The 230,686-nt window shown below is 41.4% G+C and carries 215 protein-coding genes, 3 tRNA genes and 3 pseudogenes (1 of these 221 only partly in view); 136 read left to right on the top strand and 85 right to left on the bottom strand.

From position 1 onward, the window contains the following. The first annotated feature begins 110 nt into the window (after positions 1-110). From NOS7524_RS18465 to NOS7524_RS18475, 3 genes are all read left to right on the top strand, one after another. Positions 111-488: a hypothetical protein gene (locus NOS7524_RS18465; RefSeq protein ID WP_015140006.1), complete on the top strand. Its 378-nt coding sequence runs from the start codon at positions 111-113 to the stop codon at positions 486-488. 142 nt (positions 489-630) lie between these two features. Then, the gene (locus NOS7524_RS18470; RefSeq protein WP_015140007.1) at positions 631-1,134 is read left to right on the top strand and encodes a hypothetical protein; all 504 of its coding nucleotides are present in this window, start codon (positions 631-633) and stop codon (positions 1,132-1,134) included. Positions 1,135-1,232: 98 nt separating this feature from the next. Beyond that, the gene (locus tag NOS7524_RS18475) at positions 1,233-2,012 is read left to right on the top strand and encodes a photosystem II S4 domain protein (RefSeq protein ID WP_015140008.1); all 780 of its coding nucleotides are present in this window, start codon (positions 1,233-1,235) and stop codon (positions 2,010-2,012) included. A gap of 123 nt (positions 2,013-2,135) precedes the next feature. Here the strand turns inward: NOS7524_RS18475 and NOS7524_RS18480 are convergent, their stop codons facing one another. Continuing rightward, on the bottom strand, positions 2,136-2,912 hold the full coding sequence (locus NOS7524_RS18480; protein WP_015140009.1) for an SDR family NAD(P)-dependent oxidoreductase: 777 nt from the start codon (positions 2,910-2,912) through the stop codon (positions 2,136-2,138). 165 nt (positions 2,913-3,077) lie between these two features. Between NOS7524_RS18480 and NOS7524_RS18485 the strand changes: the two genes are divergently transcribed. The 3 genes from NOS7524_RS18485 (at position 3,078) to NOS7524_RS30190 (ending at position 4,930) form a co-directional block, all read left to right on the top strand. Beyond that, the gene (locus NOS7524_RS18485; protein ID WP_015140010.1) at positions 3,078-4,574 is read left to right on the top strand and encodes a hypothetical protein; all 1,497 of its coding nucleotides are present in this window, start codon (positions 3,078-3,080) and stop codon (positions 4,572-4,574) included. 66 nt (positions 4,575-4,640) lie between these two features. Then, positions 4,641-4,714, top strand: a tRNA-Val gene (locus NOS7524_RS18490). A 69-nt stretch (positions 4,715-4,783) separates the two neighbouring features. After that, on the top strand, positions 4,784-4,930 hold the full coding sequence (locus NOS7524_RS30190) for a hypothetical protein (protein WP_171815383.1): 147 nt from the start codon (positions 4,784-4,786) through the stop codon (positions 4,928-4,930). Between the two features lie 55 nt (positions 4,931-4,985). Here the strand turns inward: NOS7524_RS30190 and NOS7524_RS18495 are convergent, their stop codons facing one another. Beyond that, positions 4,986-5,291 (bottom strand): hypothetical protein, encoded by a 306-nt coding sequence (locus NOS7524_RS18495; RefSeq protein WP_015140011.1) that lies wholly within the window; start codon positions 5,289-5,291, stop codon positions 4,986-4,988. Between the two features lie 152 nt (positions 5,292-5,443). Then, positions 5,444-5,743, bottom strand: a complete 300-nt coding sequence (locus NOS7524_RS18500; protein WP_015140012.1) for a helix-turn-helix domain-containing protein — start codon at positions 5,741-5,743, stop codon at positions 5,444-5,446. A 352-nt stretch (positions 5,744-6,095) separates the two neighbouring features. On the opposite strand from NOS7524_RS18500, the gene NOS7524_RS30775 reads away from it, so the two are divergent. The 13 genes and pseudogenes from NOS7524_RS30775 to NOS7524_RS18560 all read left to right on the top strand — a co-directional run bounded on the left by NOS7524_RS30775 (position 6,096) and on the right by NOS7524_RS18560 (position 13,913). After that, positions 6,096-6,266 carry a hypothetical protein gene (locus NOS7524_RS30775; RefSeq protein ID WP_235622366.1) on the top strand — a complete coding sequence of 57 codons (171 nt, stop codon included), beginning with the start codon at positions 6,096-6,098 and terminating at the stop codon, positions 6,264-6,266. Further along, positions 6,260-7,747, top strand: a complete 1,488-nt coding sequence (locus NOS7524_RS18505; RefSeq protein ID WP_015140013.1) for a type I restriction-modification system subunit M — start codon at positions 6,260-6,262, stop codon at positions 7,745-7,747. The genes NOS7524_RS30775 and NOS7524_RS18505 overlap by 7 nt, the downstream gene beginning before the upstream one ends. A 66-nt stretch (positions 7,748-7,813) precedes the next feature. Further along, positions 7,814-8,065 (top strand): ribbon-helix-helix domain-containing protein, encoded by a 252-nt coding sequence (locus NOS7524_RS18510; RefSeq protein ID WP_015140014.1) that lies wholly within the window; start codon positions 7,814-7,816, stop codon positions 8,063-8,065. Beyond that, positions 8,066-8,365, top strand: coding sequence for a type II toxin-antitoxin system RelE/ParE family toxin (locus NOS7524_RS18515; protein ID WP_015140015.1), 300 nt, complete (start codon positions 8,066-8,068; stop codon positions 8,363-8,365). Between the two features lie 50 nt (positions 8,366-8,415). Then, a complete protein-coding gene (locus tag NOS7524_RS18520; protein ID WP_015140016.1) occupies positions 8,416-8,616 on the top strand; it encodes a hypothetical protein in 201 nt (66 codons plus the stop codon). 16 nt (positions 8,617-8,632) lie between these two features. Then, complete coding sequence (locus NOS7524_RS18525; RefSeq protein ID WP_015140017.1) at positions 8,633-9,133, top strand: helix-turn-helix domain-containing protein; 501 nt, start codon at positions 8,633-8,635, stop codon at positions 9,131-9,133. A 47-nt stretch (positions 9,134-9,180) separates the two neighbouring features. Continuing rightward, positions 9,181-9,705 carry an IS630 family transposase gene (locus tag NOS7524_RS18530; protein WP_015137802.1) on the top strand — a complete coding sequence of 175 codons (525 nt, stop codon included), beginning with the start codon at positions 9,181-9,183 and terminating at the stop codon, positions 9,703-9,705. Further along, positions 9,677-10,465, top strand: coding sequence for a Fic family protein (locus NOS7524_RS18535; protein ID WP_235622457.1), 789 nt, complete (start codon positions 9,677-9,679; stop codon positions 10,463-10,465). Before NOS7524_RS18530 ends, NOS7524_RS18535 begins: the two co-directional genes overlap by 29 nt. Positions 10,466-10,485: 20 nt before the next feature. Beyond that, on the top strand, positions 10,486-10,710 hold the full coding sequence (locus tag NOS7524_RS18540; protein ID WP_235622367.1) for a hypothetical protein: 225 nt from the start codon (positions 10,486-10,488) through the stop codon (positions 10,708-10,710). Between the two features lie 62 nt (positions 10,711-10,772). Then, positions 10,773-11,666 carry a restriction endonuclease subunit S gene (locus NOS7524_RS27885; protein ID WP_015140018.1) on the top strand — a complete coding sequence of 298 codons (894 nt, stop codon included), beginning with the start codon at positions 10,773-10,775 and terminating at the stop codon, positions 11,664-11,666. A gap of 304 nt (positions 11,667-11,970) precedes the next feature. Further along, positions 11,971-12,198, top strand: a complete 228-nt coding sequence (locus tag NOS7524_RS18550) for a Uma2 family endonuclease (protein ID WP_051039205.1) — start codon at positions 11,971-11,973, stop codon at positions 12,196-12,198. A gap of 59 nt (positions 12,199-12,257) precedes the next feature. Beyond that, a complete protein-coding gene (locus NOS7524_RS18555; RefSeq protein WP_015140019.1) occupies positions 12,258-12,500 on the top strand; it encodes a DUF2281 domain-containing protein in 243 nt (80 codons plus the stop codon). A 78-nt stretch (positions 12,501-12,578) separates the two neighbouring features. Further along, positions 12,579-13,913 (top strand): annotated as a pseudogene (locus NOS7524_RS18560) (type I restriction endonuclease subunit R). Positions 13,914-14,029: 116 nt separating this feature from the next. On the opposite strand, the gene NOS7524_RS18565 reads toward NOS7524_RS18560, so the two are convergent. From NOS7524_RS18565 to NOS7524_RS18575, 3 genes are read right to left on the bottom strand one after another with little or no spacing between them, the layout of a single operon-like run. Then, the gene (locus NOS7524_RS18565) at positions 14,030-14,872 is read right to left on the bottom strand and encodes a sulfite exporter TauE/SafE family protein (protein ID WP_015140020.1); all 843 of its coding nucleotides are present in this window, start codon (positions 14,870-14,872) and stop codon (positions 14,030-14,032) included. Between the two features lie 2 nt (positions 14,873-14,874). Then, positions 14,875-15,408 carry a rhodanese-like domain-containing protein gene (locus NOS7524_RS18570; protein WP_015140021.1) on the bottom strand — a complete coding sequence of 178 codons (534 nt, stop codon included), beginning with the start codon at positions 15,406-15,408 and terminating at the stop codon, positions 14,875-14,877. 33 nt (positions 15,409-15,441) lie between these two features. Beyond that, positions 15,442-16,164 (bottom strand): MBL fold metallo-hydrolase, encoded by a 723-nt coding sequence (locus NOS7524_RS18575; RefSeq protein WP_041555843.1) that lies wholly within the window; start codon positions 16,162-16,164, stop codon positions 15,442-15,444. 116 nt (positions 16,165-16,280) lie between these two features. On the opposite strand from NOS7524_RS18575, the gene NOS7524_RS18580 reads away from it, so the two are divergent. Both NOS7524_RS18580 and NOS7524_RS18585 read left to right on the top strand, forming a co-directional pair. Continuing rightward, a complete protein-coding gene (locus NOS7524_RS18580; protein ID WP_015140023.1) occupies positions 16,281-16,640 on the top strand; it encodes an ArsR/SmtB family transcription factor in 360 nt (119 codons plus the stop codon). Between the two features lie 196 nt (positions 16,641-16,836). After that, positions 16,837-18,423, top strand: coding sequence for a B12-binding domain-containing radical SAM protein (locus tag NOS7524_RS18585; RefSeq protein WP_015140024.1), 1,587 nt, complete (start codon positions 16,837-16,839; stop codon positions 18,421-18,423). A gap of 112 nt (positions 18,424-18,535) precedes the next feature. Here NOS7524_RS18585 and NOS7524_RS18590 read toward each other — a convergent pair whose 3' ends face one another. From NOS7524_RS18590 to NOS7524_RS18600, 3 genes are all read right to left on the bottom strand, one after another. Continuing rightward, positions 18,536-19,369, bottom strand: coding sequence for an isopropylmalate/homocitrate/citramalate synthase (locus tag NOS7524_RS18590; protein WP_015140025.1), 834 nt, complete (start codon positions 19,367-19,369; stop codon positions 18,536-18,538). 164 nt (positions 19,370-19,533) lie between these two features. Beyond that, a complete protein-coding gene (gene msrB, locus NOS7524_RS18595) occupies positions 19,534-20,028 on the bottom strand; it encodes a peptide-methionine (R)-S-oxide reductase MsrB (protein WP_015140026.1) in 495 nt (164 codons plus the stop codon). A 437-nt stretch (positions 20,029-20,465) separates the two neighbouring features. Next, positions 20,466-21,611 (bottom strand): FUSC family protein, encoded by a 1,146-nt coding sequence (locus NOS7524_RS18600; RefSeq protein ID WP_015140027.1) that lies wholly within the window; start codon positions 21,609-21,611, stop codon positions 20,466-20,468. A 258-nt stretch (positions 21,612-21,869) separates the two neighbouring features. Here NOS7524_RS18600 and NOS7524_RS18610 point away from each other — a divergent pair, with 258 nt between their 5' ends. From NOS7524_RS18610 to NOS7524_RS18630, 5 genes are all read left to right on the top strand, one after another. Next, complete coding sequence (locus NOS7524_RS18610; RefSeq protein WP_015140028.1) at positions 21,870-22,643, top strand: class II glutamine amidotransferase; 774 nt, start codon at positions 21,870-21,872, stop codon at positions 22,641-22,643. Positions 22,644-22,790: 147 nt separating this feature from the next. After that, positions 22,791-26,006 (top strand): PAS domain S-box protein, encoded by a 3,216-nt coding sequence (locus tag NOS7524_RS27890; RefSeq protein ID WP_015140029.1) that lies wholly within the window; start codon positions 22,791-22,793, stop codon positions 26,004-26,006. Positions 26,007-26,376: 370 nt separating this feature from the next. Further along, positions 26,377-27,189: an SDR family oxidoreductase gene (locus tag NOS7524_RS18620; RefSeq protein WP_015140030.1), complete on the top strand. Its 813-nt coding sequence runs from the start codon at positions 26,377-26,379 to the stop codon at positions 27,187-27,189. Between the two features lie 260 nt (positions 27,190-27,449). Further along, positions 27,450-28,886: a serine/threonine-protein kinase gene (locus NOS7524_RS18625; RefSeq protein ID WP_015140031.1), complete on the top strand. Its 1,437-nt coding sequence runs from the start codon at positions 27,450-27,452 to the stop codon at positions 28,884-28,886. A gap of 73 nt (positions 28,887-28,959) precedes the next feature. Continuing rightward, entirely contained in the window at positions 28,960-30,336 is a 1,377-nt protein-coding gene (locus tag NOS7524_RS18630) for a protein kinase domain-containing protein (RefSeq protein ID WP_015140032.1), read from the top strand. Here the strand turns inward: NOS7524_RS18630 and NOS7524_RS18635 are convergent. Then, positions 30,333-31,511: a hypothetical protein gene (locus NOS7524_RS18635; RefSeq protein ID WP_015140033.1), complete on the bottom strand. Its 1,179-nt coding sequence runs from the start codon at positions 31,509-31,511 to the stop codon at positions 30,333-30,335. The two genes, NOS7524_RS18630 and NOS7524_RS18635, sit on opposite strands and share 4 nt — an antisense overlap. 150 nt (positions 31,512-31,661) lie before the next feature. On the opposite strand from NOS7524_RS18635, the gene NOS7524_RS30195 reads away from it, so the two are divergent. After that, a complete protein-coding gene (locus tag NOS7524_RS30195; RefSeq protein WP_171815384.1) occupies positions 31,662-31,811 on the top strand; it encodes a hypothetical protein in 150 nt (49 codons plus the stop codon). A 541-nt stretch (positions 31,812-32,352) separates the two neighbouring features. Here the strand turns inward: NOS7524_RS30195 and moeB are convergent. The 3 genes from moeB to NOS7524_RS18655 all read right to left on the bottom strand — a co-directional run bounded on the left by moeB (position 32,353) and on the right by NOS7524_RS18655 (position 36,593). Then, positions 32,353-33,525, bottom strand: coding sequence for a molybdopterin-synthase adenylyltransferase MoeB (gene moeB, locus NOS7524_RS18645; RefSeq protein WP_015140034.1), 1,173 nt, complete (start codon positions 33,523-33,525; stop codon positions 32,353-32,355). A gap of 85 nt (positions 33,526-33,610) precedes the next feature. Further along, positions 33,611-34,114, bottom strand: a complete 504-nt coding sequence (locus NOS7524_RS18650) for a Mov34/MPN/PAD-1 family protein (RefSeq protein WP_051039236.1) — start codon at positions 34,112-34,114, stop codon at positions 33,611-33,613. Positions 34,115-34,388: 274 nt separating this feature from the next. Further along, on the bottom strand, positions 34,389-36,593 hold the full coding sequence (locus tag NOS7524_RS18655; RefSeq protein ID WP_015140036.1) for a heavy metal translocating P-type ATPase: 2,205 nt from the start codon (positions 36,591-36,593) through the stop codon (positions 34,389-34,391). Positions 36,594-37,068: 475 nt separating this feature from the next. Between NOS7524_RS18655 and NOS7524_RS18660 the strand changes: the two genes are divergently transcribed. The 5 genes from NOS7524_RS18660 (at position 37,069) to NOS7524_RS18680 (ending at position 41,444) form a co-directional block, all read left to right on the top strand. After that, the gene (locus NOS7524_RS18660) at positions 37,069-37,314 is read left to right on the top strand and encodes a FeoA family protein (protein ID WP_015140037.1); all 246 of its coding nucleotides are present in this window, start codon (positions 37,069-37,071) and stop codon (positions 37,312-37,314) included. A gap of 116 nt (positions 37,315-37,430) precedes the next feature. After that, positions 37,431-39,440: a ferrous iron transporter B gene (gene feoB / locus NOS7524_RS18665; RefSeq protein ID WP_015140038.1), complete on the top strand. Its 2,010-nt coding sequence runs from the start codon at positions 37,431-37,433 to the stop codon at positions 39,438-39,440. 252 nt (positions 39,441-39,692) lie between these two features. Continuing rightward, positions 39,693-40,070, top strand: coding sequence for a hypothetical protein (locus NOS7524_RS18670; protein ID WP_015140039.1), 378 nt, complete (start codon positions 39,693-39,695; stop codon positions 40,068-40,070). A gap of 49 nt (positions 40,071-40,119) precedes the next feature. After that, the gene (locus NOS7524_RS18675; RefSeq protein ID WP_015140040.1) at positions 40,120-40,317 is read left to right on the top strand and encodes a hypothetical protein; all 198 of its coding nucleotides are present in this window, start codon (positions 40,120-40,122) and stop codon (positions 40,315-40,317) included. A 101-nt stretch (positions 40,318-40,418) separates the two neighbouring features. Beyond that, positions 40,419-41,444, top strand: a complete 1,026-nt coding sequence (locus NOS7524_RS18680; RefSeq protein ID WP_015140041.1) for a hypothetical protein — start codon at positions 40,419-40,421, stop codon at positions 41,442-41,444. A gap of 348 nt (positions 41,445-41,792) precedes the next feature. On the opposite strand, the gene NOS7524_RS18685 is transcribed toward NOS7524_RS18680, so the two are convergent. Next, a complete protein-coding gene (locus NOS7524_RS18685) occupies positions 41,793-42,680 on the bottom strand; it encodes a peptidoglycan DD-metalloendopeptidase family protein (RefSeq protein WP_015140042.1) in 888 nt (295 codons plus the stop codon). A gap of 323 nt (positions 42,681-43,003) precedes the next feature. Here NOS7524_RS18685 and NOS7524_RS18690 point away from each other — a divergent pair, with 323 nt between their 5' ends. Then, positions 43,004-44,209 (top strand): HhoA/HhoB/HtrA family serine endopeptidase, encoded by a 1,206-nt coding sequence (locus tag NOS7524_RS18690; protein ID WP_015140043.1) that lies wholly within the window; start codon positions 43,004-43,006, stop codon positions 44,207-44,209. Positions 44,210-44,679: 470 nt separating this feature from the next. Here NOS7524_RS18690 and NOS7524_RS18695 read toward each other — a convergent pair whose 3' ends face one another. From NOS7524_RS18695 to ispD, 3 genes are all read right to left on the bottom strand, one after another. After that, positions 44,680-45,027: a DUF760 domain-containing protein gene (locus tag NOS7524_RS18695; RefSeq protein WP_015140044.1), complete on the bottom strand. Its 348-nt coding sequence runs from the start codon at positions 45,025-45,027 to the stop codon at positions 44,680-44,682. A 247-nt stretch (positions 45,028-45,274) separates the two neighbouring features. Further along, the gene (scpB, locus tag NOS7524_RS18700; protein WP_015140045.1) at positions 45,275-45,814 is read right to left on the bottom strand and encodes an SMC-Scp complex subunit ScpB; all 540 of its coding nucleotides are present in this window, start codon (positions 45,812-45,814) and stop codon (positions 45,275-45,277) included. Between the two features lie 124 nt (positions 45,815-45,938). Next, positions 45,939-46,637, bottom strand: coding sequence for a 2-C-methyl-D-erythritol 4-phosphate cytidylyltransferase (gene ispD, locus NOS7524_RS18705; RefSeq protein WP_015140046.1), 699 nt, complete (start codon positions 46,635-46,637; stop codon positions 45,939-45,941). A 164-nt stretch (positions 46,638-46,801) separates the two neighbouring features. Here ispD and NOS7524_RS18710 point away from each other — a divergent pair, with 164 nt between their 5' ends. Continuing rightward, a complete protein-coding gene (locus NOS7524_RS18710) occupies positions 46,802-47,761 on the top strand; it encodes a glycosyltransferase family 9 protein (RefSeq protein WP_015140047.1) in 960 nt (319 codons plus the stop codon). 78 nt (positions 47,762-47,839) lie between these two features. Here the strand turns inward: NOS7524_RS18710 and NOS7524_RS18715 are convergent, their stop codons facing one another. After that, positions 47,840-48,313 carry a CRR6 family NdhI maturation factor gene (locus tag NOS7524_RS18715; RefSeq protein WP_015140048.1) on the bottom strand — a complete coding sequence of 158 codons (474 nt, stop codon included), beginning with the start codon at positions 48,311-48,313 and terminating at the stop codon, positions 47,840-47,842. A 248-nt stretch (positions 48,314-48,561) separates the two neighbouring features. On the opposite strand from NOS7524_RS18715, the gene NOS7524_RS18720 reads away from it, so the two are divergent. Continuing rightward, on the top strand, positions 48,562-48,762 hold the full coding sequence (locus NOS7524_RS18720) for a hypothetical protein (RefSeq protein ID WP_015140049.1): 201 nt from the start codon (positions 48,562-48,564) through the stop codon (positions 48,760-48,762). 93 nt (positions 48,763-48,855) lie between these two features. On the opposite strand, the gene NOS7524_RS18725 is transcribed toward NOS7524_RS18720, so the two are convergent. After that, on the bottom strand, positions 48,856-49,713 hold the full coding sequence (locus NOS7524_RS18725; RefSeq protein ID WP_015140050.1) for a TetR/AcrR family transcriptional regulator: 858 nt from the start codon (positions 49,711-49,713) through the stop codon (positions 48,856-48,858). Between the two features lie 246 nt (positions 49,714-49,959). Here NOS7524_RS18725 and NOS7524_RS18730 point away from each other — a divergent pair, with 246 nt between their 5' ends. Genes NOS7524_RS18730 through NOS7524_RS18740 form a run of 3 tightly spaced genes read left to right on the top strand, consistent with a single transcriptional unit; the run spans position 49,960 to position 53,213 of the window. Beyond that, positions 49,960-51,258, top strand: a complete 1,299-nt coding sequence (locus tag NOS7524_RS18730) for an ABC exporter membrane fusion protein (RefSeq protein WP_015140051.1) — start codon at positions 49,960-49,962, stop codon at positions 51,256-51,258. Then, positions 51,255-52,433, top strand: a complete 1,179-nt coding sequence (devC, locus tag NOS7524_RS18735) for an ABC transporter permease DevC (protein WP_041555384.1) — start codon at positions 51,255-51,257, stop codon at positions 52,431-52,433. Before NOS7524_RS18730 ends, devC (NOS7524_RS18735) begins: the two co-directional genes overlap by 4 nt. A gap of 60 nt (positions 52,434-52,493) precedes the next feature. Then, the gene (locus tag NOS7524_RS18740) at positions 52,494-53,213 is read left to right on the top strand and encodes a DevA family ABC transporter ATP-binding protein (protein ID WP_015140053.1); all 720 of its coding nucleotides are present in this window, start codon (positions 52,494-52,496) and stop codon (positions 53,211-53,213) included. 8 nt (positions 53,214-53,221) lie between these two features. On the opposite strand, the gene NOS7524_RS18745 is transcribed toward NOS7524_RS18740, so the two are convergent. Continuing rightward, positions 53,222-55,909 (bottom strand): CHAT domain-containing tetratricopeptide repeat protein, encoded by a 2,688-nt coding sequence (locus NOS7524_RS18745; protein WP_015140054.1) that lies wholly within the window; start codon positions 55,907-55,909, stop codon positions 53,222-53,224. A gap of 416 nt (positions 55,910-56,325) precedes the next feature. Here NOS7524_RS18745 and NOS7524_RS18750 point away from each other — a divergent pair, with 416 nt between their 5' ends. Further along, the gene (locus tag NOS7524_RS18750) at positions 56,326-56,685 is read left to right on the top strand and encodes a hypothetical protein (RefSeq protein WP_015140055.1); all 360 of its coding nucleotides are present in this window, start codon (positions 56,326-56,328) and stop codon (positions 56,683-56,685) included. Between the two features lie 38 nt (positions 56,686-56,723). Here NOS7524_RS18750 and NOS7524_RS18755 read toward each other — a convergent pair whose 3' ends face one another. Next, positions 56,724-59,735 carry a UPF0182 family protein gene (locus NOS7524_RS18755; RefSeq protein ID WP_015140056.1) on the bottom strand — a complete coding sequence of 1,004 codons (3,012 nt, stop codon included), beginning with the start codon at positions 59,733-59,735 and terminating at the stop codon, positions 56,724-56,726. Positions 59,736-60,054: 319 nt separating this feature from the next. Here NOS7524_RS18755 and NOS7524_RS18760 point away from each other — a divergent pair, with 319 nt between their 5' ends. Both NOS7524_RS18760 and NOS7524_RS18765 read left to right on the top strand, forming a co-directional pair. Further along, the gene (locus NOS7524_RS18760) at positions 60,055-60,498 is read left to right on the top strand and encodes a cyclic nucleotide-binding domain-containing protein (RefSeq protein WP_015140057.1); all 444 of its coding nucleotides are present in this window, start codon (positions 60,055-60,057) and stop codon (positions 60,496-60,498) included. Between the two features lie 21 nt (positions 60,499-60,519). Further along, positions 60,520-61,038: a GNAT family N-acetyltransferase gene (locus NOS7524_RS18765; RefSeq protein WP_015140058.1), complete on the top strand. Its 519-nt coding sequence runs from the start codon at positions 60,520-60,522 to the stop codon at positions 61,036-61,038. Between the two features lie 86 nt (positions 61,039-61,124). On the opposite strand, the gene NOS7524_RS18770 is transcribed toward NOS7524_RS18765, so the two are convergent. The 3 genes from NOS7524_RS18770 to NOS7524_RS18780 all read right to left on the bottom strand — a co-directional run bounded on the left by NOS7524_RS18770 (position 61,125) and on the right by NOS7524_RS18780 (position 65,061). Then, the gene (locus NOS7524_RS18770; protein ID WP_041555385.1) at positions 61,125-62,348 is read right to left on the bottom strand and encodes a M20 family metallopeptidase; all 1,224 of its coding nucleotides are present in this window, start codon (positions 62,346-62,348) and stop codon (positions 61,125-61,127) included. 148 nt (positions 62,349-62,496) lie between these two features. After that, on the bottom strand, positions 62,497-63,171 hold the full coding sequence (gene bioD / locus NOS7524_RS18775) for a dethiobiotin synthase (RefSeq protein WP_041555848.1): 675 nt from the start codon (positions 63,169-63,171) through the stop codon (positions 62,497-62,499). A 186-nt stretch (positions 63,172-63,357) separates the two neighbouring features. Beyond that, on the bottom strand, positions 63,358-65,061 hold the full coding sequence (locus NOS7524_RS18780; RefSeq protein WP_015140061.1) for a serine/threonine-protein kinase: 1,704 nt from the start codon (positions 65,059-65,061) through the stop codon (positions 63,358-63,360). 1,306 nt (positions 65,062-66,367) lie between these two features. On the opposite strand from NOS7524_RS18780, the gene NOS7524_RS18785 reads away from it, so the two are divergent. Next, on the top strand, positions 66,368-67,384 hold the full coding sequence (locus NOS7524_RS18785; protein WP_015140062.1) for a ribose-phosphate pyrophosphokinase: 1,017 nt from the start codon (positions 66,368-66,370) through the stop codon (positions 67,382-67,384). A 92-nt stretch (positions 67,385-67,476) separates the two neighbouring features. Here the strand turns inward: NOS7524_RS18785 and NOS7524_RS18790 are convergent, their stop codons facing one another. Beyond that, entirely contained in the window at positions 67,477-68,043 is a 567-nt protein-coding gene (locus NOS7524_RS18790; protein WP_015140063.1) for an HD domain-containing protein, read from the bottom strand. A gap of 346 nt (positions 68,044-68,389) precedes the next feature. Here NOS7524_RS18790 and typA point away from each other — a divergent pair, with 346 nt between their 5' ends. From typA to NOS7524_RS18850, 12 genes are all read left to right on the top strand, one after another. Then, positions 68,390-70,180, top strand: coding sequence for a translational GTPase TypA (typA, locus tag NOS7524_RS18795; RefSeq protein WP_015140064.1), 1,791 nt, complete (start codon positions 68,390-68,392; stop codon positions 70,178-70,180). Between the two features lie 171 nt (positions 70,181-70,351). Then, entirely contained in the window at positions 70,352-71,176 is an 825-nt protein-coding gene (locus NOS7524_RS18800) for a hypothetical protein (RefSeq protein WP_015140065.1), read from the top strand. Between the two features lie 122 nt (positions 71,177-71,298). Continuing rightward, positions 71,299-71,631: a DUF4258 domain-containing protein gene (locus NOS7524_RS18805; RefSeq protein WP_216087497.1), complete on the top strand. Its 333-nt coding sequence runs from the start codon at positions 71,299-71,301 to the stop codon at positions 71,629-71,631. Positions 71,632-71,635: 4 nt separating this feature from the next. Next, positions 71,636-71,878: a YgiT-type zinc finger protein gene (locus tag NOS7524_RS18810; RefSeq protein WP_015140067.1), complete on the top strand. Its 243-nt coding sequence runs from the start codon at positions 71,636-71,638 to the stop codon at positions 71,876-71,878. 61 nt (positions 71,879-71,939) lie between these two features. Beyond that, complete coding sequence (locus tag NOS7524_RS29590; RefSeq protein ID WP_015140068.1) at positions 71,940-72,113, top strand: hypothetical protein; 174 nt, start codon at positions 71,940-71,942, stop codon at positions 72,111-72,113. 203 nt (positions 72,114-72,316) lie between these two features. Continuing rightward, positions 72,317-72,613: a BrnT family toxin gene (locus NOS7524_RS18820; protein WP_015140069.1), complete on the top strand. Its 297-nt coding sequence runs from the start codon at positions 72,317-72,319 to the stop codon at positions 72,611-72,613. Continuing rightward, positions 72,603-72,887 (top strand): hypothetical protein, encoded by a 285-nt coding sequence (locus NOS7524_RS18825; RefSeq protein ID WP_015140070.1) that lies wholly within the window; start codon positions 72,603-72,605, stop codon positions 72,885-72,887. Before NOS7524_RS18820 ends, NOS7524_RS18825 begins: the two co-directional genes overlap by 11 nt. Positions 72,888-73,198: 311 nt before the next feature. Then, positions 73,199-73,426: a type II toxin-antitoxin system Phd/YefM family antitoxin gene (locus NOS7524_RS18830; RefSeq protein ID WP_015140071.1), complete on the top strand. Its 228-nt coding sequence runs from the start codon at positions 73,199-73,201 to the stop codon at positions 73,424-73,426. Further along, positions 73,423-73,809, top strand: a complete 387-nt coding sequence (locus NOS7524_RS18835) for a type II toxin-antitoxin system VapC family toxin (protein WP_015140072.1) — start codon at positions 73,423-73,425, stop codon at positions 73,807-73,809. Before NOS7524_RS18830 ends, NOS7524_RS18835 begins: the two co-directional genes overlap by 4 nt. Positions 73,810-73,941: 132 nt before the next feature. Beyond that, a complete protein-coding gene (locus NOS7524_RS18840; protein WP_041555386.1) occupies positions 73,942-75,102 on the top strand; it encodes a DUF58 domain-containing protein in 1,161 nt (386 codons plus the stop codon). A 206-nt stretch (positions 75,103-75,308) separates the two neighbouring features. Then, the gene (locus NOS7524_RS18845) at positions 75,309-75,674 is read left to right on the top strand and encodes a ferredoxin thioredoxin reductase catalytic beta subunit (RefSeq protein ID WP_015140074.1); all 366 of its coding nucleotides are present in this window, start codon (positions 75,309-75,311) and stop codon (positions 75,672-75,674) included. Then, positions 75,671-76,063 carry a DUF309 domain-containing protein gene (locus NOS7524_RS18850; RefSeq protein WP_015140075.1) on the top strand — a complete coding sequence of 131 codons (393 nt, stop codon included), beginning with the start codon at positions 75,671-75,673 and terminating at the stop codon, positions 76,061-76,063. The genes NOS7524_RS18845 and NOS7524_RS18850 overlap by 4 nt, the downstream gene beginning before the upstream one ends. Positions 76,064-76,247: 184 nt before the next feature. On the opposite strand, the gene NOS7524_RS18855 is transcribed toward NOS7524_RS18850, so the two are convergent. Further along, positions 76,248-76,748 carry a hypothetical protein gene (locus NOS7524_RS18855; RefSeq protein WP_015140076.1) on the bottom strand — a complete coding sequence of 167 codons (501 nt, stop codon included), beginning with the start codon at positions 76,746-76,748 and terminating at the stop codon, positions 76,248-76,250. Between the two features lie 190 nt (positions 76,749-76,938). Between NOS7524_RS18855 and NOS7524_RS18860 the strand changes: the two genes are divergently transcribed. The 7 genes from NOS7524_RS18860 (at position 76,939) to NOS7524_RS18890 (ending at position 83,588) form a co-directional block, all read left to right on the top strand. After that, positions 76,939-77,436 (top strand): LptA/OstA family protein, encoded by a 498-nt coding sequence (locus NOS7524_RS18860; RefSeq protein ID WP_041555387.1) that lies wholly within the window; start codon positions 76,939-76,941, stop codon positions 77,434-77,436. Positions 77,437-77,464: 28 nt separating this feature from the next. Beyond that, complete coding sequence (lptB, locus tag NOS7524_RS18865) at positions 77,465-78,196, top strand: LPS export ABC transporter ATP-binding protein (RefSeq protein WP_015140078.1); 732 nt, start codon at positions 77,465-77,467, stop codon at positions 78,194-78,196. A gap of 448 nt (positions 78,197-78,644) precedes the next feature. Continuing rightward, entirely contained in the window at positions 78,645-79,760 is a 1,116-nt protein-coding gene (locus tag NOS7524_RS18870) for an LptF/LptG family permease (RefSeq protein ID WP_015140079.1), read from the top strand. A 110-nt stretch (positions 79,761-79,870) separates the two neighbouring features. Next, entirely contained in the window at positions 79,871-80,161 is a 291-nt protein-coding gene (locus tag NOS7524_RS18875) for a hypothetical protein (RefSeq protein ID WP_015140080.1), read from the top strand. A 193-nt stretch (positions 80,162-80,354) separates the two neighbouring features. Continuing rightward, a complete protein-coding gene (locus NOS7524_RS18880; RefSeq protein WP_015140081.1) occupies positions 80,355-81,644 on the top strand; it encodes a glucose-1-phosphate adenylyltransferase in 1,290 nt (429 codons plus the stop codon). A gap of 60 nt (positions 81,645-81,704) precedes the next feature. Then, positions 81,705-82,316, top strand: a complete 612-nt coding sequence (locus NOS7524_RS18885; RefSeq protein WP_015140082.1) for an AAA family ATPase — start codon at positions 81,705-81,707, stop codon at positions 82,314-82,316. A 261-nt stretch (positions 82,317-82,577) separates the two neighbouring features. Further along, entirely contained in the window at positions 82,578-83,588 is a 1,011-nt protein-coding gene (locus NOS7524_RS18890; protein ID WP_015140083.1) for a DnaJ C-terminal domain-containing protein, read from the top strand. Between the two features lie 40 nt (positions 83,589-83,628). Here NOS7524_RS18890 and NOS7524_RS18895 read toward each other — a convergent pair whose 3' ends face one another. Next, entirely contained in the window at positions 83,629-84,171 is a 543-nt protein-coding gene (locus NOS7524_RS18895) for a peroxiredoxin family protein (protein WP_015140084.1), read from the bottom strand. Positions 84,172-84,429: 258 nt separating this feature from the next. Beyond that, a complete protein-coding gene (locus tag NOS7524_RS18900; protein ID WP_015140085.1) occupies positions 84,430-85,041 on the bottom strand; it encodes a peroxiredoxin in 612 nt (203 codons plus the stop codon). Between the two features lie 141 nt (positions 85,042-85,182). Here NOS7524_RS18900 and NOS7524_RS18905 point away from each other — a divergent pair, with 141 nt between their 5' ends. Then, a complete protein-coding gene (locus tag NOS7524_RS18905; RefSeq protein ID WP_015140086.1) occupies positions 85,183-87,285 on the top strand; it encodes an amylo-alpha-1,6-glucosidase in 2,103 nt (700 codons plus the stop codon). Positions 87,286-87,405: 120 nt separating this feature from the next. Here NOS7524_RS18905 and NOS7524_RS18910 read toward each other — a convergent pair whose 3' ends face one another. Next, positions 87,406-88,278: a polysaccharide deacetylase family protein gene (locus NOS7524_RS18910; RefSeq protein WP_015140087.1), complete on the bottom strand. Its 873-nt coding sequence runs from the start codon at positions 88,276-88,278 to the stop codon at positions 87,406-87,408. Between the two features lie 169 nt (positions 88,279-88,447). Next, the gene (locus NOS7524_RS18915) at positions 88,448-89,224 is read right to left on the bottom strand and encodes an ABC transporter permease (protein ID WP_015140088.1); all 777 of its coding nucleotides are present in this window, start codon (positions 89,222-89,224) and stop codon (positions 88,448-88,450) included. A 340-nt stretch (positions 89,225-89,564) separates the two neighbouring features. Between NOS7524_RS18915 and NOS7524_RS18920 the strand changes: the two genes are divergently transcribed. Then, positions 89,565-90,713: a DegT/DnrJ/EryC1/StrS family aminotransferase gene (locus NOS7524_RS18920; protein WP_015140089.1), complete on the top strand. Its 1,149-nt coding sequence runs from the start codon at positions 89,565-89,567 to the stop codon at positions 90,711-90,713. A gap of 55 nt (positions 90,714-90,768) precedes the next feature. Here the strand turns inward: NOS7524_RS18920 and NOS7524_RS18925 are convergent, their stop codons facing one another. After that, positions 90,769-91,512, bottom strand: a complete 744-nt coding sequence (locus NOS7524_RS18925) for a DUF561 domain-containing protein (protein WP_015140090.1) — start codon at positions 91,510-91,512, stop codon at positions 90,769-90,771. A 505-nt stretch (positions 91,513-92,017) separates the two neighbouring features. Here NOS7524_RS18925 and phnD point away from each other — a divergent pair. The 4 genes from phnD to NOS7524_RS18945 all read left to right on the top strand — a co-directional run bounded on the left by phnD (position 92,018) and on the right by NOS7524_RS18945 (position 95,981). Beyond that, positions 92,018-92,926 (top strand): phosphate/phosphite/phosphonate ABC transporter substrate-binding protein, encoded by a 909-nt coding sequence (gene phnD / locus NOS7524_RS18930; RefSeq protein WP_235622370.1) that lies wholly within the window; start codon positions 92,018-92,020, stop codon positions 92,924-92,926. 24 nt (positions 92,927-92,950) lie between these two features. After that, the gene (locus NOS7524_RS18935; RefSeq protein WP_015140092.1) at positions 92,951-94,801 is read left to right on the top strand and encodes a sensor histidine kinase; all 1,851 of its coding nucleotides are present in this window, start codon (positions 92,951-92,953) and stop codon (positions 94,799-94,801) included. Between the two features lie 166 nt (positions 94,802-94,967). Beyond that, positions 94,968-95,438 (top strand): NADAR family protein, encoded by a 471-nt coding sequence (locus tag NOS7524_RS18940; RefSeq protein WP_015140093.1) that lies wholly within the window; start codon positions 94,968-94,970, stop codon positions 95,436-95,438. 231 nt (positions 95,439-95,669) lie between these two features. Next, positions 95,670-95,981 (top strand): hypothetical protein, encoded by a 312-nt coding sequence (locus NOS7524_RS18945; protein ID WP_015140094.1) that lies wholly within the window; start codon positions 95,670-95,672, stop codon positions 95,979-95,981. A gap of 34 nt (positions 95,982-96,015) precedes the next feature. On the opposite strand, the gene NOS7524_RS18950 is transcribed toward NOS7524_RS18945, so the two are convergent. Next, positions 96,016-96,684 carry a class I SAM-dependent methyltransferase gene (locus NOS7524_RS18950; RefSeq protein WP_015140095.1) on the bottom strand — a complete coding sequence of 223 codons (669 nt, stop codon included), beginning with the start codon at positions 96,682-96,684 and terminating at the stop codon, positions 96,016-96,018. A gap of 317 nt (positions 96,685-97,001) precedes the next feature. Here NOS7524_RS18950 and NOS7524_RS18955 point away from each other — a divergent pair, with 317 nt between their 5' ends. The 3 genes from NOS7524_RS18955 to NOS7524_RS18965 all read left to right on the top strand — a co-directional run bounded on the left by NOS7524_RS18955 (position 97,002) and on the right by NOS7524_RS18965 (position 100,427). Continuing rightward, on the top strand, positions 97,002-98,093 hold the full coding sequence (locus NOS7524_RS18955) for a tetratricopeptide repeat protein (RefSeq protein ID WP_015140096.1): 1,092 nt from the start codon (positions 97,002-97,004) through the stop codon (positions 98,091-98,093). A gap of 244 nt (positions 98,094-98,337) precedes the next feature. After that, a complete protein-coding gene (locus NOS7524_RS18960; RefSeq protein ID WP_015137799.1) occupies positions 98,338-100,044 on the top strand; it encodes an ISL3 family transposase in 1,707 nt (568 codons plus the stop codon). 32 nt (positions 100,045-100,076) lie between these two features. Then, entirely contained in the window at positions 100,077-100,427 is a 351-nt protein-coding gene (locus NOS7524_RS18965; RefSeq protein ID WP_015137800.1) for a four helix bundle protein, read from the top strand. An 11-nt stretch (positions 100,428-100,438) separates the two neighbouring features. Here NOS7524_RS18965 and NOS7524_RS31025 read toward each other — a convergent pair whose 3' ends face one another. Then, positions 100,439-100,570: a hypothetical protein gene (locus NOS7524_RS31025; RefSeq protein WP_268741968.1), complete on the bottom strand. Its 132-nt coding sequence runs from the start codon at positions 100,568-100,570 to the stop codon at positions 100,439-100,441. 113 nt (positions 100,571-100,683) lie between these two features. Here NOS7524_RS31025 and NOS7524_RS18970 point away from each other — a divergent pair, with 113 nt between their 5' ends. After that, entirely contained in the window at positions 100,684-101,379 is a 696-nt protein-coding gene (locus NOS7524_RS18970) for a uracil-DNA glycosylase (RefSeq protein ID WP_015140097.1), read from the top strand. Positions 101,380-101,493: 114 nt separating this feature from the next. Here NOS7524_RS18970 and NOS7524_RS18975 read toward each other — a convergent pair whose 3' ends face one another. From NOS7524_RS18975 to tyrS, 3 genes are read right to left on the bottom strand one after another with little or no spacing between them, the layout of a single operon-like run. Next, a complete protein-coding gene (locus tag NOS7524_RS18975; protein WP_015140099.1) occupies positions 101,494-102,105 on the bottom strand; it encodes a hypothetical protein in 612 nt (203 codons plus the stop codon). Then, on the bottom strand, positions 102,102-102,824 hold the full coding sequence (gene pyrF / locus NOS7524_RS18980) for an orotidine-5'-phosphate decarboxylase (protein ID WP_015140100.1): 723 nt from the start codon (positions 102,822-102,824) through the stop codon (positions 102,102-102,104). Before pyrF ends, NOS7524_RS18975 begins: the two co-directional genes overlap by 4 nt. A 21-nt stretch (positions 102,825-102,845) precedes the next feature. After that, the gene (gene tyrS, locus NOS7524_RS18985; RefSeq protein ID WP_015140101.1) at positions 102,846-104,042 is read right to left on the bottom strand and encodes a tyrosine--tRNA ligase; all 1,197 of its coding nucleotides are present in this window, start codon (positions 104,040-104,042) and stop codon (positions 102,846-102,848) included. 173 nt (positions 104,043-104,215) lie between these two features. On the opposite strand from tyrS, the gene NOS7524_RS18990 reads away from it, so the two are divergent. Further along, the gene (locus NOS7524_RS18990) at positions 104,216-106,138 is read left to right on the top strand and encodes a transglycosylase domain-containing protein (RefSeq protein WP_015140102.1); all 1,923 of its coding nucleotides are present in this window, start codon (positions 104,216-104,218) and stop codon (positions 106,136-106,138) included. Between the two features lie 85 nt (positions 106,139-106,223). Here the strand turns inward: NOS7524_RS18990 and NOS7524_RS18995 are convergent, their stop codons facing one another. Then, positions 106,224-106,547: a DUF1825 family protein gene (locus NOS7524_RS18995; RefSeq protein ID WP_015140103.1), complete on the bottom strand. Its 324-nt coding sequence runs from the start codon at positions 106,545-106,547 to the stop codon at positions 106,224-106,226. Positions 106,548-106,659: 112 nt separating this feature from the next. Next, complete coding sequence (locus tag NOS7524_RS19000; RefSeq protein WP_015140104.1) at positions 106,660-107,607, bottom strand: J domain-containing protein; 948 nt, start codon at positions 107,605-107,607, stop codon at positions 106,660-106,662. Positions 107,608-107,787: 180 nt separating this feature from the next. Between NOS7524_RS19000 and NOS7524_RS19005 the strand changes: the two genes are divergently transcribed. Continuing rightward, positions 107,788-108,162, top strand: a complete 375-nt coding sequence (locus tag NOS7524_RS19005; RefSeq protein ID WP_015140105.1) for an SHOCT domain-containing protein — start codon at positions 107,788-107,790, stop codon at positions 108,160-108,162. 88 nt (positions 108,163-108,250) lie between these two features. Further along, the gene (locus NOS7524_RS19010) at positions 108,251-108,781 is read left to right on the top strand and encodes a ComEA family DNA-binding protein (protein WP_015140106.1); all 531 of its coding nucleotides are present in this window, start codon (positions 108,251-108,253) and stop codon (positions 108,779-108,781) included. A 274-nt stretch (positions 108,782-109,055) separates the two neighbouring features. Here NOS7524_RS19010 and lepB read toward each other — a convergent pair whose 3' ends face one another. Together lepB and NOS7524_RS19020 are read right to left on the bottom strand one after the other, a co-directional pair. Beyond that, entirely contained in the window at positions 109,056-109,628 is a 573-nt protein-coding gene (lepB, locus tag NOS7524_RS19015; RefSeq protein ID WP_015140107.1) for a signal peptidase I, read from the bottom strand. 492 nt (positions 109,629-110,120) lie between these two features. Then, positions 110,121-110,194 (bottom strand) — tRNA-Arg (locus NOS7524_RS19020). A gap of 340 nt (positions 110,195-110,534) precedes the next feature. On the opposite strand from NOS7524_RS19020, the gene NOS7524_RS19025 reads away from it, so the two are divergent. From NOS7524_RS19025 to NOS7524_RS19035, 3 genes are all read left to right on the top strand, one after another. Further along, complete coding sequence (locus NOS7524_RS19025; RefSeq protein WP_015140108.1) at positions 110,535-111,194, top strand: Npun_F0813 family protein; 660 nt, start codon at positions 110,535-110,537, stop codon at positions 111,192-111,194. 111 nt (positions 111,195-111,305) lie between these two features. Continuing rightward, positions 111,306-112,163, top strand: coding sequence for a hypothetical protein (locus NOS7524_RS19030; RefSeq protein WP_015140109.1), 858 nt, complete (start codon positions 111,306-111,308; stop codon positions 112,161-112,163). A gap of 18 nt (positions 112,164-112,181) precedes the next feature. Beyond that, positions 112,182-113,222, top strand: a complete 1,041-nt coding sequence (locus NOS7524_RS19035) for a hypothetical protein (RefSeq protein WP_015140110.1) — start codon at positions 112,182-112,184, stop codon at positions 113,220-113,222. Positions 113,223-113,293: 71 nt separating this feature from the next. Here the strand turns inward: NOS7524_RS19035 and NOS7524_RS19040 are convergent, their stop codons facing one another. Next, positions 113,294-114,244, bottom strand: coding sequence for an ADP-ribosylglycohydrolase family protein (locus NOS7524_RS19040; RefSeq protein WP_015140111.1), 951 nt, complete (start codon positions 114,242-114,244; stop codon positions 113,294-113,296). A 394-nt stretch (positions 114,245-114,638) separates the two neighbouring features. On the opposite strand from NOS7524_RS19040, the gene NOS7524_RS19045 reads away from it, so the two are divergent. The 4 genes from NOS7524_RS19045 to NOS7524_RS19055 all read left to right on the top strand — a co-directional run bounded on the left by NOS7524_RS19045 (position 114,639) and on the right by NOS7524_RS19055 (position 119,092). Continuing rightward, positions 114,639-115,175: a hypothetical protein gene (locus NOS7524_RS19045; protein ID WP_015140112.1), complete on the top strand. Its 537-nt coding sequence runs from the start codon at positions 114,639-114,641 to the stop codon at positions 115,173-115,175. A 275-nt stretch (positions 115,176-115,450) separates the two neighbouring features. Further along, a complete protein-coding gene (sir, locus tag NOS7524_RS19050) occupies positions 115,451-117,388 on the top strand; it encodes a sulfite reductase, ferredoxin dependent (protein ID WP_015140113.1) in 1,938 nt (645 codons plus the stop codon). Positions 117,389-117,883: 495 nt separating this feature from the next. Beyond that, entirely contained in the window at positions 117,884-118,039 is a 156-nt protein-coding gene (locus NOS7524_RS28825) for a DUF2256 domain-containing protein (RefSeq protein ID WP_015140114.1), read from the top strand. Between the two features lie 90 nt (positions 118,040-118,129). Beyond that, positions 118,130-119,092, top strand: a complete 963-nt coding sequence (locus NOS7524_RS19055) for an isoaspartyl peptidase/L-asparaginase (protein WP_015140115.1) — start codon at positions 118,130-118,132, stop codon at positions 119,090-119,092. Between the two features lie 80 nt (positions 119,093-119,172). Here the strand turns inward: NOS7524_RS19055 and glmU are convergent, their stop codons facing one another. From glmU to NOS7524_RS19070, 3 genes are all read right to left on the bottom strand, one after another. Beyond that, positions 119,173-120,522: a bifunctional UDP-N-acetylglucosamine diphosphorylase/glucosamine-1-phosphate N-acetyltransferase GlmU gene (gene glmU, locus NOS7524_RS19060; protein WP_015140116.1), complete on the bottom strand. Its 1,350-nt coding sequence runs from the start codon at positions 120,520-120,522 to the stop codon at positions 119,173-119,175. 127 nt (positions 120,523-120,649) lie between these two features. Further along, positions 120,650-121,873 (bottom strand): response regulator, encoded by a 1,224-nt coding sequence (locus NOS7524_RS19065; protein ID WP_015140117.1) that lies wholly within the window; start codon positions 121,871-121,873, stop codon positions 120,650-120,652. 508 nt (positions 121,874-122,381) lie between these two features. After that, positions 122,382-123,302, bottom strand: a complete 921-nt coding sequence (locus tag NOS7524_RS19070) for a tRNA (5-methylaminomethyl-2-thiouridine)(34)-methyltransferase MnmD (RefSeq protein ID WP_015140118.1) — start codon at positions 123,300-123,302, stop codon at positions 122,382-122,384. 80 nt (positions 123,303-123,382) lie between these two features. Here NOS7524_RS19070 and NOS7524_RS19075 point away from each other — a divergent pair, with 80 nt between their 5' ends. Then, positions 123,383-124,204, top strand: a complete 822-nt coding sequence (locus tag NOS7524_RS19075) for a sulfurtransferase (protein ID WP_015140119.1) — start codon at positions 123,383-123,385, stop codon at positions 124,202-124,204. A 208-nt stretch (positions 124,205-124,412) separates the two neighbouring features. On the opposite strand, the gene NOS7524_RS19080 is transcribed toward NOS7524_RS19075, so the two are convergent. Continuing rightward, on the bottom strand, positions 124,413-125,765 hold the full coding sequence (locus NOS7524_RS19080; protein WP_015140120.1) for a hypothetical protein: 1,353 nt from the start codon (positions 125,763-125,765) through the stop codon (positions 124,413-124,415). A gap of 344 nt (positions 125,766-126,109) precedes the next feature. Here NOS7524_RS19080 and NOS7524_RS19085 point away from each other — a divergent pair, with 344 nt between their 5' ends. Then, positions 126,110-127,324 (top strand): FecR family protein, encoded by a 1,215-nt coding sequence (locus NOS7524_RS19085; RefSeq protein ID WP_144050888.1) that lies wholly within the window; start codon positions 126,110-126,112, stop codon positions 127,322-127,324. Positions 127,325-127,418: 94 nt separating this feature from the next. On the opposite strand, the gene NOS7524_RS19090 is transcribed toward NOS7524_RS19085, so the two are convergent. Next, complete coding sequence (locus NOS7524_RS19090) at positions 127,419-129,188, bottom strand: hypothetical protein (RefSeq protein WP_015140122.1); 1,770 nt, start codon at positions 129,186-129,188, stop codon at positions 127,419-127,421. A gap of 577 nt (positions 129,189-129,765) precedes the next feature. On the opposite strand from NOS7524_RS19090, the gene NOS7524_RS19095 reads away from it, so the two are divergent. Together NOS7524_RS19095 and NOS7524_RS19100 are read left to right on the top strand one after the other, a co-directional pair. Beyond that, positions 129,766-131,001, top strand: coding sequence for a succinate--CoA ligase subunit beta (locus NOS7524_RS19095; protein WP_015140123.1), 1,236 nt, complete (start codon positions 129,766-129,768; stop codon positions 130,999-131,001). A 171-nt stretch (positions 131,002-131,172) separates the two neighbouring features. Next, positions 131,173-132,060: a succinate--CoA ligase subunit alpha gene (locus NOS7524_RS19100; RefSeq protein ID WP_015140124.1), complete on the top strand. Its 888-nt coding sequence runs from the start codon at positions 131,173-131,175 to the stop codon at positions 132,058-132,060. Positions 132,061-132,080: 20 nt separating this feature from the next. Here NOS7524_RS19100 and NOS7524_RS19105 read toward each other — a convergent pair whose 3' ends face one another. The 3 genes from NOS7524_RS19105 to NOS7524_RS19115 form a co-directional block, all read right to left on the bottom strand. Further along, on the bottom strand, positions 132,081-132,959 hold the full coding sequence (locus NOS7524_RS19105; protein WP_015140125.1) for an aspartoacylase: 879 nt from the start codon (positions 132,957-132,959) through the stop codon (positions 132,081-132,083). Positions 132,960-133,147: 188 nt separating this feature from the next. After that, positions 133,148-135,220: a S9 family peptidase gene (locus NOS7524_RS19110; RefSeq protein ID WP_015140126.1), complete on the bottom strand. Its 2,073-nt coding sequence runs from the start codon at positions 135,218-135,220 to the stop codon at positions 133,148-133,150. Positions 135,221-135,268: 48 nt separating this feature from the next. Continuing rightward, positions 135,269-136,027, bottom strand: a complete 759-nt coding sequence (locus tag NOS7524_RS19115; protein ID WP_015140127.1) for a hypothetical protein — start codon at positions 136,025-136,027, stop codon at positions 135,269-135,271. A gap of 271 nt (positions 136,028-136,298) precedes the next feature. Here NOS7524_RS19115 and hemE point away from each other — a divergent pair, with 271 nt between their 5' ends. Beyond that, the gene (hemE, locus tag NOS7524_RS19120) at positions 136,299-137,351 is read left to right on the top strand and encodes a uroporphyrinogen decarboxylase (protein ID WP_015140128.1); all 1,053 of its coding nucleotides are present in this window, start codon (positions 136,299-136,301) and stop codon (positions 137,349-137,351) included. Positions 137,352-137,499: 148 nt separating this feature from the next. Further along, the gene (locus NOS7524_RS19125) at positions 137,500-138,480 is read left to right on the top strand and encodes an NAD-dependent epimerase/dehydratase family protein (RefSeq protein WP_015140129.1); all 981 of its coding nucleotides are present in this window, start codon (positions 137,500-137,502) and stop codon (positions 138,478-138,480) included. A gap of 148 nt (positions 138,481-138,628) precedes the next feature. On the opposite strand, the gene NOS7524_RS19130 is transcribed toward NOS7524_RS19125, so the two are convergent. Continuing rightward, entirely contained in the window at positions 138,629-139,138 is a 510-nt protein-coding gene (locus tag NOS7524_RS19130) for a phosphoribosyltransferase (RefSeq protein WP_015140130.1), read from the bottom strand. A gap of 92 nt (positions 139,139-139,230) precedes the next feature. On the opposite strand from NOS7524_RS19130, the gene NOS7524_RS19135 reads away from it, so the two are divergent. Next, positions 139,231-140,688 carry an MFS transporter gene (locus NOS7524_RS19135; protein WP_015140131.1) on the top strand — a complete coding sequence of 486 codons (1,458 nt, stop codon included), beginning with the start codon at positions 139,231-139,233 and terminating at the stop codon, positions 140,686-140,688. A 207-nt stretch (positions 140,689-140,895) separates the two neighbouring features. Here NOS7524_RS19135 and NOS7524_RS19140 read toward each other — a convergent pair whose 3' ends face one another. Beyond that, positions 140,896-141,276, bottom strand: a complete 381-nt coding sequence (locus tag NOS7524_RS19140) for a hypothetical protein (protein ID WP_015140132.1) — start codon at positions 141,274-141,276, stop codon at positions 140,896-140,898. Positions 141,277-141,878: 602 nt separating this feature from the next. On the opposite strand from NOS7524_RS19140, the gene NOS7524_RS19145 reads away from it, so the two are divergent. Beyond that, a complete protein-coding gene (locus tag NOS7524_RS19145) occupies positions 141,879-142,088 on the top strand; it encodes a hypothetical protein (RefSeq protein WP_015140133.1) in 210 nt (69 codons plus the stop codon). Positions 142,089-142,169: 81 nt separating this feature from the next. Here the strand turns inward: NOS7524_RS19145 and NOS7524_RS19150 are convergent, their stop codons facing one another. Beyond that, positions 142,170-142,688: a YciE/YciF ferroxidase family protein gene (locus tag NOS7524_RS19150; RefSeq protein WP_015140134.1), complete on the bottom strand. Its 519-nt coding sequence runs from the start codon at positions 142,686-142,688 to the stop codon at positions 142,170-142,172. Between the two features lie 323 nt (positions 142,689-143,011). Here NOS7524_RS19150 and NOS7524_RS19155 point away from each other — a divergent pair, with 323 nt between their 5' ends. The 5 genes from NOS7524_RS19155 (at position 143,012) to NOS7524_RS19175 (ending at position 148,283) form a co-directional block, all read left to right on the top strand. Next, on the top strand, positions 143,012-143,692 hold the full coding sequence (locus NOS7524_RS19155; RefSeq protein WP_015140135.1) for a HEAT repeat domain-containing protein: 681 nt from the start codon (positions 143,012-143,014) through the stop codon (positions 143,690-143,692). A gap of 74 nt (positions 143,693-143,766) precedes the next feature. Next, on the top strand, positions 143,767-144,330 hold the full coding sequence (locus tag NOS7524_RS19160; protein ID WP_015140136.1) for a phycobiliprotein lyase: 564 nt from the start codon (positions 143,767-143,769) through the stop codon (positions 144,328-144,330). A gap of 143 nt (positions 144,331-144,473) precedes the next feature. Further along, positions 144,474-144,947, top strand: coding sequence for a hypothetical protein (locus NOS7524_RS19165; protein WP_015140137.1), 474 nt, complete (start codon positions 144,474-144,476; stop codon positions 144,945-144,947). Between the two features lie 3 nt (positions 144,948-144,950). After that, on the top strand, positions 144,951-145,730 hold the full coding sequence (locus NOS7524_RS19170) for a hypothetical protein (protein ID WP_015140138.1): 780 nt from the start codon (positions 144,951-144,953) through the stop codon (positions 145,728-145,730). Beyond that, a complete protein-coding gene (locus NOS7524_RS19175; protein ID WP_015140139.1) occupies positions 145,731-148,283 on the top strand; it encodes an AAA domain-containing protein in 2,553 nt (850 codons plus the stop codon). 32 nt (positions 148,284-148,315) lie between these two features. Here the strand turns inward: NOS7524_RS19175 and NOS7524_RS19180 are convergent, their stop codons facing one another. The 3 genes from NOS7524_RS19180 to acsF form a co-directional block, all read right to left on the bottom strand. Then, positions 148,316-148,744, bottom strand: a complete 429-nt coding sequence (locus tag NOS7524_RS19180; RefSeq protein ID WP_015140140.1) for an HNH endonuclease — start codon at positions 148,742-148,744, stop codon at positions 148,316-148,318. Beyond that, on the bottom strand, positions 148,741-149,082 hold the full coding sequence (locus NOS7524_RS19185) for a hypothetical protein (protein ID WP_015140141.1): 342 nt from the start codon (positions 149,080-149,082) through the stop codon (positions 148,741-148,743). Before NOS7524_RS19185 ends, NOS7524_RS19180 begins: the two co-directional genes overlap by 4 nt. A gap of 123 nt (positions 149,083-149,205) precedes the next feature. Further along, positions 149,206-150,261, bottom strand: coding sequence for a magnesium-protoporphyrin IX monomethyl ester (oxidative) cyclase (acsF, locus tag NOS7524_RS19190; protein WP_015140142.1), 1,056 nt, complete (start codon positions 150,259-150,261; stop codon positions 149,206-149,208). 254 nt (positions 150,262-150,515) lie between these two features. Between acsF and hemF the strand changes: the two genes are divergently transcribed. The 4 genes and pseudogenes from hemF to NOS7524_RS31210 all read left to right on the top strand — a co-directional run. Then, positions 150,516-151,559: an oxygen-dependent coproporphyrinogen oxidase gene (gene hemF, locus NOS7524_RS19195; RefSeq protein WP_015140143.1), complete on the top strand. Its 1,044-nt coding sequence runs from the start codon at positions 150,516-150,518 to the stop codon at positions 151,557-151,559. Positions 151,560-151,743: 184 nt separating this feature from the next. Further along, on the top strand, positions 151,744-152,493 hold the full coding sequence (locus NOS7524_RS19200; protein WP_015140144.1) for a biliverdin-producing heme oxygenase: 750 nt from the start codon (positions 151,744-151,746) through the stop codon (positions 152,491-152,493). Between the two features lie 105 nt (positions 152,494-152,598). Beyond that, positions 152,599-153,996: an oxygen-independent coproporphyrinogen III oxidase gene (gene hemN, locus NOS7524_RS19205; RefSeq protein WP_015140145.1), complete on the top strand. Its 1,398-nt coding sequence runs from the start codon at positions 152,599-152,601 to the stop codon at positions 153,994-153,996. 11 nt (positions 153,997-154,007) lie between these two features. After that, a pseudogene (locus NOS7524_RS31210) lies at positions 154,008-154,076 on the top strand (IS607 family transposase); the annotation flags it as partial. A 63-nt stretch (positions 154,077-154,139) separates the two neighbouring features. Here NOS7524_RS31210 and prmA read toward each other — a convergent pair. From prmA to NOS7524_RS19220, 4 genes are all read right to left on the bottom strand, one after another. Continuing rightward, a complete protein-coding gene (prmA, locus tag NOS7524_RS19210; protein WP_015140146.1) occupies positions 154,140-155,060 on the bottom strand; it encodes a 50S ribosomal protein L11 methyltransferase in 921 nt (306 codons plus the stop codon). Positions 155,061-155,098: 38 nt separating this feature from the next. Continuing rightward, positions 155,099-155,230 carry a hypothetical protein gene (locus NOS7524_RS31030; RefSeq protein WP_268741969.1) on the bottom strand — a complete coding sequence of 44 codons (132 nt, stop codon included), beginning with the start codon at positions 155,228-155,230 and terminating at the stop codon, positions 155,099-155,101. 110 nt (positions 155,231-155,340) lie between these two features. Continuing rightward, a complete protein-coding gene (serA, locus tag NOS7524_RS19215; protein WP_015140147.1) occupies positions 155,341-156,921 on the bottom strand; it encodes a phosphoglycerate dehydrogenase in 1,581 nt (526 codons plus the stop codon). A 533-nt stretch (positions 156,922-157,454) separates the two neighbouring features. Continuing rightward, positions 157,455-158,933 carry a site-2 protease family protein gene (locus NOS7524_RS19220; protein WP_015140148.1) on the bottom strand — a complete coding sequence of 493 codons (1,479 nt, stop codon included), beginning with the start codon at positions 158,931-158,933 and terminating at the stop codon, positions 157,455-157,457. A 189-nt stretch (positions 158,934-159,122) separates the two neighbouring features. On the opposite strand from NOS7524_RS19220, the gene NOS7524_RS19225 reads away from it, so the two are divergent. Then, positions 159,123-159,809, top strand: a complete 687-nt coding sequence (locus NOS7524_RS19225; RefSeq protein ID WP_015140149.1) for an MBL fold metallo-hydrolase — start codon at positions 159,123-159,125, stop codon at positions 159,807-159,809. Between the two features lie 381 nt (positions 159,810-160,190). Here the strand turns inward: NOS7524_RS19225 and ctpA are convergent, their stop codons facing one another. After that, positions 160,191-161,444 (bottom strand): carboxyl-terminal processing protease CtpA, encoded by a 1,254-nt coding sequence (ctpA, locus tag NOS7524_RS19230; protein WP_015140150.1) that lies wholly within the window; start codon positions 161,442-161,444, stop codon positions 160,191-160,193. A 366-nt stretch (positions 161,445-161,810) separates the two neighbouring features. On the opposite strand from ctpA, the gene petB reads away from it, so the two are divergent. From petB to NOS7524_RS19260, 6 genes are all read left to right on the top strand, one after another. After that, positions 161,811-162,458, top strand: coding sequence for a cytochrome b6 (petB, locus tag NOS7524_RS19235; protein ID WP_010997571.1), 648 nt, complete (start codon positions 161,811-161,813; stop codon positions 162,456-162,458). A 210-nt stretch (positions 162,459-162,668) separates the two neighbouring features. Beyond that, positions 162,669-163,151, top strand: coding sequence for a cytochrome b6-f complex subunit IV (gene petD, locus NOS7524_RS19240; protein ID WP_015140151.1), 483 nt, complete (start codon positions 162,669-162,671; stop codon positions 163,149-163,151). Between the two features lie 294 nt (positions 163,152-163,445). Next, the gene (locus tag NOS7524_RS19245) at positions 163,446-163,874 is read left to right on the top strand and encodes an ATP-binding protein (protein WP_015140152.1); all 429 of its coding nucleotides are present in this window, start codon (positions 163,446-163,448) and stop codon (positions 163,872-163,874) included. A gap of 246 nt (positions 163,875-164,120) precedes the next feature. Next, on the top strand, positions 164,121-165,125 hold the full coding sequence (locus NOS7524_RS19250) for a GDP-mannose 4,6-dehydratase (protein ID WP_015140153.1): 1,005 nt from the start codon (positions 164,121-164,123) through the stop codon (positions 165,123-165,125). Positions 165,126-165,322: 197 nt separating this feature from the next. Beyond that, positions 165,323-166,474: a glycosyltransferase family 4 protein gene (locus NOS7524_RS19255; RefSeq protein ID WP_015140154.1), complete on the top strand. Its 1,152-nt coding sequence runs from the start codon at positions 165,323-165,325 to the stop codon at positions 166,472-166,474. Between the two features lie 193 nt (positions 166,475-166,667). Next, positions 166,668-167,039, top strand: a complete 372-nt coding sequence (locus tag NOS7524_RS19260) for a hypothetical protein (protein WP_015140155.1) — start codon at positions 166,668-166,670, stop codon at positions 167,037-167,039. A gap of 122 nt (positions 167,040-167,161) precedes the next feature. On the opposite strand, the gene NOS7524_RS19265 is transcribed toward NOS7524_RS19260, so the two are convergent. From NOS7524_RS19265 to NOS7524_RS19275, 3 genes are all read right to left on the bottom strand, one after another. Next, a complete protein-coding gene (locus tag NOS7524_RS19265) occupies positions 167,162-167,908 on the bottom strand; it encodes a DsbA family protein (protein WP_015140156.1) in 747 nt (248 codons plus the stop codon). A gap of 68 nt (positions 167,909-167,976) precedes the next feature. Further along, on the bottom strand, positions 167,977-168,831 hold the full coding sequence (locus tag NOS7524_RS19270) for a sulfurtransferase (RefSeq protein ID WP_015140157.1): 855 nt from the start codon (positions 168,829-168,831) through the stop codon (positions 167,977-167,979). 428 nt (positions 168,832-169,259) lie between these two features. After that, positions 169,260-169,634 carry a hypothetical protein gene (locus NOS7524_RS19275; RefSeq protein WP_015140158.1) on the bottom strand — a complete coding sequence of 125 codons (375 nt, stop codon included), beginning with the start codon at positions 169,632-169,634 and terminating at the stop codon, positions 169,260-169,262. Positions 169,635-169,863: 229 nt separating this feature from the next. On the opposite strand from NOS7524_RS19275, the gene NOS7524_RS30200 reads away from it, so the two are divergent. Next, positions 169,864-170,001 (top strand): hypothetical protein, encoded by a 138-nt coding sequence (locus NOS7524_RS30200; protein ID WP_015140159.1) that lies wholly within the window; start codon positions 169,864-169,866, stop codon positions 169,999-170,001. A gap of 64 nt (positions 170,002-170,065) precedes the next feature. Here the strand turns inward: NOS7524_RS30200 and NOS7524_RS19280 are convergent, their stop codons facing one another. The 4 genes from NOS7524_RS19280 to NOS7524_RS19295 form a co-directional block, all read right to left on the bottom strand. Continuing rightward, positions 170,066-170,623 (bottom strand): peroxiredoxin, encoded by a 558-nt coding sequence (locus NOS7524_RS19280; protein ID WP_015140160.1) that lies wholly within the window; start codon positions 170,621-170,623, stop codon positions 170,066-170,068. Between the two features lie 139 nt (positions 170,624-170,762). Beyond that, complete coding sequence (sipA, locus tag NOS7524_RS19285; protein ID WP_015140161.1) at positions 170,763-171,026, bottom strand: regulatory protein SipA; 264 nt, start codon at positions 171,024-171,026, stop codon at positions 170,763-170,765. A 155-nt stretch (positions 171,027-171,181) separates the two neighbouring features. After that, entirely contained in the window at positions 171,182-171,700 is a 519-nt protein-coding gene (locus NOS7524_RS19290; RefSeq protein WP_015140162.1) for a Coq4 family protein, read from the bottom strand. Positions 171,701-171,706: 6 nt separating this feature from the next. Further along, positions 171,707-172,204: a Spy/CpxP family protein refolding chaperone gene (locus tag NOS7524_RS19295; protein ID WP_015140163.1), complete on the bottom strand. Its 498-nt coding sequence runs from the start codon at positions 172,202-172,204 to the stop codon at positions 171,707-171,709. Between the two features lie 194 nt (positions 172,205-172,398). Between NOS7524_RS19295 and NOS7524_RS19300 the strand changes: the two genes are divergently transcribed. Together NOS7524_RS19300 and NOS7524_RS19305 are read left to right on the top strand one after the other, a co-directional pair. Then, positions 172,399-173,607 carry a sensor histidine kinase gene (locus NOS7524_RS19300; protein ID WP_015140164.1) on the top strand — a complete coding sequence of 403 codons (1,209 nt, stop codon included), beginning with the start codon at positions 172,399-172,401 and terminating at the stop codon, positions 173,605-173,607. Next, positions 173,604-174,263, top strand: coding sequence for a response regulator (locus tag NOS7524_RS19305; protein WP_015140165.1), 660 nt, complete (start codon positions 173,604-173,606; stop codon positions 174,261-174,263). The genes NOS7524_RS19300 and NOS7524_RS19305 overlap by 4 nt, the downstream gene beginning before the upstream one ends. Before the next feature lie 59 nt (positions 174,264-174,322). Here NOS7524_RS19305 and NOS7524_RS19310 read toward each other — a convergent pair whose 3' ends face one another. Continuing rightward, complete coding sequence (locus NOS7524_RS19310; protein WP_041555852.1) at positions 174,323-174,748, bottom strand: nucleoside deaminase; 426 nt, start codon at positions 174,746-174,748, stop codon at positions 174,323-174,325. Positions 174,749-174,812: 64 nt separating this feature from the next. Between NOS7524_RS19310 and NOS7524_RS19315 the strand changes: the two genes are divergently transcribed. Then, positions 174,813-175,607, top strand: a complete 795-nt coding sequence (locus NOS7524_RS19315; RefSeq protein WP_015140167.1) for a potassium channel family protein — start codon at positions 174,813-174,815, stop codon at positions 175,605-175,607. An 84-nt stretch (positions 175,608-175,691) separates the two neighbouring features. Continuing rightward, positions 175,692-175,931 (top strand): DUF3134 family protein, encoded by a 240-nt coding sequence (locus NOS7524_RS19320; RefSeq protein ID WP_015140168.1) that lies wholly within the window; start codon positions 175,692-175,694, stop codon positions 175,929-175,931. A gap of 127 nt (positions 175,932-176,058) precedes the next feature. Here the strand turns inward: NOS7524_RS19320 and NOS7524_RS27895 are convergent, their stop codons facing one another. Both NOS7524_RS27895 and NOS7524_RS19330 read right to left on the bottom strand, forming a co-directional pair. Continuing rightward, the gene (locus NOS7524_RS27895; protein WP_015140169.1) at positions 176,059-178,026 is read right to left on the bottom strand and encodes a caspase family protein; all 1,968 of its coding nucleotides are present in this window, start codon (positions 178,024-178,026) and stop codon (positions 176,059-176,061) included. Between the two features lie 160 nt (positions 178,027-178,186). Beyond that, positions 178,187-178,969 (bottom strand): ABC transporter permease, encoded by a 783-nt coding sequence (locus NOS7524_RS19330; protein ID WP_015140170.1) that lies wholly within the window; start codon positions 178,967-178,969, stop codon positions 178,187-178,189. Positions 178,970-179,152: 183 nt separating this feature from the next. On the opposite strand from NOS7524_RS19330, the gene NOS7524_RS19335 reads away from it, so the two are divergent. From NOS7524_RS19335 to NOS7524_RS19345, 3 genes are all read left to right on the top strand, one after another. Next, the gene (locus NOS7524_RS19335) at positions 179,153-179,776 is read left to right on the top strand and encodes an exopolysaccharide biosynthesis protein (protein WP_015140171.1); all 624 of its coding nucleotides are present in this window, start codon (positions 179,153-179,155) and stop codon (positions 179,774-179,776) included. A gap of 60 nt (positions 179,777-179,836) precedes the next feature. Then, positions 179,837-180,355 (top strand): hypothetical protein, encoded by a 519-nt coding sequence (locus tag NOS7524_RS19340; protein ID WP_015140172.1) that lies wholly within the window; start codon positions 179,837-179,839, stop codon positions 180,353-180,355. Positions 180,356-180,474: 119 nt separating this feature from the next. Continuing rightward, positions 180,475-181,302 (top strand): DUF928 domain-containing protein, encoded by an 828-nt coding sequence (locus NOS7524_RS19345; RefSeq protein ID WP_015140173.1) that lies wholly within the window; start codon positions 180,475-180,477, stop codon positions 181,300-181,302. 99 nt (positions 181,303-181,401) lie between these two features. Here the strand turns inward: NOS7524_RS19345 and NOS7524_RS19350 are convergent, their stop codons facing one another. Beyond that, complete coding sequence (locus tag NOS7524_RS19350) at positions 181,402-184,026, bottom strand: CHAT domain-containing protein (protein ID WP_015140174.1); 2,625 nt, start codon at positions 184,024-184,026, stop codon at positions 181,402-181,404. A gap of 334 nt (positions 184,027-184,360) precedes the next feature. Between NOS7524_RS19350 and NOS7524_RS19355 the strand changes: the two genes are divergently transcribed. The 4 genes from NOS7524_RS19355 (at position 184,361) to NOS7524_RS19370 (ending at position 188,922) form a co-directional block, all read left to right on the top strand. Continuing rightward, a complete protein-coding gene (locus tag NOS7524_RS19355) occupies positions 184,361-184,618 on the top strand; it encodes a hypothetical protein (protein ID WP_015140175.1) in 258 nt (85 codons plus the stop codon). A gap of 139 nt (positions 184,619-184,757) precedes the next feature. Beyond that, positions 184,758-185,015: a hypothetical protein gene (locus tag NOS7524_RS19360; protein WP_015140176.1), complete on the top strand. Its 258-nt coding sequence runs from the start codon at positions 184,758-184,760 to the stop codon at positions 185,013-185,015. Positions 185,016-185,200: 185 nt separating this feature from the next. Then, positions 185,201-187,393 (top strand): peptidase domain-containing ABC transporter, encoded by a 2,193-nt coding sequence (locus tag NOS7524_RS19365; protein ID WP_015140177.1) that lies wholly within the window; start codon positions 185,201-185,203, stop codon positions 187,391-187,393. A gap of 26 nt (positions 187,394-187,419) precedes the next feature. After that, a complete protein-coding gene (locus NOS7524_RS19370) occupies positions 187,420-188,922 on the top strand; it encodes an HlyD family efflux transporter periplasmic adaptor subunit (RefSeq protein WP_015140178.1) in 1,503 nt (500 codons plus the stop codon). 32 nt (positions 188,923-188,954) lie between these two features. On the opposite strand, the gene NOS7524_RS19375 is transcribed toward NOS7524_RS19370, so the two are convergent. Further along, complete coding sequence (locus NOS7524_RS19375) at positions 188,955-193,340, bottom strand: two-partner secretion domain-containing protein (RefSeq protein WP_015140179.1); 4,386 nt, start codon at positions 193,338-193,340, stop codon at positions 188,955-188,957. Between the two features lie 289 nt (positions 193,341-193,629). On the opposite strand from NOS7524_RS19375, the gene NOS7524_RS19380 reads away from it, so the two are divergent. Beyond that, positions 193,630-194,535, top strand: coding sequence for a CHAT domain-containing protein (locus NOS7524_RS19380; RefSeq protein ID WP_015140180.1), 906 nt, complete (start codon positions 193,630-193,632; stop codon positions 194,533-194,535). 6 nt (positions 194,536-194,541) lie between these two features. Next, positions 194,542-195,363: a hypothetical protein gene (locus NOS7524_RS19385; protein WP_015140181.1), complete on the top strand. Its 822-nt coding sequence runs from the start codon at positions 194,542-194,544 to the stop codon at positions 195,361-195,363. An 83-nt stretch (positions 195,364-195,446) separates the two neighbouring features. Here NOS7524_RS19385 and NOS7524_RS19390 read toward each other — a convergent pair whose 3' ends face one another. The 3 genes from NOS7524_RS19390 to NOS7524_RS19400 form a co-directional block, all read right to left on the bottom strand. After that, complete coding sequence (locus NOS7524_RS19390; RefSeq protein WP_015140182.1) at positions 195,447-197,798, bottom strand: CHASE2 domain-containing protein; 2,352 nt, start codon at positions 197,796-197,798, stop codon at positions 195,447-195,449. 217 nt (positions 197,799-198,015) lie between these two features. Beyond that, positions 198,016-199,197: a DUF1822 family protein gene (locus tag NOS7524_RS19395; RefSeq protein WP_015140183.1), complete on the bottom strand. Its 1,182-nt coding sequence runs from the start codon at positions 199,195-199,197 to the stop codon at positions 198,016-198,018. 25 nt (positions 199,198-199,222) lie between these two features. Further along, positions 199,223-200,413 (bottom strand): sigma-70 family RNA polymerase sigma factor, encoded by a 1,191-nt coding sequence (locus tag NOS7524_RS19400; protein ID WP_015140184.1) that lies wholly within the window; start codon positions 200,411-200,413, stop codon positions 199,223-199,225. Between the two features lie 165 nt (positions 200,414-200,578). Between NOS7524_RS19400 and NOS7524_RS30780 the strand changes: the two are divergent. Then, positions 200,579-200,843: pseudogene (locus NOS7524_RS30780) on the top strand (IS630 family transposase); the annotation flags it as partial. 255 nt (positions 200,844-201,098) lie between these two features. Beyond that, positions 201,099-202,313, top strand: coding sequence for an RNA-guided endonuclease InsQ/TnpB family protein (locus NOS7524_RS19405; protein ID WP_015140185.1), 1,215 nt, complete (start codon positions 201,099-201,101; stop codon positions 202,311-202,313). Positions 202,314-202,343: 30 nt separating this feature from the next. Here NOS7524_RS19405 and NOS7524_RS19410 read toward each other — a convergent pair. Next, a tRNA-Pro gene (locus NOS7524_RS19410) sits at positions 202,344-202,417 on the bottom strand. Positions 202,418-202,776: 359 nt separating this feature from the next. Between NOS7524_RS19410 and NOS7524_RS27900 the strand changes: the two genes are divergently transcribed. Beyond that, on the top strand, positions 202,777-204,447 hold the full coding sequence (locus tag NOS7524_RS27900; RefSeq protein ID WP_015140186.1) for a serine/threonine protein kinase: 1,671 nt from the start codon (positions 202,777-202,779) through the stop codon (positions 204,445-204,447). A 111-nt stretch (positions 204,448-204,558) separates the two neighbouring features. On the opposite strand, the gene NOS7524_RS19420 is transcribed toward NOS7524_RS27900, so the two are convergent. Beyond that, entirely contained in the window at positions 204,559-205,926 is a 1,368-nt protein-coding gene (locus tag NOS7524_RS19420; protein ID WP_015140187.1) for an NAD(P)/FAD-dependent oxidoreductase, read from the bottom strand. A gap of 464 nt (positions 205,927-206,390) precedes the next feature. Then, on the bottom strand, positions 206,391-207,752 hold the full coding sequence (locus NOS7524_RS19425) for an NAD(P)/FAD-dependent oxidoreductase (protein WP_015140188.1): 1,362 nt from the start codon (positions 207,750-207,752) through the stop codon (positions 206,391-206,393). A gap of 362 nt (positions 207,753-208,114) precedes the next feature. Here NOS7524_RS19425 and NOS7524_RS19430 point away from each other — a divergent pair, with 362 nt between their 5' ends. The 5 genes from NOS7524_RS19430 (at position 208,115) to NOS7524_RS19450 (ending at position 212,402) form a co-directional block, all read left to right on the top strand. Next, positions 208,115-208,699: a TetR/AcrR family transcriptional regulator gene (locus NOS7524_RS19430; protein ID WP_015140189.1), complete on the top strand. Its 585-nt coding sequence runs from the start codon at positions 208,115-208,117 to the stop codon at positions 208,697-208,699. A gap of 86 nt (positions 208,700-208,785) precedes the next feature. Then, on the top strand, positions 208,786-210,078 hold the full coding sequence (locus NOS7524_RS19435; RefSeq protein ID WP_015140190.1) for an ABC exporter membrane fusion protein: 1,293 nt from the start codon (positions 208,786-208,788) through the stop codon (positions 210,076-210,078). Between the two features lie 13 nt (positions 210,079-210,091). Beyond that, positions 210,092-210,427 carry a DUF2834 domain-containing protein gene (locus tag NOS7524_RS19440; RefSeq protein WP_015140191.1) on the top strand — a complete coding sequence of 112 codons (336 nt, stop codon included), beginning with the start codon at positions 210,092-210,094 and terminating at the stop codon, positions 210,425-210,427. Positions 210,428-210,447: 20 nt separating this feature from the next. Continuing rightward, the gene (devC, locus tag NOS7524_RS19445) at positions 210,448-211,614 is read left to right on the top strand and encodes an ABC transporter permease DevC (protein ID WP_015140192.1); all 1,167 of its coding nucleotides are present in this window, start codon (positions 210,448-210,450) and stop codon (positions 211,612-211,614) included. 41 nt (positions 211,615-211,655) lie between these two features. Then, positions 211,656-212,402, top strand: coding sequence for a DevA family ABC transporter ATP-binding protein (locus tag NOS7524_RS19450; RefSeq protein ID WP_015140193.1), 747 nt, complete (start codon positions 211,656-211,658; stop codon positions 212,400-212,402). 54 nt (positions 212,403-212,456) lie between these two features. Here the strand turns inward: NOS7524_RS19450 and NOS7524_RS19455 are convergent, their stop codons facing one another. Both NOS7524_RS19455 and NOS7524_RS19460 read right to left on the bottom strand, forming a co-directional pair. Further along, positions 212,457-213,671, bottom strand: coding sequence for an FAD-dependent oxidoreductase (locus tag NOS7524_RS19455; protein WP_015140194.1), 1,215 nt, complete (start codon positions 213,669-213,671; stop codon positions 212,457-212,459). A 268-nt stretch (positions 213,672-213,939) separates the two neighbouring features. Further along, positions 213,940-215,478, bottom strand: a complete 1,539-nt coding sequence (locus tag NOS7524_RS19460; RefSeq protein ID WP_015140195.1) for a phytoene desaturase family protein — start codon at positions 215,476-215,478, stop codon at positions 213,940-213,942. A 226-nt stretch (positions 215,479-215,704) separates the two neighbouring features. Here NOS7524_RS19460 and NOS7524_RS19465 point away from each other — a divergent pair, with 226 nt between their 5' ends. Next, entirely contained in the window at positions 215,705-215,998 is a 294-nt protein-coding gene (locus tag NOS7524_RS19465; protein WP_015140196.1) for a LysR family transcriptional regulator, read from the top strand. 177 nt (positions 215,999-216,175) lie between these two features. On the opposite strand, the gene NOS7524_RS19470 is transcribed toward NOS7524_RS19465, so the two are convergent. From NOS7524_RS19470 to NOS7524_RS19485, 4 genes are all read right to left on the bottom strand, one after another. Then, positions 216,176-218,443, bottom strand: coding sequence for a glycoside hydrolase family 65 protein (locus NOS7524_RS19470; protein ID WP_015140197.1), 2,268 nt, complete (start codon positions 218,441-218,443; stop codon positions 216,176-216,178). A gap of 695 nt (positions 218,444-219,138) precedes the next feature. Next, a complete protein-coding gene (locus tag NOS7524_RS19475; protein WP_015140199.1) occupies positions 219,139-220,089 on the bottom strand; it encodes an AAA family ATPase in 951 nt (316 codons plus the stop codon). A gap of 237 nt (positions 220,090-220,326) precedes the next feature. Next, positions 220,327-221,409 carry a DUF4350 domain-containing protein gene (locus NOS7524_RS19480; protein WP_015140200.1) on the bottom strand — a complete coding sequence of 361 codons (1,083 nt, stop codon included), beginning with the start codon at positions 221,407-221,409 and terminating at the stop codon, positions 220,327-220,329. After that, positions 221,406-222,011: a DUF4129 domain-containing protein gene (locus NOS7524_RS19485; RefSeq protein WP_015140201.1), complete on the bottom strand. Its 606-nt coding sequence runs from the start codon at positions 222,009-222,011 to the stop codon at positions 221,406-221,408. The genes NOS7524_RS19480 and NOS7524_RS19485 overlap by 4 nt, the downstream gene beginning before the upstream one ends. A 369-nt stretch (positions 222,012-222,380) precedes the next feature. Here NOS7524_RS19485 and NOS7524_RS19490 point away from each other — a divergent pair, with 369 nt between their 5' ends. From NOS7524_RS19490 to NOS7524_RS19520, 8 genes are all read left to right on the top strand, one after another. Further along, positions 222,381-223,817 (top strand): sodium/glutamate symporter, encoded by a 1,437-nt coding sequence (locus NOS7524_RS19490; protein WP_015140202.1) that lies wholly within the window; start codon positions 222,381-222,383, stop codon positions 223,815-223,817. A 196-nt stretch (positions 223,818-224,013) separates the two neighbouring features. Continuing rightward, positions 224,014-224,199, top strand: coding sequence for a hypothetical protein (locus NOS7524_RS29600; RefSeq protein ID WP_144050892.1), 186 nt, complete (start codon positions 224,014-224,016; stop codon positions 224,197-224,199). Between the two features lie 224 nt (positions 224,200-224,423). After that, positions 224,424-225,134, top strand: a complete 711-nt coding sequence (locus NOS7524_RS19495) for a Uma2 family endonuclease (RefSeq protein ID WP_015140203.1) — start codon at positions 224,424-224,426, stop codon at positions 225,132-225,134. An 83-nt stretch (positions 225,135-225,217) separates the two neighbouring features. Then, on the top strand, positions 225,218-226,015 hold the full coding sequence (locus NOS7524_RS19500) for an alpha/beta fold hydrolase (RefSeq protein ID WP_015140204.1): 798 nt from the start codon (positions 225,218-225,220) through the stop codon (positions 226,013-226,015). Between the two features lie 3 nt (positions 226,016-226,018). Further along, complete coding sequence (locus tag NOS7524_RS19505; RefSeq protein WP_015140205.1) at positions 226,019-226,567, top strand: hypothetical protein; 549 nt, start codon at positions 226,019-226,021, stop codon at positions 226,565-226,567. Positions 226,568-226,651: 84 nt separating this feature from the next. After that, complete coding sequence (gene tmk, locus NOS7524_RS19510; protein ID WP_015140206.1) at positions 226,652-227,278, top strand: dTMP kinase; 627 nt, start codon at positions 226,652-226,654, stop codon at positions 227,276-227,278. A 21-nt stretch (positions 227,279-227,299) separates the two neighbouring features. Next, complete coding sequence (locus tag NOS7524_RS19515; RefSeq protein WP_015140207.1) at positions 227,300-228,268, top strand: DNA polymerase III subunit delta'; 969 nt, start codon at positions 227,300-227,302, stop codon at positions 228,266-228,268. Between the two features lie 151 nt (positions 228,269-228,419). Further along, the gene (locus NOS7524_RS19520; RefSeq protein ID WP_015140208.1) at positions 228,420-229,160 is read left to right on the top strand and encodes a DUF1995 family protein; all 741 of its coding nucleotides are present in this window, start codon (positions 228,420-228,422) and stop codon (positions 229,158-229,160) included. A 93-nt stretch (positions 229,161-229,253) separates the two neighbouring features. Here the strand turns inward: NOS7524_RS19520 and NOS7524_RS19525 are convergent, their stop codons facing one another. Further along, a protein-coding gene (locus NOS7524_RS19525) for a zinc-dependent metalloprotease (RefSeq protein ID WP_015140209.1) crosses the window boundary here: on the bottom strand, positions 229,254-230,686 show its end. Its footprint extends 1,486 nt past the window's final position; only the last 1,433 of its 2,919 coding nucleotides appear in the window; its start codon lies beyond the right edge, outside the window; its stop codon occupies positions 229,254-229,256.

Genomic DNA, 230,686 nt, shown 5'->3' on the forward strand with positions numbered 1-230,686 from the left:
ACCTTGTCTTTCCATTATCCAATCCCTATTGTCAGGGTAGGGATTGGCTATAAACTATGGACTATAGACTATGGACTCTTGACTATTTAGCGGCTCGGCTTTAAAAACTCATGACAACAGTTACATCACAAGAAATTGCGCTATTTCGTTCTCAATTGGTAGAGGATCAGGGTGCGATGGAAGCCCTGGACATGATTGAGGACTGTGAAGGAGATTTAGAAGATGCAGCTATGACGCTAGCAATTAAAGCCGGGCAAGAGCCAGAACAGGCTAATTCCGAGTGGTTAGGCGATTTGGCGAAAAAGTGGCGTGCTGTTATTTGTGAGCAAGAATTTCGGGAAGACTTGCAAAATGGCTCAATTAAACAGATGATGGCACATCTGAAAACCATGACGACATTTCCTAAAATTCTAGCCACACCAGTTTTAATGTATGTTGTGAAGCAAGGTGTCAATATCTTTTGTGAGCCACTGGATAAAGTCAAGTAAGGGCAGGGAGCAGGAGGAGATGAGGGAGATTTTATTTTTAATACCCATGCCCAATGCCCAATACCCAATACCCAATAAGCAATAACTACTGATACGCTGTTAATTAAGGCAAAACTTTTATAAGACAAATATTATTCCATCAATGAATTACATTGTTGCCGTATTACCAGACCGTATCCAAGCCGAAGCTGCTTACTTAGCTTTAGAAAAAGAAGGTATAAATAGCACGATCCTGGGAAAAGGTTATAAAACTGCTGACGAATTTGGCTTAATTGATCCCAATGCCCAGGCCAAAAAACAAGCGCGGCTCATGGCATATTGGCTAGTACCATTTGGCTTTTTTGCTGGTTTTACCTTTAGTCTCATTACTGGTTTAGATACCTTTGCCTGGGCGGGTGAAATTGGCAATCACGTTGTTGGTGGGCTTTTAGGTGCTGCTAGCGGTGCGATGGGTAGCGTGTTTGTTGGCGGTGGAGTTGGTTTAATTGTAGGTAGTGGTGACGCTTTACCCTACCGTAACCGCTTGGATGCAGGTAAGTATCTCATCGTAGTTCAGGGTTCTGAAATTCTCTCCCGGCAAGCTAATCGCATATTACGTCAGTTTGAGCCAGAAAATATTCAGGGCTACGCTGACACTAGCGTGTAAGGGACTGGGGATTAGTGAGGAGGAGGCAGGGGAGCAGAGGAGAATAACTATTGCCTATTGCCTACTAACTAATGACTATTGACTAATAACTTTTAATAATGTTGCCACGAGAAGAACTGTTAAAGGGTGTTGAAAATCGAGATAGTATAGCGCGTGTAATTGACCAAGCGGAGCAAGCGATTAAAACTTGGGAAGTGGTGTTGACAGATTTTTTGTCACCCCCAGAATTGGCAGAAATTCAACGGGTGTTTAGTCGCTTAACAGAGCTACAATTGGTGGCTTGGGGTGGGTATCCGCAAGCTGAACGCCAAAGAGTAGCGATCGCACGCTCTGAGTTACCCTTAGATCAATCTCAAGTTAATCTTGTACTGCTAGAAATAGCTGGTAATTTTTTATTCGATCCGGCTACCCACCGCGACTTTTTAGGCGCAATGTTGGGAACGGGAATTGTCAGAGAAAAAACTGGGGACATTATTGTTTTAGGTGAACGGGGAGCGCAAGCAATTGTCGTCCCGGAGTTAGCCGAATTTTTGACAATGAATCTCCAGCAGGTGCGATCTGTTCCTGTCAAAACCCAACAGATTGATTTGAGCGAGTTAAAAGTTCGGGAACCCAAGAAAAAAGAATTAACAACTGTGGAAGCTTCTTTACGCTTAGATGCGATCGCTTCTGCTGGATTTGGGATGTCTCGCAGTAAAATGGTTGACTTAATTGATGCTGGCGATGTGCGTGTGAACTGGAAGGAAGTCACTCAAGCTAGTTCGCAAGTTAAATCAGGTGACTTAATCGCCATTCGCGGTAAAGGACGTTTAGAAGTGGGGGAAGTGGCCGTCACTAAAAAAGAACGTTACCGGGTGCAATTAACTAGATATATGTAACAGGTGACAGGTGACAGGTGACAGGTGACAGGTGACAGGTGACAGGTGACAGGTGACAGGATAAGAGAGGAAGAAGTGTTTGTTTCATTCCTCGCTAGTGGTGTGTTGTCTGTGAGGCTGTTCTTAAGCTTGAAAATGTTTAGCCAACATACTTAACAAAGTTTTGCGGGGAACCAGTCGCGCTACTACACTTCTGAGTTGGGTACTCAGATCACTAACAATCAGAGTTGGTTCTCCCCTCTCTAAAGCTTTGAGGGAATGACGGACAACTTCTTCAGTAGTCATGACTTTATTTGTGGTTTCCGCTAAAGCTGGGGGAAAATTAGCTTCTGTAAAAAAGTCTGTTTCTGTTGGCCCTGGACAAGTTACTAAAACGCGTACACCATATTGACGATTTTCTGCCCATAATGCCTCGCTGAAACTGACAATAAAAGCCTTGCTGGCTGCATAAACAGAAAGGTAAGGTATCGGTTGAAATGCAGTGATGGAAGCAACGTTAATAATACTTCCCGAACCACGCTGACGCATGAGAGGCAAAAATCTATGGGTTAAATCTACTAATGCCAAAACATTTAACTGCACCATCTTAACTTGCCGTTCGCGATCGCTTTTGGCAAAGTCCCCATAGTCGCCAAAACCTGCATTGTTAATCAATAAATCAATCGTTAATCCCTTGGTCTTTGTGATTTCAAATACAGCCGCAGTCGCATCTGGTTCTGTAAGGTCTGTAACTATTACATCTACTCGAATTTGATATTGCTCTCGTAGTTCTTGAGCAAGCTGGTGTAGCTTTGCTTCTGAACGAGCAACGAGAACTAGGTTAGTTTGACGTGCAGCTAATTCTTGAGCAAAGGCTTTACCTATACCACCTGATGCACCGGTAATTAAAGCTGTTGACATTCTCAATTATCAAGTTTTTCTTATTAGACCTATAAATTTTAGCAATAGTTATTATTGGTTTTAAGTATCTTGATTGATGAATCTGATTGTTTGACTGTGGTCAATTTTAGTGATTTTTCGCAGCAGCAATGGGAATACTAGGTTTATAAGTTACAGCTTATATCTATGTATCGTCTCAACAAAAAAGCCTGGAAACTATTGCTGGCGGAAGTACAAAAATGTAGTGGGAATGACCAACTTAGCCAAATGGAGCAGGAAATAGTCATTAAACGCTTAGAAAAACTACGTACAGAAAAAGGCTCTCCTGTGGGCTTAGATGAATTAAGTGAAACAGTTCTGGATATATATCCACAATTCAGTGAGAAGGTTCTTAAAAAAGCTACAAAAGCTAATCAAGCACCTGGGTTAATTACCAAAATCAAATGGGCAACTATTATCTTAGGTACTTCAGTCGGGGTAATTTGGGTAGTCAATTTACCTTACCCGATGATTCGCTGGCCGATTGCCAAAACTGTACCCATCCTGCTATTGCCTAGTTATATCAGTATGGATCATAACTATCGTGGCGCAATTCATAACCTAGAGCAAGCTGATCAGTTAATTAATAAAGCTACTAGCCCAGCAGATATTGAACGCGGTGGTGAAAAAATCAAAACTGCAAAACGAAATTTGGATAATTTACCAGTTTGGTTTTTAGGTTATTATCCCCAAGCTTACTGTAACTTATTTGGCTGTACTTGGCGGTTTACTGTAGATGAGTTTGAAACAGCACGTCAACGGGTAGGGCGGATAGAAGCGATTGTGTTTCAAGATAAAAATGCTTTAGTACCACTGACTCAGGGAGAACAAACCCTCAAAGCAGCCAAGCAGCAGTATGAACAGGCTACTAATACTCAAGATAGGGAAAAAGCGATCGCCTCATGGCAAGAGGGAATTGACCAATTAGAACAAATTCCCCAACAAACACTAGCAGCAAAAACAGCCACAGCTAAACTCAACGCCTATAAACGTGATTTTGAAAATGCTCGCATTGGTAATTTCATCACAGCCGCCCAAGAATTTGACCTAGCAGCCGAACAAGCCAAGTCAATTCAGCCAAAAGCTGCATCAGAATTATGGCAACAGGCTATTAACCGCATTAATCAAGTTCCTTTAGAAAATCCCCGTTATGTAGAAGCCCAAAAATTATTAGTCAGCTACCAAAGCAAAATCCAAGGTGTTGTTGATCCCCGCAGCAGCAAATTAATTGAGGGTGCAAAACAATTTGCCCTTGCAGCCGCTAAATCTGCTCAAAATCCACCACATACAGAAATGAAATGGAAGCAAATTGCTAAATTGTGGTCAACAGCCATTGAGCAATTGCAAAGCATCCGGGTAGAAGACCCAGGTTATTTGGAAGCTCAGAAGTTGCTAGCGACTTATCAAACTAATTTAGGAATTTTAGAAACTCGCCTGCAAGCCGAGATAGAGTCACAATCATCACTGAAACAGGCGAATGAACAAATCCAGAGGTTAATTGCTGCACCTCCCTCTGAGCAACAGCAGTTTCAAGCCCAAATCCAAGGCATTATTAACCAGCTAAATACTGTGCAGTCTGGGACAACAGCCTACGCAGAAGCACAGATATTGATATCACAAGCCAAGAAGCGACTTCAGCAGTAGGAATTTGTCAGAAAAAACATTTGCTATATGATAAATATATGCTATACTTATAAGTTGTGAAGTTAAGGACGTATAGCTCAGTTGGTTAGAGCGCTACGTTGACATCGTAGAGGTCACTGGTTCGAATCCAGTTACGTCCACTAATAAAGTAATACTCTGTAACTTTGACACTGTGACTTTACCCATAACTTTGCCGCGATGGCAAGCTTATGGGTAAAGTCACATTTATCAAAACAGAAGATGGTGATTCGTGGCTTGATGCCGTTAGGCGTTGCTCAAAGATTGAGGTCAAATTACTGACGGCGATCGCAAAAGTGATTCATGGTTTGATACGGTTGGATTATTCCTTTACATAAGAAAGAGACGTGAACTGAATCACGTCTCCAAGTGATGGGATAAATGCTTTATGTGTTATGCTGCGTCGGCTACCAGTAAGCTATTCACAGCGATGATGATGATTTGTGCTGCTAAAGGAGTGTCACAACGTAATCTATCGTCGCTATTACAGGGTTGTGCTATCCATTCACCTTTCAGATTTTGGTAGAAAGTGCCAAGTAGTTGGGAACCATTCCAAACACGGTAAAGTTCGCCAAATACCTCTGATACCGAATCAATCTCAATTTCTGGTGCTACTGGGTCAGCAAGCTGGTCAATATATTCATCAAACTCGGTTTTAGCCAAGGCTGGGTTATCAAATTCATCTTGTACAATCATCATGAGTGACCTCATTAATGAGGTTTAACAAAAGGCGATGCTCCAAAGGAGCCGCTACGCGATCGCATTTCTCTTGGTGGAGGGCGATCGCCTTTTTGAGTACATTAATATATTAGTTACTTGAGTAGCTAAACTCAATAAGCATATTTAAAACTTTAATTTGTCACTTCGACTGTGCTTAAAAAATTGTTTACCGATATTCCTAATGCAGTACAAATAGCCTCCAATACTTTTAGAGAAACGCTTTCAGACTCACCATACTCTAATTTCTTTAAGTTTTGATGCGAACATTCACCACCTCTGGCAGCAATTTCATCAGCCAGTTTCTGGCGTGACATTTTTCCACGTAATCGTTTTAGAACTGTTCCTCTATCTTTATTCCAGGCAACAGATACAACGTCCTCAATATAAATATAAATTCTGGTTTCTTTTTCACCCTTGTTGGTGTTGGACATATAATAGCTACAGTAGTAAACAAAATACAAATTTCATAGCTACTACAGTTTACAAACTATAACGATTTAGAGCGAAAGTGGGACTCCTTTAGAAAAACTGACTTTGAAGCACCAAAAGTCATCTAATTTTCATTCTTATCAACAGAAGTCCAAACTTGCGGATTTTGCCTTGCTTTGGATAGTAATGCGATGGCGTAAACGCCCAGCGTAGCTGATCGCAGTGTTGAGATTTTGATTTCTGGTAAGCCATTAGTATCTTTAGCGGCGTTTTGTCGTGCGGGTCAATGACTATAAACTTGCCATGCTCATCTAGCACAATATTAGGGCTTACGCACTGTACCAAGGAATCATCTTGTGTGTTAGTCTATACGTTGCTCAGATACCACTTCTTAGCGGTGACAGCGATCGCCCAGTACGAGAGATAAATGACGAACGGACTGAACGGACAAAACGGACACAAGAAAAAGCTAGAAACCCAGCCATGGGATATTGCCGACTCGCTTCGGGGCAAGATGAATGCTGATGAGTTTCGGGATTATTGCTTGGGCCAATGAAGTGTTAGCGGAGGATGGCATTGACTTTCTGGAGATTGATGAATCTTCGGAGGAGGGGCAAGAATATATAGAGGCGATTCGGGAAGAGTCGATCGCCACGCTGGGATATTTTTTCAAGCCGTCAGAGTTGTTCAGTTCTTTAGCGGAACGGGCGTTAGGGGCGAAAAGAGCCACTGAAGAAAATTTGAGGGATGAAGATTTTGAGTCGTCAAATTTTATTTTGGATGATCTCGCCCAAGTGCTTAACAGTATTGAACGCTCCACAATGGGCAAGGACAGTGAGGAAGATTTTGATCATTTGTTTGAGGATCTGGATCTGAATTCCACGAAGTTGGGGCGGACTCCGAAGGCGAAAAATGCTTTAATTGCCAAAATTTTAGTGCATCTAAATAAGATTGATTTTCGGCTAGAAGAAACCGAGAGCGATGTTCTGGGGGATGCCTACGAGTATTTGATTGGGCAGTTTGCCAGTGGTGCAGGTAAAAAGGCAGGGGAGTTTTACACGCCGCAGCAGGTGTCTAAGGTGCTGGCGAAGATTGTGACAACGGGGAAGAGTCGGCTGAAGTCGGTTTATGACCCCACCTGTGGTTCGGGATCTTTGCTGCTACGGGTAGCGCGGGAGGTGGAATCAGTCGGTGATTTTTACGGACAAGAAATGAACCGCACAACCTACAACTTGGGGCGAATGAACATGATTTTGCATGGTGTCCATTATCGCAATTTTGATCTGCGCCAGGAAGATACGTTAGAGAATCCCCAGCATGAGGGAATGCGGTTTGAGGCGGTGGTGGCGAATCCGCCGTTTTCGGCGAATTGGAGCGCGAATAAGTTATTTGAGTCGGATGATCGCTTTAGTCAGTATGGGAAGTTAGCCCCGGCTTCTAAGGCTGATTTTGCCTTTGTACAACACATGATCCATCACCTAGATGAGAATGGCATTATGGCGGTAGTGTTGCCCCACGGGGTTTTGTTTCGTGGTGCGGCAGAGGGGCAAATTCGTAAGTATGTGATTAAGGAACGGAACTGGTTAGATGCAGTGATTGGGTTGCCTGCGAATATTTTTTATGGGACGAGTATCCCGACTTGTATTTTGGTGTTTAAGAAGTGTCGGGAAAATCCTGAAGATATTTTATTTATTGATGCCAGTGCCTATTTTGAGAAGGCGAAGAATCAGAATTATTTGCGGGATGAGGATGTTGACAAAATTGTTTCTACCTATCGGCAACGATTGCAGGAAGAAAAGTATAGTTATCGCGCCCCGTTAACGGAAATTGAGGAGAATGATTTTAATTTAAATATTCCCCGTTATGTGGATACCTTTGAGGAGGAGGAGGAAATTGATTTAGACGCGGTGGCGTGGGAGATTCGAGAAATTGATCGGGAGATGGTGGAGACAGATCGGCTAATTCGCGGGTTTTGTGAGGAATTGGGGATTGAGTCACCGTTTTAGAGGGTGAGGAATAAAATAAAAGTAAATGCTAAACTACGGCGATATAGACGTTTCAGGATATCAGCGATGAATATAACCTTGACACCAGAACAGGAGAGTTTAATTCGTGCCAACATAGCAACGGGTAAATATCAATCGCCTCAGCAGTTGCTTGAGGTTGCTTTGCGGTTGCTTGAGGAATACGAACGGGCGGAAAATGAGTGGGTTTTGTCTGTTCGGGAAAAAATCCAAGCTGCTATTGAGATGTCAGAGAAAGAACCGCCGATTGATGGAGAAGTTTTTGTTTCTGGGATTCTAGAGCGGTTTAAAAGGGAATAGATGGCACAATATTTAATCAATAAGTTAGCTAGTCATGATCTCAATGAAATTGCTGATTATTTTGCGGTAAATAATGTCAGTGCTGGAGAAAAGTTTTTTAATGATTTTATCCGTAAGTGTAAGCAATTAGTGACATTTCCTAATAGTAGAAAAAGTTATGATTATATTTACTCTGGTTTAAAAGGTGTTCCTTTAAGCAGTTATATTGTTTTCTATTGTGTGCTTGAGGATGGTATTGAAATATTGAGGGTGATTAGTGGTCGTCGGGACTTGTTGACTGCTTTTCAAGAAAATCTATAAGATGATTAGCTAACATTATTTTTTATTAAAGTTTTTATTAAATTAATAATATGCTAGTATCTTCCTCTAAACTTTACGAGCAGTTTATTGAACAGGTAATTGGTTTAAGTCAAAAAAAAGACTTTTCATTAACTGCTTTAATCAGCAACTATGTGCGTATGAGTTATCAGGGTAAATTAGAGCAAATTGACAAGCTAAAAGCTTGGTTATACCAATTCACGAAAAGTATGATACAGATAAATAAGGAATAAATATTAACGAGCAAAGATGGCTGGAGTAACCAAAGTAGAAATAAAAGAGTCAGTAGAGGAATTGCATGAGTTGCTCTTAAAACAAAAAACAGCATCAAGTTTTGAACGGATTCAAGCTTTGTATTTGCTGAAAATAGGACAAGTGAAAACAATACAAGATGTAGCGGTGGTAGTAGGAAGGGCAAGGGTAACGGTACAAAGATGGTTAAAAAATTATCAAGAGTCGGGAATCAAGGGTCTATTAACAACTCTAAAGAGTCCAGGGCGACCTGCAATAATTAGCTTACAAGTAAGAGAGCAGCTAGACAAAGAGCTTCAAGAATCGGAGGGATTCAAAAGTTATGAGGAAATCCGAACATGGTTAAAAGCAGTAGAAGGGATAGAAGCATCATATAAAGTAGTACATGATACAGTGCGCTATCAAATGAAAGCAAAGCTAAAAGTGCCGCGAGCAGTAGGTATTAAATACGATAGCGAAGCAGAATCAGAATTTAAAAAAAACTGCCACAATACCTAGAAGTAATAAAAAAACACGTCATAGCACCAGTAGATAGGCAAAAAACAATGAGATATTGGTGTGGGGACGAAAGCCGTGTGGGATTGAAGACTGAAGCTGGGAGACTAATTACTAAAAAAGGAGTCAAGCCCATCGGCATTATGCAATGGAAGCGGGATAATTTTTACTTATATGGATTAGTGGAACCCTTAACTGGAGAGTATTTTATCTGGGAATTCTCTCATTTGAATACAGCCTGTTTCAATATTTTTTTAGAAAAATTTTCCCAGACTTATGCTCAAGATATTCATATTCTTCAGTTAGACAATGGGGCTTTTCATTTAAGTCAGCATCTGAAAATACCAGAAAACATAGTTTTGTTATTTCAACCTCCACATACACCTCAAGTTAATCCAATAGAAAGATTGTGGGAAGAAGTTAAAAGGCATCTAACTTGGGAAAGCTTCTCAAATTTAGATGAATTAAGAGAATTTATCTGGAAGCGATTGGAACAATTAAACACATCAGTTGTTGCTTCTATCACAGGTTGGGATTTTATTCTTGATGCTTTATTTGTATCAGGCTTTTCGTGAATTGGTATTAGATGACTTTAGACCATTTGATCAAATAATAATCGCTGAACTGAAAAAGCTCTATGATGTCCGTTTTACTTATAACTCTAATGCCATTGAAGGAAATACTTTAACTCAAAGTGAAACCGAGTTAGTGTTAACAAAAGGAATTACCATTGGCGGTAAGACTCTTGATGAACATTTAGAGGTAATTGGACATAAAGAAGCGATTGACTACATTGAGAGTTTAGCCCAAAAAAATACAGCAATTAATGAATGGGAAATTAAACAAATTCACAATCTGATTCTGAGGAAAATTAACCCTAATGAAGCAGGTTGTTATCGGAAGTTGGATGTGATGGCAGCAGGAACGAATTATATTTATCCTCCCCATTATTTACTGTCTCAATTAATGGCAGATTTTGTTATCTGGCTCAATTCGGATGCTGCTTTAACACTTCACCTGGTAGAATATGCAACAATGGCACATTATCGTTTTGTTTCTATCCATCCTTTTCGAGATGGGAATGGGAGAACGGCTAGATTAATCATGAATTTATCAAGAAAGGCAGAGGGCAGAGGGCAGGAGGCAGAAGGAATACTGGCCTCTGTCCTCTGCCGCGACCATTCCCCGAAGGGGTTCCCGCAGGGTAGGGAGCAAGGGTTTAAGACCCCCACCAAATTGAAAATTTGGTGGCTCTTGTTTAGGAGGGGTCGGAATCCCCTTCTAAACAAAACCTTCTGCCCTCTGCCTCCTGCCTCCTGCCTTCTTCAATGTTAATTCGTGCAGGGTATCCTATTGTGGTGATTAATAATCAAATCCGCAATGATTATATTAATGCTTTGGCTTATGGACAACAAAACCAAGATGATTTAAGTCGGCTTTTTGATTTGGTTTGTGATGCTGTTATCAGTTCGTTGGTAGAAACTTTAAGGTTATTGGTGACTGCTAGTAGCAGTAGAGACAAGGGGCAGGTTTTTTATCAGGAAATTATTGATTTTATTGATAATAGTTTTAGGGAATGAGTAAGAAGTTAAAGAAAAATATCCCTCAGTTGCGGTTCCCTGAGTTTAAGGAAGATTGAGAAATGACCGCATTAGAAAACATAGTGAATTTTAGTTCTGGAGGAACACCTTCTAGAGAAAATTTCAATTACTGGAATGGTGACATTCCTTGGATTAGTGCATCTTCTATGTATTGTGATCTACTTGTTGATTCAGATCAAAAGATAACAGTACAGGGATTAAATAATGGCTCAAGATTAGCTAAAAAAGGTTCTATTTTAATTCTTGTTCGTGGGAGCATTTTATATAATCGTATTCCTATGGGAATTGCGGGTAGAGATTTATCATTTAATCAAGATGTAAAAGCACTTAAAGTTTTAACCAATGACAAAATAGAGTTTTTATTTTTTTGGTTAAAATCCCAAGAAAATCTTTTGAAATCAATGGTTACAGGTACTGGTATTGGGGCAGGGAAACTAGATTTATTTCAATTGCAATCTTTAACCACTTATAGACCCACTTTAGCAGAACAAGAGAAGATCGCTAGTTTTTTGGGGGCGGTGGATACGCGGTTAAACCAACTCCGCCGCAAACGGGAACTGCTGCAAACATACAAATGCGGCGTAATGCAGAAAATATTTGCTCAAAAAATTCGGTTTAAAGACGCGATCGGTTCTCCGTTCCCTGATTGGGAAGAGAGGAAGTTAGGAGATTTTATAATAGAACATCAGGAACGAGTCAATGCTAATACTCATGTACCTATTTACAGTTCTTCTCGTGAAGGTCTAAAACCGCAAAAAGAATATTTTTCAGATAGGGAACTTAAAAATGAAGGTGAATACGGAGTTGTCCCCAAAAACTTTTTTGTTTATCGTCACATGAGTGATGATATTACATTTAAATTTAATATCAACGATACAGGTGAGGATATAGCCGTTAGTAAAGAGTATCCAGTATTTACCACTAAAAATAGTTGATTACCAATGATAAGCAGTTGTCCAAAATCAGTGAAGTACAGGTTCTTTCTTTGCCAACGAAAAGTTAGTTAGGAGATAGCGAATAAAATCAAAGTATTACCAATTACCAATTACCAATTAACGCCGTGTGCAACTCTCTCTCAAACCTAACCCCCAACCCCTTCCCTACATAGCTTGCTTCTCCGAAGGAGTGGGAAGGGGAGCAAGAATCAAAGCCTCTCTCCTTGCAGGGGAGAGGTTTGGAGAGGGGTTTCAAAAATAAGTTGCACATCTCGTCAATTACCAATCACCTATTACCAAAAAAATGATCGCCGCTAAAGACAAACCCACAAACTTAACCCCCGAAGAATACTTTGCTTGGGAAGAAAAGCAACTAGAAAAACACGAACTGATCAACGGTCAAGTTTATCCTATGGGTATCTATGCCATGACCGATGGTAGCAAAAACCATAGCTTACTTGCTGCCAGATTGATCACGAACTCAAAAGCATTAACCTCAAATTCCCCATTGAACAAGTCTATCGCGGTTTAACCCTTGAACCTGATAGTAGGGAATAATAAAAATAAAAGTATTACCCATTATTACCCAATATGCTAACCCTAGAAATAGCCCTTCAAAAAATCCAACAACTTCCCCCCGAACAACAAAAAAAAGTGATCGAATTTGTAGAATTCCTAGAATTTCAAGCCGATCGCCAACAACAAGAACAACAACCCGAAACACCTCCCCAACAGGATCAAGACTTTTTCGCCCTAGCCGGAATTTGGGAAGGGAAAAACATTACCCTAGATACCATCCGCAAACCTGATTGCCGCCACTGCCCTAACTCATAACATTAGCCTCTATACCTTAAACCTTAAAGATTTTCGCTTCATCCAAGGCTTAAACATTTATAATCCCACTTATTCCCCATGACCCAATCTGAAGCCGAACTTGAACAAAAATTGATTGAACGTCTAACAGGATTAGGCTACGAACCGGTCAACATCAGCAGTGCCGCAGAACTCAATGCCAACCTCAAAACCCAACTGGAAAAGCATAACCAAATCAAACTCAGCGACCAAGAATTTAATCAAATCCTCAACCACCTTGACAAAGGTAACGTCTTTGACCGCGCCAAACGCCTGCGCGACAAAATGGAACTCAGGCGCGACGATGGCACTACCTTTTACCTAGAATTTCTCAACACCGAACATTGGTGTCAAAACCAATATCAAGTCACCAACCAAGTCACCCAGCAAGGCAAATACAAAAACCGCTACGACGTAACCCTGCTGATTAACGGCTTGCCCCTCGTCCAAATTGAACTGAAACGCCGAGGGCTGGAACTCAAAGAAGCCTTTAACCAAATCAACCGCTACCAACGCCATTCCTACGGCGCAGACAATGGACTGTTTCAATCTGTCCAAATTTTCGTCATCTCCAACGGCGTTAATACCCGCTACTACGCCAACAATCGTAAACAAGAATTTAAACAAACTTTCTTCTGGGCAGACCAAGAAAACAACCTCATAACCCAACTACAGGACTTTGCCGACAGCTTTCTGGAGAAATGCCACGTCTCCAAAATGATCTGCAAATACATTGTCCTGCACGAATCTGACAAAGTGCTGATGGTGTTGCGCCCCTATCAATACTACGCAGTAGAAGCCATTATTGAGCGAGTGAAGGATACCGATAAAAACGGCTGTATCTGGCACACCACTGGATCGGGCAAAACCCTCACCAGTTTCAAAGCTGCCCAAATCCTCACCCAATTTCCCAAAGTGCATAAAGTGCTGTTTGTCGTCGATCGCGCTGACCTCGATTATCAAACCAGCAAAGAATTTAATTATTTTAGTCCTGACTGTGTAGATACCACCGACAACACCAGACAACTGGTAACATAAATGGCTGGGGATAGTCGCCTGATCGTCACCACTATCCAAAAACTCAACCGTGCGATCAAATCCCAACGCCATGAAGGCGCAATGGAAGGCTTGAAAGATAAGCGCATTGTGTTTATCTTTGATGAATGCCACCGTTCCCAATTTGGCGAAACCCATAAAAATATCGTCAAATTCTTTACCCAAGCCCAGATGTTCGGCTTTACCGGAACTCCTATCTTTGCCGATAACGCTGCCAGTAATCAACACGGTAAACGCACCACTAGAGACTTATTCCAAGAATGTCTGCATAAATATGTGATTACCAATGCGATCGCTGATGAAAATGTTCTGAAATCAAAGATATTTCCAAACGAATGAAGGAACGTTCTTGACTCACCCAAGAAGCATCAGGGGCGCGAGTCGCTCCATTAAATAATAAGGATTGGGTGAAAGATGCCTACCTGATTAACTAACACATTCTACATTGAGCAATACTACAGTCTTGATTGTGAACTAATCTTAGCCGCAGTAGCACTCTTGGGCGTATACCATTGCCAAAAGGTATCACGGTTTTGAAACATAACCAACGCTGCCACCGCCAGTAAAAAATAACCAAAACTTTTTTGCAACCGCGTCGCCGACACAAACTGAGATAAATACCCGCCAACTAAAGTCCCGACGCTAGCCGCTAGGATAAAAGACAACATCAAACCCCAGTCCAAGGTGACGTGTCCCCAGTAGCCGAGAAAGCCAGCGATCGCATTCATAATAATAATCAATAATGATGTACCAATAGCTGCTTTCATCGGCACTTTACCGAGTAATACCAAGGCGGGTACAATGGCGAACCCACCACCAACACCCACCAAACCCGTCAAAGTTCCAACAACTATGCCCTCACTCATCAACCACAGCCAACAATATTTACAGACTGGCGGTGGGTAAGGTGTAGTATCATCAGATTTTTTAGGGCGGGCGCTGCGCTGAATCATGACTATACTAGCTACCAACATCAACAGCGCAAACAGCAACATCTGTATCGCATCGGTAATCAATGGCAGGGTGGCTAACTTCGCACCGAAGAATGCACCTACCATTGTGGCTGCACCAAAAATAGCAGCAGTCTTTAACCAGACATTCCCGGCTCGCCAGTGGGGGATTAATCCCAGTATACTGACTGTACCAATGATGACTAGGGTCATGGCGATCGCATTTTTTGGTGCCACACCCATGACATACACCAACACAGGTAAAGCCAACACCGAACCACCGCCACCTAATAGTCCCAAGCTAATACCAATTACAATGGCAAGTAGATGACCCAATATCCAAGTCATAATTATCTCATCCGTTGGTTATAAGGTAGTTTCCCTAGCAACATTCCCATTGCACAGGTGTTTGTCACCCCAGCAAAGACTAATCCACTACCGACAAAGCCACTCAAAATTAAAAACCAAGGTGAGACAAACGCACCAAGTACAGTTCCCATAACAACTAATGAACCGGCAACAATTTGTACTTGCCGCATGATGCTGATTGGTGCATGAGGATTGATTTTGGTGGGTAAACCTGCGGCTTTCCAGGTTGGTAGCCCACCGCGCAGATGATAGACGTTGTTAATCCCAGCTTTGATGAGTTTATTTGCAGCTTGGGCGGAACGATTACCGGAACGACAATATAAAACTATGGGTTCTCCCTGTGAGGCTACTTGCTGCGGTTGCAAATTGGAGAGAGGAAGTAACTTGGCATCAGGGATATGTTCTTCTGCATATTCTGAAGGTTCGCGCACGTCAATCAGTAACACGGTGTTGTACTCTAACCATTGTTTGAGTGTGACTGCATCAATTTCAGCAACTTTGGTAGTTTGTGTCATGTTCTTTACTGCTTATAGATAGGGGTGAGATGATTAAGCGATCAGTGATACTTGGCCGCAGCGTTGATTGGCTGGTACTGCTTCCATAATTTTTTGCGGATTTGGTAGGTTTAAATTACCCATCAATTCGATAAACTCTGAGCGATCGCGTCTGGCGGGGCGTAGCCCATCGCGTTCTACAAAACGCGGATTAAATTCTTTCTCCTCGCCAATGGTTGAAACCATGTGTCCTCGATAATCGTGTCCTGGGTAAACAAGTGTGGTATCTGGGAGGGTAAATAAATTTTCGGTAATACAGTCATAAAGCGCCCCAGCATTACCGCTTTGAAAGTCTGTGCGTCCACAGCCGCGAATCAGTAGGGAATCTCCTGTCAGCAAATGGGTTTTGTTGACTAAATAAGCCATGTGACTGTCGGTGTGTCCTGGGGTGGCGATCGCTTCAATCACAACTGCACCAATTTGTAAGGCTTCACCATGTTGAATGGTTCTATCAGCACAGACTGCATTAGCCCCAAAAGGTACAATACTCTGACATCCCGTTAACTCGCGCAATTTCCCCGATCCTGTAATATGGTCGGCGTGGATGTGGGTTTCTAAACAGTAATGCAGTGTCAAACCCAGTTCCGCAATTAATTTTTGATCGCGTTCGATTTGTTCTAACACTGGGTCAACTAAAACGGCTGATTTGCTTTCAATGTCTGCAATTAAATAGGTGTATGTGCTGGTTTCTGGGTCAAAAAGCTGGCGAAATAACATAGCTTGCATGGTCATAGTTGTTTCCCTATTAGCCACTATACTACTATATAGTAATATAATCTAACCATGTTACAATACTTAGTGTCAACAAAAAATCTACTGAAATTTAGTTCACTATGCTCGAACCATCTCCTACCACGCTCACACCCATTGCGGAGTATTTCAAAGTTTTATCTGAGGTGAGTCGTTTGCAAGTTTTATGTGCGCTGAAAACCAGCCCCAAAAATGTTACAGAAATCATGGAAATTACTAAGCTAAAACAAGCTAATGTTTCCAAACATCTGCAAATTTTGGCGCAGACAGGTATTATCAAGCGCCAACCCCAAGGAGTGAGTGTATTTTATGAAATTGCTGATCCGATCATCTTTGACTTGTGTGATTTAGTTTGTCAGAGTTTAGCGGTACGTTTAGAGGAACAGTCACAAACACTCAAACAACTAGAGAAAAGTGCATTAGCAGTTGGCGAAGGTCGCTAATTGTGAGGGTAATCATTGAGGGTTATCCTACCCTCAACATATAAAATTATGATGTATCAAAAATTCATCACGCTTGTATTTTAAATTGCACAGCCAAAACCATTAGCGGTAAACTAAAACCAATTTACTTAAAAAGTCAATAAGTAATTATTTTCGTTAAATTGGGATCACATCAAAGCGTGAGGATTGATACGAGATGCGTGTTCTACTGGTATATCCAATATTTCCCAAAACCTTTTGGTCATACGAAAAAATTCTGGCTTTAGTTGATCGCAAAGTGCTGTTACCACCACTGGGTTTAGTAACAGTAGCGGCGATTCTGCCCCAAGAGTGGGAATTTAAGCTGGTGGATCGCAACATTCGTCCAGCCACAGAAGCAGAATGGGCGTGGGCGGATATCGTGATTTTCTCCGCGATGATTGTCCAAAAACAAGATTTACTTGAACAAATCCAAGAAGCCAAACAGCGCGGTAAATTGGTGGCTGTTGGTGGCCCTTATCCGACATCTACACCCCATGAAGTGCAGAATGTGGGCGCAGATTTCCTGATTTTAGATGAAGGGGAAATCACCTTACCCATGTTTGTGGAAGCAGTGCAACAGGGAGAAACTTCTGGTACATTCCGCACCACTGAAAAACCAGATGTGACAAGTACACCCATACCCCGCTTTGACTTACTAGAATTTGATGCTTATGACATGATGTCGGTGCAGTTTTCCCGTGGCTGCCCCTTCCAATGTGAATTCTGCGACATCATTGTACTGTATGGACGCAAACCCCGTACCAAAACCCCAGCGCAACTATTAGCCGAGTTAGATTACCTCTATGAATTGGGTTGGCGGCGAGGTGTGTTCATGGTAGATGACAACTTTATCGGTAACAAGCGTAATGTCAAACTGTTGCTGAAAGAGTTAAAAGTATGGATGGCAGAACATGAGTATCCATTCCGGTTTGATACCGAGGCTTCAGTGGATTTAGCACAAGATCCAGAATTAATGGAGTTGATGGTTGAGTCTGGCTTTGCGGCGGTATTTTTAGGAATTGAAACGCCAGATGAGGATAGCTTACAACTAACGAAGAAATTCCAAAATACCCGTAGTTCGTTAACTGATGCAGTACAAAGCATCATCAAAGCGGGGTTGCGCCCAATGGCTGGATTTATTATTGGGTTTGACGGTGAAAAAGCCGGCGCAGGCGATCGCATCGTCAGATTTGCCGAACAAGCAGCTATTCCCTCCACAACCTTCGCCATGTTGCAAGCCTTACCCAATACAGCATTGTGGCATCGGCTGAAAAAAGAAGGAAGATTACGGGAAAATCAAGATGGAAATATCAACCAAACCACGTTGATGAATTTCATTCCTACCCGTCCCTTAGAAGATATCGCCAGAGAATACATTGAAGCTTTCTGTACTTTATATGATCCTGTGAAGTATTTGGATCGCACCTATCGCTGTTTTTTGATGATGGGTTCACCAAGTTGGAATGCACCCTTCAAATGGCCAGAGTTGATAGTCATTAAAGCCTTGCTGATTGTAATTTGGCGGCAAGGAATTAAGCGGGAAACTCGGTGGAAATTCTGGCATCACCTATTTAGCATCATCAAGCGTAATCCCAGAGTTGCGGAACATTATCTGGCTGCTTGCGCCCATAACGAGCATTTTCTAGAATATCGCCAAATTGTGCGCGACCAAATTGAAAAACAACTATCTGAATACTTAGCGCAAGGTGTAGAAAAACCTTATGTACCTGTGGAGAAAAAAGCTGAAGCAATAGCTAGCTAAGTCAACAACCTCAACAGCTAGACTATGTATGGTGCGTCAGTCAGAGAAAATCTTGATATACCAAGAAATTATTCGTACTGACGCACCCTACGAACATTAAAGTTAGGATAATTTATTTTTTGGTGTTGCCCATCCCTGTAATTTTGGCAACTAATTCTGATACTTGTTTCATTAGAGAAATATCAATATCAATCTGATAATCTTTCTGCTGCAAAATACCCATCACCACTTTTTCTAAATCTGCATTGCCTTTCCTTGCACCCAAACCATTAACTGCACACTCAATTTGCTTCACGCCACAATTCAAAGCAATGAGCGAATTCTCCACCGCCATACCTAAATCATCATGACAATGAACAGAAACAACAGCTTGCTCAATATTAGGGACTCGATGAAAAATCATCTGTAAAAGTTCTGAAAATTCTGCCGGTGAGGATAAACCTAAACTATCAGGAATACTAATAGTAGTCGCTCCATTTTTAATAGCAGTTTCAATCGCCTTACATAAAAAATCTGGTTGACTTCTGGGAGCATCAAAAGCACTCCACTCAACATCATCTGTATAATTACGTGCGAGTGAAATACTGTCTTTAATGATTTCTAATGTTTGTTCTGCTCTCAATTGAGATTGATTCTTTAAATTAACGGGTGTATAAGTATGAATTCTAGGCTTTGTGGCTGGTTTTAGTGCTGCTGCCAGAGTCGTAATTTCATTATGGCTTGCACTTGCTAACCCACAAATAGTAGATTTTTTAATGATTTGAGAAATATGAAATACTTCATGGAAATCCTTTTGAAAGTTACCAGGATAACCTACTTCAATAATATCTACTCCCATTTGTTCTAGTAATTGCGAGAGAGCAATTTTTTGTTGTAAATTCATTTGTACACCAGGCGTAAGTTCTCCATCACGCATGGTAGTATCAAAAATTCTGATGGGATTCATTTAATTTTTATAGAGAAAAGCTATGTTTAAAATTAATTGGTAATAGGTAATGGATGATTGATTACCCATTAACTATTACCAACTTCAACAGAGAATATCAGTTTCTCATGAGAGAAAATAAAGTATACTTGCAGCTAGTGCAGAAGTTGCCTGATGCACGCATTTTAGGCAGGAACAAACTTCAATGCTGCACCATTCATACAATAGCGTTGTCCTGTAGGGGCGGGGCCGTCTTCAAAAACGTGACCCAAATGTCCACCACAACGGCTACAATGTACTTCAACTCTGGTCATGAAAAAAGACCTATCTACAGTAGTAGCAATTGCACCTTCAATGGGTGCAAAAAAGCTAGGCCAACCAGTACCACTGTTAAATTTGGTGTCAGATTTAAATAGGGGTTGTTCACAACCAGCACATACATAAGTACCCTCAGCATATTGCTTATCAAGTGGGCTGGTAAAAGCACGTTCAGTTCCGTGTTTACGCAATACATGAAACTGTTCTGGCGTTAAAATGGTGCGCCATTCTGCTTCAGTTTTGGTAATTTCAAACTTAGTATTAGAAGCTGCCATAATGCTTGACCTTTGTAAAATATGGGGTGTTAACAAGACTGTGCCAACTAATGCAGCACCATTTTGTAAGAAATCACGTTTGTGCATATATCTATTATTTTCTATTTCTTACTTAACCAAGCAATAAAGTTCTGGTGTAATTTCACTACCTTGATATTTAAGAAAATAGACAATTTTTCTGAAATGGTGCTGATAGAATGATTAAAATTCGCTAAATTAGTTATGATAAACGCGTCTAGTACACTAAAACAAGAGTACGAATGTAATAGTTATAAGTTATACTAACTCAAAAAATTTTGGCGACATATATTTTGGTAGACGCAATCAACCGCATCTCTACAAGTGATATATCTGTCACATTCTTTTTTCAAATAGTTATTATTAGTTTTATAGGAGGTGACAGGTGACAGGTGACAGGTGACAGGTGACAGGTTACAGGTTACAGGTTACAGGTTACAGGTTCACGTTTTTACTATTAACTGTCTTAACGCGCAAGTTGTGACCTTTTCATAGGTCATCTTAGTTTAATTTTCACTTAACATGACTGCCATTCTTTGCAGTTTTCTGCCTACTTCTTCCATTGTATAAAAGAAGGTAAAAAACCGCAGCAATTCATCCATAGAATCATCGGTTTGCTTAGTTGCCTGTAGTTGATTTAATTCTTGTGTGGCATGAGCCAGTGCAATTTCTATCTCTGGCAAAGATATATGAGACTGGGTAGACTTAACGGCTATTGCTAAGGTAAGCATGGCATTTTGAGTTTCTTGTGCTAGTTCGGTAATTTGGGGTGAGAGCATTTGCCAGAAAGTATCTTGCTGTCGAGCTAGTACCGTATGTTCCATAGCTAAAATGTGTTCCCAAATCCTGCGAATGAGAAACTCCCAGGCTTCATTAACTCGTGTTTCTGGTGGTTCGCTACTTTGTCCTTGTCTAACTTCTTGCCATAGTTCCTTGCCTGTTCGTAGGGATGTGATGATATTGGCTTTTAACTCATTGACGGCGGGGCGATCATATGTGCCTGTAAACGCACAGTTAACAACTAAGCTATAAAATTGTTCCAAATTGATCAGTGTTTGTGATAGGCAACGCCGGAGTTCCTTACCAGCACGGGCAGGAAAAATTAAATTATTCACCAGTAAAGCGACACCAATACCTAACAGCGTGTCTAAAAATCTGTGCCAAGCGTATAACCAAGGTGAGTGACTATAGCTCAAAATCACGATCGCTGAAACATATCCTGCTAACTTAGCTGCTTCATGATATTTCCAATAGGAAGCTAGAAATATTGTCAGAAATACACATATTCCCAGTGACCAGAAACTACTACCCAAGATAATAGCAAACACTGCACCAGCGATCGCACCAATTAACGTGCCAATTAATCGCTGAATGCCTAGCTTGAGAGTGCTGCCGTGGGTAGATGACATCACAATAATCGCGGCAATGACTGCGTAAAAGGGATACTGCGAGTGCAAACTTTGGGAAATCACTAAAGAGATGGCTGAGGCTATGGCCATTTTCAGTGCCATTTTGCCTTGCACCACCAATGACAACCCTTGGGGAGTAGCTGCCCAAGCTGTAATTTTCGAGATAATACGGTAAAAACGCGATCGCGGCCGACTTTTGACAGGACTAACCACCGGAGGAAGGCTATCTGTAGGTTTTACCATGCCTGTTGGGAGAGGAATAACTTATTTGTAAGAAATTTAGCGCAAATTGGGGATTGGGGACTGGGGACTGGGCATTGGATTTTCCCCTCAGCTTTCTCTGCTCCTCTGCTCCCCTGCTCCCCTGCTCCCATCACTCCCTCATCTCCCCTGCCCCCTATCCTTTTGATCAGATTGCAGCGATCGCACCAAAACAATGAGGACATTCTGAAGTATCTTGATTCTGAGGTATGAGTCAAAAATTCAGAAGCTGCAATATCAATGTGTCAACTGCTGGGAATGAATTGCAATGTGCCAACGGATATCTGCTTCTCTTTTGAAGGGTTTTCGGCACGGGGAGGCAGAACAGATCATCATAGTGATGGTTGGGGTATTACTTTCTTTGAAGGTAAGGGATGTCGGATGTTTTTAGATGCTAAACCCTCAATCAATTCTCCTGTGGCAGATTTGGTGAGGCGTTATCCTATTCACTCTACTCACGTTATCGCCCATATTCGCAAGGCTACCCAAGGGGAAGTGGCTCTGCAAAATTGTCATCCTTTTCGTCGGGAACTATGGGGCAGGTATTGGGTATTTGCTCACAATGGTAATTTACCAGACTTTAATCCAGAATCTCAAGGTTTTTATCAAGCTGTGGGTGATACCGATAGTGAAAAAGCTTTCTGCTTAATCCTAGAAACCATGCGGCAAAACTTCCCAGAAGGTAAACCTCCCTTAGAACAACTTTATCCTGTATTACAAAAAATTACTGAACATCTATCAGCTATCGGTGTTTTTAATTACCTACTATCTGATGGTGAACACTTTTTTACGCACTGTTCTACCAACCTTAGTTACATTGTGCGTCAAGCGCCCTTTGCAGCAGCACATTTAATCGACCAAGATATGACAGTAGATTTTAGTGAGTTGACTACACTGAGCGATCGCGTTGCCGTGATTGCTACAACTCCCCTGACAGATAATGAGGTTTGGATACCAATTCAACCGGGAGAATTGCTAGTATTTCAGGATGGTTTGCCATTGAAACATCCGTAGGAATGACTTGGTTAAGTCGAAAAAATGTTATCCTCTATGTGGATTTGCATGAATTTTATATGCTGGCTGAATTACCAACAGCGATCGCCAAGTCATCTTTTTCAGATAAGGAATAGGAATCATTAACCTTGATCCGGCCTGAAGCTTATGCCGACAAAACGCCAATGTACGATCTTAATTGTTGATGATTTAGAACTCAATCAGGGAAAGTATCAATCTTATCTGAGTGCCGATTCAGAAATAAGTCATACAGTCTTAACAGCAAAATCGGTAAAAGATGTCTGGAATTCGTGTTGTGATGGGGCTGGCACGGTTGATTGTATTCTGCTCAATGATCAACATGGATTAGAAATCTTAAAAAAGCTGAAATCCCAATGGGGAGAAGCCTGTCCTCCTGTAGTGATGATTGGTGGTGAAAATACGGACTTAGCAGTTCGAGCCATGAAAGGGGGAGCAGAAGACTATCTTGTACAAGAAAAATTAACTCCAGAGCAGTTATGCTACACGCTGAGAACTGCGATTGAGAATGCTAAACTGCACCACAGCAAACAGCGATTCCGTACTATTTTTGATGCCACGTTTCAATTTATTGGGCTACTCACCGTTAATGGCATTCTGATAGAAGCTAATCAAACAGCATTGGATTTTGGCGGCTTAACACTAGCAGATGTGATAAATCGTCCTTTTTGGGAAGCACGGTGGTGGACAATTTCATCTCAAACCCAAGGGAAACTGAAACAAGCGATCGCTCAAGCTGCTAGTGGGGAATTTGTACGCTATGAAGTAGATGTGTTGGGAGCAGGCAATAGCGTCATCACCATTGATTTTTCCCTCAAACCTGTACGCGATCAATCGGGGCAAGTTAGCTTTCTAATTGCTGAAGGGCGTGATATTACTGAATTGGTGCAGATGAGATCTGAACACCAACAGCTAGAAGCTGAATTGCAAAGGACAAACCAGGAATTAGAACAACGGGTAGCACAACGTACTGCTGAGTTACAACAAGCCCATGCTGCCTTAGCCCAACGAGAAGCCACGCTACGAAGTTACTACGACAACATACCGATGCTCATGGGAGTTGTCGAGTTAACTGAGAATGATATTCTTCACATTTACGATAACGCCGCCACCTGTCGATTCTTTGGTAATGAACCAGATAGTACAACTGGGAAACTAGCCAGTGAGCTAGGAGTGCCGCCAGCTATTATTCAACAATGGCTGATTCACTACCGAAAATCTCAACTCCAAGGTCAACCAGTAGAATTTGAGTATGTTCACGACGATGGGCAAAGACATCCTCAATGGTTGGCAGTAACAGTTTTCCCAATTGATTCTCCCCTGTTTGAGCGTCCTCGATTTTGCTATGTAGCTCTCGATATTACAGACCGCAAACAAACAGAAGCAGCTCTGCGCCAAAGTGAAGAACAACTTCAGGAAAAACTGATAGAAATTGAGTCTATTTACCAATCAGCTCCCATTGGACTGAATGTTTTAGACACAGACTTGCGCTTTGTACGGATTAACCAACGATTAGCAGAAATTAATGGATTTTCTGTGGAGGAGCATATCGGCCGCACAGTCCGCGAGTTACTGCCAAATTTAGCCGATACAGCCGAGCCGTTGTTACGGCAGGTTTTGGCGGGGCAACCACTCCTCAATGTCGAAATTGTTGGGGAAACTCCGGCTCAACCTGGTGTGAAGCGCACCTGGCTAGAAAACTTTTTACCGTTAAGGAATGGCGACCAAATTATTGGCATCAGTATTGTTTGTGAGGAAATTACCAAACGCAAACAACGTGAAGCTGAGTTACGACAAGTGTTACAAAAGCTCAATTTCCATGTGGAAAATTCTCCTCTGGGTGTAATTGAGTGGGATCAAAATTTTCGGGTGTCGCGCTGGTCAAAAGCTGCCGAACGCATTTTTGGCTGGCAATTAGAGGAAGTATTGGGCAAGCGATTTGATGAATGGAAGATAGTTGTTGAGGAAGATATCGAACGAGTAGCCACTATGGTTATACAATTAGCCCAAGGCGCAGAACCGCGAGTAGTCATGCACAACCGCAACTACACCAAAACTGGGACAGTGATTGATTGTGAGTGGTATAACTCTGCCTTAGTAGATGAGTCTGGTAACTTAGTTTCGGTGCTATCGCTGGTTTTGGACGTGAGCGATCGCACACGGATGGCAACAGAACGCGAGCAATTATTACAACAGGAACAAGTAGCCCGTGAGCAAGCTGAAGCTTCCAACCGCATTAAAGATGAATTCTTGGCGATTCTCTCCCATGAACTACGTACCCCGCTTAATCCCATCCTAGGTTGGACTAAACTACTCAGAAGTGGCAGATTAAATGCCCAAAAACGAGGAGAAGCCTTAGAAATTATTGATCGCAATGCTCAATTACAGGCTCGTCTGATTGAAGACTTACTTGATGTATCTCGGATTATCCAGGGCAAAATCAGCCTCAATATTTCCACCGTTAATCTTACTGCTACAATTTCCGATGCTATAGAAGCAGTGCGTTTAGCATCAGAAAATAAAAAAATTCAGATTCAAACTATTATTCAATCAAATTATGCACAAGTAGCAGGTGATCCAGCCCGTTTGCAACAAATTATCTGGAATCTGCTATCCAATGCTGTTAAATTTACACCGCAAGGTGGACGAGTAGCAGTCAAACTAGAGCAAATTAAAAATTATGCTCAAATCACCATCAGTGATACAGGCAAAGGCATCAGTCCAGTTTTTTTACCACACATATTTAATTACTTTCGTCAAGAAGATAGTAGTATTACCAGAAAATTCGGTGGTTTAGGATTGGGGCTAGCAATTGTCCGTCACTTAGTAGAACTACACGGTGGCACGATTGCAGCTCATAGCCCCGGTATTGAACAAGGGGCTACCTTCACGGTGAGATTACCAACAATTATTCCTGATTTAGATACTTCAGGGACAATTCAACCGCAAAATATCTCTTTTGACTTAAACGGCATTAAAGTTTTAGTTGTAGATGATGATGCTGACGCACGGGAATTCGTCGCCTTTGTGCTGCAAATGTATCAAGCAGAAGTCATCACAGTATCATCTGCATTAGAAGCCCTACAAGTGTTGGCACAGTCACAACTCAATATTTTAGTTAGCGATATTGGGATGCCCCACATGGATGGCTATGAACTGTTACACCAAATTAGGACTACAGCACCTGATTTTAATAGACAAATTCCGGCTATAGCTCTGACTGCATACGCTGGAAAACTTGACCAACAACAAGCATTAGCAACAGGGTTTCAAATGCACGTACCCAAACCCATAGAACCAGATGCTTTAGCTTATGCCGTTGCTAGTCTCGCTGGCATCATCTAGGGAGTGGGGAGTGGGGAGTGGGGAGTGGGGGAGTAGGTGAGATGAGGAAACAGGGGAGCAGCAAGCCCTAATTAGACTGCTTTGTTTGGGTGTTCATACTGTCAGTAGATTCTTGGATTGGTTTCCTGAAAAATTTTTGCTAGTTTTCCGGAACTGTTCAAAATCCAGTGGTATTACTTATTAGAGTACAGCAAAGTACAGCGACTTATACAGAAACTTTATAATGAACCCTCTGGGGAATATATCCCCTTCATATTATCAAAAGCCCGGTCTTAACAACCGGGCTTTTGTCTGCGATATCTTCCCGTGGTAGCAAACATTTGACTCACATTTTTGAGTAGATTAACAGTAGGCTATCTTAAAGGCGGTTATGACTTTTGTAAGAGATGAAAATTTGGTATTAGTGGCTGGTGCAACCGGCGGAGTGGGACAACTTGTAGTAGCAAAACTACTGGAGAGAAATGTCAGGGTACGCGTTCTGACACGCAATGCGGAAAAAGCGTCAAAAATGTTTAATAACAAGGTAGAAATTGCTGTAGGCGACATCCGCGAACCCGCCACACTCACCGCCGCAGTAGAGAATGTCACCCACATCATCTGTTGTACGGGAACTACTGCCTTTCCCTCTGATAGATGGCAGTTTAACCCCCAACCGAACTTATTTGAATGGCCAAAGATTTTTCTGGATGCTGACTACAGAGAAGCGATCGCCAAGAATACGCCAGCTAAAGTTGATGCTGAAGGTGTAAGTAACTTAGTCGCCGCCGCACCCCGCAATCTCAACAGATTTGTCTTTGTCTCCTCCGTAGGAATTCTTCGCAAACATCAGCCGCCTTTTAATATTCTCAATGCCTTTGGTGTATTAGATGCCAAACAAAAAGGTGAAGAAGCAATTATCACTTCGGGATTACCTTACACCATCATTCGTCCAGGACGCTTGATTGATGGCCCCTTTACATCCTATGACCTCAACACACTTCTCAAAGCTACCACAGGCGGTAAACTGGACGTAGTTATTGGTAAAGGTGATACTTTAGCAGGTGATGCTAGTAGAATTGATGTTGCCGCCGCTTGTGTGGAATCAATTTTTCATCCCACAACTGAAAGACAAGTTTTTGAACTGGTAAATAAGGGAAGTAGGCCGACTGTGATTGATTGGGAAAAACTGTTTTCTCACCTATAGAACTAACGCCATCTGTGACATACTTCCCCGAATTTAACGCAGCGATTAGGGTGCGTCAGCACGAAGATATTCCCAGTTCGTCAAGGGTTTATCTGACTGACGCACCCTTGCATATGAGAATTAGTTATTGCTTCTTTGAAAGTCTTTTATCAGTATATGGAAGCTGACAAGCATTAACTACAGATTTTCAGTATAACTAACAATATAACAGCCGTAGATACAGGTTAGATTCTACTCAGCAGTCATCGCTAACCGCATCTATGGAACTTTGGACACCTAATCAAACTCTCAAAAATGGCAGATTTATCGTTCAAAAAGTCCTTGGTGGTGGTGGTTTTGGTGTCACTTATAGCGTACTAGAACAGCGTACCAATAAATTATTTGCCATCAAAACCCTCAACCCGATACAGCAAAGTCAAGGTAATTTCAACGACAAGCAAGAACAATTTGTTAACGAAGCATTGCGATTACGAGGTTGTCAGCATCCCCATATTGTCAAAGTCTATGAAGTGATACAAGAAGCTGGTTTATGGGGAATGGTGATGGAATATGTCAATGGGGATGATTTAGGTGTATACGTTGATCAGCACGGACACCTATTAGAAGATGACGCATTACGCTATATCAATCAGGTAGGACAAGCATTAGAATCTGTTCACCAACAAGGCTTTTTACATCGGGATATCAAGCCGAATAACATTATTTTACGTAGTGGAACACAAGAAGCAGTATTAATTGATTTTGGTCTGGCGCGTGAATTTCTCATTGGTAAAACCCTCAGTATGACCAATTCCAGAACAGAAGGCTATGCACCAGTAGAACAGTATGAAAGGCAAGGACATTTTGGAACTTATACTGATGTTTATGGTTTAGCTGCAACTTTATATAGTTTATTGACTGGGAGAACTCCCATACCTGCTAATTATCGAAAAGATGGTGATATTCCTTTAAAAGCACCAAAACAATTTAATTCGAGTATTAGTGATAGGGTAAATGATGCAATTGTTCAAGGAATGGCCTTAGAACCACAAGATAGACCACAAACAATGCGGGAATGGTTAGAATTATTAATACAAAATAAGGCTGATTCTGCGGTTGTTCAAATTTCAATCTCTAATTCACAATCAAAAGTTAGACATCTAAACTTATTGGCTGATCAAACTCAATTAATAACTTCTAAGATGGACTATACTCAACTTAGTAATTTGTTGGCAGCAGGAAAGTGGAAGGAAGCAGATAAGGAAACATCAAGAGCTATCCTAGCTATAGCATGGAGAGAAAAGGAAGGCTGGCGTTATTTAGAACGAGTTGATAATATTCCCTGTGAAGATATCCGCATTATTAACAACCTTTGGGTTAAATATAGTAATAGCCGCTTCGGTTTTTCAGTACAAAAGAAAATTTTTCAAAGTGTTGGTGGAAATACTAAGACTTATTGGAAAGGGCAAAAACAATACCAGGAAATTTGGTTGTTGTTTTGCAATCATATTGGTTGGAAAAAGGATGATGATTCTCAAAAGATTATGGGAATTGCATTTTATATATGCGATATTAATTTTGATCTAAAAGCACCTATTGGTCACCTACCTTGCTCTTGGATTATAGAATTACAGCGTTTACGGGAAAGCGGTGTTTATGGTGGAGGTTTTGGTTGGGAACAAGAGATTCCTTCTCTTCTATTACATAAAAACTTATAATCTCTAACATATTTTTATATTAATGATTTTCATGGCAGCCAATATATTAAATCATATATAAATACATATTAAGATGTCTATAATCACTCTCACAATTACTAAAGGCAAATTATCAGGAAAACAATATACTTTTGACTCACGTACAACCTGTATTATTGGTAGGTCAAAAGATTGCCATCCTCAATTACCAGATGACGATGATCATAATACTATATCTCGCTATCACTGCTTATTAGATATCAATCCTCCCGCCATTCGTATACGAGACTTTGGTAGTAGAAATGGTACATACGTTAATGGTAAAAAAATTGGGCAACGGGAAGCAAATCAAACACCAGAAGAAGGTGCGAAAATCAAATTTACTGAATATGATTTACAAGATAATGATGAGATTGAACTAGGTAATACTGTATTTATAGTTAATATTGAAACTGAATTAAATTCACTAAATATTCATAACTCATTGACTGCGATCGCTAATCTTAATGAGCAACATCACTCCTTAAAAACCCAAGCAATAAATGTATTAGAATATATAAAAAATTTATTTGATTTAGCCGCAGGTGGCAATCAGCAATTACTGGCAATTCGTGATTTTAATATTGTTGAATTGATTGGACAAGGAGGCTTTGGAGAAGTTTATTTAGCACAGCATAACCAAACAGGTCATTTTATAGCTTTAAAAGTTATGTTACCTGCGGTTGCGGCTCATGATTGGGCTGTACAAATGTTTATACGGGAGACGGAAAATACTAAAGTATTAAGACATTCCAATGTTGTGCAATTAATGGATTATGGCTACTACGAAAATGTTTTCTTTTTCACAATGGAATATTGTGAAGGTGGCACTGTTGCTGATTTAATGGCAAAACAAGGAGGAAGATTATCTATAGATATTGCAGCACCAATTATTCTGCAAGTTTTAAACGGTTTAGAATACGCTCACAATGCTGAAATACCTAATGTTAAACTAAGCAACGGTGGATTTGCCAAAGGTGTGGGTTTAGTTCACCGTGACTTAAAACCAAGTAATATTTTCTTAAGTAATGTTAACGGTAAAATCACAGCTAAAATAGGCGATTATGGTTTAGCAAAAGCTTTTGATTTAGCAGGATTAAGCGGACAAACTTTAACAGGAACTAAAGCCGGAACTCCAGTTTTAATGTGTCGTCAGCAATTGCTTGATTATAAATATGTAAAGCCAGAAGTAGATGTATGGGCTACGGCTGCCTGTCTTTATTATATGCTTACCGGAACTTATCCTCGTAATTTCACTACTGGCGATCCATTTTTAGCAGTTTTACAAAATGATCCCGTACCCATCCGCCAGCGTGATGCAAATATACCTAAGCCACTAGCTGAAGTCATTGATTTAGCGTTGAGAGAAAAACCAGAAATTTATTTTAAAAGTGCCGCACAATTAAAACAGGCTTTGTTGAACTTGTTTTAGTCATCACTGTTTATAACAGTAGATATAATACATCCGCCAGCTAGTAAAAAGGCCAATGTTGTCCCCACTGCACCCGCAAGAGGTGCAATACTTTGAGTTTGCGGAAATACTACGCCGAATAAACTCATTGATAAAGCAAATCCACCAAAGTACATCCCAATTCCTAAACCTTCCCAACGTTGGGACATCAGCCCTAATGCAAAGGGAATTGTGCCATTGATAATTAAACTAAAGCCTATTATTACCAGCAATAACAAGGGAATCAAAATATTGGTGGCGACTATTATTAGTAGTGAAATAATGGTGACACCGATACCAATTAACATGGCTCGACTGTTGCCAATTTTAACAGCAAACCACCCAGTCGGGAGAGAAGCAAAAGCGATCGCTAGTCCTACGCCCACCATCAGCCAATCATTTTGATTAAACTGAGCTACTAAAATCTTACTGACAACATCCATCAGCAACCGAGAACCCCAACCAATACCAAAACCAGTCCCGAAAATTAAACTTAATTCTGTCCAAGGTAACTGTAAAGGTGCGGCTTGGGGTTGAGCCACTGGAGTATCGGGAGGATTGACAAAGCGCAACCCAGCCGTGACAGCTAGCAAGACAAAAGAAGCGATCGCAAAGGTGAAAATTGGCCCTAAACTTAAAATAAATTGATTGGCAACCCCTCGAAACGCCCCAATTACTCCCCCTGTGAACACAACCACACTAAATGCTAAAGGTAACTCGGCTGGCATAGAATACTTAGCCAACAAAGCTATAGCCGGGCTACGAAATATTGTCATCGCCAACGCCCAAGCTACTAAGACAATGGGGAGGAGCGATCGCAAAACTACGGTAGGTGGTACAAAAGTTACTATGCAGGGGATAGCGATAAATAATGTTGCCGAGAGAATCACACCCCCCGAAATCAACATAAATCTACTTCCTACCCAATGTTTAGCCTGATCTGAGAGTCCACCCATCAGAGGTTCTAGAATTACACTTAAGGCATTTTCAAGGATCAGCAAACCTACAGCCAGAGAAGCAGGAAAACCAAATTGGGTTAATAATTTGGGTAAATAAGCATTATAAATTACCCAGCAGAGGGTGATTGCACCTTGCAACGCCGCTAACACCCCAACCTGCACCCATAAAATATTAAATCGAGGTTTAGATATATTCATTAATCCGTGATCAATAATTCCCGTATTTCCAAGATACCGGGATTGGCATTCTTCGGGAAATATATCAGTTAGTAGGGTGCGTCAGTATGAATATTTTCTTGGTGTAGTGAGAGTTTATTGCACTGACGCACCCTTGTTAACGACACTAAGTTGTGTGGTAACGACACTAAGTTGTGTGGTAACGACACTAAGTTGATTGGTAACAAAACTAAGTTGATTGGTAACAAAACTAAGTTGTGTGGTAACAAAACTAAGTTGTGTGGTAACAAAACTAAGTTGATTGGTAACGAAATAGGCTAAGGTTCACACACATCTTTGTGCTGTATACAAAATTTGCTTTGATCCCCTTAAATCCACGCCACTTGCTATGAATCGGGGAACCCGCCCAACGCAGTGGCTCCCCTTCGACAAGCTCAGGGCATTGCTTGAAAAGGGGGGACTTTGAATTTAATTCTAGTTCCCCCTTAAAAAAGCTATCCATTACCCGGATCTTTCTCAACATTTACGAAAGTATTCACTCACGTTTTTTATAACCCTGATTACTTCGTCCTTAATTCTCAATAAAAAGGCAATTTTAGCGAGAATACAAAAAGCGAATTTGTCAAGTATGCTTGACCCCTCAGTGTTCAAGATGACTACAAAACAAGCGTTTTAGGATTGTTAAGAAAGATGTGGGTAACGCATAGCTTAAAAAAGGGGGGTTAGGGGGGATCAAAACGATACAGGATAAAGTTCTAAGACTTGTGTGTACACCGTAGCCTTTCTAAGGAGAGGGTTAGGGTAGGATAAGGCGAAGACTTGTACATCATTGCTTTGCAGTCAAAAGTCAACAGCAACAGCATTAATACTCTGGAACTGAGGGATCTACTTCCCGACTCCAAGCCTGAATTCCACCTTTGACGTTCGTACCCACAATCCCCGCATCCTTGAGGATAGCTAGAGCTTTAGCCGATCGCCCGCCCATTTTACAATGAGCAATTAAGCGATGACCGTTGAGGATTTCTTTAACTTTAGCGACACCATTACCGTTTTCAATGTCTGGTAAAGGTACTAAAACTGAACCAGGAATTTTAGCAATGTCGTACTCGTTAGGGTTACGCACATCCAGCAGTACAAAATCTTTCGCACCACTATCTAACAATTCCTTCAACTGAGTCACAGTCATTTCTTGAATATCTTGCTGCTGTTGCGCCTCTGCTGCTTTGGCTTGCGGGATACCACAGAATTGTTCGTAATCTATCAGCTTTTCAATCACTGGACGGATGGGATTAGGACGCAGCTTTAACTCCCGGAATTTCATGTCTAGAGCATTGTACAGCAACAGTCTGCCACTTAAAGTATTACCATTACCCAAAATAATCTTGACGGTTTCTGTGGCTTGAATCACACCAATCATCCCTGGCAGAATCCCCAATACTCCACCTTCTGCACAGGAGGGAACCATTCCTGGTGGTGGTGGTTCGGGGTACAAGTCACGGTAGTTCGGCCCGCCTTCATAATTAAATACGGTTGCTTGTCCTTCAAAGCGGAAAATCGAACCGTAAACGTTGGGTTTGTTGAGTAATACGCAAGCGTCGTTAACTAGATATCTAGTAGGGAAGTTATCAGTGCCATCCACCACAATATCGTAAGGTCTGATGATATCTAAAGCGTTTTCCGAACTCAGACGGGTTTCATAGAGATCAACCTGACAATAGGGGTTAATCTCGTGGATGCGATTTTTAGCCGATTCAATCTTAGGTTTACCCACCCAGGATGTACCGTGAATGACTTGCCTTTGCAGGTTGGAAGTATCCACCACATCGAAGTCAACAATACCGATGCGCCCAATACCTGCGGCTGCTAGATATAACAGCAATGGTGAACCTAATCCACCTGTACCGATACATAACACACTGGCAGCTTTCAGGCGCTTTTGCCCTTCCACTCCCACCTCCGGCAGAATTAGGTGGCGAGAGTAGCGTTCATAATCGTCCTTAGACAACTGGATATCTTCCAGATTGGGATTGAGCATAACAGTTTGAATGAGGAAGCGCGGATTATTGATTGTATCGAAAAAACGATATCTTTCTCTAAGTTTAAGTATTGAAATTATGTTATCAGGAAAGGGGGGATTGGGGATTGGGGACTGGGGATTGGGGGGTTAGGTTTTTCATGGTGAAAACTTCCTCGGCTTGAAAGTGATGAGTGTTATCAAGAGTCCAACTTTTGATGTCACTAGCCGCACCATTTTGAACGGAAGCTATTATATATGAGTATCCTGACCAAGCATATAGGCGATCGCATTCTGAGGGTATAGGAGAATAGTCGGGATGGGAGTGATAAATACCAATGATATTTAGTGAGCGATCGCGTGCTTGCCTTTGCACTTGTAACATGATTTGGGGAGCGATCGCATATCTTCGCTCGGTGCTATGAGTAGTATTGTCAGCAGCAAAATTTTCGGCTTCGCTATCCCAAGCATTCGCTGTTGGTATCACCTCAACTACAGTCTTCACCCCATCCACCAGATACCCCAAAAGTAACCCGCAGCACTCATCAGGGTAGGTACTTTCAGCATGACTCAGGATAGTTTGTAACTGTTCTGGGAGAAATTTGAGCATAGGAATTGGGGATTGGGGACTGGGAATTGGGGATTGGGGATTGGGGACTAGGCAAAAACTTCTACCTTGTCTACCTTGTCTCCCCTCATACCATTTCACGAAAAACCTGATACAGATGTAAACCCTGAAAGCTTTGCTGCATCTAAGTTTTTTAATTGCGAATTGCGTTAGCGGAGCGGGGCGTTAGCCCATTGCGAATTGTGAATTGGTATCACTCCCTCATCCTCCCCTGCTTCCCCTGCCCCTCTGCTCCCCTGCCCCCCTGCCCTCTTATCTACCTCGGCGGATCTTGGTGCATGAGGGGACGCAAACCATTTAACCCGGCTGCAATGGCTGAACCATTATGTACGACTGTCGCCGCTAAGGGATGTAGCCCTACGGTGGTGGCTAGTCCTAATGCTGCTAAGTTGGGAACGACTGATAACCCGATATTTTGCTGAATGAGGGCTTTGGTTTCACGGGCGATCGCTATTGCTTCGACAAAACTGCTAAGGTTATCATCCATCAGGACTACATCGGCTGTTTCTCTAGCAACTTCGGAACCTCCGCCAAAGGAAATCGCTACATCAGCATAGGCTAAAGCAATAGAATCGTTTAAACCGTCGCCGGTAAAGGCTACAGTTTTACCAGTTTCGTGCAGTTGGCGGATAATTTCGGCTTTTTGTTCAGGGAAGGCTTCGGCATGAACTTGTGATTGCGGTATGCCCAGTTTCTCAGCTACAGCGATCGCCCGTTGTTGATTATCTCCTGTCAGTAGATGAATTTCCATACCGTATTCAGTTTGTAATTGCTGAATGATGGCTGGACTTTCTAGGCGCAGGGGATCTGTGTAATAAATTACCCCTTGGAATTCTCCGTTGACTGCTATATACAGCAAGGAATCATGGGCAGAGATGCGGCAATTGAGATGCTGGGGACAATCTGCATGGTTGCATTGATGTGGTTCATACAAGCAATCTAAGGCAATACCAGACTGGCGTAAAAAGCGATCGCTACCTACTAATACTTGTTCCCCATCAATTTCCGCCTTGACACCTAAACCAATTTCATAGGTAAATTCTTGGCGCGGTAGAATTTCTTTACCTAGTTTTTCCGCATAACGTACCACCGCTTCCGCCACTGGATGAGTTAGGCGTTGTTCGGCGGCGGCTGCTAGTTCTAATAATCTGTGGCTAGATATTCTCCCGGCTACGGTTTCTACTTCTACAACCTCAATGTCGCCTTTGGTTAATGTGCCGGTTTTATCAAATACGAGCGTGTCTACCTCTGCTAATTTTTCCAAAGCATGGCCACTGCGGATGAGAACCCCGTGTCTGGTGGCGTGGTGCAGTGCTGCTAAGAATGTTGTAGGTAGAGAAACGCGAATACCTGTTACAAAGTCGAGGGTGAGTATAGATGCAGCCCTAGCGGGGCTACGGGTAGCAGCAAATACCAGCCCTGCAAAAATCAGCGCAGGCATGATCGCTTTGTCTGCAACCATGGCGGCATAATTGCCCATGCGGGTATCGTGAACGGGCGCTTGTTGGACTAACTCAATACTTGCTCCTGCACGGGTAGCATTACCTACACGTTCCGCTTGGATGTAAATTTCTCCTTCTCGCACTAGGGTAGAAGCATAAACCGCTTGTCCTACTTGACGTAATACAGGCATGGCTTCACCAGTCAATCTTTGCTGATCAATTAACGCTTTACCACGCAATATCTCGCCATCTACGGGTATTTGCTCACCGGGGTAGACAATTACTGTATCTTTTGGTTGGACTTCTGTAGCTAAGATGCGTTTTTTCTGCCCGTCTGGTTGTTTTACCCAAGCATAATGTCCCAAGGAATCCAGGAGATTGGCAGCCTGATTTTCAGTAACTCTAGCTGTGCGATCGCGGATTGTATCGCCAATTTCATGTAGTGTCATCACCAAAGCTGGTGTGAGGAGATTTCCTTGACTAGAAGTTAAGGCGATCGCGATAAAATCCAGACAATCTATATTTAATTTTCGTTCTTGGGTGATGCTGTTATAAGCCCGTTTAGCAATGGGTAAAGCCGCAAGCGCCACAGTCGCCGCAATAATAGTTCTGGGAATCGGCAATCCCAACCCCAATACAGCTAAAACTGTAGCTAATGCTGGTAATTTCACCCCAGCATCGTCTGTTGCTTCTGGTTTTTGCCTGTTAACCTTTACCTGTTGACATTCCCAAGCCTTATGCAGCAAACGCACTAGATAAGCTTGCATTAGCTCATCACTACTACCGGATAATTGATATTGAATCGCAACAGAACTAGCCCACTGATTAACGCGTATCGCAGTAATCTGATCGTCAGATGCTAGTAAATCTTGTAGGCGTTGGGCATACTGGGAGTCATGGGCTAGCAAGGGAACGCGAAATCTTACCCTCCCTGGAATCTTATGCACTACACAATAATCAATTCTCTGAGTAGGGGTAACTTCCCTCTCGTCTGCTTCTGACTTGGTGGCGATGATCATTATGATTTCCCCCTCATGGTTTTGTAGCGATGTGATGGGTGGGAATTCATCCTACAAGAGATTGCAAAATCCCACGAAACTGTCATTAATTTACGGCAGAGCTAGGATAACAGCGAACTGTGAATCTAAGTCTATTCAATAACTTTGCTAGTTAATTTTTCACTAACGTAATTATTGTTAAAGATTAAGAACAAACCAATACTTTCGCCATAAATCCACACTCTATCTTTTCAAAATTTCTGCGGTTTTGTGATGTATTAACCAATTCTTAAACAAAAATTTAGTTTGTACAGAAATTCCAGTGAAGTTACTAAAAATAATTCTCAACAACTAAAATAAATTTAGGTGCAATTAACCAATTCAGTGATAATCGCCATTAAAGCTACAAAAGAGACAAATGGGAAAGCAGTATTGCAGTTGAATATATGATGTGATGACATTATTGCCGTCAATTATCGCCTGTAAAGGAAGTGCTATGAGTGTAAAACTATCAATACTCAAACCTGGGCAAATTGCGACGATAACTGCAATTAACACCCAAGAATCAGGCTTACAAAGACGACTAGAAGCAATGGGTTTCAAAGTTGGGCAACAGGTGAAGGTACTCCGCAAAGCCTGGCTGAAAGGCCCCTTACATCTGCGCGTCGGGTTAACTACAGAAGTAGCCATGCGGCGAAATGAAGCGGAGGGGATTTTGGTAAGTATTGGGATGGGGGAGTAGGGGAGCAGGGGAGCAGAGGAGGAGCAGGGGGAGATGGGGGAGCAGGGGGAGAAAAACTAATTCCTATTGCCTATTGCCTATTACCTATTGCCTATTACCAAAAAAAGAGGTGTAAAGTGTCACATTGCCATGATTCTGGTTCAGGTATTGCTGGGTTGCAAAGTCATCCTGGAGTTAAAAGGGTTGCGGTTTTGGGAATGCCGAATGTAGGTAAATCTACTTTATTTAATCGTATTACTAAAGCGGGTGCATTTGTAGGAAATTGGCCTGGCGTGACAGTTGATCTATTACACGCACAAGTGGCTTGGGATGGACAAAAGGTAGAGTTTGTTGATCTGCCCGGTATTTATGACTTGGAGGGATACTCTGAAGATGAGCAGGTAGTGCAAACTTTCTTTACTACTTACCCAGTAGATTTAGTGCTGGTAATTCTCAATGCAGCTCAAATAGATCGTCAAATTCGTCTAGCCTTACAAGTTAAAGCCTTGGGAATGCCGGCTGTAGTAATTCTCAATATGGCAGATGAAGCCAGACATTTTGGGATCACAATTCATTCAGAAAAATTAGCCCAAAAGTTGGGGATGCCAGTAGCTTTAGTTAGTGCTAAGTATGGTAGCGGTTATGCGATCGCTATCCGTAAAATCAGTCAACAATTGGCAGAAAACACAGTCCCCATTGCACCGGAAGAACTCAAGCAGCAGATTTTAGCCCATCGACAAATTCCAGAGTCACAAATTCAAGCCACCCTAGAAAATACAGTAGAAATACCCTCGCGGTTGTTCAAAACGTTTACAGAAAGGCTGGATCAGGTATTACTACACCCATTGCTAGGGCTACCACTGTTTTTTCTGTCTATTTACTTAATGTTTGAGTTCGTTTGGCTGGTGGGGCTACCATTGCAGGATGTGTCTGATACTATTACAGGGTGGTTACAGCAGGTAGCTATTGTTCCCCTAACTGCCCATTTGCCTGAGTTTTGGCGGGGATTTTTGGTAGATGGTATTTATGGTGGGTTAGCTACGGTAGCATCATTTATTCCCCTAGTGATGACCTTTTTCTTCATGATGGCGATTGTAGAGGATAGCGGCTACTTCTCCAGAGCCGCCTACATGATGGATGCTTTAATGTATCACTTTGGGTTAGATGGGCGCAGTTTTGTGCTGTTAATTATGGGGTTTGGCTGTAACATCCCTGCCATCATGGGAACAAGAGTCATGCGATCGCGGGCTTTACGCTTCCTCACCATGTTGATTATTCCCTTTGCCCTTTGTTCAGCACGCTTGACAGTATTTGTCTTTATTATCGATGCCTTATTTGATCGCCGTTGGGGGCCATTGGTACTGTTTTCGCTGTATCTATTCAGCTTTGGTGTAGCACTGTTAACCGGACTATTGCTTAAAGGCTCGTTTCAAAACCAAGAACCCTTCGTCATTGAACTACCGCCTTATCGCTTCCCCACCCTCAAGCAAATATTTCTGCGCGGATGGGGTGAGTTGAAGCAATTTCTACAACGCGCTACCGGATTTATCACGGCTGGGGTAGCTGGTGTTTGGCTGTTGAGCAACTTACCCCAAGGTACAGCCAACCCGATTAGTAGTACGGGAGAGATGTTAATTGCCATCCCGATTGTAGTGGGGATGGTTACAGGTTGGGATGCAGTCAAAGCCTTCTTGAAGCGAGCCAGTGGATTTATTGTGCTAGGTTTATTAGCCATCTGGTTGTTGACTAATTTACCTGGAGGTGAGAGTGCCAGTTATGCTACACGGATTGGCGAATTTTTTGCCCCAGTTTTGAATCCAGCTGGTATTCCTCAAGAGTTAACTATTGCTTTGATATTTGGGTTCATTGCTAAAGAAATTTTAGTGGGATCTTTAGCAACTATTTATAATCTGGCTGATCCCAATGCTGTGCAAGCAACTATTGCTCAAACCATCTCACCAATTCAAGCATACAGTTTTATGCTCTTTTGTTTGCTGTACACTCCATGTTTGGCAACGGTTGCTACTATTAAGAGCGAGTCCAAGAGTATCCGCTTTACGCTGCTATCGGTTGCCTACGGACTAACGCTAGCTTGGATTGTGAGTACGTTGTTTTATCAAGGAGCAAAGTTCTTAGGTTTGAGTTAGTGCCTCTCCTTTAGCTGCTTTGAATGCCATAAAATCTGTTTCATATTGACCAAGATAATATAGCTGTAGCCATTAACTTACCATCAGAGGCTTTTAAACCTGTCACCTGTCACCTGTCCCCTGTCTCCTGTCCCCTGTCACCTGTCACCTGTCCCCTGTCCCCTGCTATATTTATTCTGTTTTGGCAATTTATTAATAAATATTAACTTTTCTAATGCGGTACACTAGAAAAAATTTCTTGAGGAAACGCTAATGGCAAAGGCAAATGGAGTAAAAAATGAAACAAGCGTACAGGATTCACCGATAGTTTCAGACACTGGAGATACAGTAACAGATCAAAATACACCTGAAATATTGGAAAATACCCAAGATATTGATGAAGTCATCAACTCACTCAAAGCTTTACTCAGTAGCGTAGAAAAGCTGCAAAAAGTGCGGCAGGAAGTGGGCGATATCAAACCTTTAGTTGGCAGAATGCTGGATGGAGAATTAGTTGCTGGTGAAGAACTGGATCAACTCAAGACAGGGGTAAGTGGTCTTTTTCGTCTAGTTCGTGCTTATAGTGATCATCAAGCAGCACTGGCTAAAGCTCAACCTGCAAGAAAATTGCTCGACGAAATTATCAAATAGCATTAAGGCTAGCTAACTCAAACTTGATTGCGTCTTCCACCATTGGAGAATGACTAATACACCTAACAAGTCTCGTGTAGAAAACGCCATCAATATAGCTTTTGGAAGATTTGAAAACAGGGCAGTTGGCTTTACAAGTTTAGGCAACTTAGTTATTTTTGCCGTCTTGGTTGATTTAGGCGATGCTGTAGCTGGTGAATTATATCAAGCAAGTTCGGCTAATTATTTATATAGGACTCATATTTGACTGTTGCAAAAGCTCCGTACAAATTGAAGAGGCTGATTTCCTATTGCCTTGTACTTTCTGCCTTGTTTTTTAAGAGCTAACAAATAAATACTTATATAAATATGTATAATCAAACAAATCAATTACTTATACCTGCACACTTTAACCCTGAAAAAGTTGATGAAGTCTGGCGTGTACCATATCAGCAACGCGCCATCGAAGCTGAAGTTTGGGCTAAACAACATGATATTCAACCAGCCGCTTTTGACAAAACGCGCATTTGTCTATTATTAATAGATGTACAAAATACCTTCTGCATCCCTGGATTTGAGTTATTTGTAGGCGGTAAATCGGGAACGGGAGCAGTAGATGATAATCAACGGTTATGTGAATTTATCTATCGCAATTTGGGTGCAATTACAAAAATTATTCCTACTCTCGACACCCACACAACCATGCAAATTTTTCATCCGATTTTTTGGGTGAATAATGTAGGCGAACATCCAACACCAGCAGCTACTAATATTACTCCTGCCGATATCGAGAATGGAACTTGGAAAGTTAACCCAGATATTGCTAATAGTATTACTAATGGCAATTATGAATTATTAGCCAAACACGCTTACCACTACGTTAAGCAACTCAGCCATGATGGTAAGTATCCGCTAACAGTTTGGCCCTATCATTCTATGTTAGGTGGCATTGGTCATGCTTTAGTTTCTGCTGTTGAAGAAGCAATATTTTTCCACTGTATTACTAGGCAAAGTCAAACACAATTTGAAATTAAAGGTGATCATCCCTTAACAGAAAATTATTCTGTTTTACGTCCAGAAGTATTACAAAGCTTTGATAATAGTCCACTAGCTAATAAAAATACGCGCTTAATTCAACAACTTTTAGAATTTGATGCTGTGATGATTGCAGGTCAAGCTAAAAGTCACTGTGTTGCTTGGACAATTGATGATTTATTAACAGAAATTCAACAAATAGATACGACTTTAGCAAATAAAATATATCTACTGGAAGATTGTACTTCTCCTGTTGTAGTGCCTGGGGTTGTTGACTATACAGAAGCAGCAGATGCAGTATTTGCCAAGTTTGCAGCAGCAGGAATGCACATTATTAAATCGACAGAATTTATCTTTTAAAGTGTGTTTACAGGTTTCCTGACTTGTAGCAAGTGGCGTGGATTTAGGGGGTTCTAAAAGTATTTGTAACACCACCAAGGAGTTTTTAAACAACCTATAAGGATAATTTCACGTACCTTCGCTTTTGGTGCGTGACGGCGAGAATATTTATTGGTGGGATATTGTTGTCATTTCGCGCCGTCACACACCCTACCAATCGCCTGTTCATACTCTAGTGCTTGGTGATGCTATCATCCCTGTGGAAAAAATCATTCTGCCTGTGAAATTTGAGTCATAACACCCTGAAATAATTTTGAAGCGGTAGATAAAAGTTAGTTTTTAATTGTGCAGGCGATCGCTAGCAGTGTCTTATGGTTTTAAATAATCCTTGGGATTTTCTGCTACCCAACCTAAAGAAGAACTGGAACGGATTTCAAAATGGAGGTGAGATTGTTTACCAGTGGGCTGTCCAGTTGTACCGACTGTTCCTAATACCTGCCCTTGATTCACTTGTTGACCGACTTTCACTTGAATACTATCTAGATGGGCGTAGCGGCTTTGCAGTCCGCCATTGTGGTTGATGATGACCAAATTACCATAAGTACCCTGTTCTTGAGCAAATACTATTCTACCGGGTGCGATCGCTTCTACAGAAGTTCCTACATCTGCTAATAAATCTATCCCGCTATGGAAGAACACCTGACCTGTATTTGGGTTAATCTGCCAACCATAGGGTAAAGCTACCTCTGCTATTTGCTCAAACGGATACCCAGATAACTGAATTCGGGCAGTAGATGTAGTAGTAGTCTTAGGAGACGGAGTAAAACCATTAGGCGACCAATTGATCCCCGGTACAAATACAATTCTGGGGTCTTTTTGACAACCGTTGACTTCAAATAGCGTATCAGGACGGACTTTATACCTTGCTGCTACTTGTCGCCAAGTTTGATTGCGAGGTACTTCCACCACAACCCCATTGAAAGGAGGAATCTGAAGTTCACTACCCACAGCAGGCAATGAACCATCTTGAAGAGATGGATTCATACCTACAATCGTTTCTGGCACAAGATTGTAACGTTGTGCAATGCTAACTAAAGTATCGCCACGCGCCACCTTATGCCGCCGAAAGCGAGACAGCGCCGGAACTGGACAACCTTCTACTGCCAAACTAACACTGTTGGAATTTGGCAATAGACTTGCTAGTGTCACGGCACTGACTAAGCCACTCAGAAAAACAAAACGATAGAGAAAATTCATGGATACAAGTTAAGAAAGCCTTAACTTTAGATTTTAGATATTAGATGAGGAAATTGGGTGTGGAAAAGTCGATAGTAGTCATTAGTCATTAGTCTTTCTCTCCCTTGTCTCCCCCAATCACTAAAAAGCAACTGTATGTTACATTTACCTGTCACTAGCTGGTTGCTTGATTAAACTTAGAAATTAGCAACTGCATTGCTATTGTTAAGCGTAGTCATAGTTAAATTTCTATCCAACCGCAAAGGAGGACTGCGCCTAAAGTAGTCGGCATCATGTTTCCTCACAGTCCCATTAGCTGCTAGGTTTCTAGATATCTAGTTTTTATGAATTTATCCTTAAAGCAACTAGCCGTTTATTTATCTTTATTGGCGATTGGTGGTGGTGCAGGTTTGGTAGGCAGTCGTTACCTACTTCCACAAAATCGCTCTTTTCAACAACTCAAAAATGTCACAGTGGCTTTACCTTCAGAATCTGTGACTCCTAACCCTGTAAGTAGCTCTCTAGGCGCTAATGGTGGTGATAATCTCAATTTTATTGCTCATGCAGTGCAAAGAGTTGGCCCAGCTGTGGTGCGGATTAATGCTACCCGTAAAGTAGCCAATCCTCTCTCTGATGCTTTGAAAAATCCCCTGCTGCGACGATTTTTTGGTGAGGATGAACAGCCAATTCCGCAAGAACGCATTGAGCGCGGTACTGGTTCAGGGTTTATTTTGAGCGAAAAAGGAGAATTATTAACGAATGCCCATGTAGTAGCAGATACTGATATCGTACAGGTCACTCTCAAAGATGGACGCACTTTTGAGGGGAAAGTCGTAGGTATTGATACTATCACAGATGTCGCTGTGGTGAAGATTCCCGGCGATAATCTCCCGACGGTGAAGTTGGGGAATTCACAGAATTTAATCCCTGGACAGTGGGCGATCGCGATCGGTAATCCTCTAGGCTTAGATAATACCGTCACTATCGGGATTATCAGCGCCACAGATCGTACCAGCGCCCAGGTTGGTGTTCCCGATAAACGAGTCAGCTTTATTCAAACCGATGCCGCAATTAACCCCGGTAACTCCGGCGGGCCTTTGTTAAATGCCCAAGGGGAAGTGATTGGCGTTAATACTGCCATTCGTGCCGATGCTCAAGGACTCGGTTTCGCCATCCCCATCGAAACTGCTGCTCGTGTTGCTAATGAACTTTTTACTAAAGGGCGTGCAGAACATCCTTTCTTGGGGATTGAAATGACAGATTTATCTCCCACCAAAAAGCAGCAGATAAATCGAGAAAAAAAGCTCAATATTCAGCCAGATACAGGCGTTGTGATTAAAAGTGTACTGAAAGATTCACCAGCTCAAAAGGCAGGGTTACTCCCTGGTGATGTGATTCAAAAAATTAACGATAAACCAGTAAGAACATCAGCCCAAGTACATAAACAAGTGGAAGCCAGCACGGTAGGAGATATTTTAGCTATTGAAGTTAACCGCAGTGGCAAAATTCTCACTCTGAAAGTGCAATCAGGCGCTTATCCCAAAAATTAGTCATTAGACATCTCTGGTAATTAAATGTGCGTGGTTTGAAACCCTTGTAGAGACGTTATATAGAACGTCTCTACATTCATTTTCGGAGAGGGTTATTAATCATTAGGGAACACCAAAAAATAAATTATTCCAAATGGACGGTTAGTAGGGTGCGTCAGTATGAATAATTTCTTAGTACAGTTAGGTTTTTTCGCACTGACGCACCCTACATTTTGGATATTTTTTATCGTAAATTCAAGGGTTTAATACCCCTATATCTACACGTAGTATCAGTTGAGTTGGGGTTTAAATCCCCGACTCCAACTGTCTTTAATTTTGAAGTAATAAGTAATAAGTAATGGGTATTAATCACTACTCATTACTCATTACTCACTACTCATTACTCATTTAATTGGAAGTTCCTTAGTTATTAGTCAATAGTCATTAGCCTGTTATTTTTACGTACTCATTTTTTGACTATTGACTATGGATTATTGACCATTAGATAAATGATCTAATTGCATCCTTTGTTCCATTTGGCGCAGAAAATAACCTGTCATCATGGCCGATGCTAACAGCCCGGCTAGGTTTTCTTTGTCGGTGGTAATTTGGACGTTGAAATTTTCTGCGGGGAGCATACCCACTAGCCCTTGGACATTCTGGGAAATAATTTGTTTAATTTCCGGACTGACAGATTGGGCAACGCGGGCTAGAACTTCAGGAGACTGATGTTGGAGATACTTGAGTAACTGATTGGGGTTTTCCCCAAAGTTGTCAGAAAGTAGCTGGTTGGGGTGTTCCTCGGAATTGTCGTTCAAAAAGTCAGGATCAAACACCATTGGCAATTTTTTTTAGCTTAGTTGCTAATTCTACTCTAAACCATAGTACAAGGATAGTGCTTTATTCAGGATTGGGGATTGGGGATTGGGGATTGGGGACTGGGGATTGGGGACTGGGGACTGGGGACTGGGGATTGGGGATTGGGTAAAAGAGTTCTCCTCTGCTCCTCTGCTCCTCTGCTCCTCTGCTCCTCTGCTCCTCTGCTCCTCTGCTCCCCTGCTCCCCTGCTCCCCTGCTCCCCACTCCCTACTCCCCACTCCCTACTCCCGCTTCTAAGTCGAGTTCTAGCTGCTGTTCTTTCGGTTCTTTCTCAAACGCTTGGGGAAGTTGCTCAATTTGGAAATATTGATGAAATTTTGGTGTAACTTGTAGGGAATAGGAACGGGATTCATTATCTCGACGCTTACGAACAAAACCTAGTTCTACCAGTTCGGGAACGTGTTGATATACCCCCGAACCGCGCAGGTTAATTAAATCACTTTGGAGGATGGGACTATTGAGAGCGATCGCTGCTAGTGTTCGCAATGCCCCTAGTCCTAATTCTACGGGAATCAGCGTTTGCACTAAGTCATGGTAGTCAGACCGCAGCTGCAAACTGTAACCATCTGGGGTCTCTACGACTTCCAAGGCGCTATCTCGGCGGGCGTAGTTGTCCATTAGCTCAATGATACCTTCCTCGACCGTGGCGCGATCGCAGGCGGCATACTCGGCGATTTCGCCGAGCGACAAGGGTTTACCCTTCAAATAGAGAATCGCTTCTATCTTAGTCGCTGTGGCTGTATTCATTTAGTCAATTGTCAATGGTCATGAGACAGTCAATTTAATAAATGTGTGGGATTATACTTATTTTTGGTGTATAAGTCAATAGTTATTTTCTTCTGCTTCTCCCCCACTCCCTACTCCCTACTCCCTACTCTCCACTCCCCACTCCTTGTCTACTGCTGAGGATAAATTCTGCGATCGCTAAGTCTTGGGGTGTGGTGACTTTTAAATTCGTCTCCTCTCCTTCCACAATTCTGACTTCGATGCCACACTTTTCAAATAAAGCTGCATCGTCGGTTACTTCCCAACCTTGCCGCACACCTTCATCATGACACTGTTTCAACAACTTAACGTTGAAGCCTTGGGGAGTCTGTGCTGCCCAAAGATGGCGACGGTCGGGTGTACTTTGAATTATGCCATTTGCGTCAACAACTTTGATCGTGTCCTTGACGGGGACAGCCGCAATCAAGCCCGAACAGTGGCGAATGGCTTGGGCGCAGGAGTTGAGTAAATCTGGTGTTACTAAACATCTAGCACCATCATGAATTAAAACTTGCTCTGCTGCTTTTGGTAGTGCCTGTAAGCCTTTATAAACGGATTCTTGACGGGTTGCCCCACCAATAATTAACTCTACTGGTTTAGTTAAGTTTAAGGTGGCGAGAATGGCTTTAAATTCTGGCCAATCTGTCGGCTGAGAGATAATCCCAATCCAACTAATTTCCGTGGCTGCTTGTGCAGCTAAGAGTGTCCAAGTCAGAAGGGGTTGCGATCGCACTTCTAAGAGGAGTTTATTCCGGTCACTCCCCATTCTTTTACCTACGCCTGCGGCTGGAATTAATAGATACACTGTATTCCTCAATGTCGTCACTGGGGATTAGGGAATGGAGACTGGAAGCAGTAGGCAAAATTATTCAATTTTGCATTTTGCATTTTGAATTTTGAATTTATATGCCCAATCCCTAATCCCTATATTCCCCTAAAATAAGGAGCGAGTAAGCGTCAATAATTATTATGCGAGTAGTAGCCCTTGTACCTGGTGGAATTGGCGATCAAATTCTCTTCTTTCCGACTCTAGACGATCTGAAGCGATATTACCCCAACGCTCAGTTAGATGTCGTTACCGAACCCCGATCAAAGGCAGCTTACCGGGTGAGTAAGTCAGTCAATGAGGTGCTGTCTTTCGATTTTAAAGATCGTAACAGCCTAGCCGATTGGGGCAACCTCGTGGGTACAATTCGCGATCGCGAGTATGATTTAGCCATTACTGTGGGGCAAAGTTGGTTAGTGGGTCTTTTTCTCTGGTTAACAGGAATTCCCACACGTATCGGCTACCAAGGTAAAGGATCTGGATTTCTCACTAAATCTGTACCGTTTAAACCATCCCAGTATGCAGCGACTGTTTACCACGACTTGCTGCAACCACTAGGTATTGATACCCCTACCCCAGAGTTAGGGGTAAATGTACCAAAACCGGATATTGAGTGGGCGCAAAATGAACAAAAACGCCTAGGGGTGAATGAAACAGGTTATGTTTTGATTTATGGTGGCTCTGGCTGGGTATCTTCTACTAAGGGTGCAGATGCAATTTACCCGTTAGAGAACTGGCAGGAAATTATTCAAGATTTTCAACACAAACAGCCGGATTTGCCTATAGTTGTGATTCAGGGGGCTAATGATGAAGGGTTTGTGCGATCGCTGCGTGATTTATCTGCCAATATCAAGGTGACTGCCCCTGAAGATATCGGCAAGTTAGCTGCGATCATCGCTGGAGCCAGCCTGATGCTATCTAATGAGAGTGCGCCGTTGCAACTCAGTGTAGCAGTACAGACTTATACTATTGCTTTGCTTGGTGCTACTGAACCCGCTAAAGTATTACCAAAAAGCGATAAGTTTCTGGGTATCAAATCTCCTAGTGGAAGAGTCGCAGATATTTCTCCTCAACAGGTGTTACAGAAAATCTGGGGTGGTTGAGTATCTCTTACTTGGGAACAGGGTACGAGGCAGAAAAAGTTATTCTTTTCTTTTGCCTTGAACCCAGTCCCCAATCCTTCAAAATATCTCAAACAGGGCATCGTCCAATTCATAACCTAGCATTTGCGCCATAGATTTGAGTCGCGATTGCCAGGGTATGTCTTGTTGCTTTAACCAATCACTCAACGTAAAAATTTTGTGCATCAAAAAGATTTCTAAAGCTTCGGGATTGTACTGAATACCCTCTTTAGCACTAAATTGATGCGGTACCAGCATGGCAGTGTAACGAGCTAGTTCTCCAGCTTTCCAGTCTAGTAAAAATGGAAACCAGGGATATTTAGCATCCAACCGTACAAACCACAGCCGTAACTCAGGAATTTCTGACAATTCGCGAGGATCGCCAGGTTCTAGGGGATAGTCAATATCAAACTGCAACTGCTGTTCTTGGGTAGCTACTGCTCCCTCTTGTAGCAGTTGATGAATTACCGTGTTGACTGGCGATAAATCCAGGCTATTAACGGAGTCAGTATTGATTGCGATCGTGATTGTCATCAGCTACTTTTTTATGCACATTAGTATGCTTGAGAATCCACAGTACCAGCTTTCTGGAATTGACGCTAGATTTACGGCAGGATTAAGGGTTTAGAAGAACCTGGGGCAAGATTACGCCTAAAGACTCCAAACATTAAATAATTCCGAGTTAAAGCTGTAATTTAATAGTCACTGTTTGTACAGTCGTCAATGCTTATGGGCTTTGCCATAATTAGTAATCTCATTATTGATATTATGGCTGCTTGATAATGACAGACAACCAAGTCAAAGTACACCTGCTGGTTGGTATTCAGGGTTTGACATTATTGGTTTTCCAAGCAGATGACTGTTGGCAGTTTCGAGTATTAACTGTAGGTGGTGCTGTCTTCGGACAACGAAAACTCTATTACACTCTCCACGCGGCTGAAAAAGCTGCAAGGGAATGGATCAATCAGGATTTTGAGGACTAGGTGGGGGGATTGGCTGTTAATTAATTTATCCATGTATATACATAATATGAGTGATAAAACTAGGTTGTTGTATTTAGCCATGTATATACATAATTACTCTTCATCCTGATTTGGTAACAAGCCTTGACGCGCAAAGGTTTCAATAGCTTCAGAGCGTGTCAAATTATGTTTAGCGGCTAATTCTGCTAACTTTTCCCAGGCTGTATCTGTCAATCTAATAGACCTTAACTGTTTAGGCTCATGACTGTAGTCCGTCTGAAATTTCCCTGAAGATGTCCGCTTGCGTCTGGGTGATTTCTGCCTAGTACCAGAATACTGATGAGTAGATGTATTTTTTGAGAGATTGATAGTTATTAAATTGACTAAGTTATCAATCAGGCGATCGCGCTCCATTGGTAAAATATCCTCACCATGCAGCATATTCTGAATAATTGTGAAATGAATCAATGTGCCGATAAAAATACGTGCTGCTGCTTGCGGATCGAATAATTGCAATTCTGGATGATCAGTAAAATATTGGCTCACCAGTTCTAAACGAGGCTTATATATGTCACTCACGAAGATTCGTGCAAGGGAAGGAAACCTGCCAGACTCCCCAATAATCAATCTCACCAAGCTCAACAACTCTTGTGTTGGATGGACTTGAGACAAAATATGCTTCGCTAGGCGGCGCAAAACTATCTGTGGCTCTCCTTGCCGAAATTTGGGATCTTCCACTGCTAGGTATTTTTCTTGTGCTAGGCGTTCAATTAAAGCAGTAAACAACCCCTCTTTATCTTGAAAGTAGCTATAAACGGTTGTTTTAGAAACACCTGCTGCTGCTGTCACCTGATCCATTGAAGTAGCAGCATAGCCATGTTTTAAAAACTCTTGCATTGCACCTGCAAGAATAGCGTCTACCTTTTCGGGTGATAGCATTCGGTCTTCTGTCTGTATCTTCTTTTTTGTCATATGTAGTGAGTGTTGCTAGCGGTAGCGCGGCGTTGATCTGGTGGTGTTAGCTGTAGTGGAGTGACACGCCGCGTGCTTTCACGAAAATTTTGATACAATTCACTCCCCCCTGCTTCTCACCTAGTACCTATGCCCAATTTTTTTAATTTCCCAAAAAACTCTTGACATTATTGTAATGTACGGTTTAGTTTAGTTACATCTAAATAAACTAATTAGTTTATTTAAGGTACTAAGCAAAAGGGGCTGATGATGCGCGATGTAGCAGATCAAGGTTCCATATTCTTCAAGCCTAGTTCTCGCCCATTACTAATATTGGCAGTAACGACAGGTTTAGCGATCGCCGGATTCAAGGCTTGGGAATTTTGGCAAACTCCGGCCCAGTCTTCGGAAACAACCCAATTTAGCATACCGCAAGTAACGACGGTGACAGCATTGGGAAGACTAGAACCTCAAGGCAAGGTGATTAAACTATCTGCACCTTCATCTAGTCAGGGGAGTCGGGTAGAGCAATTGTTGGTAAAGGAAGGGGATAGGGTAAAAACTGGGCAGTTAATTGCGATTTTAGATAACCGCGATCGCCTAGAAGCAGCTTACCAAGAAGCCCAAGAGGCTGTAAAACTGGCCCAGATCAACTTAGCAAAAATTCAAGCAGGAGCCAAAGATGGTGAAATAGCCGCCCAAAGAGCCGAAGTTGCCCGAATACAAGCCCAGACAGTAGGTAATGAAAGAGAACAAAAAGAAGCGATCGCCAGGTTAGAAGCCCAGTGGCAAGGTGAAAAAACAGCCCAACAAGCCACAATTAAGAGATTAGCCGCAGAGCTAAAAAATGCTCAAATCGAATTTCAACGCTATCAGCAACTTTCCTCTGACGGGGCAATTTCTCAGTCGGCTTTCGACAGCAAAAGGCTAAATGTAGATACCATTACCCAGCAGTTAGACGAAGCTCAGGCAAACCTGCAACGGATTGATAGCACTGGACAGAAGCAAATTAGTGAAGCCAAAACAGCCTTAGCTAGAATTAATGCCACTGGTGATCAACAACTGAGTGCAGCCACCGCCACCCTAGACAAAATCGCGGAAGTACGTCCTGTAGATGTAGCCGCAGCAAAAGCCGAAGTGAGCCGCACCATAGCAGCAGCGAAGCAAGCAAAGGCAAATTTGGCGCAAGCCTATGTCAAAGCTCCCCAAGATGGTGTGATATTTGACATTCATACCCGTGCAGGTGAAGTAGTATCTAACGACGGCATCGTGGAAATTGGGCAAACTAACCAGATGTATGCAGTGGTGGAAGTTTACCAAAGCGATATTAACAAAATCCGTTCTGGACAACAGGTGCAGATATCAAGTAATTCTCTTTCCGGACAATTACGAGGAACAGTAGATTGGATTGGCTGGAAAGTACAACGGCAGAACATTATTAACACAGATCCTAGTGAAAATATTGATGCGAGAGTTGTAGAAGTCCACGTCCGGTTAGATGAAACCTCTAGCCAAAAAGCGGCCAAGTTTACCAATTTGCAAGTTAAGGCGGTGATTCAACTGTGATGGGATTAGTTCAAGAATTACAACGGCGTACGCCTCTAGGATGGTTACAACTGAGCCATCAAAAAAGTCGCTTGCTAGTAGCTTTAGCAGGTATCGCCTTTGCCGATGTGTTAATTTTCATGCAGTTAGGTTTTCAAAATGCCTTGTATGACAGCAACACCCGCCTCAATCGCGCCTTACTGGGAGACATCATTTTAATTAGTCCCCAAAGCAAAAATATGCAAAATATGGCTACCTTCTCGCGACGGCGACTACTACAAGCTGCGGATGTGCCAGGTGTAAAATCAGCTGAAGCCTTGTATATTGGGTTAGTCACTTGGAAAAATCCCCAAACTCGTCGTAAAACTACAATCCAAGCAATAGGATTTAATCCTGAGCAGCCAGCTCTGAATATCCCAGAAATCAACACTCAGCTAGATAAGATTAAACTACCAGGAAAATTTTTGTTTGATCGTGCTGCCAGAGGAGCATATGAAGAAGTTTTTCAGCAAATAGATGCAGGTAAAGTTGTCACCACCGAAGTTGATAGACGCACAATTTCCATTGATGGCTTATTTAAATTAGGAGCATCATTTGGTGCTGATGCCACTTTAGTTTCCAGTGATGAAAATTTTTTGCGGTTATTTCCGAGAAGACAAGCAGGAAGCATTAGTTTAGGTTTAGTTAATATTCAACCAGGATATGAGCCACAACAAGTAGCAGATGATTTGAAAGCTTACTTCAGAACTGAAGATGTAAAAGTATTAACTCGTGCAGAATATATCAAATTTGAAGAAGACTACTGGAAAAAAGAAAGCCCTATTGGTTTTATTTTTACTTTAGGCGTATCAATGGGCTTTATTGTGGGTGTGATTATTGTCTATCAAGTCTTATCAACAGATGTTAATGCCCACATAAAAGAATACGCCACATTCAAGGCAATGGGTTATCGTAATTCCTATTTATTAGGGGTGATTTTTGAAGAAGCAATTATCTTAGCAGCTTTGGGTTTCATTCCGGGATTGATCGTCCCATTGGGACTGTATCGGTTAGCAGCCAATGCCACAAATTTACCGATATATATGACTGCCGTTAGAGCCATCACAGTTTTATTAATAACGATAATTATGTGTACAATTTCGGGAGCGATCGCTACTCGGAAATTACAGTCTGCTGACCCGGCTGATATGTTTTGAGGTAAGGGGACTGTGGATTAGGTATTGGGGACTGGGTAAGTAAATAATTCAATCACTAATATGCAAGCTTTTAATAAATTTAATCCTGTTATTTCTGCTCAAAATTTAGATCATTACTTTGGTAGTGGTCAACTGCAAAAGCAGGTTTTATTTAATATCAACCTGGAAATTAACGCTGGGGAAATTGTGATTATGACAGGGCCTTCCGGTTCTGGGAAAACTACACTGTTAACTTTAGTCGGTGGATTGCGTTCTGCCCAGTCTGGTAGTTTGCGAGTATTAGGGAAAGAACTTTGTGGTGCCAGTAGCGAACAATTAACCCAAGTGCGACGTAATAACGGTTATATATTCCAAGCGCATAACTTGCACGGAAGTTTAACAGCACTGCAAAATGTGCGGATGGGTTTAGAGGTGCAAGCCAACATTTCACCCCAACAAATGTTGACTCGTTCCCAAGCAATGCTAGAGGCAGTAGGGTTAGGAAATCGATTAGATTACTATCCAGATAATTTATCAGGAGGACAAAAACAACGGGTAGCGATCGCTCGTGCTTTAGTCAGTCAGCCTAAAATAGTCTTAGCAGATGAACCTACAGCTGCACTAGATAAACAATCCGGGCGTGATGTCGTGGAAATCATGCAGAAACTAGCTAAAGAACAAGGTTGTACAATTTTGCTTGTCACCCACGACAATCGCATTTTAGATATAGCCGATAGGATTATTTACATGGAAGATGGGCATCTGATCAATAACAGTGTCAGTGTTGCAGCTGTTGAATAATTCTTTCTCTACTTCCATTCACCCTGTAAAGTAAAAGCTGCCCAATAATAAGGTGCTGCATACTGTTGTTTACGCCAGATTTCTATCTGTGCAGTTCTTAACGCTGCCGCAGGTTTTAATCCTGTTTGTAGCATCTGTTTGTAAAACAACTGCATCAGTTCGGAAGTGGCTTGATCATCCACACTCCATAAACTCACCACAACTCGTGGACTTCCCGCATACATAAATCCCCTAGTTAAACCAACTAATCCTTCTCCCTTAACTTCCTCTCCCAGTCCAGTTTTACAAGCACTGAGTACAACTAACTCAGCTTGCAGGTTAAGGTTAAAGATATCATGTAAGCGTAAAAAGCCATTTTGAGGCATTCCCTGATTGTCAAATAGCGATAATACTACCCCAGATAATTCTGGATGTTTGCTGTTGAGAATGCCATGAGTAGCGAAATGGATGATGCGATACTGGCTCAATTCATTGCTAGTGGCTGTGTTGCGACTAGCGGTAAAGTCAAAAGCTGGCTTACCTTTACTATCAGGTACAAGTGCCAGAATCGCCTCGGCTTCTTGGCGTGTAAAGCGTAGACGTTCAAATCTGATCTCAGAGTCACTAGCAGCTCTTGTTAAGGCGAGTTTGTTTAAATTGTTGTCTACAACAGCAGGGCGAGCGGTTTTACCTTGAAGACGCTCATCATCACTGCTAAAAACTGGATCTGCCAATACAGCTAATGCTTTAGATGTAGGTTGACGCTGTTTGTGTTCTTGTCGGAGGATAGCAACTGTAGAGGCTGAGGGTAAAGTGATGATTTCGTGGTTCAGTAGTAATGGTTGATATTTGTTGCCAGCTTGTGAGTAATTAGTATTTAGGGCAGTAAATGGTACATACTGCAAAGCCCCGTCACTAACAACTACTAAACGTTGATTTTTCAATTGTGGGGCTACCGGAGCGAGGATGATCTGAGATAGGGTATCTATAGATGGGCTATGGCGGAGATAGGGACTGGTAATATCTTGACGGAATTTGTGGGCGATCGCTTCAATATCTGCACGTTTAGGTAATTCGTAACTCTTAATACTCTTATTGGTAACTGCCCAAAGGTAACTCCGCTTTTCTCCTAGAGAATATTCTAGTAATAAGGTGTTGTCATCCAGAACTTGCTTTTGAATTTGTGCTAATGACAAAGGCTGAGGTTGAGTCAGTGCTGCATAACGTGGGCTGGTAGCACGAATCTTTGCCTGTAAGTGTTTATATTGTTCTAGCAGTGTTGTAATGTCTTTTGCTAAAGCTTGCGCTTGAGATTCGGTATGGTGACGACTCAGCAGTTCTATCTGTTGCGTTTCTAAAAAATCAAGTTTTTGTCGCAGTTTGCGTTCTTGGGAAAGTAACTCTGGTTCGACTCCTTGACGAATATCAGCGTTAGCTTCACTCAGCAATTCTAAGAGACTACGGGCGCGGGCGCGTTCACTAGCTTGCAATGCCTGAGCATCATACCCTTGAGATGGTTGCTGCTTGTGTCGCTGCATCAGCAAGTCGATGTAGAGCTGGTAATAATCCTGCACTGTAGCAAAATACGAAGTGCGGAGTTCCTGAGAGGTGATTTGAGAGCGGATATCCTCAACAATTTTGATGGCTATCTCAATTTGTGTTTGGGCTGTGTTGAAGTTGCCTTTATCCCGTTCCAAAGCCGCCAGATGATATAAATTGTGGGCTTCTCTGGGCTTGTTTCCCACCTGTTGGAATATGGGTAGAGATTGGTGAAAATAATCCTGTGCTTTTTGTTGTTCTCCCAATTTCACGTAGACTCTACCTAAATTCAGAAGGGCGATCGCTTTTCCTGATTTATCTCCTACTATTTCAAATAGCGGCAGTGACTGATAAAAATAATCCAAGGCTTTTTGCTGTTGTCCTTGATTGGAATAGGCAATGGCTATATTGTTCAAGACAATTGCTTCACCACTTTTATCTTTAGCTTGTTGGTATAAAAGTAAGGATTGATTGAAGTAATCTAAAGCTTTTTGCTCATCTCCTAAATCGGAGTAGGCTTTGCCAATATTATTAATGGTATTAGCTGTGCTAGATTTTTCACCTACTAGGATTTTTAGGGGTAGGGATTGATGATAGTAGTCTAAAGCTTTTTGATGTTCTCCCAAGAAACTGTAGATTACGCCAATATTATTGAGAGTAATACCTTCGCCTCTTTTGTCTTGTGTTTGTTGTCGCAGAGGGAGGGCTTGAAAATAATAATCGAGTGCCTTTTGTCTTTCTCCTAACTCGGAGTAGATTTTGCCAATGTTATTGAGGGTTGTACCTTGCCCTGATTTATCTTTGATTTGTTGGTAGAGTAATAGGGCTTGTCTGTAGTAATCTTGTGCTGTTTGCTTTTCGCCCAAGTCTGAGTTAATTTTGCCAATGTAAACGAGAGTGAGAGCTTGGAAAGAGCGATCGCCTACAGCTCGATATAATACTAAGGCTTCCTCAAATTTTTTTATTGCCTGTTGTCTAGCGGCTGCCGTCCCTTGCTCATACAGTTGTTTCCCCTGCTCATATACTTGTTTAGCGGTTGTCTGTGTCGTCTGGGCAATCTTAATTTCATATTGTTCAATAGAGGCAAAACTTGTTTCTGAAAGCAAAATGATACTGGTACATATAACAATAGTATGACTAGCTATTGATTGCATGAATTGCCTGTTATTTTGAGTCATAAAAATACCTTTGTTTTTATTGATTTTCAGTTATTTTTGTCTAAGGGAAATTTAAAATTTTTGTAGGTATCACTAATACTTTATTTTTAAACGCAAAGTGGCGCAGAGGTTTACGCAGAGGAACACAGAGGTTTAAGGCTAGTTTTGTATTTAGTGTTTTAATAACTGTTAATGGTAGATGATTTATGTAGCTGTCTACGTTTAGGATTCCCAAAATCCAATACAAACAGTAGAGATTACTAAATTTTTATGTAAACGTGTAATTACTTAACTGCAACTATAAAGACACGATGAGTCATGAGTTATATCACCCGATTGGATGACACTACTGGAGGAAGTTGTTATTAAGTGGTTTCGCGTATTCTATGAGAATCGTAATCAGCATTCTCATATTTTAGAGAGAAGGATAGAAATCTATGCAGCTAAGTATTGTTAATGAAAACGTAAAAATTACATGGGAATGGTACGAGCAATTATTAACTTTTAATTTTAATGAAACTTTCGTGATTCCTATTAATCATATAGCAGCAGTGACTATAACCGAACCTGCTAGTAGTTGGGCAGAAATTCGCTGTCCTGGTACTGGGATTCCCGGCATTATTAAAGCAGGAACTTTCTACAGCAATCGAGGTAAGGAATTTTGGTATGTAACACAAGACAAGAACTATCTGACTTTGGAATTGAGAGATGAACCATTCCAAAGAATTATTCTCACAATTGATAATAATCATGCCTGGGCAGAAAGGATTAGTCAATTTGTGCCAGTTGCAGGTTAATAATTTATACAATGATAAGTCTTTATCCGGAAACGATATTACTCAGCTGGTGTTTCTTCTTCAAACGGACGAATAATTGCTGGTGCAGGTGTGACTTCTGGTTGAAAGATTGCCTGTAAAGCTTGTTCTAGAGTTTGTGTCATGACAATCCGATTTTCGTAGGCTACAACTACACGCACTAGGGTTGGTAGACTATTCTGGGTGGCTTCTAGATAAATTGGCTCAACATATAGCAGAGATTGTTCAATGGGAATGATCAATAAATTCCCTTGAATGGCTCTAGAACCTTGACGATTCCACAATGATATTTGTTGTGAAATTACGGGATCTTGGTTAATTCTGGCTTCGATTTGTTCAGGCCCGTATACTAGGCGTTGCTTCGGAAAGACATATAGCAACAACTTACCGTAGTTTTCCCGATCTGATCGCGCGGCTAACCAAGCAACTAAATTAGTCCTCTGTTTGGGTGTGTATGGTAACAGTAGGATAAATTCTTCAAAGGGAACTGTCGGTAGGCTGGTAATTAAATAATAAGGTTCTACCAAACGAGATTCACTACCATAAATTTCTTTGGGGATTTGCCACAGGTCTTCCCGATTGTAAAATACTAGGGGATCTGTCATGTGGTAAATCATCAACCGTTCAGATTGAATGGAGAAGAAGTCTACCGGATAACGGATATGTTGGCGCAGCATTACCGGCATTTCACTGAAGGGTTTGAACAGTTGAGGAAATATAGCTGACCAAGTAGCAATGATGGGATCTCTAGGGTCAGCAATGTAAAAGTTAACAGTGCCGTTGTAGGCATCAATCACGATTTTAACTGAGTTACGGATGTAATTAATACCTTCCCTACCTGGGTCTGAGTAGGGATAGCGATCGCTAGTAGTGTAAGCGTCTACAATCCAGTAAAGATAATTATTCTGACCAGGAAACTCTGGATGGGCTTCCGCACTGACTAAATATGGGTCACTGTCGAATTTTAAAAAAGGTGCGATCGCCCGAATTCTGTGATTGATATTCCGCCGGAACAATACTTTAGTATCCGGTAAAAAGTCCCGTGTAAACAACATTTGCCAATCTTTTAAATAGGTGGCAAATAACAACCGTCGCCAGTTTGCACCAATCCGTACACCACCCAAACCATCGTAGGTGTTATAAGCATTATCACTGCCACTGGGATAGTCTAATTCTTTGACTCTTGTACCAGTCATTACATAGTTATTAGTAATTTCACCGAAATAAATCCGGGGTTGACCAATGGGAATGCTGTCACGAATAGCTGCATTGGCAGTATTGAGGGGACTGCCATCAATACCAGCAATATCTTTGACAAAGTATTCTGGTAATCCTCCTGGCCCCACTGTATTCACGGGACTCATAGTAAAGCCGTAGCCGTGGGTATAAATTAAATGTTGGTTTACCCACGTCTGCGCCTGCTGGGGGACGGCACTGTAGTCTAATTCCCTGGCGGTAATTAATACCTGTCGCCGTTCTGTGGCTTCATTAATATCTTGGTCAGGGATGGGTAAGGAACGGGGGGCGGCTGGTCGGCGTGCCTCTACTTCAGTTTGTATGGTGTAGCGGTCAATATCGGCATCAGGAAAGCGATAGTATGGTCGGAATTGTTGTAGTTGGCGGTTGGTTTCCAACAGTGGTCGCTGATCCCAAAGACGAATATTGCGAATTGTCAGGTCATTTTCTCTAATATCCGCTTCTGTCAAGGTGCCTTGCGGGTTAAAGTCTTGAGCATTAATGGAGTCTAAATCAAAGGCTTGTCTAGTTAAGGCAATAGTGCGCCGAATGTATGGTTCTTCCCGTTGTAATTCGTTGGGTTGGACAATTAAAGATTGCACCGTCGCAGGTATGAAATGACCAGCTACTACTACCAAAAATAGATAAACACCCAATCCATAAAAGACAAAGCGGCGATATCGAGAAGCAGGCCGCCAAAAGATGGTTCGCCAAGCTAGATAAGTCGCGATCGCCAAGGCTAAAACAAATAAGGCATTGTAAGCTGGCAACTGAGCGTTCACATCAGTGTAGCTCGCACCATAACTTACCCCACGGGGAGAATAAACCAGTTGGTAGCGACTCAGCCAATAACTGAAGGAGATGAGCAGCATTAGTAAGCTACCCATGCCGTATAAATGACGCTGCTGTTGGGATGTCAAACCGGGGAATATCCCCTGGCTGAGACTGTCAGCTGAGAGGAGATAGGTGAGGGCGACGGCGACAAAGCCATACAAAAACATCCCCATCAGCCACAGTTCTAGTAATTCCCAGAAGGGGAGAGAAAATATATAAAAGCTGATATCGAGTCCAAATAAAGGCTCACTGCTGTTGAAGGGTGTGGGGTGGAAATATTGCAGCACTTTAGCCCAGTTTTGGAACATGATTGTACCGAACACTAGGCTTAAGATAACCGCGATCGCTGGCAGTAAAAATCGAGCATAAACTAAAACGGCGATCGCAGCACCAATTACCAAGCCCACATACGACACTTGATAGATAATTTGTTCTCCCAATTGCCAAATTGTCTCTAGCCGAAACGGGGCAAGAGTCGGGAGATTATTTTTATTAAGGGCAGGATACCAGTAAGAAAGAGCAATATGACCGTAGTGAGCCAGCAATAACCCTACCAACAAACTCAAGATTAAAACTAGAGGTAGTAGCAATCGTAGTTTAATCGGTTTTACGCGTTGTTCCTCTAGCTTCCGGGGTGGACGACGTGGAGGAGATTGAGGACTCAACAGTTTTTTCAGTTCACTACTTAGTCCCCCTTCCTCTGGCTTGACTTCCTCAATTTTCAAGGAATGGGGATACTTGAGGCGTTGCGCCAAAGCCAGATTTCCCAGTAAATAGGTAGCTGTGATGGCAGTAGCGAATATCCATAAACCACCACGAGTCACCAGTCGAATCAAAAATACTCGCAAATAGCCGACTTCCTGGAACCAGAAAATTTCTGCACCTAAACGGGAACTCAAATCCCCAAACAGCACCAGTCCCAGGAATACTATTGAGAGTCGCAATAACCATTTCCAAATCATGCTTTGGCAGCTACCCTAGTAGTCTCCACATCGTCTCCATATATTTATTATGAAATTTTTTGGCAATTATTCTGCTGAATCCAATTAATCTGTAGCTTATACTGGCTAGCAATTGACAGTTATACTTTTATGCCTAATAGTGTGATTTCTGCATCTACCAAAATGTCTAATGTCTACCCTTCTCACACAGTTAACGGCTCCTTTTCCTCAAGGATTTGTCAAAATAATATATTCCTTATATCAAGCAATGCGATCGCCCCATTGCTGCAACAGATTGGAAATATAATTAAAATTTATGTGTAAAAAATAACTATAAATTATGCTCAGTAGCGTTGATCGTTTATTATTTGTGCGACGAGTCCCGATTTTTAAGGAATTGCGGGATGATTTTATTGTGCGCCTGGCCTCAGTGATGCACGAGTTGCATTTTTCAGCCAATCACACTATTTTTAGACAGGGAGAAGAAGGGCGATCGCTGTATATTGTTGTCTCTGGTAGAGTGAAAGTCCATATTGGGGATAAACAACTAGCAGTAGTAGAGCAGGGAAAATACTTTGGTGAGATGGCAGTATTTGATACTCAACCCCGTTCCGCTTCTGTCACTACTTTAGAACCTTGTGAATTTTTAGAACTAACTCAAGAGCAACTTTATGATGCCATTGAAGAAACTCCCGAAATTGCAGTTAACATTATTCGTGAGTTATCCCGTCTCATTCGCCAATTGAATGAGAACGTTAATGTAACTACGTTGAACCGCCAATAGTCAAGTCAATCATCAACCATCATGGCAACAGATGCGATCATCTTGCGTTTAGAAAAGATTGCAGAAAACCATGCCCAGCGCCTCTATTTATATATCAGTAATCCAGGGATTTATGAATATCTTGAAGAACAAATCCCAACTATCTTAGAACTTGAGCAACAGTTCAAGTTCGCCGCCCTAGAAAAATCACCAGATAATGAAACTATGGTCTGGCTAAAATGGGTTGCTGTCACGCCCCAAAACCAATATATTGGTCTTGTCGAGATAGGTATTTTTGATGACCAGTACGCAGAAATTGGCTTTATGACATTCGTTGGTTTTCAAAAGCGAGGATACGCACCTGTTTACTGTTCCCTAGCCATCAACGAAGCTAAACAACGTTTTCAGCTTTCCACATTACACGCATCGGTGAACGAACACAATCTTGCTTCCCGTAAGGTAGTTGAGAAACTTGGGTTTAATTTGGTCAAAGTTAACCATAACGCAGAGTTGATCCAAGGTAAGCCGTCAGATGAATTAATTTACCGTTTAACATTTTGATTGTTAAGCAAAGATGCGGGTGAAAATTACCTGTCGAACTCAAATTCAATTAGATAAATTATCTAAGCTGATGGTGGTTGAGCTATCTAATCACAAAATTTCTCCACACAACGCACAAATATCTCTACACCCATAGCTAACGCAGTCTCATCAAAATCAAAACGGGGGTGGTGGTGGGGATAAGCTAAGTCTCTTTCTGGGTTAGCAGAACCAAGAAAGAAATAGCAACCAGGAACTTGTTGCAAGAAAAATGACATATCCTCACCGCCCATAGTTTGACATTCTGGCACTACACCCATAGGCGTTTCTACTACTTCTTCTACCACCGATCGCACCAATTCTGCCATACCATGATCATTAATTACTGGGGGATAAAGTGAACGATATTGAAAATCATACTCCGCCCCATAACTTTGACAGATGCCGCTAATAATTTGCTCAATACGCTGGGGAAAAAAGCCTTGGAAAGCAGGGTTAAAATACCTAACAGTTCCTTTTAAAGTGGCTGTATCAGCAATCACATTATGGGTTGTACCTGCATGGAGTGCGCCGACAGTCACAACGGCTGAGTCAATGGGGTTAACATTCCGCGCGACAATGGTTTGTAAAGCGGTGACGATTTGGGCTGCAACTACCACAGAATCCACAGTTTGATGAGGGATGGCACCATGTCCACCTTTGCCTAAGATAGTGCAATCGAATAACTCTACAGCCGCCATCAACGCACCAGAGCGAACTCCCACCGTTCCCAGAGGCAAATTATTCCACAGATGCAACCCGATAATGGCATCAACATCAGGGTTTTTGAGTACCCCAGCCTCAATCATCGGCTTGGCTCCCCCTGGCCCTTCCTCCGCAGGTTGGAAGATAATCTTGACAGTACCAGTAAAATCCTGACGATGCTGTTGTAAATAATAAGCTGTGCCGAGAGCGATCGCTGTATGTCCGTCATGTCCGCAAGCGTGCATCACACCATCATGTTGAGAACAATAGGGGACTTGATTCAGTTCTTGAATTGGCAAAGCATCCATATCTGCACGAATTGCCAAAACTGGGGAGTGGGGAGTGGGTGGTTTTGTACCTTGGATAGTGGCTACTATACCAGTGTGGGCAATCTTTGTTTGATGCTCAATTCCCCATGCTTGCAATTTGCTGGCGATAAACTCAGCCGTGAGTTTCTCTTGAAATCCTAACTCCGGTTTTTGATGTAGTCGCCGCCGCCATTCCACCAACTGTGGTTGTAATGAGCGAATTGCCAAGCGCACACGCGATAAGTCAACAGAAACCGAGTTGGGAAAGGTAGAAACCATGACAGCTAACTTCGCCAAAGATGAGGTTATTTCCTCAGTTTATCGTTAGTTATTAGGCAATAGGCACTCTTGCAATAAATAGGCAATAGTCTTTCTCCCCTACAGCCCTAAGTCCCCACTCCCTACTCCCTACTCCCCACTCCCTCATTCAAGACAATGTTTCTAAATCTAGATTTGAGGCAATTTGCGCGAGTTGATCAAAGTCTGTAAAGTTATCTACATAAGGTAAACAGCCTAAAACTGGAATATTAGTGAGAGATTGAATTAAGTCTTTGGGTGTCAAGTCGGCTATTTCTGCATCAGTACGGGGTTGTATACAGTTAAGTACAATACCTTTGAGATTGATCCGTGTTTGTCTAGCTAAGGCGACATTTGCAACTGTGTGACTGATTGCACCTAATTTGACTGGCACTACCAAAACTGTGGGTAAACGCCATTCCCCAGCTAAATCAGCTACTGTTAACTCCTCAGTTACTGGTGAACCTAATCCACCTAAAGATTCTATTAACAGGAAATCATAGCGCGATCGCATCTCTACTAAAGCTTGCCAAACTATCCCTAAATCCACAGAACGATTTTCTTTAGCGGCAGCAATGGGGGGAGCTAAAGGCGCTTGAAAGTATAAAGGCGTAATTTCTTGGGCTGATTGTTCTAATTTAAATAGATTTTGATACCATTCGCGATCGCCTACTCCCGATTGTATTGGTTTCATAATCCCCAAGCGGCTTTGAGGATAATATTTTTGCCAGTAGGCTGCTAAAACCGTAGTTAAAACAGTTTTACCCGCTTCCGTATCTGTACCAGTAATTAGTAGTTCTTTCAGCAAGTTAGTTTAATACTTAATCAAATGAATTTAGTTAGTTCTGAGTCATGCCAGATACCAGACAAGTCTCTGCTGGAATTGGCGATCGCTCACCAGCCACCAATTATTTTAATACACTCTTGCTGCTGACCTTTCCCTGATCAGGAAATGTCAGCAGTCTGCAAATTGTCAATCCCCAGTCCCCCCTTACGGTGAAATAGTCGGTTCGGGAGTAGCTTCCAGGATGTCATCAGCAGGTGGGTTATTATTCTCTTCTCCTTCAAAAGTCGGGGTGGGTGTGGGTGTGATTGTAAATGTAGGTGTGGGTGTGGGCGTAAATGTAGGTGTAGGTGTGGGTATAGGTGTAGGAGTGAGTGTAAATGTAGGTGTTGGCGTTGGTATAGGTGTGAGTGGTTTTTCTAACACTACATTTAAGCTGTAATCACTGGCAGTTATGCCATCTGCCAGAGTTAATTGAATAGTGTATCTGCCAGTATTGGGTAATGTGCCTACATAGTTGGTTACTTGCTGGGCGCTGCTATCAATTGCTTGTTGATTGGGACTTAAAACTGTCAGTGTAATCCCGTCACTTTGATCAACGGCAGTAGTTAACTTGTCTCCTGCTTCCCCAAAAAAACTGTATTGGATGATTTGGTTGGCTTGGAGAGTATCTTCAACTGTGGCTATATTAGATGCTCCCAAATTGAGACGCTTGTTAATAATTACTGGTTCTGGGGTAGGTGTGGGAGTCGGTTCAAAAGTTGTACCCCCAGTCACCACTGGCGAAGGGAAAGTCTGGGGTGGTGGTGTTTCATCCGGTGAATTGGAGGAGTGGCTACGCAAAGAACTGACTAATGCCCAAGAACCAAAACCTGCCAAAATTACCACAGCACTACCAATCGCACCCAAGGCCAAGGGATTATCTAAAATTGAACTACTGTGACTGGGTGGAATTGCCGGATTGGGTTTTTGGGGTGCAGCTGGTGGTGTCGGTGGTATATCATCAGGACGACGGCCAACAGCGATTGTTTGCAGACGCGAAACATTAGGGAGAGAGACACTAGCCCTAGATTGATCTAATATTTGTAATGCTTGAGCTACATCAATGGCTCTTTGATAGCGATCGCTCGGTGAATGACTCAACATCCGATTGATAATTTGGGCAAATAGTGGATTTACTACCACCAACTTTTGCCAATTCCAAGTTAGTTGATGTTCATCAAATAATTCCGATGCTTCCTTTCCAGTCAGTAAAACTATCGCTGTCACCGCTAACGCATACAAATCACTGCTAGGATAAGCTCGTCCGGTTTGCATCTGTTCGCTAGGAGCGAAACCTAATTTTCCGACTGTCGTCACCGGCATAGCACTCTCAGGCGATTGCAGACGTGTTGCTAAATCTTTAACTACTCCAAAGTCAATCAACACTGGTTTAGCGTCACTATCCCGCAAAATGATATTATCCGGTGAAATATCTCGGTGAATAATCCCCCGACTGTGAATATGCTCTATTAAAGGTAAAAGCGAGCGCATGAGCTGCAATACTTCCGCCTCAGAGAAAGTTTTCCCCATAGCTTGGCGCTCACTTAGCAAATCTCGATAAGTCTTACCCGCAATGTAATCCTCTACCAAAAATAAGCGTTGATCTTGCTCAAATCTTTCTCGGAACTTCGGCACTTGTGGATGTTCTATTTGATACAAAATAGTCGCTTCTCGATGAAACAGTTCCTGTGCCTTTTCCCAAGCAGAAGTTCCTGTAGCTGAGGGAATTAATTCCTTAATTGCACACAGTTCATTAAAACGCCTTTGATCTTCTGCTAAATAGGTTCTGCCAAATCCCCCTTGTCCGAGAATTTGAATAATACGGTAACGGTTTTGTAGGACAGTGCCAATTGAAATGGGTGGTTGCATGATTCATGAATAGAATGTAATGGCAACTGAGGAGGAAGTCTCTCACCAAGATAAATCAAAGCGGCGACCGACAGTTACCTGCGGCGATATTGTATCGTACACAGCCAGCAAATAAACCTCCAACAACTGCTCAAAAAACACTTGTAACTTCCGTGTTAACAGGTAGTAAGTAAATCAGGTGCAACAAACTTACTTAACTTTTTTTGCATACTTCATTCTCAGTACCTAAAAGTGAGGAAATTATCAACTAAGCCAGCTTGTGGAAATTGACCACAACTTTCCTCACTGAAAATCCCGGAATTGATGGAAACACGGTTTTGACGGTGTTAGCCGCCGTGGTAGAATTAGTCGGTTGAAAGACCAACGGTGGTAGAGTAAAAATCTCCTGTAAGCATCAGCCTTCCGTAAGGTTGATATTGTCATACCCTCAAACCGCAAATAGTTTTGTCAGGGTAGCAAAAACCTCTTTCAACATAGCTCAGTCATTCTAATGAGTGGTGAAAAATTAGTAAAAATTTCCTAGTTATCTATAGTCTCTGCTGTATCCTCAATCGCTCAGGATGAGTTTAACCCATTTATCCAAGAGTGATTGGTAAAGTATTGAGTGACTATCCATCAAAAATTCATAGGCTGAAAACACAATGGCTTGGAGTCAAAGCAACTTGAACAACATAAGTTTAACCGCAGAATATCTGTAAGCCATGATAATGGAATTAATTAACCTGTTTTCTTATAGCTTGTAGAATAGATAGCAGTCACAGCAGTAATGACAAGTTCATACAGCAGAACTGCCCCAGTCATCAGCTAAACCTACACAGTTGAAAATTCAGCTAAATTCCTAAATTGGGTGATTTTTTTTGTGATTTATAACCAAAAATATATTCAGTCAGTTTATATTATAATTTTGCAACCAGTATTATAAATTCAGCGAACATTCAGATTTCCGCAATATATTTGTTGGTGGAAGTTGGAGTTTACTGAATTGTACTTGTGCAATATCAATTAAGTCATCAAGGGTTGACCCTCAGCAAGAAATACGATGGATAGAAGCAGTATTCTATCAAAACCAGTTCTGCACAATTTGGATGTTTTTCGCATTAACCCAGGTTCATCTATGAGATTAGTTCATAGACCTGGCAGCAGTGAATTCCAGAAGGCTTCGTTTGTCAAAAGGAATGAAAAATGGGCGGGTAATAGTTTTATTGAGAAATGTTTAAAGTAGTTATGAAAGCTTCAACAAAACTTACAGAAGTTTTTCTTAGGCTATTTCAGTTAAATCTACTAAATATCTAATGCTAATATTGCCATGAATGCACTTCGAGGATCTGCTGTGCTCAGTTCTGCAACGTTAAAAGTGCAGCCAGCTGCAACAGGACTGACTGAAAATCATCGCCTGCGGCTATTTTCTGGCTCTGCCAACATCCAACTTTCTCAAGAAGTGGCTCGTTACCTGGGTATGGACTTGGGGCCAATGATTCGCAAAAGATTTGCGGATGGTGAACTCTACGTTCAAATTCAGGAATCAATTCGGGGTTGTGATGTCTACCTCATCCAGCCATCATGTCAGCCCGTTAACGATCACCTGATGGAATTGCTGATTATGATTGATGCCTGTCGGCGTGCTTCTGCCCGTCAGGTGACAGCAGTGCTTCCTTACTATGGCTATGCCCGTGCTGACAGAAAAACAGCCGGGCGAGAATCCATCACCGCCAAGCTAGTTGCCAACCTGATTACTCAAGCAGGTGCCAACCGCGTCCTAGCAATGGATTTACACGCTGCTCAAATTCAGGGCTATTTTGATATTCCCTTTGATCATGTTTACGGTTCACCAGTCATCTTGGATTATTTGGTGAGCAAACAACTGCATGACATCGTGGTGGTTTCCCCTGATGTTGGGGGTGTAGCACGGGCTAGAGCTTTTGCTAAAAAACTCAATGATGCGCCCCTAGCGATTATTGATAAACGTCGTCAAGCTCATAATGTCGCCGAAGTTTTGAATGTTATCGGTGATGTTAAAGGCAAAACCGCAGTTTTAGTTGACGACATGATCGATACAGGCGGCACAATTGCCGAAGGTGCTAGACTACTGCGGGAAGAAGGAGCGCGTCAGGTTTATGCTTGTGCAACCCATGCAGTATTTTCACCACCTGCAATTGAGCGATTGTCCAGTGGCTTGTTTGAAGAAGTAATTGTGACGAATACAATTCCCATCCCAGAAAGCAAGCATTTCCCCCAATTAGTCACGCTGTCAGTCGCTAATTTGTTAGGGGAAACCATCTGGCGGATTCATGAAGATACTTCAGTAAGTAGTATGTTCCGCTAGCCAGAAAAAGACTGTCTTTCCTGTTACAGTCGTGCAGAAAAAATGATGAAGTATGAAGTATGAAATTTTTCAGCCTTCATCCTTCAATTTTTTTATGGGGATACCAAAAGGTCAATTTCTGTAACCACCCGTTCCAATTCTTCAACTATTGCTCTATTACCAGTTTGTTTAAAAGCATCTACCAAAGCCCGGTAATACCAAAGAGTACCATCTTTACCGCCTTGGAAGCGTTGCCAAAGTGATTCACCTACCAAGCGATAGTCTTTAAGAATGGATCTGGCGTTGTAGAGTTTATCAGATGCTGACACCAGTAGTACCGAAGGGGAAGCAGTAGCAATATGGGCAAGATAAGCTTCCTTGCGCTGTCGCCAAGGGGGCTTAGGCGTGGTGTCTGAGTCCGTACAACCATCAACAATTGCTGTGACAGTATCACCAAAACGGCGGCGGATTTCTGGGCGTGTGGCTGTACCGCCTTGGTCTTCTATGGCATCATGTAATAGAGCTGCGATCGCTTCATCTTCGTTAGCTCCATATTCTAAAGCAATACTGGCAACTCCCAATAAATGAGCAATATAGGGAACTCCTGAACCTTTACGCACTTGGTGCGCGTGGAGTTGATGAGCATAGGCGAGAGCTTGGGTAAAACGTTCTGAAAGCATAGTCAGCCCCTTGGGGGAATTCAAAATTGAAGATACCAGAGATAAATCTGGGGGCTTGAATGATATTGCTTTAAACTTAGTGTTAATTTTGGCACAGTTGTTAAATAAATGTCCTGAAATCAGTTGATGCTCTATGTTTATGTAAAGTAGAAAATCACTGAGTTCCACAAGCTGCTTGATTTCTCCATTGCAGCCACATTTACAAAGTCCCCTAGAATTGTGACAATTAAGCTAGAATTATTAAAGCTTCTTTACAGAATTTGCCTAACAACCCCAATTCTGTTAAAACAGCCTAGCACGTAAATGTAAAGCTACAAAACCCTTCTAGAGTTCACACAAAGCTTCTATGACGCTCCCAATTCGTAACGTCGCCATTATCGCCCACGTAGACCACGGCAAAACCACCCTGGTTGATGCACTCCTGAGACAGTCCGGCATTTTCCGAGAAGGTGAAGACGTTCCGGATTGCGTTATGGACTCCAATGACCTAGAACGGGAAAGAGGAATCACCATCCTGGCGAAAAACACAGCCGTTCGCTACAAAGAAACACTCATCAATATTATTGATACCCCTGGACACGCTGACTTCGGTGGTGAAGTTGAACGCGTGCTGGGCATGGTTGATGGTTGTATCCTGATTGTTGATGCCAATGAAGGCCCCATGCCCCAAACCCGCTTCGTGTTGAAAAAGGCATTGGAAAAAGGCTTACGCCCCATCGTTGTCGTCAACAAAATCGACCGTCCCCAAGCCGAACCCCACGGTGCAATAGATAAGGTATTGGATCTGTTCTTAGAATTAGGCGCAGATGATGACCAGTGTGATTTCCCCTATCTGTTCGCTTCTGGTTTGTCTGGATATGCAAAAGAAACCTTGGAAGACGAACCCAAGGATATGCAGCCTTTATTTGAAGCAATTTTGCGTCATGTTCCACCCCCAGTAGGTGATGCTACTAAGCCTCTGCAATTGCAAGTGACAACCCTAGATTATTCTGAATATCTAGGACGGATTGTGATTGGCAGAATCCACAACGGCACGATTCGCGGTGGACAGCAAGCAGCTTTGGTAACAGAAACAGGTGCAATTGTCAAGGCTAAAATCAGCAAATTGCTCGGTTTTGAAGGCTTGAAGCGGGTGGAATTAGAAGAAGCTTCCGCCGGTCACATTGTAGCGGTAGCTGGTTTTGCTGATGCTAACATTGGGGAAACCATCACAGACCCCAACGAACCCCAAGCTTTACCACTCATTAAAGTAGATGAACCTACCTTACAGATGACCTTCTGGGTGAATGATTCACCTTTTGCTGGTCAAGAAGGTAAACTGGTAACATCTCGCCAAGTACGCGATCGCTTGTTCCGTGAACTAGAAACTAACGTTGCTCTCCGCGTCGAAGAAACCGACTCCCCCGATAAATTCCTAGTTTCCGGTCGTGGTGAATTACACTTGGGTATCTTAATCGAAACCATGCGCCGTGAAGGTTATGAGTTTCAGGTTTCCCAGCCACAGGTAATTTACCGTGAAGTGAACGGTCAACCTTGCGAACCTTATGAATTGTTAGTGTTAGACGTTCCCTCTGATGCAGTTGGTAGCTGTATCGAACGTTTGGGACAACGCAAAGGCGAAATGCAAGATATGCAGCCTGGGGTTAGCAACCGCACCCAGCTAGAGTTTGTCATTCCCGCCCGTGGTTTGATTGGTTTCCGTGGTGAATTCATGCGGATGACCCGTGGTGAAGGTATCATGAACCACAGCTTCTTAGATTATCGTCCTCTGTGTGGCGAAATTGAAGCCCGTAACAAAGGTGTATTGATTGCCTTTGAAGAAGGTGTTTCTACTTTCTACGCCATGAAGAACGCCGAAGATAGAGGCTTATTCTTCATTACTCCTGGTACTAAAGTGTACAAAGGCATGATTGTCGGTGAACACAACCGTCCCCAAGACTTAGAATTAAATGTCTGCAAAACCAAGCAGTTAACCAACCACCGCGCATCCGGTGGCGATGAGTTGGTACAGTTGCAAGCACCAGTAGAAATGAGTCTCGAACGGGCGTTAGAGTACATCGGCCCCGATGAGTTGGTGGAAGTTACACCCCAATCTATTCGCTTGCGGAAGATGGCGAAGAAGTTGGCGAAACGGTAAGTAAAGCGATCGGTTAATTAAATTAAAAAGCCCGCAAAAGTGGGCTTTTTAATTTTAGTTTGTAAGTTACATCTGACAATAGGATAAACACATGGCTAAGATTGGGGGTTATTAACAATTTATCCAACTCCCTAACTTGTTGCCAGTTCATGTGAGTAATTTAAATAAAGTATGGGAATTGCTATTTGGGCTGCATTTCGTCAAATAGAGGCACTCCGTGAATCTGTTGCATTCACGTTGGAAGATGGAGCTATTCAATGGTATAAGAAGTTAGACATTGAAGGACTTGCTCAGTGGCTCAGTGATCAAGGTGTGACTCCTATAATTTTAACTCCTACAGATTCTAAAACAAACCAAAAAATAGGAGAGGAACAGGTAAATATTCTCATATCAATGAAAGAATTTCTTATGGAGCGTTATCCTTATGCAGCAGCTGTGATTCGAGAAACATGCTACACGAAATACGGTGGTTTTGATTTCGGAGTTCATCGTAGTGGTGTAGGGTGGCATAGTCTACCAAATTTCGTCATCACTTCCGCTTTCGTTAGGCTATTAGGAGCTTCTGAGCAATTTGAATTGGATGTTCTTAAGTCTCTTCTATATTATAGACCTGCCGGAAAAGCTGAAATATTAGATGAATGTGATGTAATTACAGTCAGATCTGATGTGTTAACAGAAGAATCGGATGAATTTGGCTACTCAAAACCATCGATTTGGACATGGATTAAGAAATCAGCTGAGAATAACATAGACCGGAAAACTATTTTCAAACGGGTTTATGGAATTGAAACTACACCGACAGAGTTTAATGCTTTAGCAAAATCTGCTATCAATCAGTATCGAACTGAACTCTATGAAAAACGCAATGCCATTGCACATGGGCGTGCAAATGTCACCATGCTTCTTAGTGATTACTGTACTGCTGAGATATTTATTCTTGAGACAATCCGAACTATAAGTCAACAGTGTATAGATAAGTTTAAATTGATTGTATGACTCAAGTTTTTAAAGTATTTTAGTGAAGTTTTTTTGTGAATTATGGCAATATCAAGCGATGACGATTTGCGATCGCTCTCATCTGTTAAAATGACGATTTCAGTATAAATAGTCTTTAAGACTTGGTAAAATCAGCAGAATGTTACCTTAACAAACAAGTGCCTCGCAGTGATATTGATCGTATCAGAGAAAAAATTAGACTCCGCCAATACGATATGTCAGCCCATGCAATGGAAGAAATGGCTGAAGATATGCTAACAATTTTGGACGTGGAAGAGGCTGTTTTAACAGGTCAAGTCATCCGGGTTGAAAAAGATGATCCAAGAGGAACAAAATATATAGTAGTAGGAACTGCATTAGATCAACAAACCCCTGTTGGGGTTGTTGGGCGTTTCGCAAGTAGCGGACGTTATCTAATAATCACCGTTTATGAAGTCTCTGATCTGGAAGGCTAACCTTATGTATGGATACAGATGTGAATATTGTGAAGGAACTGTTCAACCCCGAACTGTAAAACGTGAGGCATTTAAACATAGAGATGGATTCGTTATTCTTGAAGATGTGACGATAGGCGTGTGTGATACCTGTGGAAATCGCTACTACTCAGCCGATATTCTTCATGCGGTTCATGCTGTAGCAACTGGAGCAAAACCCCCTGAAAGAACCGAACAAATTCCGGTTGCTCATCTAGAATCAGCATAATAAAAGCTGCCTAAATTTAGGGAGTAAAGTTAACGATAAACACAAATAAATTTAACCCAAAATGGAAGATGAATTACGTCCTGAATACGATTTTGCTCAAATGGAAGGAGGGGTTAGAGGTAAATATGTTGAGCGATATCGTACAAAAACAAATATAGTGCGGTTAGATCCTGATGTTGCTGAAGCTTTTCCTAACGATGAAGCGGTGAATAACGCATTAAGATTACTAATTTAGATTGCCCAGCGTCAGCAACTCAACAATACTATACAACAAACAGAATAAGAGTTTTTGGCAGTAGTTAAGACATTGAGTGAAGTTTTTTTGTTTGTAAGTTATGGCAATATCAAGCTATGACGATTTGCGATCGCTATAGGAAAATACCTCAGTTTTATAATACGTATTGACAATGTAAATACACTCCACCTAAACTGTGAGGTATGGATGTGTATTTCGTGCTGAATGATGTCACTTTCGTTTGGAACGAGGAAAAAGCTCGGATAAATCCGATTAATCATGATGGCGTGACATTCCAGCAAGCCTCAGAAGCATTTTTCGATCCGTTCTTAGTGGTTGTTGATGCAAGTCGCAATCATGAAGAAAGAGATGCTGTTATTGGCTTAGATAAGCGGTGGAATCTTCTGTACGTCGTCTACATTGAGCGTGAAAATGACATGATTCGGATTATTTCGGCTCGTAAAGCGACACGCAAGGAAAGAGAATATTATGAAAGCTGAAGCACTGAAAAAGCGACTAGATAAAAATCGTCCAATGACGACTATCACAATTCGCATCCCTGAAGATGTTATAGAAGATTTGAAGAGAATAGCACCATTGTTGGGATTTTCTGGTTATCAACCGTTAGTGCGCGCCTATATTGGACAAGGACTCAGAGCTGATTTGGAGCGATTAGAGGGTGATACTGTGTCAGCACTGATTGCTAGTTTAAAGCGTCATGGTGTGAGTGATGAGGTTATCCATGAAGCCCTCAAAGAAATTTCTCAAAGTTAGCTAGCTTGTAGGGTGCGTCAGTATGAAGAATTTCTTGTTGTAGCTAGGTTTTCTCACACTGACGCACCCTACCCACTAAAGACTATTCTCTATTGCTATAATCCTGCTATATCAATTATTCTAGTCTGTTTTTATTGTTAATTTAACATACCCACTCTGGGAGAACCGTAAAAGTTAAAAATTGGAAGTGATGCCTACAATAATCTACCAACATCGCATTCTGTCTATAACTGCCCATATAAAATTATCCTTGAGTCAACAAGTGACAAAAAAGTTATATTCAAAACATCTGGTTTTGGTAAAGATTATCAATGCACCAAATTAATTTGAAAGAAGCTGAGATTCGCCTAGCAGAACTAATTGAAGAGGCGGCTAGTGGAGAAGAAGTCATCATCACGCGCAGTGATGGCACATCTTTCAAAATTGTGCCGCTTGGTCGAGTGGAAGCACGCCCCAAGTTTGGTAGTGCTAGGGGTTTAGTGAAAATCTCAGATGATTTTGATGAGCCGCTAGCAGATTTTGAGGAGTACGCGCCATGAGGCTCATGCTCGATACCCATACGTTTTTATGGTTTATTGAGGGCAGTTTGAATCTCAGCGATACGGCAAAAAACCTAATTGAAGATCAGCGAAATCAAAGGTTTTTGAGCATTGCCAGTCTTTGGGAAATGTCTATCAAAGTCAGTATTGGCAAGCTACAACTAGGTATGAATTTTGCTGAGTTGGTGAAGCAACAGGTTTATGGTAACGCTATTGAATTACTTGAAATACGACCAGAACATTTAGATAAGTTAGCACAGCTGCCTTTTTACCATAAAGATCCATTTGATCGGCTGATAATTTCTCAAAGTCTGGTGGAGAGCATACCTATAGTTACTAAAGATAGTATGTTTGAAAGCTATCCTGTGCAAATATTGTGGTGAACTGTACCACATTGATGAAGTCACTAAGGAAGTTGAAAACGAAATGGAAGATGAATTACGTCCTGAGTACGAAGAAGTAGGGGAGCGAGGAGCTAGTGTGAATTTCCAGTAGTGTTGGGTTACAACGGAAACATGAAAATGATCAAACCCATCACTAACTGGTTAGAAACCCATGCTAGCGCCCCTGCATACACCGGTTGGGTACTAGCGGGAATTGCTGTTTGTTTTTTTGGTGCAGCGATTAATACAATGGCTGGCTGGCTATATGCCATTAGCGGCGTGAGTTTTGCGCTATTAGGTATAGCAGCATTTTTACCACCGCGATCGCTCACAGGTTTATCTGTGACTCGTCGTCCGATTCAACCCGTTTCAGCTGGGGATGATTTAACTTTAGAGTTGGACATCCACAATCACACCAAGCAATCTGTCAGCTTACTGCAAGTTGAGGATATCCTGCCTTTCGTCCTAGGGAAACCTATCCAACAGGGCATTGAAACCATTGCCAGTCAAGAAAGTTACCATTGGGTATATTCCCAGCCTACGCCACGGCGAGGCATATATCGCTGGCATACCGTTGAATTAGGTACAGGTGCGCCTTTAGGATTGTTTTGGTGTCGCCGTCAGCGTCACTGTGAAGCTGTAGCTATTGTTTATCCCACTGTTTTATCCTTGCATACTTGCCCCTTGGTCGATGAAATTGGGCAAGAAGAAAGTAAAAGGAGTGAGTATCGGGGTAAACCCTTGCAGACAGCTACATCAGGGTTAGTGCGATCGCTCCGTCCCTACCGCATCGGCGATCCCACTCGCTTGATTCACTGGCGGACTAGCGCCCGTTATAGTGAATTGCGGGTGCGGGAATTAGAAATGGTGACAAGTGGCGAGGAAATCATTATTGCCCTGGATAGTGCTGGCAATTGGCAAACAGACAACTTTGAACAAGCAGTAATTACCGCAGCTTCATTGTATTTTTACGCACGACATCAGCAATTACAGGTGCAACTGTGGACAGCAGCCACGGGATTAGTTGCAGGCGATCGCTCAGTTCTAGAAACCCTAGCTGCAACTCGCTCTCAAGAAGATACCACCGATCAAGATGCTCCATATCCCTTGATTTGGTTAACACAAAACCCTCTGAGTCTTTCTACACTGCCCCAAGGTAGCCGTTGGTTGCTATGGCAAGACATATCATCCCCAACAGAACAAGTAGTAGTTAATAAAGATTACCCTGGCATCGTCATAGAGAAAGAACAGTCCCTACAACTACAGTTACAAAAACCCTTAAATTCATTATGAAATTAAATTTTATGTATTCAAAAAATCAATGAATACTGACAAGTTGCTCAAATAGTTTTTCTTGATCCCAGCATTGCAGAAATATCAGCCTGAGAACAATTGCAGCCAAACTTAAAAACTCAGGTTGGGGAGATATCCCCAACAATACCCTAGTGTTGCTGCGGTACAATGCAAAGAAATATTTAAATTATCAGCTGCCGATCCCCATGATTTCATCAGAAGCCAATACAAAATCCAGTGATAAAAGTCTAGAGGCCATGCGCCATTTCTCGGAACAATACGCCAAGCGTACCGGAACTTACTTTTGTGCTGAACCTTCCGTCACCGCAGTTGTGATTGAAGGACTAGCTAAACATAAAGACGAACTAGGAGCGCCTTTATGTCCATGTCGTCACTACGAAGACAAAGAAGCAGAAGTCAAAGCTACATATTGGAACTGCCCTTGTGTACCAATGAGAGAACGCAAAGAGTGCCATTGTATGCTGTTCCTCACCCCAGATAATGAGTTTGCGGGACAAAACCAAGACATCACTCTCGAAACAATCAAAGAAGTGCGAGACAGCATGGCATGAGCGAAACCATGCCCCCAGAGTATTGGCAAGGTGTAGAACAATTTAACTCTGGACAGTTCTACGCCTGCCATGACACCCTAGAGGCTTTATGGATTGAAGCCAGCGAACCGGAAAAAACCTTTTATCAAGGAATTTTGCAAATCGCAGTCTCTCTTTATCATCTGGGTAATCGTAACTGGCGAGGTGCAGCTATTTTACTAGGAGAAGGTAGCAATCGCCTGCGACGGTACCCGTCAATTTACGGTGGTATTGATGTCGATGAATTACTGAATCAGAGTGCAACCTTGTTAAAGGCGGTACAAGACATCGGTGCAGACACAGTTAACACTGATAACCTGGCTAAAAATCAAGCCTTGCCCATACCTCAAATTGTGGTGATTGATGAATGAACAAAAGTCAGGATTCAGCACTCAGGAGCAAGAAACAATTGATTCTGAATTCTACACATTGGGAATTATCTCTGTGAAGTGAAGATAATTTAAGATGAAACCTTGGGGAATAGGAAGAATTTCTTATTCCCCAATTTTATGACTCAAGAATATGAGGATTCATCTGTTTTGTGGCTTGATAAGCCTAGGATGTTGTGTGCATAAACAGAAGTGATACTACTAGGGATGCTAGCTGTAGTCCAATGATTTTGTTTGCTGCTACTCCTAGAGTGTAAGGGTGGGAAAATCCCCACCAATTCCAATAGGACATATCAGTGGTGACAACGATCAGTAAACTGACAAGTAAGATAATGAATTGGCGACCTACTAGAGAAAGATCAAATAACTGACTCAGTAACAAACACAGAATCATCCCCGCCAGTATTTGAGTTACAAATTCAACTATAAAGAAACGTTGGGGAGAGTAATAGGTTTTGGGTTTAACTGCTACGAAAGCCACAATTTCCCCATTGAGATACATCATACCGTTTTGGCTTTCGCTAGCGATCGCTTGAGTAGCTACTACGTTTTTGATATCTGGCTTGACACTTTTAATACCCCAAGGCAGGTTTTGTGTAACTCCGCTCCAAATAAACAACACTAGCCCAGCAACAATAACTGCAAACAAGAGTGTCCACCCATTCATGTGATTTAATTTTCCTGCATTGACAGTAAAACTTGTCTGATTATAGGCAAAAAGAAACTATCAGCTTTTATCAAGCGTCAATGTCCCAGCCAGTGGTTATCCGAAATTACTCCCAATAGGAGATTTTATCTTTGGAGAAACTACTTGAGATAATTAGTATACAAACTAAAATCCAGAATCCCAAATGGACATGAAGCCCTGCTATCAATTCCCCTTATCAAAAATGCGTCAGTTTGGATTAGCGTTGGTGCTACCAGCTGCATTTTTAGGTACTTTAGCTTTACCTAACCAACTACAAACAGCTACAGCCCAAACATCAGGGGGAAATCGCCCCCTGACTATCCGTTCGGATATCCAAGAATACGACTCAAAAAATCAGGTAATAACTGCTCGTGGTAATGTACAGATGTTGTATCCTGCTCGTCAAATTCAGGCTACAGCAGCTCAAGCACAATACTTCAGCAAGGAACGCCGGATTGATTTTAGTGGTAACGTCTATATTTTGCAACAAGGCAGTAATAGTATCCGCGCCGAAAAGGTGACATATTTGATTGATGAAGGACGATTTGTGGCTTTACCCCAATCTAATCGTCAAGTAGAGTCTGTTTATATGGTGCAAGATTCAGAACTTGACGGTAATACCAATACACCCGCACCCCAAACCCCAGGATTTAGACGTTCTAATTAGCATCAACTATCAAGACAGTTCGCGAATAGTGAAAATTGTTTTAGAAAATATTCACAAATCTTATGGCAAGCGAGTTATTGTCAATCGCGTTAGCCTTTCTGTTGCTCAGGGTGAGATTGTCGGGTTACTAGGCCCTAATGGGGCTGGTAAAACGACAACATTTTACATGGCCACAGGGTTAGAAAAACCCAATCAGGGGAAAGTCTGGCTAGATAATTTAGATATTACTGGATTGCCAATGCACAAAAGGGCGCGGTTGGGCATTGGCTATTTAGCACAGGAGGCTAGTGTTTTTCGCCAACTCTCAGTCCAAGATAATATTCGGTTGGTGCTAGAACAAACTAATGTGCCGCGCTGGGAATGGCCAAAGCGAATAACAACACTATTGCGCGAGTTCCGCCTAGAAAAAGTAGCAAGAAGCAAGGGAATTCAACTTTCTGGGGGTGAAAGACGGCGTACAGAACTAGCCAGGGCTTTAGCCGCAGGGCGAGAAGGGCCAAAGTTTTTACTGTTGGATGAACCATTTGCAGGTGTTGATCCCATAGCTGTATCTGAGATCCAGCAGATTGTGGCAAAACTGCGCGATCGCGGTATGGGTATCCTAATCACAGATCACAATGTTCGGGAAACCTTAGCTATTACTGATCGTGCATATATCATGCGCGAGGGACAAATCCTAGCCTATGGTAATGCTGATGAACTATACAGTAATCCTTTAGTCAGGCAGTATTATTTGGGGGATAATTTCCAAGTTTATTAGGTAAAAGGCAGGGGGCTGGGGAGTAGGCTATTGACTTTGATGAGATTTACCCATTTTTTATTCATACAGTTTTGGTGTCATCAAATGAGTAATGAGTAATGAGTAATGAGTAATGAGTAATGAGTAATGAGTAATGAGTAAATACCCATGACTTATTACTTGTTACTTATAAGAACGCGAAAAATAACTTTTCCCACTGCAAATTTTACTCAGCCAGTCAAGGAAAGGATTGTGCATGAATTTTTCACCCCTGAAAAGTTACAAAGTCAACATCCTAGCTGGGGATGGGTAGACAAGGTAGAATTTTCCTTTTGCCCAATCTCCAGTCCCCAATCCCCCCAGTCCCCAATCCCCAATCCCCAGTTCCCAATCCCCAATCCCCAGAATTATGGTGTCTAAAAAGCTCTCGTCATTCTACAGTCTCAGTTCCCTGCTGCCTTTTACAATCATGGATCGCTACTTGGCTAGCGAATTGCTGCCCACATTTCTATTCGGTGTGGGAGCTTTTTCATCAATTGGTGTCACAATTGATGCTGTATTTGAGCTAGTCAGGAGAGTGGTAGAATCTGGGCTACCCATTAGCATCGCTGTTCAAGTTTTTTTCTTAAAACTGCCTAATTTCATTGTTTTAGCTTTTCCCATGTCTACGCTGTTGGCGACTTTAATGGCTTATAGTCGTCTTTCCAGCGAAAGTGAACTAATTGCTCTGCGGGGGTGTGGGGTAAGTGTTTATCGCATGGTGTTAACGGCTGTGATGTTAAGTTTTGTTGTCACAGGGATGACGTTTTTATTTAATGAGCAAATTGCACCATCTGCCAATTACCAAGCCACTCTCACTTTACAGCAAGCCCTCAAATCAGATAAACCAACCTTTAAACAGCAGAATATTTTTTATCCTGAATATCGGGAAATTCAAGCAGCAGATGGCAGTAAAGACAGAATATTGACACGCCTATTTTATGCTGACCAGTTTGATGGTCAGCGCATGAAAGGTTTAACGATTATAGATCGCTCCACAGAAGGCTTAAATCAAATTGTGGTCGCTGAATCTGCCCAGTGGAATGGCGCTCAAAGCGTCTGGGATTTTTATAATGGCACCATCTATTTAGTCGCACCCGATCGCTCTTACCGGAATATTTTGCGGTTTGAACAGCAACAACTGCAACTACCCCGCACGCCATTAAGTCTGGCAGAAAAAAGCCGCGACTATGGCGAAATGAATATTGCCGAATCACTAGAACAGTTAACAGTGGAAAGGCTGGGAGGCGATCGCCAGAAGATTCGGAAATTGGAAGTCCGGATTCAGCAAAAAATCGCCTTACCGTTTGTCTGTGTAGTTTTTGGCTTAGTCGGCGCAGCTATGGGAACCATACCCCAGCGCACTGGAAGAGGCACAAGTTTTGGCATTAGTGTGATTGTCATTTTTTCTTATTACTTACTCAGCTTTATGACTGGTGCTTTAGGACAAGCCGGTATTCTGTCTCCCTTTATGGGCGCATGGTTGCCCAACTTTATTGGCTTGGTAACAGGAATATTCTTGTTAGTGCGGGTTGCTCAACGGTAATTGAAAATCGGAAGTGGGGAGTGCTTTCAAGCTGTACTTTAGACTAAGAATGCTTACCTATCGATCAAAGCCTTTCTTGAATACATACCCTTGAAATGTTCCCAATCCCCATGAACTATCAAAAACTTGATGCTAGCTTGGTTGTTGCACTAGATGACGTTGCAGACGCAGATTTAGCGAGTTTAGTTGTATTTATATATACCGACACTAATTTAGATTCTGGGGCAACTGCTATGTTAGCCCGTCTGGGTGTGAGTGATGTTAGTAGGGAAAAGAATATATTCACAGGGATGCTATCGTATCATCAAATTGACCAGTTATCGGATCAACCTTGGGTCAAATCGATCAGGCGATCGCAAACACTACATCTCAAGTATGGCGATTTTCGACCTGTAAGATGACTGAATACGGGCAAAATTAATGATTAGTACCAATAAATACACCAGCGATCGCTTTCTAATTATTGGCAATGACATACATCACAAGCGGTGTTTTGTAAAATTCCTTAGACATAATCTTTGATCCCCCCTTACCAGCTGCTACATACAGTCCTAAACTGTAGGTGGGAGTTGAAAGGCAGTTGGGAGAAATCTTGTGAAAAAAGTCTTAGCAATTATTCTTGGCGGTGGTGCAGGTACCCGCCTGTACCCATTAACCAAACTACGTGCTAAACCGGCAGTACCAGTGGCAGGGAAGTACCGCCTAATAGATATCCCTGTCAGTAACTGCATCAATTCAGAAATTTTTAAAATCTACGTTCTGACACAATTTAATTCCGCTTCCCTCAATCGTCATATTGCCCGTACCTACAACTTTAGTGGCTTCAGTGAGGGGTTTGTGGAAGTGCTAGCCGCACAACAAACACCGGAAAACCCCAACTGGTTCCAAGGTACGGCTGATGCTGTGCGTCAGTATATATGGCTGTTGGAAGAATGGGATGTAGATGAATACCTGATTTTGTCAGGAGATCACCTCTACCGCATGGACTACCGTCTATTTGTGCAGCGCCATCGGGAAACAGGTGCAGATATTACTCTCTCGGTTATCCCCATAGACGATCGCCGGGCTTCAGATTTTGGCTTGATGAAAATTGACAATTCCGGTAGGGTAATCGATTTTAGCGAAAAACCTAAAGACGAGGCTTTAGCTAAGATGCGCGTTGATACCACCATTTTGGGATTGTCACAAGAACAAGCCGCATTGCAGCCCTACATCGCCTCAATGGGGATTTACGTATTTAAAAAAGACGTTTTGATCAAACTTTTGAAAGAATCTTTAGAACGGACTGATTTCGGTAAGGAAATCATTCCCGATGCTGCAAAAGATTACAATGTTCAAGCCTATTTATTTGATGATTACTGGGAAGATATTGGGACAATTGAAGCCTTTTATAATGCCAATTTAGCCCTGACTCAGCAACCATTACCACCTTTTAGCTTCTACGATGAAGAAGCCCCCATTTACACCCGCGCTCGTTATTTACCACCCACCAAACTATTAGACTGTCACGTTACAGAATCGATAATTGGTGAAGGTTGTATTTTGAAAAATTGTCGCATTCAACACTCAGTTTTGGGTGTGCGATCGCGGGTAGAATCTGGCTGTGTGATCGAAGAATCTCTACTCATGGGTTCTGACTTTTATCAACCTTCTGTAGAACGGCAGTGCAGCTTAGAAAAAGGTGACATTCCCGTAGGCATTGGCCCAGATACAATCATTCGGCGTGCCATCATCGACAAAAATGCCCGCATCGGTCATGATGTCAAAATTATCAACAAAGACAACGTGCAAGAAGCTAACCGTGAAAACCAAGGTTTCTACATCCGCAGTGGGATTGTAGTTGTCCTGAAAAATGCGGTCATTCCCGATGGAACAATTATCTAAATAGTGCTGAAGAGAGTTCTCAGTGTTGAGTTATGAGTGTTGAGTTTAAGGTTATTAGTGATGAGTACAACTTCTAATCACTCTCAATCCATAACTTCTGACTTACCACTCACTACCCAACACTCACTACTCAGCACACCCTACGGATTCTCCAAAGGAGTACAGCACTGGCTCAACGCCCCCCTACCGCTAACAGCACTTATCCTACTGATTGGTCTTCCTGGGAGCGGTAAGTCAACTTTAGCAAGACAATTAGTCTCAGAATGCCCCCAGATGCAGCTGATTTCAACAGATGCCATCCGGGGGCAATTATTTGGTTCAGAAGCTATTCAGGGGTCATGGATACTCATTTGGCGGGAGATTATCAGGCAATTTCAGCAAGCTATTTTTACAGGTAAACCCGCAATTTTTGATGCTACCAACGCCCAACGCCGCCATCGTCGTGAAATCATTACTCTTGCCCGTGACTCAGGCTTTACTCACATTACAGGAATTTGGGTGAGAACTCCAGTTTGGCTATGTTTAGCACGCAATCAAAAACGCGATCGCACAGTCCCCGAAGAAATTATCTTACGAATGCACCGCCAACTCCGCGACGCACCCCCCAGCTTAGAGGAAGGACTAGATCAATTAATTTTTTACTCAGAGAGCAATAGGGGTGTAGGGGTGTAGGGGAAGCAGGGGAAGCAGGGGGAGCAGAGGAGCAGAGGAGAATAAATATTACCTAATCCCCAATCCCCAGTCCCCAGTCCCCAATCCCCATGCCCAAAGTACGGTAATCGCCCTGATGCAATCAGCAGGAACCACACTTGATTTTATTTATTATTTGTTAATTTAAAATCAGAATTATTTGTGCTTGGCACTATACCTAGCAAACACAAAATCTCACATCTTAGAAAAAAACTTAAAGGAATTTTTACAGGAGGCTGGTAGATGGCTGCAACCGACTTCAAGGACTATTACGCGATTTTAGGAGTTAGTAAAACTGCCAGTCCTGAAGAAATTAAACAAGCTTTTCGCAAACTAGCCCGTAAGTATCACCCTGATGTCAACCCAGGTAATAAGCAAGCAGAGGCAAAGTTCAAAGAAGTGAACGAAGCTTATGAAGTGTTGTCAGATGCAGACAAACGCAAAAAATATGACCAATTTGGCCAATATTGGCGACAAGTGGGTGAAGGCGGCTTCCCTGGCGGCGGTTTTGGTGTCGATATGGGCGGCGTTGACTTTAGTCAATACGGTACTTTTGATGAGTTTATCAATGAATTACTAGGACGCTTTGGGGGCGGTGCTACTCGTGGTGGCAGACAAAGTTACTCTTATCGTACATCTACAGCTAGACCTGGTGCTGGTTATGGTGGCTTTGGTGACTTTGGGTTTCAAGATGTAGGTGCAGCAGGTGCAGGTGGTACACAAGATACAGAAGCCACTATTAATTTGACATTTGCGGAAGCTTTTGCAGGTTCTCAAAAGCGTTTTAGTCTGGGGAATGAAACAATAGATGTTCGGATTCCACCCGGCGCAAAAAGTGGAACTCGTCTGCGGGTGCGAGGTAAAGGGCAATTCAACCCCATGACTCAACAACGAGGCGATTTATATCTCAAGGTAGAATTACAGCCCCATTCGTTTTTCCAGATGGAAGGCGATAATCTTGTCTGTGAAGTACCCATCACACCCGATGAAGCTGCTCTAGGTGCGTCAATTGATGTACCCACACCCGATGGTAGTGTGAATGTGAAGTTACCAGCCGGAGTGCGTTCTGGTCAAACCTTACGTTTACGGGGTAAAGGCTGGCCTCTGCCCAAAGGTGGACGTGGCGATCAATTTGTGAAGGTAGCGATCGCACCACCGAAAGACATGAGTCAGCAAGAACGGGAATACTATGAAAAAATCCGCGCTATTCGTAGCTACAATCCCCGTAGTCATTTACAACAAGTTAAATTGTAAAGTCAAAATATAAAAGGCAAAATCAAAAACTTTTTGCCTTTTAATTTTGATTGAACATACTCAGTAATTTTTCAATACTAGCGTTATGATCTAAAAAAGAAAATAAATGCTTGTAGCGCAGTTTTCCTTCTTGATCTAATACAAACTGGGCAGGTAAAGGCGCACCTAAAGCTTGTCCTACTTGATAGTTACGAAATACCGTGCAACTAGGGTCACTCAATAAGGGCATTTTTAAGCCTAAGTCTTTCACTACTATTTGACTTTGCTTTTCGTCTGTACTGGTTATTAGTAAAACTTCTATATTGCGCTTGGTAAATTCCTCATAATTCTCATTTAAAGCTTTGATATGAGGAAAGCAAAAGGGGCAATATTGTTTTTCAGTGAAAATCCTTGTAAAGGCTAGTAAAACAGGTTGCTTGCCTCTGTAATTTGATAATTTTACTATGCTACCGTTGGTTATATCTGGCAATTGAAAATCTGGTGTTCCTACATCTAGCCTTAGCTCATTACTAGCTGGAATAGGTAGAAAGTTCCGAAAGAAACGTTCATTAAATAAACCACTAAAATCTGTTGATGTCAGCATAAATAATTCAAATTCAAAAATCTAAATACAAAATCACAGATGAAAACTGGAGTTAACACCGATTTTCTATCTGTGTTTATCGTTGTTCATCTGTGGTCAGAGGGAATTTTATTTTTTTCAAACTTCTATAAGTAGGATGAGGCTTTTCAAATAATTGAACTTGTGAAGTGAAGGCAGAAATACTGACTAGAAACAGGTAGAACAATTTCTAATTTTTTTCCTTCTGCCTTCTGCCTTCTGCCTTCTGCCTTCTGCCTTCTAAACAGCAGAGAAGTACACTTTAGACTTGACTGGATCAGGATTCATGGTTTTGTCGCCAGGTTGCCAACCAGCTGGGCAAACTTCATCTGGGTGAGACTGAACATACTGAATTGCTTGCAGTGTCCGCAGGGTTTCATCAACACTGCGACCAAATGCTAGGTTGTTGATGGTAGCGTGCTGGATGACACCATCTTTGTCGATGATGAATAGACCACGCAAAGCAATACCTGCTGCTGGATCTAAAACGTTGTAAGCGGCGCTAATTTCTTTTTTGATATCGGAAACTAGGGGATAATTGAGGTCGCCAACACCACCAGACTTGCGATCTGTTTGAATCCAAGCTAGGTGAGAAAATTCGCTATCAACGGAAACACCCAGAATTTCGGTGTTAATTTTCTTAAATTCTTCGTAGCGATCGCTAAATGCTGTGATTTCAGTGGGGCAAACAAAGGTAAAGTCTAGGGGGTAGAAGAACAAGACAACATACTTACCGCGATAGTCGGAAAGCTTGATTGTCTTGAATTCCTGATCTGCTACAGCAGTTGCTGTAAAATCAGGAGCCTGTTGACCAACGCGGAGGCTTCCTTCTGTTCCGTAAGTGATGGACATTTAACTATTATCTCCTTCAACTTATATCCGTTTTCTAGCGTTGGAGTTTGGGTCAGCTGAAACTTACCCATCCAAGCTGTGTCACAGTTTGATTACGATCTGTTACGACTATATCATAGTCATAACGATTTTGAGTAGCAAATGCCAGATTTAGATACAAGAGAATGGTTATTGACCAATGGCTTAGGTAGTTTTGCCAGTGGTACTGTTGGTGATGCGCGGACAAGAACATATCATGGTTGGCTATTTGCCGCCACAAATCCACCGACTGGCCGCACCCTGTTGTTGTCGCACCTAGAAGCTAGCTTGGAAGTTTCCGGGAAAGTTGTGTCACTGGGAACGAATATTTGGGGTACAGGTAATATTGATCTGACAGGCTACAAACTGCTGCACTCCTTCGATATTAACCCAGTTCCCAAATGGATTTGGGGTGAAGATGACTGGCAACTCAGTAGACAGTTGTTGATGCCTCATGGTGTGGGTATAGGGGGGATTAGGGAAGAAACAAATCCTCACGACTCACAAATGAGCCATCGCCTGTTGATTCAATATCGTTATGAAGGTAGAGAAACTGCCGTGTTAAGGCTGCGACTGCTGATAGCCGATCGCGACTTTCATAGTCAACAAACTGCTAGTACAAATTTACAATTTTCTCAACTGCTAGGACATCAACAAGTGTACCTGCAAGCAATGATATCTGGACGCTTTGGTACACCTTGGCAGTTGCGCTGGACACAAGGAGAATATCAAGCAGATGGTGTTTGGTACTGGTATTATAAATTACCAGAAGAAACACAACGAGGATTAGGCGATCGCGAAGACCTCTACAGCCCTGGTTATTTAACAGTTACTCTCAAGCCAGGGGATGCAGTCACTCTAGAAGCACGCGTGGGTTTGCCTGAACAGCCACTAGATGTTCTTACCCCGGATACGTTTGCGGAAGCTTTAGAGGCAGAGCAAGAGCGATTGTCTGAGATTTTTGGGTGGGAAGTAGAAAGAGATGGGGGAGATGAGGAAGTAGCGGGAGAAGAGGAAGATTGTTTAACAATTTCTTCCTCATCCCCCTCATCCCCAATTTGGCGGCAACTACTCAAAGCAGGCGATCAATTTATTGTCCATCGTGCTTCCATTGCTGGTCCTACGGTGATTGCTGGTTATCACTGGTTCAACGATTGGGGACGGGATACTTTAATTGCTTTGCCGGGTTTAACGTTAGTACCACAACGCTTTGACCTCGCAAAAGGATTGTTACAAACCTTTGGGCGTTACTGTCGTTACGGACTGATACCTAATACTTTTCCTGATGTTGACAGTGAACCTTATTACAACAGCATTGATGCGGCCTTGTGGTGGATTGAAACTTTAGGACTGTACCTAGAAGCTACCCAAGACTGGCAATTTTTATCTGAGCAGTTTTCTGTGGTGCAACAAATCCATAAAGCTTTTGTCGGTGGTACGCGTTACAACATCCAAGTTGATGCTACTGATGGACTGTTGGGTTGGGATGCGCCTAATGTGGCTTTAACTTGGATGGATGCGGTGGTAGGAGGAGAACCTGTAACGCCTCGTCCTGGCAAAGCAGTAGAAATTAATGCTTTGTGGTACTCTGCTTTGTGTTGGATGAGTACCTGGGCAGAACGCTTGAGTCAGTTGGAAGTAGGGGATGCAACGCGGTTAGCTAAACAGGCTCGGCGTTATGCTCAACAAGCACAACAGGTAAAAGCTTCTCTGCAAAAATTTTGGCATCCGCAATTGGGCTATTTGTACGACACTATTGATTTTGACGATCGCCGCAATGCTCAAATTCGCCCCAATGCTGTTTTAGCGTTGTCACTTTACCATTGTGGATTTACTCCAGAACAGGGTTGTCAAATTATCAATGTGGCAACTGATCGCCTGCTGACTCCTTATGGACTTCGTAGCCTTGACCCAAATGATCCAGAATATATAGGTAAATATTTAGGTAACTCACAAACACGCGATCGCGCTTACCATCAAGGTACTGTTTGGTCTTGGCTAATTGGCCCCTTTATCCGTGCTTGGCAGCGTTTTCTCCCTCAAGAACCACTGCCTTTTGATTGGCAACCCCTGCTACAACACTTGCTAAATGATGCTTGCATTGGTTCTATTTCGGAAATTTTTGATGGCGATCCACCTCATCAAGCCAGAGGAGCCGTAGCCCAGGCTTGGTCAATCGCTGAAGTTCTTCGTCACTTACCTATTTCTTCAGGCAATAGGCAATAGGCATAATTGATGTGTACTCAGCTTTTATTCACTAGCGCATAAAAATTCAGTCAGCCTGATAATCTTTCTTCCCTATCACCTATCACCTGTCACCTGTCACCTATCACCTGTCACCAGATATTAATAGCATTTTTCATATTGCTTATGATTCATAGAAAAGCTTGCTTCAGTCATTTGTATAAGTTTTTGAGTTGATATTTGCCGATTCACAATTAGACGAGGAATTTGATAATGATTTTTTAAGCAACTATGATTTAATATCTCATTGTTATATAAATAACCAGATAAATAATATTTATATACATATGCTTCTACCTGTTTATTAGTAGTTCCAAAGGGATAAGCAAAATGAGATGCGACTTTTTGCTTTGGATCTAAATCTTGTGTACATTTCCTTAAGATAGTTCTGGCTTTTAATAATTCATTGACTAATCCTCGACGTGATAATTTTGTTAAATCTTTATGATTTAATCCATGAGATTGAATATCATAAAAACCTGCTTTTAAACCTTCCCTTAATTCCAGACATCCTAATTTGTTAGAATTACTATTTTCCTGATGAGCTAATTGACCTGGATTGATAAATAAAACAACCTTTACCTTGGTTTTATATTTTTTTTCTAGTTTGTAGAGAATAGGAAGTAATTTGGTATGCACTGATTTATAACCATCATCGAAGGAAATCATGATGGGCTTTTGTTTCTCACGCTCCGCAGGAATTGGTTGCGATTTAGTTAAGAAAAAATCATATAAATCCTGAGTTGTTAGAAACCAATAATCATGCAAAACTAAATACTCTAAAAATTTTTCTAATTCTGGTTTAGAGTAGTGCATTACTTCTGCATTAATAATATTATTTTTAGTATCTACAATACCATGAAAGCCAAAAATAGGGACTACAGGCTTAGTGTATTCAAAATTTAAAACTGCCAAAGAAATAATAGAAATTAGAGCTAAACTAAAAGGTAAGTTTTGGGTTTTTGGAGTTGTCACAGAAGTTTAATTGTTGTTATTATTTATTTTGATATTGGTATTAGCTCAGAGAAGTGCATTTGGAGAAGTGAGGCAGAATGTAGGAGCCAGAACTTACCAGCAACAAGATTTTATACCAGATTTTGACTCCTGATTCCTAAATCTTGATAATTAGCATTAGTCAAAATATTTACCTGATCAACTGTGCGGCAGAGTTAAAGAACTGACGACACAATCCTTTGGTAATTAACACTGTTATTAATAAATTGGCAACTGCAACTATCAAGATAATCAAAATTTCGTAGGAGATAGCCTCGGAGGGAGTGACACCGCCAAGTAACTGTCCGGTGGTAATTCCGGGTATGGCTACCATACCTAAGAGCATCATCTGATTGATAGTGGGAAGTAAGGCGGCTCTAATGGCTTCTTTACGGTACTGGTTAGTTGCTTGCTGGGGTGTTGCACCCAAACTTAAGTGAGTTTCGATTTCCGTGGGAAAGGTGTTCATATTATTCACCAAACGTTCCCCAGCGATCGCAGCTGCATTCATCCCATTACCTAAAACCATCCCAGCCAAAGGAATTATATAGCGCGGTTCGTACCATCTATCTGGTTGAATAATTAAGAAGTTAGTGTAAACCAGTGTGAGGAAGGTACTCAGGAACATTGCACCCCAAACTAAAGGTAATACATAGGGAATTTTTTGACTGATGCGATTTCGTGCGACAATCGCCGTAATCGTTAACATCACTGCTAAAAACACCAAAACCGCCCAAAGATTGTCCAAAGCAAAGATGAAGTCTAAAACGTATCCCAAAACAGCTAATTGTAGGATGCTTCTGCCAGTAGCGATCGCTAAGTTTAACTCTAGTCCTAATCTTTCCCAGGCAGATAAACCAATTGCGATCGCCATTAATCCTACAGCAATAGCCAAATCAACCAAGTCCAACTTAATCAAATCCTGCATGGGTTCTCTACCTTTTAAGAGGGGTATAGGGGTTTAAGGGTGTAGGGGAGGAAAAAGTTTTTCGTTCCTTCGTAGTAGTTGGTGCGCCGCTAGTGGGACTGTTTTTAGAATTTCCCACTCATCACAGTTTACATATGGGGAACATTAATTTGAGGAGTGGCTTCTTGGTTGGTACATCATCACTCTTGGTTAACCAAACATCTACAATAATTTCAGTAAAAACTCTGTTTAATATGTGTTTGAGGTCACAGTCTTATTATGGTTTTTTGATGAAAAATTTTATTAGCACCAATTGACAGTCACAATATGTTCTTTGTATCTTCATATAAAATGAAAACTTATGATCCCAAGCATAAATTTTATTCCTGCATTTGATATTAAGCAGCAATATACTGCTCTAGAAGCAGAAGTGAGTGCTGCCGTTGTAGAGGTTCTAGCATCTGGACGTTATATTGGTGGCCCTTTAGTTGACAGCTTTGAGCAACAGTTTGCTGCCTATCATGGTGTGACTGATTGTGTAGCCTGTAACTCTGGTACAGATGCGTTATATCTAGCACTACGCGCTTTAGAAATTGGTGCAGGCGATGAAGTGATTACTACACCTTTTACCTTTGTCGCCACGGTGGAAGTTATCAGTGCTGTTGGTGCCAAGCCAGTGTTTGTTGATATTGATGCGACGACGTTTAACCTGGATATACAGCAAGTAGCGGCAGCTATTACACCCCGAACCAAGGCAATTATCCCAGTTCACCTATTCGGACAACCTGTGGATATGACGGCACTGATGGCGATCGCCCAATCTCACAATGTAGCAGTAATTGAAGATTGCGCTCAGTCTACAGGAGCCATTTGGGGTGAGCAAAAAGTCGGTAGCATTGGACATATTGGTTGCTTTAGTTTCTACCCTACTAAAAATTTAGGAGCTTGTGGCGACGGTGGAGCAATTACCACCAATGATCCAGCACTGGCTGCTAAGGTACGGATCATTAAAGAGCATGGGCAGAAGAATCGCTATCAATATGAGGAAATAGGTGTAAATAGCCGCTTGGATGCCATCCAAGCTGTAATTTTACAGATTAAGCTGCGTTATCTCGATACATGGAATCAGCAACGTCAAGCGATCGCCGCATATTACCAGCAATTCCTCAATCAAATTCCTGGTATCATCCCACCGCAACCATTAGCGGGTGGGGTAAGCGTGTGGAATCAATACACTATCCGCGTATCAAACGAAGGACGTAACGGTGCTAGCGCCACATATCGTGACTCAGTACGCAATCAATTGCAAGAAAAGGGGATAGGTTCAATGGTTTACTATCCTTACCCTTTACATCTACAACCAGCCTATCAACATCTAGGCTATCAACCAGGACAATTACCCACAGTAGAGCAAGCTTGCAATGAGGTTTTATCTTTGCCGATGTTCCCAGAACTAACAACCCAGCAGCAAGAGCAGGTAATTTATGCTTTGAAGGATATTTTGGTGTAGAGGAAGCAGGGGAGGCAGGGGAAGAAAAATCTAATTCCCCATGCCCCACTCAGCACTAATTAGCCAACACTTTTGTATTCGCTAAAGCTTCAACTAAGCCGCGAACAGCAGCAATCATTGCTACTTCACTGTTAAGTTGGTTGATAGCTGAACCGACACCCACACCAGCTGCACCAGATGCGATCGCTAGTGGTGCTGTGACGTTGGAGATGCCAGAAGCACACAATACTGGAACTGATACAGCACGAGAAATTTCATAGGCTGCCGCTAAAGTGGGAGCAGCTTTTTCAATTAATCCCAAAGTTCCAGAGTGAACTGGTTGGCTGCTAGTACCGCCTTCGGTTTGGATAATATCTGCACCAGCTTTCACTAATTCTTCTGCCAGTTGTACCTGTTGATCTAGTTCTAGAATGTGGGGAACAGTCACAGATAAGGTAATTTCAGGTAACAGAGCGCGGGTTTGACGTGTTAACGCTAGCACTTCCTCTGCTTCAAATCTGCGTCCTTGAGCGTAGAAAGTATCGAAGTTACCGATTTCAATCAAATCTGCACCAGCAGCTACTGCTAAGACGAATTTTTCTGGTTCTACGGCTGATACGCAAACGGGTAGGTTAATTATTTTTTTGGCTAGTTGTACTAAAACAGGATCAGCTGCAATATCTACAAAAGTTGCACCACCAAGTTCTGCTGCTTTCACAACGGCTGCGACATGATCAGTGTCAAAGTTGTTCAAACCGCTAATGACTTTGAGAACACGACGGTTAGTAAATGCACTTTGCAGTGTAGAAGACATTGCCATAGTTGTAATTTTGAAGCTACGAAAATAACCTCTATTCTACCGCCCCTAAGATGGTGGGAGGACTATATTCTCAAGAAAATCAATAAAAAGTTGATCAGAGTAGGATTTCGCGGGGGTAAGTGCGATCGCTTGAAGCCATACAGCAAGTTGCAGCTAAATAACAAGGCTTTTGGGAAACGCATATTTAATTTCTGGAAATCGTGAAAATTAGCGGTATTCAGATCCCCGACGTAATTTGAGAAGTCGGGGATATTGTTGCTCACGCATAATTTATGACTGCTATATATCGACAATAATTTTATTGAACTTGTCGATTTAATTTTTAAATTAATTGCCTCATGTTTACTTATCAAATAAACGTGAATAAGCTCATCTATTTTCTTATATTACTTTAATAACCTCCTCTTAACCTAAATCAACTCAATTTATTTTCCGTACTATCACAGAAGTCTTCAAAATTATTCAGACTTATAATTTTTGTCGTATCGCCAACAAATATTAATTTTTGTCTAAAAATACAGCTATGAAACGGCGTAATTTAATTAAGTATTCATTCTTGTTTATTACTGGCTGTACAGCAAGTACAAGTGCTATTAATAATGGTTCCGAACAATCATCTAAGTTACCTAAAGCCCTAAAGTTTGCTGTTACAGATGTGACTGGAATTGAAGATTTAAAAAGAGATTTTGGAGAATTTTGTACGGTTTTAGAAGCAATATTAGGCATTAAAATAGAATTATTCCCTGTAGAAAACCCCACAGCAGCAGCACCAGCCTTATTATCAGGGAATTTAGATATTGCATTTGCAGGACCATCAGAGTACCTAATTTTACATTCTAGGGCTAAAGCAGTTCCTGTAGTTGGAGTTAAACGTAAAAATTACCATCCTATTTTTGTTGTGCGTGCAGATAGCAACATTAAAACATTAGATCAATTAAAAGGCAAAACAATTGCTATGCGTAAAATAGGCTCAACTTCTGGACATATTGCACCTACCAGTTTACTAATAGAAGCAGGATTAGATCCCAAAACTGATTTCAAAACTGTCATGTTAGATAACAAAGGAGGAAAAGCCTTAAAAACAGGTGAAGTCGATGCTTGGGCTTTATCATCTGATAGATACAAAAATGTTCTAGAATCTGAAGGTTTATTAGATACAGATTTTAAAATAATCCTCAAAGGACCGGAACTACCCAGCGATGTCTTTGTTGTTAGTAATCAATTAGCATCTAGCTTTGTAGAAAACCTGCGATCGCAGATGCTGAAAAATCAAGATAAACTCATTCAAAGTATGGTAACTGCTCAGGCTAATCGTAAGTATGTAGGCAGTCAAATGACTATAGCAAATGATGCTGATTATAATATGATTCGTGAAGTTTATCAAAAGATTGGACAAGACAGTTTCTTAAAATAGCGTAATAGTGTCCGCCTTAAATTAATGATAGATATTAGCTTCAATAAATTAAGAAATAATTGTCTGCGTTTAGTAAGTGGTTTTAGCTATAATTGGAGTATCACTAAAAAAATTGGTTATAGCTATACTATTGTTATTGGCACTACTTTAATAGGCATAATTAGCGGTTCATTGATTGCATACTATTATGAACTAGCCGCTTACAAAAAATTAAACTTATCTTATCAGCAGCAATATCTTTTAAAAGATTTAGAGAATGATGTAACAAGAGCTAGATTACATCCTCAAAGATTATTTAGCGTTCTAGAAGATTCAGTTTGGTTAGAGTTTGAAAAAAATAGATTTTTGACAGATGTTAATCATATTAAGCAGCAATTATCCGAAATAGAGAACTTTGCTAATAATCATTCCCAAGATTTAGCAACGGATTTTCAAACTTTCCATAATCTATTAAAAGCATATAAAGAAAATATAGAATTATATAATAAAAATATTCAACACCTCTGGAAAGAAATAGAATCCATAGAATCAAATGATTTACCCTTAAACAAGCTCTTATCTTTTCTGAAAGAAAAGGAAATTATTAATATTGATGTTACATTTGAGCAAAAATCAGATGAATTAACTCAAATGATTATCTATGCAGAAAAACAACAACAGCAAGCCAGTAAGAGTTTTAATGATGCCAGGAATTTAAGATTACAGTTGGTTGGTATCAGTATATTATTATCTACTGCGATCGCAGCAATGATTGCTTTGTTAACCAGTCGTTTAATTGCTCGTCCCCTACAATCAGTGACAAACATTGCCAAAAAAATTACTCAAGAATCAAATTTTCGACTCAGAGCTAAGATTAGTAGTCATGATGAAATAGGAACTCTAGCAAATTCTTTAAATCAATTAGTAGAATGGGTGGGAGATTATACGGAAGCTTTGGAAATTTCACGCCAAACTTTAGAGCAACGCGTAGAAGAACGTACTCATGAACTGCAACAAGCTCAACATACTTTAGAACAGCGAGTAGAAGAACGTACTCAAGAATTAAAAATAACACTAAAAGAATTACAAGAAACCCAAGGACAACTTATTCAAACAGAAAAAATGTCATCCCTTGGGCAAATGGTTGCAGGTATAGCCCACGAAATTAATAATCCTGTTAATTTTATTTATGGCAATATTGAATGTGCAGATGGTTATATCAAGGATTTACTACATTTAGTAAACTTATATCAGCAACAGTATCCTGATCCAGATTTTATCATTGCAGATACAATAGAAGAAATTGACCTCAACTTTATTAGCAAAGATTTAGTAAATCTCCTCGCTTCTATGAAAATGGGCGCTCAACGTATCAGAGAAATTGTCTTATCTCTGCGTAACTTCTCCCGTTTAGATGAAGCTGATATGAAAGATGTAGATATTCATGAAGGTATTGATAATACTCTCTTAATTCTTAATTATCGGTTGAAATTAGGAGTTGAAGTAATTAAAGAATATGGAAAATTACCATTAATTGAATGTTATCCAGCGCAACTCAACCAAGTTTTTATGAATATCATTAGTAATGCAATAGATGCTTTACTAGATTACAGTAACCAAGTTAACAAACAAATTACTATATTGACAACTAAATTAGATCACAACCATATCAAAGTACAAATTCATGATAACGGGCCGGGAATTCCACCAGAGATTATCAAAAGATTGTTTGATCCTTTTTTCACAACTAAGCCAGTCGGCAAAGGTACAGGTTTAGGCTTGAGTATATGCTACAAAATCATTGAAAAACACCAAGGTAAAATAGAAGTATTATCTGAACCATCTCAAGGTACTGACTTTATAATTATCTTGCCCATTAAAACAGAACTTAATTAGTAACCTAATTAATGTTTGCTATTAAAAAGAGCAAAAGCTTATAATTCAGGACTTACGCAGGTGTCACACTCAACCTATCTTGTAGGGTGCGCCAGTTGCATAAGTCCTATAATTGTAGACTAACTTAGTTCTATGTCTTAACTTACCAATCTACCGTGTACACACAATGACCATATATTTTTATACCGTTAATGAACAGTATGGTTGTTTCTCCAACTTCTCTGCCCACGGATTTGTGTTGGATGATTTATATTGGTATACGAGCGAACACTATTTTCAAGCCCAAAAGTTTGTAGGTACGCTTCATGTAGAACAAATTCGCCTAGCGAAAACTCCCAAACAAGCAGCCAATATGGGACGTGAAAGAAAACGTCCTCTACGTCCTGACTGGGAACAAGTAAAAGATAATATCATGAGGGAAGCGGTGTTATGCAAATTTGCTACCCATGCAGATATTAAAGAAATTTTACTTGCCACTGGTAATGAGGAAATTGTTGAGAATTCACCCATTGACTATTACTGGGGTTGCGGTGCTGATGGTAGTGGTAAAAATATGTTGGGCATAATTTTAATGGAAGTGAGAGAAATACTGCGAACAACAGACAACACCAAAGTCAGAAACACTACTGTACATTAATATTTTTAGGGTTAATGCTTGTTATTACAAAATGTTAAGATAGTTTAATCGCCAAAAGCTGTTTCTATCAAGAAAATTAATATTTATACTCAGACACTTTGGTTAGATAAACTGCCATTAATGAGTTATTAGCTTTATTTATTTTCTCCTTATATATGCCTACTTAATATATATGTAAAGTATATTCGTTGGAGTAGCTGGCAAATATTTCCTTATAGGAGTAAAGAAATTATGACTTCACTAGCTCATGACAAGAGATATTGTAAGTGGTTCTGGGATGAAACCCTTGGCGGAGAGTTTGATACTTGGGGTACCAGCACCTACTTTATGGAAGTGACGGCAGTAGAGAATGATTTATATGCTACCAGACAAATAGAAGTTTATGAGAATGGCAACGTCTTATCCTATGACTACAAGCATTTTGCAGATAGCTATGGGATGTTATGCGATAAACCGCTAGAAAAAAAGGATTTACAAGAATTTGGTATTACTCAGGCAGAATTTGAAGAAGTGTGGAATACTAAAACACCGATGAATAGATGAAACTGGCTGAATTAATCTCACAACCTCGATATTCTTAATGAGTTGGAGTCCAACTGCGTTTAGCAGTCCAATGGCGATCGCTTGATTGATAAACCTGCAATCCAACTAAACCAGCTGTAGTAATTAGCTGATTCACCTCATCTAAAGTCAGTGCAGCATGAAGAGAATCTCGAAATAATTTCTTTTGATCGTCGTTGTATTCGTTACCAATGCTTGTCACTAAAGCATTGATAGTTGCTTCATCCTGTGGACGAAATAAATCGCGCAGAAAAATTCCGCCGTTTGGTTTGGTAACGCGCTGTAATTCTTTAAAGAACAGCAGGGGATTGGGTAAATGGTGGACAAGACTATTAGAGACAACCAAATCAAAAATGTCATCCCCATAAGGTAAGTTTTTCGCATCTACCAATTCCAGGCGAATTTGTGATTGCAAACCAGCCTGCTGCACATTATTGGCAGCAATTTGCAACATATTTTTAGCCATATCAATAGCAATAAATTGCCACTGAGGACGGATTTTACACATCAAAATAGGAATCCTACCAGGGCCAGTACCAGCATCTAACACCAGTCCTTGTGCTGGCGGGCCGAGAATAACGGCTTCTTCCGCAAAAGCAGTATTTACTTCTGTGAAATCCATAGCATCATACTCAATTGCTTCTTCCCAGCTATCCATCACTTCTGGTTCTAATTTTCTCTGCATTGCTAATCCTTCAATGTCTGATTGAGTATGAGTCAAGCAATTTTGGATTTTAGATTTGCGATAGCGTAGCGTAAAGCCTGCGGCATAGCTGCGCTTAGAGCGACTGTGCGTAGCGTCTTTTAGATTAAATCCAAAATTTCAAATCCAAAATCCAAAATTCTGTGGGACGGGGCTTGTACCCCTAATAATCCAAAATCCAAAATCCAAAATCTAAAATTCGGAGGGTCAACTCCATGCCCAATGCCCCACCTTTGTGAAATGAATCATTAATTTTTGGGAACACTATAGGTATCTCCTCAGTTAACAGGAATTGGTCAATGTCACAAGGTGAATGGAACAATAACATTAAAAATACAGTTCCTGTGGAAGTTGCAAACTATTTGAAACAAGTCAAACGCAACACAATTACCCATGAATTTGACCAAGGTTTGCCGGAGGAATTACTACAGGCTCAAGAGAGTGACAATCAATTATCAAAAGCATACCAGTTATTGCGGCAAGGTGTTCAATACCAGCAAGCTGGGGATGTAATGGCAGCGATGAAATTGTTCCAGCAATCCCTAGAGATGTTTCAACTGGCTGGAAATGTGCAACAACAAGAGCAAGTGCTGTCTTTGTTAGCACTACTAGCTTACACTTCTGGGGATTATAAAAGTGTTATTACTTACGCGCAAAAGTGTTTAGCTTTACAGGGTACATCAGACCTATCAGTACGGATGCAAGTGCTTTCCCATTTGGGTAATGCTTACCGTCACCTGAATAACTATAACCAAGCGATGGAATTTCTAGAAGAGTGCTTGCAATTAACTCAACAGCTACAAGATAAACGCAGTCAAGTTGCCGCCTTGAATAATTTGGGATTGGTGTATAAAGCTACAGGTAACTTAACACGAGCAATTGGATATCAAGAGCAAAGCTTAGAAATTGTCCAGGAATTGCGAGATAACTGGGGTGTTGAACAAGTTTTAAAGAATTTAGGTAATGCTTGGTATGCCTTGGACAACTACCCAAAGGCGATCGCTTATTATGAAAAGTGCGTCAAAATAGCTCTTTCCCTGAATAATCCTCGTAGTGCTGCCCAGGTACTAAAAAATCTGGGTAATGCTTGCTATGCCATAGGCAATTACGCCAAAGCGATTAAGTATTATGAGAAGCGTTTACAGTTAGCCAAACAACTCAAAGATCAGCGTAGTGAAGAACAGACCCTTGCTAGCCTCGGTGTCGCTTGTGAAGCTTTAGGCGACCACAGCAGAGCAATTACATATTATGAAGCCCGCTTGTTGTTAGCCAGAAGCCTCAAAGACCGTCGTGTTGAAGAACAAACCCTGTCTAGTTTGAAAATTGCTTGTTATGCCTTGGGTGATTATGCTAAAGCTATGCAATATCAGCAGGAAACAGGTGACAGGTGACAGGTGACAGGTGACAGGTTACAGGGAAGTTTATGTTAGCCGTTGGCGCGGTTTCTGGTGTTGAAAGGCCTGGGGAAATTTATTTTTGAATTTTGAATTATTAACTGGTTCTTGGCAACTTTTGGTGATCTTGGTTGGGGGAAGGCAGAGGGCAGAAGGCAGAAGGCAGAAGTTAGAAAGATATAATTGAGATACGTCAAACTTCACTCCATCAAACATTTGAGGGATAAGCCTCAGCTTGGTTATGTCAGTGCTAAGTTATCTATTACCAGATTCAGCAAACCTGAAACTTGAAAATTGCATTCTTGACGAGATAAAAACTCAGATAAAGTTGATTGTTTCTGCTATCAATAGAGTAGTTAATTGTCCAGTTTGTAACCAACCAACTCATAAAATTCATAGTCGCTATGAGCGAAAGTTAGCAGATTTACCCTGGGCTGATTACAGCATTACTTTACAGTTAAGGGTGCGGAAGTTTTTTTGCCTTAATAAATTGTGTAAACGGCGCATTTTTGCAGAAAGGCTGACCAATGTTACCGCACCTTGGGCGAGAAGAACTCTACGTTTAGCTCAAAGACTGAGTGCGATTGGTTTAGCTAATGGTGGTGCAGCAGGGGTAAGACTCTCACAGGACTTGGGGATAAAAGTTTCTCGCAACACGCTATTAAATTTAGTCCGCTCAATTCCACTACCACCCATCGTAACGCCACATACTCTTGGGGTAGACGACTTTTGTTTTCGTAAATGTAAAACTTACGGCACAGCACTAATTGATCTCGAACGCAGACGACCAATTGCTCTACTCAAAGATGCAAAGGCTGAAACTTTGGCAGAATGGTTAAAAGCTCACCCTGGTGTCAAAGTCGTCTCACGAGATCGGTCAAAAACTTATGAAAGTGGTATTCGCCAAGGTGCGCCAGAAGCCATTCAAGTTGCAGACCGCTTTCATCTATTGCAGAACTTATCTCAAACGCTTTATCAAGTCTTTGGTAATCACGCCAAAACACTAAAAGAAGTGGAAAAACAAGTCTTTAATACTGATACTAAAGTGCATTTAGAGGTGGAAACAGCAAACAACCTTTCCATGATTGCTGAGACTAATAAGAGTCCAGTTGTGCCAAGGTTTCCCCAAAACACATCTTTAAAAAGAAAAGTTCAATCCGCCAAAGCACGGGATAGACGCAGAGAAATCCATGAGCAAGTTTGGAGACTGCGGTCTATTGGCTTATCAGGGCTAGCAATCGCTCAAGAGCTGGGAGTTTCTAAAACTACCGTATTCAATTACTTGCGTAGCTCAACTTTTACCGAACGTCGTGAACGTAGCGACCACGGTCTGAGTCTTCTCAACCCTTATCATGATTACCTCCTCAGTCGCTGGAATAGCGGGAACCACAACACCCAAGAACTGTTTGAAGAAATTCGCACCTGCGGCTATACCGGTAGTTATGCCACGGTCGCTCGCTTCACTCGTTATCTCAAGACCTTGCCCGGATTTGAGCCAGCAAAAGGTTCAAGAAAAAACGCTTCCCCCAGGGTTAGCTCTTGCGCCCATCGTCCTCTCACCCCCAGTCGCGTCACAGCTTTAGTCTTGCGACGACCAGAATTAATACAGCCTAATGAGCGTGAAGTCATCGCTCAACTACAAAAAGCCCATTCGGATTTGAAGTCAGCTATTGAACTAGCACAACAGTTTGCATCTCTTGTGCGTCAACGCCTGCCTGAGCAGCTCGATGCTTGGTTAAACAAAGCTAAAAACAGCTTGGTTTCTTTGTTGCGCTCCTTTGCTGTTAGTTTAGAGTCTGACTACGATGCTGTGAAAGCAGGTGTAACTATGTCAGTTAGTAATGGCCCAGTTGAAGGGCATATTAATCGACTGAAAATGTTAAAACGGCAGATGTATGGTCGCGCCAAGATAGACTTACTAGAACGACGATTTCTGTTGGCTATTTGAAAAGAAAATTTTGACAATTTACACTTGATTATATGAGTTATAGAAATCAGTTTATCTGGCAAAGGGCAGTTCAACTTGCTATCAATTGTTATAAATTTACCCGCCTATTTCCTCAGTCAGAATTGTACGGTTTAACTAGTCAAATACGCCGTTCATCCGTATCTGTAGCGTCTAATATAGCTGAAGGCTATGGTAGGCGTTCCAAACCAGAATATATCCAGTTTTTACATATTGCGCTAGGTTCTTTGAGAGAACTTGATACGCAATTAATCATTGCCAAAGAAGTAGATTTAGCTGATAAAGACCTTTTCACTCCCGTATTAAATGAAGTTGAGGAAATGCAAAGTATATTAGTTGCTACTTTAAACAAACTCAAGGGTTGAAATTATTACTTCTACTCTTCCGACTTCTGCCTTCTGCCCTCTGCCCTCTGCCTTCCCCCGGCTAAGATCACCAAAAGTTGCCAAGAACCTATTAACTGTGCTGCCAGTTCACTCACCTTAACTGCATCATGCCGGAAATTCACTGATACAATAAGGGTCTACTCACTCTTAGTATTCAGTATCAATATTCTGTCTGAAAAATATTTATTCAAATTTAGACAAATTTACTGGTGCTGACTCCATTATCTAGATTTTCATGAGCAGCGATATCCAACTCAGCCTCTTTAACGAAGAATCAAACTTTAACCAAAAAGAGCTGATTCCTACAGATGCCAAAATTCCTGTTCCGCCTGGAACATACACCCATATCACTGAGTTGGCACAACATTGCAATCAGTGCCATCGCTGTGAATTGGGTAACACCCGCACTCACGCCGTTGTCGGCCGAGGCAATCTCAAAGCACCAATTATGATTATTGGAGAAGCACCAGGTCAAAGTGAGGACGAAACTGGTTTACCCTTTGTTGGTAGGTCGGGGCAGTTGCTAGAGAAAATCCTGGCATCTGTAAATTTAAGTACCGAGCATGATGTATATATCGGTAATATTAATAAATGCCGGCCTCCTGGTAATCGAGTTCCTACTCCTGATGAAATGGCGGCTTGTTTACCGTATTTATTAGAACAAATTCGTCTTGTTGACCCTAAGATTATTTTGTTGACAGGTGCAACAGCAGTCAAAGGTATCACAGGAGATAAACGAGGAATTACTAAAATTCGGGGTCAATGGATGGAGTGGCAAGGGCGTTTGTGTATGCCGATTTTTCATCCATCCTACTTGCTGCGTAATCCTTCCAAAGAAAAAGGTAGTCCTAAATGGTTGATGTGGCAGGATATACAAATAGTCCGCGCTAAGTACGACGAGATGAGGAATAACAATGGCGGTGATAGCTGATTATGCTGCTGTTATTGAAGCTGTAACAGCAGTAAAAACTTTAAAAGGAGAATTAATTCGTGTCGTCCGTCCTAAAATTTGAGTAAGTATTATGGCGAAAAATAGTTGTAGAAGTTAAAGCCGAGAACTCCTTAAACTGCCTGCTTGACAATCTCGCAGCCAAGCTTTGATACCTTGGGCAACTGTACCGTTGCTACTATCCCGTGGAGGTGATGGCGGCTGCTTTTGGGGATAAGAACCAGTTTGAGTAAACATCATGACAAACCGCCAATTATCTTGAGTTCTTGTCAGTAATAACCAGTGAAATTCTTGTGATTCCACCACTTTTTGATTAATGTACTGTCTTGCTAAAGTGGTAAAAAATACTTGCTCAATTTCTTGATGAGTGCTTTTACCCTGATATGGAGATTGTAATGGCAAGGGTTGAAATTCAGGTCTACCAGCTACCAGCATATAGCTATATACATCGCTACTTCTGCGGAGACGGCGACCGCGCTGACTAGCACGATTGGCATAATTAGGTAAATCCCGCATTAGCTGAGTAGTTAATGACTCCAGACTTTGCTCACGACAAACAGATTTCTCTCCCCTTGTGGTTTGTAAAGAAGGTTGAGGGGAGAGTGTCTGAGATAATGCAGAGTCATGCCAGCAATTGACTACTACTAGGCATAAGCTGCTAGCCAACAGCCACCAGTGGTAATTTTGCTTCTGGATTCCTGCTTTCATGTGGTGGTTAACTCTTGGACAATTCGTTTCCAAGCTAACTCAGGTTCAGCCGCCGCAGTAATGGGACGACCAATTACTAAGTAATCAGCACCAACTTGGATAGCTTGGGCAGGAGTAAGCGATCGCTTTTGATCTCCTGGTTCTGCCCAAGTTGGCCGCACCCCCGGACAAACAAACAGAAAATCGTCTCCGCAAGTTTGCCGTAACTGCGCCACTTCTTGGGGTGAACAAACTGCCCCATCTAACCCTGCTTCTTTGGCCATCAATGCCATTTCTAAGGCATACTCTGGCAACTCTATGGGAATTTTTAAATCACAAGATAACTGTCTAGCAGAAATACTCGTCAGCACTGTCACAGCAATTAATTTTGGTGGTTTGACTCCAGCTTGTGCAGCCCCCTCTTGTATTGCCTCTGTGGCAGCTTTGAGGGCATTTCTGCCCCCCGTAGCATGAATTGTGAGTAAATCTACTCCATAACCAGCAGCAGCCCGACAAGCCCCCGCTACAGTGTTAGGGATGTCGTGAAACTTTAAGTCTAGAAATATCTGTTTGTTTCTAGATTTCAGCACCTCTAGAATTTTTGGCCCCACACTGGTAAATAATTCTAAGCCTACCTTCCAGAAACTAACTGCTTCTAGTTTGTCGATGAGGGCGATCGCACTCTTCTCATCTGCCACATCCAAAGGGACAATAATTCGCTGTTCTATGCCATTCCCCATTCCCAATTCCCCATTCCCCCTTTAAGGTACTAAGCGCACAAACTTATTTTTACCAACTTGCAAAACTTTACCGTGTAAATCACCCGCTTGTTCAAAAGTAGTATCAACATCGGAGATGCGATCGCCATCTAAGCGTACACCACCTTCTTGAATCTTGCGTTTACCTTCCCCGGTACTTTTACACAAGCCACTCACATTCAGTAAATAAGCCAATTTCACCGGAAATTGGGCAACCTCGGTTAAAGAAAATTCGGGAACAGCGCCCTCTTTACCACCACTTTTAGCCGCTTCTTTCGCTTCATTCGCCGCTTGTTCATCGTGGTATTGTCTGACGACTTCCCAGGCTAACAACATTTGGCGATCGCGGGGATTTTCCGGTAGCTTGTCTAAAGGTAAGTCTGTCAACAACTCAAAATACTGTGCCAGCAGATTATCCGGGACACCCTGCAACTTCTGATACTTTTGTCCTGGGTGTTCCGATAAACCAACATAATTTCCTAAAGATTTGGACATTTTTTGCACCCCGTCTGTACCAATCAAAATTGGCAAAAGTAGGCCAAACTGCGGCTTTTGTCCAAAATGACGCTGCAAATCTCTCCCGACAGCAATGTTAAACTTTTGATCAGTGCCTCCTAATTCCACATCTGCCTCCACAGCCACCGAATCATAACCTTGCATCAATGGGTAGAGGAACTCATGCAGAAAAATTGGATTCTCTTTTTTATAACGTTCTGCAAATCCTTCCTTGGCTAACATCTGCCCCACCGTCATGGTAGCCAGTAACTCTGTAATTTTTCCTAAATCAAGCCGGGAAAGCCATTCAGAGTTATAACGCACCTCTAATCTACCCGGTGTGTCAAAATCCAAAATAGGACGCACTTGATCCAAGTAAGTTTGAGCATTTTGCATTACCTCTGCTTGAGTCAGTTGGCGACGCACCTCAGATTTACCCGTTGGATCACCGATACGAGCCGTAAAATCACCAATAATCAGGACTGCCGTATGACCAGCATCTTGAAATGCTCGCAGTTTTCGTACTGGTATGCTATGACCAAGATGAATATCTGCACCAGTAGGATCAATTCCCAATTTGACCCTGAGAGGGCGGTTTGTAGTCGCCAAGCGTTTCTCTAAACTTTCACTTTCGTTATCAGTATCAGTTGGTTGTGGGAATACTTCCACTATCCCACGATTTAGCCAAGAAAAATTATCCGCCATACTAGGAGATTCGCTATTAACTACGCTTTTAACTTTAGGAGTGAGTTTGGTTATGTTCACGGACAAATTGTCCGCAATTTCATCTGCCAAACTAATATAATTGCAAAAAATTAACCGCCCTGCTGCAAAGAATCAATTACAGTAATATTTACAAGTGAGGAAGTGAAATCGCCGTGTCGTCTAGGACTTTTGAAGAAAAGCAATCCCAACGTCGTACTTCATCTGGTTTTGAGTTTTTCAAAGGAGTAGGCCAGGTAGCTGGCGGTACTCTTTTATCAATCACGATGTTGGCAAGTTCCATTGTAGCCGGAGGACTGGTTGGTCTAGCCATCAGTTTCCGTAATTTGCCAGATGTCAGACAACTACGTAACTTTTTTCCGTCAGAAACGACTTATATTTATGACATTAAAGGCAAACTTTTAGCTAGTATCCACGGAGAAGCCAATCGAGAAGTTGTACCTCTAGATAAAATTTCTCCCAATTTAAAACGGGCGGTACTGGCTAGTGAAGATAGTCATTTTTATTATCATCACGGGATTAACCCCACTGGTGTAGGGCGTGCTGTCGTCACTAACTTAGTGGCTGGTGGTGTGAAGGAAGGTGGCTCTACCATCACCATGCAGTTGGTAAAAAACCTATTTTTGACTCGTAGACGTGCGTTTACCCGTAAGTTAGCCGAAGCAGTCTTGGCTGTTCGTTTAGAGCAAATTCTCACTAAAGATCAGATTTTAGAAATGTACCTCAATCAAGTGTATTGGGGACATAACAATTACGGTGTACAAACGGCAGCACGTAGCTATTTTGATAAATCGGCTGAGAACCTAACTATAGCGGAATCAGCAATGATGGCTGGTTTAATCCAAGCACCAGAGGAGTTCAGCCCCTTTGTCAATATGAAACTGGCAAAGCAAAAACAAAAAGAAGTTTTGGGACGAATGCTGGATTTGAACTGGATTACCCAGCAAGAATATGATAATGCCCTCAAGCAAGAAATTAAACTAGGCAGAATTAGATCATTTCAAGGTAGTGCGCTGCCATATGTAACCAACACCGTGGCACAGGAATTAGCTAAAAAGTTTGGACGTGAAACCCTGATTAAAGGTGGAATGCGAGTGCAAACTACTGTTGACGCTAACTTCCAAATCATGGCTGAAGATATTGTCAAAAAATGGCATAAAACACTCCTTGGAAAAGGGTTAAGCAGAAACCAAATTGCGCTGGTAGCAATTGATCCACGTACCCATTTTGTCAAAGCCTTAGTGGGTGGAGTAGACTCTAGAGCTAGTGAGTTTAACCGGGCAACCCAAGCACAACGCCAGCCTGGGTCTTCCTTTAAACCGTTTGTTTACTATGCTGCCTTTGCTACTGGTAAATTTGCCCCAGATTCAACAGTTATAGATGCTCCAGTCAGATATCGAGATGGTAACGCTTGGTACACCCCCAGGAACTATGATGGTGGTTTTGCGGGTTCAATGTCAATTCGTACTGCCCTGGCACAGTCGCGTAACATCCCGGTCATCAAACTGGGCAAAACTATTGGTATGAACAAAGTAGTCGAAACTTGTCGTATTTTAGGCATTAAAAGTCCAATGGAGCCAGTGACTTCTCTGCCACTTGGTGCAATTGGTGTCACACCGTTGGAGATGGCTAGTGCTTATGCTACCTTTGCTAATTACGGCTGGCAGTCTCCACCAACAGTTATTGCCCGAATTACTGATAGTAGTGGCAACGTTTTATTGGATAATACCCCCAAACCCCAGCAAGTTTTAGATCCTTGGGCTTCAGCAGCAATTATTGATGTGATGCGAGCTGTTGTTACTGAAGGTACAGGTAAAGGGGCTGCTATTGATCGCCCATCTGCTGGGAAGACAGGTACAACATCATCAGAAAAAGATATTTGGTATGTGGGTACTGTGCCACAATTAACAACGGCTGTCTGGATCGGTAGAGATGATAACCGACAACTAGCCAGTGGTGCAACTGGTGGAGGTATGGTAGCTCCCATCTGGAAGGAATTTATGACGAAAGCTCTCAAGGGTGTACCAGTGGAAAACTTCAAACCGCCTTCTCAGTTTCCTCGTCCCAAGTCAAATTAGAGAAGCAGGGGTGTAGGGGAGATAAGGGAGACAAGGAGAATACCAAATCTCAGTTATTCCCCAGTCCCTAGTCCCCAGTCCCCAGTCAAGATGATTTCTCTAATTCTGATTTCATCCTCTGTAGAGTCAGCTGCATTTGATCAAACATCTGTTGCGGAGTGATGCCAAACTGACCGAGCTGAGTTCTCAGTTGTTCTATGGTCATTTGAGCCATGAAATCTTCTGACAGCTCGAATCGCTTCATAAAAACGCGATAGCGATCCATCATCGCTTCCATTTGCTCAATAAACAGTTTTTTGCCTTCACGGTCGAATTTACCGTAGCTATTGCCTAGCTGAATCAGTGCTTGATAATCTTCAAACAGCTGTTTTGCTTCTTGCTGAACTATGTCAGAGTCAAAGAATCCCATGTGCCTCTACTCAACTGAGTATTTACACTCAGTAGCTTATAGTTTTGCCTCTATTTTTATTCTAGTCTAGGGGACTTAACTCCAGAAATAACTTCGGTCTAAGTACGGTTTTTTACCGAGATTTCAACACTTGACTAGAGATGGTTTCTACATTGTTCATGAATTTACTTAATAAACCAGCAATTCCTATAGCTTTTACTAATGATTTAGGATGAGTGTGATCACAAAGTTGAATTTTTAAATGACTGGCGTATTTCAAGGCTAATGAATTATGGGGGTTAATTTTTAATGCTTGGCGGATGTACACTCTGGCCATACCGGGAAACTTTTGTCGCAGATGTACTACTCCTAACAAAGCATAATAATCACTGTTGTTTGATTCTAGCTTGATAGCATCACGCAGTTCTTTAACAGCTAATGACCAGTTGGCTTGTTTAGCATATTCAATTGCTCTTTGATAGTGACGTTGAGCATAATTGATAACTGCTGGTTTGAGAGTTGGTATTTCGTCTAAGATAACTTCTCGTGGTTCGTAAGTAACCTCAGAGATTATTGCTTGAGGTGGTTCCATGATGAATGAGTTGTCTGTACGCAAGCACAGGTATGCTAGATTCAACTCATTTAACTGTTGGGTAATTTGATAGGATTGAGCCAGTGATTTGTATTGGACTGTTGTATAAGAAGCGATCGCTTCTGGATAGAATGACTCTGCTTCCCGTACAGACATCGCCATCAGTTTCTTGACTACAGGATTTTTGACAGCCGCCGCTTTCTGCCCCCAGGTAATTGCTTCTAACCGCAGTGCAGTCATGACATTAGCACGCTTTTGTATATGCTTCAATTCATCATAAGCTGGGTTTATTAAACGAGTAAAAACTGCTGTGGCCAAGTTTTGGTCTAAATTGTTATGTCTGGTGTAATGATCAGGATGCAGCTGTTTGGCTAAAACATGATAGCGGTTAAGGATCTGGCGTTCATCTGCGGTCAAAGCTATTCCTAACACAGCGTAAGGATCTGATAATTGTTGTAACCATTTTGTAGGTAGGAAAGTCTGTGACATCGTGTTAGATTCGCAGATAAAAATTTTAAGATAGCATCGGGGAATAGGGAAGAGAAATTAATAAAATAGATTTATGTTTGCTTGTCAGGATGAATTTTGTGATGCTGCATTTACCCAAGTGCTTTGTTAATATGGCTGTCTAATTGTCCTTACTGTGGTGATGGTGAATTAATAGGGGATATGTTAACTAAGCATAAAAGTCGAAGTGTTGCCGCTATTCTAGCCTTTGCTGGGACGGTGAGCATCTCCGGATTACATAAGTTTTATTTAGGACAACCACTGTGGGGTCTGTTGTATGTTTTACTTTCTTGGACACCGATTCCCAAGGTAGCAAGCGCCATTGAGGGGGTTTGGTATTTAGCACAAGATGAGGAAGCTTTTGACCGTAATTTTAATTTCGGAAAGCCATTTGTGAAGAAATCTCCGTATGTGGGTAATCAAGTTGGAGCGATCGCTGATGCTTTACGCGAGTTAGATACTCTCCGCCAAGATGGGTTAATTTCTGAGTATGAATTTGAACAAAAGCGCCGCCAGTTACTTGACCAAATTTCTTGATTGGGCATTGGTGAGACACTGTAGACAGTGACTAATCACTACTCAACACGCGGCTCATTGCCCCGCTACACTAACAGCACTCAGCACTATGCAATGGCTACCTTGGAATTCTAAGTTACAAAGGCTTAGGACTAAAATACTAAATGACCCTTACTATCGACTACAGTCTGGGGAAGAAATTCAAATAGCAGCACAATTAGGTGTTCGCATTGATGCTAATCAAGCAACTGTCGATGATTGGTTACGCTTACCGGGTTTATCTATTCATCAGGCGCGATCGCTTGTGGAACTTTCCCGTTCTGGTGTAAAATTTTACTGTATTGAAGATATTGCTGCGGCTTTGGGAATGCCAGCACCACGTCTAGAGCCATTAAAGCCTTTATTAAATTTTAGTTACTACGATCACGAATCTCTAATTAATCCTACTGATATGGTTAATCCCAACATGGCATCAGTAGAACAGTTAGCCCAAATCCCATTTATGGATATATCCCTGGCTGAAGCTGTCGTACAAAATCGCCTTGCTTCTGGGGCTTATCGTAATCTAGCCGATTTTCAGCGCAGATTACAACTATCTGGGGAAGCGATGGCACAGTTGATGTATTTTTTGAGGTTTTAGGAGAGGCTAGGGGCTAGGGACTAGGCTGTTGACTTTGATGAGATTGACCCATTTTTTATTCATACAGTTTTGGTGTCATCATCGGTGAACCAAATTAAATGAGTAATGAGTAATGAGTAATGAGTAAATACCCATTACTTATTACTTATTACTCATTACTTAAAGAAGGAAAGGATTAGGCATGAATTTTTAACCCCTGAAAATGTACAAAGTCAACATCCTAGCTAGGGACAGGGGATTGGGACAATTTTCTCTAACCTCTAGCCTCTAGCCTCTAAATCATTCCCATTCGTTCAGGTGGCCAAAAGCGAAATACTGCATGACCAATGATATTTTCTTGAGGTAAAAAGCCCCAGTAACGAGAATCATTACTATTGTTGCGGTTGTCTCCCATGACAAAAAATTGGTCTTCTGGGACTTTGACTGGTGGGAATGGTTGGCTGGGGGGTTCAGCGATGTAGTCTTCTGTTAATGGCTGTCCATTTAGATAGACTTTACCGTTAGCAACACTAATTATTTCTCCGGGTACACCAATCACCCGCTTGATAAAAGCTTGGTCTTTAGGGTATCCTCGTTTTTGCAATTCTGTGGGTGGCTGAAAAACGACGATATCCCCAGTTGTCGGTGGATGAAAATGATAAGAGACTTTTTCCACTACTAAGCGATCGCCTTCATATAAAGTAGGAACCATTGACTCGGACGGTATGTAACGAGGTTCGGCGATAAAAGTCCGAATCAACAGTGCTAAAAATAAAGCGATCGCAATCAGAGTAAAATTCTCTTGCCAACCACTCCATGCTTTTGAAGTTTTAGAGATTTCTTTTGTATCACTTTGCTGAGGATTCATAGAAGTTTTCGGCCAGTTGATAAAATCAGATAAATTCTTTATTTTGATGACAAATGTATGCTTGTAAGGCGATTTTCTGATGGACTGCAATTACAAGCACTAATTCATAATACGGCTATCTTACATTCTATGACCAAGCAAAAATACTTATGATAAAGTGGCGATTTGGAGGTGCGATCGTATATTCTTAAACCCCCGAAATTTTGTTAAATGTTATGACGTGGAATCAGCTAAACATTTAAAAATTATCGCTAACGATAATTTCTAATTTTGTATAAGTAAGTCGGTGGGAAAAAACACAACTATGTTAAGAAAAATAAACTAGGCTCAAACCCTCTTCCCTCCTGCCTCCTGCCTCCTGCCTTGCCATAGCGATAATTTTTAACACTGAGCTACTTAAACAACAGGCGCAAGAATCAAGTAATGTTTAAGGGTAAGGTTGGCGATCGCTTTCGTCGCTGCATTATCGCCTTAATTCTTCGTATGATATAACAGGCGCGGCAGGGCTCGAACCTGCGACAGTCCGCTTAGAAGGCGGATACTCTATCCAACTGAGTTACGCGCCCAAGTTAATACTCAGGCTTTTAACAAAGCCACCAAGACAATTATAACGTTCTCTCTACCAAGAAGCAATCAAAAAATTGCAGATTTACCACTAGCAAGGCTAAGATGCTAGGCGCAAGTTAGCCAATGTAGACTAAAAACGCCACAAACTGGCTATTAATTAGCTATATTAAGTGGTCGATGGGTGGTTATTTGCGTGTTGATGCCGATGTGCTAGAGATAGGGTACTCTAGGTTAGTTGTTCAATCCATACGTAAGTAATCGCACTCTTGGCGATGTTGCCAAATCAGATTATAAATCGCATATCTACAAAGCCCCTGTGAGGAGTTATTTGCTAGTGCCATGTTTATTTTGAAACGGCAGGATGTTGAAATATCAAGCATTCAGCACCCAAAAAAGGATCAGCAGGTGCCGATTCTCCATTATCAGGGGCAGACTTTTCGCTTGATTAGTGTATTTAAAGCTGGACAAGAAGAAGAAGCCAGAGCCTTGTGGAGAGAATTAACAGATAATCGAGGTAAGGCTTGTGTTTTGCTGGAAGAACCGGAACGTTTTAGCGTCTGGGGTAAGATACGTTTAGATCAGATAGATCATGATACTGGCGGACACAGCAAAAATGGGGTTTTTATTCAAGCGAGTATTTTGCTGTTGCAATCCGTCCACATGGACATTGAAGATTTTTTGGGTACAAAGCAAGCTGCATTATTTGAAAAAGATATTGCCGAAGTCTTAAAACAGCAGCAGTTTCCTGAGACTGCTTCCTTAGAGGCAGTGAAATATTGGGTTTCTACTAATCCCCTAGAAGCTGCTAAACTTCCGCCTTGGAAAGAAAATCATATAGTTAGCTTCCTACAAGAACTGCATAAATTAGGTAAAACATATTTTGGTAACGCCAACTTCGCTAATCAAGTAGCTAATAAGTTACAGGATATGCCAGAAGGTGAGCGATCGCTATTCATATCTTGGCTAAATCAATCTTCACTGAGTAAACTGTGGCAATAGCATCAAAATTTTTGGCAAAAGTACACCTAGTGGTAGTTGCTATTAGGTTATAAATATGCTTATAAAGCTTTGATGCCAGCCAAATTACTGCCAGAGTGCATTTAGTCCCTTATGAATAATTCTTACAAAAATTCGTCGTTAGCTTTTAAATCTCTGCTGACTACCCAAAACATCGTCTTGGCTAGCATTGGCTGGGGGGTGCTAGCTCTGCTATACTTTTTGTTGTTTAGTGCCAAAGTCCCAGGAGCTAATGGTGTAGAAAGCCGTGCCGAGTGGTACGTGATTGGTACAAATATTTTTGAAGCTTTAGCTTATCTGGGTGCCGGGATTTTATGCTTAAGGAATTGGCGCAGTCCACAAATTGTCAGTAGTCGCAAGGTGTGGCTGGCAATTGCCATAGGTATGCTTTCTTATTTCCTGGGAGGGATATTTTTTGGCTACACCGAAATAGTTTTAAAAGAAGAACCGGATGTGTCTATTGGCGACGTGTTTTTTGTACTAAGTTATATATCCCTGGGCGTAGGCATGATTTTAGCAGTAGCTGCCAGACGAATTAATCTAGAAAAATGGCAATGGCTCATTGTGTTAGCAATTGGAGTTTTCGGAAGCTTGTTAGCATGGTGGATTTCTATGCAGCAAGGAACAGACTCAGAAGAACTATTAGTTCTGATTTTGAACTGGTTTTACATAGTTAGCGATGTGCTGCTATTAATTATTGCCACTATCCTGCTGTTAGCTTTTTGGGGAGGAAGAGTTGCCCAATCCTGGAGAATGATTGCGGCGGCCGCGTTTTCGCTTTACATTGCAGATATGTGGTTTAAATATGCCCAGGGGCCAAATTATCAAAGTGGAGAAATATTAGAAGTGTTTTGGGTATTTAGTGGAGTGTTATTTGGTATGGGCGCTGCCCTAGAATATGACGCATCATTAAGCCGGACTCGGCGGGAGCGCGGACGAAAACGAGCATAGAAAAGATTGGTATCTACCGTGAGAAAACTAACAAATTCCGACAAACAAGAAATTCTCAAACTATATCGAGAGACTGCTGAAACAACCTCAACTTTGGCAGAACGCTATGATGTGAGCAACTCCACTATTAGCCGTCTGCTCAAAAGCACCTTACCAGAAGATGAGTACGAATACCTCGTTTCCTTAAAACGTGCAGCCAGGACTCCTGAAGGTAGGGCGCAGGTAAGTTATGAAAACATACCATTTGTGAGTAGTCAACCAGAGCCAGAAGTACCAGTACCAGTACCAGTACCAGTTCCTAGCAAGGAAAAACCACGCTTGAAGTTGCCAGAGGTTGAGCTACCAAAGCCAGTGGTACAGCCACAGCCATCACCAGAAGAGGAAGAGGAGGATCAAGAAACTTCTGGTGTCAGACGGGTACGCCGCCGGCGTTCTTCCGCAGAGGAAAAACCCAAGCTCAAGCAACCAGTAGCAAAGCAGTTAGAAATCCCGACGGTACAGCCACTGGAAAAAGCAAGTATTTCCAGTCCCTTAGTTGAGGATGAGAAACCTGATGTAGCTGCTATTGCCCAAATGCTGGGAGAAGACTTGTTAGATGAGTCTGAAGATTTGGAAGATTTAGAGGATGATTTAGACGAAGAAGATTTAGAAGAGGAAGACTACGGGGAAGAGGAAGACGAAGAGGAGGATTACTTTGAACACCCAAGACCTTTAGTCACAAGACGCAGACTTGGAGAAATACCAGTTCAAGTTTTACCTTTATCGGCGGCGGCTTTGCCCAAGACTTGTTATTTGGTCATTGATCGTTCCGCAGAATTAATTACCAGACCACTCAAGGATTTTGGTGATTTAGGTCAGATTCCCAGCCTCGAAACCCAGCAAAGGACTCTACCAATATTTGATAATCACCGAGTTGCCAAGCGGTTTTCTACCAAACGCGATCGCGTGATTAAAGTCCCCGATAGCAAAATGCTACATAAGGCGCGCACCCATTTGCAAGCCAAGGGAATTACTAGACTGTTAATTGATGGTCAGGTGTATTCTCTGTCTCTGGTGTAGGGGTATAAGGGTATAGGGGTATAGGGGTATAAGAGACTCTACCCCAGTCCCCAGCCCCCAATCCCTAATCCCTAATCCCCTTCAGGATAAACAGCAGCCGCAAAACGATGAGCTAGATTGATAATGTCTTGTCTACGGGCAATTTGTTTGACCCATTGTTGGGGGATACCTTCTACTCCATAGTAAATACCTGCCAGCCCCCCCGTTACCGCAGCCGTGGTATCTGTGTGTCCGCCTAGATTGACAGCTTTTAGTACCGCCTCAGCATAAGTAGAGCTATTTAACAAACACCACAAAGATGCTTCTAGAGTGTCAATCACATAACCACCAGAATTAATCTCTGCTTCCGGCAATTGAGCAAGTTCGCCACTGAAGACTCGGTGAAAATTAGGTTTTTCTGAAATATATTCCTCATCAGCATAAAGGGCTTGGATATTTTGTAGTCCTTGTAAATAAGCCGCTTGAGGTTTAGCTCCTTGGAGTAGTTCAACTGCGATACTAATGTAAATACCGCAAGCCATTTGAGAACGGAGATGCGCGTGGGTAATACAAGAAACTTGATGTACCCGCGTGATCAACTCGCGGAAAGTTAAATTTTTATGACAATAAGCCATTGGTAATATTCTCATTAAAGAACCATTACCATTGCTCATTTCACTGGTTCCCCCGGCTTCTAAGGGTGGTATTCCCTGCATCAGACGCATAATTACCGCGTGAGTGCTTTCGCCAATCCCAAATATTTCTCCACGGGGTGTCCAGTAAGCTGCTTTATACCAACGCCAAAAAGAATTAGCGATCGCACTGATTGAATAACCTCTACACAAACTTTCTGCTAGGCAAAATGTCAGTGAACTATCATCAGACCAAGTTCCTGGAGGTTGGTTCCATGTGCCGTAACCCAGCATTTTTGTGACTGGAGATTTAGCTAATTCGGTGCGGCTAGTGAACTCCACCGGCACACCCAACGCATCACCGACACACAAACCCATCAAACCCGATAACGTTTTTGTAGCGGTTAGCATTATTGAATCTCCATGCAAACTACCAAAAATTAACTTTATAGATTTCCTATAGAGTTGATTGCCATAGCTATAACAGCTTACTTTTTATTTCTATATGAAAAGCCAAAAAACAGGATTTAATAGATTTTTCTATTTCCTGAATATTGGCTAAATTTTATTTTTTATATTGTGCCAGTTTTAGAAGTGTATACTGTAGGTGAATAAATACTTAGTATGTAGCTATCGACAACGAGCTACAACACTTGCATGAGAATAATTCTAGCTGTTGTACTACCAATACTTTTGCATCAATCACAACAATTATTTAAGTAAAATCTCAAAATTACTTGGAACATTCCGATAGCTTTTTCGACCTGTAATGTAGCAGTAAAAACTACAAAAGTTTCTTAAGATTATGAAAAAAATACTCAAGTCATTGGCGGCAATTTCTGCGTTATCTTCCTTAGTAATAGTCCCTTGGACAATTAATGCTGGCCAAGCATCGGCTGAAACTAAAAAAGGTACTGATGCTAGTTATATCGGTGCTGGTGTAGCAGCAGGTGTTACCAACGGCGGACAAAATAACGATGCTGCTACCTTTGGTGGGAACATTACAGGACGCTTAAAATTAGGCAATACTCCCTTTTCTGCACGGGGTAATGTGCTATGGAGTGACAAGACAAGTGCAATTATTCCGGAAGTTTCCGTAGATGTGCCGATCGCTAACCGCACTAATGCTTTTTTGACTGGTGGTTATTCCTTTGTCGAAAAAAATGGTTCACCTACTCCCTTGGGTAACAGAGATGCTGTAGTGGTAGGTGCTGGGGTTGAATCTGAAGTTGCTAATAACTTCCTGATTTACACCAATGCCAAAGTTGGATTACGTGCCTACCAAGATAGTCCTGCTTCTGCTGTCAGCATCAATGGTGGTATTGGTTATCGTTTCAGATAAGTAAGTAGGGATTCAAAGATCCTCTTTTGTCTCAGTAACTGCTGACTTCTTTTTGGGTTAGTATATATTTAACTCAGCACTAAAAACTCAGAAACATATGAAGCTGGTTTAATGAAGTGTAACATCACTGATAAAACCGGCTTTTTGTCGTGTTAGGATTGAGGTATTATTCACATTTCCGACCGGATTACCGGAAAATATCCAGCCGAAAAAGTGCTGTCAGCCTGTTGGTTCGGCAATTACTGATGCCTTATTGAGAATACTATAGAACTCTGATGGTTAAATCTGCTCCTCCCCCCACGATCGCTAACCGTAAACCTTCCAAAGTCGAAGGGCTTAAAGAAAATAGTAATTTTTTACGTGAACCTGTAGCAACACAGATTCTTGAGGATACTACTCACTTTACGGAAGATGCTGTCCAAATCCTCAAGTTTCACGGTTCTTATCAGCAGGATAACCGCGATAATCGCGTCAAGGGACAGGAGAAAGATTATCAGTTTATGCTGCGGACAAAAAATCCGGGTGGTTTAGTACCGCCGCAGCTGTATTTAGCTTTAGATCAGCTGGCTGATGAATACGGTAATCATACATTGCGGGCAACCACTCGCCAAGGTTTTCAACTGCACGGTATTTTAAAGAAAAATCTGAAAGCGGCGATCGCTAAAATCGTGAATAACCTGGGTTCCACCTTGGGTGCTTGTGGCGATCTCAACCGCAACGTCATGGCACCACCAGCCCCCTTTAAAAACCGTTCTGAGTATCAGTACGCTTGGGAATATGCCCAAAATATTGCTGACTTACTCTCACCCCAAACTGGTGCTTATTACGAAATTTGGCTAGATGGGGAAAAAGCCATCAGTGGAGAAGAAAGCCCAGAGGTGAAGTCCGCCAGACAAAGCAATGGCAACGGCACAATTTTTCACAATACTGAAGAACCTATCTACGGCACCTATTATATGCCGCGTAAATTCAAAGTCAGCGTGACAGTGCCAGGGGATAATTCCATTGACTTATATTCCCAAGACCTGACTTTAGTAGTGATTACAGACCAACAGGGCAACCTAGAAGGATTTAATATCTTTGCTGGTGGTGGCTTAGGTAGAACACACAACAAAGAAGAAACCTTCGCTAGAATAGCAGACCCCATTGGTTATGTAGCCAAAGAAGATGTTTACACCGCAGTGAAGGCGATTGTTGCTACTCAGAGAGATTATGGCGATCGCACTGACCGCCGTCACGCTAGATTAAAATACTTAATCAATGATTGGGGTGTAGATAAATTCCGCACCAAAGTCGAAGAATATTTTGGTAAACCCCTCGCCCCCTTCCAACCGCTACCAGAGTTTAAATATCACGATTTCCTCGGTTGGCATGAACAAGGAGATGGCAAACTCTTTTTAGGTATTTCCATTGATAATGGCCGGGTGAAGGATGAGGGTTCATTTAAATTGAAAACTGCCTTGCGGGAAATTGTTGAGCAGTTTAACTTACCTATCCGTCTCACACCCAACCAAAATCTGATTTTTTACGAAATTGAACCAGCAAATCAGCCAGCCATTCAAGAGATTTTGGATCGTTGTGGTATAGTTTCTGATCCTAGCACCATCGACCCTCTAGTACGCTATGCTATGGCTTGCCCAGCTTTACCCACTTGCGGTTTAGCGATTACAGAGTCAGAAAGGGCAATACCCAGCATTCTCGAACGCATTCGCACCGTTTTGGATCAAGTTGGTTTACAAAATGAACATTTTGTAGTAAGAATGACAGGCTGCCCCAATGGTTGCGCCCGTCCCTACATGGCAGAATTAGGTTTTGTTGGTAGTGCGCCAGAAAGCTATCAAGTGTGGTTAGGTGGTTCACCCCATCAAACACGCCTAGCACAGCCTTATGTAGAACGCTTGCATCATAATGACTTAGAAAGCTTCCTAGAGCCGATTTTTGTCTACTTTAAAACATCTCGGCAATCTGGGGAAAGCTTCGGTGATTTTTGCGATCGCGTTGGTTTTGATGCCATTCGGGAATTTGTAGCCAAGTATCAACCAGAAGCCGTTCCCGCCATCCCAGAACCAACAGTTAAGATTCGTAAATCTGCACATCGAATTAGCGTGCAAGATGATATTTACGACAAACTTAAACAAACAGCCACTAGCCAAGGTAAACCAATGTCCGCCTTAGTGAATGAAGCCTTGAAAATTTACTTGCAGATGGATTGACCAAAACAGGGTGTAGGGTGCAGGGTGTGGGGTGTGGGGGAAGAAGAGAAAACTATATTATTTTTACACCCTGCCCCGAAACCACCTTCGAGTCAAAGCCCCCACTGATTTCCCCTACACCCTACCCCCTATACCCTACACCCTTCTTTTTGACACTCCCCCGCTCACCGCAAAGCGGTGTAGCGGGAAATTCTGGCTTCACAGAAATACAAGTCAGAGATTGTTATAGAAACAAACAAAATTAATATAAAATCGCTGCACTGTTGAACAGGAGCAGCTTTTTCGTATTTAACAACGTTTAATGGTGATTTGAAGAATTTAATTGACTCCCCAATCCCTGTGTTAGTATCTTTCTGAGCGAATTACCCATGAATCAGTAAATAGGAGGATGCACACACCTTTTCCATTGAAACGTATCTTCCCTTAGTAAGAATCTAGGTATAATTGTCTTCCATCTCTTTTACAAATCTTATTCAACTTTGCACAGTTATTTATATGGGACGCTATCGTTCTAAATCTGACTTACCCACAAAAATCTGTCCGGTATGTCAACGTCCCTTTACTTGGCGGAAGAAATGGCAAGATTGCTGGGATGAGGTGAAATATTGCTCAGAACGTTGTCGCCGTCGCCGTTCTGATGCGAAAACATAAGGGGGATGGGGATTGGGGACTAGAAAAATCCAATGCCTAATGCCCAATCCCTCAAACTGCAACTTAAACGTATATCTCTCAGGGGCATAGATGAAGTCACAGGTGCAACCAAAATTAATTATTCATGGGGGAGCTGGTAGTTCTCTCCACGGTAAAGGCGGATTAGAGGCAGTACGCCGATCGCTTTATGCAGTGGTAGAAGAAGTTTATGCTCTATTATTGTCAGGAGTGAATGCTACGACAGCAGTAGCTAGGGGTTGTCAATTGTTGGAAGATGACCCCCGTTTTAATGCTGGGACTGGTTCTGTGCTGCAATCTGATGGTCAAATTCGGATGAGTGCTTCCTTGATGGATGGTGCATCCAGCCGCTTTAGCGGAGTGATTAATATTTCACGAGTAAAAAATCCGATTGATTTGGCACAATTTTTACAAACTGCACCAGACCGGGTACTGTCAGATTACGGCGCGGCAGAATTAGCCAGGGAAATGCAAATTCCTAGTTACAATGCTCTGACTGAGTTGCGGTTGCAAGAATGGATACAAGAGCGTCAAGATAATTTTAAAAGAACGATGGCTGGTGTGGTAGCAGAACCGGAACTACTAGAAACCAGTAATGCGGGACGTGGTACGATTGGCGTAGTGGCTTTAGATGCCTATGGGAAACTGGCAGCTGGAACTTCCACAGGTGGTAAAGGCTTTGAGCGCATTGGCAGAGTCAGTGATTCTGCCATGCCCGCAGGTAATTATGCTACTGGTTATGCGGCTGTTAGTTGTACTGGCATTGGCGAAGATATTATTGATGAATGTTTAGCCGCAAAGATTGTTGTGCGTGTGACTGATGGGATGTCCCTCAAAGACGCGATGAAAAAGTCTTTTGCTGAAGCTCATGAACATCAAAGGGATTTAGGAGCGATCGCCTTAGATGCTAATGGTGCGATCGCCTGGGGTAAAACCAGCCAAGTCATCCTCGCCGCCTTCCACGATGGCGTACAGATTGGCGATACCTTAGAACTCCCGGAAGGGACTGAGGTAGGTTGTACGGTGGAGTGTTAATTGGGGATTGGGGACTGGCGACTGGGGATGAGAGTAAAATTCTCCCTTGTCTCCTCTGCTCCTCTGCCCCCTGCTCCCTACTACTCACTCTTATTCCGCCAACCGGGTTTAACTACTTGACGAGAGCGAGCAATCACTAAACAATCATCAGGTACATCTTCGGTCACAGTAGAACCAGCCGCCACATAGACATCATTACCCAAGGTTATTGGAGCTACTAAAACGCTATTAGAACCAGTTTTGGAGCGATCGCCTATGATTGTACGGTGTTTTTTCACGCCGTCATAGTTGGCGGTAATTGTTCCTGCACCAATATTGACTTGATTACCCGCAGTTGCATCACCTAAATAAGATAAATGGGCGACGTTGGTGCGATCGCCTATCTGGGTGTTTTTCAATTCGACAAAATTACCGATGCGGCAATTATTACCAACTTGAGCATGACCCCGCAAATGAGCATAGGGGCCTATTTTACTGCCAGCCTGAATCACGCTATCTGTGACTACGGAGTAATGTATGGTCACATTTTCACCCAATTGGCTATTTTCAATCAAACTACCTGGGCCGATACGACTCCCGGTTTGAATTACAGTATTACCCCGGAGATGAGTTTGGGGTTCAATAATCACATCTGGCTGTAATTCTACGGTGTCATCGATAGTAATGCTGTTGGGGTCTACAAGGGTAACACCAGCTAGCAGCCATTTTTCCTTAACTCGCTTTTGTAAAATTTCGTAGGCTGTGGCTAGTTGCAGGCGGTCATTTATACCCAAAATCTCTTGTTCATCTTCCACATCTACCGCCATTACCTGACCTACCTGGGTGACAGCATCGGTGAGATAATATTCTTTCTGGGCGTTATTCGCTTCTAAATGGGGCAGAACCTGTGCTAAGTTCTGCCAACGGAAGCAATAAATGCCGGCATTAATACGTTGATTTTGTCTTTGAGCAGGATTACAGTCTTTTTCTTCAACAATTTGTTGCACAAAGTCTTGATCATTACAAAAAACGCGCCCGTAGCCTTTAGGGTTGGGTAGGTAGGCTGTGAGGATAGTAGCGGCGTTTTGATGTGTTTGGTGAGTATGTAATAACTTTTCTAGGGTTTCGCTGCGTAATAGTGGGACATCACCATTAAGTACGATTAAATCCCCAGTGTATCCCTCCAAATGGGGCAGTAATTGTTGGATGGCGTGACCTGTTCCTAGTTGTACAGTTTGTTCGACAAACTCTAATTCAGGGGAATGTAGAGCTGCTTTTACTTCTTGAGCCTGATATCCGACAATCACTATCCGCCGTGATGGTGCTAGTGGTTCTGCACTTGCTAGCACTCTTTCCACTAGCGATCGCCCACCCAAAGAGTGTAAAACTTTGGGTAAGCTCGATTTCATTCTGGTGCCACGTCCTGCTGCTAGTATTGCTACAACTACCATAATTAGCTTATTATCTATGACTGTATTGCGCTGTTGCACTTGGTAATTTGAGATTTAGGCTCAAATCATACCAGCTAATCATGGTAGTAAGTATGAGTCATACAAAATCAGGTGTTGCACAATCAGCTTAAGCCTGCTGACGCTTTAAGGCCAAAACAAACTCAGCAAATTGGTTAACCAATTGAGGATTACGCCAACCAGCCTCAGTTTCGTCTAGCATCACGCATAGTGCTTCTTCGGCGCTAAAAGCTTTTTTGTATGGGCGTTCGCTAGTCAGGGCATCGTAAATATCAATGATCTGAAATATTTGTGCTAAGTAGGGAATTTCATCTCCCTTCAGCCCATCAGGGTAGCCTGAACCATCCCAACGTTCATGATGATGACGAATGATGGGAATTACTCCCTGCATACTACGTAGTGGTTGGCAAATTTTTTCCCCAATCAATACGTGTTGCTTCATAATTACCCAATCTTCAGGGGTGAGTTTGCCTTGTTTGAGCAATACTGTATCGGGAATTCCCACTTTACCAATATCGTGAAGATAACCACCCCACCTTAAATCCCGAATTTGGCAACGGGAAAGATTCAGATACTCACCAAAGGCTTGTCCTAAGTCTACTAGCCGTTCACAGTGGTCGCCTGTATTGGGATCGCGGCTTTCAATAGCCCTGGCTATGGAAAACAATACTTGTTCTGCATGATCTAAGTCTTCATTTAAACGCTTCTGTCTTACTAAAGACTTAACACGAGCTACTAACTCTACCCGATCAAAGGGTTTAGTTAAAAAATCATCTGCTCCTACTTCAATCCCCCGGATGCGCGATCGCCTATCATTTAAAGCTGTAATAAAAATTACGGGTATTAGTCTGGTATTTTCATCTTGTTTGAGCAATTGACAAACTTCAAACCCATCCATACCCGGCATCATCACATCTAGCAAAATTAAATCGGGTTGCTGTCGCTTCACCAGTTCCACCGCTACAAAACCACTATCTGCCTCAACGACTGTGTAGCCTTCCATTGCTAACAGTGCTACAGCCGTCATTCTACTAGCAGTATGATCGTCAACTACTAAGACTTTTGGTGGTTCGGCATCAAAGCTATTATCTAGAGCCGTTTTGGTTTTTAGAGTTCTCGGAATTAAACAGTTATAACCAGGGTTGAGCCAAGAATCTACTTTTTGGCTTTCTGCAATTATAAAATCTTCTTTAGATAAACCCAAGGAATAATTTCCTTCATCTTGCAATTCTGTTGCATGATTGGCATCAATACTATTGACTTTGCTTGGGGGGTTAGACCCACTCACCTGTTGTTCAGTAGAGCCTGTATAATCACCACTCCTTTTAATCACAGAAGCACCCCAATTTTTAATAAATTATTTAACAGCGTCCGACTTACAAACGAGCTGAGTATTTAACCGTTCATCTCACAATCTTCATGCACTATATAAGCTAGCTGGCTTGAGTAATACGCACCAATCTTTAATATGTTATGAACAATGTGAGAATATTTCTAGGGAATTTCCTGATGTAATTTACTTGCTGATTATTCCAGTATGATAAATCCGCGCAAATGTTAAATCAGGTTTTTCACTGAGATTTTTTACCATAGTCTCGTCAGAAAAAATAATCCTTGTCTAAGCTATATAGAAATTAGGTGAGTTGAGTTTAAATTTTTATTTTCGGCTAGAAAATTTAGTGTTTTTGTTCATCAATTACGTTGAATTATTACTTATTTTCAATATACAGTATTTTTTTTGTATATTCAAATACAGAAAATCTGTAAAGTTACTTTATTTACATAAGCTTAAGAATTTGAGTACGGAGATAAAGCGGAAATTTAGTTAAAAATTTGACAAATTAAATAAGTTTGTTGCGTAAGTCCTGATTGAGTAGCCAGCGTTTTCGCCAATGGGAAGTAGGCTCCAGTGAACTAGCCTGTTGTTCTTGTTGTCGTCGCTGCAAAATTACAGGGGCAGGATCGTTTAATTGCGGATCACGATAGGGAATCGCTGCACGGGTGAGCAAATGCTCATTTTCTTCTGGGGAAAGGGGAGGAAGGGCTGAGTGTGCTTCGCTTTGAGTATTTCTCGGATGAGCTGCAACAGTACCAGGCGATCGCCTACCTACTGGTGGGGTTGAACCAATTTGTAATCCAGCCGCCAACAGGGCTGTACGTACAGCAGCAGCACAGGAATAAGTTGCTAGCAGTCCATCATAGTGTAAACACATAGCAACTTGTTTGATAAATTCAACAGTCCATAGTTGAGGACACTGAGGTGGGGAAAAGGGGTCTAAAAAAATAGCATCAGCCTGGAAACCTAACTGATGTAATCTACTAATTGAGCTTCTAGCATCACCAATGAATAATCTGGCGTTGAGACGTTCTGTTTGTGCTTGTTGCTCACAAGCTAACTGGTGCAGAATCGTTGTGTATTCATAGTTCCAGTTATCTAATAAGTGATGCTCCATAGCCGCTTGCGGTACAGCTAAATCTAGCTCTAAACCAATTAATTCCACATAACAATTAGGATTGACTGCCCAAATGGTTTGTAAAGCGGCGGCTGTGTTGTATCCTAGTCCATAACAAATATCTAAGAGACGTAAAACGGGTTTTGGAGCAGCTAAGTTAATTTGGGTAGGACTAACAAATTTGAGAAAACTTTCCTGCTTGGCTCCAAAATGGCTGTGAAAAGCTTCACCAAACTCTTGGGAGAAAAAAGTAAAAGAACCATCTGCTGTTACTTGTGGTGAAAAAGTTGCAAATTTTGGTATTGTCATGTATGCAAAAATAACCAGTTGTAAAGAAAAATAAAATTTTAATTTTTGAGCTTGCGACTTGTATATTATTTTGAATTGTTATGATTGATAATCAATTAGTTGTTTCGCCAGCCTGGCTTGTTCAACATCTTCAAGACCCGCAAGTGGTAATTGTAGATTGTCGCTTTTCTTTAGCTGAACCACAACTAGGGCGACAGCAGTACCAATACAGTCATATAGAAGGGTCTTACTATCTAGATTTGAATTTGGATCTTTCTAGTCCTGTGGGTAAGCATGGTGGCAGACATCCATTACCAAACCTCAAAGAACTAGCGCCAAAACTAGCAGCAATGGGCGTAGAGTTTCAAAAAACTTTAGTTGTAGCTTATGACGACTCTCGCTTGGCTTTTGCATCTCGTCTTTGGTGGTTGTTGCGCTATTTAGGACACGAACAAGTAGCTGTGCTGGATGGAGGCTTTAGCCAATGGCAAAAAGCTGGCTATCCTATTACAGATATTATTCCTCAAAAGCAAACAGCTAATTTTAGCCCCAAAATCCAACCACAATTGTTAGTAGATATTGAAGCTGTCAAAAATCGCAAAGATTTACCGACGGTAGTTTTGGTAGATTCAAGAGAAGGCGATCGCTACCGTGGTGAACGAGAGCCAACTGACAAAATCGCTGGACATATTCCTGGTGCTGTAAATTACCCGTGGATGGAAGTTACAGATGCTAACGGTAATTTAATCACGCCAACAGACCACCGTCAACGCTGGAAAAATCTAGAACAAGCTGAGGAAATCATAGTTTATTGCGGTTCTGGTGTAACAGCCTGTGTCAATTTACTATCTTTGGAATTAGCTGGTATTCATAAAGGTAAACTTTATGTTGGTAGTTGGAGTGATTGGATTAGTTATGAGTAAACTAACGCCGTGTGCAACTTTCTCTCAAACCTAACCCCCAACCCCTTCCCTACAAGGGAAGGGGCGCAAGAATCAAAGCCTCTCTCCTTGCAGGGGAGCCAGTTGCGTGGGCGGGTTTCCCGACTTAAGAGAACTGGCTCCCCCTTGTGAGTGGCTTTTTCCTCCTTCTGCCTCCTGCCTCCTGCCTTCTGCCTTCGATTGGCTATTGCTAAAATTCCCCTAATAACACGTTGTAATTGACGTTGAAAAACCAGCTGTTAAAATCAAGGTTTTTAGCGGTAGAATCACCAAAACTGACACCAGTTTGAAGATTTAGACTACTAGATTGAGATAAGCGATAAATTAAGTGTGCAAATAGCCGATGATAATGGTCATGGCGATCGCGCTGTGTAAAGTCTGATATGTTCAATTGGTAGTTTAAACCTACTTCAAGCGGTTTTTGCAGAGAATAGTTCAAAGATAACCAGATAGAGTTAATGATGCGACTACGCCTATCAGGATCAGCTAGATTCCAACTCAACTCATAAAAACTATCTAGCATCAACTTGTCAGTTAGGGGATCTCGCCTACCTAAAGATAGCCGAAACGAGTTTTCATTTAAGAAGCGATCGCCAGATGTAAACACATCACTGTTTTTAGCATAAAATAACTGCTGATTACTCCAACCAAGTTCACCATACATTCTCTGTGATAGCTGTTGGTAAATTCCCACATTGAATCTGATTTGGTTGTAATTAAATTTTGATTGCTCTAAATAACGGATTAAATTACCATCAATTGACCCATTTAAATAAGTTTTGTCTCCCAAGGGAAAATACACAGATGCTAATCTTAATCCATAAAAAAATAAGCCTTCTTCTATAGGAAAAACATCAGAAGAAAAAATATTACTGCTATAAAAATAACCGACACGGGCTTGTAAGGAACCTATTGGTTTAAACTGTTGTACAGGCCGTTCACGCTGTGGAATTTGTGGTTGTTCGAGTGGTGATTGTGGTAGCTGTATTGGCCGCACTCGCAACCCCAATTCCCGATAACTATCTGACTCAGAACTAGGCTGTTTTGTCTCTCGTAGTCGCCGTATTAGCCTCTCCAACCTTTCAGTTCTATTTACTGGAGGCGCATTTAATAATTGATCTATTGGTTTCGGGGTAATTTGAGGCAAATTATTGGGTTGAGTTTCTAGCTGTGGCGACTCATTCGTCTGTTGAACAAAATGAGGATTTTCTGTGGGTGTGGGATTGGGTGCAGGACTGTCTACTTGAGCAGTGATTAATTGCGGTTGTGACTTATTTAATGCTATCTGTTTTGCAGATGCTACATCAAACATCTCAAACTGTTGCAGTTGAGAATTATTTGGCTTTAACTTATTTTTTGGGCATATATCATCAGATATCTCAACATTGGGTACATGGTTTGCTGTCACCTCTGGATTATCTCGACAATCAGAAGCATTAGCATTTTTTGACCATGCTGCGTTTACCCTAGTGCAGTAAGTGTTTGTGCCAATGGTGGCCAACAAAATCGCGAATAAAAATCTTTTCCAGCCCTGAATTTGCATCTTGTATAGATGGCTTTAATTAATTTTGTGAGAAAAATGAATAGTTTTCATCTATTCTGGTGTACACATCTGATGATGACTACTTTCTAAACTTGACATCAATTGCGATAACTATTCTATCCTGTCACTTACAAATCATATTATTTATTGCATAGATTTAAATAGATGGCTACAATGGGTGTCATGAGTTGTAAACCTCAGTATACATAAACTCACTTTATGTGTATCCTATAGAAAATTCAAATATATTTAACAGCGAATTACCTGAAAACATTGACAAGGGAGAGATAGAATATCGATTCTCCACTAGCTTGGTATTAGTGCAATTTTTACTCATTTTAACTATGCGTCTTAAACTGTTCCCGTTGGCGATTAGTTTGTGGGGTGTCATACTAATAAATTTGCCAAATCAGGTAAGTGCCAATACCCCTTTAACTCGCGCTGAGATTCAAAGCCTCCGTAACTTTGTGCAGTTTATTCAAAGAAATACCAGAAATGCGCGTCCGGCACGTCGAGCAGATGCCCTAATTCCAGGGGATGGGCTATCGACTGGTAGAGCTTCTCTAGCAGATTTGCGCTTCAATGATGGCTCTTTGGCACGGGTTGGAGAACAGGCAGTATTTCAATTTTTGCCTCGGACTCGGAATTTTCAGCTATCAAACGGGACAGTATTATTACTAATTCCACCAGGAAGGGGTCAAACACGCATCCAAACACCCAGTGCAGCAGCAGCAATCCGAGGTTCTGCCTTGTTTGTGCGCTATGACCAACCAACAGACACCACAATTGTAGGGGCATTGACCAATAGTGGGATTACAGTTTCCAATAAAGATACTTCGGAATCTCAAGAACTGCAAGCGGGTCAACTTTTAGTAGTAGTCAAAGGTAAATTTCAAGGCTTATACGATTTTGATTTGCAAAATTTTTATGAAACGAGCGATTTAGTCAAAGGACTGGATTTAACTAGACAAAATCTAGCTCCATCACCCGACCCAGCAATTGCCAGTGTACAAGGGGAAATTCTAGCAGCTTTGGCGGGGCAATCTCCTCTAAGTGGTCAAGGAATAGTTGAAAACCCATCTTTTTTAGAGTTATCTGCTAACTCCTCACAAGACACAGAGCAAGGAAATTCAACAGCAGACTCAATCACTGATGGTTATCCAGTCAATACTTTTGTGGAAACAGGTGAACTTCTGTTTAATAATGCTCAAGAATTAAGCAATACTGATAGACCAACATCTCTAGAAACTCCTCCCAATTCTGGCGGCAGCAATCAAGGTCAAATCGGTAATCCTGGTAACGAAAAACCTGTTGATAATGCTGGTGAAACCCCAGGAAGAGGGCTTATAGACACGCCAGACACACCAGACACACCAGACACACCAGACACGCCAGACGACACGCCAGACACGCCAGACGACACGCCAGACACGCCAGACACGCCAGACGACACGCCAGACACGCCAGACGACACGCCAGACACGCCAGACGACACGCCAGACACGCCAGACGACACGCCAGACACGCCAGACGACACGCCAGATCCACCTGCACCCTAAATGTCAGTTCATTAGTTTTTCTGCCCTACATCCTGATGCCCCCGCTGCCCACTTTCTACTCCCTGTGTTTCTTGAATTAAATGGTTTAGTATACTTAACCTTGCGGTGTTCGGATATAGATTGCCTGACCTTGATTGTTGTAGATAAATAAAGGCAAATTAGCATTGTCACTAATTACTGTGAGGGCTTCTTGTAAGCTTTGCCAGTGATTAGCAACATCAGCGATCGCACTGGAATTGTTAGTATCAGTATCAGAAATACCAGTTTGTAGCATTTCTTCATACTCAGGGGTAATTTTGACAACAATACCCTGATCATCTACGGTAAAGTTGCAAATTCTCATGCCACTGGAACAAGTTTTATCTAAATCAACACGGGTTTGTTGCCAAGCTTGATTCACCTGTAGTTTATCTTGGGCTTGTTTGAGGGCAGCAGAATAAGGTGTGATCAGACTCTGGGCTTGATTGTAGTACAAACTATCACTAGAAACTTGTTTAGCAGCCTGTAAAGCCTGCTCCCAATATATGACTGCTGCTTGCCATTGTTGTTGTTGCTCGTAGGCTTTGGCTTGTTTAGCTATGCCCGTCAGTTGTTGATAGCTTTTGGCTCCTAGTTCTTCGATGGTGACGCGATCGCGCGCTCTGGCTAATTTCGGTTTATATTCTAGTAACAGCTGTTGTGCTTCTGGGTAGGCTGGACTATTTTGAGGAATAATATTTAAAGCGTTGACTACTATTTGCCAAGTGGACTGCACCTTTTGCCAGTCTTGTAAAGTTTTGGCGGTGGTTTCTCGCTTTGTCGCTACACTAGCTACAGCTTTGGCATCTTTGAGTTTTTTCAGCCATTTTTCTTGAGCCAGGATTTGCTGATTGACAGTTTGTAAATTAACACGATACTTCAGTAATTTGGGCTGGATCAGATTATAAAGTTCACTATTAGGATTGACTAATTCCAAAGGTGCGATCGCCTGCCGCCATAGGCGTTGTCTGTCCTGTAATTCCTCTTGGCTATTGACGGGTGTTTGCATTTTTTGCTCTGCCACAGAGGCCGTTTGCAAAGCTACTAACACCTGGTTAATTTTTTCTGACTGCCCAGATAGACTATCTTTGAGTTCTTCTGCTTGTTGATACCGAGGCGACCAACGGGGGATAGTGGTTAAGCTAGTGCTAGTAACCTCCAATTGCTTTTGTATGGCTGCTAGTTCAGCTTCTGATTTAGCACGACTCATCAGTTGTCTAGACTCGGTTTTGAGCCGCTCGGCTGTTTGGATTTCTTGGCACTCAGACATCACACAAGGACGAGTGAATAGGTAAGCACTACCACTACCTAACACGACAATTCCCAACAACACCGTACCCAGCAGCATCGGTTGGATTTGGCGCTGGGGTGGAGTTGCCAATAAATCTGGTGTATCGGCAAAAGGATCGAATTGTTCCTCTTGTACCTCATCTTCAGTTTCCTCCACAGGAGGAGAATAAGTCAGAGACAAGGCCGCAGATGAGAAAGGTACCGCTTCCTCAACGTCTTCATCTTCCTGTGTGACTGGTTTCTCTGCCTGTCCATGTCCCTTGATCATCAGGGAACGTTTAGCATAAGGAAGTTTGTCACCAAGAATTCTCAGAAAACATTGAATTCGTTGTTCGCGATCAGTCGTTAGCGACTGAAGAACTTCCTCAATGACTGCAAAAATCTGTTCTGGGTCAACATTTATACTAAGCGGATGTTGAGTTAAAATCATCAACTCCTCTTTGTTGACAGCACACTTAATCTGGAAAACTTCACCAGATGGCACTTCAGCTAGAAATTGCTCCTGCAAAGTTCTGGCTAACAGATGTAAATCTTCCTGCTGGACTGCTACTTTCATAGAGCGTTCCTGCTGGTCTTCTATATGATGTTTTGTATCACTGGGGGAATGAAATGACGGTTGTTTGTTGATTGATTGCAGATGCACAGTTTAACCAACCATAATCACAAAATCTAATAGAACAACGTTTTAACACAAATTCTGAATTTTCACCAAAAATCACATCGGGGATTTAAGGGAACACCAAAAAATAAATTATTCCCAATGACGGTTAGTAGGGTGCGTCAGTGCAAGAAACCCTAGCTGTACCAAGAAATTATTCATACTGACGCATCCTAAATTTTGGATATTTTTTTATGGGGATTTCCCTATTTTCTCTTAGTAAAGAGTTTGAATTAGCATCTAGTTTTATTTTATAGTAGTATATTTACTGAATTATCAATTATTTGATAACGATGTAATACTAAAGACTTACGGCTATAAATAAATGTGCTGTATTTACTGAATTCGATAAAATTAATACGTGAAAAATAATTTTTTATAGCTAGCCAGAGCTTGATTATCTAATGAGGGTGCGCTAAAACCCAAAAACACAGCACCAAAGTAATTCTCTATCGTAAATATTAGGTGCATAACAATGGATTTATTGGAGTATCAAGTTAAAGAATGGTTTAGGGAAATAGGCATTCCTGTATTGCCTTCCCAACGCATTGATCATCCTACAGATTTGAAACGGCTCAAAATTCACTATCCGATTGTACTAAAATCGCAAGTACACGCTGGAGACAGGGCAGAAGCAGGGGGAGTCAGGATTGTAGAAACAACAATTGATGCGATCGCCGCTGCCCAAACTATCTTTAATCTCCCAATCTGGGGTGAATTACCAGAGGTTGTACTAGCAGAGTCTAAGTATAATGCCACGCAAGAGTTTTATTTAGCTGTAGTTTTAGATACAGCTGTTTGCCGCCCTATACTTTTAGGCTGCAAAGAACCGGACGTGGATTGGGAATTAGCTGGTGAGAAAATGCAGCACGTTGTTGTAGAACAAGAATTTTCACCGTTTTATGCTCGCAGGCTAGCTTTAAAGATGGGTTTGCAAGGCGCACTGATGAAATCGGTAAGTGGCGTTTTAGAAAAAATGTATGAATTATTCATACAGAAAGACTTAGATTTAGTAGAAATCAATCCCTTAGCAATCAACGCGGTTGGGGAAGTGATGGCATTAAACGGTAAAGTCAGGGTGAACGAGCGAGCTATTGGGCGGCATCCAGAAATTGCGGCAATGGCAGCCAAAATGGTCAATCAACATCATGGCACAAGCCAGATCAATAATCGGTTTGGTGACTGGGATAGTTTAGAAATGCACGGTAAAATAGGCATTTTGGGTAATGGGACAGGTTCTATGATGGCAACTGCTGATTTAGTTGCTAGTGCAGGTGGTAAACCGGGTATTTGTTTAAATCTCAGACACGGTTCGATTGTGGATACCTCACCGACGACATTTTGCGATCGCTTAGTTAAAGGTTTAAATCTCTTGGCTGCTGACAACAGCATTCAAGTGATACTGATTAATCTCCTCGGCAGCATTCCTCAGCCAGAAGCCGCCGCCGCCGCGATTAGTGAATTTGTACTGCGCGACAAAGGCGAACTCCCTTCAGTAATTGCACGTTCTAATGGCAGCAAAAACTCTAGGGAGCATTCCTTACCCCACGTAGTTATCCGTCTAGCTGGTTCGGAGTTAAACGTTGCCAAAGATGTGTTAGCACCATTAACAACTCACAAAAATAGACTAATAGTAGTAGAAAATTTAGACGAAGCTGTTGCAGCCGCAGTCAGTCTCGTCCAATCACCTGCTTTCAAAAAAGTCTCTTAGTAGGAGACGCTTAGGCTAGGAAGAAGCAGGGGAGCAGGGGAGCAGAGGGGATGAGGGGGATGAGGGGGACAAGGGAGACAAGGGAGAGTCTTCCCAATCCCCAGTACCTAATCCCCAATCCCCAATCCCCAGTACCTAATCCCCAGTACCCAATCCCCAATCCCCACTTTTATGAAATTAACGCCAGATAGTAAAGTTATCATTCAGGGCTTCTGTGAATTTATCTCAGCAACTCATATTGCTCAAATGCAGGCTTATGGGACAAATTTGGTAGCTGGTGTCGATCCTGGATGTGGTGGGCAGCAAATTTACGATCTGCCAGTATTTGATTTGGTAGAGGAGGTAGTAGAGAAGTTTGGGGCAATTGACACCACGATTATTTGTGTACACCCTTACCAAGTTCTTGATGCTGCCTTAGAAGCGATCGCCTGTCAGATCCGTCAGATTATCATCATTACTGCCGGTGTGCCGCCATTGGATATGGTGGAATTACTTCGTAAAGCCGAGGCTGGCGAAACTCTAGTAGTAGGGCCAAATAGTCCGGGAATTATTGTGCCTGGGAAAATTCTGTTAGGCACACAACCAAGCGAATTTTATACACCAGGCCCAGTAGGAATTGTGAGCCGCAGTAGTACCCTCACCTATGAAGTAGCGTGGGAACTGACAAAAGCGGGTTTGGGGCAATCGATTAGTGTCAGTATTGGTAGTGATGCCATTGTTGGTTCTTCGTTTTTGCAATGGCTGCAAATTCTGGATGAGGATGACACTACGGAAGCGATCGTTTTAGTCGGACAACCTGGGGGTGGTAGTGAAGAAACTGCCGCTAGGTACATTGCTGAAGCCATTGATAAACCAGTTGTGGCTTATATTGCTGGAAGGCAAGCACCACCGGGAAAAACTTGGCGACAAACTGGGACTTTAGTCACTGTTGTCGGAAGACCTCCTAATTTTGGCACGGCACAAAGTAAAATAGCTGCTTTTGAAGACGCAGACGTGCCGGTTGCCGAACGTCCTTCATTGATCCCTGAATTACTCAAGAAGGAAATTTATGTGGGATAGGGAGTAGAAAGTAGAGTAATTTAAATTGACAGTTGTTGTTTTTCTGTGAAATACATAGCAATACCTTTCTCGTAGTAGGCGGCTTCGTTAATAAAAATTGGGTAAACGGTGGATGTGCCTTGATAAGCGATCGCCTGTCCATCTAATGTTAGAAACATCGGCTCACCAGGATTTAATGGTTCATAATCTCGAAACTGGAGTCGGGGATGAATCATCGCTTGCAGTTCTCCGGCTGCATTTCTGGGATAATCTATAGCCTCCAAATATTTATAAAAAGTTAGAGTATTATTAGTTTTTGGTATTACACCTTGGTTTGAGTTTTCTATATAGTTTAAAATTGTAAAAATCAGTTCCTCTGTTTTTTGAAACCACTCTGCATTCAATACACCCTGAGCGACAGGTCCAACTTCAATTACAATACCTAATTCACAGAGCGATCGCAAAAAATTACTGCCTTTTTCAGCTTGGGTATAACAAACTTTGACTAAAGGATTAATTTCAGATAAATAAGCTGCTAATTTTAGCAAAAATGGATGTTGATTACCAAGAATAATACTTAATCCCATATTTGCAGTTGTACTGTGTACATCAATAATCACATCTACCTGAAATTCACCTGACTGCACAAGCATTTGGAAGATACTTTTTGCTCGGCTATCTTCATAACTATTGAGTGTGGCATCTTGTAAATCTTGATTAAAAAAGCAACGATTTAAATCCTTTTCTATATAACGTTTACCTACGGCAAAAGCTTTGGGATTACCCAGTAGTGTGAAGGCTTCAAAGTTATATTGTTGAATGAGATGAGGAAATTTTTCTAACTTTTTAATTAGGTATGCGCCTGTAAATTCATTCCCGTGAGTACCACCAACAATCGCAACCCGATTAATGTTTTTCATAGTTGATTTTTTAAGGTAAGGGATTGGGGACTGGGGACTGGGGATTGGGAAATCTTAAGAAGCAGGGGAGCAGGGATAAAAGGGGAAAGTCCTCCTCCTTGCCCCAATTCCTCTAATTCTAATGTCGGCAGTTGCTACAAGTCGGGAAACTCGCCAAATGCACTACCTCCCCAATGCCCAATTCCTAATTACTTCTCTACTAAACCCCAACGATCAAGAATAAAGGCATACTCAAAAGCTAACTCTTTTAGGCTTTCGTAACGTCCAGATGCACCGCTATGTCCTGCATCCATGTTTGTTTTGAGCAAGAGAACGTTATTATCTGTTTTGATTTCCCGTAATTTGGCTGTCCACTTGGCCGGTTCCCAGTATTTGACACGGGAATCATTTAAGCCAGCCGTAATCAGCAAATGGGGATAATTCTGGGCTTTGACGTTATCGTAGGGCGAGTATGATTTCATGTATTCATAGTAGATCGGATCATTGGGATTCCCCCATTCTTCCCATTCCATCGCTGATAGGGGTAGAGAGGTATCTAGTATTGTAGACACCACATCGACAAACGGCACCTGGGCGACGACTACTTGAAACAAGTCAGGACGCTGATTAATGACTGCGCCCATTAATAAACCGCCTGCACTACCGCCAGTAATGGCTAGGCGATCGCTGGCTGTCCAACCTTCACTAATTAAATATTCAGCACAGGCGATAAAATCGGTAAAGGTGTTCTTTTTCTGTAAAAATTTGCCATTTTCATACCATTTGCGCCCCATTTCCTCGCCACCACGAATATGCGCGATCGCAAACACTACTCCGCGATCTAGTAATGCTAATCTAGTGGATGAAAAAGATGCCGGGTAAGAAGCACCGTAAGAACCGTATCCTGTGAGGATGAGGGGGTTTCTACTGTCTTGTTTTATCCCCTGTTTGTAAACAATCGAGATGGGAACTTGTGTACCATCTTGGGCCGTAGCCATCAACCATTCACTTTGATATTGAGTTTGATCGTAGTCACCCAGCACTTCTGTTTGTTTTTTCAATTCCCGCGCTTTTGTTTGCATATCATAATCAAACACCGATGGCGGTGTAATTAAGGAAGTGTAATTAAAACGCAAGATGTTTGTATGAAATTCTGGGTTACTACCTTCGGAAAATTCATAGGTGGGTTCAGGAAAGATAATATTACTTTCCTCACCAGTGAATAAATTATGTACTCTGGCAGTTTGTAGACCATCTTTACGTTCATAAATAACTAAATAATTGGCAAACAAACTAATTCCTGAAAGCAACACATCTTCTCGGTGAGGAATTACAGTTTGCCAGTTATCTTTTGATGGTGCAGCTATGGGAGTTTTCACTAATTTAAAGTTAGTAGCTGCTTCATTGGTAACGACATAAAAGTAATCACTATGATGGTCTACATCGTATTCTATGCCTGGATGACGTGGATAAATTATCTGAAAATCACCACGGGGATGATTAGCATCTAAATAGTGAACTTCTGTGGTGATACTGCTTCGTAAAGTCATCAAAATATATGCTTGCGAGCGAGTATTATGCACATATAAAGCATAACCATCATCTGGTTCGTGGTAAATTAGCACATCTTCGGATGTGGGAGTACCTAAAGTATGTCTGAATAATTGGTAAGGACGATTGGCATGATCAATTTTGGTATAAAAGCCTGTTTGATTATCATTACCCCAACTAAAAGAAAAATAAGTATCCTCAATACTTTCTGGATATAACTGCCTGGTATTTAAGTCCAAAAAGAAAAGTGTATATCGCTCGGAACCAGTAGTATCAAATGAATATGCTAGAATTTGATGATTAGGGCTAATGACAAATACACCTAAATCAAAGAAATCATGTTGGGCTGCTAATTCATTTTCATCTAGCAGCACTTCTTCAGGAGCATCTAAACTTCCTTTCTTGCGGCAATAAATGCGATAAGCTTTGCCGGCTTCAGTGCGCGAATAGTAATAGTAATTATCTTTCCGGTATGGCACTGATAAATCTGTTTCTTTAATGCGAGAGAGCATTTCATCGTAGAGTTGAGTTTGCAGCGATTCTGTATGCTGCATCATCGCCTTTGTGTAGGCGTTTTCCGCTTCTAGATATGCAATTACTTTGGGATCATCAATGTCGCGCATCCAAAAGTAGTTGTCTACACGGCGATCGCCATGTAACTCTAAAACCTGGGGCAGTTTGTCAGCAACAGGTGGCAGAATATTTTTTTGTAACACCCGATCTTTTGTCATCCTTCTGTAACCTTTTATCCCATGTCAAGCAACTAGCCAACCAACACTTTAGGATGGCCTAGCAATTCCAGTTTTACGATGTAAGTGTTTTTTCAAAGTACACAAGCCTATTGCCGGTACAACTCCGAGAATCATAGCCGTAAATCCTTGTTCACTCCAATACACTAAGGGAGTACGATGTACTTCGGGAATTAAATTCTGCACAAGAGACAGCAACCAAACCAACACGCTAATACACAAAAAAGCCAAAGAGGGTAAGAAATTCCACCACCAAACTTTACTTGTGTAACGTCGCAAAACTAACCATTGGCACAACCCCAACCAAATCCCTGAAAGAATATATAGAAGTGTTGACAAAAATCCCAAAGTCAAAGCGACTTCAGAAGTTAATGTGTCATTAAAGGAATTGGCAATAGTGGAAATATAGTGAATCCAGGCGGTGGAGACACTGTAAGCCAGCAGCCAACCAATGCTAGTAGCAAGTAGCCATAGCCAAAAAGAAATATAGCGACGCAGAACAAGAGCTTGATCAGCAGCGAAAATTACCGCAAACACCATATTACCAACCAATCTTATCCAAAAGCTCCATATTTGTGGCTGTGCTGCCACATTCGGCGGTAGGCTTTGCCAAATAATTCTTTCGATCGCAATACTGGCAATCCCACCTACAACCCACCCGATAACAGTCATCAAAGTTAACTGGAAAAAGAACATCCGGCGTTGAGAACGGGGAATTAGTAGCTTACCTAAGTGAAAATTACTATTAGCTGATGCAAAACTAGATGAGTTATTAGAGTTGGTTTGCATATTAAGATAAGTTAAGAAATTAGATCAAAGCAGGAGGCAAAAGGCAAAAGGCAAAAGGTATTTAAATAGGGTTATAACCTGACCTCAATCTATATTTAATAGGGCTTTTCCAGCTAGTTTGAGTCCATCAAACCATCTATGATTAAACCTCAAATTTATTTCTTTCCTCCTGCCCTCTGCCCCCTGTCCCCTACCTCCCCTTGATAAAGCGTAATCCCAGAATGATAAGCTAAACATTGACATAAAAAAGTGACTTAGGATGAAGTGTTAAATGGGTGTTTCGTCAACGGCTCCTCATCTTTTGCGGGCTGCTCGTGGTGAAATTGTTGATCGTCCCCCTGTATGGATGATGCGCCAAGCAGGACGATATATGAAAGCTTATCGAGATTTAAGGGAGAAATACCCTTCATTTCGCGATCGCTCTGAAATTCCTGAAGTAGCGATTGAAGTCTCCCTGCAACCTTGGAGAGCTTTCCAACCAGACGGAGTAATTTTATTTTCCGATATTGTCACCCCCTTACCAGGTTTGGGGATTGAAATGGACATTGCGGAAGGTAAAGGCCCCATCATTCATGCGCCCATTCGCACCCAAGCACAAGTTGACGGGCTGCATCCCTTAGAACCAGAAGCAGCTCTACCGTTTATCAAAACTATCTTGCAGGCTTTGCGTCAAGAAGTAGGCAACAAATCAACGGTATTGGGCTTTGTGGGTGCGCCTTGGACTTTAGCCGCCTATGCAGTAGAGGGTAAAGGTTCTAAAACCTACTCCATCATCAAAAACATGGCGTTCTCAGAACCGGCAGTGTTGCATCAACTCCTAGCTAAATTAGCAGATGCGATCGCAGTTTATGCCCGTTATCAAATCGACTCCGGCGCACAAGTAGTGCAAATGTTCGACTCTTGGGCGGGACAACTCAGCCCCCAAGATTATGACACCTTTGCTCTCCCCTACCAGCAACGGGTATTCCAGCAAATTAAGGAAACTCACCCAGACACACCATTGATTTTGCTAGTCAGTGGTAGCGCAGGCGTATTGGAACGCATGGCAAAATCCGGGGCTGATATCGTAACTGTAGACTGGACAGTAGACATGGCTGATGCCAGAGCCAGATTAGGTAAACACGTCAAAGTCCAAGGTAATCTTGACCCTGGCGTATTGTATGGCTCTAAACAGTTTATCCGCGATCGCATCATTGATACTGTTCGCAAAGCTGGTAACTGGGGTCACATTCTCAATCTCGGACATGGTGTACTACCAGATACCCCAGAGGAAAACGTCGCTTTCTTCTTTGAAACCGCCAAACAACTTAATGTGCTTGTTTAGTTATTAGTCAATAGTCATTAGTCATTAGTCAATGGCAATGCAATTAATCACGTCTGGACAATTATTTCGGCTGGGAACTATTGGCTTTGGACTAGAGACTATTGACTTTTACCTATAAATGGTAAATATTTTTACCTTTTGCTTTCTTATGACTCAAAAACGTATTTTAGTGACCGGCGCTAGTGGCTGTATAGGTCACTATATTAGTGAAGCTTTAATTAAAGAAACAAATGACGAACTGTATTTGCTGGTGAGGAATCCCAGTAAATTGCAAGTTGATACTAAGGTTCGTCCTGGTATTCATATTTTGCAGGGTGATATGCAAAATATCAGCCAATTATCTGACTTACTACCCACAATTGATGTCGCAGTTCTCACAGCTACGGCTTGGGGTGGTGAGCAAACTTTTGATATTAATGTCTTAAAAACTTTAGAATTACTCAACTTATTAGATCCTGAGCGTTGTGAACAGGTAATTTATTTTTCTACAGCTAGTGTTTTAGACCGCCACAATCAACCACTCAAAGCAGCAGGGGAAATTGGTACAGACTATATCCGGTCTAAATATGAATGTTTACAGAAAATATCACAATTAGCGATCGCATCTAAAATTACTACTGTTTTTCCAACTTTAGTTTTAGGTGGTGATGCTAAAAAACCCTATTCTCACCTAACATCGGGCATTCCAGAAGTCACTAAATATATTAATTTAATTCGCTGCTTGCAAGTTGATGGCAGCTTTCATTTTATCCACGGTCAAGATATTGCCAGCGTCGTTAAATATTTAATTACCCATCCTCCCCAAACCGATGCACCGCGCAAATTAGTTTTAGGTCAACAAAAATTAACTGTCAACCAAGCAATAGCAGAAGTTTGCGCTTATCTCGGTAAAAACATTTACTTCCGCATTCCCCTATCTTTATCCCTAGCCAATCTAATTATCGCCATCTTTCGGATTCAAATGGCGGCTTGGGATAGATTCTGCATGAACTATCGCCATTTCACTTATGATACTGTAATTAATCCTGACAGTTTTGACTTACCAAATTACTGTGCAACTATGAGTGATGTTTTAAAAATTAGCGGTGTTATGGCAGGTGACAGGTGGCAGGTGACAGGTGACAGGTGACAGGTGACAGGTGACAGGTGACAGGTTTAAAAGCCTTTGATGGTAATGGTTTTATGATTTCCTGATGTCCTAATCTCATTGGCTACAGCTATAAAAATTTCCCATCAACCCTGCGGGTGTGATGGTGAGAGTGTCAATCTCCCATCCCTTATCCTACCTTAGCTGCCAATTCAGCCGGACTGATTTTTTCATAATGTTCAAAAGGTTGATGAATCCAAGGATTGTCAGGCAAATAATCAACGTAGTAATTGGGTGCAATCACAGAGCAAGCTTTATACCAAATGACGGCAGTACGTATTTCCTCAATGGGGGAATTAATATTTTCATGCAGCCAAGGAAGAGTTTCTTTGAGAGTGATTCCAGAGTCTACCAAGTCATCAACCAGGAGAATGCGCGAACCTAATGTTTCAGTTGTCATTGTTATGTAACGAGAAAAGGTTAAATGACCTCTTTCTTGTTTGCCGGGACCACTGTAAGATGATGTTGCTAAAATTGCTAAAGGCTGATTGTATATACGGGAGAGAATATCACCAACTCGCAATCCGCCTCTGGCTAGACAGACAATCTGATTAAATTCCCAACCGGAGTGATAAATATGAGCAGCTAATTGTTCGATTTTATAGTGATACTCTGACCAAGAAACGTAAAGGTCTGGCATAAAGTAAGTATGTTTTAGAAGATACTAAAGGCGATGCCTACGACAAGCGAAGCTATCACAAACTTCATATTTTAGTATGAGCGCAAAACATTATGAGCGATTCTGCTGCTGATGACTATCCCCCAAATGCTCAACCAAGTCAAAAACTAGACTTAAAAACCAAGCTGGCTTATGGTGCAGGTGATTTAGGCCCTGCAATTACCGCCAATATAGCCATATTTTTCCTTTTAATTTTCTTTACCAATGTGGCAGGTATTCCGGCGGGCTTGGCTGGCAGTGTGTTGCTCATTGGGAAAATTTGGGATGCAGTCAATGATCCGATTGTGGGGGTACTGACAGATAAAACCCAATCGCGACGTTGGGGTCGTCGTTTACCTTGGATGTTGTATGGTGCAATTCCTTTTGGGATTTTCTTTTTCTTACAATGGATTGTACCGCCATTTAGTAACAACCAAGGTAGTAATGTTTGGGCGTTATTTTGGTACTACGTAGTGATTGGGTTGATTTCTCAGGTATTTTATACTGTGGTGAATCTGCCTTACACCGCACTCACCCCAGAACTTACCCAAGACTATGACGAACGTACTAGCCTCAATAGTTTTCGCTTCAGCTTTTCTATTGGTGGTAGCATTCTCTCGCTACTGTTGTCGAAAGTAGTTTTTTCCGTGATTAGCGATCGCCAACAACAATATCTAGTTTTAGCAGCAATTTGTACTGTAATTTCCGTTTTATCCTTATATTGGTGCGTTTATGGTGTGCGCGATCGCGTTTTAGCCTTTGAAGCCAAACGTATTCAAGTCCAAGAATCTGAATCTATCCCTTTTTTCCAACAACTCAAAATCGCTTTTAGCAACCGTCCCTTTTTATTTGTTATTGGTATATATCTATTTTCTTGGTTAGGGGTACAAGTTACAGCCAGCATTATTCCTTACTTTGTCATTAACTGTATGGCTCTGCCAGAGTCAGATGTACCGACAGTCATGATTGCAGTCCAAGGAACGGCTTTACTGATGTTATTTGTGTGGACTGCTGTCAGTAAGAAAATTGGTAAAAAACTGGTTTATTTCCTGGGTATGAGTTTATGGATTATTGCCGGTGCAGGACTATTTTTCTTACAACCCGGTCAAATCAGTTTGATGTATGTCATGGCTGTGATGGCGGGATTTGGTGTATCTACAGCTTACCTAGTTCCCTGGTCGATGATTCCCGATGTGATTGAATTAGACGAACTCCAAACTGGACAGCGCCGGGAAGGAATTTTTTATGGTTTTATGGTTTTATTGCAGAAATTTGGTTTAGCTTTTGGCCTATTTTTAGTAGGTAATGCCTTGCAAGCATCTGGTTTTAAAGAAGCTGTAGCCGGACAAACGGCATTACCCATACAACCTGACTCTGCATTGTTGGCTATTCGGATTGCTGTCGGCCCTATACCCACCATCTGTTTAATTTTTGGCTTAGTCTTAACCTATTTCTATCCCATCACCCGTGAGATGCACGCAGAAATGCTGCTCAAACTCAAAGAACGCCGACAACAAAAAGAAAACCTGTAGAGAAGTTGCTGTAGGTTCGTAGCAAGGGCTTTAGGGACTTCCAAATGAATCAATTCAAAATAGTCTACTACTTCTTTTAATATACAAGGGTGCGTCAGTGGGAGAAAACCTACAAAAGTTTCGGTAAAAATAACTATGTATTTCTTCTGAAGAAAGAAAATGCCCAACTCAAATTTAAATCAAATTATGCTCCACAATCACCAACTACTAATTGTCACTATCTGCTACCCGACAAACAATTTCCATAGAATTGGCATCAGCAGTTCTCGGTTGAGGAAAAATTTCTTGCTCAACTTTATCCACTCTAGTCAATCGACCATTGGAAGCATAAAGTGCAAATTTCCTAGAGAACAATCTACCTTGACTACAAGCAGCAAGAAGAGTTCTTTTGATGATGGTGTCACCATGCTGTTCTAGTAGGGTGTATTCCGTGCCTTTCACAGATGCCACATCCAAAACAATTGGATCACCGTTTTTATTAGAACCTACTTGCAAATAAAAGGTATTGTTAGTGGTTTGAGCATTTGCTATGCCACTAAATGATAACGAGAGTATTGCCACCAAGCCGCCAACTTTTTTTAGCCACATAAAGAATATTTTTGTAAAGCTATACTTTATTTTTATTCATCAAGCTTGTTTTTGGCGTGGTAACAATCACTAGAAATTATTTACACAACGATACAATCGAAAATCCAAAAAGTTAGTATTTTTAACAATAAAAAAACCGTAGTGTAACAACTACGGTTAATTTGAGTGGACTACTGAACTCTAAACCTATGTAAAAAATGGGTGTCTTACAACTTCAGCTCTTTACCTAAACGGTAATCTCTTTGATCAAAGAGTGTAACTGGTGAAAATATGTTTGTCATTACTGAATGGCTCAATTGCAGTGGGTGAAATATTCATCTAATTCACCGTATACTTCTATGTATTCTATGGTAGAAATGCCGACTATAAAGATAATTTAACCGTAATATCACTGTATATTTGAATTTCACCAATACATTTAATTATGGTATAAAAACATATTTAGTTAAAATTACTACTTTACTGTAGCTTTAAAAAATCGGTAAACCAGGTAATCAAAAATTTAAAGTCTTCAGGCGGGACTGTCAGTATAAAATTGGTGATTTTTTTGGGGATCTGAGAAAATTGACCACTAATCCAATTAGTCTTCATTCAAAAAAGCTATGACTGATCGCTTCCACTGTCCCCGATACAACATCAGCCCCAAACAAATTGATAATCCAGAATTAGATGAGGGATTATGTGATTTTTGCTGGTACGAATACTGTTTTTGTTGGGCTGATTATTGTCTAGATGGATGGCTGCAAGCACAAACAAACGGTACTTCAACCATTACCAACACTCAAGTAACAATGGAAACGAGGCCGTTGTGACCTCGCTTTTTGTGGATAGCGATTCTCAGACTCCTACTGAAAACCGCTATTAATATCTAAGTGGTAATTGAGACTTCACAATTACTTACATTCATTAAGTAACTTTGGCATTTGCTGCTCTATCTTTTTAGCTGTCTGTTCTTCCTGCTGCAAGTTTTGCTGTAGCAGTTGTACGACTTGCTGTTGTCCCATCTTTTCAGCAACTTTAATCAAACCACGGTAGCAAGCGATTTCCAATTGTTCGACCTTAGCTTGACATCCTGCCAATCCCAAATTGAGAACTTGCTGACTCTCCGCAGCTAGTAGCATGAACTTCTGCCCATCACTGATTAGACCAGCCGCAGCATCACAGGTGACGCGCTTTGGTTCTTGTCCCAAAGCTTTGAACACCTGTTCTAAGTTCTGAATTTGTTGTTCTGTTTCCCGAATATGGGTTTCGATTAAAGACCTGAACTCGTTATTTTGACAACACTGCAACATAGTCTGTTGCGCTTCCCAAAAGCGATTTTCAGCATCGTACATCGCACAAACTTCGTAGATAAATTTCTCTTGTAAGTTGGTGATTTTGGATGTAGCGGGACGTTCTCTTAGTTGAACCATTGTTCTTCTCCTAAAGTTCGGATACCAAGTTGGTATTTGGTGGTTTGTATCTTTAACCTACGTTCGCTAATCAGTGAAGTCTTCTCGTCATACCAGAGGCACAACTGATTGTTAATTCTGGCTGCTACATTAAACACATAGAAGGAAATGGGGACTAGGAAAAAGCAGGGGGCAGGGGAACAGGGGAGCAGGGGAGCAGGGGAGGATGAGGGAGTGAGGGGAGACAAGGTAGAATTTTTACCCAGTCCCCAGTCCCCAGTCCCCAGTCCCCAATCCCCATATCAGTTAAAGTAAAGATAGGTTAAGAAATTGCTGATAAATAGATGGCTGTTCCACACTTGCAGGAAATTTCTGCTCAGTTAGAAAGTACGAATTTACGCGATCGCATGGTAGCCTTGGCGAATTTGCGGGATATACCGGCTGAAGATGCTGTACCTTTAATTAAGAAGGTGTTGGCTGATGAATCTTTGCAGCTGCGATCGATGGCAATCTTTGCCCTAGGAATCAAGCAAACCACAGAATGCTATGCAATTTTGGCAGAAATTCTCCAAAATGACCCAGATTATGGCATTCGTGCTGATGCGGCTGGTGCTTTAGGTTATTTGGGCGATACTAGAGCCTTTGAGGTGCTGGCACGAGCATTTTATGAAGATACGGACTGGCTAGTACGTTTTAGTGCGGCTGTTTCCCTTGGTAATCTCAAAGATCCCCGCGCTCGCGACATCCTGATTCAAGCTTTGGATAGCCCAGAATTAGTATTGCAAGAAGCTGCTATCTCTGCTTTAGGAGAAATTCAAGATATTGAGTCCGTAGATAATCTACTGCGCTTTGCCCAATCAGATGATTGGTTGGTGAGACAACGGCTAGCAGAGGCTTTGGGCAATTTACCTACTGCCAAGAGTATATCAGCGTTGAAATATCTAGAAAAAGACAGCCATTCCAATGTTGCGGAAGCAGCGAGGATTTCGCTCATCAGACTGGAGCAAAGAGGTAATCAAGGTTAATCCTAAAACCTCCCAGTGCCTTTTAATAATAATAAGTGGAATTTTTCGTATTTTGATGCAGGGTAATTTCAATTATGAATATTGAAGAATTTTTTGAGTTGAGTGCTGGTAAATGGTTTTCCCATCGCACTAGCCATCATTTAGCTTTTAAGCAATCTGAAGATGGGAAGTCAGATCTGATTATCGAGTCACTGGCAGCAGATCACCCAGAAGTCATTAAGCTGTGTCAATCATATGAAATTCCTGCTAGTGCTGCCTCCTGTGGTGCGAGAGTTACCTGGAACGGCACAATGGAATGGGATGAAGAGAAACACACTGGCTCTACTGTGCTAGTTTCTGTACCAGATGATGGTAATCCTAGCGAAGGCAGACTATTGCGAGAAATGGGTTATGCCGAAAAGGCTCCTGTAGCTGGTCGTTATAAAATGGGCAACGATGGTGCTTTGACTCTGACTACAGAGTATGAAACCATGTGGTCTGAAGAACGCTTGTGGTTTGCTAGCCCTAATTTACGGATGCGGGTAAGTGTATTAAAGCGTTTTGGTGGTTTTAGTATGGCTTCTTTTACTTCTGAAATCCGCATGGGTGGCAGTTCTCCTGCGGCGAAAGCCTCGGAAGCTAATTCTGCATCTAGTTAGTAACAATGGGGAAGCGATCGCTTTCAGCCCAATTGAAATAACCTACTTCCCCGCAGAGATACGGGGAAGTAAGCTATAACAAGCGCAGTCTAGCTAAAAATCTATACTACTTAAAATTGATCAGTTAACTATCTAGATAGCAAATGAATATAATTCTAATACTTTCTGCCACTTTATCAGCATTATTCATATTAGTAATTGTCTTATTAGTTTTTCAGATTCAAAATAGTTTAAGTAATCATGAAAAGCAGATAGACAAGCTGCTGAGAGTGATAGTAGAACAAGCAAATGAAATAAATAAATCTCAAATTGAAGCATCCAGTAATCTCAATAAACAGCTTGAAAATTTAATTCAAAAAGTACAAAAAATTGACAATTATTTAAAGGAATTAGAGCAAATAAATACTAAATCTAACTTAGATTTAACAAATTTAATTCAAGAAACTCAAAAAGTTGGCAGATGTTTAAGCCAATTGCAAGATGCTAATCATCAAGATGGAGAGAAGTTATACAATCTTCTATATGGTAATACAAATATACAACTAGAAAAATTACAAGCAACTGTTGATGAATTGAGGGCGTTAAAATTTAGTTTAGAAGAGTCAGTAAAATTTTAGATTATGTTAATTGATAACAATCAAACATCACCTGATATTATCCAGGCTTATTTGTCATATCTCCAAGAAATGAGTAGAAAAATAAGTCTTCGTTCTGGAATGGAAAATATTTTATACAGGAAAACTAAAAAGAATCACCCTTATTATATGCCTGCGGATTCTATAGATACACGCTACCTAAAACAAGTTAAAGATCATATAGATAAAGAGGCTGATAGAAAACTTTTTCTTGCTAATGGTTTAGTTGTAGGAACTGTGCAAAAGAGAAAAGAGAATAAATATATAGCCAGTCCTCTAATTTATTTTTTAGTAGATATAGATATAGACGAAAGTAGCAGACAACTAAGGACTGAAATTGAGTGGGATTCAGCTAGTCTGAATTATGACTTAATAACATTGATTTTAGAAAGAGATTTAACAGAATTAGAAATTGAAATTGAAGATAATCATTTCATGGAACAAAGAAATTACTTTACTGATAAAGCAGAAGTTTTTGAAGAAATAGAATTGGATTTGGAAAATTACATAAAGCAAGATAACCTGCTGGAAACTTTAAATGTTACATATATTGCAAAAGGAATTTTCATTAAACTCCAACAAGAAATAGAAGAATTTAAACAAGCGTTAATATCTGATGAATTTTTTAATAAAAATAAGCTAGACGACTATATAAACAATGAATGCTTAACTTTTTTTAATCATCAATTTTTCTATATAGGAAGTCTCCCAGGTCAATTATCAACATTTACTGCATTACGCAAACTAATTCAAGAGGTTAAATAAATGCCATTTCAAAATATAGTATTAGAAAAACTATTTCAAGGAGTTTTACGTAATCAATCTGTGGAATTTGCCAACAGTTTAACAGATAGAGAAAAAATAGATGCAGCATTATGTTATTTACCGCTATCTTTATCACAAAATCAGAAAACTGCTCTTTATCATGCTTGGCAACATGAAATCTCTTATATACAAGGACCACCAGGAACAGGTAAATCCCATACCATTATCGCTATAATGATAACTGCAATATTATTAAACAAAAAAGTATTATTTGTATCTCAAAAGAAAGCTGCTATAGATGTAGTAAAGAAAAAAATAGATAAAATACTATGTGAAAATTCTAGCATTTATGTGGGTCCAGAAAATGAAGATAAAAAGCACCTTAAAGCTTATATAGAAGAAATAGTTAGAGAAGTCTCTACTTATAATTTTCAAAGTGAGTTAGAAATAAAACAAAAACATCTTCATAATTGCCAGCAGGAGATTAATTCTTTAAAAGCAGAGATAGATGCAGATTATAAAACTTTAAAAATATCATTAGAGTCCGAAGTAACTTTTTGGAAAATTAATAGTAATTATGTCAAAGCCCGAGATAATTTTTCAAAGATTTATGGAGAAGAGTACACAAAAAAAATTAAATTTAGCGAAAAATTAATTTCTGAAAATAGTAAAGAAATATATAGACGTAATATTGCAAAAATTAGAACAAAATTAGAACAAGGTACTACCTTTCAGCGTCGAGAAATTTTGTATTTAAGGCGATTCTATAAATGTTTTATTAATAAGATTAATGCTGATAGAGATCAGTTTACAGACTTAGCTAATTTGCCTCTATACATGGAACAGTTCTTTAAACTTACCTGCCTATATACTGATTCTTTATTGACACAGCACCAATTAAAACCAAACTTAAATCAACTGAGACAGCTAATCAATCAAAAGCAGCAAATTTTATTGGAAAAACAAGAAGAATATATTAAAAATCTATATGAATTTAAGCTACTGAGTTCATTTGTCAAAAATAAAAAACAAGCTGAATTATTTAGCAAAATGCTTTATTGGACAAATCAGCGTAAAATTCTAGAGTCCATGCAAGGAATTGATTACCACAGTCTAACAAACATATTTTCATTGTGGATGGGTGAAATCAAAGACCTTGGTCAATTTATCCCATTTCAAAACGAGATATTTGATTTAGTAATTGTTGATGAAGCTTCCCAAGTAAATATTGCTGAGATTATTCCCGCTTTTTACCGAGGAAAAAGTTTTTGTATAGTTGGGGATGAAAGACAGTTAGGATTAAGCGCAGCAGGCTTGTTTGCGTTAAATAGAACTTTTGAAAAGTTAATTTGGAATCAATGTTTTGCAACTGTTAATGGTGCTATATCCTATGAAAAAGCAAATGAAAAGGATTTAATTGTTAGTAAATCATCTATTTTAGATTTTATTACCAATAAGGATAACCAATTTTACATTCCAAAAGTTATTTTGGATGAGCATTTTCGCTCTATGCCACAATTGGCTGCATTTACCAGCAAAGAATTTTATGACAATAGTTTACGTTTAATGACTGAGGTGGGTAAAAATATCCACAAGGAATGTTTTCTAGCTATAGAAGTTGGCGGACAAAGAGATGCAAATGCTAAAATTATACTAGCAGAAGTAGAAGAATTAATAAAAAAGTTAAAAGGCTTAATTAGAAACCAAGATTATTTAAAAGAACCTCTAAGTAATCATGGGTTCAATTTACAAGTGAAACCCATGATTGGCGTTGTATCTTTCCTTACGGAACAAAAAAAATATATAAAAGAACAAATTGAAAATGAGTTTTCCGACGAAGAGCGAGAAATTCATGATTTGTTTGTAGGAACTCCAGAAGAGTTTCAAGGTAATGAAAGAAATATTATATTTATTACATTAGGTTTAGATGGTATTAGCCAACGCTGGGCAAAAGGGCATTTTGAAAACAAAAATAGATTTAATGTGGCAACAAGTCGAGCAATTAACTTTACTTACTTGATTTATGGTGGTATACCAAAAAATGCTGTTTTGTTGAAAAAATATCTGCGTCATTTTGGTTTTCAGGCTCAAAATTTTATTGATGACTCAATTATAGAAGAAAATTCACTAACTAATAGGCATACTTGGAAATTTGATGAATCTAAAATTGAATCTGAATTTGAATTTCGAGTTTTAGATTATCTACGAGAATTTATTAATCAATTTGGTAGCAGCTATTTATATTTGTATAATCAGGTTGTTAGTTGTGGACATAAAAGGCTAGATTTTGTTATTTACAATTCAAAAAATGAAGAAACTTGTGCTATAGAAGTAGATGGAGTCTATCACTTTGCCGAAGATGGTAGAAATTATTCAGACGCGCATCTTGAACGAGTCGAAATATTGAAACGTGCTGGATGGAAAATTGTTCACGTACCCTACCATAAATGGTATAAAAAAGGTTGGTTATCTGAAAGAAATGACACAGAATTTCAAAAAACGATAAATGATTTATATGCTCAACTAAAAGAAGCACTTATTATTAACTTATAGTTGCCTAGAATAAAGCCTCAACAGAGTTGATGTTAACAAATATCAGGCGGATGTTCTCCTAACTTTACCCACATTTTACGTACGCGAATTAACTGTGGACGATTCATTTTCAATGCAGAAATAGTTGCTCTTCCGACGGAAGTGAGTGGGTTAATCTCAGTAGCATCTTCACTCCAAGCAAAATGTTCATGCCATGATTGTTGCTGTGGATGAAATAACGAGACTTCTTGCTGAGTTTCTGTATCCACAGCAGTTTGATGGGAAGCTTTATAACGATTACAAGCAGGACAAGACAAACAAAGATTTTCAAAACTTGTTTCTCCGCCAGCTGATAGAGGAATGATATGCTCAAACTCAAAAGTGGTAACTGTTAGGTATTCAGCAGTATGACAGTAGGCACAATAATTAGCAAATTTAGCACGGATTTTGCGTTGTAATTCAGCAGGTATATAAACACTCACGCCACTTTTGATATCCCTTTAATTTTTAAAGTATATCTAGCTCTGGTTTTTAAAACATTTAATTGGTCAATCTGAGCCAATATACTGTCTAAAGTAGCTTTCTCATCAGCAGCAAGTGTATTCTCTGCATTTCGCTCCAATAAATCATTTAACTCAATTTGGACTTTGGGAGACAACATACTATCCGCCAAAGCTTGCAATTCATCCAAGCTTAATCCTGTTAAAATCTCATCATCTTCTACCGATGAATTTGTTAGTTGTTGGTACGTTGCTAAATCTAACAACACACCAATTCGTTCTCCATCTTGATTTGTCACATACTGTATAGAATCCGACATATCAACTATTGGCGTTTATGGCTACTGCTTATAGTTTATCAGTTTGAACTTTTGAGCGATAACTACGCACCCCATCATCTCACCGAATGCGTAGTTTACCACCGTAGGCATCGCCCCCAAAATTTAACGCACAGTTCCCCGCAAAGCTTCAGTATCAATAGGTTTGAGCAGGTAGACTAACAGCAGATTCCAAACAATGGCTGCAATTAACGGTAATTTACGAATCAGCTTCACAAATTTCGGTTGAGAACTACGCTCAATTTCTGAAATTTGCAAGTTATAACCTGCACAGCGTTGCAGGCGAGGGAAAAACCTGGGATGTTCTGTATTCAGCATCACAGGAAAAGCCCGCCCCGCCGTTTCATTAGTATTTTCCACAACTTGACGGTCAAATTCCGTTGCATCTAGTCCCAGTGACTTGTAAAAACCAGCCCGTTCATGAACTGTCATCGTGTGGGTAGCAAATACCGATAGCAAGAAAAAGCGACTCCATAGCCTAGCTTTCCAAGTTTTCCATAGTTGCGGTTGAGAACGTAAAAGAGCTTTGAATATATCTCCGTGGCGGTTTTCGTCCTGACACCAACTCTCAAAGTAGCGGAAGATAGGGTAAAACTGGTTTTCCGGGTGCTTTTCTAAATGTCTGTAAATAATGATGTAACGCCAATAGCCGATTTTTTCTGATAAGTAAACGGTGTAAAGTACCCACTCAATCGGGAAAAACGTATAGGTGCGAGTTTTCGTCACCGTGGCTAAATCCAGGGAAAGTTTAAAATCGCCCATTGCTTTGTTGAGAAATCCGGCGTGGCGAGCTTCATCACGCGCCATCAGTTGAAACATCTCTGCCAGCAGTGGACTGCGATTTTTCAGCTTGCGGGATAATTCCTTGAAGAGCAAGAAGCCGGAAAACTCAGAAATACAAGAACGTTCCAAGTAATCGATAAACGACTGTCTCGCTTCGCCCTCGATGTGTTCCCAAGACTTATCAAATACCTCATCCCGCACAAAATGGTGACGGTTGTAGTCTGCCCTCATTTCTGCCAACATCGCTTGCAACTCCGAGTCCTGGGCGGATAAATCCAGGTTAGCGGCGGTTTCAAAATCTGTAGTATAAAACCGAGGAGTGAGTATAGTTTCTTTGCTGGGGGTTTTAATTCCTGGTTTGGGTAGAGTATTAACCATAAGTAATGCGGTAATCAAGTAAATAATTCCATAACTATCAAGTTATGATAAGTAGAGTTCTTTCGCTAGCTCTCTTTACATTCCTTCAGCAAAGTTTGAGAAGCTCCATATAAGCAATAAGCGGAAAGGCTCTGAAGAGTTAGGTTTGGAGAATTTATTAAGTTTTGAAACTTCCTTGGTTAAAATCAACTTAATAACTATAGAGTTATTAATTAGTAGTAATTACCCTTACTCAAAGTTTCAGAGGTTTTAACATGGGTCGTCATTCCGATAATTCTCTGCAAGAATCTCCAAATCACACTATATTGCTGACATCACCTACCAACGCCATACCCAAGGATTCACGGCAGCGTGTGCAGCAATTCATGCAGAACTTACAGGATGAGATTTGCACAGCGTTAGAGCAACTTGATGGGGAAGCCAGCTTTCACCAAGACTATTGGGAGAGAGCAGAAGGGGGAGAAGGACGTACCCGTGTGATTCGAGAAGGGCGGGTATTTGAACAGGGTGGCGTGAACTTTTCCGCAGTGTGGGGAAATAGCCTACCAGCTTCGATTTTGGCGCAACGTCCAGAAGCAGCCGGACATGAGTTTTTTGCCACAGGAACGTCAATGGTGTTGCATCCCCGCAATCCCTACGTACCAACAGTACATCTCAACTATCGCTACTTTGAGGCAGGCCCTATCTGGTGGTTTGGTGGTGGGGCTGATTTAACGCCATACTACGCCTTTCAAGAGGATGCAGTTCACTTTCATCAAACACTAAAAAATGCTTGTGATGTCCACCATCCAGAGTATTATCCAGCTTTTAAACGCTGGTGTGATGAATACTTCTATTTACGGCATCGTCAAGAACAGCGAGGCATTGGCGGCATTTTCTTTGACTATCAGGATGCTAGCGGTAAGCTTTACGTCGGTACACAAGCAGATAGTCCAGCAGGAATTTATAGCCAGAAAGTGGGAAATGTAGTGCGGAATTGGGAAGATATCTTTGCGTTTGTCCAGTCTTGCGGTCAGGCTTTCTTACCTGCTTACTTACCTATTGTAGAACGGCGACAAGGAACAAAGTATAGCGATCGCCAGCGTCATTTTCAATTGTACCGTCGGGGTCGTTACGTCGAGTTTAATTTAGTCTACGACCGGGGAACCGTGTTCGGGCTGCAAACCAAGGGACGGACAGAATCGATCCTCATGTCTTTACCACCTCTAGCACGTTGGGAATATTGCTACGAACCAGAACCAGGAAGCCCGGAAGCAGAATTGACTGAAGTCTTTCTCCAGCCTAGAGATTGGGCGTAGAAGAGAGCAGGGGGAGCAGAGGGGCAGGGGAGCAGGGGAAGCAGAGGAGCAGGGGAGGACAAGGGAGAATTTTTTCCTAATTCACCAATCCCCAAGTATTCTCTAATTTTGAATTTTGAATTTATTTGTCCCCAGTCCCTAAACACATAACCAAAACTTTTTAACAACAAATGAGGTATTCATCATGAGTAGCCATTTAGATGTGAGTTTACGGGAAGGAACAAAACATTCCCATACCTTGGCGGAAAACACCGCGTTTATGAAATGTTTCCTCAAAGGGATTGTAGAAAAAAGCTTTTTCCGTAAATTGCTGGCGGATCTCTACTTTGTCTATTGTGTTTTAGAGGCAGAATTACAGCAATATCAAAATCATCCAGTTGTAGGTTTGATGTACTTTCCTGAATTGAATCGTCAGGCGAATTTAGAGAAAGATTTAGCCTATTATTACGGTGAAAATTGGCGAGAGGAAATTACACTTTCTCCGGCCGGAAAAGTTTATGTTAATCGCTTGCGGGAAATAGCCAACACCCAACCAGAATTATTAATTGCTCATGCTTATACCCGCTACATGGGAGATTTATCTGGTGGGCAAGCACTGCGAAATATTGCCCGTTCTGCGATGGATTTACCAGCAGATCAAGGCACTGCAATGCACGAATTTGAACAAATTCCCACCCTAGAAGCAAGACGGGCGTTTAAAGAAAAGTACCGTCAGGCTTTGAATTCTTTGGCTATAGATGAAGCCATGATTCAGAAAATCGTAGACGAAGCTAACTATGCCTTTGCCCTGAATCGGGATGTAGTTCATGAATTAGAAGCAGATGTGAAAGCTGTAGTTGGTGATCATATCTTTGACTTGATGACTCGCCAAAATAAACCGGGTAGTACAGAACATACTCCTGAAGAAAGCAAGGTACTGAATTACAGTATTTAGAGTGCGGAGTGTGGAGTGCTGAGTTAAAAATTTTGACACGTTTGTAGTAAGGACTAAAGTCCTTACTACGAACTTTTAATTACGAATTACGATTTAGCAATTTTTATGAACTTTCTGTCACAAACTGTTAAATTTGATGCTGAATTGCTGAAAAAATACGATCAGCCTTTACCACGCTACACTAGCTACCCTCCAGCGACGGAGTTAACTGAGGATTTTCAACAAGCTGAATTTAAAGCTGCTATCGCTGTTGGGAATTACAAAAAAACACCCCTATCTTTGTATTGCCATATTCCCTTTTGTGAAAGTGCCTGTTATTTCTGTGGTTGTAATACTATCATTACCCCAAATAAAACACTGGCTGAACCTTATCTGAATTACTTGATTCGTGATATTCAGCAAGTAGCATCTTTAATTGATCATCAACGTAGTGTTCAACAACTGCATTGGGGTGGTGGTACTCCTAACTATTTATCTTTGCGTCAAGTTGAGACTCTTTGGCGCACCCTGAATCATTGTTTTGATTTTGATGATGATGCGGAAATTTCCATTGAAGTCAATCCCAGGTTTTTAGACAGAGACTACCTCTTTGCTTTGAAAGATTTGGGTTTTAATCGGATTAGTTTTGGTATTCAAGATTTTAATTTCCAAGTACAGCAGGCTGTTAACCGTATTCAGCCAGAAAAAATGCTGTTTCAGGTAATGGATTGGGTGCGTGATGCTGGGTTTAGCAGTGTCAATGTTGACTTAATTTATGGGTTGCCTTATCAAACTCTAGAGACTTTTAAAAGTACAGTCCGCAAGACAATTGAACTCAACCCAGATCGGATTGCTGTGTTTAACTTTGCTTATGTACCTTGGTTAAAACCAATTCAACGTTTAATTCCCCAAGACGCACTACCGTTAGCTAGTGAAAAACTCGATATTTTGCGGATGTCAATTGAGGAATTAAGCACCAATAGCTATGTTTTCATTGGCATGGATCATTTTGCTAAACCGAATGATGAATTAGCGATCGCCCAACAAAACGGTCAACTACATCGTAACTTCCAAGGCTATACAACCAAACCAGAATCTGATTTATTAGGCTTTGGCATGAGTTCAATTAGTATGCTGCATGATGTGTATGTGCAGAATCATAAACGGTTAAAAAATTACTATCAAGCAATTAATAGTGATGAATTACCTATTGAAAAAGGAGTAAAACTAAATCAAGATGATATTATTCGCCGCACAATAATTATGGAATTGATGTGTCAATTTCAACTTTCACTAGATAACATCGAAGAAAAATATCATCTGCACTTTGATAGTGATTTTGCAGAATATTTTCAAAAAGAACAATTACAACTGCGACTATTAGAAGCCGATGGTTTAATTCAACTTTCTCCAAATCATATTGAAGTCACACCAAGCGGACGATTACTTATCCGCAACATCGCGGCTGTATTTGATGTCTATCTGCGTGAACGGACAAGTGGTGGTTTTTCTAAAGCAATTTAAAAAATTGGGTAGGCACTGAAATTGTAATTATTAACCGAACTGAAGATTCTACTTTTGAAGAAGATTTAGATCAAGATATTTAGCCCATGATGTAAACTTACCACCCACTCAGGTCAAACCATCAATGTAAAAACTGCTTACTTTTAAGAACGGCGCACATTTAAGCAACACCATTCTTTCCGCTTCCACATGGTAGCTACAACCCAGCCATGTTTTTCTAAAGCATCAGCAACAGATTTTGATTGCTCAACTAAAATTCCGCTAAAAATTGCCCACGTACTTTGTTTAGCAATCTCAGTTATTTCTGGTACTAATTGAATAATCACATCAGCTAAAATATTGCAGACAATCCCATCTACTGGCCTGTCAATCAGTTTTTTGAGAATATCTACACTACCTTCTGCTGGTACTAGGCGTTCTGGACTAACGTCGTTGAGTGTGCGATTACTAAAAGTTGATTGTACAGCTAAGGGATCAGTATCCACTGCATAAACCTTCTCTGCTCCCAATAGCACTGCCCCAACGGAAAGGATACCAGAACCACAACCAATATCCGCAATGATGACAGGCGATCGTTTACCACCTTTACCCATAAAAGATTGGGGAACTTCACTCAGACGCATTTCTAGAGATTCTAGACATAGCTGAGTGGTGGCGTGATTGCCTGTACCAAATGCCACACCAGGATCAAGGCGAATTACCAACCTGTCTAAATTTTCGGGTAATGGTAGCCAAGCGGGGTTAATTAGGAAGCGATCGCCTATTTCCTGGGGTTGCCAATATTGCTTCCAACTACTTGCCCAATCTTCTTCATCTATGATCTGCCAATTTAGGCTAGGGATAGATAATCCTACACACAGCGCATCTTGCCTTAACAATAACCCCAAAGCCGCCAAATCGATTAGCTGCGCTTGAAATGAAGGTAAGTAACCTTTGACAAGGCAAGAATTTCCTTGAATTTCGCTAGCTGTACCCCGACAGCCAAAATCTTCCAGTCGCCAAGACACCGAGTCCTCTAAGGCTGGTTCACATAAAACCTGTAATTCCCACCAAGTGTTTGCCATTGTTTCAGTGCTGAGTTCTGTTAGCGGTAGCGCGGCGTTTAGCTGGTGCTGTTAGCGGTAGCGCGGCGTTTAGCCGGTGCTGAGTAGAGATGCGATGAGTCCCATCTATATAAGAGTAATAAGTTACCGTCTCGATCACTGTGTGCTGAGTAAGAGTGTGAGATAGTCATGAGTTATTTTCCACTCCTAACTTTTTCCTCCACTCAGCACACTGTTCATCGCCCCACTATGGCTAACACTACTCAGCACGCTGCTCACGCCCCGCTTCGCTAACAGCACCTTATAAAGTTACTGTATACGCGTCGCGGATTCCAGGGACTTTGGTAATCTCCGCTAAAATCCCCTCTGGTAAGGGATCATCAATGCTGAGAGCCATAACCGCATCACCACGGACGATTTTGCGGCCTACCTGCATACTGGCAATATTGACATTAAAGCTACCCAGTAGGGAACCGAGTTTGCCAATAATTCCTGGCATATCGCGGTGCAAGGTGAACAGCATATACTTGCTGGGTGGAACGTTAATCGGGAAACCGTCAACGTCAGTGAGGTGAATTTCTTTATCACCTAACAATGCACCTGTGACGGAATGAGTACCTAAAGTACCTGTAGCTTCCAGACGTAAAGAACCGGCGTAGTCACGCGCCGAAGCGTCGCGGGTTTCAATGACTCGAATTCCCCGTTCTTTGGCTTCGATGTTGGCGTTAACGTAATTTACCCGTTCTCGGAGGGCTTGGTAAAGCAAACCTTTGAGAGATGCAATCACTAAAGGTTGACTCTTGTTAGTTGCCAATTCCCCTTGTAAGCGGACATTGAGCAATTCTACTCGACCACCTGCTAGCTGTCCTACTAATTTCCCCAAGGTTTCTGCTAGCTCCATATAGGGCTTGAGTTCTTCCAAGACATCGGGGCCGAGTCCGGGGATGTTAACGGCGGAACGGGCTGGTAAACCTAAAAGTACGTCACGGATTTGTTCGGCTACGTCAATCGCCACGTTCACTTGGGCTTCGGTGGTGGATGCGCCTAGATGGGGGGTAAGGATAATTTCTTTGCCGAGCGATCGCAATTCTGATTCACCCAATGGTTCAGACTCGAACACATCCAAAGCTGCACCTGCGATTGTCCCTGCTTTAATCGCTGCGGCTAAGGCAGTTTCATCAATGATCCCACCACGAGCGCAGTTGATAATCCGGGCTGTGGGCTTCATTTTTGCCAAGGTTTCGGCATTGATCAGGTGGGTAGTTTCTGGGGTTTTGGGGATGTGCAGGGTGATATAGTCTGCCTGCTGCATCAGCAAATCTAAATCTACCAACTGACAACCTATTTGTTCTGCCCGTTCTGTAGAGATGAAGGGATCGAAAGCTAGTAACTTCATCCCCATAGCTTTGGCAACTGTGGCTACATGAGAGCCAATTTTACCCAAGCCGACAATACCAAGAGTCTTTTTATATACTTCTGCACCCACAAAGGTTTTGCGATCCCACACACCGCTTTTCACAGAAGCATTTGCATCGGGAATGTGACGTGATAAAGACAACATCATTGCTAGAGCGTGTTCCGCCGCAGCAATGGTATTACCTTCCGGGGAATTAACTACAACAATTCCTCGGCGTGTAGCAGCAGGCACGTCAACATTATCCACGCCCACGCCAGCCCGACCGATAATTTTTAGTTGAGTCCCGGCTTCAATAATTTCTTGAGTAACGCGTGTACCAGAGCGAATCATTAACGCGTCATACTCACCAATAATTTCTATTAGTTCTGCTGGTTTAAGACCTGTATTGACATCAACAGTAGCAACTTGCGAGAGAATGTCAATCCCAGCCTGGTCAATAGGATCGGAGACGAGAACCTTGGACATGATTACATCATTTATAAGTTAGAAGTTTTGCTGCACAAGACTTTTTAGTTTAGTCTTTATTCGTGGCAATTCAGCAAAAATATTCTGAGTGCTGTTAGCGGAGGGTGGCGTTTAGCAGTGTTCTGAGTAAATATTACTAGATTCTAGTCTCTTTTTCATTACTTATCGGTGTACGCAGTTGATAACTGCTGCTGCCTAACTCACTGAGGATATTGGCTCTCCCAGACTTGGGTTGATAAATTAACACTAAAAAATGGCTCAAACGATTGATATAACAAGGTTTCGCTAAAACAAAATCAAGAATTTAATAAAAATTCACTTTATTACTCTTGAATCCCAAACTATGTAAGGATTTAACCTGATATTAAGTATTAATTTGTTATAGCTAGTCTAGGAGAGCCAGGATATTTAGCTATTTACACCATCCTCCGGGTAAATGATAAACCATCAGCAGCATCAACAATCTATATATTTGTTAATCGTTACGAGGTATGCCTCCGGTGGGCGGAAAGGCATGGACTGGTTTTTTGGGGTTAAAGTTGTAATAAATTAGCGATCGCCTGTGGCATTGGCAAGATAATCATCACCAACACAGCCATTGCTAATAAACCTAAAATGTCACGTTTATTGTCTAGTTCCGTGACATCATTTAAGGCTGGTTCATCAACCAATGGAATAAACAACAAAATAATTGCCCAGACAAAGAATTCTGGTTGAACTAAAGACAGTAGTAACAGCAACAACCGGGAAATTTGACCTATCAACATAGCGGTTCTTTGTCCAAACATAGCATGAACAATGTGACCACCATCTAGTTGTCCCACGGGCATGAGATTTAAAGCTGTGACGATTAATCCCAAAAAACCAGCTACAGCGACTGGATGCAAATCAATAGCTGATTTTGGTGTTAATGCACTACCCAAAGCTAACTTAGAAATTAATCCTAAAAGAATGGAATATTTAGGATTAAGTGCATCGGGATTTAAAAGACCCATTTTTTCATTTAAGGGAACCACATCCGAGTGAGCTAAACCCCAAATGATTAAAGGTAATGTAGCAATAAATCCAGCAATAGGCCCGGCAATACTCACATCAAATAAAGCTTTGCGGTTGGGTATGGGACTCCGCATTTGAATAAATGCCCCAAAGGTTCCCAAGAAAAAAGGTATGGGAATAAAATAAGGCAACGTTGAGCGAATTTTGTAGTATCTTGCTGTTAAATAGTGTCCTAATTCGTGGATACCCAAAATCGTCATCAACCCTAAAGCATAGGGTAATCCTTGCAACAGGATTTTGGGATCAGAAGTGAGAGTTGTCGGATTAAGACCAGCAATTCTTATTCCTACCAAAGTGGTAGTTACTAAAGTAGCTAATACAAGTAATAAAGCTAATCCTGGTCTGGTTAATTTTTCTGATTTTTTAACATTGCCTTCTTTGACTGCTTGAGCATTAGGAACTAGCACAAAGAAGGGTTTACCATTAAAACCTTCTTGAAAAATAATCAAGAAGCGATCGCCAAATTGTGATTCAATATTTGCCCGAATCTGTTGATAAGCCTGAATAGGCGTGGTTCTCAACTGACCACGACAAATGATTGCCTGGGGTCTATACTCAATGTTTTGAATATAGTAAATAGACCAGGGAAAACAATTTCGCAGTTGGGTTTCTTCTGTCGGTTCAATAGGACGCACAGGCACTGGTTCTGCGGTAGGATTAATAGCTGATTGTGATTCTGAGGGTTGGGGTTGAGTCTGTGTATCTTTTGGCGATCGCCGTCCCCACTGAAACAAGAGCCAGTATAACAAAAGGCAGACGATTGACGGCCAAATGATCAGTGATGGGGGTGGAGGTTGTTTTACGCCATACATCAATGTCCAGCCACTGAGTAACAATGCTGGTGTCATTAACACCAGCCACAATAACCAGATGGGTGTACGGGTGATGTTAGCAACACTGCGTTGCACCATTAAATACGTCGCTATTCCCAATAGCAGGAGAAACCAGAATGTCATTTGTTCTTAGGTAATTTAGAAAAAATGCCCCTTTTGTAGTAATAGCAGCATAGCCTTGACTACAAAGCAGACCTTTAACCCCATTGTTGTATACAACAGCTAACAGGGTTGTTTAACTCTTAAGATTTAATTCTTAAGCTATTTAAATCTGTAATCACAATTTGACAACTCCTCAGTTTTGATTTTTTCATGCACCCCTTACCACAACAGCCAAGTCATACAACTAAGTCCCCACGGGTTGTTTTGCAGAATATTTTTGCCTTTCCACCAAATCGGGACACCTTGGGGGGTACTTCTTACTTCATTGTAAGAAACGAAGGGAATATCCTCATAGATTGCCCTGCCCTTGACCAAATAAATCAAGATTTTTTGCGATCGCATGGGGGTGTACGCTGGTTATTTCTCACCCATCGCGGTGCTATTGGTAAAACAGCAGAAATTCAGCAAAATTTTGGTTGTGAGGTAGTAATTCAAGAGCAAGAAGCCTATTTATTACCAGGATTGACAGTCACTACCTTTACTCAAGAACTGATATTAGATGACAAAACCAAAGTAATTTGGACACCAGGGCATTCTCCCGGCTCATCTTGTCTTTACTACAGTGAACTCGGCGGCATACTATTTTCTGGTCGTCATTTAGTACCCAACCAGCAAGGCGAACCAGTACCATTACGGACAGCAAAAACTTTTCACTGGCCAAGACAAATTAAGAGCCTGCAAGCATTATTAGAAAACTTTACACCAGAGACTTTGCAATATATTTGTCCTGGTGCGAACACTGGTTTTCTCAGAGGTAAGCGTGTCATTGAGCAAGCCTACCAACACCTCAAATCTCTGGATTTACAAACTTTGTTACAGACACAACCAATTTTGTGAAGAGACTAGAGATGGGAACATCAAAAAATAAATTATCCCAAATTGATGGTTAGTAGGGTGCGTCAGTATGAATAATTTCTTGAGTCAGCTAGGTATTCTCGCACTGACGCACTCTACATTTTGGATAATTTACGCCGTGTGCAACTTTCTCTCAAACCTAACCCCCAACCCCTTCCCTACATAGCTTGCTTCTCCGAAGGAGTGGGAAGAGGAGCAAGAATCAAAGCCTCTCTCCTTGCAGGGGAGAGGTTTGGAGAGGGGTTTCAAAAATAAGTTGCACATCGCGTTAATTTTTTATCTGGAAGTCCCGATAGGGAAAATGAGATGCGACAGCAGAGGAGAGTTTTTCTTTCCCAATCCCCAATCCCCAATCCCCAGTCCCTAACTCCTACTCCCCAAACCAGCCACAACAGAACTTTTTCCTAACAGTTCCAGTGCTGATTTGTACTGTAAGTCTGCCTCTGTGGCAATCTGTTCACGGGTGATGGGTTGTTGAGCAATAACTTGATCAGGCTTAATACCTAATTTATTAATATCCCGGTGATTGGGAGTTTCATACTTGGCAATAGTCACCGCCAAGCCAGAACCATCAGAAAGTTCAAATAAAGATTGAATTAAACCTTTACCAAAGGTAGTTTCGCCTAGCAATTTGGCACGACCATTATCTTGGAGTGCGCCGGCTAAAATCTCGCTAGCACTGGCAGTTCCTTGATTGACTAAGACTATCAACGGATCATCTGTCAAAGCTGGGCCGAAGGCTTCAAAACTGCCTTGAATGCCTTGGCGATTGACGGTGTAGACTATCGTGCCAGAATCTAACCACAGACGGGCAATTTCTATGCCAGCTTGCAGTAAACCGCCAGGATTATTTCGCAAATCTAGAATATAGGCATCAGCCCCTTTTTTCTCTAAACTAGATATGGCGTGTGCTAACTCTGTAGAGGCGTTGGCATTGAATTGTGTCAGGCGCAGATAGCCGATAGATTTACCTTGGGGAGAAGTGCGTAATTCCGCCACAACAGGGTTAAGAGCAATGCGATCGCGCACTAATCTAACTTCCTTTTCTCCTTCTCCGTCGCGTTCAATCAACAGTGTGACTAGACTACCAATCGGGCCGCGCATCCTAGCGGCAGCCTCATCTAGAGTTAAATTTTCTGTAGAAAATCCTTCAATTTTGAGAATGCGATCGCGTGATCTAATTCCCGCTTTATCTGCTGGTGAACCCTCTATGGGAGAGACTACTTCCAATTTTCCAGTTTGGGGATTGAGGGCTATTTGTAAACCCACACCAGTCAATTCGCCGGAAGTATTCACCTGTAAACTCCGGTATTGCTCAGGGTCTAAAAACCGGGTAAAAGGGTCATCCAGGCTCTTGAGCATATTCTGAATGGCCACATAGGTAGCTTTTTGGTCTTTAAAGGGCTTCTCCAGTGCTTTCTGCCTTACTGCTGCCCAGTTTTGATGATTAAATGTATCGTCCAGATAGGTACGATTAACTATGCGCCAAACTTCGGAAACTAATTTTTGTTCCTCTGTCAATGCGTTTGCTGGTTGCATCAGTGCGCCAAAAACTAAACCAAAAGCCACCAATATTGAAAATCCTAGCCGCAAAACCCGTTTGTGCATAAACCCCATTTTCAGTTTTACCTCAACCCAAATTGCCTAGAATTGCCCAGTTGACCCTTCTTGGATGAAATCTATCTCTCGACTATGTTACTTTTTTTATAGAAGTGGTGCATTCTTCTCATCAAATTGTTAAGGCAACTGATGCGATGTATGCCCCTGATAAAAGGATATGATCTACTTTGTAGCCGCTATTCTTTAGGTTGGCTTGCAAAGAGAACGCAATATATTCCATATTTACAGAGTGTTAAGTTTATAAACTTTTAGCACTCTCAAAGCTCAAAAGCAAACAGACAAAATCCTCTTAAGAGAAAATCCCAAAATTGCCAATTGGGAGATTGAATCAACCGCAACCGATTTTTAGGAACTTGAGATTGTATGGCCAACGTTTACGACTGGTTTGAGGAACGCTTGGAAATTCAGGCGATCGCTGAAGATGTCACCAGCAAGTACGTCCCTCCCCACGTCAACATCTTTTACTGTCTAGGTGGTATTACCCTCGTTTGCTTCTTAATCCAGTTCGCTACTGGATTTGCGATGACTTTCTACTACAAGCCCACCGTTGCTGAAGCTTACTCTTCAGTGCAGTACATCATGAATGAAGTTAACTTCGGTTGGCTGATTCGCTCCATCCATCGCTGGTCTGCCAGCATGATGGTGTTGATGATGATTCTGCACGTCTTCCGGGTTTACCTAACTGGTGGTTTCAAAAAGCCCCGCGAATTGACTTGGGTAAGCGGTGTCATCCTAGCTGTAATCACCGTTTCCTTCGGAGTTACAGGCTATTCTCTGCCTTGGGACCAAGTTGGTTACTGGGCTGTGAAAATCGTTAGTGGTGTACCAGAAGCAATTCCCGTAGTCGGTGTACTCATCTCCGATTTGCTGCGCGGTGGTTCTAGTGTCGGTCAAGCAACCTTGACTCGCTACTACAGCGCCCACACCTTCGTTCTACCTTGGTTAATTGCGGTCTTCATGCTGTTCCACTTCTTGATGATCCGTAAACAAGGTATTTCCGGCCCCTTGTAATCACAGCAGCACTCAGTTACAAGAATGAGTCGTTTGCTTTAAACTGATGGAAAATCAGCAATAAATGACTCACAGTTCCCCACAAGAACAAATGCTTGTATTTGAGAGTTAAGGTTGAATAACCAAAAACACAATCGGTTTGCCTAAATTCTCATTGATGGCTGCAATCAAAGCTTTAAGTGAAATTCCAGCAGGAGAGCGCATTTAAACATGGCAACACAAAAGAAACCCGATCTGAGCGATCCTAATTTAAGAGCCAAACTCGCCAAAGGTATGGGTCATAACTACTATGGCGAACCAGCTTGGCCCAATGACCTACTGTATGTATTCCCAGTAGTAATCATGGGTTCCTTCGCTTGTATTGTGGCTCTAGCTGTATTAGATCCTGCGATGACAGGTGAACCAGCAAATCCTTTCGCCACACCATTGGAAATTTTGCCAGAGTGGTATTTGTACCCAGTATTCCAAATTTTGCGATCGCTTCCTAACAAACTGTTGGGAGTATTAGCAATGGCTTCCGTACCCTTGGGATTGATCCTCGTTCCCTTTATTGAGAACGTCAACAAATTCCAAAACCCCTTCCGTCGTCCAGTTGCAACCACAGTCTTCCTGTTTGGAACTTTGGTTACTCTGTGGTTGGGTATTGGTGCTGCTTTGCCCTTAGACAAATCTTTGACCTTGGGATTGTTCTAAGCTTAAGCTAGTGACCAACGAGCTATCTTGACGCTTGTAGGTTTCAAGAGCGCATATCTGAAGTTATGATGTCTAATGACAAGTCACCCTCACAAGTGTATGTGGCATAGAACATCGTTCATATCTTCAGCTTATGTGCTTTTGAAACCCACGAACAAGCGTCAATTTTAGTGAATCCTGGTTTTTTATGAAAATTTTTAATTTTGGATACAAAAATGATTCCAAAATCTAAAATAGACTGAAGAACAGTAAATTACAAAAATTCTTACTCATATTAAATTCAAGCCACGGTCAATGCTTGGCATCATGCAGCAAGACCATCTGACAGTAAAGAGCGAACTAAAGCTCCTCAACAAAGTTCAACAATGGTTTGAGGACTTTTCCCTAAAATACTTATTTCAACTCGGCTGGTCAGAAACCCAACTGTATCGCCTCAATTTAGCATTAGCAGAAGGTTTTACCAACGCAGTTCGTCACGCTCATCGCACTTTGCCACCTGAAACGACCATAGAAATTGAGGCGAGTCTATGGGTTGACAGATTGGAAATTAGAATTTGGGATCACGGTCATCCTTTTAATCCTGACACGATCGCAGAACCAGAGCCAGGTACTCTACAACCAGGAGGTTACGGCTGGTTTCTTCTGCGGCGCTTGGTTGACCGTGTGGTTTATGAGCGTAGCGATGATAGTAGAAATTGTCTAGTAATAATTAAATATTTATAAATATTTCCCCAATCCCCAATCCCCAATCCCCAATCCCTATTTATCAGTATAAACAATAACTTATTGTTGTAGTGGTAATTTCGCATACGAGTTGCAGTTACTACTTTGCTAGAATTGAGCATAACTTTTGTTGAAATTTGCCTAGACGGATATACTAGGCTCTCAAATGCTCAGAAAATCAATCACAGTGTTTTTGCGCTTGCTTACAGTAGCCTTTTACTGCCAACAGAGGAGATAGGGAAAAATATGACTAAGACCGCCCTCATTACAGGAATTACTGGTCAAGATGGCTACTATCTCAGCCATTTGCTCCTCAGTCATGGTTACAGGGTCGTGGGATTAGTATCGCCACACAGACAACCAAATCTGGCAAAATTGGGAAGTTTAGCCAATCAAGTAGAAATTTATACAGTTGATTTAAGAGACAGCGTAGCTTTGTTAAATGCAGTAGAACAACTACGTCCCCAGGAAATTTATAATTTGGCGGCTCCTAGTTTCGTCCCTGACTCTTGGAAAGACCCACTGGGAACCCTTGATTTAATTACTGGTACTGCAACACGACTATTAGATGCAGTCAGACAAGTGGGTTTATCTACACGTTTTTATCAAGCCAGTAGTTCTGAGATGTTTGGGGATGTCTTCTGTTCACCGCAAGATGAAGAAACTTCCTTTCGTCCCAAAAATCCCTATGCAGCCGCCAAACTACACGCTCATTGGACAATGGTACATCACCGTCAGCGTTATGGTTTATTTGCTTGTAGTGGGATTTTATACAATCATGAATCTCCTCTGAGAGCGCCGCAATTTGTCACCCGTAAAGTTTCATTGGCAGCCGCATCAATTAAATTAGGTTTAGCAGATACCTTAGAAATGGGTAATTTAGATGCTAAACGCGATTGGGGTTTTGCTGGAGATTACGTTAAAGCTATGTGGTTGATGCTACAGGCTGAAGAACCAGAAGAGTACGTAATTGGCACTGGTAAACTACATAGTGTGAAAGAATTAGTGTCTATGGCTTTCGAGTGTTTGGGATTAAATTGGCAAAATCATGTAGTCATCAATGATGATTTACTTAGACCAGATGAACATTTTCAACTGGTTGCTAATCCCGGCAAAGCTAAAAGGAATTTAGGTTGGGAACCTGAAATCAGCTTTGAAAGACTTATAGAGACAATGGTACGAACAGATATAGAGCGATTACAACACGATAAATTCGCTCAAATTTCTGCAAAGCAACTGTTGGTAGAATAGGGTGCTGCGGAGGAAGGGAACAGGTGACAGGTGACAGGTGACAGGTGACAGAATTGAAAGCCTTTCATTATAAAGCTTTTAGGATTGTTGGATGTCCTAATCTATATGGCTACTGCTGTGTAATAAATTTTTTTGACACCCCAGTAGTGGTTGTGTATACTATGTAACTTTTATAAACTTATATACTAATTCATACAGTGGCAGAAAAATTAGAATTGGGTGAAAATTCTCGCAAAGTAGCCGATCATCTCTTCGTGTTCTTAGAGATTTTTGCGCTTGAAGGTGGTATTCAATCTTATGTTAAAGATATTTTTCGTGCTTATTTGCAGCTAGATGCAGATTATCAAGCAGAAGTATTTTTGTTACGCGATAACCCGGAATGCTCGAATCCGTATGAGTGCGATCGCTTAAAATTTAATTACTTTCAAAATAATTCACCCCAGAAGGGCAGAATTAAAATGGCTGGGGCATTACTGAAGTATTTATTGCAAAAACGCCCCAAACGGGTTTTCTGTGGTCATATCAGACTAGCTGTAATGATCCAAACCCTTTGCCAACCATTGGGGATTCCTTACACAGTCTTGACCTATGGTAAAGAAGTTTGGGAACCCCTCACTAACCGAGAACAGCGTGCTTTAGCCGCAGCCAGCGATATTTGGACAATTAGCCGCTACAGTCGCGATCGCGCTTGTGCTGCTAATGGTATCAACCCGAACAAGGTGAAAATGCTAGCTTGTGCTATTGATAGCGATAAATTTACCCCTGGTGCAAAGCTACCAGAATTAGTCACCAAGTACGGCTTAACAGATGCCAAAGTGATCATGACAGTAGCCCGACTCTGGTCAGGAGATATATACAAAGGCGTGGATGTGACAATTCGCGCCCTCCCTAAAATCTCCCAGATATTCCCAGAGATCAAATATTTGATTATTGGTCGCGGTGATGATCAACCACGATTAGCCCAGCTAGCCCAAGATTTAGGAGTAAGCGATCGCGTCGTGTTTGCTGGTTTTGTGCCGACAGAAGATCTAATCGCACACTACCGCCTTGCTGATGCTTATATTATGCCCTCTCAAGAAGGCTTTGGTATTGTCTATTTAGAGGCGATGGCCTGTGGTATACCAGTATTGTCTGGTGATGACGATGGTTCAGCCGACCCCGTGCAGGATGGTAAAGTCGGGTGGCGAGTGCCACATCGTGATTCAGAAGCCGTAGCCGCAGCTTGTATCGAAATACTCAAAGGAAAGGATCAACGCTGTGATGGACAATGGCTCAGAGAACAAGCGATCGCTAATTTTGGCATGGTAGCCTTTAGACAGCAGCTTCTGTCCCTACTTCAAAATATATAGTCTTTCACTTTGGATTATGAACTATTGACTATAGGACTTACGCAACTGTTGAGTTTTTCGTCATTCTCAACAGATGTTTAGCATCTGACGCACCCTAAAAGATAGGTTGAGTGTGACACCTCTGTAATTCCTGGACGAATGACTAACAACTAAACTCGCTATCCTAGAAGGAGAGCAAGAATAGTATTTAGAAATGAGCTTTAACAATTCTCAACTGAATCTTTTAAATCTCCGTCCTTGGCTGACTATGTTAGCCATTTTTTGGCTACTGGCTTCATTAGGCTTGGGTTGGTTGGTAAATTCGTTGTTGATTCTGTTTGGATTAATGTTGCTAGTACCCGTGGTGGCGTTTTTCGGTTTTCGTTGGTGGTTGGAACGCAACTTAGTAACAGATCAGTGTCCCGTCTGCCAATATGAATTTACTGGATTAAATAATAGTCAGTTGCAGTGTCCTAACTGTGGGGAACAACTCTCAGTACAAACAGGCCATTTTCACCGCTTCGCACCAGAAGGCACAATTGATATTACTGCCGTTGAAGTGCCAGCCCAGCAGTTAGAAGATTAAAGTGTTGATTAGTTATTGCGATTATTACTTAGTAATAGGGTGCGTCAGTACAGATAATTTCTTGATGTTGCCAAGTTTTATCTGACTGACACACCCTACAAATGATGGGATATTTTAAAAATTTATGCAGCACCAGCTAGTTTACTTTCGATGTCAGATAACTGTACTGCTCCAGAGTAATTTTTACTATTCATGACAAAGAAAGGTGTACCAGGAATTCCTAGTTGTTTACCTAGTTGTATATCTTGTTGAATAGCAACATCAGCGAGTAGGCGATCGCTATTAAATTTTTCCAAGTCTAGATTGAGTTTTTTAGCAATATCTAAATACAAATCTTCACCAAGTTGCTTTTGATTTGTAAATAGGGCATCATGATATTCCCAAAACTTGCCCTGCTGATTTGCCGCCCACGCCGCTTTTGCTGCTGGTATGGCTTGATCATGAATTGGCGCTAAAGGAAAATGTTTGTAAACTAATTTGACTTCATTTTGATGCTTGGCGACTAACTCCTTTAATTGTTGATGGGCTTCTGCACAATAGGGACATTGAAAATCAGAAAACTCAATTAACAAGGTTTTTGACTGAGTTACTCCCACAGTAGGAGAACTAGCAATTACTGCTTGGGGGTTAGTTTGCAAATCCTGCAAAAATACCTGACGGGCTTGATTGACTGTCTGTTGCTGTTGCTGTTGGTATGCTTGCACAGATTCAATAATTACCTCTGGGTGTTCATGAAGAATTTCTAAAACTTGCCGTTCTAACTGGGGATTAATTTTATTGGCTGCTTGTGCGGGAAATGACCAAGCTAAAACTAGACACCATAAGCCGACTATTGCCCAGGTACGTAGAGACTGCCAAAATTGATACATAGTAAAACACTTGAGAAATGAAGATTTCCCTAGTATTCCCTAAAATTACATCCAGCAAAACTAACAAATTAGATAACTCTGCTATCAATTGGTAATGAAAAGTCACGAGACCATTCATTCCAAGAACCAAAATAATTTTTGGCAGAAATTCCAGCCTGTTGTAGCGCCATCAGTGTATTAGCAGCCCTAGAACCTTTAAAGCAGTAAATATATACAAGAGACTCGGAAGTAATACCAACAGATTGACAAATTGCTAAAATTTCTGCTGGTGAACGGAACATGGGTATTCCCGATGCCGATGTCATCAAACGATGCCATTCTAGCCACACAGCATTAGGGATTCTTCCCTTGCGAGGACAAAAATCAGCACCATAGGGAGAAGAACTTAAACCTTGCCATTCATCGCGATCGCGCACATCTAATTTTATAATTGCTGGATTATTGATTGCTTGCAACATCTCGATTGTTGTCACTATCATCTCAACGTTGGGATGCAATCTAAAGATGCTGCTTTCATATTCAGGAACTTCATCAGTAGTAGGTAATCCAGCCGCCAGCCATCCTTGATATCCGCCATGTAAAACAGATACATGAGGACATCCTAAATACTGAAGTAAAAAGGCTGCTCGACAAGATTGGCCGTAACCTTTATCTAAAGCATCCTCATAGACAATTAACCGTTCCGCGCCAGATATTCCTACCTGACTCATAATGTTGGCAAAATACTCTTGCAATTTCTTTAATCCCTCTGGGCAGGAATTGTCTAAAAGATAAGTGAAAAAATCTCTGATATTGATAGATGTAGGAATGTGAGCGACAGCATATTCTTCTGGTGTGCGCGTATCGATAATGACAGTTTGTGGCGATTTTCCTGCTAACAGAGACGTGACTTCTTGAGGAGAAATGAGGAGTTTTGTATTCACGCTTTCATGCTTCTGTTATCTTGTCATTGGGCATTATCGCCTTCACTCAATTGCCCTTTTGGAGTGAAATTTACAGAAGAAGGTACATTAATTGTTATGGAATAACTTTTGTGGCAATGCTTGTTATAAAACTCACTACATTAATTCCGCAAAATTCTAAGGTTAAGGAATTATTTTATAAGCGTTTTAGAGGTTGTTTGAAAATTAGTTGGCTGTGATTTTAGATACTAATTGATCCCCCCTAACTCCCCTTAAAAAAGGAGGGAAAACTTCTTTAAGTCCCCCTTTTGAAGGGGGATTTAGGGGGATCTAAAAGTATTTGATACATCACGGATCTGAAAGTATTTGCATCACTACAGACTGTTCAATAATAGAGACAGGATAAATCGCATCTCTACATGAGGATTTTGGACTGATCAACAAGCGTATTAACTTACGGACTCAGCCAACTTTCTACGGCTGGGACGTTTGCGATCTGATTTTTTCTTCAGTCCCACAGCTTGAGCTTGATCGCTGTCTGAACCGTATTGTCCGCGCACAACTTCTTTCATAGCTAATATTGCATTGTGAAATTCCCATTCTGCTAACCGCACAGCATCAGCAGCAGCACGGTATGAAGCTAGTTTCTCGGTTTCGGTTTGTTGGAAAGTCAACATAGCCTGATAAGCTTGTTGTAATTTACTCGCAGAGGCATCAGCACGGTTTGTTTCATAAGTGCTGATAGTTTGCAAACCGTGGAGTGAGTCAATATCTTGGCTAATAACTTGAGGAGATAGACGGCGGTTTGTATTTTGAATAGGCATTGATATATACGTGTCAAACTCTATCTTTAGAGTATTATTTTAAACATAAAATTGCTTAAGTGAATACACGTAAAATATACAATACAGAATCTAAACTGATAATTTGTCAGGGGATACATTGCCAATGTCAGGCGATACATTTGTTATGTTAGGGGATACATTGGCAATGTTAAGGGATACATTGCCAATGTAAGACGATACATTGCCAATGTAAGGCGATACATTGCCAATGTTAAGCGATCGCTCTTTGTTGGCTACTGATGCAATGCAATTGCAACTGATGCAAGTTATAGGAACACCAGAAAATAATGTATCGGAAATTGACGGTTTGGTAGGGTGCGTCAGTATGAATAATTTCTGGGTATAGTTAGGTTCTATCGCACTGACGCACCTGACATTTGGGATATTTTTTATCTGGAAGTCACTATCAGTTAAGAAGCTGCGGATTGTAACTGTTCCAGTCTTGCCAAAACTTCTGCACTGTGGACAGTTGGATTAACTTTCACAAAAGTTTCGCGCAAGATGCCCTGGGGGTCGATGATAAAGGTATGGCGTGAGGATAAAAATCCCAGCCAAGAACCATAAGCTTTGCTGACAGCGCCAGTAGTATCAGCCAATAAAGGGAATTTTAATCCTTCAGAATCACAAAATTCCGCATGGGAATCTATATCATCAGCACTGACACCGACAATTTGCACATTTTTGTCGAGGTATTTCGGTAAATCTTGCTGAAAACGACGGGCTTCAATGGTGCAACCAGCAGTAAAGTCTTTGGGATAAAAGTACAGAACTACCCATTTACCACGCAAGTCAGAGAGAGCAATTTGTCCATCACCTGTATTGGTAGGCAGAGTAAAATCTGGTGCAGGTTGATTAATTGCAGGAAGTTTGCCCCCAAGTGCATCAGCAGCAGGGGCAAAATTTAACCAACTGATGACAGCAAAACAACTGACAAATAAGATATGCAGAAAATTGCGGCGGGAAATCATGATGTAGGCAAGAATAACAACTTTACATAAGTTTACAATTCTTAGCTACTGAAAGTTAGTAGGCTGCGTCAGATATGAATAATTTTTTGATACAGCTAAGTTTTCTCGCACTGACGCACCCTACATTTTGGATATGTTTTTATTCGATATCCTTGTGTGTCTCTGGTTCCTCAGTAGCTGGAGGCTGATCTACACTTTCAAGGTATTGACTATCTAAAAGAAAAGCTCCTTTCTCAAAGCGGATACCCCAATATCCACCGGGACGACGATCTAGGACTATGCCTTGATCACCCACTTGAATGATATCCGGGGGGCGTAACATGGGCATGGGGTCTGCGGTTTTGATGTAGGGCGGTAATGCTACAACCCTGACTTTACTACCAATGGTAAATTCTTCAGACATACTAAAAAATGAAAAGAGCTATGAGTTTTGATCAACTCATAACTCATAGCTCTCAACTTTACTAGAGGCGTGAGTGAATATTCTGTTGTGTTGGGAAGGAGATAAAGGAAAAGGGTAGCATTTTTACCCTTTCCCTGTCTTCTGCAAGAAGTCTATTAACTTGGGGCTATGGAAAATAATTTTTGTACTTCATTTAAGGGTAAGTGCCAAAGTAATTCCGGTTGCCAAGTGTCTGGATCAAACTGAGACTGACAGCCACGTTGGTAGGCTTGCCATAATCTGTCCCAACTAAATTGTTGGCGATAATTGAGATTTCTATGGATGACTCGCAACAGTCCTAGCGTCAGCATCATATTAAACAGGTGAAACTTAGCCCCTAATAAAAATGCTTGTACTTCAGCTTCATTAATAGGATCTGTACCGTAACCTGTGAGGACATGAACGCCATCATGGAGTTGTTTCCGTCGGGTGCCAGTGGTGAAAGGTTTGATGTGATTGACATCGAGGAAATCAGCCCAAGTTCTGCCAAAAGTGCCTAGAGGGAGCGATCGCAATTTCTCTATTGCCACGATTGCTGGCACATTTTCACCCCTAGCGGCGGTGATGTCATCTATTAAGTCTAAAAATTGTTGTAGGCGAGGGGTAGGCTGAGAGTCAGCAGCAAATGGTTGCATGATCATTTAGCGATTATTATTACGTTGCTGCCAACGCTGACGACGATTGGCTTTGAGTTCTTGTAGTTTGGCTTGCTGTTCAGGAGTCAAAACTGCTTGCATTTGTTTTTGAGATTCTTCCCGAATGGCGCGCATTCTGGCTTTTTGGTCATCAGTTAAATTCAAGTCAGCTAACTTCATACCAGGACGTTTACCTGCTTGGGGGCGATCGCCTGGTTGACGCTGCGCTCGGCGTGCTTGACGTTCTTGACGAGCAGCTTCTAGTTTGGCTTTTTGTTCTGGGGTGAAAACTGCTTCCATTTGAGTGCGGGTGTTGCGCTGAATTTCTTGAATTCTGGCTTTTTGATCTGCTGTTAATTCCAAAGCTGCCCAAGGGCCTTTTTTAGCAGCTTGTGCAACTTGAAATCGGGAATTAGAGAAGGTTTGTGCTTGTACAGCCAAGGGAGTTGCGGTTAAAGTCAGAGCGATCGCGCCAGCTAACAGGGATAATGATTTGAGTTGCATTGATGACCTCGTGTTGTTTTCTTGTTGAGTCTGCAACTATCTTATGAACTAACATTCCTAACTAACATGAGGAGAAAGTCACGAATACACCCATGACTAAAGTCATGCTTGAATTATGATTTAGGTTACTGGTAAGACTTACAACAATAGACTAGATATAGAAAAATCAGTTTGTTAATTTTAAACTTGTTATTATGGGTCGTCCTATTCAAATCAATAATCATCCGTTCCGCTTCCTGCTTTATTTGGAATGGATACTACTAGCAATTTCTATCATTACATCTGTATGGCCACATTCTTCGCCAAGGTTTGCTAACAGATTTCCCGAACTGACAATTTTAAATCTGACTATTTTTGGCTTAATGGGCTTAAGATTGCCTACAGGTAATCAACTAACTAAAATTATCTATACAGCTTGTGGAATTAGTTTAATATTTATCACTGGTTTATTTGGTAGTCGGGCTGATCGGTTGTTTCCATTTCTCTACATAATTATTGTCATTCGTAGTTGTTTAATCTTTCAGTTACCTGGACGTTTATCAGTTACGTTTATCTCTTTTACTTTGTTTTTATTATCTCTCATCTATCGGATGCCTCGTTATCCATTGCCACTGCCAGCGCAAGAAAGATTCCGATTTTTTACTTTTAATTTAGCTTTAGTATTTGGTTTAAGTTTAGTATTTGTTTTACTATTAATGAATACTGTATTATCTGAGCGTCAGAGCCGAGAAGAATTAGCTGTTGCCAATGAAAAACTCAGACAGTATGCTTTACGAATTGAAAATCAAGCCACATTAGAAGAACGCAATCGCATCGCCCGTGAAATTCATGATTCTTTGGGGCATTCTTTGACTGCTTTAAATCTGCAATTAGAAACTGCTTTAAAACTTTATCAAGCTAATCCCGATAAAGCTCAGAGTTTTTTAGCTAGAGCTAAGGAGTTGGGTTCTAAAGCTTTACAAGATGTGAGACAGTCAGTTTCTACTATGCGATCGCATCCATTACAAGAACAATCTTTAGCACAGGCTATTGATAACTTAGCGGAAGACTTTCAACGTTCTAGTAATATGATATTACATCGTCATATTAATCTTGAATATCCCTTATCAACTGAAGTTAATACTGCACTTTACCGAATTATTCAAGAATCATTAACAAATATTTCTAAGCACGCCAGAGCTACAGAGGTGAATCTGGAAATTTCTATTAACCGAGGCAGTTTACATCTGATAATTCAGGATAATGGCAGAGGATTTGATATCCAGCAAAATACTACAGGGTTTGGTTTACAAAGTATGCGCGATCGCACTTTAGCTTTGGGAGGTAAGTTTACCATTAATAGTGCGTTTGGTTGTGGTTGTCAAATTACAGTCGATATCCCTTTAGGTAGATTAATTTCATGATTACAGTTTTATTAGTAGATGACCAAAGTTTAATTCGTCAAGGCTTAAAAGCTTTATTAGAACTAGAACCAGATTTAGAAATTATCGGTGAAGCAGAAAATGGTCAAATGGCGCTGGAACTCATTGCTCAATTATCACCTGATGTAGTGCTAATGGATATTAGAATGCCGATTATGGATGGAGTTGCAGCCACCAAAGAAATTCAAAAAAGTTTCTCTTGGGTGAAAGTCTTAGTTCTCACAACCTTTGATGATGATGAATATGTGAAAGCTGCTGTACAACATGGAGCAATGGGTTATTTACTCAAAGATACACCTTCGGAAGAATTGGCTGTTGCTATTCGTGCAGTTCAGAAAGGATATACGCAATTAGGTCCAGGAATAGTCAAAAAACTTTTGACACAATTTCAGAATATGCCACCCCAAACATCACCTGTACCGCCTGCTTTAGCTGAACTTACTCCTAGAGAAAAAGAAGTTTTACAATTGATTGCTTCAGGTGCTAGTAATCGAGAAATTTCCCAAAAACTATACATTTCTGAAGGGACAGTAAAAAATCATGTAACTAATATTTTAAATCGCTTGAGTTTGCGCGATCGCACCCAAGCTGCTATTGTTGCCAATACTTATTTATCTTATTTGAATGAATCAACTTAATAACTTTCTACAGTTATGCTATCTCAGCCTATGATTTTTTACATTTGACTCTCTTGATTTTAAGTAAACAAACTCAAGCATTCCTGTCTCAAAATGCCCTTAGTAACTTTGATGTTCCTGAATGATTTCGCAATTACTTCCTCACAAGAGATATTAATTTGTGACTGATTAATGGCAATTAAATCAGCAATTGAAGCACCATAGACAATTTCTGTAATTCCACTCCAAACGCAAGCCCCTGCACACATAGGACAAGGCTCACCAGTGGTATATATGCTATAACCTTCTAAAGACAAGTTTTGACGTTGAGCAGTTAAACGACGAATGACATTAATTTCTGCATGGGCAGACGGATCACAATCTCTATCAACAGTATTGTAAGCCGTTGCCACAACTTGATTATCTTTAACAATTACTGCACCATAAGGTGCATCCCCCTTTTGAGCTTCTGTAATTGCTAGGTGCATAAAATATTCTTGGTTCATATTAGTTTGATAGTTCAGCAAGATAATCGGTAAAAATACCATATTTAGATGATTGATGGGAAATATGTTACTGAGTAGAAAACAAACAGAATTTTACTTAACAGACCTAGAAACACCGATAGGTAGAGCAATTAACTTAACAATTGCCGCCTTAGTCTTATTATCATCAGGAATTTTTGTAGCGCAGACATACAACATACCTGATGATGTTCGGTTTCAGTTAGATTTAATCGATAAAATTATCTTGATAATTTTTGCTATAGAATATGCTCTGCGTTTATGGAGTGCAGAAAATAAACTAAATTATCTTTTAAGTTTTTATGCCATCATCGATTTAATGGCTATCTTGCCCTTCTTTATAGGGTTTGTAAATATTAGTTTTATTCGGTTACTCCGATGGTTTAGAATTTTACGTTTAATTAGATTTATAGACAAAAAAGTTTTCTTTGGCAGTCTTAGTACAGAGGGTAGTATAGTTTTTATTCGCATATTATTCACATTATTTGCGATTATCTTTGTTTATTCTGGCTTGATTTATCAAGTAGAACATCCTGTAAATGCCCAAGTTTATAGAACTTTTTTAGATGCTTTCTATTTCTCAGTCGTCACAATGACAACGGTGGGATTTGGTGATGTCACACCGATTTCGGAATTAGGGCGATTGTTGACAGTCTTAATGATTTTGACTGGAGTTACTCTGATTCCTTGGCAAGTGGGAGATTTAATCAAAGGTTTGGTGAAAACTGCTAATCAAGTAGAAATAGTTTGTTTAGGTTGTGGTTTAGCATTTCATGATCAGGATGCTGAGTTTTGTAAACGGTGCGGTGCTAAGTTACCCAAAAACAGAGTTGATGAATAGGCAAATATCAACCATAGGGAGGAAGCCTTTACCACTACACAAATCACACTGGTAATTACAAGAGCTGCTTCGGGGGTAAAAATCATGGTAAAACAATCTAACCCTGCCCTCCACGAAGAACCTCGTCACCTACCAGCTCCGATTATTCCTCTCAAACAAGAGGAATCTTTGCTTGATTGGTTGCACAGTACGGGTAGATTAGTGTCTTACCCATCTGTTGACTTCTATTACGAAGACGAGGGAGAAGAAGAGGAAGAATACGTGGCAGATATGGTAGATGAATTTGACTTTCCAGCAGAAGAAGTAGAGGATTTAGAAGAGTAATTTTACTCACCGACAGGATTAAATCCTGTTGGTGGGTATTTTAAAGATTTTTATATTTGAAAATTGAGAAAATTGACAGCTACAAAATCCCGGTGTCTCAAAAATATCGGGATAATTATGACCAAAATTACGGCCAATTTATACCGAAATCACTACAATTTTTTGCATTCAAAGCATTTTTGGCACTCTGTTCACTCATGGCTCCTTGTTGAACTAACGCTTTATATCTATCTCTATCTTGAACACACGAGAGCTTTGCTGCTGCATCAGTTTTCATTTTCTCAGCAGTCTCTGTTGTACCCAAAAGTGACTGTGATGGAATACTAACGTTAGGCTTAGGTAGAAGTGTCGTTCCTTGATGGGAATTATTGATTGGTAATGAATTATCAAGTGGAGGAAGTAATGGTGTCTTTAGGTTGCCAAAACTTGGTTGTAACGAAGTCTTAGGTTTAGGAAGTGAGGGTATTTTTAACGTTTCTAAATTTGGTTGGGCAGAACTGTAAGGCTGGGGTTTGGGTAAAGTTATCTTCCAGTAGCTACAGTTTCTCTCTTCCATTGATGCTCTAATTGACTCATCATCCCTTCCAGAATTATTTTTGAAGAACTCCCATAATTGCTTTTGTGAAAGACACCAAGATTTCGGTGCGGTTCCAAAAGGTGGCTCTGATTTAGTCTTGTTATCAGCAGGTTTTTCTGGTGATTCTGTTGGAGAAGGAGACGGTGGTGAAGTCTCAGATTTAGTAGTAGGTAAGATGATACCCCAATATTGACAGTTGTTCTCTTCCAGAGAAGCCCTAATCGACTCCTGTTTGAATACCTCCCATGATTCTTTTTGTGAAAGACACCAAGATTTCGATGCGGTTCCAAAAGGTGGCTTTGATGGATTGCTAATACTTTTTACCAACATATTTATGACTATCCAGGAGCTTCCACCAGCCAAAATAAAGATTCCTACACCAACATTTATACCGTTCCAGATAGAACGTTGAGAATTATTTTTAGGTTTAATTTCTGGTTGAATTTTCTTTGGTACAACACGAGCCAATATCGGCTGGATATCTTCCTCTTTGAGTCCTAACGCTTGTTGAAAAGTTATTAACTCATTACGAGTGTTCTGATCAAAAGGATATTGCTTGTTAATTTCCTCAACTAATACCTGCTCATATCGCTGCAATCTTTTTTGGTATTCTTGGTAGGGTTTGAGAACCTCAATTTCAATTGCGGTTGCTTCTTCAGGTAACAATCCTAAACTTTGCCTTTTTAAATCTAAGGTACTACGCCCAATGGCAGAAATTACACCACGACTAGCAAAACGTTCAACTTCTTGGCGGTACCTCAACTTGGGATCACCAATGGGTGCTTTAGCTAACCGAATCTTGAAACCTTCCTTAACGGCATAGATTTCTGGTTGCATGGCGGGAGCTGCTTCTTTAACTTTCTTTTTGGCGTACTCATGCAACTCATCTATAGAAATTACACCATCGTTATCTTGATCTGCTGCTCCTGTTTCAATACCTTCGACGACATAACGAGTATAAATTGAGAGATTGTCTCCCTCTTGTTGAAAAGAATATTGTGTAGAAGTAGAAGAGGTGAGAATAACTCGCCCCTCACCTCCTAGTTGAGTGTGAATATCTACAGAACCATCATCTTTAGCTGATAAGCCTTCTGCAAATGCACCACTAAAACAACAGTCGAGAATAACAACTTGTCGCTTACTGCGGCTCTCACTCATAATATTGTGAATAAAATTAGCAGGGACTGCTGTAGCCTTGACGAGCCGCCCTTGAGGATTTTTGCGAGTGAGGCGAGTTGCTAAGTAAAGTTTGCCAGTTTCATCTTTGATACCATGACCAGAAAAATAAAGTAATATGAGGTCGTCTTTACGGCGATCGCAAAATAATGTCTCAATCGCTTCGTGCATTTTCTGAGGATCGGGATTTTCCAGCTTTTGGATATCTGCTTCGGCAAATCCACACATTTCTGGATGCTGCAAAACTTGAGCGATCGCTAGCACATCTTTGACTGAGGCTGGTAATGGATTCAATCCAGGTTCATACTCACTGACTCCTATTAGCAGTGCTAACTTCGCCATTAGCCTCTTCCTCCTAATTTTGAGATGTCTTAGCTGGCTTCCACAATCATTAACTTTTGCAGACAGATTTGCTATTGACATCACATCTTCTCTGTAAAATTCCTGAGATGTTCTCCATATTTTTACAGAATTTGTTAAATTTCGATAGGAAGGGCTGAACCTAACTCGAAGCACTGGTATAAAATCGCAATGCAAACCGCCAAAACCGACTAGAAGCCCAAAACAAAGCCAGTGCTAATAAAGCCGCACCTATCAACCAGTGAATCTGCACTCGCCCTAACATCACTTCAGCTGGTACTGTAGTTAAAAATGTGACCGGCACTATAAAAGTGAAGAAAAAGCGGTAAGCTGCGGGGTAGGCTACTATCGGATATCTGCCAGCTTCCACTAAAGCCCGCAAAACTTCAGTCACATTGTAGATTTTTACAAACCAAATGCTAGTCGCCCCTAACATAAACCACAGGCTATAAAGAATCATCAAACCGCACAATAAGGGGACTAAACTCAGCAGATAGTTTTCCACTCTTAAACCCAGACGTTGCCCTGCATAGCCAATCACAATGCTACCAAAAATTAAATCTGGAACTCCCCAAGGGGAAATGGTATAGGTAGAAAGCCAAAACTGACTGCGGATTGGTTTGAGTAATATAAAGTCTAAAGTTCCCTCTAGGACATGGCGAACGATGCGGTTAAGATTGGGTGCGAGAAAGGTAGCAGAAAAACCTTGCAATAAAGTAAAAATTCCCAGAACCACCAAGGCAGCCTCCCATGACCAGCCAGTAAAAGTATAGCCAGTCCGGTAAAATAAGAATAATCCAAACAGACTACCCGCGAGATTACCTAAGCTGCTGAGGGTAGCTATCAAAAAGTTGACTCGATATTCTAATTCTGCGGCGATCGCCGCACTCCAAAATAGTCTCAGGACTTTCCAGTATTTTTCCATTTTGCACCCATCACCTAACACCTGCTATTTCAGGCGGTAACTTGATGTAATCTTAACAATATTCATCCTGTTGCAAAAATTCTTAACGCTAAGATATTGTATGCACATTCTTTATCCTGTGGGATTATATGCAATTTAATTTGCCACAACCGATTAAAAGGCACAGAAAATAATCAATAACTTATGGCTAAACTCTCCAACGAATTACAACGATACTTTTTTGAAGAAACCAGACCAGCAAAGGTAACTTTAGTAGATATTTTGTTGCTGGCTGAGGAAAGAATTTTTGGCTTTTTATTGGTGATTTTGTCTTTACCATCAGCTTTACCTGTACCTGCACCTGGTTATTCAACTCCTTTCGGTGTCTTAATTTTCTTGTTAGCAGTCCAGTTAATTGCCGGTGCGAGAACTCCTTGGCTACCCCAGAAAATGATGAATCATCCCCTGGAACTAGAAACAGTCCAGGGATTTTTAAAAGCTGGGATTCCTTGGTTACGAAGAATTGAAGCGATCGCGCGTCCGCGTTTATCTTATATTTGTACTACGTTAACAGGCAGAGTCACCATTGGGATGGCGATCGCCTTAATGGCAATTTCGATGATGATTCCCATCCCTGGAACTAACACCCTCCCAGCAATGGGTATTTTCGTCACAGGTTTTGGCTTACTAGAAGACGACGGTGCTATTAGTTTAGGTGGTTTAGTTCTGTGTCTCATGGGACTAATTTTAACTACTTCGATTCTGATGGCCTTAGCTTGGGGTGGTTCCAGTCTCCTAGATATCATCAAGACTTGGTTAGGGCGCTAATTTAGAAAAATCCTCCTAGGGGTGAATGAACTCAAAACAGCAGAGGTTGACAATATCATCATGACTGATATCAACCTCTACTTGTTTGTAGAAAACCTGCTATTTTTCTTGATTGCCACTGCTTTTTTTGTGGTTGTGGGTTGGGTGTGGAGATATGCCAAGCCCTATAACCTGCCAGAACCGCTACCAGGATGGTTTAAAATTTGGTTTGGTACGGTGCAAGTGTTGGGAGGATTATTACCACTGTTGGTCATGGTATGGTGGGGAGTCTTTCAAGGCTACACTTCTGTATTAATCATCTTTGGTTGGTACTTTGTGATGTTGGCGTTACAAATCCTCTCAGAAAGTTTAACTCTGAGGCAATTTCACAATGTAGTTTGGGTGATGGTTCCTTACCTTTACGTACCTTACCGTCTTTGGCAACTGTATGAAGGTTTGACAATCCTAGATTCGGCGAGTGAATTACTGTGGATACGTAATTTATTGATTTTAGAAATTGTGGTTTGGGCTGGGAACTACGCCTTAGATTTAGCTCAATTACCCAGGTTATGGCGTTGGGAACTCAAAGAACCTAATTAATTTGATTCATAGGAATTACGAAACTGGTTCATAATTATTAGTTATTGCTTTTAACTATGGACTACTGAATCTTTATAATGACTTATAAATACAAGCAAAAAATATACCTTGTTAAGCCGATGAAATGGCTCTTAGCAATTGCTCTGACTTTGAGCAGCACTACTCAATATTCAACACAAGTAATAGCCCAAACTAAACAAACACCAACTACAAAGCAGGGTGTACAACCAGTTAAGACACCTGCTTCACCTCAAAAACGTACCTCTCGACCAGTTTTTGTGTTGCCAAAAGCACCTGCTCGGTTAAGTCCTATATCTGGGCGTAGAGCAGGAATGGGTAGTCGGGATAATTGTCCTGCGGTTGCAACTGCACTCACTGCCTTAGTACCATTGCAAGAGGAAAAAAAGGTTAGCAAACACACAGACAAATCAGTTATAGGCATTGTACAGGGGTTAACCACCTCTGAACGACCTACATTTTGGTTTTACGTTCCTTACACTCATGATTTGGCTAGCTCCATCGCTGAGTTTAGCTTACAGGATCATGGAGGCGAAGATGTTTACAGAAATGCGATCGCCTTACCTCCCCAACCTGGTATCATTGCTGTTTCTCTTCCTGAGAATGTTAGCTTAGAAGTAGGTCAAACATATCGTTGGTATTTCAAAATTCGTTGTAGACAACAGACAACCAGCGTTCCTGTGTATGTAGAAGGAGACATTCAAAGAATCAATTTAGATTCTCGTGTAACCCAGGAATTAGCAGCCGCAACTAATCCCCAGCAGAAAATTTTCATCTATGCCAAAGAAGGTATTTGGTTCAACGCTTTAACTCTGCTAGCACAATTACGCCGTGCTAATTATCGTGATCCATCTGTTGAAGCAGATTGGCAAAGTTTATTGCAATCAGCAGGTTTGGATCATATTGCTACATCTCCTCTATTGAATTAGACATCTCCAGCAATTAAATATGCGTTTTCCAGAAACCTTGTCGAGAGGTTACATGGAACGTTTCTACATTCTTTTTCACCAGATGTTTATCCTGAATTTCTACAACCAATTACCAACTAAGATGTAGGGGGACCAGTACATAGGACGGTTGTATTCTGGAGTTTTGAGTAGTGTTAATTGAGCCAAGCGTAAAGCTTCTGCTGTAGTTTTACCAGCGATTAATTGACTGTAAAATTCATCAATAAATAAAGCTGTGGAGTTATCGCCAATTTGCCACAGAGATGCTAAGGTACTCCGCGCACCAGCACGCAAAGCCACTCCTGCTAATCCTAATGCAGCTCGGTTATCTCCGGCTGCTGTTTCACAAGCACTCAAAACCAATAATTCCACTGGCTCTGTGCGTTTTTGCTCTCTACTTTTGAGTAAGTTGTCTAGTTCACTGACATTGATGCGTCCATCAGCAGCTAGGATAAACGTGTCTTTTGCTCTAGAGCTAAATTGCCCGTGAGTTGCCAAGTGAACAACTCTAAAAGGTTGAGCATTGATGGTTTTTCCTAATGTCGTACTCAAAAAATTTTCATCTAACAATGTGGTTGTGGATACGCCTGATTCCTGAATTAATTTCAGTTCAACCTTGACGTTAGGAAGCGGTGTAAAATCTTCATCTGGCGGTGGTTGTGAAAGTCCACCAGCCAGAGCGTTTAATCTGGACTGTGCTAGAGGTTTGGGAGTAAACAATTGTAGTCCTGGGCTAACTGCTAAAGCGTAGTTCTGGACTAAATACTCTTTGCCATCAGACAATGCAGACATGGAGATATTTCGTAGTGATCCGTCAGGGATAAAGACAAGGGTATTCACTCCACTACTTTTGAGGTCTGTTTCCACTGGTTTAATTAACCACTGATACAGCTTTTGGGAAGCTTGCTGAAATTGCTGAATACCATCAGGTTCTACTATCTTTTCTCGCATTTGGGCGATCGCTTCCTCTAGTTTCTCACGCTTGACCACAGAAGTTTTACGGATCAATGGTTGCTGAGGTAGCTTGAGAATCACCTCTAACTGGTTCTCTAAGATAATCGGGTAAAAAATAGCAGTATTAGGATTATCTATGTCTATTAACTTGTCCAAAAGCACAAATTGGTTATTCAAGCAAGCTTCTCGGAAAAAATTGTCCAGTTCTGCCAGTTGTAAGGCTTCGATTCGTTTGCGAACCTTATCTAAATCAGGCTTGTTTTCTCCTTGCTCTTGTAAAAGCAACTCTACCGATTGGCGATAAATAGGTTCTACACTATCACGGAAATTAAATTGCACCTCTCGGTTGACTGCAACTAAATCACTGCGGAGGGATTGCAGTGTGGCAACTGCGCTATCATAAGCGGCTATAGCTCCTGGGATATTTTCCTGTGCTTTGAGTAAGCGTCCCAACTGCCACTCCCAACGATAAGCTATATCTAAAGCATCGATTTTTTGAGCTAGCAACAACGCTTGTTGGGTTAAATCCTGGGCTTCTTGCCGTTGACTGTTCTGCTCGTAAACTTCTCCTAAACTTCCTAGCCCATAGGATTCGGCACGTTTGTCACCTATTGTTCTGGCTTGTTGAACGCTGGTTGCTAAAATTTCTGCAATATCTTTTTTATGAGCAATTTTGATGATCGTGCGAGCAAAATTGATCTGTGCATAGATACCAGCTTGAGTGGTAGGTAAAGTAGCTAATTGAGATTGAATGGTGGGTATTAATGTTTGGGCTGCTACTATTTGTTTATTCTCCACCAGTAAGCTGAGTTGATTGATCAGAGCTTGAATCTTGGTGAGTGGGGTAGGTGCAATTTGAGCTGCATTTTCATAATGGGTTATGGCAGCATTAATTTTACCTAAGCCTCTAGCAGTATTACCAAGAGAAAATTCTGTCAGACTGATTTCTAAAGGCAGTTGGAGACTTTGAGCAATTTTCCTACTTTGTTGTAAATTTTTCCAAGACTCCTCTAAATCACCTAATTGTTGCTGCACATTCCCCAGAGAACGCAACGCCGTCACTTTTGCCAGTGAGTCAGGTTGAGTTTGCAACTGTTGAGAAACTTCTTTCAATATATTTAAGCTACGGCGGTAAAAACCTGAAACTCTCAGAGCTTGTGCTTGGTTAATACGACTGCGCGTCACTCCGTCCTGATTTCCTAATCGCTTCCAGATTTGCTCCGCTTGTTGTGATGTTTGCAAAGATACATCAGCCTGCCCTTGGGACAGTTGCAGTCCACTTTGAACATCAAGAGTATTACCTAGAACTTCTAGTAATTCTGACTTAGGATTGTTGACATTTAACTTTTGATTGCTCTCATCCCAACCTAGTAGATTTAAGCTACTATCAATAGCTGTTGTAGCTTCTTGCCATGAACCAAGTTGCTGGAATGCTAGAGAAAGATTCGTTAATGCTACAGCTTGTGCGAATTTATTGTCTTCTCGTTGATATATGCGAACAGCTTGTTGGAGAACTGTTACACCTTCGCTAAACCGTCCAGCTTGATAAAAAGCTTCTCCTTGCTCAAGAAGTTGCTGTGCTGTGGCGATTGGAGATTTAGTAGTTTGGGTGTGAAAATTGTCTAATAAATTCGTCTGGGGTTGTTTGGCGTAGGTGTTGGGGATAATAACCAGGGAAAAAGCAAGACTAAATAAGACTATATGAGTCACCACCAATCTCAACAGTCGCTTTGTTATCTGAAGCTTTTGCATATATCACACCTTACTGAGACACGCGACAAAAAGTTGGTGTTTAGCAATTTAATTAGGAAACTTGCGCCACACGCTCCATATTGTTACTACCATCCACTACACAGCCACCGACTTACTTATATAAGTGAGCATAGTAGCAAATTAGAACTGTTGAATCAAGTGAATAAAATTAACTCACTGCTACCAATCAATAATCAGGAAGGTTAACAAAGCTCAAAACCTCTAATGCTAACGGTGAATAAAACTAACTCACTGCTACCAATTAAAAAGTAGAGGAAAAGCCAACGAGCTTCCCTGCGGATAAACATCTCACCTGAAATTAAGGAGAAAAAGAATGTCCAATATCAAAATCAAGGTTCAAATCTTCAACAATATCCCTGGTATTGAAGACCTTACAAATCAAAATGCTGCTGCTGTTTCTGGTGGTTCTAGTGGTTTTATGGGTGGGAGACAGTCTCATAATTACCATTACAGAAGAAGATCAGATCAGCAGCATTTCAGTGCTTTAAGTGCTGCTCTCCATCGTCGTGGTTTAAGGCTTCCTTCCTCCTTAACCCTCTTAAGCCGGTTTCCACATTTTTTCCCTCGATAACTAAGCTCAAAGCCTCTGATGTTAACAGTGAATAAAATCAACTCACTGCTACCAAATAAAAATTAGAGGACAAGCCAACAAGCTTACCTTCAGTTAAAACTCTCATCTAAACTCTCATCTGAAATTAAGGAGAAAAATAATGTCTAACATCAACACAACATCTCAAGTATTAAACAACATTGCTGGGGTCGAAGACCTTAATAATGAACAAGCAGAGGCTATCTCAGCAGGTGGTTGGTTGGGTATGGGTCTTACTACTTTAGCTCGACTAGGTTATGCGACGTATAATTACTTCACCTGGAAACCATCTAGATCTACACTCAATAGATGGAAAAGAAACCCCAATACAATGGTTCGTGACTTTGGTGCAAAAGTATTATTTGGTGCGCCTTTGTAAATTCACCAAATTGGAGAGAAGGGAAAGCACAGCCATTTATCTAAATTTAGGCTCTGTCAGACTTCGGCTGCTCTGACGATGGCGTAAGCCTACCCGCAGGGTACTTATCTCCTACAACTGTAGAGACGTTGCATACAACGTCTCTACATATTCCCCTACAAAGCATCAAATACTATCACCTAATTATGAAATACCAAACTGTCCTCCAACATAATGAAGAAGATTGTGGAGCAGCTTGCATTGCCACTATAGCCAAACATTACGGACACACATTTAGCATACATCGAGTGCGGGAAGCGGTAGGTACGGGTTCACGGGGAACTACTTTATTAGGTTTGAACCGGGGAGCGGAAGCTTTAGGATTTAATACTCGCCAAGTCAAAGCAAATGAGGAATTTCTCAACTCTTTGCATAATGCTCCTTTACCTGCAATTATTCATTGGAAAGGCTATCACTGGGTAGTTTTATATGGGCAGAAAGGCAGAAAATATGTAATTGCTGACCCTGGTGTTGGTATTCTTTACCTTACCCGTGAAGAACTACTTGAGGGTTGGAGTAATGGCATTATGTTGTTACTGGTACCGGATGAGATTCGCTTTACTGAGCAGCCAGAGGATCAAATTAACGGATTCAAGAGATTTTTAGCACGAGTTTGGCCTTATCGGTTGATTTTAGCTCAAGCGATCGCTATTAACTTTGCAGTGGGTTTGCTTTCTTTGACTTCCCCCATTATGATGCAAATCCTCACGGATGATGTATTAGTACGGGGAGATATGCAATTACTTAAAACTGTGGCTATTGGGGTAATTGCTATGAATTTAATTAAAAGCACTATTGGTTTGGTGCAGTCGCACTTGATTGGTCATTTTGGACAGCGATTGCAATTAGGTTTAGTTCTAGAATATGGCCGCAAACTCTTACATTTACCCCTTTCTTATTTTGAAGGAAGACGTAGTGGGGAAGTAGTTAGTCGCATAAATGATGTTGATGCTGTCAATAAATTAGTTTCAGAAATTGTTCTTGGTTTACCGAGTCAATTTTTTATTGCCTTAGTATCTTTGGGCTTTATGCTGTTTTATAGTTGGCAATTAACTTTAGCCTCAATTTTCGCATTTATTTTGGTAACAGCTATCAACTTGCTATTCTTGCCAGCACTACATCAACAAAGTCGTAAAGAAATTATTTTAGGAACAGAAAATCAAGGTTTTCTTGTAGAAACTTTTCATGGAGTCCAGGTACTAAAAACAAATCAAGCTGCGCCCCAAGCTTGGCAAGAATACCAAGCTAATTACGGTCGGATGGCTAACTTGGGATGGAAATCAATGAAATTACAACTTTATAGTAGTACAATTACTGATTTTTTCTCAACATTAACTAATATTAGTGTTCTTTGGCTAGGCAGTTTTTTAGTAATTAATAATACCTTATCTATCGGGCAATTGTTGGCTTTTCATGGAATGAGCGAAAACTTTATGCAATTTCTGAGTTCAATTATTCAGTTATTTGATGAATTTGTAACCGCTCGTATTTCTGTCCAACGTCTGATAGAAGTTATCGATACTCCCCCAGAAAGTGAAAATGACTTTAAAAAACCTTGGGCAGAAATTTCTGGCAGTGCAGATATTACTTGTTCTCAACTTAATTTTCATCATCCTGGTAGAGTTGACTTATTAGAAGATTTTTCTTTAACTATTCCTGGTGGTAAAGTTATAGCCTTAATCGGTCACTCTGGTTGCGGTAAAAGCTCTCTTGCTAAATTAATTACTGGGTTATATCAAGTCCAATCTGGTAATATTCGCTATGGATTATATAATCAGCAAGATTTATCTTTAGAATGTTTACGACAGCAAGTTATATTAGTTCCCCAAGAACCTCACTTTTGGAGTCGTTCAATTATTGATAATTTTCGCTTCAGTTATTCCAATATTAGTTTTGAACAAATAGTTAAAGCTTGTCAAATTGCTGGTGCAGATGAATTTATCAGCAAATTACCGGATAAATATCAAACTGTTTTAGGTGAATTTGGTGCCAACCTTTCTGGAGGACAACGGCAGAGATTAGCTATAGCAAGAGCAATTGTTACTGACCCATCTATATTAATTTTAGATGAATCTACAGGCGCTCTTGACCCTGTAAGTGAAACTCAAGTTTTGGATAGATTACTTTATCACCGTCAAGGCAAAACAACAATTATGATTAGCCATCGTCCTAAAGTTATTCAACGTGCTGATTGGATTGTATTGCTAGAAAATGGCAGATTAAAAAGTCAAGGTACTCCCGATGAATTACGTCATATTCCTGGAGAACATTTAAGTTTTATCGACGATATTTATACTTATAACAATGGTTTTAAATCTTCTTTGCTTATTCGTAAATAGTTAATCTATATAAATAGTTAGCACGTATGGTCAGCAACTCTCAAACAAATTTTTTACCTTCAGTTCAGGAAAACGAGTTTCTCCCACCAATTAGCCGTTGGACTACATTTGGGGGACTATTTATCCTTTTTGTACTGTCTTTAGCTGTTCCCATAGCTTCAGTTGTGAAATATAAAGTTACTGTCAAAGGAGAAGCAGTTGTTCGTCCTGTGGGTGAATTACGAATTGTTCAAGCTGCGACAGAAGGACAAGTAATGCAGATTTACGTCCAAGAAAATCAAAAGCTGCAAAAAGGAGATAAAATTGCCAATCTTGACGACTCTCGACTGCAAACCAAAAAAAAGCAGCTGCGAACGAATATTCAACAAGCTCGGTTACAACTATTGCCAATCCTGGCTCAAATTAATGCCCTAGATAGTCAAATTCGAGCCGAAAGCGATCGCACTCATCGAATTATCGCTGCTGCTCAAGCTGAACTCAAGGGACGCGATCGCGCTCATCAAGAAAAAAAGATTGCCAGTATCACCGAACTCCAAGAAGCAGAAGCCAATGTCAAAATAGCTCAGTCAGAATTAAATGCTGGAAAGGCGCAGTTACAATCGGCACTAGCTAACTTACACGCGACTGAGGCATCTTGGAGAACAGCAACATCAAGGCGGAACCGATATGAAAGCGTCGCCAAAGAAGGGGCATTATCCCGCGATCAACTTGAGGAAGCACAATTAGGTGTGAAGCAGCAGGAGCAAGCTGTACAGGCGCAAAAAGCTACCGTTAAGGCACAAGAAAAAACTATTGAGCGGCTCAAACAAGCTGTTTTAGGGGCTATTGCCAAACGCGATCGCGCTCAAGCTGCTCTGAATCCCAGTCATGCAGAGATAGCAATTGCAACTGAACGTATTGCTCAAGAAAAAGCTTCTGGGCAAGTGAATCAAGCAACTTTAGAAAGGGAACGTCAAGGACTTCTCAAACAAAAAATTGAAACAAGAAAACAATTAGAGCGTGAAGAAAGCGAACTTAAACAAGTTGAAATCGACTTGCAGCAAACCACTATTACCGCTACAGCAGACGGGATCATTTCCCGACTCAATTTGAGAAACCCCGGCCAAACTCTCCGCGCAGGGGAAGAAGTTGTGCAGATCGTTCCCAGTCATGCGCCTTTAGTGATTAAAGCAGCTGTAGGTTCTGGAGAAAAAGGTAAGATAAAAGTCGGTCAAAAAGTGCAAATTCGAGTCACAGCTTGCCCTTATCCTGATTATGGTACTCTCAAAGGCGAAGTTAAGGCGATCGCTCCCGATACGGTGAACTCGCCCAAAAACGATGCCAATGGTGATATCAAATCTACCTCCAAAGCAACTGCTGTAGGTGCTGTTTACGAAGTCACAATTGAGCCAGAAACTTTGACTTTAGGTCACACTACCAAGAGATGCCAAATCCAATTGGGTATGGATGGCAGAGTTGATATTATTACCCACGAAGAAACCGTACTACAATTCTTACTCCGTAAGGCCAGGTTAATCACAGATTTTTGACATACTCCCCCGAATAGAAACGGGGGAGTGCGTCAAGATACAGGACAGGAAGCAGGTGTTTGCCAAGGGCTGTGAGGCTTCAATGCAGGAACTTGCGCCACCAGTTCCACATTTCCATTACCATCCACCACCCAGCCAGCAACTTCCACAATTGCAGTTGCTGCTGCAACTTTGGGAGTAGTTGAGACTGCTGTTGCTGGGGGCGTAATTTTTGTTGTCGCTGAATTTTCTGGTTGTGGTCTAAATCTCACCCAAGCTGAGAGGGTGCTAGCATCTTGCAATGGTTCAGCCGGACTCATGGGTAATCCGCCGCGTCCTGTAGCCACAAAAGTATTCTGGAATTGCTCAGTTCCTGGAGTGCAAGCATTGGCAATTTGCCGAGAAGCATCAACTAGATTGATGGGTAGTTCCACTAAGCCGCGACTGGGATCTACGTCAGGCGGAGTAATTTCTATGTTGCCACTCAAATCAGGTGTCGCACCTTTGGCAGTCATGTCACTTGTGTTTGGGGATGGTTCTTGTCTAGACTGAATGCCAAAGATACCAGCAGCATTCCTGATAGTCACATTCCCACCACGAAAGTTTTCCGAATCAGCGCGAATGTCGCTATTTTCCTGGGGGACAGCAACAATAAAACCATTTTTCGTATCGATATTAATATTGCCACCAGTAATATCGTTGCCACTGGCGTTAGTCGTGATACTGCTACCTCGACGTAATAATAGTAGAGGTGAGTTGAGAAAGATATTTCCCCCACCACCCCTAGTATCAGCACGAATTTTTCCTTGGTTATCTAAAAGAATAGAATTAGCGTCAACTGTTAATGCACCTGCTTTCCCTGAACCTACACTACTGACTGTGATTTGTGCGCCATCCCTGACTGTTAGCTTTCCTGTCTCTAGAGTTAAGTCGCCGCCTGTACCGCTACCTGTAGTTTCAGCTGAGATGATAGAACCATTACCAGTAATAGTGATGGACTCAGGGGCTTTTACCGTCAATGTTCCACCTTGGCCACTACTCAAAGTAGATGCTGATATCTGCGCTCCATCTTCTAAATTAACCAGCAAACTCTGCCCATTATTTAGGGGTTGAATAGTCAGGTTGCCCGCCTTGGCTGAACTGAGGGTTTGAGCGAATAGTCCACTATCAGCACCAAGTTGCATTTCTTGGACGTTGACTGCAATATCACCAGCATTTCCACTACCAGAAGTAGAAGTCAGTAATTTACCCCCAGTTGTTGTTTGAAAAATCTCGGCATTGACTGTAATATTACCACCTTGAGAATTAGTCTGAGTTGTAGCATCCACAACAGCATGATCAACTACGCTCAGATTAGCGGTTGTCAGATTGATGTTGCCACCAGAACCAATGTCAGTAGAGCCTGTATTACCCAATAAATTATTATCGCCACCACTACTGGAGCGTAACGCACTACCAGCACCAGAGATATTAACTTGCTTGGTAGCATTGACGGTAATTTCTCCCGCTTTTCCCTGTCCGAGTGTCTGGGTTTGTACAATTCCGCCATTTGTGACATCAAGGGAACGAGCTTGCAAGTCAATTTTGCCACTATCTCCCCTTGCGCCTCCTGCCACCCCGCTTAATATTGAGCCATTGTCAACTAAAATGGAATCAGCTTTGATAGAGATGTCACCTGCATTGCTACCTTGTCCGAATGTGGTAGTGGCGATCGCTCCTCCATCTTTAACAATTAACCTCCCAGTCTCAATTATCAGATTGCCGGCGTTGCCAGTAGAGCCAATGGTTGCCTGAGTGAACACACCACTAGGAAATGTCGTTCCATCTGCCGTAGGATTTGGAGGATTAATACTGGTAGGAATATAACCAAATGGAGAACTACCAGCAGGTATTCCACTTAATCTAGTTACGTTAAATAATATACTAGGTTGATTACTCGTTGCTCCACTTACTTCTATCAAGTTAGTGGCATTAAGATGAATATTTCCACCTGTTCCACCGCTAAAAGTAGAAGCAGATATTTGAGCGCCATTGTCTAGGGAAATTGCAGGAGCAGTAATTTGAATATCTCCCCCCCTACCAGAGCCAAAGGTATTACTGGCAATGCCTTTAGGGTTGCCATTTTCATAGGCACCAAAAATAAAAGGCGCATTACTAGCGATCGTAATATTTCCTGAACCCAGCGTCCCTACTGAATAAATAGAGCCTGTATCAATCCTATCTTTGGCTTGCAGGCTAATTGTACCTCCCTGAGCTGCATTCCCATAATCAGAGTATGAGAAAGAGTTTAAATTGCCTGTAGTAATGCTGCCATTGAAGGAGTTTATAGTGATTAAGCCCCCATTTCCGGCTTTGCCCAAACTAGATTGTGAGTAAGAGTCCAAATTAGCAAGAATCTCGATATTACTATCTGCTTCAAGGCTAATTACTCCTCCATCTCCTGCTGTACCCTGATTAGAAAACGATAGAGAACCCGAAGCACCAAGAATTGCTACACTGCCATTTTTCGCTGCCAAGCTAACTGCACCGCCATCACCGGCTTGATTACCATTAACTGATCGTGAGGTAGAGAAAAAACCACCTAGGGGATTGCCCTCCACAAAACTTCCGATGTTAATGTTGCCATTCCAGGAAATCACATTGATTACACCACCATTTCCGGCAATGCCACGATTAGACTCTGAACCAGAGTCCAATGTTTGGGTAATATTAATATCTTTAGCAGCTTCAATATTAATCCTACCTCCGTTGCCTGCTGTGCCAAAAGTAGACTCTGAGGATGAATTCAAAACACCTGTAAAAAATATCCCTGTGAAAGTACCTATATCAATACTGCCATTAAAAGAAATTAGGTTTATAGCTCCGCCATTTCCCTTTGTACCAACTCTAGATATTGATTGAGATAACAAACCGCCCGTAGTATTGATGTTGTTTCTAGCACTAAGGCTAATAGAACCTCCGTTGCCTGCTGTACCTGCTGTGGATTCTGAAGAAGAGTCTAAATAGCCACTATAAATTTCCCCATTACTATTAATTGCGATTAAACCTCCATTTCCCGCACTACCAGATTGCGAATACGAGTAAGATAACAAATCGCCAGTAGTAATATTATCCAAGCCTGTAAAGGTAATCACACCACCATTTCCCGCACTACCAACACGAGAGTAAGAGTAAGAGAATAAATCACCAGTTTTAATGCTGTCGTTGGCTTGAAAATTAATAGCACCACCATTTCCCTCACTACCAACACGAGAGTCAGAATAAGAGAACAAATCACCAGTGTGAATGCTATTGTTGGTTTGAAAATCAATAGCACCACCATTGCCGGCACTACCAACACGAGAGTAAGAGTAAGAGAATAAATCACCAGTTTTAATACTATCGTTGGCAGATAAAACAATCCTGCCCCCATCCTTGGCATTACCAGAACGAGAATCAGACGAAGAGTCCACAATACCAGTAGTGATACTACCGCCTTTGGCAACAAGGGTAATTTCTCCCCCTTGTTTTGTATCTTGAGATACAGAGTAAGAATAAGATAACAAATCACCAGTTTTAATACTATCGTTAGCAGTTAAAGCGATCGCACCACCATGATTCGCCTCATTTCTCGTATCCAGAGTTTGAGTTTTAATTGCTCCAGCACTGTTAATTTCAATTGCGCCACCATTAGTAGTAATTGCTTTGGTAGTCACATCTCCTGATGTCGTTGTTAAGCTAACTTTTCCTATCGAATCATCATTACTGGGGTTTAAGGTAAGGTTTGTTTTTAAGTTGATTGCTTGATTGCCAATAAGTGTGATATTTCTTCCCGCCTTTAGCTGTCCTTGCAAATCAAGTGTGTCAGCTACTAGAGTTAAGTCTTGTTGGGGTGTTAAATTTCCCCTATTTGTAATCATTGCTCCTACCTGACTGGCTCCATACTGTAACCCCGGTGTTACATTGACTGTAAGTAATGGTGGCGCTTGGGGATTAGTTGCACTAAATTCACTACCATCAGGAAATTTCATACTATTGGCAGATGTGGCAAAAAAGGAACCACGAATATCTAGCCGCGCATTTTCACCAAAAATAAAGCCATTGGGATTAATTAGGAATAGGTTGGCTGTGCTGTTAGCTTTGATTAAACCATCAATATGAGAAATCGAGCTACCTGTGACTCGACCAATAATGTTTTGAATATCTGCACTATTGTTAAACAATGTCTCAAAGCCAGTAGGAACTGAAAAATCTTGAAAGCTGTGGAAGAGATTAGCTCCTCTTGTGGTTCCACCCTGAATATTGATGGTATTACCCTCTAATGTGACGCTGGAATTATTTGGCAAAGTCCCATCTGGGGTAATTTGAGCAACTGAGCTATTTGCATATAAGGCTACGACACTTGCAATGGCAATTCCTAAACCTTGCAACCAGTCTAAACGCATAGCTTTAGAAGACATTGCATTCTCCTATTTAACAGGATATTTAGCTCTTAATGCTCAATTAAGAGTATGGGTGTGAGCAGGATAACTGATGCACAAGTGAGCATACTACCAAATTGGTGTGACTGAATCAAGTGAATAAGTTTATCTCACTCCTACTAATTAATAATCAGTGAATAAGTTTATCTCACTGCTACCAATTAGTAATCAGGAAGGTTAGCAAGCCTGAGCAATTAAATAAGATATGCAGTTGGCCAATGAATGGAAAAATCTCAAAAATTTTAACAACTTCTACTAAAGTAAGCTCATGGAACAAACAATCTTAATTTTGGCAGCCAATCCTCAAGGCATAACACCACTGCGTTTAGATGAGGAGGTGCGTGAAATTGATGCTGGATTACAGCGAGCTAAACACCGCGATCAGTTTATCTTAAAGCAGAAGTGGGCAGTGCGACCAAGAGATATTCAGCTGGCAATGCTAAATATCAATCCGCAGATAGTTCATTTTTCTGGACATGGGACGGGAGATGAAGGTCTGGTATTTGAAGATGAAACAGGCCAGGCAAAGTTAGTTGATGGAGAAGCTTTAGCAGGACTATTTGAACTGTTTGCAGATCAAGTTGAGTGTGTTGTTCTTAACGGCTGTTACTCACAGGTGCAAGCAGAGGCGATCGCTCAATATGTTAAATATGTGATTGGCATGAAAAAGGCGATCGGAGATAGAGCTGCTATAGAATTTGCTGTGGGTTTTTACGATGCTCTAGGATCTGGACGATCTGTGGAATTTGCCTACAAATTTGGTTGCGCTGCAATTCGGTTGGCAGGTATTCCAGAGCAACTAACTCCGATTCTCAATAAGAAGCTAAACATTAATGAGAAACTTATTAATATCAATTGGACTGCATCTGAGGTATTTCAGGAACTTAATGACTCTGACAGAGAAATACTTACAGAACTCTTAATACGTAGTGGACGTGCCGAAGATTCTGCACGAAAAGCACTGTGTATAAAAATTGGTATTGAACCAAATAAACTTGGATTTTTAAGGCAATCTACTGACGCTGATTTCGCTTTAGAGCTAATTAGCTATTTGCATAGTATAGATAATAAACAAGCTCTTTGTAAAATTTGTAAGGAACTTGAAATTGTGTTTAAGAAAGGGAAGTACGTAGTTGATTTAGACAAAATTAAATTGAAACTTAATTGTAATTAAACATTTATGTCTATTGATTATTTAGAAAGATTCGATATAGACACATTAGTAGAATTGTTGCTCCGTAGCCAACAATTTCGCGAACGCAAAGCACTATGTATAAATATTGGAATTGACCACAAACGATTGAACTTTATCGAAAATACTTCAGATCATGACTTTTTTATCCACTTGACTCACTATTTAAATGAAACAGGTAATAATCATGCTATTTGTTGCCTTTGTTGTAAAGAACTATTACCTACTTTTAGCGATCAAGAAAATAGAGATTGCCTACAAAAAATTATAGAAAAGCTAGGATGCAATCAATCAAATATTGATAAATATCCTACTATCAGTTTATCCAAAAAAAGGACTTTTATGTTTAGTAGCCCATTTTTTCTACTTGGATTAATTGCAATTTGTGTTCCAGCCTATAACCAATTAGGAGCTAATACTCCTAATTTGAATTGTACTAATTCAAATCATAACTCACTTCAAAATCAGCAGGGTGTGGAAATAAAATTTATGAATTTATTTGATGGAATGTGTGCCGATCAATTACTAAATATCCAGGGTGAAATCAATGTTGACAAGGAGATTAAACAAATATGGATTGTGGTTAAACCTTTGACTGATAATAACTATTATGTTCAACCACCAGCTAACATAAATAATGGGGAATTTCAAGCCCAGATTTATATAGGAGAAAAAGATACAACACCGGGGACTAAATTTGAAATCCGTGCCTTTGTTGAACCTAACAATCAACTAAGTACGGCACAGAAACTGGACAATTGGCCGGAAGCAAGATGGCATTCTGATATTATTAGAGTTACGAGGAAATAAAAAGAAGTAAGATAGTAATTAAATTTTGTCATGGCTGTTGCCTGTTCCCTATTCCCTACCCCTTTGGGGTAGGTGAGAATTTACTAGCGACTTTGGATAAATAACACAACAATACCACTTGCAAATATGCCAAAAGCAGAGGGAACAAATGGAGTCCATAATCCGTTTTGAAAAAGAGCGATCGCACAAACTCCATATAAAATGACAACTGTCGCACATATAGCGTATCCTTTATCTGAAAGCGATCGCACACGCCACAGCATCAGATTTCCCACTACACACCATCCGCCTATCCAGAGAATATCGCCCCAAAAAGGCCAAACCCAAAAAATTGGACGTTCGTCTAAAACTGCACTCAGAATTTGGCTGACCATTTGTGCTTGGATCAATACGCCTGGAATTTGTTTGTAATCTCGCTGTGCAGCACTGTAGGGAGTTGACCAAGTATCGCTGAGTGTATTAGCTGTTACTCCAATCAAAACGATCTTATCTTGAAACAATTCAGGATTAAATTTTTCACTCAGCACATCATCAAGGGAAACTCTCTGATATTCTGTGTCACGGTAATTGATAAGTATTTGTATACCGCCTAAATTAACTCCTTGTTGATAGCCGCCACTACGGCCAGGTTTTAAGCGTTGAAAGACTTTAGAACCGAACTGTACATCATCTTCCTTCCAATTAGATGGAATATCTTCGTCAAATAAGTAACGCATAGCTAATTGCAATGAGAGCGAATAATGCGTTTTACAAGCTGAAGAAAGCTCTTGTTGCATCATTAAAATTTGACGACGGATAATACCATCTGGGTCTTGAATAGCATCTGTAAAACCCAGGCGTTCTACAGGTACGTCTTGCGGCGGTCTAACACCTTGGGGGTCATATTTACTATCACTGCCTTTACAGACAACAATCACGTTGTCTCGACTAAGTTCAGTAGGAAGTTGTATAGGATTTAATTTATGAGGAGGGTCGAAAGAATCTCTATATATATCTAATCCAATTACTCGTGGTTGATACTTTTGTAATTGATTCAGTAACTTTGCTAAAGTACGATCTGAAATTGATTTTGGCCCTAGGGTTGTCTCTTGTCGAGATTGAATATCTTTTTCAGTGATTTCTACAATTATCAATCTTGGATCTGGTTCTTCCTGGGGTCGCAATCGTAGCATTTGATCAAAAGTTTGCAGTTCGATTGTTTCAAACACTCCTAAATATCTTAAACCCACTGTGGAAAAAGTCACCATCAAAGTAGTCAGCAGTACAGTCCAAAACTGAGATTTTGGGGTATAGATTTTACTTTTCGTCGCCGCATAACTCACCGATTTGGTATCACTAAGATTGTCACTTAATTTTTGCCACTGGATTGGCTCAGTTGTAGGATTTTGACAGATAACTGGCAACCAACTGGCACAAGGAAATTCATTTTCTAATCCCTGAAGTCTTTCTCGTGCTTCTCGCACAGCCAAGTACAGTGGTTTACCACCTGCAAAGGCCATCAGAAAGTTCTTTAAGAATTCCTGGGCTACTAAATCTGGTACTCCTTCCCGCATAACAATCATTTGGGGAATGTTTAAATCAGCTAAATTTCGAGCCAATCCAATACCATCACAAGAATTAAAAATTGCTAGTTTTAAACCTCGTGTAATTGCTGTCTTCAGCGCATTTTTTAACTGCGAAATAGTTAAACTTTCTGTTTGGTTAATGTAAATTTCCCCTATCTCTCCATCAGCAAGGCTAGAGCTATGTCCGGCAAAAAAGAGAATATCCCAATCCTGTTGCCATAGATGCTCATCCAGTTTTTGCCTTGTTGGTTCTACTAAAAAGGTAGTTTGAGCATTTATTAAACTTTGCAATAAAGAGCTATCTTTATGGATATTAATACCAACACTATTACCTAGAATTGCTAAAATTTTAACTTTATCTGTAGCGGTTTTTGGTAATACTTGAGGGGTGACATACTCATCATTACTCAAAGCTAATTCAGCTTGAGGATAATCTTCAAAAAAATGCCAAAGATGCCAAGGTAAACGATGTAGTAAAACTATGTTTGTTTCAAAAATTACTCTGATTTCATCATCACGATTGAGTAGAGTTCGCAACTGTCTTTCAATATTCTGAAATGACTCAAATTGTAACCAAACATTGATATTTGTTTGTAGTTGGTGACATACTTCATCGAAATCATTAACAGAAATATTAGTGATGTCGTGGGCATGGACTTTTATACGTTGATTGCTACCCAGGCGTTGATGAACTGCTGTGTAGAGTGATTGCCATCTGCGGTAGAGTCCGCTTAGTTCTGGTGCAGCTGGTAAACTTCCTATGAATTTCACAGGTAAAACTTGGTGATGATGCCAAAGTTGAGCTGTGACAACAGGAAATCCTTGATTTAAATCTCCCCCCAGGAAGCTGAAGACGACTAGCTTACTCATTTTTTATTTGGTAATTGCAAGTTTTTAGTTTCATTTTTCCAGTAGCCATTTGTAATTAAAGCTCTGACTAATGACTAATAACTAAATAGCTCAGTGTTAAAAATTATCGCTATGGCAAGGCAGGAGGCAGGAGGCAGGAGGCAGGAGGGAAGAGGGAAGAGGGTTTGAGCCTAGTTTATTTTTCTTAACATAGTTGTGTTTTTTCCCACCGACTTACTTAAATCACGAAATGTTCTGTTATCTGGCAACTATTAAGAGCTACCTGGATGCTAAAAGATTCTCCCACTTCCCCATCAAAAAGTTTCAATTGCACATAGATATCTTGAACTCTTGCTTGTACTTGTTGAAGTATCTCCCCTTGTTCTGAAAGTAAAAATAGCTGGGTATTAGTGGGTAGATAAGGTTGATTACAAGCTGGATGTAGCTGTACACGAATACTAACTTGTTGGGGAGATTTTGGTATTAAGGCAACTAATAAGATCACCTTTTGAGCTTCTATTTCCATTCCCAAGTCGATGAGCTTGGCGCGTTTGATAGCAGTATTCAACCCAGAATTACTGCGGAAATTGAAAGCTAGGCTACTGGTGTTTGGTGCTAAAAAAGTTTCTAGAGCTTGCCATGAAGCATCATAAATCTGCTGTAACCAACCACTAAGATTGATTGGAACTGAGGAAAATGGCGATCGCTGACGCTGTTGATATAAGGATTGCCGCCATTGTTCATTCTCTAGTATCCCTCCCCAAGTTGTAAACGGTACTGCCAGCCTGGGGAATGTCACCGAAGAGTTGCTGAGAATTTGCTGCACCGATTCTACTTGAGCAGTGGATAATTCTGGGAGAGGAGCGATCGCAGCTTTCATCTCCTCTCCTCTACAAAATTGGTAAGTCATCCAAAAGGCATTTAAGTCTGGCATTAAATGCCTCGCATCTAGACAATAAGTCCTATCTACTTGGTCATAGTGTGCCAGTGATTTCAGTTCTTGATGGGTTGTGTAGCTCCAAATTCTTAACCATTCGCCATCTGATGAAACTTGCACAGCTAAATAATAATCTGCTGCCCAACTGGGAATGTCTACCCATTCTTGAGGTACTTCTAACTCACTATCATCAATTGCTTCACTGGGAATTAAAACGACTCGCTTGTCCTTTAACAAAATTGCTGTGCCATTGACAAATTCCCAAAAAGCAGGAATACCCGGCGAAGTGTACCATACACTGGCTTGGGGAACATATTCAGTTTTTACCCAATTCAAAAACGTATGGAGGCAAATTTGATTCATGTAAGCACGCCAGCGACTGCTGGGTGTGGTGTAAGCTTGACTTTCTTGCCAAGCTCTTTTCTGTAATGATGGTGATATTTCTAACAATAGTTCCTTCGGATCTGTGAAAGCAGAACTCATTTTTACTACCTCCTGTCTCATCTCGTCAGATAGATTCGCCATACTGAACTTTCAACCATTCTTCCAAAGCGGTACTCATATCTTTAACTAGGTGGGAATTTACAGAAATATTAAGGGTGTCTTGACTCCATTGAATCAATGCTGACAGCAAAGATTCTCTGGCTTTGAATAGCCTACGAGAAACAGTAGGTTGACTAATTTGTAAGCGTTGTACAATCTGTGGCTGAGTTAGTCCCTGTTGGTAGTAAAGTTTCAGTATTTCCTGAGTTTGCACATCGAATTTTTGTAAAGCTTTTAACAATACAGCTTGAATCTGAGATTGTTGATTTTGCTGATTTTGGGCATCCTCTTGCGCTATCATTTCCGCGATTAAGGAATCAGAAGATAAATCTGGCAAATCAAGAGTTGTTGTAGTTTCGTCTTCTGATATTGCTAAATTTAGCGAACTAACAGGTGGATAGAGATAAGCTCGCACATAGATAGCTGCTTGGGTTAACCATTGTTCAATTTTCTCTCTTGTGCATGGTGGAGTAGAGTGAGTTAATTGATTTTGTCGTTCTTGGTTGTAGAGATTAGCAATAGCTTCCCACATTTGCTGTCCTGGTTCCGGTAATGCCTTTGTGCCTCCTGGTTGACTCTGCACATAGAGTTCCTTAAAACAAGTCCAGGCTAGCCGATATTGGGCAATGATGCTGGGTGATAAGACAGCCTTATCCAGAGCTTCTAAGAACTGCTTTTTGCTCACTTTGCGTAACAACGCCCAATTTGTGCAAATGTCAGCTTCTTTACGTTGGCGTAAAATATCTTTTATCCGACTGGGAATTGCTATAGCTGCATAGGTTTTTAAGCTAGAGCATTTTTCTGGTTTAAAGTGTTTAAGAATTAGTTCAATTTCCGAGTTGGCTATTTGAAAGTAATCGGCTAGGCCATACTGATTGCTGGCAAATTTGCCAATTGTTTTTTTTGCTGTCCAGTAGATTGATTCTTGCAAATAAGCCAATAGGTGCATTCTAGCAAGGTTATTGGATTGCTCTTGCCAATTTTTGTGCCAATATAGCGCCCAAAAGTTTTCTGAGTTAGGAAACTCTGATGAAGACTTGATGCAGTTTTGAATACTTCGATGCAGTTTAATATCAATCAACCATTTGCTGAATTTGTCGCTTTCCAACTGAACGAAGCTTGAGAACATCTCCGTAATTTCTTGGCGAGGACGCATAAGCAATTAAAAATTTAAATATACCATTCACACTCATTATTTATCAAAAAATGATTTGCTTAGGTAGGTAACAGGTAACAGGTAACAGGTGACAGGTAACAGAGAAGAAAGACAATCAGGCATACTGACTGAATTTTGTCAAAAATCAAATATGAGTCCTTTATCGCTCCCCAGAAAGAAGAAGTCTTGGGTTGGCTGCAAACAAAGTAATGTTGGGAAATTGGCGAACTCAAATATAAATTTGCTTTTGAATATAATGCTATGAGTCAAAACGGAGCTATTACGATTTATTTGATGTGGCAGTAATTAGTTGGAAGAAAACTATTTCTCTAAATCCACAAGCTGACGAGGAAGTTGTTGCGGCAAAAAAAGAGATTGAATAATGTTGGCAAGGTATCGAGAGAGCATCGCAACAGAAAAGTTGAGTGTAAGTAAGTCGGTGGTAATAAATCGAACTATGTTAAATAATGTCAAGTTATTGTAATCGAGTTTGTAGTAAGGAATTTAGTCCTAAAAAAAGGCTAGAGCCGCTTACTAAGAACTCAATTTTCATGGCTTTACGAGTCGTGATGCGTAAAGCCCCCGTCATTCATGCGGGGGATATAAGCGAATAGCCAAATAAATTTGGCTGAGGCATTTATAAATCGTAGTGACGCTTTATAATATTAAAGGAGGTGGTGAACAAGTGTTTAATCTGACATACGAATTTAAGCTGAAGCCAACCGATGCACAAGCTCAGACGTTTGAAGACTGGCTAGAAATTAATCGCCGTGTCTACAACTATGCCTTAGCTGAACGCAAGGATTGGTATTTATCGCGTAGTTGCCAAATTAACGCTTGCTCACTTAAACACGAATACATTATTCGGCACGACACACCCCGTCCAACATACGCCAGCCAGTGCAAAGCGTTAACTGCTGCAAAGAAAGAGTTTCCTGAACTCAAGAAAGTGCAGTCTCAAGTTTTGCAGCAAACCCTAAAACGCCTAGAAGTAGCATTCGTAGCAATGTGGGAACGTAATCATGGGTTTCCCCGCTTGAAAAAGTCTGGAAGAATGCGGTCTTTTGTTTTCCCCCAAATGCAAGGTGAAAGACTTAAACCAGGAATGGTTAATTTCCCTGTGATTGGATGGATTAAATTCCGACAATCAAGGGAGATACCTGATGGTGGCGTAGTTAAACAAGCTCGTGTAGTCAAGCGTGTTTCTGGGTGGTACGTGATGCTAACTATTCAATGGGATGTGTCTGTACCCCAGCCGATGCCTCACGGAGAAGGCGTAGGGATTGATGTAGGGTTAACAAGTTTTATTGCGACTTCTAATGGTCTTTTAATCAAGCGTCCGAGGTTTTTTGTAGATGCCGAACGCAAGCTGAAATTGCTGCAACAGCGTGTTTCCAGAAAACTTATAGGCTCGAACAACTGGAAGAAAGCCCAAAGAAAAGTGGCGAAACTGCATGAGTACGTTGCTAGCTGCCGTAAGGACTGGCACAGAAAATTATCCCACCAAGTCTGCAACGATGCCGGAATGGTGTTTGTTGAAGATTTGAACCTAGTCGGGTTGTCCCGTGGGATGTTAGGTAAGCACTGTTTAGACGCTGGGTTTGGTCAGTTCTTCAATATCTTAGAGCAGACCTGTTTTAAGCGTGGTGTCTATTTTCAAAAAGTAGACAGTCGTAAAACTAGCCAGATTTGCCCTAACTGTGGTGTTGAGACTGGTAAAAAAGAATTGTCAGAGCGTACTCATGTTTGTTCAAATTGCGGATATACCACTCATAGGGATGTGGCAGCCGCACAGGTAGTTTTAGTTAGAGGACTTGCAGCCGTAGGGCATACGGTCAAGATGCTTGCTGAGGGTAAATTCATTGGAATCCCCGTGAAGCAAGAATCCCCGAATTTCTAATTCGGGGAGTGTCAAATAGCTTAATAAGAATCGGGATGACTGGATTCGAACCAGCGGCCCCTTCGTCCCGAACGAAGTGCGCTACCAAGCTGCGCTACATCCCGTAAATTCACATACAACCGATATCATAACACAAATTATGGTAAATGAGGTTAGGCATGGCTTGTAGAAAAAAGCCTGTTGGCCATAAAATGTGAAATCTGCAAAAAATGCAATTTGTTCTAGTCTTCTGAAAGCATTACGGCATTTAAGGCAAAAGGAATCCGCTAGTAGTTAAGGTATTTCTGGCTGCTAGATGGCGATCGCTCATTTGTCGCTTCTATACTACATAAAAATTAAGTAAAATTAATCACATAAATTATCATCATATCAAATAATAGTATTCCAGAATTTGTCATAATAATAACTATTCTTTTTGCTGAAAGTTAAAACCTGAAATTAAACATAGGATGGTTGCAATCAGATGAATTCCCCACATTCTTCAAGTTATTGGAATGGGCGCTTGATAGGTGATAAAGAGCGATACCGGATAGACAGACCTTTAGCTGTCGGTGGTATGGGAGAGGTCTTATTGGCAACAGATACCCGTGTTGGTCAGCAGGTAGTGTTGAAGTTACTCAAAGATACGCTGGTAGCATCACAAGAGATGAGAAAGCGTTTTGAGCGTGAGGTGGCAATTTGTGCAGCGTTGCAAAGTGACCACATTGTCAAAATTAGTGATTGTGGGGTGACTCCAGAAGGATATCCATTTTATGTGATGGAATATTTGCGCGGCCAAACTCTGCGACAATTGCTGGTGCGTGAACAGCGATTATCTGTGGAACGAACCGCAAGTATTATCTCTCAAGTTTGTCAGGGTTTACAACTGGCGCATCAAGGAGTAACTCTCCAAAAAAATGGCAGCAATGAGCATATTCAGGTGATCCATCGTGATCTGAAACCCGACAATATATTTCTTGTTCCTACAGATTTGGGGGAGTGGGTGAAGATTTTAGATTTTGGTGTAGCCAAAATCCGCAATGATACTTCTGAACAGACAAATCTAACTAATACCTTTATCGGGACATTTCGCTATGCTGCACCTGAACAGATCCAAAATCAGCAAAATCTAGATGCCAGGGCTGATATTTATAGTTTAGGGATCATTCTATATGAAATGTTAAGTGCAGTAGATCCGTTTGGTTTCAGCATGAAAGCTCATAATGTCAGTGAAACTTCCTGGATTTTAGCTCATGCTTATGAACCACCGATACCTTTGCGATCGCAACCAGGATGTGAGCAATTATCTGCTGCCATCGAAGATGTAGTTCTCAAGTGTCTACAAAAAAACCCGAATCATCGCTTTGCATCCGTGGCAGAACTAAATCAGGCTTTGCGAGATGCAAGCCACTCTGCAACAGATAACACTACTGCACAGCATAAACCAAATATTGTTCACCCTCAACTAACTTTCCATCAAGAAACTATTTCTAAACCCTTATACCCAGTTGAAACAAGCCAAGCTGTGTACAATCAAGGGTCAAATCACGAAACCGTTACCAAACTCCTCCATCCAGAGGCAGCAGAACCAGCTGAAGGGATAATTTTGCAACCATGTCCTTCACCCCATCCTGCTGACAATCACGAAACCGTTACCAAACTCCTGCATCCAGAGGCAGCAGAACCACCTGAACAGACAATATTGCAACCACGTCCTTCACCGGAACCAAAATCTAGTCACGAAACCGTTACCAAACTCCTGCATCCAGAGGCAGCAGAACCAGCTGAAGAGACAATATTGCAACCACGTCCTTCACCGGAACCAAAACCTAGTCACGAAACCGTTACCAAACTCCTGCATCCAGAGGCAGCAGAACCAGCTGAAGAGACAATATTGCAACCACGTCCTTCACCGGAACCAAAACCTAGTCACGAAACCGTTACCAAACTCCTGCATCCAGAGGCAGATGAAACACTTTTGCAACCAAGCCCACCTAAGTTGGCGATCGCCAGAAATTCCCAGATTTTTGGTCAAAATCGATGGATTGGATTAGCAATCATACTAGCTTTTTTTGCAGGAATGTCTATATTTTACTTACAAACAAATCAAGGTTCTAAAAATTCACCTACTGTACCGAACTCAACCCAAAAATAATAATTCTGAAGCTAAGATAAGCTGAAGGTCAACCACTTCACCCATCAAGAGATGGGGTTTTACTAAGGGTGTACGACTGTACACCCCCACAACAGAATCATGATGAAACAACTAGACTTTTAGTGGCTGTCTATTATTAGTTGGTGTGTAAGGACTTGTACCGTTACTATCGTCAAATTGAGACAAGTCTACTGATTCTTTACCGATAATTAATCTCGCGCCACGTTTGCGGGTGATGTAGTTCCACGCCCACTGAATCATTACTAATAGTTTTTGGTCGAACTCAATTAGGAAGTAGATGTGAATTACTAACCAGAATAACCACCCAAAGAAGCCTTCAAAATTGATAAAGCCTAAGTCTACAACGGCGGCATTTTTACCAATCATGGCTAGGCTACCGTAATCAGTATATTCAAAGGCTGGCAAAGTTTGACCTCGCAGACGTTTTTTAATTAATGTGGCGACATATTCGCCTTCTTGTTTAGCTACTGGTGCAATACCTGGGAGGGGTTGGCCATTGTAATGAGAGAAGTTTGCTAAGTCTCCCACTACGAAAATATTCTTATATCCCTTAATACTTAAATCTGGTTCTACGATCACACGTCCGGCGCGATCGCATTCTACACCAGTGCGTTCTGCTAAGACTTTCCCCATTGCGGAAGCTTTCACACCCGCAGCCCATAATACTGTCTTGGCAGCAATTTCTTTAAATTCATCCCCTTGTTTGACGGTAACGATATCATTTTCAATATTTGTCACCCTGGTGTTAGTTTGGATAATCACACCCAACTTTTCCAGCGATGCTGTTGCGGCTTGGGATAAATCGGGCGCAAAAGCTGGGAGGATGCGATCGCCTCCTTGCAATAGTACAATTCTGGTTTCTGATGTGTCGATGTCGCGGAAATCTTCTTTGAGAGTTTTGTATGCCAACTCTGCAACTGCGCCTGCTAATTCTACACCGGTGGGGCCAGCACCCACAATCACAAAAGTCAATAAAGCACGACGTTTGGCTGGATCTGTTTCCTTTTCTGCGGCTTCAAAGGCGCTAAATATCCGGCGGCGTATTTCTATAGCATCTTCAACAGTTTTCAAGCCAGGAGCAAATTCTTGCCAGTTATCCTTACCAAAATAGGAATGCTTTGCACCTGTAGCAACAATTAATGTATCATATGGTACTACTTTATCACCCAGAATAACTTGTTGTGCTTCTGGATCAATATCCTTGACTTCTCCCAACAAAACTTTTGTATTCTTGCTTTTGCTGAGTACAGATCGCAATGGTGCGGAAATATCAGCAGGTGATAGCATTCCTGTCGCAACTTGATATAAAAGCGGCTGAAATAAGTGGAAGTTACGTTTATCAATGAGAGTAACATTTACATTTGCTGTCTTCAGTGCCTTTGCTGCATACAGTCCACCAAAGCCACCACCAACAATTACAACTTGATGCGGTTGATGATTCTTAAGTGAAGCTACCATAAAAATATTTCCTTCTGTTAAGAGTTGTGTAACTGTTCTTAACAAATATGTAACAAAGTCATGATATTTGTTGCCGTTTACTTCGGAACACTTGACAAAATCAATAAATTAACAAAAGTTACAATTTTTGAGGTAAAAAGCCCCGATTGACTAAATCTATGGGTTAAGTAAATCTTTCATAAAAATCTTAAAACCTTTGTTTTATCAACATCTTAGCGATTGAGTAGTTAGAAATACTTGATAAAATTGCCCTTGTGATTATCGCTAAAAATGTCGTGTTATTGAGGATTAAAAGCCAAGAATCAGTTTACAAAAACATGAGTGACCACTCACGCAAATATTAAGAAAGACCTGGTTGATTTATGGCTAAAAAGAATTGTGGAATAAGTCTCTTGCTGCATACAGGCAAAATACTTATTCCACAAATTGCAATGAATTGATGCTTTAACTACAAAGCAAAAATCCTAAGCGTTGACTGGCTGCCTCTTTTGTGTAGGCTGGTATTGACTGCTATTATGAACTGTTTTTACTTCTAGAGAAACTTCTTGCCCTGTAATCAATCTAGCTCCACGATTACGAGTGACATAATTCCATACCCACTGAATCGTTACTACTAACTTATTGTCAAACTCAATGAGGAAGTAGATGTGAATTATTAACCAGAACAACCATGCAAAGAAGCCTTTCAACTTGATAAAACCTAAGTCTACAACGGCGGCATTTTGTCCGATCATGGCTAGGCTACCATGATCATTATATTTAAAAGCTGGCAGAGTTTGACCTTGCAAACTTTTTTGAACTAATGCAGCGACGTATTCACCTTCTTGTTTAGCGACTGGTGCAACACCAGGGAGGGGTTTACCGTTTTGGTGGGAGAAATTGGCTAAGTCTCCTACTACAAAAATATTGTTGTGTCCCTTAATACTTAAGTCTGGTTCTACAATCACTCGTCCGGCGCGATCGCATTCTGCACCTGTGCGTTCTGCTAAGACTTTCCCCATGACGGAAGCTTTCACGCCGGCAGCCCATAATACTGTCTTGGCAGCAATTTCTTTAACTTCATCGCCTTGTTTAACGGTAACAATATCATTTTCAATATTTGTCACCATAGTTTTTGTCTTGACATCCACACCCAACTGTTGCAAAGATGCTTCTGCTTCTTGCGATAATTCTGGTGCAAAGGGTGGGAGAACTCGATCTAAACCTTCTAAGAGGATAACTTGTGTTTCCGTGGTGTCGATTTTGCGGAAATCTTCTTTGAGGGTTTGGTATGCTAACTCAGCGATCGCACCTGCTAATTCTACCCCGGTAGGGCCACCACCCACAATCACAAAGGTCAACCAAGCCCGGCGTTTGGCTGGATCTTTTTCCTTTTCTGCGGCTTCAAAAGCTGTAAAAATTCGGCGACGCATTTCAATCGCATCTTCTACAGTCTTTAAACCCGGCGCAAATTCTTCCCAATTATCTTTACCAAAATATGAATGCTTCGCGCCTGTGGCCACGATTAAGGTGTCATAAGGTATTTTCTCATCACCCATGATCACTTGTTGTGCTTCTGGGTCAATATCATTCACTTCTCCTAGCAGCACATTGGTATTCTTGCTCTTGCTCAATACTGCACGCAAGGGTGAGGAAATATCAGCTGGTGATAGCGTCCCGGTGGCGACTTGGTAAAGTAGCGGCTGAAATAGGTGAAAGTTCCGTTTGTCAATCAGGGTAACTTCTACCTTCGCTTTGGCAAGTGCTTTTGCCGCATACAATCCACCAAAACCACCTCCAACAATCACAACCTGATGGGGTGGTTTTTTGTCAAGTGCATCTACCATAAAAAACATTTCCTTGTGTTACGGACGCTGTAACTATTCTTTACAAATTTGTATCAAAATTGTCACAATATTTTCTGTTCAGTTTGCACATATGAAAAAGTTGTTAAAGTGATCAAAGCTACACTCGTTTGGTCATTTACTATACTTAAATCGTCTAACCGTATATAAATTGTAGAGACGTTCCATGGAACGTCTCTACTGATAAAACTTAAAATCGCTGGTTCACCCAAGGTTAAGGGCAACCAATAACGCGAATATCGACTCAATGCTAAACCTTGATTCGTTTTACTTATCAGTTCTTGACGAACACTAAAAATTAAGTTTTACTAAAAATAACGAGCGTTCGATATAAAAAAGACATTATGCCCAAAGTTGTTGATCATGAGCAATACCGCAAAGAACTGCTCGGAAAGTGTTTTGATTTATTTGCCACCAAAGGATATGCCGCGATCACCATGAGGGAAATTGCTCAAGGCTTAAACGTGTCCACAGGGACGCTGTATCACTACTTTCCTAGTAAACAAGCTTTGTTTGAGCAATTAGTAGAGGAAATTAGTCAACAAGATGTGAGTGCAGCCTTAGCCGAGATGGGTGGAGCAAAAACCCTGGAAGAAACAATGAAAGGCTTGGGGAGATATTTAGTAAAGAACGAAGATTACTTTATTAAGTGGACATATATTTGGGTTGACTTTTGTCAGCATCAAGACCTAAATGAATTGCGAAATAATGCTGTATTCAAGCGTGCTAATAGAAACTATCAGCAAGCAGTTTGTGAGTTATTAGGTGTACAAGATACAGCCTTAGCTACCTTTGTATTGAGTTTAGTAAATGGCTTAATTTTAGAAAAGCTGTGGTGTAATGAAACAATTGATTTTGTTAAGCAATGTACATTGCTAGGCAAAATGATTACGGCTTATTTAGGAAATAAAGTAACAGCCTTGCGATAAAGAATATTCTCGGCTGAAAATCTGAAATAAATCTATTTAACAGTGGTTAAAAAGCCAAAAGAAAAAATACTTTTTATAGAGGGGATATGAGTCAAAAATTATTATTTAAACCAGCCAATCAAGGATTAATTGCATTAGTAATTGCGGCTACGGCTGTGACTACTGGAATTATTGTTTATGGAGTGTCTCAGTTTGGGCAAATGGGTAAAACTGCGGCATCAGATACTACTGTACAAGCCGAAGCGATCGCACCCAAAGTTACAGCCCTAGGCAGATTAGAACCAGAAACCAAAGTCATCAAACTATCTGCACCCTTGGTTTTAGATGGCGATCGCGTGAATCAGATCCTTGTAGAAGAAGGCGATACTGTCGAGGCTGGGCAAGTAGTAGCCATTTTAGATGCCCAAGCCCGCTTGAAAACGGCTGTACTCCAAGCAGAAAAACAAGTGCGAGTAGCACAAGCCAAACTCAATCAAGTCAAAGCTGGAGCTAAAAGCGGCGATATCTTAGCACAGCAAGTCAGTGTAGAACGCTTACAAGCCCAATCTCAAGGAGATATTACAGAACAACAAGAAAGCATTGCCCGAATTGAGGCACAATGGCAAGGAGACAGAATCGCCCAAGCTGCCACAATTAGAAAGCTAGAAGCAGAACTGAAGAACGCCGAAGCAGAATATCAACGCTATCAACAGCTATATTCAGAGGGGGCAATTTCTAATTCGGCTTTTGATAGTAAACGCTTGAGTGTAGAAACCGCCAAACAGCAACTCGACGAAGCCAAAGCCGTGCTGAATCGGATTAACGCCACAGCCAATAAACAACTATCCGAAGCCAAATTTGCACTTAACCGCATTAACGCCACCAGTAGAAAGCAAGTTAGTGAAGCCAAAGCCACACTCACCAGTATTGCCGAAGTGCGTCCTGTGGATGTGCAAGCAGCCCAAGCTGAAGTTGAAGATGCGATCGCCTCACTCAAACGCGCCCAAACAGAATTAGAAGCAGCTTATATCAGAGCGCCAATGGCGGGACAGATTCTCAAAATTCATACACGAGTCGGCGAAAAAATTAGTGATGACGGCATTGCAGACTTCGCCCAAACCGCACAAATGATTGCAGTAGCAGAAGTCTATCAATCCGACATCAGCAAAGTCAAACTAGGACAAACTGCAACGATTACCGGACAAGCCTTTGCGGGAGAACTACGCGGAGAAGTTTCCCAAATTGGCTTGCAAGTCAACCGCCAAAACGTCTTTAGCAACCAACCGGGAGAAAATCTCGACAGCCGAGTCATTGAAGTCAAAATTCGCCTGAATCCTGAAGACAGCAAAAAAGTTGCAGGTTTAACTAACTTGCAAGTGCAAACAGCAATTGAATTATAAAAGTGAGTTCATCATGCTGAAAATCATCTATCTTTTACTTTGCATTTTCGGAACAGTTTTACCTTATTCACAGTTTCTACCATTTTTATTAGAAAATGGGCTTGATATTCCACTTTTTATTGAGCAGCTATTTGCTAATAGGATTTCTGCTTTCTTCGGCATAGATCTCATTGTTACATCCCTCGTTCTTTGGGTATTTGTGTTTTGGGAAGGCAATCGGCTAAAAATGTCAAATCTTTGGGTTTATATCGCGGCTAATCTATTAGTTGGAGTATCCCTAGCACTGCCGTTATTTTTATTCATGCGACAGCAGCAACTAGAACAGAAAACAGAAAAAGTAAGCTATTAACCCAATACCCAGTCTCTAATATGTTCTCTAAAATGTTTAGGAAAACGCCGCTTGCATGGCGGCAATTGATGAAAGAAAAAACACGCCTAGCAGTGGCAGTAGCGGGTATTACCTTTGCTGATATGCTGATGTTTATTCAGTTGGGATTTGAAAGTGCGCTGTTTGATGCGGCTATACAACCCCATCGGAATTTACAAGCTGATTTAGTCTTAATTAATCCGCAATTTCAGACATTATTTTCAGTCAAAAGTTTTTCTAGAGAACGACTTTATCAAGCACTAGGATATGAAGGGGTGCAGTCAGTCAGCCCCTTGTATATTGGCACTGGACAATGGCGTAATCCCGAAACGCGACAGGATCGGGCTATCTTAGTTTGGGGTATTGATCCAGCGACATCTGCGTTTAAGTTTCCCGAAGTCCAAAAAAACCAGAATGCTATTAAGCAATTAAATCGAGTTTTATTTGATCAAGCCGGTCGCCCAGAATACGGTGCAGTTGGTGATATCTTTAAAAAAACAGGTAATTTTCAAACAGAACTGAATAATATAGCCATTGATGTTAAAGGCGTATTTAGTAACGGTGCATCCTTTGCGGCTGATGGTAACGTCATCGCTAGTGATTCTACCTTTTTAAGACTATTCCCAGAACGTAAACCAGACCGAATTGAAGTTGGGTTAATTACCTTAAAACCCGGTGCAGATGCCGAAAAAGTGCGATCGCAACTAGCCGCAGGTTTACCCAATGATGTCAGAGTCCTGACTCCCGAAGGCTTTGCCCAAACAGAAAAAGAATACTGGGCGAATGGTACAGGTATTGGTTTTATTTTCGGATTGGGTGTAGGAGTAGGCTTCATCGTCGGCATTGTAATTGTGTACCAGATTCTTTACTCCGACGTATCTGACCACTTACCAGAATACGCCACCCTCAAAGCTATGGGTTACACCGATCGCTATTTACTCCTAGCCTTATTGCAAGAAGCATTATTATTAGCCTTCTTGGGATATCTACCCGCATATATCCTTTCCTTTGGACTATATCAAATCACCTTTGCTGCCACAATGCTGCCCATCGCTATGAAATTAGATCGGGCAGTAACTGTATTTATTCTCACCATTATCATGTGTAGCGTCTCCGGTGCGATCGCTATGCGAAAACTACGCTCCGCCGATCCAGCCGACGTATTTTAACTCTTTATTTCTTCTCCCCAATCCCCAATCACTAAAATCCCATGTTGCAAGCATATACCCCAGAAATTACCGATTCCTCTGCTTTAGAACCTGTGATTGCTGTACATAACCTCAATCACTACTTTGGCTCAGGTGGACTACGTAAACAAGTATTATTTGAGATTAATTTAGAGATTCAAGCTGGGGAAATTGTGATTATGACTGGCCCTTCTGGCTCAGGTAAAACTACCCTGTTAACTCTGATGGGTGGCTTACGTTCGGCTCAAGAAGGGAGTATGAAAATTTTAGGACAGGAAATCTGCGGTGCTGGTAAAAGACAGTTAACCAAATTACGCCGCCAGATTGGTTATATTTTCCAGGCGCATAACCTGATGACATTTTTAACAGCTAAAGAAAATGTGCGAATGTCTCTGGAATTGCATGATGAGTATTTAAATCAGGATATCAACGCCAAGGCGATCGCCATGCTAGAGAGCGTAGGATTGGGAGATCATGTAAATTACTACCCAGAAAATTTATCTGGGGGACAAAAACAACGAGTTGCGATCGCTCGTGCTTTAGTCAGCCATCCTAAGATTGTCTTAGCAGATGAACCTACAGCCGCACTCGATAAAAAATCTGGACGGGATGTTGTAGAACTAATGCAGAAATTAGCTAAAGAACAAGGCTGTACAATTTTGCTAGTTACCCACGATAACCGCATTTTAGATATTGCTGACCGAATTATCTATATGGAAGATGGTCAACTTAAAAGTGATGATGTAGATATTACTGCCAATATGCACTAGGCTTTGCAAAACTCAAACTCTTTTTCTTCTGCTTCTCCTATTTATTTACCAAAGTTATCCGATTAACTGAGCAACCCTAATTGCAGAAGTGATAGCTCCTTCATGCAATCCATCTCCAAGATAAGCTCCTGCATGGTAAGTATTATTCTCACCATTGGTCATAATAATTTCGTTTCTATATCTGAAGGATTCGACCGTATATAGGGGCGTATGATGTTCTTGAATATGAAGAATTTTGTTTTGAGCAATCAAATTATCTAGATTAAAAGCCAAACTGTATTGAAGGGAAGATGATACACCACAAAGTCTGTTGAGATAAGCGTTATATCCCCACCCTTTATTAGTCTTGAAAAAATCAAATTCCGCAGGTTCTTTAATGCCGTGTCGAGCATACATGGAAGTATCTGTATGGATGATAGTTTTTACTTGGTTTTTCTGCCATCCTGAAAATCGTTTAATTTCTTCATTATTCGGATCAGATAATAACTTGATTACTTGGTCAGGTGGTGTTGCAAAAACAACTTTATCAAAAAGATACTTCACACCATCTGATAAGGCAATTCTTACATCATTAGCTTGTCTAAAAATTTCTACAATTTCAACATTAAGAAAAATCTCACCTCGAAAGCGTTCTAAGATTTTCTCAATATAAGAATACACACCTCTTTTCACCCTCACCCAGTTGACAAAAATATAATCTCTTAGGGTAAGAATTCCCATTTCTGCGGGGAAGTTATCAATTAGCTCAAAAGCCATTGAGTAGCTATACATCATCAATAATTTCAGCCAATCATTCCGGATACATTGTCTGGTTAAAAATTTAGAAATTGGCTGATTCTGCAATTGCTGAGTTGGTGTAAAGTGCGTTTTTAACCATAACCCAGCAGCACCAGCATAGAGAGTATTGAGCCTCAGAGATGCAATTAAATGCTGAATTCCTGTAAAGTTTTTTTGAATCATCACAGACGAGAGAATGTGATGACCATCTGGCAAAAATAATCCTGAACCTATATGAACTGGCTCTAATTCTACCTCTAACTCTTGCATTAATTTTAAAAAGTTGTGAAAATTCAAAGGAAATTCTAGTACACCACCTTCTAAAATTTGCTCACAATCAGATTGATTAGGTTTAATGTTTTTATTTAATGTGCGAATATGTCCGCCCAAAATAGGTTTTTTTTCAAAAATCGTGACGTGATGACCTTGTTTATCAAGCAGATATGCCGTTACCATACCGCTTGCTCCGCCCCCAATAATCGCGATTTTCATATTTCACCACCATACTAATTAGAACGGTGTAAATAATTAAAGGTTTGTAGTAAGGACTTTAGTCCTTCTTTTAAAACTAAAGTCCTTACTAGAACACCAATTCAGTATTCCTAGAAGAACCCCTCCCCCAGCCCCTCCCCTGCAAGGAGAGGGGAGTTTTGCTCCTCCTTCCCTAGTAGGGAAGGAGGTTGGGGGGTTAGGTTTTTCATTACTGAATCGATGCTCTAGGAACTTAATGACAATAATTTATTTTGAATTTTGAATTGATTCATCCTTTAGATAAAATCACATCTCCTGATAATCTTTGATAGAGGATTGCCCCAGTCCAAAACGTAGCTGCAAAACCTGGGTATCCAGATGAGGCATTACAGAAATAAAAATTATTTAAAGATGTCTCATGGTTTAATCTGCCCAGTCCCATATTTTTAGGGGTGAGATTAGATCCATAGGAATTACCTTTGGGACACCAACAAAACCGCTCATTAGTCGTAGGACTACCAGTGATTTTAAAAACGAGATATTTTCTAAAATCGGGAATATAGTTTTTTTCGACTACATCTAGGATAAAGTTTAAAATTTCCTCTTTTTTACGTCTGTAAAGCTTTTTATTACTTGCTTGCAATTCTTTAAAGTAATCATAATTGGCAACTGTTAAAAACTCGATAATTTGATATCCTTCTGGACAGTCACGTTCATCATCTGTCATTAACGTAGGTGTAGTAATGGCAAAACTGGGATTAGAATAGTCATGCTTTTCATACATTTGATAAAATGCTTCATTCAAACCCCGATGACCAGTATGAAAAGTATTCCATTTGCCAAATCCATAGTCTCGCAGATCAATATCCTTTACAACGCAGTAGGCCATAAAGTTGGAAGGGGAATACTCATAGTTAAGCTTTTTACGTACCTTTTTTGAGAAATTCTCTACTCCGATCATCTGGGCAGCTTTTTGAGGGTCTATATTGCAGATAATAGTGTCAGCAGTAAATTCATATTTTTGCTGATTGATTCTATTAATTGCCTTGACTCCAGTGATAGTTTTATTGGTGAGTGTAAAATCAGTAACTTCCAAATTAAGAAGAACTTCACCACCATTTTCTGTAATGCTGTTAACTAAAGAATTAATTACATGATCAAAATGATGCGTAGGATAAAAAGCACCTTCTTGATAGCTAGTGAATAAAATCACCCAAGCGTAAAAAGAAAGTTGATCAGGAGGTAGTAAAAAGTCTGGCCATTGCAAGGCTAAAAGTGTTTGTGCTTCTTGAGGTAATTTGAATTGATCAAAAACATCTTGCAGTGTACTATGCAAATACTTGACGGCAGATAATACTTTACTAAGATGTTTAAATAATTCCGTAGGGATGACTGGGGGTGATAATATCTTTAATCCCTCACTGGTTTTTTTAACTTCCAGGATAAATTGCCGAATCTGCTCGGCATTTTGGGGAAAAAGTTGAGATAACCGCCGAATTAACTCTTGAGATTGTGAGGGAATATCCAGCGAGTAGCCGGGCATTCTCATGTGATCAAAGCCATCAGGTTCATATCGCTCGAAGGTGACTACTTTATCCAAGTTCAATTTTTTTAAAACTCGATTGACAGTGTGTCCTTCGCCACAATCCCAAACGTAATGCAGTTGGGCATTAAACTTGTATTTTTTTGCCATCGTAAACGTATGTCCAAAGCCTCCTGGATGCTCATGAGACTCCAAGACTTGAACTTTTTTACCAGCTTTTGCCATCAAAGCACCAAAGACTAATGCTGACAAGCCACTACCTACAATCAGGTAATCTGTTTTCATCGCTTACGAGTTAGAACAATGTAAGCTAAATGTGCATTACCTTAATGTAGTTTTTCATGAATCCTGAGAGGGATTTACGATTTTTGAATACTGATGTGTCTCTGTCTTTAGAATGTAGACATCTGAGATCATCTTGCATAAGATTACTTCTGGCTATGACTAAATACATAGAAATAAATAGAAGTTCAACAACGTCTCAAAATAAATGGGAACATAGTAATTAACCATGAAAATTTCCCAACTTCGCGCCGTAGTTGCAGTAGCGGAGCGCGGCAATTTTAGTGAAGCTGCTTTAGAATTACAACTGACTCAACCGGCAGTGAGTCATGCGATCGCGACTTTAGAAGAGGAATTAGGTATACTTTTATTCGCTAGAGGTCGTCATGGTGCTGCTTTAACACCTGCGGGGGAGCGCATCCTGCATCATATTCGTCAGGCGATGCAGCATTTAGAGATGATGCAGCAAGAAGCCAACCTCCATAAAGGTTTACGAGACGAGATGCGTAAAGCCCCAGTATAAAATGGCGGGGAGTATGTCAACAGAGATGATTCCGTTTTCTGAGCGTTGGGGATTTACGTCTGCTGCACCTAAATTTGCATTAATGTACAGATACAACTAGAGATAAGGAAGTAGGAGAGCAGAGGAGGTTTTACCCCAATCCCCAGTCCCCAATCCCCAGTCCCCAATCCCCAGCCCTCAATCCATGACACTCACATAGATAGGAACTTTTGCTTCCTGTACTACCATTGCCATTGCCATATCTGGTTGTAAGTCAAACTCATGCCATTCGTTGCGCCATTGCAGGCGAAACTTCAGACGTTTCCAAGTAGGTGGTAAGTTAGGACAAGCCATTGGGCCAAATTGAGTCAATCTGATACCTGCAAAGCCGAAAACTACAGCTTGCCAAACTCCTCCCGCACTGGCGGCGTGAATACCTTCGGCGGCGTTAAGTCTGACATCTTCTAAGTCTACTAATGCAGCTCTTTGGAAATGGGTGTAGGCTTGAGTCGGTTGATTTAAGTCACAAGCTAAGACAGCGTGAATTGCTGGGCCTAGGGAAGAACCATAGGTGTGGTCGGTGCGCTGGTTATAATAGTCCCAGTTGGCCTTGAGGGTGTTGTAGTCATAACGCTGACGCAGCAAGTAAAGCAGCATCAATACGTCCGGCTGCTTGAGAATTTGCTTTTGGCTGGTGGCTTCAATACCTAATAAACCTTGCAAAGATTTAGTCCGGGGTTCGTAATCAGCCAAGTTGACATCTTCTAACTGGAAGAATCCTTCAAATTGCTCAATCAAACCTGTGGCTGCATCTTGATTGACAAATATCCGTTCTTGAATTTCTGCCCACCGATGTAGACGTTCTGTGGTTAAGTTCAGCTGTTCTACTAACTGAGCCGACTTTTCTGGGTAGACGTGTTTGAACCAGTCCCACAGTGCCAAAGCTGAGTATAAATGCCACTGTACCATGAGGTTGGTAAAAGCGTTATTATCGACGCGATCGTGATTTTCATCAGGGCCGATGACATCTAAAATGTCATAGCTGTGGCGCTGTGGGTTCCACTGCACCCGACTTTCCCAAAAAATCGCTGTATCGAGGATAATTTCTGCGCCATAGTCCCGCATCCAGTCATCATCATCGGTAGTTTGCCAGTAATGCCAAACTGCATAAGCGACATCAGCAGTGATATGCACTTCAATATCACCGCACCAGATTCTGACTAATCCACCATTAGCATCTGGAACCCAACGGGGGGTAACTTCATCACCTGTGGTGGCGCTTTCCCAAGCAAACATGGCTCCTTGATAACCAGCTTCTTGGGCTTTGCGTCTAGCTCCTGGTAAGGTGTGGTAGCGGTAGGTGAGTAGATTACGGGCTATGGCTGGTTGAGTGTAGGTAAGAAAGGGCAGGATAAAAATTTCTGTGTCCCAAAAGATGTGTCCACGATAGGCAAAACCGGAGAGGGTTTTGGGGGGGATGCTAACTCTGTCGTCTTGGCGGGGTGCGGCTGCTAGTACCTGAAAAAGATTGTAACGGACACTGAGTTGGGAGAGGCGATCGCCTTCAATCAAAATATCACTGTTTTGCCACACTTGTTCCCAGGCGGCAATGTGCGCTGCTAGTAGGGTAGCGTATCTGGGTTCATCAGCTAGTTTTTGTAGGGCGGCTGCTATGGGGTTGTCTGTTTCCCGTGAAGTAAACAGGGTGACGATTTTCTCTACAGCTACCGTCTTGCCTGGATGAGAGGAAAAAGTAGTTGTCAATGAGGAAAATCCAGATTTCTGAGCAACATACACAGAAGCAGTATCTTCACCGTCTACCACCAACTTGGCAGCCATCCCCAACTGAATCTCTGAACCCAGAGTTTGACTTTGCAGCCAGATAATTTCACCTACACCACCTTGGTTTAAAGTCCGCCAATGGGGGATACCTTGAGTTGTTGGTTCAGCATCAAAGCTGACTTCAACTTTGATATCACCTGTAAAATCAACAGATGTAATTTCACACCGAATTGCTAAGAGGTGTTGATCTGCCAAACTGGTAAAACGCTGAAAGTGCAAATCTAAAGTATGTCCTTTAGGAGAACGCCAACGTACATCACGGCTAACTAAACCTAAACGCAAGTCAAGGCGACGCTCATAATTCAGAATTTCGCCAGCATTCATGCTAAAGCTTTCTCCTGCAACTGTCACCACTAAGGGCAACCAGTTGGGACAATTCACCAGTTCAGTGTAAGCAATGGCTGTGTCATCATAAACACCATTAATTAGTGTTGCCGCAGAATCTTCGGGATATCCTTCTTCAAAAGTTCCCCGTGTGCCTAAATAACCATTACCAAGGGTAAAGACAGTTTCTTTGTGGTGTAACTTTGACGAATCAAATTCTGTTTCAATAACGTTCCAGTCATTGGTTTCAAGCAGTTCCTGGGTGGATGGATAGTTTTCAACAGATAAATCTTCAATCATCAGTATTAAGACCTAATCCTTTGAGGTTAGTTGTTGATAGGATGAAACCGCATCTCTGGGAGTTATAGATATTTCCTTCTCCTCCTTTGATTGTTGATGGTTTGATTTAGTTTCATCAGCAACAGTAGCAAGCTCAACTAATAGAAACTATCCCAATTTCATCTATCTATGGTTAGGTTTTATAACGCACATTGCAGCCATTATCCGAGATGCTCTACCAATTGATACATTTTTTTATATAAATTGCCAACGGTGAGATTTTTTTTAATTAGGAGTAATGTGATGAAAGTACATATATTTGGCAATATTAGCGATAATAATGCTAATTTTTGTTGAATTTCTTAAGCCAGCAAATCTATTTGAATAAGCAGATGATTTACTCGCGCGCAGACGCAGAAGCAAAGAACGCATAGTTGCCGCAGGAAGGGTGTACACACAAGTCTGGGTTGAGCGCATCTGTCCCGCCTCGGAATTAATTCCGAGTCTCATAGCGCAAGTCCTCTGAAAGAGGACTCAGGGACTTCCAACTAAAAAAATATACAATCGCGAGGGGTAGCAGAGGGAGAGGATGAATCTGATCAATATCTTTGCTCTGACTCATTGAATAATTTATTTTCTGGAAGTCCCTCAACAAAAAGTTTGTTCTAGTCCACGCTTTGTGGACTTTGGCTATGAGCCTGGAACTTTTATCCCAATTACCTTGGTACTGGCACTTGATTTACTACCGATGCAATTACCGCATCAATTTGTAAACCATCTAGCATGGCTTCCGGTTTGAGAATTAAACGATGACGCAACAAGGGCGATGCTACTGCTTTAACATCATCTGGCGTGACAAAATCCCTACCAGCTAACCAAGCAGCCGCTTGAGATGTCTGCAACCAAGAACCCGCCGCACGAGGAGATGCACCTAAAGCTAAGTCAGGATACTGGCGTGATGTTCTTACCAAGGCTAATAGGTAGTCAATAATCGCCTCTGATACCTTCACTGCTTTGACTGCTTGCCTTGCTTTTAAGATTTCTGCTACTGTGGCGACTGCTTGCAAACGGTTAATATCCCAGCGCCTGGCTGCGAAACCATTCTGACGATTGAGTAACATTTGCTTTTCGGCAGCTTGATCAGGGTAATCTACTACTAGCTTGAATAAAAATCTGTCTAGTTGTGCTTCTGGTAAAGGATAAGTGCCTTCAAATTCTAAGGGGTTTTGGGTGGCAATTACCCAAAATAAATCCGGTAATGGCAAGCTTTCGCCATCTAGGGTGACTTGCATTTCTTCCATTGCTTCTAGCAAAGCCGCTTGTGTCTTGGGAGGAGTACGGTTAATTTCATCTGCTAGTAACACTTCGGTAAATACTGGCCCTTTTTTCAAAGTAAAATTGCGACTATTCAGATCAAAAATATTTGTCCCAGTAATATCGGAGGGCAATACATCCGGTGTTAATTGCACTCGGCGAAACTCTGCTTGAATTAATTGCGCTAAGACTTTTACCAAGAGTGTTTTACCTGTTCCCGGTACACCCTCTAAAATAATATGTCCGCCTGCTAATAATGCTACCAGTAGTTGCTGTACCAGGCTGGATTGTCCTACTACGATTTGGTTAAGTTTTTCACCAAGATGAATTAAGACTGGACGGGTTTCACTCATAAATAGTCATTGGGGATTGGGGATTGGGGATTGGGGATTGGGTACTGGGGATTGGGGATTGGGTAAAAATTTTACCTTGTCTACTTTGTCTACCTTGCGTCCCTACTCCCTAATTTCTCATTGCAACTTATGGAGGTTACTGTACCTCAGAAAATCCAGAATGACTATATCAAATCATTACAAGTGGGCAGCCAAAATCAGCGTAGAAAAATATACCCAATCTCCAATCCCCAATCCCTAACTTTCTCTCACTGTTCGCCATTTCCTCAACCAGCTGATTAAGTCTCTTTGACTGACACGGCGTTTTATGGCTTGTAACTTTAATGCTGCATCTAATTCGGTAGCACTTTTACCTGTTTTTTGTGTCCAAAGGTTGAGCAAAACTTGATGTTCTAGGGGTACAGCTTCTAAACCTAAAGCTTTTTGGAGTTGGATTTGTTCTTCCTTGCCCACCATCTCTAACACAAAGTCGCTGGATTCGGCTTTTTGTAAGACTCCTGCTAACGCTTGGATGTAGGCTTCGCTGTTGTCGATTACTGGTGTTTCTAAAGCGATGGGTTTACCAAAACGGCGATTCTGTGACCAGATTAGCACTAAGAGTAAAACGCCAGCCTGTATCAACGCAACTAACAAGGGTGTATTAGCCAAATAACTAATTAAATTTCCTTGCCCTTCGCTTTCTCTGACATCAGCATCTTTGTAGCCGTGGATATATTCATCTACAAATAGTTGCTTGTCTTTTTGTTTGACTAAACTGGCTAAATATTCAAAATTATTTAATTCGTCTTGGTAGGCGTTGGCGGCTAAATAGGGGGTGGTAGAAAAAACTACTGTTCCTTGTGGGCGCTTCTCTTGCCAAACTATAGCACCGAAGCGATCGCCTAATGAAATTTCTCCCTGTTTTGCTTTTTGATAACGTCTACGAGTAGCAATCTTTACATCACCCACAGGCGATTTCTGCACGGTGTGAAAGTTGCCTGGACTTACTGGTGTTCTTACACCCAAAATTACTAAATTATTCCCTTTTCTTAACCATTCTTGTTCATCAGGTGATAAATTTGCCTCTCTTTGGTAGTTATATATTCTCAACAGGGTGGCTGGTTTGGCTTTAGCAGTCAAATTACTCATCGGCTTTTGCCAACGCTGAATATTAGTGCCTTGCTGCTGCATATAAGCATACCAAGCACCGTAACCATCGGCAGCACGGCTATAAGTAGAACCAGTATAAATTTGTGTAGTAGGGGCAGCGATAAAGCTGAATATAGCTAAAACTACTATAGCGATCGCACCTAGCCAAACAGTGCGTTTTGAGCGTTTCATTGTTGGGTAATCTCCCGGTAGGCTTGCTGACACTGTTCATAATTTTCTGGCAACATCTCTGTATTGCCAAAACATAATTGTTCGTGGGTGGTAATTACAGTTTCGTAAGGTTGGATGGCAGTTTGGGATAATCGCAGCAATTGCAGATATTCAGCATCGGTACGACTGGGTTGATGCAGGAGAATTTTTTGCTCGTGTAAGTGTTGTAAAATCGCCAAATAAATACAACGGCAAGCCTCACGATAGTTACCTTGACGGTAAAGTGCTTGCGATCGCTCTAACCAAGTTGTTACAGATAAATCTTGGGTAGGTGTGTTTGTCCTAGCACGATTCCCTTTACCACCAGCCAAGCGTGAATATATATATGGACTGAATGTTTGCCAGAATTGCCAAATTAACCAAGTCACGCATAAAACCACTACCAGCCAGAATAAAAACTTGAATAAATTAGCTAACCACGGACTGAGTTGCCAATCAGGATTCCATTCTGGTAGCACTCTTTGAAAGCGGTAAGATTGGTATTCAAACCATTCTCCTACTTGCTGCTGGAACTGAGACAGTTGCCAACTCCAGCTAGTTTTTTCAAAAGCTTCTGTAGACATAAATAGAGATTAGAGAGGAGATAATATCAAGGTAGTTATGATTGCAGTTAAAAGAGTCTATTAAAGCACGAAGGAAATAAAGTTACCATCTAAGATAGCTAAAAACTTCACAAAATAGGTTTGTGTTTTTGCCTAACCTCTAACCTCTGTAAAACTATGTCAGTCGGTGGGAAAAAACACAACTATGTTAAGAAAAATAAACTAGGCTCAAACCCTCTTCCCTCCTGCCTCCTGCCTCCTGCCTCCTGCCTTGCCATAGCGATAATTTTTAACACTGAGCTACTTAGTAGTATTCAAAATGGCATAATCAAGAGTTAGCGTATGTCTGCAATTTGCTCCTACTGCTAACGACAACCTGCAAAAAACACTATGTTCAAACTCATAGACGTATTTTGGGCTTATATTCTTCTGGCTATATTAATCCTGGTGGGGCGGTGGATTAGACAACGCTTGTGGTTCTTGCGATCGCTCTACATCCCCAGTTCCGTTGTTGCTGGTATAATTGCTTTATTGCTGGGAGGTGGTGCGCTTGGTGCTGTTGTCAAAGCTATCAATCCAGCATCTCCCCTAGTTAAAGGCATATTCCCAGAAAATATCCAGGCTGTATGGTCACAGTCTCCTAGCATTTTTATTAACATCGTCTTTGCTACTATATTTCTCGGACAGTATGTGCCAGGGTTACAGGAATTTTGGCGGAAAGCTGCGCCACAAGTAGCTTTTGGTCAAACGATCGCCTGGGGTCAATATGTAGTAGGATTGCTACTAGGAATCACCGTATTAACGCCGATTTTTGGTTTACCGCCGATTGCCGCCTGTTTAATTGAAATCGCCTTTGAAGGGGGACACGGCACAGCCGCCGGCATGGCACCAACTTTTACAGAATTAGGATTTGTCGCTGGTGCTGATTTATCTCTAGCTTTGGCAACGGTGGGGCTGGTTTCGGGAGTGATTGCAGGGACAATTTTGATTCAGTGGGGAAGAAGCACAGGACGCATTCAAATTAGCCGTGAACCCTTAGCTGAGTCAGGAAATACAGATAGTCATGCCCCAGAAGAACACCCTAGTATTAAAGTCGCCAGAGAAAATTTATTTCGGGAATTACTGATTGATCCATTATCTCTCCATTTTGGTTTTGTGGGACTAGCGATCGCCTTCGGTTGGCTAATTTTAGAAGCCTTGCGCTGGATTGAATCCATAACATGGGGTAGAGGTGGATTGCAATTGATGACTTACGTGCCGTTATTCCCCATTGCTTTGATTGGTGGCATAATTGTACAGTATATACTGATACGCACAGGACGCACCTACTTAATTAGTCGTCCCCTGATGGAGCGCATTGGCGGGTTAGCATTAGATGTCACAATTGTCACAGCATTAGCAACCATTTCTCTTTCGGTACTGGGTGATAATCTCGCGCCTTTCCTCGTTTTGTCAATTGCTGGCATAGCCTGGAATGTCTGCGCTTTTATATTTTTAAGTCCCCGTCTTTTACCTTTTTATTGGTTTGAACGTGGCATTGGTGATATGGGACAATCAATGGGTGTCACTTCCACAGGATTGTTACTATTGCGAATGGTAGACCCAGATAACCGTTCTGGTGCTTTTGAGAGTTTTGCTTACAAACAATTGCTATTTGAACCCATCGTTGGTGGAGGCTTATTTACTGCTGCCGCACCGCCTTTGATTGCCAAGTTTGGACCTATCCCAGTTTTGCTATTAACAGCATTTATCCTGACATTTTGGCTAATATTTGGTTTCTATAACTGTAAGCAACTACGCCAGCATGACTTAGCCGGAAAAGTCTAATACAGATTGCTAGTCGGGAAACCCGCCCAACGCACTGGCTCCCCTGTAAGGCTACGGTGTACACACAAGTTGAAAGTTTTTATAGGTAAGAAAAAATCACCGATACAGATGAGTTTAGCTTGGGATAAGCAGAGGGTAATTGAAAGTACCCAAGTTTATGAGGTAGTAGTCTAACTCCCAAATTTAACTATGATTAGTGATTATTATAGTAATTGATGAAACTCTTCTACCAAAGCATTTTCAGGATGTTCCTATGCAATGCGATGCCTACGGTGATGCTCCGCCTACGCAAATCATCATCAATCAGCAAGATTATGATAGTAATAACATCTGTGCATCCAATCTCAGAGATTGTTTGAGAAGTGGTTGCCTGTGTTTTTAAACACTTGTTGATCCCCCCTAAGCCCCCTTAAAAAGAGGGGAACTAGAATCAAAGTCCCCCTTTTTAAGGGGAGCCACTGTGTTGAACGGGTTTCCCGGCTTGTTCCCGTAGCGTCTCGTAGAGAAGCAAGTGGCGTGGATTTAGGGGGTGAAAGTATTTGATACATCACCAGGGACTTTGCAAACAACCTCTAAGACGAGATTAACTTTAGCCCCAATTAAGTCATGCCAGTTGCCCAAGAATTAGAACCAGCAGCAGATATAATATTTCCACCAGGAAATATTGAAAGTCACGAACCACCATTGGAAAGCGATTTACATCTACGCCAGATTATTCTGTTATTACAATGTTTAGAATTGTGGTGGCAAAACCGCAATGACTTTTATGCTGCGGGAAATCTGACCATTTACTACAGCCAACGTCAACTTAAATCAGAAGAATTTCGCGGCCCTGATTTTTTTGTGGTGCGAGGATGCGAAAGAAAACCCCGCAAAAGTTGGGTAATCTGGCAAGAAGACGGTAAGTATCCCAATATCATTGTTGAGTTGCTTTCATCTTCTACAAAATCCACAGATAAAGGTTTAAAAAAACAAATCTACCAAGATATTTTTCGCACACCGGAGTATTTTTGGTTTGACCCTAATAATTTAGAATTTGTCGGGTTTCATTTAGTAGATGGAAATTACCAATCCATAGAACCAAATTCCCAAGGTTGGTTATGGAGTCAGCAGTTAGATTTATATTTGGGTGTACAGAACAATCAATTACGCTATTTTACGGCACAAGGGGAGTTAGTGGCGACACCGGAAGAATTAGCAGCACAAGAAAAACAGCGTGCTGAACAAGAAAAACAGCGTGCTGAACAGGAAAAGCAACGTGCAGAACGCCTAGCCGCTAAGTTACGAGAATTAAATATTGACCCAGATATTCTATAAAATTATTGCATAAATTCATTCCTTTCCTCTGTGATTAAATAAAGAAGTTTTAAACTACAGAGACACAGAGGACACAGAGGAATATGCCCAAGGTACAGCTAAACGAAGTTGATTTTTTCTACGATATCAAAGGTAAAGGAGAACCTTTGCTTTTAATCTCCGGTTTTACGTGCGATCATTCCTATTGGTCGGTAATCTTGCCATTGTTGACTTCCCAATATCAAGTCATTCTTTTAGATAACCGAGGTGTAGGAAGGAGTTCCGCACCAAATATTCCCTACACTATTCAAGAACTAGCCCATGATGCAGCTGCATTACTTGAATATCTAGGGATTGATAAAGTACACGTTGCTGGTCATTCTATGGGTGGACAAATTGCCCAAGAATTAGTATTAGCATATCCACACAAAGTTAAAAGTCTGATACTACTATCTTCTCTCGCTAAGGGAGATGAGCGATTTAATAGCATAGTTGAAACTTGGGGTGAACTTCCTAAACATATAGATAAGCGGCTTTATCAAAAGATTTTATTGTCCTGGAGTTTTAGCGATACTTTTTATGCAAATTCAGAAATAATAGAACAGCTGATTGAATGGGCTGTACATTATCCTTTTGCACCCCAAACTCATAGTATTTATCTTCAAAGTCAAGCTATCATTAGTTGCGATACTACTAACCGTCTGCACAATATTCTTTGTCCTACATTAGTATTAGTGAGTAAACAAGATATTCTCACACCCATTAAATTTTCTGAGGAATTAGCCCAAGGGATTCCCCACGCTAAGTTAGCGATTCTTGATTGTGGTGGTCATGGTTTTATGATTGAATCACCGCAGATTGTGGGTACAGCTATGCTGGATTTTTTAGCCCAACTTAATTAACAAATGAAACCATTATCACAGCAAGCCTGGAAAATTCACCAGCGTTTTTTAGAATTACGTTCCCATTGGCTGACTTTGATTGGGGAACATTTGGAAGACCATCAAGGGCAAATGTTAGAATACTGGCGCGTTGAAAAAGCAGATTCTGTTGTGATGATACCACTTCAATCTCATCACTTAATTTTGCCACCTCCAAGTTACAGATCCGGACTAGGAGAAATGACTTTAGATTTTCCAGGTGGACGCGTCCCCCCAGAACAAAAGCCGGATGCAGTAGTACCAGCAATTCTGCAAAGAGAACTAGGCATAGAAGCTACAACCATCAGTCAAGTTATACCCTTAAATACTGAAGGTTGGGCGGTGAATAGTTCGTTTTCTAACCAACGACTTTACGGTTTTGTGGTTCATCTCCAACCCACACCACCAGTTGCTACTGAGTATGTAGGGGCAATTTACCCAGCAACCGCCACAGGTGTGGGTGATTTACTTCAGCGTCTTACCTGTCTGCAATGTCGTGCTGTTCTCATGGAATGGTGGAGAAATCAAAATTAGTTCATAGTCATCCCTTAGAATTACCTTTGGGAGATTTGCAGCGATCGCGTAGACTGATAAAACGATGGCAAACATGAAAATAGCATGGGTGGCAGATTTATTGTATTTGAAGGGGTAGAAGGTTGCGGCAAAACTAGCCAAATGCAGCTTTGTGCTAAGTGGTTAGAAAGTTTGGGAATACCTGTAATTATCACCCGTGAACCTGGGGGAACGGAGTTAGGTTGGCATTTGCGCCGTCTGTTGTTAGAGAAGACGGAGGATCAACCAATTGCTGAGGTGACAGAATTATTATTATATGCGGCCGATCGCTCGCAACACGTTGCCCAAGAACTGAAACCCAATTTAGCAGCAGGCAAATATATTTTATGCGATCGCTACATTGACTCTACCATTGCCTACCAAGGTTATGGTCGGGGTTTGGATATGACTTTAATTCATCAATTAAATCAGATTGCCACTGGTGGGTTAACCAGTGACCTGACTATCTGGTTAGATGTAGATGTAGAAGTAGGATTTGCCCGTAAAGGCAAAGATGGATTAGGATTAGACCGCATTGAACAAGAAACAATTGCTTTTCATCGTCGTGTGCAGCAAGGTTATGCAGATTTAGCTGCATCTTCTTCACGAATTATTAGGGTTGATGGCAATTTGAGTAAGGAAACTGTACACCAAATCATCCAGGGAATTGTGCGTGAACACCTGAATGTGTAACACAATTGTCATAATAAATAAATGACTCATAACCCGTTCACACCACTGGTAGGACAACAGCAAGCCATTGAATTATTGACTCAGGCTGTCAAACAAAACCGAGTCGCGCCAGCTTATATGTTTGTCGGTGCTGATGGGATAGGACGAAGTTTAGCAGCGCGGTGCTTTGTCGAGTTGTTATTTGCTAGCTTTGTGGAAGCGCAATTGATTCCATCGTTACAACAACGCTTGCGTCAAGGCAATCACCCTGATGTCTTATGGGTACAGCCGACTTACCAGTACCAAGGACAAAGACTCACAGCCGCCGAAGCCGCAGAAAAGAAACTGAAACGCAAAGCGCCGCCAATTATTCGCCTAGAACAAATTCGGGAAATTACCGAGTTCCTCAGTCGTCCCCCCCTAGAAGCACCGAAAAATGTAGTAGTGCTGGAAGAAGCCCAAACAATGGCAGAACCAGCAGCCAATGCTTTACTCAAAACCTTAGAAGAACCAGGAAAAGCCACAATCATTTTAATTGCACCTTCTCCTGAGTCGGTGTTGTCTACTTTAGTGTCGCGTTGTCAAAAGATTGCTTTTTCTCGTTTAGATGCAGTGTCTTTGACTCAGGTACTCACCCAAACAGGCAATCAAGAAATCCTACAATATCCGGCAATTTTGAGCATAGCAGCTGGTAGTCCGGGAAGTGCGATCGCTGCTTACGAACAATTACAAGCCATCCCTACCCAATTACTACAAGACTTGATCAAAGCACCTAAATCTAACCGCAATGCTTTAGAATTAGCCAAGCAAATCAATCAGGATTTAGATACAGAAGCTCAACTGTGGCTAGTAGATTATCTCCAACAATCTTACTGGCAGCAATGGCAGCAACCAGCAATTATCAATCAGTTGGAGCAAACCCGTAAATATCTACTGACTTACGTCCAACCCCGTCTAGTTTGGGAATGTACATTATTATTTCTCTATCAAACTCTCAATGGGCAGAATTGAGATTGGGGATTGGGGAAGCAGGGGAGCAGGGGAGCAGGGGAGATGAGGGAGATTAGATTTTCAATGCCCCAATCAGCACTTTTTACTCTTGCTGAAAATCAGAGCTAATCCTGAAACAATAGGAGTATGTGCAACATAAACATCATAAATTATGCCTGAACTTCCAAACACTTTAGAAGATGCGATCGCCCAGGCGCGTGAAGCTACCAAAGCCGCTTTAGCAGATGGTTATACCCGCTTACAAGTTGAGCTACTGTTTCCTGAACTCAAGTTTATGCCTGTGGCAGAACAATTTCTGCCTTTGTTTTCTGAATATGAATCTCGCTTAAAAATCTTTTTTGCTGATGCTGGTGCATCTGCTTTAGCCCGTCGTGATTGGGCAGATGTCCCCTTTCAAATTTTAGATATTGGGACAGGAAGAATTGCGTCCATCCAATCCAAAGTGCAGCCAGAAGATGAAATTTTCTTATTCGTCGCCCCTACTTCTGTAGAAGTGCCGCAAGTAGAAAAAATTTGTGAAATCATAGGCGATCGCCCCCTTGTCATGTTAAACCCGCGTCTAGAAGATCCGGGAACTGTGGGCATCGGTTACGCCGCCAGACAAACCCGCCAGCGTTTTATCAGCAAGATTGAATCCTGCTATTACCTGCGTCCGGTTGATGATGAAACAGCTGTCTTCCGTTGCTACCCTGGATTATGGGAATTGTGGGTAGAAAATAGCGGCACTTGGCAAAAATTTGCTGAACTACCCAAAAAGCCATCAGGCGATGAAATAGATATCATTCTCACCCAAGGACAACAACAAACATCCACAGATAGCACTGTAGCACCTGCCAGAAAACCCAATGTCTTCAAGAGTTTGCAACGCTTTATTAAAGCGTTAAGTAGTTAAGTATAAGCAGAGGTAGCAGAAAGAAATATTCTTCGCTGCTACCTCATTTAGTAGCATATGATAAAGAGCTAATTCCCTATGCCCAATCCCCAACTAATTACCCTGCAATGGGGCATTTAAAGCTTTCTCAATGCGATCGCGGGTTTCTAAAAGGTGGGCTTTCGTATATGCGTCGCTGGTTTTTACTTGCTGGAGTTTACTTTGCAGTTGTTTAAGTTTATACCAAGCTAGCGAACGAGCATCTTCTGGGACGTATTCTCGCCGTAATACCATCCCAATTAAAATGTCTAAATATTCCCTTTGTAACCCTCTCCGAAAACTGCTAATTTTCATGGTTCCGCCTTTTGGTTGGAGTACCTCCGTCCAAATCCCAGCCTGTAAAGTATCAAAAAGCTCTGGTAATGCCAGTGCTTTATCTGGTGGGCTTTTGATTTCGAGATCCTTGAGTTGGGAGAGGCGATCGCCTGCCAGCAATTCCCGCAAGACTGCACTCTGCAAGAACAATACTAAGTCATGAACGGGATAATCTAAACGCCCAATTTGAGGAAAACTACTCCAGTGCAGCCACCGTGAAGGTGCTAATTTATTCAGCAAGTCTGGGGGAAAATTCAGGGCATTCTCGTCAAATACATAGGTTTGTAGCGTTTTTAATGCCTGCCGTTGCTTTTCGATGGGGACTGATTCAAATGGTAATCGTTGTTTACTAGATGCTCTGTCTTGAGCTTGCAGTCGGTAAAAAGATTGTCCACCTATATATTTGGTAGCGTGGAAGATGCTGCGAACATAATGACTGAGGATGGTATTAAAGCGATCGCTCACATCGCTGTAGCTGTCACCCGCCAAGGGGAAACGTTTGTTGAGGCGTTCCCACATGAGTCGTGAGTTGTCTAGCTGCCACTGAGAATAAACTAGCACGTTACTACTATAATCCCAAGCATCAGCCGTGGGATCAAGACCATAGACATCCTCATCGGTGGCGTAACTTAATTCAGGTTGTTCCGATTTTTTAGCGATTTCTTGCAGCATTGGCTGTTCTGCTTTAGGGGTTGCAGCCTGAATGGGGGTGTAACCATACTGAATTGCCCACTTATCGTAAACCCCCACCATACTAGGAAAAAAGTCTCCCTGCCTTGTTCCTTGGGGGGCAATGTTGGGGGGAATATAGTCCATCACCGAAGTTGTCAAACCTCTAGTGCTGGTAATCTCCTGATTGTTCATTTCTTCCGGTGTTAGGAAAGTGCTACCCCGGAAGTTGTGGCGTAAACCCAGAGTATGACCGACTTCGTGGGCAATAATTAAACGTAAATATTGATGGATGTATTGTTGTACTTGTTTTTGGCTAGGTACAGCATCTTGTAGTAGTGACATCGCCATCGCACCAAAGGCGAAGTTATTAGCTGCTTCCATGCCATAACAAATATCATATTTGCGAGTTAATATAGATAACCGATGTAAAAAGCTATTTGACTCAGTTGTGCTTTGATCTTTGGTAGTTATGCCACGATTACAAAGTTGGCGATCGCGAA

It is taken from the genome of Nostoc sp. PCC 7524, assembly GCF_000316645.1.
Classification (GTDB): domain Bacteria; phylum Cyanobacteriota; class Cyanobacteriia; order Cyanobacteriales; family Nostocaceae; genus Trichormus.

Coding starts and splice junctions, on each gene's coding strand:
- NOS7524_RS18465 (WP_015140006.1), top strand. CDS start 111: ATGACAACAGTTACATCACAAGAAATTGCGCTATTTCGTTCTCAATTG.
- NOS7524_RS18470 (WP_015140007.1), top strand. CDS start 631: ATGAATTACATTGTTGCCGTATTACCAGACCGTATCCAAGCCGAAGCT.
- NOS7524_RS18475 (WP_015140008.1), top strand. CDS start 1,233: ATGTTGCCACGAGAAGAACTGTTAAAGGGTGTTGAAAATCGAGATAGT.
- NOS7524_RS18480 (WP_015140009.1), bottom strand. CDS start 2,912: ATGTCAACAGCTTTAATTACCGGTGCATCAGGTGGTATAGGTAAAGCC.
- NOS7524_RS18485 (WP_015140010.1), top strand. CDS start 3,078: ATGTATCGTCTCAACAAAAAAGCCTGGAAACTATTGCTGGCGGAAGTA.
- NOS7524_RS30190 (WP_171815383.1), top strand. CDS start 4,784: ATGGGTAAAGTCACATTTATCAAAACAGAAGATGGTGATTCGTGGCTT.
- NOS7524_RS18495 (WP_015140011.1), bottom strand. CDS start 5,291: ATGATGATTGTACAAGATGAATTTGATAACCCAGCCTTGGCTAAAACC.
- NOS7524_RS18500 (WP_015140012.1), bottom strand. CDS start 5,743: ATGTCCAACACCAACAAGGGTGAAAAAGAAACCAGAATTTATATTTAT.
- NOS7524_RS18505 (WP_015140013.1), top strand. CDS start 6,260: ATGCTGATGAGTTTCGGGATTATTGCTTGGGCCAATGAAGTGTTAGCG.
- NOS7524_RS18510 (WP_015140014.1), top strand. CDS start 7,814: ATGAATATAACCTTGACACCAGAACAGGAGAGTTTAATTCGTGCCAAC.
- NOS7524_RS18515 (WP_015140015.1), top strand. CDS start 8,066: ATGGCACAATATTTAATCAATAAGTTAGCTAGTCATGATCTCAATGAA.
- NOS7524_RS18520 (WP_015140016.1), top strand. CDS start 8,416: ATGCTAGTATCTTCCTCTAAACTTTACGAGCAGTTTATTGAACAGGTA.
- NOS7524_RS18525 (WP_015140017.1), top strand. CDS start 8,633: ATGGCTGGAGTAACCAAAGTAGAAATAAAAGAGTCAGTAGAGGAATTG.
- NOS7524_RS18530 (WP_015137802.1), top strand. CDS start 9,181: ATGAGATATTGGTGTGGGGACGAAAGCCGTGTGGGATTGAAGACTGAA.
- NOS7524_RS18535 (WP_235622457.1), top strand. CDS start 9,677: ATGCTTTATTTGTATCAGGCTTTTCGTGAATTGGTATTAGATGACTTT.
- NOS7524_RS27885 (WP_015140018.1), top strand. CDS start 10,773: ATGACCGCATTAGAAAACATAGTGAATTTTAGTTCTGGAGGAACACCT.
- NOS7524_RS18550 (WP_051039205.1), top strand. CDS start 11,971: ATGATCGCCGCTAAAGACAAACCCACAAACTTAACCCCCGAAGAATAC.
- NOS7524_RS18555 (WP_015140019.1), top strand. CDS start 12,258: ATGCTAACCCTAGAAATAGCCCTTCAAAAAATCCAACAACTTCCCCCC.
- NOS7524_RS18565 (WP_015140020.1), bottom strand. CDS start 14,872: ATGACTTGGATATTGGGTCATCTACTTGCCATTGTAATTGGTATTAGC.
- NOS7524_RS18570 (WP_015140021.1), bottom strand. CDS start 15,408: ATGACACAAACTACCAAAGTTGCTGAAATTGATGCAGTCACACTCAAA.
- NOS7524_RS18575 (WP_041555843.1), bottom strand. CDS start 16,164: ATGTTATTTCGCCAGCTTTTTGACCCAGAAACCAGCACATACACCTAT.
- NOS7524_RS18580 (WP_015140023.1), top strand. CDS start 16,281: ATGCTCGAACCATCTCCTACCACGCTCACACCCATTGCGGAGTATTTC.
- NOS7524_RS18585 (WP_015140024.1), top strand. CDS start 16,837: ATGCGTGTTCTACTGGTATATCCAATATTTCCCAAAACCTTTTGGTCA.
- NOS7524_RS18590 (WP_015140025.1), bottom strand. CDS start 19,369: ATGAATCCCATCAGAATTTTTGATACTACCATGCGTGATGGAGAACTT.
- msrB (WP_015140026.1), bottom strand. CDS start 20,028: ATGCACAAACGTGATTTCTTACAAAATGGTGCTGCATTAGTTGGCACA.
- NOS7524_RS18600 (WP_015140027.1), bottom strand. CDS start 21,611: ATGGTAAAACCTACAGATAGCCTTCCTCCGGTGGTTAGTCCTGTCAAA.
- NOS7524_RS18610 (WP_015140028.1), top strand. CDS start 21,870: ATGTGTCAACTGCTGGGAATGAATTGCAATGTGCCAACGGATATCTGC.
- NOS7524_RS27890 (WP_015140029.1), top strand. CDS start 22,791: ATGCCGACAAAACGCCAATGTACGATCTTAATTGTTGATGATTTAGAA.
- NOS7524_RS18620 (WP_015140030.1), top strand. CDS start 26,377: ATGACTTTTGTAAGAGATGAAAATTTGGTATTAGTGGCTGGTGCAACC.
- NOS7524_RS18625 (WP_015140031.1), top strand. CDS start 27,450: ATGGAACTTTGGACACCTAATCAAACTCTCAAAAATGGCAGATTTATC.
- NOS7524_RS18630 (WP_015140032.1), top strand. CDS start 28,960: ATGTCTATAATCACTCTCACAATTACTAAAGGCAAATTATCAGGAAAA.
- NOS7524_RS18635 (WP_015140033.1), bottom strand. CDS start 31,511: ATGAATATATCTAAACCTCGATTTAATATTTTATGGGTGCAGGTTGGG.
- moeB (WP_015140034.1), bottom strand. CDS start 33,525: ATGCTCAATCCCAATCTGGAAGATATCCAGTTGTCTAAGGACGATTAT.
- NOS7524_RS18650 (WP_051039236.1), bottom strand. CDS start 34,114: ATGCTCAAATTTCTCCCAGAACAGTTACAAACTATCCTGAGTCATGCT.
- NOS7524_RS18655 (WP_015140036.1), bottom strand. CDS start 36,593: ATGATCATCGCCACCAAGTCAGAAGCAGACGAGAGGGAAGTTACCCCT.
- NOS7524_RS18660 (WP_015140037.1), top strand. CDS start 37,069: ATGAGTGTAAAACTATCAATACTCAAACCTGGGCAAATTGCGACGATA.
- NOS7524_RS18670 (WP_015140039.1), top strand. CDS start 39,693: ATGGCAAAGGCAAATGGAGTAAAAAATGAAACAAGCGTACAGGATTCA.
- NOS7524_RS18675 (WP_015140040.1), top strand. CDS start 40,120: ATGACTAATACACCTAACAAGTCTCGTGTAGAAAACGCCATCAATATA.
- NOS7524_RS18680 (WP_015140041.1), top strand. CDS start 40,419: ATGTATAATCAAACAAATCAATTACTTATACCTGCACACTTTAACCCT.
- NOS7524_RS18685 (WP_015140042.1), bottom strand. CDS start 42,680: ATGAATTTTCTCTATCGTTTTGTTTTTCTGAGTGGCTTAGTCAGTGCC.
- NOS7524_RS18690 (WP_015140043.1), top strand. CDS start 43,004: ATGAATTTATCCTTAAAGCAACTAGCCGTTTATTTATCTTTATTGGCG.
- NOS7524_RS18695 (WP_015140044.1), bottom strand. CDS start 45,027: ATGGTGTTTGATCCTGACTTTTTGAACGACAATTCCGAGGAACACCCC.
- scpB (WP_015140045.1), bottom strand. CDS start 45,814: ATGAATACAGCCACAGCGACTAAGATAGAAGCGATTCTCTATTTGAAG.
- NOS7524_RS18710 (WP_015140047.1), top strand. CDS start 46,802: ATGCGAGTAGTAGCCCTTGTACCTGGTGGAATTGGCGATCAAATTCTC.
- NOS7524_RS18715 (WP_015140048.1), bottom strand. CDS start 48,313: ATGACAATCACGATCGCAATCAATACTGACTCCGTTAATAGCCTGGAT.
- NOS7524_RS18720 (WP_015140049.1), top strand. CDS start 48,562: ATGACAGACAACCAAGTCAAAGTACACCTGCTGGTTGGTATTCAGGGT.
- NOS7524_RS18725 (WP_015140050.1), bottom strand. CDS start 49,713: ATGACAAAAAAGAAGATACAGACAGAAGACCGAATGCTATCACCCGAA.
- NOS7524_RS18730 (WP_015140051.1), top strand. CDS start 49,960: ATGATGCGCGATGTAGCAGATCAAGGTTCCATATTCTTCAAGCCTAGT.
- NOS7524_RS18740 (WP_015140053.1), top strand. CDS start 52,494: ATGCAAGCTTTTAATAAATTTAATCCTGTTATTTCTGCTCAAAATTTA.
- NOS7524_RS18745 (WP_015140054.1), bottom strand. CDS start 55,909: ATGACTCAAAATAACAGGCAATTCATGCAATCAATAGCTAGTCATACT.
- NOS7524_RS18750 (WP_015140055.1), top strand. CDS start 56,326: ATGCAGCTAAGTATTGTTAATGAAAACGTAAAAATTACATGGGAATGG.
- NOS7524_RS18755 (WP_015140056.1), bottom strand. CDS start 59,735: ATGATTTGGAAATGGTTATTGCGACTCTCAATAGTATTCCTGGGACTG.
- NOS7524_RS18760 (WP_015140057.1), top strand. CDS start 60,055: ATGCTCAGTAGCGTTGATCGTTTATTATTTGTGCGACGAGTCCCGATT.
- NOS7524_RS18765 (WP_015140058.1), top strand. CDS start 60,520: ATGGCAACAGATGCGATCATCTTGCGTTTAGAAAAGATTGCAGAAAAC.
- NOS7524_RS18770 (WP_041555385.1), bottom strand. CDS start 62,348: ATGGTTTCTACCTTTCCCAACTCGGTTTCTGTTGACTTATCGCGTGTG.
- NOS7524_RS18780 (WP_015140061.1), bottom strand. CDS start 65,061: ATGCAACCACCCATTTCAATTGGCACTGTCCTACAAAACCGTTACCGT.
- NOS7524_RS18785 (WP_015140062.1), top strand. CDS start 66,368: ATGAATGCACTTCGAGGATCTGCTGTGCTCAGTTCTGCAACGTTAAAA.
- NOS7524_RS18790 (WP_015140063.1), bottom strand. CDS start 68,043: ATGCTTTCAGAACGTTTTACCCAAGCTCTCGCCTATGCTCATCAACTC.
- typA (WP_015140064.1), top strand. CDS start 68,390: ATGACGCTCCCAATTCGTAACGTCGCCATTATCGCCCACGTAGACCAC.
- NOS7524_RS18800 (WP_015140065.1), top strand. CDS start 70,352: ATGGGAATTGCTATTTGGGCTGCATTTCGTCAAATAGAGGCACTCCGT.
- NOS7524_RS18810 (WP_015140067.1), top strand. CDS start 71,636: ATGTATGGATACAGATGTGAATATTGTGAAGGAACTGTTCAACCCCGA.
- NOS7524_RS29590 (WP_015140068.1), top strand. CDS start 71,940: ATGGAAGATGAATTACGTCCTGAATACGATTTTGCTCAAATGGAAGGA.
- NOS7524_RS18820 (WP_015140069.1), top strand. CDS start 72,317: ATGGATGTGTATTTCGTGCTGAATGATGTCACTTTCGTTTGGAACGAG.
- NOS7524_RS18825 (WP_015140070.1), top strand. CDS start 72,603: ATGAAAGCTGAAGCACTGAAAAAGCGACTAGATAAAAATCGTCCAATG.
- NOS7524_RS18830 (WP_015140071.1), top strand. CDS start 73,199: ATGCACCAAATTAATTTGAAAGAAGCTGAGATTCGCCTAGCAGAACTA.
- NOS7524_RS18835 (WP_015140072.1), top strand. CDS start 73,423: ATGAGGCTCATGCTCGATACCCATACGTTTTTATGGTTTATTGAGGGC.
- NOS7524_RS18840 (WP_041555386.1), top strand. CDS start 73,942: ATGAAAATGATCAAACCCATCACTAACTGGTTAGAAACCCATGCTAGC.
- NOS7524_RS18845 (WP_015140074.1), top strand. CDS start 75,309: ATGATTTCATCAGAAGCCAATACAAAATCCAGTGATAAAAGTCTAGAG.
- NOS7524_RS18850 (WP_015140075.1), top strand. CDS start 75,671: ATGAGCGAAACCATGCCCCCAGAGTATTGGCAAGGTGTAGAACAATTT.
- NOS7524_RS18855 (WP_015140076.1), bottom strand. CDS start 76,748: ATGAATGGGTGGACACTCTTGTTTGCAGTTATTGTTGCTGGGCTAGTG.
- NOS7524_RS18860 (WP_041555387.1), top strand. CDS start 76,939: ATGAAGCCCTGCTATCAATTCCCCTTATCAAAAATGCGTCAGTTTGGA.
- NOS7524_RS18870 (WP_015140079.1), top strand. CDS start 78,645: ATGGATCGCTACTTGGCTAGCGAATTGCTGCCCACATTTCTATTCGGT.
- NOS7524_RS18875 (WP_015140080.1), top strand. CDS start 79,871: ATGAACTATCAAAAACTTGATGCTAGCTTGGTTGTTGCACTAGATGAC.
- NOS7524_RS18885 (WP_015140082.1), top strand. CDS start 81,705: ATGAGTACAACTTCTAATCACTCTCAATCCATAACTTCTGACTTACCA.
- NOS7524_RS18890 (WP_015140083.1), top strand. CDS start 82,578: ATGGCTGCAACCGACTTCAAGGACTATTACGCGATTTTAGGAGTTAGT.
- NOS7524_RS18895 (WP_015140084.1), bottom strand. CDS start 84,171: ATGCTGACATCAACAGATTTTAGTGGTTTATTTAATGAACGTTTCTTT.
- NOS7524_RS18900 (WP_015140085.1), bottom strand. CDS start 85,041: ATGTCCATCACTTACGGAACAGAAGGAAGCCTCCGCGTTGGTCAACAG.
- NOS7524_RS18905 (WP_015140086.1), top strand. CDS start 85,183: ATGCCAGATTTAGATACAAGAGAATGGTTATTGACCAATGGCTTAGGT.
- NOS7524_RS18915 (WP_015140088.1), bottom strand. CDS start 89,224: ATGCAGGATTTGATTAAGTTGGACTTGGTTGATTTGGCTATTGCTGTA.
- NOS7524_RS18920 (WP_015140089.1), top strand. CDS start 89,565: ATGATCCCAAGCATAAATTTTATTCCTGCATTTGATATTAAGCAGCAA.
- NOS7524_RS18925 (WP_015140090.1), bottom strand. CDS start 91,512: ATGGCAATGTCTTCTACACTGCAAAGTGCATTTACTAACCGTCGTGTT.
- NOS7524_RS18935 (WP_015140092.1), top strand. CDS start 92,951: ATGATAGATATTAGCTTCAATAAATTAAGAAATAATTGTCTGCGTTTA.
- NOS7524_RS18940 (WP_015140093.1), top strand. CDS start 94,968: ATGACCATATATTTTTATACCGTTAATGAACAGTATGGTTGTTTCTCC.
- NOS7524_RS18945 (WP_015140094.1), top strand. CDS start 95,670: ATGACTTCACTAGCTCATGACAAGAGATATTGTAAGTGGTTCTGGGAT.
- NOS7524_RS18950 (WP_015140095.1), bottom strand. CDS start 96,684: ATGCAGAGAAAATTAGAACCAGAAGTGATGGATAGCTGGGAAGAAGCA.
- NOS7524_RS18955 (WP_015140096.1), top strand. CDS start 97,002: ATGTCACAAGGTGAATGGAACAATAACATTAAAAATACAGTTCCTGTG.
- NOS7524_RS18960 (WP_015137799.1), top strand. CDS start 98,338: ATGTCAGTGCTAAGTTATCTATTACCAGATTCAGCAAACCTGAAACTT.
- NOS7524_RS18965 (WP_015137800.1), top strand. CDS start 100,077: ATGAGTTATAGAAATCAGTTTATCTGGCAAAGGGCAGTTCAACTTGCT.
- NOS7524_RS18970 (WP_015140097.1), top strand. CDS start 100,684: ATGAGCAGCGATATCCAACTCAGCCTCTTTAACGAAGAATCAAACTTT.
- NOS7524_RS18975 (WP_015140099.1), bottom strand. CDS start 102,105: ATGAAAGCAGGAATCCAGAAGCAAAATTACCACTGGTGGCTGTTGGCT.
- pyrF (WP_015140100.1), bottom strand. CDS start 102,824: ATGGGGAATGGCATAGAACAGCGAATTATTGTCCCTTTGGATGTGGCA.
- tyrS (WP_015140101.1), bottom strand. CDS start 104,042: ATGGCGGATAATTTTTCTTGGCTAAATCGTGGGATAGTGGAAGTATTC.
- NOS7524_RS18995 (WP_015140103.1), bottom strand. CDS start 106,547: ATGGGATTCTTTGACTCTGACATAGTTCAGCAAGAAGCAAAACAGCTG.
- NOS7524_RS19000 (WP_015140104.1), bottom strand. CDS start 107,607: ATGTCACAGACTTTCCTACCTACAAAATGGTTACAACAATTATCAGAT.
- NOS7524_RS19005 (WP_015140105.1), top strand. CDS start 107,788: ATGTTAACTAAGCATAAAAGTCGAAGTGTTGCCGCTATTCTAGCCTTT.
- NOS7524_RS19010 (WP_015140106.1), top strand. CDS start 108,251: ATGCAATGGCTACCTTGGAATTCTAAGTTACAAAGGCTTAGGACTAAA.
- lepB (WP_015140107.1), bottom strand. CDS start 109,628: ATGAATCCTCAGCAAAGTGATACAAAAGAAATCTCTAAAACTTCAAAA.
- NOS7524_RS19025 (WP_015140108.1), top strand. CDS start 110,535: ATGTTTATTTTGAAACGGCAGGATGTTGAAATATCAAGCATTCAGCAC.
- NOS7524_RS19030 (WP_015140109.1), top strand. CDS start 111,306: ATGAATAATTCTTACAAAAATTCGTCGTTAGCTTTTAAATCTCTGCTG.
- NOS7524_RS19040 (WP_015140111.1), bottom strand. CDS start 114,244: ATGCTAACCGCTACAAAAACGTTATCGGGTTTGATGGGTTTGTGTGTC.
- NOS7524_RS19045 (WP_015140112.1), top strand. CDS start 114,639: ATGAAAAAAATACTCAAGTCATTGGCGGCAATTTCTGCGTTATCTTCC.
- sir (WP_015140113.1), top strand. CDS start 115,451: ATGGTTAAATCTGCTCCTCCCCCCACGATCGCTAACCGTAAACCTTCC.
- NOS7524_RS28825 (WP_015140114.1), top strand. CDS start 117,884: ATGGGACGCTATCGTTCTAAATCTGACTTACCCACAAAAATCTGTCCG.
- NOS7524_RS19055 (WP_015140115.1), top strand. CDS start 118,130: ATGAAGTCACAGGTGCAACCAAAATTAATTATTCATGGGGGAGCTGGT.
- glmU (WP_015140116.1), bottom strand. CDS start 120,522: ATGGTAGTTGTAGCAATACTAGCAGCAGGACGTGGCACCAGAATGAAA.
- NOS7524_RS19070 (WP_015140118.1), bottom strand. CDS start 123,302: ATGACAATACCAAAATTTGCAACTTTTTCACCACAAGTAACAGCAGAT.
- NOS7524_RS19075 (WP_015140119.1), top strand. CDS start 123,383: ATGATTGATAATCAATTAGTTGTTTCGCCAGCCTGGCTTGTTCAACAT.
- NOS7524_RS19080 (WP_015140120.1), bottom strand. CDS start 125,765: ATGCAAATTCAGGGCTGGAAAAGATTTTTATTCGCGATTTTGTTGGCC.
- NOS7524_RS19085 (WP_144050888.1), top strand. CDS start 126,110: ATGCGTCTTAAACTGTTCCCGTTGGCGATTAGTTTGTGGGGTGTCATA.
- NOS7524_RS19090 (WP_015140122.1), bottom strand. CDS start 129,188: ATGAAAGTAGCAGTCCAGCAGGAAGATTTACATCTGTTAGCCAGAACT.
- NOS7524_RS19095 (WP_015140123.1), top strand. CDS start 129,766: ATGGATTTATTGGAGTATCAAGTTAAAGAATGGTTTAGGGAAATAGGC.
- NOS7524_RS19100 (WP_015140124.1), top strand. CDS start 131,173: ATGAAATTAACGCCAGATAGTAAAGTTATCATTCAGGGCTTCTGTGAA.
- NOS7524_RS19105 (WP_015140125.1), bottom strand. CDS start 132,959: ATGAAAAACATTAATCGGGTTGCGATTGTTGGTGGTACTCACGGGAAT.
- NOS7524_RS19110 (WP_015140126.1), bottom strand. CDS start 135,220: ATGACAAAAGATCGGGTGTTACAAAAAAATATTCTGCCACCTGTTGCT.
- NOS7524_RS19115 (WP_015140127.1), bottom strand. CDS start 136,027: ATGCAAACCAACTCTAATAACTCATCTAGTTTTGCATCAGCTAATAGT.
- hemE (WP_015140128.1), top strand. CDS start 136,299: ATGGGTGTTTCGTCAACGGCTCCTCATCTTTTGCGGGCTGCTCGTGGT.
- NOS7524_RS19125 (WP_015140129.1), top strand. CDS start 137,500: ATGACTCAAAAACGTATTTTAGTGACCGGCGCTAGTGGCTGTATAGGT.
- NOS7524_RS19130 (WP_015140130.1), bottom strand. CDS start 139,138: ATGCCAGACCTTTACGTTTCTTGGTCAGAGTATCACTATAAAATCGAA.
- NOS7524_RS19135 (WP_015140131.1), top strand. CDS start 139,231: ATGAGCGATTCTGCTGCTGATGACTATCCCCCAAATGCTCAACCAAGT.
- NOS7524_RS19140 (WP_015140132.1), bottom strand. CDS start 141,276: ATGTGGCTAAAAAAAGTTGGCGGCTTGGTGGCAATACTCTCGTTATCA.
- NOS7524_RS19145 (WP_015140133.1), top strand. CDS start 141,879: ATGACTGATCGCTTCCACTGTCCCCGATACAACATCAGCCCCAAACAA.
- NOS7524_RS19150 (WP_015140134.1), bottom strand. CDS start 142,688: ATGGTTCAACTAAGAGAACGTCCCGCTACATCCAAAATCACCAACTTA.
- NOS7524_RS19155 (WP_015140135.1), top strand. CDS start 143,012: ATGGCTGTTCCACACTTGCAGGAAATTTCTGCTCAGTTAGAAAGTACG.
- NOS7524_RS19160 (WP_015140136.1), top strand. CDS start 143,767: ATGAATATTGAAGAATTTTTTGAGTTGAGTGCTGGTAAATGGTTTTCC.
- NOS7524_RS19165 (WP_015140137.1), top strand. CDS start 144,474: ATGAATATAATTCTAATACTTTCTGCCACTTTATCAGCATTATTCATA.
- NOS7524_RS19170 (WP_015140138.1), top strand. CDS start 144,951: ATGTTAATTGATAACAATCAAACATCACCTGATATTATCCAGGCTTAT.
- NOS7524_RS19175 (WP_015140139.1), top strand. CDS start 145,731: ATGCCATTTCAAAATATAGTATTAGAAAAACTATTTCAAGGAGTTTTA.
- NOS7524_RS19185 (WP_015140141.1), bottom strand. CDS start 149,082: ATGTCGGATTCTATACAGTATGTGACAAATCAAGATGGAGAACGAATT.
- acsF (WP_015140142.1), bottom strand. CDS start 150,261: ATGGTTAATACTCTACCCAAACCAGGAATTAAAACCCCCAGCAAAGAA.
- hemF (WP_015140143.1), top strand. CDS start 150,516: ATGGGTCGTCATTCCGATAATTCTCTGCAAGAATCTCCAAATCACACT.
- NOS7524_RS19200 (WP_015140144.1), top strand. CDS start 151,744: ATGAGTAGCCATTTAGATGTGAGTTTACGGGAAGGAACAAAACATTCC.
- hemN (WP_015140145.1), top strand. CDS start 152,599: ATGAACTTTCTGTCACAAACTGTTAAATTTGATGCTGAATTGCTGAAA.
- prmA (WP_015140146.1), bottom strand. CDS start 155,060: ATGGCAAACACTTGGTGGGAATTACAGGTTTTATGTGAACCAGCCTTA.
- NOS7524_RS31030 (WP_268741969.1), bottom strand. CDS start 155,230: ATGACTATCTCACACTCTTACTCAGCACACAGTGATCGAGACGGTAAC.
- serA (WP_015140147.1), bottom strand. CDS start 156,921: ATGTCCAAGGTTCTCGTCTCCGATCCTATTGACCAGGCTGGGATTGAC.
- NOS7524_RS19220 (WP_015140148.1), bottom strand. CDS start 158,933: ATGACATTCTGGTTTCTCCTGCTATTGGGAATAGCGACGTATTTAATG.
- NOS7524_RS19225 (WP_015140149.1), top strand. CDS start 159,123: ATGCACCCCTTACCACAACAGCCAAGTCATACAACTAAGTCCCCACGG.
- ctpA (WP_015140150.1), bottom strand. CDS start 161,444: ATGGGGTTTATGCACAAACGGGTTTTGCGGCTAGGATTTTCAATATTG.
- petB (WP_010997571.1), top strand. CDS start 161,811: ATGGCCAACGTTTACGACTGGTTTGAGGAACGCTTGGAAATTCAGGCG.
- petD (WP_015140151.1), top strand. CDS start 162,669: ATGGCAACACAAAAGAAACCCGATCTGAGCGATCCTAATTTAAGAGCC.
- NOS7524_RS19245 (WP_015140152.1), top strand. CDS start 163,446: ATGCTTGGCATCATGCAGCAAGACCATCTGACAGTAAAGAGCGAACTA.
- NOS7524_RS19250 (WP_015140153.1), top strand. CDS start 164,121: ATGACTAAGACCGCCCTCATTACAGGAATTACTGGTCAAGATGGCTAC.
- NOS7524_RS19260 (WP_015140155.1), top strand. CDS start 166,668: ATGAGCTTTAACAATTCTCAACTGAATCTTTTAAATCTCCGTCCTTGG.
- NOS7524_RS19265 (WP_015140156.1), bottom strand. CDS start 167,908: ATGTATCAATTTTGGCAGTCTCTACGTACCTGGGCAATAGTCGGCTTA.
- NOS7524_RS19275 (WP_015140158.1), bottom strand. CDS start 169,634: ATGCCTATTCAAAATACAAACCGCCGTCTATCTCCTCAAGTTATTAGC.
- NOS7524_RS30200 (WP_015140159.1), top strand. CDS start 169,864: ATGTTAAGCGATCGCTCTTTGTTGGCTACTGATGCAATGCAATTGCAA.
- NOS7524_RS19280 (WP_015140160.1), bottom strand. CDS start 170,623: ATGATTTCCCGCCGCAATTTTCTGCATATCTTATTTGTCAGTTGTTTT.
- sipA (WP_015140161.1), bottom strand. CDS start 171,026: ATGTCTGAAGAATTTACCATTGGTAGTAAAGTCAGGGTTGTAGCATTA.
- NOS7524_RS19290 (WP_015140162.1), bottom strand. CDS start 171,700: ATGCAACCATTTGCTGCTGACTCTCAGCCTACCCCTCGCCTACAACAA.
- NOS7524_RS19295 (WP_015140163.1), bottom strand. CDS start 172,204: ATGCAACTCAAATCATTATCCCTGTTAGCTGGCGCGATCGCTCTGACT.
- NOS7524_RS19300 (WP_015140164.1), top strand. CDS start 172,399: ATGGGTCGTCCTATTCAAATCAATAATCATCCGTTCCGCTTCCTGCTT.
- NOS7524_RS19305 (WP_015140165.1), top strand. CDS start 173,604: ATGATTACAGTTTTATTAGTAGATGACCAAAGTTTAATTCGTCAAGGC.
- NOS7524_RS19310 (WP_041555852.1), bottom strand. CDS start 174,748: ATGAACCAAGAATATTTTATGCACCTAGCAATTACAGAAGCTCAAAAG.
- NOS7524_RS19315 (WP_015140167.1), top strand. CDS start 174,813: ATGTTACTGAGTAGAAAACAAACAGAATTTTACTTAACAGACCTAGAA.
- NOS7524_RS19320 (WP_015140168.1), top strand. CDS start 175,692: ATGGTAAAACAATCTAACCCTGCCCTCCACGAAGAACCTCGTCACCTA.
- NOS7524_RS27895 (WP_015140169.1), bottom strand. CDS start 178,026: ATGGCGAAGTTAGCACTGCTAATAGGAGTCAGTGAGTATGAACCTGGA.
- NOS7524_RS19330 (WP_015140170.1), bottom strand. CDS start 178,969: ATGGAAAAATACTGGAAAGTCCTGAGACTATTTTGGAGTGCGGCGATC.
- NOS7524_RS19335 (WP_015140171.1), top strand. CDS start 179,153: ATGGCTAAACTCTCCAACGAATTACAACGATACTTTTTTGAAGAAACC.
- NOS7524_RS19340 (WP_015140172.1), top strand. CDS start 179,837: ATGACTGATATCAACCTCTACTTGTTTGTAGAAAACCTGCTATTTTTC.
- NOS7524_RS19345 (WP_015140173.1), top strand. CDS start 180,475: ATGAAATGGCTCTTAGCAATTGCTCTGACTTTGAGCAGCACTACTCAA.
- NOS7524_RS19350 (WP_015140174.1), bottom strand. CDS start 184,026: ATGCAAAAGCTTCAGATAACAAAGCGACTGTTGAGATTGGTGGTGACT.
- NOS7524_RS19355 (WP_015140175.1), top strand. CDS start 184,361: ATGTCCAATATCAAAATCAAGGTTCAAATCTTCAACAATATCCCTGGT.
- NOS7524_RS19360 (WP_015140176.1), top strand. CDS start 184,758: ATGTCTAACATCAACACAACATCTCAAGTATTAAACAACATTGCTGGG.
- NOS7524_RS19365 (WP_015140177.1), top strand. CDS start 185,201: ATGAAATACCAAACTGTCCTCCAACATAATGAAGAAGATTGTGGAGCA.
- NOS7524_RS19370 (WP_015140178.1), top strand. CDS start 187,420: ATGGTCAGCAACTCTCAAACAAATTTTTTACCTTCAGTTCAGGAAAAC.
- NOS7524_RS19375 (WP_015140179.1), bottom strand. CDS start 193,340: ATGTCTTCTAAAGCTATGCGTTTAGACTGGTTGCAAGGTTTAGGAATT.
- NOS7524_RS19380 (WP_015140180.1), top strand. CDS start 193,630: ATGGAACAAACAATCTTAATTTTGGCAGCCAATCCTCAAGGCATAACA.
- NOS7524_RS19385 (WP_015140181.1), top strand. CDS start 194,542: ATGTCTATTGATTATTTAGAAAGATTCGATATAGACACATTAGTAGAA.
- NOS7524_RS19390 (WP_015140182.1), bottom strand. CDS start 197,798: ATGAGTAAGCTAGTCGTCTTCAGCTTCCTGGGGGGAGATTTAAATCAA.
- NOS7524_RS19395 (WP_015140183.1), bottom strand. CDS start 199,197: ATGAGTTCTGCTTTCACAGATCCGAAGGAACTATTGTTAGAAATATCA.
- NOS7524_RS19400 (WP_015140184.1), bottom strand. CDS start 200,413: ATGCGTCCTCGCCAAGAAATTACGGAGATGTTCTCAAGCTTCGTTCAG.
- NOS7524_RS27900 (WP_015140186.1), top strand. CDS start 202,777: ATGAATTCCCCACATTCTTCAAGTTATTGGAATGGGCGCTTGATAGGT.
- NOS7524_RS19420 (WP_015140187.1), bottom strand. CDS start 205,926: ATGGTAGCTTCACTTAAGAATCATCAACCGCATCAAGTTGTAATTGTT.
- NOS7524_RS19425 (WP_015140188.1), bottom strand. CDS start 207,752: ATGGTAGATGCACTTGACAAAAAACCACCCCATCAGGTTGTGATTGTT.
- NOS7524_RS19430 (WP_015140189.1), top strand. CDS start 208,115: ATGCCCAAAGTTGTTGATCATGAGCAATACCGCAAAGAACTGCTCGGA.
- NOS7524_RS19435 (WP_015140190.1), top strand. CDS start 208,786: ATGAGTCAAAAATTATTATTTAAACCAGCCAATCAAGGATTAATTGCA.
- NOS7524_RS19440 (WP_015140191.1), top strand. CDS start 210,092: ATGCTGAAAATCATCTATCTTTTACTTTGCATTTTCGGAACAGTTTTA.
- devC (WP_015140192.1), top strand. CDS start 210,448: ATGTTCTCTAAAATGTTTAGGAAAACGCCGCTTGCATGGCGGCAATTG.
- NOS7524_RS19450 (WP_015140193.1), top strand. CDS start 211,656: ATGTTGCAAGCATATACCCCAGAAATTACCGATTCCTCTGCTTTAGAA.
- NOS7524_RS19455 (WP_015140194.1), bottom strand. CDS start 213,671: ATGAAAATCGCGATTATTGGGGGCGGAGCAAGCGGTATGGTAACGGCA.
- NOS7524_RS19460 (WP_015140195.1), bottom strand. CDS start 215,478: ATGAAAACAGATTACCTGATTGTAGGTAGTGGCTTGTCAGCATTAGTC.
- NOS7524_RS19465 (WP_015140196.1), top strand. CDS start 215,705: ATGAAAATTTCCCAACTTCGCGCCGTAGTTGCAGTAGCGGAGCGCGGC.
- NOS7524_RS19470 (WP_015140197.1), bottom strand. CDS start 218,443: ATGATTGAAGATTTATCTGTTGAAAACTATCCATCCACCCAGGAACTG.
- NOS7524_RS19475 (WP_015140199.1), bottom strand. CDS start 220,089: ATGAGTGAAACCCGTCCAGTCTTAATTCATCTTGGTGAAAAACTTAAC.
- NOS7524_RS19480 (WP_015140200.1), bottom strand. CDS start 221,409: ATGAAACGCTCAAAACGCACTGTTTGGCTAGGTGCGATCGCTATAGTA.
- NOS7524_RS19485 (WP_015140201.1), bottom strand. CDS start 222,011: ATGTCTACAGAAGCTTTTGAAAAAACTAGCTGGAGTTGGCAACTGTCT.
- NOS7524_RS19490 (WP_015140202.1), top strand. CDS start 222,381: ATGTTCAAACTCATAGACGTATTTTGGGCTTATATTCTTCTGGCTATA.
- NOS7524_RS19495 (WP_015140203.1), top strand. CDS start 224,424: ATGCCAGTTGCCCAAGAATTAGAACCAGCAGCAGATATAATATTTCCA.
- NOS7524_RS19500 (WP_015140204.1), top strand. CDS start 225,218: ATGCCCAAGGTACAGCTAAACGAAGTTGATTTTTTCTACGATATCAAA.
- NOS7524_RS19505 (WP_015140205.1), top strand. CDS start 226,019: ATGAAACCATTATCACAGCAAGCCTGGAAAATTCACCAGCGTTTTTTA.
- tmk (WP_015140206.1), top strand. CDS start 226,652: ATGGGTGGCAGATTTATTGTATTTGAAGGGGTAGAAGGTTGCGGCAAA.
- NOS7524_RS19515 (WP_015140207.1), top strand. CDS start 227,300: ATGACTCATAACCCGTTCACACCACTGGTAGGACAACAGCAAGCCATT.
- NOS7524_RS19520 (WP_015140208.1), top strand. CDS start 228,420: ATGCCTGAACTTCCAAACACTTTAGAAGATGCGATCGCCCAGGCGCGT.